The following is a 230,081-nucleotide window of genomic DNA, read 5'->3' on the forward strand; positions in this document are numbered from 1 at the left end:
ATGCGGTCGCCAAGATGGAACGCTTCGTCCATATCGTGGGTGACAAGAATGATGGTCGTGCCGAATTGTTTCTGGATCGCCAGGAGATCGTCCTGGGCCTTGCCGCGGATGACGGGGTCGAGAGCTCCGAACGGCTCGTCCATCAGCAGCACCTCCGGTTCTGCCGCAAGAGCGCGGGCGACGCCGACGCGCTGCTGCTGGCCGCCGGACAGCTGATGCGGATATTTGCCGTCGAAGGTCGCTGCGTCCAGGCGGAACAGCGACAGCAGTTCCTCAACCCGTCGATCGATGCGCGGCTTGTCCCAGCCAAGCAACTGCGGCACTGTCGCAATGTTCTGAGCCACCGTGCGGTGGGGAAACAGACCGTGGCCTTGAATAGCGTAGCCGATCCGTCGCCTGAGTTCGGTCACCGGCACGGTAACGATATCCCTGCCGCCAACCAGAATCTGTCCGCTTGTCATCGGCACCAGCCGGTTCACCATCCGCAGCAGTGTCGATTTGCCTGAGCCGGAGGTGCCGACGACGACGGTCACCGAGCCCTTGGTGACCGTCATGCTGACGTCGTCGACAACAGTAGCGTCGCCATATCGCTTCGTCACGTTGCGAAATTCGATCATCGTTTCCTGCTGTATCCCGGTCGAATTCATGCGCGGCGTCCCCGGATGGTGTCGATGACGGCGTCGAGAACGACGGCCGATGAAAATGCCAGAAAGACGGTCGGCACGGCGCCGAGCAGCACCAGATCCATCGCGGTCTGGCCCAGTCCCTGGAAGATGAACAGTCCGAAACCGCCACCGCCGATAAGCGCTGCCACGGTCACCAGTCCGATTGCCTGGACCAGAACGATGCGGATGCCGGTGAGGATGACGGGAAAGGCAAGCGGCAGGTCGATGCGGAACAGGATCTGCAGCCGCGTTAGTCCCATGCCTGCTGCCGCATCGCGCACGGCTGGATCGACTCCCTCGAGGCCAACGACCGTATTGGCGACAACCGGCAGCAAGGAATAGAGGATCAGCGCGATCAGCGCCGGCGCGGCACCTATACCGCGGATGCCGAGGTCAGCTGCGCCAGGCACGTGGGTGGCGATGTAGCCGAGCGGCAGCATCAGCAACCCGAACAGGGCGAGGCTGGGGATGGTCTGTACCATGCTCAGCACCTGCAGCACGATTGCCCTCAGCCTCGGCACCCAGAAGCAGAGGATGCCGAGCGGCAAGGCGAGGAGGATGGCGATGATGACCGAACCGAAGGCGAGAAAAACATGAACGACTGCCTCGCCCCAGAACTGTTCGGAGCGAATAGCAAATTCCTTCATGATGGACAGGCTGTCGAGACTGCCTGAAAAGAGAAACGCCGCGAGGAGCGCCGCATAGAACAGCAGCGATGCCACCCGCATCCAGGGCGTGAGCTGCAGCTTCACCAGCGCGTCCGAAATAACCAGCCCAACAACGGCGAGAAGCACCCAGAACGTGCCGCCGGGCGTGATGCGAGCGGACGCGCTGCCATTAGGCGTGGAAGCAGTCGACACAAGGCCGATGGCAAGCAGCAAGGTGGCAAGGCAGAGTGTCGCGATGGCAAGGCGCAGGGGTGCATTCCGGACAAAGACGGCTGCAATTCCGGTGGCCAGCAGCAATGCCATGAGAGCCAGCACAACGGGTTGGCCGAGAAGCTGGGTCAGGGCCAGCGGCTTGCCGGCAGCAATCCGGTTGGCTTTGGCAATGATAAGCGGCATCGTTGCCGTTGCCAGAAGGCCGACGGTTACAAGTACAATGCCGAGACGGTCCGCTCCACGGACCCTGTACCCATCATCCATCCACCGGCTCCAGTCGTCGAAAACGAACTATGGCCCCGCACAATGGGCGGGGCCATAGGAAAATGTCGGTTGCTTACTTCAGGAAGCCCTTGTCCTTCAGGTAGGACTGGGCAACGGCCTTGGCCGGCTCGCCGTCTACCTGGATCCGGCCGTTGAGGGTCCGCAGTTCCTCGGCCGTCAGGCTCTTGAAGATCGGGGCCAGCACTTCTTCGATCTTCGGGTTGGCCTTCAAGACTGCCTCGCGGATAATGGGCGTCGGTGCATAGACCGGTTGTACGCCCTTGTCGTCTTCCATGACGGTCAGTTCGGCAGCTTCGATAGCGCCGTCCGTGCCATAGACCATGGCGGTGTTGACGCCATTGGTCTGGTCGGCGGCAGCCTTGATGGTGGCCGCTGTATCGCCTCCGGAGAGAACGATCGTCTGGTCAGGGCTGATCTTGAAGCCGTAGGTCGTCTGGAAGGCTGGAAGCGCTGCGGCCGAATTGACGAACTCGGAAGATGCCGCCAGCTTTACCTTGCCGCCACCCGAGATCCACTTGCCGAAATCCGACATGGTCTTCAGCTTGTTGGGGCCCGCCACGTCGTTGCGCACGGCCACCGCCCAGGTGTTATTGGCAGGCGAGGGTGTCAGCCAGACGATCTTGTTGGCGTCGTAGTCGAGCTTCTTGGCAAGAGCGTAGCCAGCGTCGCTGCTCTTCCAGGCCGCGTCATCCGCCTTGTTGAAGAAAAAGCCGGCATTGCCGGTGTATTCGGCATAGATATCGATTTCGCCCGATGTGATCGCCTTGCGCAGAACCGGCGTGGTGCCGAGCGCGATGCGGTCCTGCGCCTTTATTCCGGCAGCGTTCAGCGACAACAGGATGATGTTGCCGAGCAGCGTGCCCTCGGTGTCGATCTTCGACGAGACGACGACATCTGCGGCACTGGCGCCAGTAGCGATGAAGGCCGCAAGCGAGGCGGCGACGGTAAGTGTTTTCAGCATGGTGTTCCCTTTACCCCAATGATCTCTGTCACGCCCCCAACGCTGACCGGATGGCACATGCGTTACTGGCCGTCATTTCGTCCGATAGTCAGTTGCGATGAATTAGCGCTTGTCTACGAAATATCGATAGGACTCGCCTGCCAATTGCGACCAGCCAGGCATTATCGCCGATGCTGCGGTAAAGGCGTGGAAATTCATGCTGAATTTTAGTCCGCGCGGCGTTGTTTTTACCAAACGTGCAAGCAACGTCGCGTCATGGTTTCAATAGACGCCAAAGTTGCAAGCGTGCCGCCGGCGCCTTAACCAGTGATTTTAGCCGATTTTTCTGCCGCGAAATGGGGTTGTTTGTGACAGTAGAATGACGAAAGGTAGCTCAGAAGTAATTTTTTATTGGTTCTGCACTTTAAAACGCGCAGTCGGAGAGCTGAAAAATTGGGCGAGAAGAAAAAAATCTATCATGCATTGGTTGATGGCGCGACCGCTGGTCTCAGCGACAAGGCCCTCTATGAATTCGTACAAAAGGAATGCGGCAAGACCAGCAGCAAGAAGATCGTGCGTGCTTCGTTGCTTGCCCTGAGCGACCCCGATCTGCGCGATGGCAATGTACTGAACACAATCTATGCGCTGGCTATCAAGCATCGCCTGGACCAGGTAACGCCTGAGGATTCCGAAGAAACCCATGAAGTAAGCGTCGCTCCGTCGATCGCGACCAAGGACAAGGCCGAGCCTGCGCCAAAGCGCGTCCGGGCGAGGCGCAAGCCTGCAGCGGCTGAATCCAGCCCTGAAGCCTGAGCTACTCGCGCATCTGCTGTTCCAGATGGCGCCCGGTGAAGGGCACTATCTGGAACTTGCTGCGTAAGTCCTCAGTAGATTTCCGGCACGTACATTTCCGGGGGCACCGGCGAACGACTGTAGTCTTCGTGGCGGATACGGCCGGGCAGTTCCACTTCTGCCTTTGGCACATCCTCGTAAAGAATCTGCTTCAGGAGATGGGCGATGCAGTTTAGGCGCGCCCTTTTCTTGTCCACGGCCTGTACGACCCACCAAGGCGCCGCATCGCTGTGGGTGCGCGCCAGCATGTCTTCCTTGGCCTTTGTATATTCTTCCCAGTGGATGCGGCTTTCCATGTCCATCGGCGAAAGCTTCCATTGCTTCAGCGGATCGTGGATGCGCATCTTGAACCGGAATTCCTGCTCCTCGTCGGTGATCGAGAACCAGTATTTGATGAGGATGATGCCCGAGCGGACCAGCATGCGCTCGAATTCGGGCACGGATCGGAAAAATTCCTCCAGTTCGTCTTCCGTACAAAAGCCCATGACGCGCTCTACGCCGGCCCGGTTATACCAGCTGCGGTCGAACAGCACCATTTCGCCGGCCGTCGGCAGATGCGCGACATAGCGCTGGAAGTACCATTGATTGCGCTCGCGCTCGGTCGGAGCAGGAAGGGCGACCGTGCGGCAGACGCGCGGGTTTAACCGCTGCGTGACGCGCTTGATGGCGCCGCCCTTGCCGGCAGAATCGCGCCCTTCGAAGATGACCGCAACCTTCAGCTTCTTGTACTGAACCCAGTCCTGCAGCCGGACCAGTTCGTGCTGCAGCCGGAACAGCTCCCGGAAATAGACCTTGCGCTCGAGCGTTGCTTCCGCCGGCTCGACCATGCCTTCGGCGACGAGCTCGTCGAGCCGGTCTTCCTCCATCTGCATCTCCAGCTCTTCGTCGAAGCTGTCGGCAATTTCATCCTTGATGCGGCGAAGCTGGTCTTCCTGATCGGACATTGGTGCGTTCCTTCGTTTTGCACACAGACAGGAGCAGGAGTTGGCGACAGGAATGTGACAAACCGGCATCCCGCAGCCATCGTTTCCCGTCCCGGCGCCTGCAAATGGCCGGGATGTCACCAGACCTTCACAGAGCCATTTTATTAACAATTGATAAGTTTGGATGAGGGAGCGATAAAATGGTCGATATGAGCGCTGAGCGGAGCAACGCCGGGATCGGCCACCCGCTGGATAAAACCGGGGGCTCCGGCAAGTGGTTCGTACCCCTTCTCGTTCTCGTGCTTCTCGGCGGACTTGGCTATATCGCTTATGCGTTGGACCGTGATCTCACCTCCGCCTCCGCTGTTCCGTGGATACTCCTCGGCCTTGCGCTTCTGATTGCTCTCGGATTTGAATTCGTCAACGGCTTCCACGACACGGCAAATGCGGTGGCGACTGTCATCTATACGCGCTCGATGCCTGCCGAATTCGCTGTCATCTGGTCCGGTTTCTTCAATTTCCTCGGCGTTCTCACCTCGTCGGGTGCCGTGGCTTTCGGCATCTTGGCCCTGCTTCCGGTAGAACTGATCCTGCAGGTCGGCTCCGGTTCGGTCTCGCCATGGTCTTCGCGCTGTTGATCGCCGCCATCGTCTGGAACCTCGGGACCTGGTATCTCGGCCTCCCCGTCGTCGAGTTCCCATACGCTGGTCGGCTCGATCATCGGCGTTGGCTTGGCCAACCAGTTCCTCGCGCCCGCCGGCAGCGCCACAAGCGGCGTCGACTGGTCGCAGGCAACCAACATCGGCCTTTCGTTGTTGATCTCGCCGCTGATCGGCTTCGGTTTCTCCGCCATCCTGCTTCTGGTCATGAAGGTCTTTATCAAGAACAAGGCGCTCTACGAGGAGCCGAAGACCAACGGTCCTCCGCCGCTATGGATCCGCGGCCTGCTGATCTTCACGTGCACCGGTGTCAGCTTTGCGCACGGCTCCAACGATGGCCAGAAAGGCATGGGCCTGATCATGCTCATCCTGATCGGTCTCGTGCCGACCGCCTTTGCGCTCAACCGGACCCCGGACGTCAATTATCTCGAAGCCTACAAGTCCGCCTCTGCACAGGTCGAGACCGCGCTCGGCAAGTATGTCAAGCCGGGCATCGTTGTCGCCGATGCGAAGGCCGCTGTATCGGATGCGGTCAAGACAAAGACATGGACCGACGCGACCACACCGGCGCTGCAGCAATATATCCACATCACCAGCCAGGAAGTCGCTGCCTTTCCGACCCTCGAAGCCGTGCCTCCGAACATGGTCGGCAACGTCCGCAACGACATCTATCTGATCGGCGAAGCGCTGAAGCTCATCGACAAGCAGAAGCTTCTGGCGATGGATGCGAAAGACCTTGCCGCTGTCACCGGCTATCACAAGGCCGTCGACAACGCGACGAAGTTCATCCCGACCTGGGTCAAGGTAGCCGTTGCGCTGGCACTCGGGCTCGGCACCATGATCGGCTGGAAACGCATCGTCATCACCGTCGGCGAAAAGATCGGCAAGACGCACCTGACCTACGGCCAGGGTGGCGCTGCCGAAGTCGTGGCGATGATCACCATCGGCGCCGCCGACCATTTCGGCCTGCCGGTTTCCACCACCCACGTGCTCTCGTCCGGGGTCGCAGGAACTATGGCGGCCAACGGCTCTGGCCTGCAATGGTCGACCATCCGCAACATGCTGACCGCCTGGGTTCTCACCCTGCCAGCCTCGATCGCCATCGCTTTCGTCCTCTACGTGATCCTGCGCCAGGTCTTCTGATCCGAGAGCGGATGCGGGGCCGCAGACGGCGCCCGCATCCGCTCGATGGCTTCGTATTGCGACCGTCGCTGCAATCTCGTCGTCTCGCACTCAGCCGCGCGACAGGCGCCACCACCCCGAACCATCAGGCCCGGACAAGGTCGCATCTCTATTCCTGCGGGTATTGCGGGGAGGCGGAGAGGTATTGGACGTTGCGCGTCCATCGCCAAAAGTTTTCGCTGCAGACGGCTTCCGCCAGATGGGTGTCCTACCCATCTTTTCGTCGGTGCCGGAGATTTCCGTTAAATGCAGGAACAGACCATGGCGCATCAGTTCGACGATTTTTCCCTCGAAATTCTGATGAAGAACAGGGCTTGGAGTTTCGGCAACCTTGATACGAAAGCGGTGGTCTCGCCAAGGCTTACCCTGCGATCCGGCGGCCATCTGCAGGACTACTCGCACCCAAACGAGAACGCCTGGAGAGTGAAGGCGGGCGCTGTCGAGTTTCTCAATCAGGACGGTGCTGTTTCCACCCGGTTCGATCGCATAAGCGAGAACGACGGCAAGTATACGATGGAAGGACGGTTTCGCCTCGGCGGTACAGGAGAAACCCACTATCTGCAGGACTGCGGAGAAATCGCACGGCCTTTGAACCGGACAGCACTCGTCGTTCCCATCCACGACGCCTATTTCATGTATGGCATCAACCTTCTCTACCAGAGCGTCGGTTCCGACTACGACATCGTCTTTGTGTTCTCGACCGATGCTGACCGTCGGGCTTTTGCAACGATGCACCAGCCATCGGCGTCCCTTTATTACCATGCGATCGTCCTCGACGATCATTTTACCGGCGGCGCAATCTCTGTCGTCGCCGATCGCAAGACGTGGCCGACGGTTAAGAAGTTTCTCGCTCTCTCGCTGGTTCACAAGTCCTACGACTACATCCTCTGCGTCGATGCCGAGACCTTCATTCTCCGGCCGACCGGATGGACGGCGGCGGCGGAGCAGGTCGTTTCGCAGGCCCGTTGGTATGCCGGATTGCTGACGCAAAAACACGCGGCTGAACGCAACATCATGCACGCCTCGTCGATGGCGCTATCGCCGCATGCAGAACACGCCGATATCCAGGCGATATCGCGCAACTGGGGATTCTATAGCTGGTGGTGGGATATTCCGGTCTACGCAGCCGGAAGCGTTTCCGGATTTCTGAACTGGATGGAGTGGGACACCAGCCTGCAATTCGTCGAAAGGTTTGCCCATAACCTCTACGATCACATCACCTACCAGTTCTACATGGGGCTGCACGGCGGCTTCTCGTTCGTCCCGGTGGAAGGGATCGCCCATTCGCTCGAGTTCAAGCCGGCTGCCATGGTCGGCAGGGTTCACCGCGAAATCAATCCCGTGCGGTGGGCAAATGCCTTTGCCTACGCGCAGGACCCGGATTTCTTCAGGGAAAACGACTATCTCGCGATCTACCACATTGATCGCAAATCCTTCCCGCAGTTCGAGCTGGCTTGAACGGCGGCTGGCGATCATGCCTGATCGGAGCCGGTCTGCTTAATCACCCCATCCCGGGAGCGGTCCTGAGTGCCATCAGTCGCGACCGGAGGCTGCCGTACTGGTAGACTGCCCGCAAAAGCTGCCTTGCCAGATAGATGGCGAGCTCGCTTTCTTCGGAGCTGACGCTGTAGGTCTCCCGCGCTTGTATCTCCGCGTCGTCGTTGATCACGATGCGGGCGCCGCCCGCTATGCCCGGGTGCTCGCCGTTCATGGGCGTGAATGTGTTGAGGGCAGCGATGCGGCTCTGCAGGCCTTCGCCGTCGGCGCCGATATCGTTGCAGAGATGCTCGAGCATGTGGCGGACCAGCACTGCCGAGGCCACGTAAAGCCCCACCGCATGACACTGGACCGCCTCCTCGATTGTCCCCATGAGGCTGGGCGGAAGAGTGTTCCCGGAGAACACAAGGACTTCCGGCCGGTGAACGGAACGGCCTCCCTCGCTGTCCGAAAACGCCGAGATGACAGCATGGCACTCAGGGTTGGGGCACTGTCGAAGTCCGGCATAATAGATGACGGCTCCCGGCTGCGAACCGCTGCTCTCGCCGTAGGACCACTGAAGATCCGGCACTCGGGAAAATCCCAGCATCACATTCCGATGGCCGCATGCAGGGCAGCATATGTCCGCAAGCCAGCTCCCGACCGGGGCTTGGACGCCTTCAACGAAATGCATGGGTGAACGATCTTTGTATAGTTTTAAAGACTGAGAAAATGGTGCCGCTTAGAGGACTCGAACCTCTGACCCCATCATTACGAATGATGTGCTCTACCACCTGAGCTAAAGCGGCAATCGCGGCGTCTGGGACAGCCTTCGATGTGCATGCGGCTGATACAGTCTCTGGAACGAGATTTCAAGCGCTCTGTTGGCAGATCGCCAAAAAACCGTCACAGGCCGTTTCACCGTAGCAGTCGGGCGCGCGCCTGCCGGTATTCCCGCTCCAGACGGTCGACGAGATCCCGCACGGGGACGACGGCATCGATTGCGCCGATGCCTTGTCCCGATCCCCAGATGTCCTTCCAGGCCTTGGCGCCCGAGCTTGCCTGTTCGAAGTCCATTGTCGCGGCATCCCCGGGCAGGTTGTCGGGATCAAGCCCGGCGGCGAGGATCGAGGCTTTTAGATAGTTGCCGCTGACCCCGGTAAAGTAGCTGGAGGTGACGATGTCGGCCGCTTTGCCATCGACAATTGCCTGCTTGTAGGTGCTGCTCGCCCGGGCCTCCTCGGTCGCGATGAAAGGCGAGCCGATATAGGCCATGTCGGCGCCCATCGCCTCGGCCGCGAGAATGCCGCCGCCTGTCGAGATGGCGCCGGCGAGAAGCAGCGGGCCGTTAAACCATTGCCGGATTTCCTGGATGAGCGCAAAGGGCGACAGCGACCCCGCGTGGCCGCCGGCACCCGCTGCCACCGCGATCAGGCCATCCGCGCCCTTGGCGATCGCCGAGCGGGCGTGGCGCAGGGTCGTGACATCGTGGAGCACGATGCCGCCATAGGAGTGGACGGCCGCATTGACCTCCGGCACCGCCCCCAGCGATGAGATGACGATGGGTGTCTTGTATTTCACGCAGAGCGAGAGGTCGTGCTCCAGCCGCCGGTTGGACTTATGGACGATCTGGTTGACGGCGTAGGGCGCGGCTAGCTGATCGGGATGGGCAGCGTCGTGTGCAGCCAGCGTCTCGGTGATTTCAGCCAGCCATTCGTCCAGAAGACTTTCCGGGCGGGCATTGAGGGCCGGAAAGCTGCCGACGACGCCTGCCTTGCACTGCGCAAGTGTCATCGTCGGGTGGGAAATGATGAAAAGCGGCGATGCCACGACCGGCAGGCGCAGGCCGCGCGTCAGGATCGGTGGAAGCGCCATTGGCAAGCTCCTGTGCTCACTGGCGCCGATAAATGCGCCACGTGTTTGCTATCAGGTTCGGATCAGCGGGAAAAGTCGCTTTCCGATCAGGGCGGCGATGCTGCCACCGCCCTTGATGATGGCTGAAGCGCCGCTATCTTTGAGCAAATACCGTGGTAACCTGTCTTATCCCCGGTCTAATGGCATCTGCATTGTGCCGACCCTTGCGTATCGCCGGACAGGGCATTACCGATTCCTGCCAGTCATTTGTCAGGATTGCATGGCGTCGCCAGTCAGAGTGAAGGACCGGATGTGAGCGGATTAGAAACGGCCATCAGAAGCGCCCTGGAGCGATCCGAGCGCGACAACCCCGAGGTCCGGGCTCGCGTTTACCAGTCTGCCCGCCAGGCGCTGGAAGCCGGCCTGCGCAAGCAGGACATAACCGACGTCGAAACGGTTGCCGCCCAGCGCCAGCGTCTGGAGCTGACCATCCGTGCGATCGAGGGCGAGGAACGGGCGAGACTTCGCGAGGCTGCCGTTGTACAGCCGGCTGCCGAGCCCATCCCGGCTGCCCCGCGACCCTCCGAGCCTGTGCCGGAGCCTGCAAGGCCGGTGGTGCAGCCGGCTTCACGGCCGGTCGCTGCCCAGTCCACTCCCGCGTCCATGGCAGCTCCCCGGCCTGCGCCGATTTCCCCAGCCGCAGCGCCACCGCTCGGCGCCGCAGTGCGGCCCGAGGCGACACAGCAGCCGGGACGCATGGAGCCCGGAATGGAGTTGCGCGGCGAGACGCGCGGTGCCGATACGTCTTCTTCCGGTCACTCGGACGAAGGTGACCTCGGCGGCATCCATGCCGGTCCCGGCGATCACCTGGCAGCCGAACCCGGCGCCTACGAGGAGTCGGCGATGGCGGCGCCGTCGCGCAGTATGGATTTCAAGCCGGAGCGGGCGGTCAGCCGTCGCAAGCCGCGCAAGTTCTTTTCCCGCCTGCTGGTGTTTTGCATCGTCGTTGCCTTTCTCGGCATCGGTGCCTGGTGGGTAAAAACCTCGGGCGTGCTGCTGACAGCAGCGCAGCGTGATACCAGCGTTCGCAACCAGCCAGCACAGATCACCCCCGAAGGCGAAGATGCCAACGACAACAACGCCGATCTCGACTCCGGCAGCAATGCCGGGCTGGCGACGATCGATCCGCAGGACCGGTTCTCGGCCGACTGGATACAGATCTTCGGGCCGACCGATGCCGCAAAGGCTGTCAGCGGCATACAGGCGAAGATCGAAAACGCCTCGGAAAATGAAGGTCCGACAGTCCGTCTGACCTCGCAGTCGCCCGACACGACCGGCAATGTCGCGATCCCCGTTCCATCGGCTACCTTGCAGAAGCTCTCAGGCAAGCCGGCAACGGTTGCCATGACGCTGCAGGCGATCTCGGATGCACCGACACAGATTACCGTCGAATGCAGTTTCGGTACCTATGGCGGTTGCGGCCGGCACCGGTTCGATGTGACGCGCCAGAAGTCCGATGCGCTGTTCCAGCTGCGTTTCAACAAGCCGCTGCCGGCTGATGCTTCCGGCAATCTCGTATTCAATACGGATGTCGACGGCAAGTCGACCGGCGTCAATATCTACGCCATCCGCGTGCTTCCTGGAAACGAGGCGCCCTGAGGCGCACTCTTAGTCATCATTTGAGAAAACCCGGTCCCGAGCCGAGGATCTTCCCATCGATTTCGCCGATAGCGTCGTTATCCTTGCCGGGATAGTCCAGCGTCGAAAGTATGTGCCGGATCAGGTTGAGACGGGCGCGACGCTTGTCGTTGGCGTGGAGAACGGTCCACGGCGAATAGTCCGTGTGGGTTTCCTTCAGCATCCGGTCGCGCTTTTCGCTGTAGTCGTCCCACTTGTCGAGGGCGGCGATATCCATGGATGACAGCTTCCAGACCTTGCGCGGATCGTGGCGCCGGTCGTGAAAGCGTTTCAGCTGCATTTCCCGGCCGATGTCGAGGTAGAACTTGAAGAACATGATGCCCTCATGCTCGACGATTTTCTCCATCTGCGGCGCCTGGTGAAGGAACTGCTCGTACTGCTCCGGCGTGCAAAACCCCATCACCGGCTCGACCCCGGCGCGGTTGTACCAGGAGCGGTCGAACAGGACGAATTCGCCCGATGTCGGGAATTGGTCCACGTAACGCTGGAAATACCATTGTCCGGCTTCGCGGTCGTTCGGCTTGCTGAGTGCCACGACCCGCGCGAGGCGTGGGTTCATGTGGGCGGAGGTCGCAAAGATCGCACCGCCCTTGCCGGCAGCATCCCTGCCTTCGAAAATCGCCATGATCCGCTTGCCCGTCGCCTGCAGCCAGAACTGTACCTTCACGAGTTCGATCTGAAGCGCTTTCAGATCGTCCATGTATTCGCTGCTTTTCAGCTTTTTCTTATAAGGAAAGTGGCCGGACGACAGCGCCTTGTCTGCAACCCAGTCGGGCAGAACGGGGTCGTCGACGTCGAAGATACGCCGTTTGCCGTGCAGCCCCAGCTCGACCACACGGCTTTCGACTTCGTCTCCCATAGATCCTCCTCGGGCCCTTGGCCTGTATTTGCCATTAGGGGCTCAGTTTGTAAAAATTATAAACCGGCTCAGAAGACACATATTTACCGTGTCATTTCAAGCCTTCCGCCGACTATGACTGGCGAGGGAGCCCAACGGTTCCACGACTGTGGATAGTGCTGAAAACTTCTGTCATGAATTTGCTATATCAGTCCGAGTCTTAGACGTGTGGACGTAGAATCGGACCGGCGGCGTTGGAAGAGAATACATCAATTTTAAATCGGCTCGGGCAGCGCTTGAGGCAGGAAAGAGCGATCCTGATTCTGGCCGTGCTGGTTGCCTTGCTGGCCATGGCGGAGGGTACCGACGTGGTGGCCATCCTCGCCGTGCTGCTGGTCGTGGTTGCCGTTGCCCTGCTGCGCGCACCCCTGGTGGCGCGCAGGGCGCAGCCGGCGAAAGTCGAGCCGGCGCCGGTAGATCTGGCGGCAGTCCTGAGGCCGATGACCGCAGGCCTGGCTGGTCTCGACATGCCAGTTCTGGTGCTGGATCGCGAGGCGTCGGTGTTCTATCAGAACCCTGCTGCAGAGCGGGCGCTCGACCTGTTCCCGATTGGCGCCCACCTGTCGGCAAAGCTGCGCTCGCCCGGCATTCTCGACATGGTGCGGGAAACGATTGCCACCGGCGTGCCCAACCAGATCGAGCATTCCGAGCGTCTGCCGTCGGAGCGTGTCTTCATCGTGCGGATTGCGCCTGTCGAGCTGGCGCTCTCCGATCTCGGCAACCAGACATTCTTCCTGCTGTCGTTCCGCGATGTCTCGGAGTTGCGTCATATCGACCGCATGCGGTCGGATTTCGTCGCCAACGCCAGCCATGAGTTGCGCACGCCATTGGCCTCGCTGCGCGGCTTCATCGAGACCATCCAGGGGCCAGCGCGCAACGATCCCAAGGCGCAGGAGCGCTTTCTGGCGATCATGTTCGATCAGGCGACCCGCATGAGCCGGCTGGTCGACGATCTCCTGTCGCTGTCGCGGCTCGAGTTGAAGTCCCATCTGGCGCCGGACCAGAAGGTCGATCTCGTGCCGCTGCTTGGCCATGTGCGCGATGCGCTGGTGCCGCTGGCGATGGATCTCGATGTTACTATCAACCTGCATATGCCATCAGGCAAGGCGGAGGTGACCGGTGATCGCGACGAGCTGGTGCAGGTGTTCGAAAACCTGATCGAGAACGCCTGCAAGTACGGTCAGGAGGGCAAGCGCGTCGACGTGACGTTGCGCAACAAGCCCGGCGAGCCTGTGGAGGTCACCGTGTCCGATAGCGGCGGCGGCATTCCGGCCGAACACGTGCCGCGCCTGACCGAGCGGTTTTATCGCGTCAGCGTCGAAAACAGCCGGTCCAAGAAGGGCACAGGCCTCGGGCTCGCCATCGTCAAGCACATCCTAACCCGTCACCGGGCCAGGCTGATCGTCAAATCCGAAGTCGGCCGCGGCACGGATTTCACGGTACGCTTCTGAATAACCTGGTGGCGCTTTGTTCGGGGCTGTGAAAATTGAATTAATTCAATGATTTCGATTGTCATAATTGTTTCATTGGCCTGACATAAAAGGGCGAGCATTAGGCCGATATCAAAAAGGGCCTCGAAAAGGCGAAACGCGTTGCCGTCGCCGCGCCGAGCAGACCTACGTTCCGTGACGCCTTTCAATTGAGGATAGAAAATGGTTTCGACACACATTCATTCCGCCTACGACGAAGATTTGAAATTCCTGACGCGGCGCATCTCCGAGATGGGCGGCCTTGCCGAGCAGATGGTCGGTGAATCCGTCCGCGCGCTGGTCAATGGCGATGTCGGGCTGGCTCAGAAGGTCATCTCCGACGATACGATCCTCGATCATGCCGAGCGCGAAGTCGGCGACAAGGCGATCCTGACGATTGCCCGCCGCCAGCCGATGGCTGCTGACCTGCGCGAAATCATGGGCTCGATCCGGATCGCCGCCGATCTGGAACGCGTCGGCGACCTCGGCAAGAACACGGCCAAGCGCGTTATCGCCGTGCAGGGCACCGGCGTACCGCGCAGCCTGGCGCGCGGCATCGAGCATCTGTCCGAGCTGGCGCTCGTCCAGTTGAAGGAAGTTCTCGACGTCTACACGACCCGCTCGCCTGACAAGGCGGTCTCCATCCGCGAGCGCGACGAGGAAATCGACGCGATGTACACCTCGCTGTTCCGCGAGATGCTGACCTACATGATGGAAGATCCGCGCAACATCACCACCTGCACGCATCTGCTGTTCTGCGCCAAGAACATCGAGCGCATCGGCGACCACGCCACCAACATCGCCGAGACGATTTTCTACATGGCGACCGGTGCATTGCCCGAGGGCGACCGCCCGAAGGACGATACTGCCAACACCGTCGGCGCCATGACGGAATAGGCCTGAAGGGTTTTTGAAGGAGAGCGGGCCCCATGGTTCCGAGAGTTGCCGTCGTAGAAGATGAAGAAGCGCTGAGCGTGCTGCTGCGCTATAACCTTGAAGCAGAAGGTTTCGAAGTCGATACGATCCTGAGGGGCGATGAAGCCGAGATGCGCTTGCAGGAGCGCATTCCGGATCTCCTGATCCTCGACTGGATGCTGCCGGGTGTGTCCGGCATCGAACTTTGCCGCCGCCTGCGCATGAAGCCGGAGACCGAACGTCTGCCGATCATCATGCTGACGGCGCGTGGCGAAGAGAGCGAGCGCGTCCGGGGTCTTTCCACCGGCGCAGACGACTATGTCGTCAAGCCGTTCTCGACGCCGGAACTGATGGCCCGCGTCCGCGCCATGCTGCGCCGCGCCCGCCCGGAAGTGCTGTCCAGCGTGCTTCGCTGCGGCGACATCGAACTCGACCGCGAGACGCACCGGGTTCATCGCAAGAGCCGCGAGGTCCGCCTCGGCCCGACAGAATTCCGGCTGCTGGAATTCCTGATGGCATCGCCAAGCCGTGTGTTTTCCCGCTCGCAGCTGCTCGACGGCGTCTGGGGCCATGACATCTACGTCGACGAACGCACCGTCGACGTGCATGTCGGCCGACTGCGCAAGGCCCTGAACTTCTCCAACATGCAGGACGTCATCCGCACCGTGCGCGGCGCCGGCTATTCCATGGAAGTCTGAGGCTGGAGTGCAGGCGCCGATGATCTGGTGCCGGTGCCATCCAGTCAGTGCATTTAGCGGGCTGACACTACTAGGGTTGGCAATCATGCATTGCCAGCCATCTGCCCGGGGTCATACCGAAGGCGGCCCGGAAATGGCGGGTAAAATGTGCCTGATCGGCAAACCCCGCTTCTGCCGCGGCTCCGGCAAGGCCATAGCCGGCACCTAGCAGGCGCTTGGCTCGGTCAAGGCGGCGCATGACGAGATAACGGTGCGGACTGGTGCCGAAGGCTCGCCGGAACTGCCGCGACAGTTCGTAACGGTCCAGACCGCTGATCGCCTCCAACGTTTCGGAACTGACACCCTCCTCGCAATGTTCGGTCAAAAAATCACGCGCCAGCAGAACAGCTGGACGATCGATTCTCGTGGGTGCTTTCCTCGGGTCGTCGGCCTGTTGGAAGAGTCCCGCCGTCAGCCGCGCAACCGCGTCGTCCATCGCCAGATCGTTCGGCGCATGGTCGAGATCCGAAAGGACGTCCGCCAGCGCAGACAATAGGCCAGCGTCAGTCACGACGGGATCGCGGACGAACGGCAGGGCCCGATTGCCCGCCTCGAGGAGGCCGACCAGCGCGGGCGGCAAATAGAGCATCCGGTAAATCAGTCCGTCGTCGGTGCCTGCCGCGCCATCGTGGACTTCATCGGGATGCAGCACGATCACGTTGCCGGGACGGCTGAAGCGCTCCGCGCCGCGATAGCGGAACGTCTGGACACCACGGAGGGTCAGACCCAGTGCATATGTGTCATGTCGGTGCGGCGAAAAGCCGTTGCCGTGGAAGCGCGCTTCCATGCGCTCGATGCCGTGGCTGGAGGCGGCGATGCTCAATCCGTCGCGAAAACCGCTCTTGCACGAACGTTCAAGACCGAGGGCATGGGCAGGCGCTATTCGATCGGTTCTTTCGATGCCTTCCATGGAGTTCTTGTACATGTTCGATACCAAAATCGCGATTGTCATCCGCCATGACCTCGCTACCTGGCAGAAGCTCAACGTCACGGCCTTCCTTGTGAGCGGGATCACTGCCCAGTCGCCGGAAATCATCGGCGAAACATACCGGGATGCTCTCGGCCATGTCTACAATCCCATGAGCGTTCAGCCGATGGTCGTGCTTGTGGCGGATCAGGACGTGCTAAGGACTATCCACAAGCGCGCGCTGGAACGCCAGGCGCGAGTATCGGCCTATATCGAAGAAATGTTCGCGACAGGTCACGATGCCGCCAACCGGGCTGTATTCCTCGAGTTCGGTCCCGATACCGCCAGGCTGGTCGGCATGGCGCTGCGGGCCGAAAAGAAGATCGTGGACAAGATCGTCAAAGGTGCGAGTTTGCATCCCTGACACGTTTCTGGGCCATCAAAACCTGAAACGCAAAACGGGCCTCGCGGCCCGTTCTTTGTTGTCGTTTTTACCCGGCTTAGCGGGCGGCGCGGCGGCGCTCGTGAACTGGCTGGTACGCCAACTTCTGGTGGTATGTGCAGTAGGGAGACTGATCTGGCGATTCATGACCGCAGAAGTGAAAGTCGTCCTTCAGTGGGTCGCCGACCGGCCACTTGCAGGTGCGTTCCGTCAGGTCCGTCAGACCAATGCGGCGGGCGACCGGCGCGATGGCATTCGAGGATGGGCGGAACTGCACGGGTGCCGTTGCGTCTAGCTCGGCATCTTCCTTGACCATCGTTGCGCCTTCGGCACGAACCGTCGAGCGCGGAGCGGCAGGGCGGGCGCCAAAGGTAGTTGGCCGGGCCGGAGCGACGTTACGCTTGGTGGAGCGCGCCGTGGACGATGTGCCGCCGGCCTTTGCTCGGCCTGGCAGGCAAAGTCGATGCACCTTGCCGATGACAGCGTTACGGCTGACGCCGCCGAGCTGCGCCGCGATCTGGCTGGCGCTCAATCCTTCGGCCCATAATTTCGTGAGCCTTTCGACGCGCTCGTCCGTCCAATTCATGCTTGTCTCCGACTGCGTTCATGATGGCGGAATCCTTCGCCATTGCCTCGAATGCTATCGAGGCACAAAACGCTCTTAAATTGTGGTGACTAGGTCCGCCGCATTGCAGTCTAGTAATCAAGATTTAACCTAGTGTGAGGCTGACTCCGTGACAAGAGTCGCGGGAATCGCGGGGAATCGATTTCCAAGTTTTCCCCAACTTGCTGCCTACTGTGGTATTTCTGCAATAGCCTTAGTGCCCTTCTCCAGACCCTCACGATATGGCTTTTGCCGCAAGGTTAAAATCAACTATTCGTTGACTAATCCACTGTTTGTTGACATGGTTCCGCGGAACGACAATAGTGCCCAGGCCGCCGCAAGGCGGCATTTTTCATTGCCGACGGCGGCGTTGCAGGACAACAGCCGTCACGTCCTGATCGATCGAAGGAATTGCGCCATGGCCGAAGCCGCGCCACTCTACGACACCTATATGCGCGCGCCCCTGCGGTTCGAGCGAGGCGAGGGCGTATGGCTGATCACGGAAACGGGCGAGCGCTATCTGGACTTCGGCGCCGGCGTCGCCGTGTCGTCGCTCGGTCATGGACATCCGCACCTTGTCGAAGCGCTGAAGACGCAGGCTGAAAAAGTCTGGCACCTGTCGAACCTCTATGAGGTCCCGGGCCAGGAAATGCTTGCCAGGCGGCTGACCGACGCGACCTTCGCCGACAAGGTGTTTTTCACCAATTCCGGTGCCGAGGCGCTCGAATGCGCCATCAAGACGGCACGCCGCTACCAGTATTCGAAGGGCCATCCGGAAAAATTCCACATCATCACCTTCGAAGGCGCCTTCCACGGCCGGACCCTGGCGACGATCGCTGCCGGCGGCCAGGAAAAATACCTCGAAGGCTTCGGCCCGAAGGCCCCCGGCTTCGATCAGGTTCCGTTCGGCGACCTCGAGGCCGTCAAGGCGGCGATCTCGGATGCCACTGCAGCGATCCTCATCGAGCCGGTGCAGGGCGAGGGCGGCGTTCGCCCGGTTGCCAAGGAGTTCATGCGTTCGCTTCGCGAACTCTGCGACGAGCACGGCCTGCTGCTGATCCTCGACGAGGTCCAGTCCGGCGTCGGTCGCTCCGGCAAATTCTTCTCCCACGAATGGTCTGGCATCACGCCTGACATAATGGCCGTGGCGAAGGGCATCGGTGGCGGCTTTCCGCTCGGTGCGTGCCTCGCCACCGCAGAAGCCGCCTCCGGCATGAAGGCGGGATCCCACGGCTCGACCTATGGCGGCAATCCGCTGGCGATGGCCGTCGGCGGCGCGGTGCTGGACGTCATCCTGGCTGAAGGCTTCCTGCAGCATGTCAACGACGTCTCCCTGGTCTTCCGCCAAGGGCTGGCATCGCTCAAGGACCGTTATCCCGACATCATCGAAGAGGTGCGCGGCCAGGGGCTGCTGCTCGGTATCAAGGCGGCGATCCCGGCTGGCGAACTGCTGCATGCCATCCGTGCCGAACACCTGCTGGGGGTTCCCGCCGGCGACAACGTCATTCGCCTGCTGCCGCCTCTCATCGCCACTGCCGAAGACGCCCGCGAAGGTCTCGCCCGCATCGAGCGTGCCGCAGAAGCATTGCGCGCCCAGAAATCCCGCAAATCGGCTTGAATTCTACGTCCGTGGGTTCCGGGCTTCGTGCCCGCCACGGGCGTTTTCATTTTTGGAGCAAAGCTAGACATGGCCTCCCCGAAACACTTCCTCGACCTCTCGACTGTTGCGTCGGGCGACCTGCGCAAGATCCTCGACGACGCCATCCTTCGCAAGAAGGCGACCAAGGACGGCACTGCCGGCCGGCCGCTGGAAGGCAAGATGCTGGCGATGATCTTCGAAAAACCCTCGACCCGCACCCGCGTCTCCTTCGATGTCGGCATGCGCCAGCTCGGCGGCGAAACGCTGTTTCTGTCCGGCACCGAAATGCAGCTTGGCCGGGCCGAGACCATCGGCGACACCGCCAAGGTGCTGTCGCGCTATGTCGATGCCATCATGATCCGCACCACCCAGCATTCGCGCATGCTTGAGATGGCCGAGCACGCCACCGTGCCCGTCATCAACGCGCTCACGGACGATACCCATCCCTGCCAGGTGATGGCCGATATAATGACCTTCGAGGAGCATCGCGGCCCGATCAAGGGCAAGACGGTCGCCTGGACGGGCGATGGCAACAACGTGCTGCATTCGCTGATTGAGGGCTCGGCCCGGTTCGGCTATCGCATGAATATGGCGGTGCCCCTTGGCTCGGAGCCGAGCGATCACTATTTGAACTGGGCCCGCAATCAGGGCGCCGAAGTCATGCTCACCCATGAAGCCGAACGTGCGGTTAATGGCGCCGATTGCGTGGTGACCGATACCTGGGTTTCCATGAACCAGGAGCACCGGGCCCGTGGTCACAACGTCTTCCAGCCCTACCAGGTCAATGCCGCTCTGATGGCAGAGGCCGGAAAGGATGCGTTGTTCATGCATTGCCTGCCTGCCCATCGCGGCGAGGAGGTGACGGATGACGTGATCGACGGCCCGCAATCCGTTGTGTTCGACGAGGCGGAAAACCGTCTCCATGCGCAGAAGTCCATTCTTGCGTGGTGCCTGGGCGCGATCTGAGATCAACCAAGCCGCCGTTGCAAACGGTGGCTGCCGTGGCGCGATCCGCCCGGCAGCAAGGAGTAGACCCATGGCAGACAGTGCAGCAGCGCTGGGAGAGTTCGGTTATGCCGGCGACGATCACGTTGTGCCGTTCCAGGTGGAGAGCCTGGATGTGCGCGGCCGTGCCGTCCAGCTCGGCCCGATGCTCGACACCATCCTGGAGCGCCACCATTATCCGGCCCCCGTGGCCCGGCTGCTGGCCGAAACCATCGTGCTAACGGTGCTGCTCGGCACGTCGCTGAAGTTCGAGGGCAAGTTCACCGTGCAGACCAAGGGCGATGGCCCGGTCGACCTGCTGGTGGCCGATTTCTCGACGCCTGAAAATGTCCGCGCCTACGCCCGCTACGACGAGGAGGCATTGGCCGCAGCGGTCAAGGCCGGCCAGACCGAGCCGGAGCAGCTGCTCGGCAAGGGCATCCTCGCCTTCACCATCGACCAGGGGCAATATTCGCAGCCCTATCAGGGCATCGTGCCGCTCGACGGCTCGTCGCTGGAGGATATCGCCGGGGTCTATTTCCGCCAGTCGGAGCAGATCCCGACCCGCGTGCGCCTGGGTGCTGCCGAACTGTTCGACCGCGACGAGGCCGGCAAGCCGCGCCATCGCTGGCGGGCCGGCGGCGTCATTGCCCAGTTCCTGCCCGATGCACCGGAGCGCATGCGCCTGCCGGACCTGCATGGCGGCGACGGCGACGAGAACGCGGTCGACCACACCGACGACGATGCCTGGGCCGAGGCCCGTTCGCTGCTGGAAACGGTGGATGCCGACGAGCTGACCGATCCGCTGGTTGGCACCGAGCGGCTGCTTTACCGGCTGTTCCACGAACGCGGTGCGCGGGTCTACGCGCCTCAGGCGGTCTTCGATCGCTGCAGCTGCTCGCGCGACAAGATCAAGGGCGTGCTGCAGGGGTTCTCCGCCCAGGAAATGGCCGAGAGCGAGGAAGACGGGCTGATTTCGGTGACCTGCGAGTTCTGCTCGACCACCTACCGCTACGAGGCGGCCGAGATCCTGGCAAAGAGCTGAGTGATGCCGGCGCCGTCTTCGGACGGCGTCAGTTCAGCGTCCGCATCAGGCCCGGCGAATCCAGCGAGAAGGCGGGGATATCGACTTCGAACGTCTCGCCCTCGTCGTTCTCCATCGAGTAATGGCCGAACATCATGCCGGAGGGCGTGTCGAGCGGGCAGCCGGAGGAGTATTCGTAGGTGTCGCCCGGATTGAGCTGCGGCTGCTCTCCAACGACGCCGGGACCGGTGACTTCGTCGACCTGTCCGTTCTGGTCTGTGATGTGCCAGTAGCGCGTGATCAGCCGCACCGCAGTGGCCGAGTGGTTGGAAATGACGATCCGATAACCCCAGACATAGCGGCTGTCTTCCGGGTCGGATTGCTCCTCCAGATAGAACGGCTCGACGATCACTTCGATATCTCGTGTAAGGGCGCGGTACATCCCAGCCACCTTGAATGAATTTGGTTACGATATCCTATAGGCTTCAACCTCGGTCAAGGAAGCGAAGGCGAATATGTGCCCAAATGGGAAGGCTGATGCGGCCTTTTGAATATTAAGGGTAATATCTTCAGTTAATAGCTTTCGGCGCAATGCGCAGAAGGCGCTGCCCGACTGGGCCGGGCAGCGTTGCAAGACATGCGATCAGGCCGATACCTTTGCCAGCGCCTGGGCAAAATCCTCGATCAGGTCGTCGGTGTCCTCGATGCCGGCCGAGAAGCGCACCGTGCCCGGCGAGATGCCGAGTTCGGCGCGAGCCTCGTCAGTGAGGTTCTTGTGGGTGGTGGTTGCCGGATGGGTGATCAGGCTCTTGGCATCGCCGAGATTGTTGGAGATCGTGATGATATCCAGCGCGTTCTGCAGCGCGAAGGCCGCCTCCTTGCCGCCCTTCAGCTCCAGGCAGACCAGCGTCGAGCCGCCGGTCATCTGCTTGGCAATGATATCGGCCTGCGGATGGTCCTTGCGACCGGGATAGATGACCTTGGCGACCTTGCTCTGGTCGGCGAGGAAGTCGGCGATACGGCTGGCATTTTCGGTCTGCTGCTTGACGCGCAGCGGCAGGGTCTCGATGCCCTTCAGCAGCGTCCAGGCGGTGAACGGCGACATGGCAGGGCCGGTGTGGCGGTAATAATCCTGCAGGTGCTCATCGACCCAGGCCTTGTCCGACAGGATGACGCCGCCGAGCGAGCGGCCCTGGCCGTCGATGTGCTTGGTGGCCGAGTAGACGACGATATGGGCACCGAGTTCCAACGGCTTCTGGAAAAGCGGTGTCGCAAAGACGTTGTCGACCACGACCTTGGCGCCGATCTGGTTGGCAAGCCTGGCGACGCCGGCAATGTCCACCACCTCGAGGGTTGGGTTTGTCGGGCTTTCCAGGAACAACACCTTGGTGTTCGGCCGGATGGCCTTTTCCCAGTTGGCGAGATCGCGACCGTCGACCAGCGTGCATTCGATGCCGTAGCGCGGCGCCAGCGTCTCGACGACCCAGCGGCAGGAGCCGAACAGCGCGCGGGCGGCCACGATATGGTCGCCGGCTTTCACCTGGCAGAGAATGGCGGCTGAAACGGCGGCCATGCCTGAAGCCGTCGAGCGTGCCTCCTCGGCACCTTCGAGCATGCACATGCGCTTTTCGAACATGTCGTTGGTCGGGCTGCCGTAGCGGGCGTAGATAAAGCCCTCGGTCTCGCCCTTGAAGCGGGCTTCGGCCGCTTCCGAGGTGTCGTAGACGAAGCCCTGTGTCAGATAGATTGCTTCGGATGTCTCGCCGAACTGCGAGCGCAGCGTGCCGCCGTGAACGAGTTGCGTTGCGGGGCGCCAAGTCTTGGTCATGCCATCACCACCTTCGTGATACAAAAAAACCGGTCGCACAAGCAGACCGGTTTTCAACCCGGTCTTTTTAGCTACTTATTTAACGTGGCTGCAAGCCGACCGGCCAAATCACCACGGGATAAGACTGCAATACTTCCGTTGGCCGCTTGCGTCAATTCCCTGCATTTGGTTTTGTCTGCGGCAAAACAAGGCCCGTATATGGTTTTGTCTGCGACAAGACAAGGATTGAGCAGATGGCTCGCGACACTGGAATCTTGGCGGATCGCGCCATTGCCGCCCTCTTCGAGGTCGGCCGGCTGAAGACGGAGAAGGATCTCGACTTCGATCAGATCCAACCGGCGAGCCTCGATCTCAGGCTCGGGGCCAAGGCCTTTCGCGTCCGCGCCAGCTTCATGCCTGGCCCAGCGAACCTCGTCTCCGACAAGCTCGACAGGCTCAGCCTTCACGTCATCGACCTGACCGAAAGCGCCGTCCTCGAGACCGGTTGCGTTTATATCGTGCCGCTGATGGAGCAACTTGACCTTCCCCAGGACATGTCGGCCTCGGCCAACCCGAAGAGCTCGACCGGCCGCCTCGACATCTTCACCCGCGTCATCACCGACTACGCCCAGGAGTTTGACAAGATACCGGCCGGTTATTCCGGCCCACTCTACCTCGAAATCTCGCCGCGTACCTTCCCGATCGTCGTGCGCCGCGGCTCGCGCCTGTCGCAGATCCGCTTCCGGATCGGCCATGCGATGCTGTCCGAGCCGGAACTGCTGGCGCTGCACGAGACCGAGACGCTGGTCGCCAGCAAGAAGCCGAACGTCACAGGCGGCGGCATTGCTCTGTCGATCGATCTCACCGGCGACCGGGACGGCCTGATCGGCTATCGCGGCAAGCACCACACGGCTGTCGTCGACGTCGACAAGAAGGCCCAGCACGACATCTTCGACTTCTGGGAACCGCTCTACAGCCGAGGCCGCACCGAACTCATCCTCGACCCGGACGAATTCTACATCCTCGTTTCGCGCGAGGCGGTGCATGTGCCGCCGGACTATGCCGCCGAGATGACCCCCTACGACCCGCTGGTCGGCGAATTCCGCGTCCACTATGCCGGCTTCTTCGATCCCGGCTTCGGCCATGCGCCGGCCGGCGGGCGCGGCAGCCGGGCGGTGCTCGAAGTCCGCAGCCACGAGGTGCCGTTCATCCTCGAGGACGGCCAGGTCGTCGGCCGCCTCGTCTACGAGCACATGCTGGAACTCCCGGCCAGCCTCTACGGCACCGGCGCCGGCTCCAACTATCAGGCGCAGGGCCTGAAACTCTCCAAGCATTTCCGCTTGTAACCAGCAATCCCGACCGGCCATTCCATCTTGACAGCCTGGCCGAACTGTTGGAAGGCTTCGCGCCGTGCGGGTGTAGCTCAATGGTAGAGCAGCAGCTTCCCAAGCTGAATACGAGGGTTCGATTCCCTTCACCCGCTCCAACTCCACGCTTCCATATAGTGATCGCCATTTAAGACGCCATATTTCTTCGGGCGGCATGGCAGAGCCATCAACCTTTGGCTTCTCCTACCTCCAGGGGCCGATCTCCAAATATTCGAGCTATCTTGTTGTTGAGAAATCGCGGGGTGCGAAGTTCATCCTCGGTGTGACCATGCGCCACGAGGTAGCGCCACCAATTGTTACAAAGGGATTGAAATGTATTTTGCGCTAACTTAGCGACATTGGTGCCGCTATGTACGTGCGAAAATTGCCAACCTGACGGGACATCTTCATTGCCTTCCACCCAATCAATTCGAACCTCTCCGCCTTGCCAATCCCGTGCCTCGTAACGTGAGTGCTTCGAAGTGTTTGCTATTGCGTCGCACATCGCTTGCTCAGGGATCATTTGATGAAGATTGGCCCAAAAGAGAGTGTCGGAGAATTCTTCCCTTTTATCTCTTGCCGCCCTCTTTTTTGCGCTTTGCACCCATTGGCCTAGGCTCCATGAAGCAATGCTTACATTTATAGCTGCGTAAGCGAGGGGCTGGCGTTCATCTGGATAGCTGCACTGTATATCTCTGAATACTTCGACATCCCATACCAACTTTTCCCACATAGAAACTGGGTCTTTGATCAGCGCAGTGTGTGTGGTGGGCGGAATACCCGCATCCTTTGGGCGAGATGGCGACAAGTGGAATTTTTCCTTTTGCAGTTACGATGATTTGATAACGCGCATGCTCTGCGGGTCTAGAGCAGAAATATCGGTTAGAGTAATGGCAGAATCAGCGTGGTTGTTAAGAGTGAGGTGCGGCGCCCAATCAATTATTTAAAGCGAGAATTTTGAGATGAATACTAAAATTTTAATTTGGTAGCGGGAAGAGACGCTTTATTAAACGGCCCTTATGCTCTGGACAGAGATTTTGGTCATACCGCTTTCACCGCAAAAAACCTTCTCAAACTTGACATCCCTGCTGCAATAAACTGTAGATACCAAGGATTTTATTCCTCTTGGCGTCTTTACGAATGTTAACACTTCGATTAACCTCGCGCGTGGACGGGGACGGGACGCCTCGATCTCAAGGCCAGGCGACGATGCTGTCACACGATCAGATATGGAGTGCAATCGACGGGCTTGCCGAGCGGCATGACCTGACGCCCTCCGGCCTCGCGCGTCGTGCAGGTCTCGACCCCACCTCGTTCAATAAATCCAAACGACTGAGTGCCGATGGCCGCCAGCGCTGGCCGTCGACGGAATCCATTGCCAAGGTGCTCGATGCAACAGGGGCCAGCGTCGAGCAGTTCATGGGATTGTTGCGGCCCGGGTCCGTACCATCAGGCATGCCGGACGGTGCCTTTCCGCCGCAGGCCGGCTCTATTCCGCTGCTGGGCTTTGCGCAGGCAGGAGCAGGCGGCTTTTTCGACGATGGCGGCTTTCCGGCCGGGCAGGGCTGGGATGTTGTCGAGTTCCCGGCGACCCCGGCGCAAAAAGCTGGCGTCTACGCGCTCGAAGTGCAGGGCGACAGCATGATGCCCCTTTATCGCGATGGCGACGTGCTGATCGTCGAGCCCGGTGCGCAGGTCCGGCGCAACGACCGCGTGGTTGTTAAAACGCGTGATGGAGAGGTCATGGCCAAGGTTTTGCTGCGCCAGAGCCCGAAGTCGATCGAGCTGCTGTCGCTCAATCCGGCCCATCCCAACAGAAGCATCGAGCTTGTCGATGTGGAGTGGATGGCGCGGATTATCTGGGCGAGCCAATAGGAAAGTTGTCTTGATGCGTTCCCCCACTCTGCTGACCGGTGTCACCGGCGCCGTGGCCGTCATGGTCCTGGTCTACGTCGGGCTGACGGCGATGAACCTGCAGCCGCACATCACCTTCGGCGATCCGGCAACGCGGGTGGCCAGCCTGGACAAGCCTCCGGAGAGGCCGTCAGCACCGCAGGCGGCGACATCGGCGCCTGAACCTTCGGCATCATCAACAGTCGCAGAGCCGCCTGCTACTCCCCTTGCGTCGGCGCCGACAGTGCAAAGTTCTGACAATTCCGCTGCGCGGGAGACGCCGGCCGCTTCTCCGCCGGCAGCCCCCGCCGAGTCCCCCGTGGCGCCAGCGCCTGTGTGGCCATCGATCCCGGCTCTACCTTCCGAAATGCCGTCGCCGCCCGCCGCTGCGGTGGTGCCGCCTGCTCCCCCGATCGTGGCGGCGACATCTCCGCAACCGACAAATCCTGAGCAGGGCGCGACCAACCAAATGCCTCCTTCGCCAGTGCCCGCGTCGCCCAGCGCTCCCGCTGTCGCATCATTGCCGCCCGCTGCCCCGGTAACCGCCACGCCGAAAGAGGTGACGAGCCCGGCGGCATTGCCGGACCGGACGCCGCCGGTTGCCATGGCCGAACCCCCGTCTTCACCGGTGGAAGATAGCGCTATTGCCGACAGAATGGCGCCGCCGCCGATGCCTCCGTCCTCTCCGACCCCGCCGACACCCCCGGTGCCGCTTGCAGCCTCGGTTCCGACGCCGCTGACGAGACCGCAGCCGCCGACGGAAAAACTTGCCAGCGCCGCGCCTCTGCCTTCGGATGACAAGGACGCGGCCGCATCTTCGGGCAAGCAGGCACCGCCGACGCAATCTGCCGCGCTGGCACCGCAGCCGGAGCGGCCGGGAGGCGACGCTGTCGGGGCTCCGCAATCGAATGCGGACCTGAAGCCGATCGATCTCTCCCGTCCTTTTGCCGAGCGCGCCGGCATCCTCACCGTCGGCGGCAGGAGCGTGCAGCTTGCCGGCATTGTGCCAACCGATCCGGCACGCAGCTGTACCGGCCCGAATGGCAAGGAATGGCCGTGCGGCACGCTGGCCCGTACTGCGCTCCGCTCCTTCTTGCTTGGCAGGACCATCACCTGCGACGTGCCCGACCCAGAGTGGAAAGGCTCGATCACGGCAGATTGCCGGTTTTCGAGGGTGAATATCGGCGACTGGCTGGCGCGCAATGGCTGGGCCGAAGTGGCCGCAGGCTCGCCGTTTGCCGGTGCCGCGGACGAAGCCCGCAAGGCCGGCCGTGGCGTCTATGGCAACGATCCGCGCAAAAAGCATCAGTCGACACTGGCGCCCGAGCCGCCGAAGGAAGATCCGCTCAATCCCATCTGACGCCGGAAGCTACTGTCGGCCATCAGGGATTTTATCCCAACCCTTGTTATCGCTGGCGTGACTTCCTACTCTCGGGGAAGCTTAGAGGGACACATATTATGAATGCACAGCTTTCCGCCCAGGACGCCCTGATCTACGTCATGGTCATGGCTTCAGCCGTCGACCGTACCATGAACGACCGGGAGCTGGGCCGGATCGGCGAGCTGATCGAGGCATTGCCGGTTTTCAAAGGCTTTGATGAGGATCGCTTGATCGCCGTATCGCGTGATTGCGCGACCTTGCTCTCGGGCGCCGAGGGGCTGGACATCGTGCTGGAGACGATCCGCGACGCCGTGCCGCCCCGCCTCTACGACACCGCATACGCGGTCGCAGTCGAGGTCGCCGCTGCTGATCTTTCGGTGACTGCCGAAGAGCTACGGTTGCTTGCGATGCTGCGCGACCGGTTGCAACTCGACAAGCTCACCTGCGCTGCAATCGAGCGCAGCGCCATTGCCCGCTACCGTAAGGCCTGATCCAAGCCTAATAGAGGCTGGTCGGGAAATAGCGTCGATAGATTTCCTGAAGCCGACCGTTGCGCGATAACGTCGCCAGCGCGTGGTTTATGGCTGCCGTCAGATCGGTATCCTGCTGACGCAGCATGACGGTCATCCCCTCGCCGAGAAACTGTTGCGAAAGATAGGGGCCGTCGAACAGGGTGCAGCATTTCTCTGCCGCAGGCGATGTTGTCCAGAAGGACAATTGCAGCCCGTCGGCAAAGGCCGCATCCACCGAACCGCTTTTCACGGCTGACAAAAGCTGCGCGCTGTCGTCGAATTCTACAGCCGTGATGGCCGGAAAGAAGGCCTTAAGCATCGCTGCATGCGCTGTTGCCTTGATCACGCCGACGCGCTTGCCCGAAAGCGCCGCCGCCGTAGTTCCGGGGAGGTCGGCTTTGAGATTGCGGACGAAGCGCGCCGGCAACATCAGATAGGGCCTCGAGAAAGCGAACTGGTTTCGCAGATCCGCTGTCACGGCGATGCCGGCGAGCACGGCGTCGCCCTGCGATGCGGCAAGCGCCTGGCGAAGTTCGCCGAACGGCAATGCCTGGATCTGGCATCTGTCGGCAATTGCCAATTCTGCGCAGATTTCGCGAGCGAGATCGACATGGAAGCCGGCAAGCTTTCCGGACTGGTCCAGAAAATTGAAAGGCGGGAAGTCGGTTGCCGTCAGAAAACGCAGGCGAACCAGCGACGAAAGATCGGGTTTTGGCAATCGCTCACGGGAATCGAACAGTATCGGCAGGTTGCCAACAGGCTTTTCGTCGGCAAAGGTTGACTGCTGCATGAGAAAAGATGAAAATATCGCGCATACCGTGTAAAAACCCCTTAAATTGAGGGGTGATTTAAACCTGCGCATGATTATCATCCAAGGCTAAGCGGCGTGGGGCGTTGCATTGCGTAAGGATGTATCACCTTGATGCGCTTCGGGGAATATCCACCACAAGCGGCAAGCACGGCGGCTGTGGCGCTATCAGACATCGTTGGTGAAATACTGCCGGCAGATGCAGCACTTCCCGTATTCTTCGGTCGATTGCAGGCAGAGGCCGGCGCACTGGAACGGATCGGCATAGGCCGGCCCTATGTCGCGACGGCAGCCGCAGCGGCGCTTCTCAACGGAACGCGTATCGAACAGGAGCTGTTGGCGGGAACGCTCGTCCGGGAGGATGCCTACTACGGCGCCATGGCCCGGGCTCTTCGAGTGCCGTTCACCGAAACAATCCCCGGTGGCAGCGTCATCGATATCGCCGGCCTCGACAGCCAGCTGTTGCGACCGACCACGCTGCGGGTTAATCATCCCCTTCGCCCACCACTCACCCTGATCGCGCCGCAGATCGACCGGCTGGAGGAGGTGGCCGTCCTGCTGAGACGTTACCCGGACCTGAAGCACAGTCTGGTGGTCACGACGCCTGGTGCCATTCGGGCTGCCGTCTGGCGGGCGGGTGCGGATCGTCGCGTCCGCAAGACCGTCGGCGACCTGTTTGAAAGCCAGCCGGCGTTTAGCGCCCGCGTTGTTTTCCATGGCTATCAGGGCTTTTATGCCGGCGTCGGGCTAAGCCTGCTGGCGGTCGGGCTGGTTTCGGATCCGAACACCCAGACTATTCTGCATGTGCTGCTGTCCTTTTCCTATCTCACCACTCTGATGCTGCGGGGTCGCGCCGTCGTCCAGCGTCGTCGGCGGCCAAGGCTAGCTGTCGATCCCTGTGGCCCGTGTCCCGTCTATACGGTGATGATCGCGGTCTACGGCGAGGCCGAAATCGTGCCGCAACTGGTGGCGACGCTGAAGCGGCTGGACTGGCCCGTCTCCAGGCTCGATATCAAATTCGTCTGCGAGGCGGACGATCGCGAAACGATTGCGGCCCTGCGCGCCCAGACGCTGGGACCGCAATTCGAGATCGTCGAGGTGCCGCCGATGCATCCGCGTACGAAACCGAAAGCGCTGACCTACGCACTCAACGGTGCGCGGGGCGCCTATGTTGCCGTCTACGACGCAGAGGACCGCCCACATCCCCAGCAATTGCGGGAAGCGTATGCCAAGTTTCGGAGTGCGCCGGCCGATGTGGCCTGCCTGCAGGCGCCGCTGGTGATCGGCAATGGCGGCGAGAACTGGATCAGCTCCATGTTCGCGCTGGAATATTCAGCGCTGTTCCGGGCGCTTTTGCCGATGCTGGCAAGGTATCGCATGCCGCTGCCGCTCGGGGGCACGTCTAATCATTTCCGCACCGATATCCTCCGGTCATCCGGCGCCTGGGATCCATTCAACGTCACGGAAGATGCCGATCTCGGCATGCGGCTCTATCGCCTCGGTTATCGCTCCGATGTCATCGATCGTCAGACCATCGAGGATGCACCGACCGGCATAGCCATCTGGTCCCGGCAGCGCACGCGCTGGTTCAAGGGCTGGCTGCAAACCTGGCTGGTGCTGATGCGAGACCCGCGGGGCCTGCAGCGCCAGATGGGCTTCAAAGCATTCGCCATATTCCAGCTGCTGATCGGCGGAATGTTGCTCTCGTCGCTCGGTCATCCGCTGATCATGCTGTTTCTGCTGCGGTCGCTGACGGCGATGCTGCATGTTCCAACGGAAGCAATTTCATCTTTCGATATGACGATGTTCGTCATCGATTTTTCCAACATCTTCGGGAGCTACGCCATCTTCCTGTTGCTCGGTACTGCGGCGATGATCGCGCCTGAAAAAAAGCGTATCCGCTGGCGATGGATGACGGTGCCGTTCTACTGGATGCTGGTCTCGATCGCCGCCTGGCGTGCGGTGATCGAGCTCCGGACCAACCCGTTCCATTGGCACAAGACTCCGCACCGGCCATCGACACCCGCTCTGTGATGGCTATTGCCGGGCAATCGGAGCCCTTGGAGGAATAGAAGGTATTCCGCGATAATTTACCGCCGGACCATGGACATACCTCCGCCTTTTCGGCAAATCCCTATGCGACTGTTTTCTCGCTGGGAGCGCCGCCATGGCCGTGATTTACAAGATCGTACCGGAACTCGCCTGGCAGGAAGCCCGGGAAGAGGGCATCTTCCACGGTGCGTCGATCGACCTTGCCGACGGCTACATCCATTTTTCGACTGCAGCCCAGGCGAAGGAAACGGCGGCACGCTATTTCGCTGGCCAGACGGACCTGCTGCTGGTTGCCGTCGATAGCGAGGTCCTCGGAGATGCTCTCAAATTCGAGCCGTCACGCGGTGGAGATCTGTTTCCCCATCTCTACGGACTTCTGTCGACAACCTCCGTCCTCTGGGCCACGCCGCTGCCTTTGGACAAGGACGGCGCCCATCAGTTTCCGGAGATGCTGCCATGATCGATCTCTTCAAGGCCGTCGCCCGTCGCGGCTTGTTCCTTATCGATCCCGAAACGGCCCATGGCCTGTCGATTACCGCTTTGAAGTCCGGACTTGTGCCGGCCTGCCAACTGCCCGCCGATCCGCGCCTGCGGCAGACGGTTGCCGGTCTCGACTTCGTCAATCCTCTCGGCATGGCCGCCGGCTTCGACAAGAATGCCGAGGTGCCCGAGGCGCTGCTGAAGCTCGGCTTCGGCTTCACCGAGATCGGGACGGTCACCCCGAAGCCGCAGCCAGGCAATCCGAAGCCACGCGTCTTCCGCCTGGTCGAGGATGAGGCGGTGATCAACCGCCTCGGTTTCAACAATGAGGGTCATGATGCCGCCTATGCCCGGCTGGCAACCATCCGCAATGCCGGCATCATCGGCGTCAACATCGGCGCCAACAAGGACAGCGTCGATCGAACAGCCGATTACGTCGCCGGCATCCGTCGGTTCTATTCATTAGCCGGCTATTTCACGGTGAACATCTCTTCGCCCAACACTCCCGGCCTGCGCGATCTGCAGGCCCGTGAAAGCCTTTCAACCCTGCTTTCCGCTGTCCTTGCCGCACGCGATGCCGAAGCAGCCAAGGCCAACAGGAAGATCCCGGTGTTCCTGAAGATCGCCCCCGATCTGACGGAAGAGGGCATGGACGACATCGCCGACGAAGCCCTGGCGCATGGGCTGGAGGGACTGATCGTTTCCAACACGACGCTCGCGCGCAACGGGCTTAAGGACCGGAGCCAGGCCGGCGAAGCTGGCGGATTATCAGGCAAGCCGCTTTTCGAACCATCGACGGCGGTGCTCGCCCGCATGCGCAAGCGGGTCGGCCCATCGATGGCCATCATCGGTGTCGGCGGCGTCTCCTCGGCGGAGACTGCGCTGGAAAAAATCCGCGCCGGCGCCGATCTGGTGCAGCTTTATTCCAGCATGGTCTATGAAGGCCCGGGTCTTGCCGGCAGCATCCTTGCCGGCCTGTCTAAGCTGCTGGATCGCGAACAGGTGACGTCGATCCGCGAACTCCGCGACAGCCGCCTTGACTACTGGGCCAGTTGGAAGGTCTGATCGGCCTTCGGTTTCAGGCGGGTGGCGAGAAAGAAGCCGCGAAACAGCAGGAAGCCGTTCAGCGACAGCCAGAGGCCGGCATTGCCAAACGATGGCACGAGGACGGCGAGTGCTGCGAGATAGCAGAGGAAAGACAGCAGCATGCGGTTGCGCATCTCGCCCGACCAGGTGGCGCCGATGAACACGCCGTCCATGAGATAGGCAAGCGCCCCGGTCAGTCCTGAAATCGCGGCGTAGGGCAGGTATTGCAGGGCCATCGTCCGCACATCGGGCGACGTGGTGAGCACACCGATGATCGAGGCTCCGAAGACGAGGAAGACCACGGCAGCAAGACCGGCAAGCCCGAAGGACCAGAGGATGGTCAGTTTCAGGCCGCGATCGAAGGCCGTCCTGTCGCCGGCGCCGATGGCCCTGCCGGTAATCTGTTCGGCGGCGTTGGCAAGGCCGTCGAGATAAAATGCGGAAATCAGCACGAAATTCATCAAAACCGCGTTGGCGGCCAGCGTCACCGCGCCAAAATGACCGCCGATACGGGTCATTAGTGTAAAAGCGCCGAGGAGCACGAAGGTACGGATCAGGATATCGCGATTGAGCCCGAACAGCTGGCCGAGCTTCTCCCGCGAGAGAATATCGGATCGCGATGGCCGGGGGACGCCGACAAACCCACGCAGCACGATCATCAGGCCAGCCACAGCGCCGATCGTCTCGCCGATCATCGTTCCACAGGCGACACCCGCAACGCCCCAGCCGAGCCATAGCCCGAGCACCAGCGCCAGAACGATGTTGATGCCGTTGATCAGCGTCTGCAGGAAAAGGCCGATGCTGCCCCGGCCGCGACCGAGCACGAAGCCGAGAATGGCGTAGTTGGCAAGTGCGGCCGGTCCGGACAGCATGCGGATCGAGAAATAGCTGCGCGTGGCGACAGCGACGCCACCCTCCGGCCCCATCAGCTTCAGGCCGGCCAAGAGCAAAAGCGGCGACAGAAGCAGGAGCACCGCTCCGCTGAGGAGCGACGATACAAGCGCCCGCCAGAAGATCGCCTGCTGCTCGGTCAGGTCGCCGCGCCCGAAGGCCTGGGCAGTGAGGCCCGTTGTCGAGGCCCGCAGGAAATTGAAGCTGGCAAAGATGAGGTCGAACAGCACCGCACCGATCGCCAGGCCTGCCAGTGCGTCTGGCTGCCCCAGTTGGCCCACCACGGCGGTGTCAGTCAGCCCTAGCAGCGGCGTCGTCATGAAGGCGAGCGTCATCGGCAGGGCGATGGAGAGAACGAGCCGGTGCGTTACCGCGAAGGCCGGGCCGCGCTTGCCGTTCAACGTGTGATCCATTGTCCTGCCTTGCGAGTCGAGCGGCCTAGAGGCGAGACAGTACCATAGACCAATAGGGCATCTGACCGGGAGCAAAACCTGGCGATACCGCAACGCCGAGACCGGTATAGGGGCCCAGCATGTTTTCGAGGTGATGCGGCGAATGTATCCAGGCATTGACCACCGCATTGACGCTGCGCTGGCCCTCGGCAATGTTTTCCGCAGCCGGCAGCTTGACGCCGCTGGCCTTCACCCGTCGGCCAAAATCGTCGCCAAAGCCGATCAGGTGCGCCATCTTCCTGAGGTTTGCCATGCGCTTGGCCTGGTAGAGCGCCGCATCGGTGGCTGCGGGATCGATGGCGAGAGGTGGCAGGCCATGTTGCGCACGAAGGGCATTCACCAGCGGCAGGGCTGCAGCCGTCTGGTCGGCACCGGGAAGGTTTCTGGCGACGGGCAGGGGCTTGGTGGCGCAGCTGGCAACACCGGCGACAAGCGCAATGCCGCCTAGGCGCAGTGCGTTGCGCCGGGTCAGGAGAGAATTTTGCAGGGTCATGATCAGTTTCGATAGTTGAAGATGCGAAAGAGGATGAAAAGCGGAATGACAATCGTCGCTCCCAGCAGCAGGTAATCGCCGATGCTACCAAGGGCCGCAAAGCCCGTATGCCAGAGTTCGAGGATGAAATGGCGGACATTTTCGATCAGATCCATCGGCCGCCAGCCGAAGATCTTCATCACGAATCCGACGATCAGCGATACGACGATGAGCTTGACGATCGTCCGCCCCAGCGAGTCTCCGAGAAACCTGTTCACCTGATCTGACATTGATCTCTCCTGTTCGCCCTGAAATAAGCCGGGCAATTCCGCGCTGCAAGCAGTTTTGATCCCTCGTAGCGGTCTTGCCTGAAATAGGACTTGAGTTTTTTTGTGGCCGCGCCCACAGCCTGTTGTGAACAGGGGTTGCCCAATATGCTGCCGAGCCAGCTTTCTTCCGGAGATGTCACGGCCGACCGGCGCGCCGACTACGCAAAAATGCTGGACGAGAACGGCGAGCCCGGGAGCGCGGCCGAGTTGATGGAGCAGGCGCTGGAGAGGGCACCGGGATGGGCCGCCGGCTGGTTCAACCTCGGCATATACCGAGAGAAGGCCGGCAATTTCGCGGGCGCCACCTCCGCCTTCGAACGGGTCGTGCCGCTCGACCGCGGCGACCTTTTTGGCGCACCTCTCATGCTGGCCTCGCTCGGCGCCGGCGCGATGCCCGATCACCCCTCGAGCCTCTATGTCGAGCGGCTCTTCGACGACTACGCAGAGCGTTTCGACCATGCGCTGATCAAAAAGCTCGCCTACAGCGTTCCCCGCAAGCTCGCGGCACTGATCGCCGAGACGGAAGGCCTGCCGCAGCACTTTCGCCTCGCCGTCGATCTCGGTTGCGGCACCGGCCTGCTGGGCCCGGAAATCCGCAATCGGATCGATCGCCTCGAGGGTTTCGATCTCTCGGGCAACATGCTGGCCAAGGCTGCGGAAAAGCATGTCTATGACCTGCTTGGCATCGCCGACCTCTCCTTGCCCGCCGCCGGCTCAGGGCTATTCGGCACTGACCTTTCCGACCATCGCGCCGATCTGATCACCGCCTCCGACGTCTTCATCTATCTCGGCGCCCTCGAAAACCTGTTTGCGTTGCTGGGTCTGCTTTCGGCGCCGCAGGCGGTGTTTGCGTTTTCCGTCGAGGATGGCGGGGAGGGCACGGGTTTCCGCCTCGGCCGCTCGCTGCGCTATGCCCATACCAGACATTATGTGCAGGAGATCTGCGAACAACACGGATTTGCGATTCGTGCGGAGACCCGCACGGTCATTCGCCTGGACGCCGGGCAACCGGTCTCAGGCCTGCTGTTTGTTGCGCAAATGGTCGCCTGAAATCCGGTTTATTGCAAAGACGAGATAGGTCAGCATTCCTTACGCTTTGACGCTTGATTGTCACCGCCTCTTTCCGCAACCTGCGGGAAAAAAGGGGATGCAGCATGTCGAAACTCAAAAGTACTTTGGGCGTCTGGAACACCAGCGCCACCCGTCATTCGCTGGTCGAGGATATTCAGGGCGTGCTGACCGGCAGCATCGTCTCCTCGCTCGGGCTCTTCATCCTTTCGGCTGCGGGGCTCCTGACCGGAAGCACGGCCGGTATCGCCTTCCTGCTGCACTATGCCACCGGCGTTAATTTCGGGCTGGCATTCTTCGTCGTCAATCTGCCGTTCTTCTATCTGTCATTGAAGCAACTCGGCCGCGCCTTCACCATCAAGACCTTCATCGCCATCGCGCTGACGTCGCTCCTCACTAATCTGCAGCCGCGCCTGTTCGAGATCGCCCATATCCATCCGCTCTGGTCGGCGATCCTCGGTGGGGTGCTCCTCGGTTTCGGCCTGCTGGCGCTCTATAGACACCGTGCCAGCCTCGGCGGCGTCGGCATTCTCGGCATCTATCTTCAGGAGCGTTTCGGTATCCGCGCCGGGCTGGTTCAGCTTGCCGTCGACATGGGCGTCCTTGCCGTCGCCTTTGCCGTTACCATGCCCTATATCGTGCTTTGCTCGGTGGCGGGGGCTGTCGTCCTCAATCTCTTTGTCGCCATCAACCATCGCTCCGACCGGTACATCGCCCTTTAATTTGGCAGCCCGACGAAAATCCGTGCAGTGGCGACACCCTGCCGCCATCGCCATTGTGACAATCCACACAAAGGCGGATCAAAGGGTTGACAGGCCGCCTGTCATGGCGGAACTTTCCGCCAAGGTTTACGAGAAGGTAAAAAACACAGGCGTTGTCATCCGCCTGTCGCAGAATTTACCCTACACGGGCAACGTCCCGGTGTCTGCCGAAGCTGCTCCTCCAGTCTTCGGGCAACCGAGCGAAGTCAAGCCGCACCGGAGAGGTGAAGGCGTGGTTCACGACAGCGGAAATGAGGGAAACGATGCCTAAAACCGAAGAACGTCTGCTCGACGCAATCAAGAGCGCCACGGGATTTCACGGACAGGTCTATCCGATGCGGCTCGCCGACCGCCAGATGGCTCGCAAGCTCGTCTCCGATGGCCGCATCGTCGAGGCTGCAGGGTCCTGGGGTACGACCATGTGCATCGGCTACCGCATCAACAAGTAGCATCCGGCACGTTGCAGGCCGCATGCCTGAGCGGATCCTGCTCCAATAGGGCACAAAAGGCGCCGCCAGTTGCTCGCACGTCCTCGGTTCTAAAGGCACGCCGATCGGTTTCGACGGTGGCTATTTCACGATGCTTTGCCGCAAAATGTCGAAATAGATAGTGGAAAGTCTGGCGTCCCGGGCGGCGGGAGGTTATCGCTTGGCCAAATGACTGGCGCGTACAGTCGCAAGCCAATTGGAAAAGACACAGGCATGAGCAGTTTCATCCCGTCACCCCTGATACAGGAAAATATCAATTCGGCCGTGGACTGGATGACTGCGGATGACGACTTCCTGGCGGAGGTGCATCTCAGCACCCCGACGGGGAGGACGGTGCTCAGTTTCGGCGACACGCAGATGCATGGCGGTGTCGCCAGGCTGAAGGCCCTCTTCAAGGCGATCTCAACGGGCAAGGACCATATCAAGTCGGTCCCTCTGAAACAGAGATTCCTCTTCAAACTCGACCATGCCGGTCGCGGCAACCACGCACTGGCAAAGGATCTGCGGGAGACATTGGCGTGGGCCGATGCCAACGGGCTGATAACTAGCGGCATGATCTTCAATCAGCTGCTCAGCAAGAACATTGCCGAGGGTTTTGTCTGGTTCGGTTTCCCCGACCCGCAAAAGGCAGTTCTGTTCAAGCAGTCCGGCTACGAGCCCGCCTCTATCTAGGCGGGATCGCAATTGTCGGTTGGCTCTCTTCAAGCAGCCGCAGCGACCTTGTCGATCGGGTGCTGGCCACGAAATCCGACGGCGAGACGGTTCCAGACGTTGATCGCGCCGATGGCCACGGTGATCTTGACCATTTCCTCATCGGAAAAGTGCTGGCGAAGATTGTCATAGGCGTCGTCCGGAATGCCGGTCTGGGCAATGTTGGTCACCGCATCCGTCCAGCCGAGCAGCGCCCGTTCACGCGCATCGTAGACGGGCGATTCACGCCAGACGCTCAAAAGATTGATCCATTGTTCGCCGAGGCCGTCATGGCGCGCTTCCTTCACATGCATGTCCACACAGAAGGCGCAGCCGTTGATCATCGAGGCTCGCAGCTTGATCAGGTGGATGAGACGCTTTTCCAGGCCCGAGTTCTGCACATGCACTTCCAGGGCCGACACGGCCTTGTAGGACGACGGGGAGGCTTCAAAATAATTGAGGCGTGGTTGCATGATAGTCTCCTTGGGTTGGAGCCTCAGCGGCTCGTCTTGCGTTCATGGATCGCGAGAAAAGCACAGCCTCGGGCCGCAATGCTTCCGTCGTCGATGTCTGTCAGTTCCACGATAAGGTCGGCAATCGTGGTCTTGGCCAGCTCTGCCCGGTAGACGCGCTCTGCCCGCAACATCGCCGAAGAGATATTGCACGGCTGCGCGAAGAAGCGCGACGACACCGGGTTCGGTCCGCGCTGGCGTATTTCATTGCAGCGAAAGGCCGGCGCGGGGCCTTCGACTGCCAGAACGACATCGAGCAGGGTAATCTCGGACTTTGCTCTCGCCAGCCGGTAACCACCCTTCGGACCCGGCAGCGTGCTGACGATGCCGGCGTTCGAAAGCGCCTGCAGATGCTTCAACAGATAGCTGGTCGACACACCATGAAACTCGGCAAGCGCGGCCGCGGACAAAACGCCGCCTTCTGAAAGTCCAGCCAGCATCGCCACACAATGGAGTGCCTGCTCGACCCCGTCACCGAGTTTCATGATATGCTCCTTCAATCATGGATAAATTATATCCGCGAATAGGCGGTGTCAAGCGCGATGATTGGCTTTCTGGCTGAAGGTGGTGTGCTGACGCCTCTTGCCGCTAGGATTTAGCGTCATCTGAACTACATATGGTCACGTGGATCGCATCGAGACTGAGACGCTACTGGCCCTGCCCATTCCCTTCACCCGCTGGTTTGCGGAAAAGGGCTGGCAGCCCCGCGCCCATCAGCTCGAACTGCTGGCCCGCGCGGAAGCTGGCGAAAGCACGCTGCTGATCGCCCCGACAGGTGCCGGCAAGACGCTGGCCGGCTTTCTGCCGTCGCTTACGGACCTGACGCGGCGCGGCAAGATACCGCCGGGGTCGGCCTTCTCCGGCATCCACACGCTTTACATTTCGCCGCTCAAGGCGCTGGCCGTCGACATCGAGCGAAACCTGATGAAGCCCGTCGAGGAGATGGGCCTGCCGGTCACCGTCGAGAACCGCACGGGCGATACGCCGAGCGCCAAACGCCAGCGCCAGAAGCTCTCGCCACCCGACATCCTGCTGACCACACCGGAGCAGGTGGCGCTGCTGCTCGCCAATGGCCAGGCCCAGCGCTTCTTCGGCGATCTGAAATATATCGTCCTCGACGAGTTGCACTCGCTGGTCTCCTCGAAGCGCGGCCATATGCTGTCGCTGGGGCTGGCGCGGCTGCGGCGGCTGGCGCCCGGGCTGCAGACCATTGGCCTGTCCGCTACCGTCTCCGACCCCATGGAACTGCAGAAATGGCTGGTCGGCCAGCGCGAGGGCGAGGATCGTCACGCAGGCCTGGTGACTGTCGCCGGCGGCGCCAAGCCTGATATCTCGATCCTTGCCAGCGAAGAACGCATCCCCTGGGCCGGCCATTCGGCGAAATATGCCATCCCCGACGTCTACAGCCAGTTGCTCGACCACAAGACGACGCTGCTCTTCGTCAACACCCGCAGCCAGGCGGAAATGCTGTTCCAGGAACTCTGGACGGTCAACGACGACAATCTGCCGATCGCTCTGCATCATGGTTCGCTCGATGTCGGCCAGCGCCGCAAGGTCGAGGCGGCGATGGCGGCCAACAAATTGCGCGCCGTCGTCGCCACATCGACGCTCGACCTCGGGATCGACTGGGGCGATGTCGATCTCGTCATCCATGTCGGAGCACCCAAGGGTGCCTCGCGGCTGGCCCAGCGCATCGGCCGCTCCAACCACCGCATGGACGAGCCGTCGAAGGCGATCCTCGTGCCGGCCAATCGCTTCGAGGTGATGGAGTGCCAGGCTGCTCTCGATGCCAATTACATCGGCGCACAGGACACCCCGCCAGTCGGCCGGGGCACGCTCGACGTACTGGCCCAGCACGTGCTCGGCATGGCCTGCGCCGAGCCCTTCGATCCGCTCGAACTGTTCGACGAGATCACCAGCGCCTCTCCCTATGCGTATCTATCGTGGGAGACCTTCGAGCAGATCGTCGATTTCGTCGCCACCGGCGGCTACGCGCTGCGCGCCTATGAGCGCTATGCCCGCATCCGCAAGATGGAGGACGGCCGCTGGCGCATCTCCAATCCGGCCGTGGCGCAGCAATACCGCCTGAACTCCGGCACCATCGTCGAATCGCCGATGCTGAACCTGAAGATGGTCAAACGCGGCGCCGGCGGACGCATCGGCCGCGGCGGGGCAACGCTCGGCAAGATGGAGGAGTACTTCTTCGAGCAGCTTTCGCCGGGCGACACTTTCATCTTCTCGGGCAAGGTGCTGCGTTATGAGGGTATCCGCGAAAACGAGGCGCTGGCCAGCCAGGCCTATTCCAACGACCCGAAGATCCCTTCCTACAATGGCGGCAAGTTCCCGCTGTCGACCTATCTCGCTGACCAGGTCCGCTCGATGCTGGCCGATCCCGACCGCTGGCACGAGCTACCGGACCAGGTGCGCGACTGGCTAGCGTTGCAGCGGGAAAAGTCGATGGTGCCGAAACGCGACGAACTGCTGATCGAAACATTTCCGCGCGGCAGCCGCGCCTACATGGTGGCCTATCCCTTCGAAGGACGGCTTGCCCACCAGACGCTTGGCATGCTGCTGACCCGGCGGCTGGAGCGTGCCGGCGCCAAGCCGCTCGGCTTCGTCGCCACAGATTATTCGCTCGGCATCTGGGGGCTGGAGGACATGGGCCAGATGATCGCCACCGGCCGCCTCAGCCTGTCCACGCTGTTCGACGAGGACATGCTCGGCGACGATCTCGAGGAGTGGCTGGACGAGTCCTTCCTCCTGAAGCGCACCTTCCGCAATTGCGCTGTCATCTCCGGCCTGATCGAACGTCGCCATCCCGGCAAGGAAAAGTCTGGCCGCCAGGTGACTGTATCGGCCGATCTGATCTATGACGTGTTGCGCAGCCACGAACCCGATCACATCCTTCTTCAGGCGACGCGGCAGGATGCGGCAACGGGGCTTTTGGATATTGCCCGGCTTGGCGATATGCTGAGGCGAATCAAGGGCCACATCACCCACCGGGCGCTCGACCACATCTCGCCGCTGGCCGTACCGGTCATGCTCGAAATAGGCCGGGAATCCGTTCCAGGAGAGGCCCATGACGCCCTGCTGGCCGAAGCTGCCGACGATCTGATCGCCGAGGCGCTGAGCTGACGGGGGTTGGAATGGCGGTGGGAGAGTTTATCCTCCCGCGTCCCGACAGGCACCGGCATGAATGAAATTTGGAAAGCGGACTATTGATAACCCGACTGGCGCTCGCGCGCGACATGACCGGCCTTGCCACATCAGCCGGCGCGGAAACCAGCGTCCACGGCGTCGCAGCGGTGTGCGATCCCTTGGGTGGCCTCTACCTGCCGGATGCGGGTATCCTCCTCGTCTCTGACCTGCATCTCGAGAAGGGCGCAGCATTCGCCCGGCGCGGCATGATGCTGCCACCTTACGATACACTGGCGACGCTGACGGTGTTGTCCGCTGTCATCGCTCGCTACGATCCCAAGCTGGTGATCTCGCTCGGCGACAATTTCCATGATCGCAAGGGATCCGCCCTGATGCCGGAGGAATTCCGGACACTGATCTCGGGCATGGCCCGGGGTCGCGAATGGATATGGATCAACGGTAACCACGACCCAGATGGTACAACCGGTCTTCCAGGCCAGTCGCTCGACGAACTTGTCCACAGCGGCCTGACATTCCGGCACGAACCCAAGTCAGGAAGGCAGGCCGGAGAGATTGCCGGCCACCTCCACCCCTCGGCTACTGTGCGCAGACGGGAAAAGTCTATCCGCCGTCCTTGCTTTGCAACGGATGGCGGCCGGATGCTGATGCCGGCTTTCGGCCTGATGAGTGGCGGTCTCGATCTCGGTCACAAGGCGATGGCCGGACTGTTCGACCACCCGTTACTGGTTGCCCACCTGCTCGGTCGGGACCGTATCTATTCAGTCCGCTACGCAAGCCTGATCGGCTAATCGAGATCCTGCGGACTTCCCGTTGTCAGTGGTAAGCCTGGCTGGCCACAGCCGTCATATCGAGCTTCGGTCGTGCCAAGGCCATGAAGCGATCGAGCGGGCAGGCACCCTCGACGCTCTCGCTTTCGCAGCCGGGCATCGCTATCTTTGCCTGGAGCGGCGGCGAGGCTGCATCGATCGTGGAGGCGTCACGAATCTGATCCAGGGTCGGTGCAACGAAGCCGAGACGGACATAGGCCTTGCCCGCGCCATCGCGCAACCGCTCGAAGGTCAGCGCCCCGGTCGGCGGCGTTTCGTCGTCCAGATAGGGCGGAATGTGCCAGTGCAGACCAAGAAGCGCCGCGATTTCGGCCTGTTGGGTATCGCTGCCCATGAAGAGCAGGAAGTTGGCGTTCGGTGGTCCTTCCGCTGATTTCGCGTCCTTCGGGTCGGCAGCGATGGCGAGCAGTACCTGGTTGAGGAAATTCGAAACGTCGCGCGCAGCGAGGTAGGGTACACGGTTGCCAATGTCGTATTTGACCTGGCGCAGCTGCGACAGGCGGATGATGTCGGCAGCGCTCGATGCCTTCCCGAAGGCCACCTGGTCTGCAGGAAAACCATTGGCATATTGCAGCAGGAAAACCTGCACGATCGTGCCGGCTTCGACGATGGGTCCCTTCATGGAAACGCTTGCCGGCTTTCCGTCCTTTGCCGCCTTGGTCTCGATCGTCCAGGGCCGCTGTTCCATCGAGCAGGCAGGCGTCGCGCATCCGAGGATGGTGTCGAGCTCCTTCATCAAGGGCGCCGCCTTGGCCTTCATCGCATCGAAGCTGCCGCCGGCCGTGGCAAGGATGGCAGCTTCTGCCTTGGCCGGATCGACGGCCCCAAGGGAGGTTTCCGAGGCCGCGTAAAGCGCGTCGACATCCCTGGTCCCGTTGAACCCGACGGAAAGGCCGCAGCCGGGGAACATCGCCGATAACAGCACATTCCCGGTATCGATGGTGCGCTGGATGGCACCATTGGCCCAACCGAAGACGGAACCAGGGACAGGGCAACCGCTCTTGGGAACGAGGTTCTTGGCGCGCAGCATGGAAACCTCCCAGGCGGCGAGTTTCTCGGCCGCCACTTTTCCGTGCCCTGTCAGCATGCCGTCGGCGACGTCCCATGTCGGCCACTGCCGGGACGAATAATGCAGCAGCTCCCGGCTGCTGGTCTGCGGCCGGACGCCGTGACGCATGACTGCGATGTATTTGTCTGGGGAAAGCGCACCCGCGCCAGCGGGGCTCCCCGCAGCAGCAAACATCAGGCTGGCGATGACGAAGGATTTCAACGACATGGTTGCTCCATGGGAAAAGAGCGACCGGCCGCGTTATTGCAACGAAAAATGCCGCTCCGGTCGGAAGGTGACCGAAGCGGCATGTAATAGGATTACGTGAACATTGAGCGACAGTTTTGTGGCGGACATAGCCAAGCAAAGTTGTGGCAGATGCCGCCTCGGTGCCGAGGAAAGGACCGTCAGACTATGCGTTGTCGGTTCCGCGCAGGCAGTGCTGCCGGCACGGGCTCGATCAGTTGACGAATTCAACGACCACGCCGGGTTTGACCATGCCGGCCAGCTCTTCGGCATCCCAGTTCGTCAGGCGGACGCAACCGTGCGAGCCGACCTTTCCGATAAGGTCGGGCTCTGGCGTCCCGTGGATGCCGTAGGTCGGTTCGGTGAGGTCGATCCATACGCTGCCGACAGGGCCGTTCGGTCCCTTGGGTATCGTCAGGACCTTGTCGTTCTTGCCCTGCTTGAAGTTCTTGGCCGGGTCATAGCGATAGACCGGGTTGCGGGCGACGCCCTTGACCTTGTGCAGTCCCTTTGGCGATGGATTTTCCTCGCTGCCCACTGTCGCAGGATAGACGGCGATCGGCTTGCCTTCGGCGTTATACGCAAAAACCTGGCCACTCTTCTTATTGGCTTCGATGCGCTTGACCTGGCCCTGCATCGGCGGACCCGGCATCACCACCTGGATCGTCTTGCCAACCGCGAAATCGCTGCCTTCGTTGAGTTTTTCGAGCAGCGCCTGGGCCATGTGGAAACGCTCCGAAAGCTCCTCGGCGACGCTGGTGTAGCCCATGCTCTCCATCTTGGCTTTTTCGGCGTAGTCCGTCGGAATGTGATCGACGATGCCGGTGGCATCGTCAGCGGTGATCACGTAGCTCTCGATCACCGGAGCCTTGCCATCGAGACGGCTGGTGACATCAGGTCCAACCTTGCCGTCAGTCGCCAGCCCATTCATCGCTTCGAAGCCAGCGACCGCCTTGCTGACGTTCTCGCCATAGAAACCATCGATCACCCCCGGAGACGCGCCGGCGCGGTCGAGCAGCACCTGCAGGCGGACAATCGCCGGATCGGGATTGTCGGACGCTGTCGCCGGACGGTCCGCCGGGATCGACGCGAGCGACGAGGCATTGATTGCGTCGGGCTTCATCTCCTGAGCCGTGGCGGCAAAGGGGACGAGGAGGGCGAGGGTGGTGAGGAGCGCGGTTGTTTTCATGCTGCTCAATGGTCTCGAACCAAAGTTGTTCCGTCGCCGTAGCATATATCGTCGGTGCTCTCGTGCGACGCCCCATAGTCCCTTGCAAACCAACGCAATTTCCGTGCTTAGCGGCGGCAGCGAAGTGGCGAGTTCTCTAGCTCTTCCGGAATATGAAGCTGGCGGTCCAGCCCGTCACGACGGCGAGGAAAACTGCGAAGAAACCGTAGGCGATCGGTTGCTCATGGGCGGCGTCGGTGATGGTCTGTTCGATGCCGGTCTTGATGACCCGCAGCGGCAACGACTTTTCGGCGACGAACTTGCCGCTTTTGAAGAGATAGGCGCGCACAGTGTGTACGCCGTTGGGCACATTGGCCGGCAGGCGTAGCGTCGCCTTGAACAGGCTGGAGCTGACAAAGCGAACGCCGCTCGGATCGCGGTCGTAGAGGCCGCCGCTCTCTTGCAGCCTCCGGAACGCGTCGCGGAACTCACGCAGGTTTCCGACGTCGCCAACGAAGCCGACCGGGTTGAGCGGAATATGATCGAGGCCGATGCCGTGGTCGTTCAGTTCCAGCGGTGTCGTGACGCTGTCGACAGCACGCGTGCTCGATAGCGAATAGGCTTCCGGCACTCGCTCGAAGGTCATCGATCGCGTATTGACCCAGATACCGAACACCCGCTGCTTCTTGCGCACGGTGGCGTTCTCTCGTGGACCTTCCAGCACCACGACGATGTCATACTGGCCGATTGCCAGCAGCAGCTGGTCGGTGTTGCCGAGTGCGCCGAAAATCGTCAGGTCGGCGCCGGCGAAATCCGACGTGATGGCGATTTCGCTGGTCGAGGTACCGATCTCCATCGTCTCGGGCAGGGGCGTCGCCGGCGCGTCGAGCATCACCTGCGCCCGGGCGCCAAACGCTGCCAGCAGCAGGGCGGCGGCAAGGACAAGGGTACGTCCGATCATTGGCCGATGCCCTCCATGACGATGGAGTAGATATCGGTCGGCGTGACGATCAGCGCGATGGCAAGGCGCACGCCGACGGCGAGCACGAGAAGCCCGAGCAAGGCACGCAGCTGCTCGCCACGCAGCCGCTGGCCGACCCGCACGCCGTATTGCGCACCGATGACGCCGGCCACCATCAGCACGAAGGCGAGCACGATATCGACGGAATAGTTGGTGGCTGCCTGGACGATGGTCGTATAGCCGGTGACAAAGATGACCTGGAACAGCGATGTACCGACCACGACATTGGTCGGGATGCGCAGAAGGTAGATCATCGCTGGAACCAGGATAAAGCCGCCGCCGATCCCCATGGGGGTCAACACGCCGACGAAGAAACCGAGGCCGAAGACCGGAATGACACTGAGATAGAGCTTCGATTTCTTGAAACGCATTTTCAGCGGCAGCCGCTGCACCCAGTTATGGTGGCCGGGCCGCTTGGGCAGCGGCTTGCCCCTGCCGGCTGCGCGTCGCAGCGCATTGATGCTCTCCCACAGCATCAGCGTCCCGACCGTGCCGAGCAGGAACACGTAGAGAAGCGAGATGATCAGGTCGATCTGGCCGACGCGCCGCAGGATCACGAAGACCCAGAGGCCAAGCGTCGAGCCGACGAGGCCGCCGGCAAGCAGGATCGATCCGAGCTTCAGATCCAGTGAGCCGCGCCTGAAATGGCTGATGGCGCCGGAAACCGAGGAGGCAACGACCTGGTTGGAGCCTGTGGCGACGGCGACGATTGGGGGAATGTTGTAGAAGATCAGCAGTGGCGTGATCAAAAACCCGCCGCCGACGCCGAACATGCCCGAAAGGAAGCCGACCGCCGCGCCCATGCCGAGGATGATGAAGATATTGACCGATAATTCCGCTATCGGCAGGTAAATCGTCACGGCCGGACCCCAAATGAACTGCGCTCGTTCAGCAAACCCGGCGCCTAATGAAATTTCCCCTTTGAACGCGCGACGCTCATACGAAACCCTAGCCGGAACCCGTTAAGGAAAGTTTGGGTTTGGCGATGTTAAGTCAATCGCCATTCCTGGGCCGAAGCATTTTTCCGAAAGGTGTGGTAAATGCCACAACGCCCGATACCGCGCGGGAATGCTGTCGCTCATCGCGCCTTCTGGAACATCTCGAAAGACAACGAGAGAACAAACCCGACCAGAAACAGAATTCCAAACGATGATAGCGAGTATTTTACGCTGTCATCCGGAAATGCAATTCCCCAAAGATGCTGCGCCCCGACAATAGTCAGGCTGATGATCAACGACCTCAACGCGATGAGGGCAACATGACGCAAATCAGCACTCCGGATCAGGCTCCCCACTCACGGGGGGCGTTGATGCCGCCAGGACGAGGCTTCACGAGGAGAATATCTCCCGCCAGCGAGCCGCGTCAACGCTCGGGCAGACCTGGTTACCTGACGCCGATGAACGGCAAGGCGCCGCCGGGCGTCATCGAGGTAGGCAACTTGCCATCCCAACCATTGCCGATAGCCTGGTATTGAATAAGCGCGGGGTTGTCGCGGAGCGCCTCTCCCTTGGCCCGGATGGCGTTCGCATCGGCTTCGCCGCGAAGCGTGATGGCTTTGGCCTGGGCAGTCGCGAGTGCAAGCTGACTATCCGCATCGGCCTGCGCCTTGGTGACGGTGATCTGCGCCAGCTGCTTTTCGTTCTGCGCCTTCTGTGCCGATTTCTGAACCTCGACTTCCGCTGTCATGCGGGCTTCGATTGCTTCCTCGTATGGCTTCGAGAACTTGATGTTTTCCAGCTGTACGCCCTCGATCATGACCGGCCCCTTGACGGAGTCGCTGAGCGCCTGGCGGATATCGGTGTTTAGCTTGTCGCGCTGGCTGATGGCCGTTGCCGCCGTGTAGTGTCCAAAGACGTTTTTGACCTGCTGCTGGATGCGCGGACGGATCAGGCGGTCGGCAAGGCCCTCGGCGCTGCCGAACTGGCTATAGACATCGACGACCTGCGAAGGCGTAATGCTGTAATTGACGGAAAGCTGCATATGGGCAGGCTGCTGGTCCTGCGAGTAGGCTTCCGTGTCCTCGATCTTGATGATCTGTGTCTGGACTGGAAAGCGCGTAACGACCGTGACGAACGGCGTCTTGAAGCCAAGGCCCGGATCCGCCGTGCCAACGACTGCACCGAAGCGCGTGATCACACCGCGTTCGCCTTGATCGATGGTGTACCAGGAACCCAATATAACCGGCAGTCCGACCAGCGCGATGACTGCGACGCTGGCAATAAATTTGAGCGGTATGCGTGAGTCACTTTCGGTCATGGTACGTCTCACTGTCTGTTGCGGCGGACTTTCACTGGGCTAGAAGCGGCATAATCATATTATATGAAATAAACGAAGGCTCCACGGCAATGGCCAGACGCTCGGCTCTCATGACATCGATACTGCGCGCGGGGACGTTCGACGGAAACTTTCGTCCCAAAGGACCCGAACGACCGTCGTGCATCATGCCGGAGAGGCGGCCCCTGCCTTAAGCTCCGGATTGCTGTTTGCGCGCCGTTTTCCCAGCCTGTCGAGTAGCAGATAGATCACCGGGGTCGTGTAGAGCGTCAGGATCTGGCTGACGATCAGGCCGCCGACGATGGCGTAACCGAGGGGCTGGCGCAGTTCTGATCCCGTGCCATGTCCTATCGCCAAGGGAATTCCGCCGAGCAAGGCTGCCATGGTCGTCATCAGGATCGGCCTGAAACGCAGATGCGCCGCCTTGGTGATGGCCTGTTCGCTGGTCAGGCCCTCTTCTTTCTCTGCCTGGATAGCGAAATCCACCAGCATGATGCCGTTTTTCTTGACGATGCCGATCAGCAGGATGACGCCGATCATGGCGACGAGACCGAAGTCGAAGCCCGAAATCATCAGAGCCGCCAGCGCCCCGAGGCCTGCGGACGGCAATGTCGATAGGATCGTCAGCGGATGCAGCAGGCTTTCATAGAGCACGCCGAGGATGATGTAGACGACGATCAGCGACGCCAGGATCAGCAGCGGTACCGTCGCCAGCGACTCCTGGAAGGCCTTGGCGCTGCCGGAAAAGCTCGCCTGCAGCGATGCCGGTGGTTGCAACCCTTGTACCGCGGCCTCGATTGCCTGCGTTGCCTGTCCGAGTGCGACAGAGGGTGCCAGGTTGAACGAGATCGTCACTGCCGGCGATTGTCCCTGATGAGAGATCGAAACCGGCGACACCCCGTTCGTCGTCCACTTGGCAACAACTGACAGCGGAACCAGCGTGCCGCTGCTGGAGCGGACGGAAAGCTGGTCGAGCGTCGCGATCTTGCGCTGCAGGTCTGGTAGAACCTCGAGGATGACGTGGAAGGTGTCGGTCTGTGTGGAGTAGGAAGCCACCTGCCGCTGTCCGAAGGCATCGTAGAGTGTGTCGTCGATCGTTGCCGGAAGGACGCCGTAAAGCGAGGCAGCCGCCCGGTCGATATGGATCGACAGGTTGGGAGCCTCCGCCTGCTGGTCATTGCCGACGTCGCGCAGTTCCGGCAGGCTCTGCAGCTTGTTCGTCACCTTCGTTGCCCATTGCGAGAGCTCGCTGATGTTGCCGTCCTGAAGCGTATATTGATACTGGGTCTTGGCGGGCCGCGCGCCGATGTTGATATCCTGCGCGGACTGCATGAAGAGCTTGATGCCCTGCTGCTGGTTGAGCGCAATACCAAGCCGCTGGATGACCTCCTTGGCGCTTGCGTCGCGCTCCGACAGCGGTTTCAGCGTGATGTTGACATGGCCCTGGTTGAGCGCGTTGCCGCCATTGCCGCCGCCGATATCCATGAACACGCTATAGACAGCCGGGTCCTTCAGGATGATGGCGCTCACCCGCTCCTGCAGCTTGGCCATCTCGGTGTAGGAGATATCCGGCGAAGCCTGTGACTGGCCGGCAATGAAGCCCGTATCCTGCTCGGGGAAAAAGCCTTTGGGGATAATGAAGAAGAGGTAGCCGGTCAGCGCGACCGTGCCGAGGAAAACGGTCAAAGTCACATAAGGGTGGCGAAGCACTCGCGCCAGGCTGCGAGCGTAAAGCGACAGCAGCCAGTCGAAGAAGGCTTCTCCAGCGCGGTAGAGGCGACCGTGCTGCTCCTTTGGAACCGATTTGATGAAGCGCGATGCCAGCATAGGCGTCAGCGTCAGCGTCAGCGACACGAAAGCCGAAATTGCGATGGCTATCGTCAGTGTCACGGCGAACTCGCGGAACATCCGTCCGACGATGCCGCCCATAAGCAGGATGGGGATGAGAACGGCGATCAGCGAAAGGCTGATGGAAATGATCGTGAAGCCGATCTCCCGCGCGCCCTTCCGGGCCGCTTCTTTTGGCTCCAGACCCTCCTCGATCAGGCGGGTGATGTTTTCGAGCATGACGATAGCGTCGTCGACGACAAAGCCGACGGCCACCACCAGCGCCATGAGCGACAGGTTGTCGAGGCTGAAACCCAGCACCCACATCGGTGCGAGCGAGCCAACAAGGGCAATCGGCAGGGTAAGCGCCGGGATGATGGTAGCCCTGATATCCCGCAGGAACAGGAAGATCACCAGCACCACGAGCCCGATGGTCAGCATCAGCGTAAACTGGACATCCTCGACGGACGCCCGGATCGTCGATGTCCTGTCGGTCACGAGTTCCAGCTTGATAGCGCGTGGCAGCGATGCCTGCAGGGCGGGAAGCTGGGATTTGATTGCGTCAACGACGCCGATGACGTTTGCGCCCGGCTGCCTGAATACGTCGAGGGCGATCCCGCGCTCGCCGTTCGTCCAGTGTGCCATCTTCGAGTCTTCGGCGCCATCGACGGCGGCACCGATATCGCGGATACGCACCGGGCCGCCGTTGCGGTAGGCGATGACAGCATCGTTCCAGTCGGCCGACTTTGTGATCTGGTCGTTGGTGTAGATCGGAAAGGTCCGGGTCGGATCGTCGATGTTGCCCTTGGGGGCGCTGAGGCTGAGATTGCCGATGGCCGAGCGGACATCTTCTAGCGTCACATCTGATTGCGCGAGGCGGCCGGGATCGACACCGATGCGGATCGCTGGCTTCTGCTTGCCGCCGATATTGACATAGGCAACGCCGGAAACCTGGCCGATCTTGGTAGCGACATTCCGTTCAATGTACTCGTCGAGCTCCGGTAGCGTCAGCGTGTCCGAGGTCGCCGACAGCTGCATGACCGGCGCATCGGCGGGATTGACCTTCCGCACCGTTGGCAGGGACGGCATGTCCTTCGGAAGCGTTGCGGACGCCTCACTGATCGCCATCTGCACATCGCTCGCCGCGGTTTGTATGTCCTGGCTGAGTGCGAACTGGATGGTGATCGACGTGGTGCCGAGCGAGCTGCTCGACGTCATCTCGGTGATCCCGCTGACCCGGGAAAGCGCCTCCTCGATCGGCTGGGCAACGCTCGATGCCATCGTCTCCGGCGACGCGCCGGGAAGGCTTGCCGCGATCTGGATCGTTGGAAAGTCGATCTGCGGCAGCGCCGATACCGGCATCAGCGGATAGCAGATGGCACCGACGAGGAAGATACCGGCCATGATGAGACCGGTGGCGACGGGGTGATCGATAAAAAAGCTGAAGAAATTTGAGTCTTTAGGCTGAGCGGTCTGGGAGGGATCGATGCCGCTCATGGGGATTTCTTCTCCGCAAGTTCTCCGGTCGTGGAACCGGTCCAGGGGGTGACGCTGACCTTGACGCCGTCGCCGATGCGCGACTGGCCGTCCATGACGACCTGATCGCCTTCCGAAATACCCTTCGTTACCAAGGCTCGCGCATCGGTCACGAAGGCGGAGACGACATCGCGTTTCTCAACCTTGCCGTCTTTTCCGACGACATAGGCATAGAGACCCGACGGGCCGCGCGCCAAAGCCTTGTCGGGCACCACGACGCCGTCGCGAACCTCGACCGTCAAGCGCGTCGCAACCGGCAGGCCGGGCCACAGGCGGCTGTCGCCATTGTCGAAATCGGCACGAAGGTGGATCGACCCATTGCTCGCATCGACCGAATTGTCGATGACCGAGAGTTTGCCCTTGGCAAGTTGCCGGGTGCCATCTGTTGCCGATACCTCGACCTCGGCAATGCCCTGTTTCAGAGCATCCCGGATTTCCGCAAACCGATCGCCGGGAGCGACGAACGACACGCCGATGGGGTCCATCTGTGTGATAGTCACGATCCCCGTGGACGAACTTGCGCTGATAACGCTGCCCGTATCGACTTGGCGAAAACCGGTGCGGCCGGTGAAAGGGGCGACGATGGTCGCAAATCCGAGTTGGGTCTCGGCATTTTTGATTGCCGCATCGTCGTACTGGACGGCGGCGAAAAGCTGGTCGCTGGACGCATTTTTCTGCTCGACGGTTGCAGTGGACGCGATCCCCTTTTGCGCAAGGCCTGCATATCTCTCCGCATCCGCCTTGGCGCTGCGCAGCTGGGCCTCGTCCTGGGCTTTTTTCGCCCTGGCAGACGTCAGGTCGGATACCAGCTGGCGGTCATCCAGCCGCAGCAGGACGCTTCCTTTCTGGACGATCTCCCCCTCCGTGAAAGGGATTTCCATCACCTGCCCGTCTATGCGCGGACGCACCAGAACGGACTGGAGCGAAGACACCGTTCCAATACCGTTGATGACCCGGTGGATGGTTTCGCGCTTGGCGGTGATTGCCGTGACCGGGATGGGCGGCGCTTCCGTCGGTTCGCTATCGGCAGCAAAAGCACCACTGATGGGTTGGAGGATAAGAGCCGCGGCCAGGATGGCCATGCCACGAGACGCAGACGTCAGCGCAAAAAACTTCATTCGCCACCCTTGCTTGGATTTCGCTCTGTAACGCAGCAATCCGATTTTGGTTCATTCCGGTTAACTTTATGAGATTTGGGTAATCTATGCCGCCAGTGATGCGGGGCTGAAGAGACCTTTTTTCTCGACAATCTCGATACAAAAAAGCCCGACAGGATTTCTCCGGCCGGGCATTTGCGGATGAATGATCGATCTCAGGCGGGTTTGTTGCGGGCCAGCAGCTGCTTGACGACCTGATCGGTGATCTTGCCGTCTGGCGTCAGGCCGACCGATTTCTGGAAGCTTTTCAGCGCTGCAACTGTCTTGTCGCCCATGTTGCCATCAGGCGTGCCGGCGTCGAAGCCGTTGTTGTTGAGGATCGCCTGAATGTTGCGGACAGCCTTTTTCATATCGACCGAGCCGGTGTGGACGCTCTTGCCCGCCCATGCGTCGGGAATATCGGCCCGGTTGCTCTTGTCGTCCAGTGGCTGCTGCTTCCAGGCGTCGACCTTTTCCTTGGCGGCCTGCAGCTGGTCCGGCTTCAGGGAGTTGGCCACTTCATCGCGCTTCTGTGCCGCATCCTTGTCGCCGCCCTTTGCGGCAATAGCGAACCACTTGTAGGATTCTGTGAGATCCTGCTTCACGCCGTTGCCCCGTGCATAGAGGATGGCGAGGTTGAACTGGCTGTCGGAGACACCGAAATTGGCTGCTTTCGTAAACCAGTCGACGGCTGCGGCATAATCCTGCGCGCCGGCGGCTCCGGATGCGAACAGAACAGCCAGATTGTGCATGGAGCTGGCGTTACCCTGGTCGGCTGCCAGCTGGTAATATTGCTTGGCTTTTGCGAGGTCCCGGTCGAGGCCATTGCCCTTTTCATACATGCTGGCAAGACGGTACTGTGCCGGGGCAAAGCCCTTGTCGGCAGAGAGCTGGTACCAGCTTGCCGCCTGCTTCAGATCGGTCGGCAAACCACGGCCTTCGGTGAAGCGCGCGCCGATCTCGAAGAGTGCCAGAGGATCGCCCAGGCGGGCCGCATCTGCAAGTGCCGGTGGCTGGACGCTATCCGGAACGGCGATGACGGCAGCTGGAGTTGCCGGTGCCGTCGCATCGCCCGCGGTGTTGGCTGCAGCGACGTCCGGCGCGGTTGTCGCCGACGGCGTCGCATTTGCCATTCCGGGCGCCGGTGTGCCCGGCGAGGCCAGCGGCGGGCTGGCAGGATCGCTGCCGGCCGGAACGGGGGATGCCAAGGGGGCAGTCTGCGTCGCCATGCCAGGCTCTACTGGCGCAGCCTGTGTTGGGCCAGGGGCGGGCTGCGGCTGAACGGCGGCTGCAGGATCGGTTGCTGCCGGCGCCGGGGTCGCTGCCGAGGTCAAGGCGGACACTTCGGCGGGTGCCGGTGCCTGCTTGCCGGTCAACGAGTGGACCAGCGGAAACGCCATGAGCGCCAGCAATGCGGCGCCGACGGCGAGCAGAATCGGGCGGCGGTAGCGCGCGAAAGTTCCCGTCTTGCCGGGGCCCTTGACCGTGGGCGCTGTTCGCGATTGGTCGACTTCCATGGCAGCGGCCTGGGCAGCGCGGCGGGCGGCGGCGATGTAGTCGGCACGTTCGTTTTCGGTCTGCGGCTTGCCTGCGCCATTGCGGGCGGCATTCTGGCTGGCCCGCACCCTTTCGAGGATCTTCTTGATATCCGGCGCGCCGGAGCCGGGCTCCAGCAACTCGTTCGCCTCGTCGGCATGCATCATGTCGCCCGAATCGATCGACGGCGTCGGGTCGATCACCTGGCGGTCGGTCGAGGCCTCTGTGTCTGCCTTGCGGCCCGGTCGCAGACGCTTGCCGAGGGCTGCAAACAGGCTCGGCTTGCCGCCTTCGCTCTTGACCGCCGCCTTGATGCGCGCCTTGGTTTCGGCGTCCATCGGAATTGCGTCGGCGTTGGTGACATCAGCTACGCCCGGTACCGCAGTATCGGCAGCAGCTCGTGCCGCAGCGACGGTTGCCATCGGCACTGCAGCGGATGCGGTGCGGATCACCGGTCCGCTTTTCTGCGCAGGGGCGGCAGCACGGGCTTGCGGCGCATCGGCATATTCGAGCGGCGGCGGATTGAACTCGGCGGCCGGCATGCGGGCGGCGGGCTTGCTGCGCTCCATGTTGTCGAGACGGTCGGCGATCTGGACCAGCGTATTGTGCAGGGCTTCGAATGTGCGGTGCGTGCGCTCGTCGCTGCTGCGGCTGATGTCCTCGAGGTGACGAAGATCCTCGGCCAGCGCCGCCAATGCCGACATCTCGGCCGCAGGTGCCGCGCCGTTCATCGCGCCCTGCCGGGAATAGGCCTGCACGACAGTCTCGGCTGCCTGCCGAGCAGCTTCGATGACATATTCGTCGTTGGTGCTCATATAGTCTTCGATAGCGCTCATGCGCTGGTCGAATTCGACTGGAAAACCGTTGCGCGGCTCGCTCAAAAGTTCGGAGAGGTGGGCGATCTGGTCTTCCAGTCCGCGCAGGGCCAGACTGTCGGTGGGTGCTGCGGCAGTGCTTTCCTCCAGCCGGGAAGCAATATCGGCAAGCCGGCTCTCGAGCCTGACGACGACCGTCTCGTCGAAGGCCGACACCGGCGGATGCATGTCGATCTGGTCGATGCGGCGGGCCAATTGCTCCAGCCGTTCGGCAAGCACGTCGTTGACCGCACCTTGGTCGAGCGCGTCGATCTTGCGCGAGATATCGCTGAGGTGAACGGTGAGATCCGGCTGCGGCGCCTGGCTGTATGAGCTTTCCATCAGCCGCGACAGCTCGTTCAGTCGCTCTTCGAGGTTGATCGCGGTTTCCGCATGAGCCATGTCGTCGATGCGGTTGCTGAGGCTTTCGATACGGCTTGCCAGATCCATGGTCGGTTCGAAGCGCAGCATGGCTTCGCTGCTCATCACGTCGATCTGGTCGGCGAGGCTGCTGATACGGTTTTCGAGGCGCTGTATCAGCGCCGGATCGGCCGTGTTGGCGGTGCTGCGGCCGCTGGCGGCAATCGCCCGGCTGATTTCGTCGAGGCGCGCATCGATCGCGGTGAATTGCTCGGTCATGGCGCGGTCGCGCGGCTGCATGAGGTTGCCAAACTGCTCCATCGCGGTGGCAATGGAAATCAGCTTTTCTTCCAGCGCATGCACCGCAGGGCTATCGTTCATGCCGCCGAGCTGCCGCTTGATATCGTCGATGCGGTAGGCCAGCGCGACAAGCTCTTCCTGCAGGCCGGATGTGTCGATAGCCTGCAGCCGATCTTCCACGCTGTCCCAACGGCTCTCCATTCCCCGCACGGATTCCTCGCGGGCAAGTCCGTCCATCAGCGCGCGAAGATCGTCGAACTCTGCCTTCAGGGCGGCGGCCTCGGAGCCGTGGCTGGCACCGGTGTTTGCCAGCTGGTCGATGCTGTCGGCAAGACGCGTCAGATCGGCGCGCATGCTGTCTGCGAAATTATGGTCTTCGGCGGCGCCCTTGATCGTGCGGATCTCGGCCCGGAGTGCGCCCATCTCGCGCGCTACCCCGTCTGCGATGTCTTTCTTGAGGTCGTGGCGCAGGCTCACCAGGGCCTGGGCGATCTCGGTCATCGCATCCGCTGCAGGGCGGCTATCGGCCGCAACGCGGGCAACGGGCTGGCGCGAGGCCATGGGTTCTGAGGCGCGCGGTGCGAGCGGCGGACGGACGGGTGCCTCTTGCTCTGCGGCCTGGCTGCGGTCGCGGCTGGCCCCGAGTATGCGCTGGCGCTGGCGGATTTCGGCAAAGGGATCGGAGCGTGGAGCTGGCGCCGGTGCTTCGGCGCGCGACGGCCGGTCGTTAGCCTCGCGGCTGGCAACAGCGCGGTCCAGACGATTGGATCTCTCTGCGAGCGCCGGGCGGGCTGCAGACGACACGGCTGCCGCTGGTGCCTGCGGGCGCGGTGTTTCCAGACCGCCTGCTGCGCCCATCAGACCTTCGATGCGGGCCTCCAGACCCTCGATCGTGCGGCTGAGTGCATCGAGAGCCGTCCTGTCGTTCATCAGGGGAGGATGTGATGGAGATCCGCTCATCGTGTTGCTCACTTCGACATTTGACCCTTGCGGGCTGTTTCCCCCGGTACTCGCGCCGCTGCCATCGAAAACTGCAGTGACTGAAGAGCACCAGACGCAAGGGCGTATTACGGTACGCATTCCTGAGACCGGTGGAGATCGCTGTATTCCAAAAATCTAAACTGCTGCATGGAATACGGATCACTCCGCTCACGCCGCAAAATTCGCAAAACGTGGTAAAGAACCCGTTAACTTTCCCGAAAATTTCTTTAACCTTTGTTCAATGCGCACCAGCCCGGCCATTGCGGGCACAAGATATCTCAGAGGAAGCCGAGCCGCACTTTCTCCCGGTGCCAGCGCCTGGGGTCTCGCATACGGCGCCCATCGTCCCTCCGACACAAAAGTTTTACCCTCGGGTCATACATTTGACGTTTACGCGCACGTCAATATTTCATAGGCTTGTTGCAAAGACGGAGCCTTGGTCTCGTCTTTGCGAATTGGAGGATTTGAACGATGCCGGTCTATCGGGCGCCCGTCAGCGACACGCTGTTCATTCTCAACGATGTGCTCGGCCTCGAGCGCTATAATAATCTGCCGGGCTTTGCCGATGCGACGCCCGAGATGATCGAGGCCATCCTTGGCGAAGCCGCCCGGATGGCCGAGGAAGTACTGTTTCCACTCAATTATTCTGGCGATCAGGAAGGCTGCCGGCGCAGCGATGACGGCAATGTCTCGACGCCAACAGGTTTCAAGCAGGCCTATGAATCCTATTGCGCCGGTGGTTGGACAGGGCTTGCCGTGCCCGAGGAATTCGGCGGCCAGGGGCTGCCCTATACGCTGCATGCGGCCGTCGGCGAATATACCTCTTCAGCCAATATGGCACTTATGATGTATCCCGGCCTGACGCACGGAGCGATGGCTGCAATCTTCGTGCACGGCACGGAGGAGCAGAAGCGCACATACCTGCCGAAAATGGTCGAAGGCAGATGGTCGGGGACGATGAACCTGACGGAGCCCCATTGCGGCACCGATCTCGGCCTGCTGCGCACGAAGGCCGTGCTACAGCCTGATGGCAGCTACCGGATTTCCGGCCAGAAGATTTTCATCTCGGCGGGCGAGCATGACCTGACGGAGAATATCGTTCATCTCGTGCTTGCCCGCATCGAGGGCGCACCGGAGGGCACCAAGGGTATCTCGCTGTTCATCGTGCCGAAATTCCTGGTTGGCGAAGACGGTGCACCGGCCGGCAGAAACGGCGTCAGCTGCGGCGCCCTCGAGCATAAGATGGGCATTCACGCCAACGCCACCTGCGTGATGAACTACGACGACGCGACGGGCTACCTGATCGGCACCGAGAACCGAGGCTTGCCCGCCATGTTCGTGATGATGAACGAGGCGCGCGTCAGCGTCGGTCTGCAGGGCGTGTCGATCTCGGAAGTCGCCTACCAGAACGCCGCCGCCTACGCCCGCGATCGTATCCAGGGCCGCTCGCTGTCGGGGGCCAAGGCGCCGGACAAAAAGGCCGATCCGATCATCGTCCACCCCGATATCCGCCGGACGCTGATGACCATTCGAGCCTTCAACGAGGCCGGTCGTGCCTTCCTGCTGTGGACGGCCCTGCAATCCGACATCGCCCACCGCGCGACCGATGAAAGGGAGCGCCAATTGGCCGACGACATCCTTGGCCTTTTGACGCCCATCCTCAAGGGCGTCATGACGGACAAGGGTTTCGAGCACGCCGTCATGGCCCAGCAGGTGTTCGGCGGCCATGGCTATATCGAGGACAACGGCATGAGCCAGTATGTCCGCGATGCCCGCATTGCGATGATCTACGAGGGCGCCAACGGCATCCAGGCGCTCGATCTGGTCGGCCGCAAGCTCGGCCTCAACGGCGGCCGCGCGGTGATGGCGCTGTTCAAGGAGATCGGCGATTTCTGCGAGGAGAACCGCGCCGACGAAGCGATGGCGCCGTTCACCAAGGCCTTGAAAAAGAGCCTCGGCGATGCCCAGGCCGCGACCATGTGGTTCATGCAGAACGCCATGGCAAAGCCCGACAATGCCGGTGCCGGCTCCACCGATTACATGCACCTCTTCGGCCTCGTCGTGCTCGGTTACATGTGGGCGAAGATGGTCAAGGCGGCGCAGACAGGCCTTGCCTCCGGCGACGGTGCTCGTTCGGAGTTTTTCGAGACCAAACTGGTGACCGGGCGCTTTTACATGGAGCGCATCCTGCCGGAAACCGCGCTACGCCGGACCCGCGTCGAGGCCGGCGCAGACACCATGATGGCGCTGCCGGCGGAGGCGTTTTGATCTGCGGGAGCGGTATCTGTGGTCGAGTCCGCATCTTGTGCAGCATGATTGAAAGTTATATATTGATATAACTTTTGGAGGCGAAAATGGCGACATCGACACTTCGCAATGTGGGAGGCTCTGTCATGATGACGATCCCGAAAGCTGTCGTTGATGAGTTGGGACTGACAGCCAATACCAAGGTCGAGGTATTGGCAGAGGATGGGCGCGTCGTTGCGGTTCCGCACAAGCGGCCGAAGTACACGCTCGATGAGCTTTTGGCGCAGTGCGATCTTGATGCACCGTTCACAGAGGAAGATCGGCAATGGCTCGATGATGCACCGTCTGGCCGAGAGGTCATCTAGTGGATCGCGGAGACATCTGGCACGTCGATCTGGAACCGATCCGTGGACGTGAACAGGCCGGCGCGCGGTATGTGCTGGTGGTTACCAAGAAAAGCTTCAATGCCATCGGCACGCCGATAGTGGTGCCTATAACGACCGGCGGTGAGTTTGCCCGTTTCAAAGGATTTGCCGTGTCGTTGTCCGGCGCGGGAACGCGGAGTTCGGGTGTGATCATGTGCAATCAGTTGCGGTCGCTCGACCTTAGGGCGCGCGGCGGGAAATACGTGGAAAGTGTGCCCGATTTCATCATGTCCGAAGTTCTCGCCAGGATCAGTACGTTCTTCGACTGATATAAAAAGTTCGAATTTTGGTGCCCATGGCGCCAGGGAGAGAGACGATGACCGAGGTTTTCATTTACGATCATGTCCGCACACCCCGCGGTCGCGGCAAGAAGGATGGCGCGTTGCATGAGGTGCCGTCGGTGCGTCTCGCGGCCCGCACGCTGGAGGCGATCCGTGATCGCAACGGTCTGGATACGGCGACGGTTGACGACATCATCATGGGCTGCGTCGATCCGGTAATGGAAGCCGGCGCGGTCATCCCGAAGGCTGCGGCGTTCGAGGCGGGCTATTCGACCCGTGCACCCGGCATGCAGATTTCGCGCTTCTGCGCGTCCGGCCTGGATGCCGTCAATCTGGCTGCGGCCAAGATCGCCCAGGGCGCGGACGACATCGTCATTGCCGGCGGTGTCGAAAGCATGTCGCGGGTCGGGCTCGGGATGGGCGGTGGTGCCTGGTTCATGGATCCATCGGTCAATTTTCCAGCCTATTTCATGCCGCAGGGCGTCTCCGCCGATCTGATTGCCACAAAATACGGTTTCTCGCGTGCCGATGTCGATGCTTATGCGGTCGAGAGCCAGAAGCGTGCGGCGCATGCGTGGAAGAGCGGTTGGTTCGACAAGTCCGTCATACCGGTCAAGGACCAGAACGGCCTGACCATCCTTGCCCATGACGAACATATGCGCCCCGGCACGGATATGCAGGCGCTCGGCGCCCTCAATGCGTCCTTCCAGATGCCCGGTGAAATGGGCGGCTTCGAAGCTGTCGGTATCCAGGCGCATCCGGAAATCGAGCGCATCAACTACGTCCACCACGCCGGCAATTCCTCCGGCATCGTCGATGGCGCGGGCGTTGTCCTGCTCGGCTCCAGGGCTGGTGGCGAGAGCATGGGCCTCAAACCCCGGGCCCGCATCAAGGCCTTCGCCAACATCGGCTCCGACCCGGCACTGATGCTGACCGGCCCAGTCGATGTGACCGAAAAATTGCTCAAGCGCTCCGGCCTGTCGCTGGCCGATATCGATCTGTTCGAACTGAATGAGGCCTTCGCCGCCGTCGTTCTGCGCTATTGCCAGGCTTTCGACATCGATCACGGCAAAATCAACGTCAATGGCGGCGCCATCGCCATGGGCCATCCGCTCGGCGCCACCGGTGCGATGATCCTCGGTACCGTGCTCGACGAGCTGGAACGCCGGGATCTCAATGTGGCCCTGGTTACCCTCTGCATCGGCGCCGGCATGGGCACCGCCACCATCATCGAAAGGGTCTGATGGCTTCCTCCGCACCCCCCCCTGATGGGGGGCAAGCGAGTGAGTGTGCAACCCGGCAACCACGAACATTTACTGGGAGAGGAATCCCGCGATGAGCAGCTATACCAATTTCACTGTCGAGACTGATGCAGACGGCATTTCGCTGGTCACCTGGGATATGCCAGGAAAGTCGATGAATGTGTTCACAGCCGAGGTCATGGAAGAGCTTGACGCCATCATCGATGCAAGCGTCGCCGATGCTGCCGTGAAGGGCGTGGTCATCACTTCGGGCAAGGCCAGCTTTTCCGGAGGCGCCGATCTGTCGATGATCAAGTCGATGTTCACCTTCTATAATGATGAGAAGGCGAGAGACCCTGCGACGGCGGCACAAAAGCTGTTCGACCTCGTGGGCCGCATGACCGGCCTTTTCCGCAAGCTCGAAACCTGCGGCAAACCATGGGTTTCGGCGATCAACGGCACCTGCATGGGCGGCGCCTTCGAGATGTCGCTCGCCTGCCACGGTCGTGTCGTCTCCAGCGCCAAGCATGTCAAGCTGGCGCTGCCGGAGGTCAAGGTCGGCATCTTTCCGGGCGCTGGCGGTACGCAGCGGGTTTCGCGGCTTGCCAATGCCCAGGACGCCCTACAGATGATGACGACGGGCGCCTCGCTGTCTCCGGCGCGCGCCAAGGCGATGAACCTCGTGCATCAGGTCGTCGAACCGGATCAGCTGATCGCTGCGGCAAGGCAGATGATCAGGGATGGACTGAAACCCGTCGCTCCGTGGGACGAAAAGGGCTTCAAGGTTCCCGGCGGCGGTATCTGGACGCCGGCCTCGGCCCAACTCTGGCCGGCAGCGCCTGCCATTCTCCGCCGCGAGACAGCGGGAAATTATCCGGGCGCGCTCGCCATCCTCAAATGCGTTTACGAAGGCCTGCAGGTGCCCTTCGATCTCGGCCTGAAGATCGAGCAGCGCTATTTCACCGAGGTCCTGCGGACGACCGAAGCGTTCTCGATGATCCGCTCGCTGTTCGTCTCGATGCAGGAGCTCGGCAAGGGCGCCCGTCGCCCGGCTGGCATCCCAAAGACGGCCCTGCGCCATGTCGGCATCGTCGGCGCCGGCTTCATGGGCGCCTCCATCGCCTATGTCACCGCCGCAGCGGGCCTGCGCGTAACCCTGATCGACCGCGATATGGACGCCGCCAACAAGGGCAAGGCGACCGGCGAGGGGCTCGTCAAGGATGCCATCGCAAAGGGTCGGTTGACGCAGGAGGAGGGCGCGGCCCTGCTTGCAAACATCACGCCTTCGACCGATTACAACGATCTCGGCGATGCCGATCTCGTCATCGAGGCCGTGTTCGAGGACCGCGATGTCAAGAAAGCGGTGATCGAGGCCGTCGAGGCGATGTTGCCGGAGAAGGCGATCTTCGCCTCCAACACCTCGACGCTGCCGATCTCGGGATTGGCGGCAAACTCGAAGCGCAAGTCCAATTTCATCGGCATCCACTTCTTCTCTCCAGTGGAAAAGATGATGCTGACCGAGGTCATCATGGGCAAGGAGACCGGCGACCGTGCACTGGCCGTGGCGCTGGATTTCGTCGCCGCCATCAGGAAGACGCCTATCGTCGTCAACGACACCCGTGGCTTCTACGTCAACCGCTGTGTCTTCCGTTACATCCATGAGGCCTATGACATGCTGATCGAAGGCGTGCCGCCGGCCATGATCGAGAATGCCGCCAAGATGGCCGGGATGCCCGTCGGACCGCTGTCGCTGAACGACGAGGTGGCCATCGATCTCAGCCAGAAGATTCTGAAGGCAACGGTAGCCGATCTCGGACCTGCCGCCGTCGATCCCGGGCACATCAAGCTCATCGACCGTATGGTCGACGAACTCGACCGTAGGGGCCGCAAGAACGGGCGTGGTTTCTACGACTATCCTGCCAAACCGGCGAAGAAGACGCTTTGGCCCGGCCTGAAGGAATTCTTCCCTCAAAAGAAGCCTGAGGATGTGGATGTCGGGGTCCTGAAGCAGCGCATGCTGGTGACAATCGCGCTCGAAGCCGCACGGACGATGGAAGAGGGCATTGTCACCGACCCCCGCGAGGCCGATGTCGGCTCCATCCTCGGCTTCGGCTTCGCGCCTTACACCGGCGGCACGCTGTCCTACATCGATGGAATGGGAGCAAAGGCGTTCGTGGCGCTTTGCGAAAATTTGGCGGCCGAGTACGGCGACGATTTCAAGCCGACGCCGCTGCTGATCGATATGGCCGCAAGCGGGGAAACGTTCTACGGACGGTTCGATCCGTACAAGGTGGAAAACGCAGCCTGACATAAGTCAGGTTGACTATCGCCGCATTTCGGGAACGGTCGTAGCGACGAAAGCGTCGTCGAAATCATGTGATCAAAGGTGAAAAGCGGCAGCGTCGCTTTTCTCGCGCATCAGGCAATCGGCTCGGTGCCGGTAGATCAGAGGCTGCTCCAGACGATCAGCCCGATGGCTGCCCAGATGCAGGCCGACAATTCGAAAGCTATGACATATGCTTTTGCACGATCGCTCATGAAATCCTCCTCCGCATGGTCTCCCAACCATGTATATTATTTAGTTCGATATTCCGCAGAAAGTCAAACGAACTTTGTCAATTTTGCGACAATTACGTGCCATTTGGCTGACGTCCGAAATAGAAGACAGCCCCGCGGAGTTCGGGGCTGTCGGTCTCGGGGCTGATCAGCCAATATAAGATTACTGGCAGTTCGAAGTCTGCGCGCTGTCGGCGTCGGACTTCATATTCGTCGTATTTTTGTTGGTTTTTGTAGCGTTGCAATCCTGCGACTTCCCGTCGCCGTTGCTGCCGCCGCTGTTGGTGCCGGTGCCATTCGTCATGCCACCGCTTGTGCCGCCGGTTCCCGTGTTCGAGCCCGGTGTTCCGGTGCTGGTGCCATTGCCTGTGCTATCGCTGCCCGAGCTGGAACCGGAGGCGCCGGATGTCCCGGAGCTGCTACCTGGGCTGCCGGTGCCGGCTGCCATCGCGCTTGTGGCCATTGCGAGCGTCAGAGCAGTCACTGCCAAGATCTTGGAATACATTGGGTATCTCCCTGGTTTGTTTTTTACAGACAACCAACCAGTGTTCGAACAGGTTGTTCCAGACTATGTGAAGGATTGCTGATGAAAAGCCACGGCGTGCATGTTTTGCCAGGATAGTTCTCATCGGCCGCAATTGCTGCGCGGCGACGATCGTCGTCGTCAGGGGAAAATGCGGAAGGCCGGCCACCAATGACTTGGCGGCCGGCCTCCTGTTAATTCGAGTGCCGTGTCAGGCTTTGATCGTCGACTGGCTCAGAATTCTTCCCAGTTCTCTGCTGCAGCCGAGCTGCCGCCTCCGAGGCCGACGGCGCCGGCAACCTTGGAAAGCATGCGTCGTGCGGGCGAAGGAACGGGCTTGTGGCTGGCATGGGCCACTTCAGGACGGCGCATCGGCGTTGCTTCGCGGCCTCCCCCGACATTGAATTCGGAGATGATCTCGCGCAACCGCTCGACTTCCCCGGCCAGAGCTGCGCTGGCAGCGGTCGACTCTTCGACCATGGCGGCGTTCTGCTGGGTCACCTGGTCCATCTGGTTGACCGCCGTGTTGACTTCGGCGAGCCCCACCGACTGTTCCTTGGCGGATGTCGCAATCGAATCCAGCTGTGTGTTGATCGATATGACCTGTTCTTCGATGATCTTCAGGGTATGTCCGGTTTCCTGCACGAGCTTGACGCCATTGCTGACCTCCTCGCCGGAATTGCGGATCAGGTCCTTGATCTCCTTGGCGGCCTGGGCAGACCGCTGCGCGAGTTCGCGGACTTCCTGGGCTACGACCGCAAAGCCCTTGCCCGCCTCGCCGGCACGAGCGGCTTCGACACCTGCGTTTAAGGCCAGAAGATTGGTCTGGAAGGCGATCTCGTCGATGACGCCGATGATGCTGGAGATCTGGTTGGAGGATTGCTCGATGCGCTGCATCGCAACGACCGTGTTGGAAACGACCTCGCCGGAGCGCCGCGCCGACTTGTTGGCCTCGATCGCTACGTGGCGGGCCTCTTCAGTCCGCTTCGAGGAGTTGGCAACGTTGATGGTGATCTGGTCGAGTGCCGCCGCAGTTTGCTCGAGCGATGCAGCCTGCTGTTCCGTGCGCCTGGAAAGATCGTCGGCACTCTGGCTGATTTCGCGCGCACCGTTGTCGATGGATCCCGTTGCAATGGAGACCGACCGCAAGCTGGAGGCAAGCTGGTCGACGGCAGCATTGAAGTCGGCACGCAGGCTTTCGAAGTCGCCGGCAAATGCTTCGTCGAGGCGGAAGGTCAGGTCGCCGCTCGAGAGATGCTTGAGCCCGTTTGCAAGCCCCGAGGTCGCCTGGGCCATTTCGTGGGCTCGCTGGCGATCGGCCTGGGCGACGCGGCTGCGTTCGGCCTCGCTTGCGGTGCGGGTCTGTTCGGCATCCCGCTCGAGTTCCTTGGCGCGCAGTCCATTATCCTTGAACACCTGGACCGCCTTGGCCATGGTGCCAATTTCGTCGCGCCGATCCACGCCGTCGACTGTTGCGTCGAGGTTGCCATTGGCAAGCACGTTCATGGTTTTGGCCAATTTCTGGATCGGGCTGACAAGCCACGAGCGAACGGCGAGGAAGCCAAGCACGAGCACCGCGACAAGACCAACGGCGACGATGATGAGGGTCGTCATGATCGTACCGTTCGTGACACTGGTAAGCCGGTCGCTTTCCTTGGAAGACGCATCCGCGATGTCAGTGACGAAAGACGAAAATTTCGGAGAGATTGCAGCGAATGCAGGTTGGCACTGGCTCAGGAAAAGTTGCTGTGAAGCGAGAACGTCGGTGGGGCTAGTGGCAGCTCGACCGGCAACAATCGCTGGTGCGCAGGTCGTGGAAAGAATTTGGATGCCTTCCGTTTTCAGTTGGGGCAGCGAAGCGTTCTCGGGTAACGCAGCGATCGCTTGGTCCATGAATTTGACAAAGCCATCGCTAGCCTCTTTGAGGCTTTTCTCGGAGCGCGCATTGAGCTCGTCCGTATTCGCCATCAAGATATCGCCGATCGACGCCCGCGCGGTTTGCAAACTGCGGTTGGCTCGGGCCGAATTAAGCGCGGCTGCCGACTCGTGATCCAGCAGCGCATTGTAGCCCGTGTCGATGCTGCTGAGCTGCTGGCCTGAATACAGCGAGACGCCGATGGCAAAGAGTCCGAAGCCTGCCATGATGAGCAAAAATTTTCCAATGATAGATATGTGTTTCACCTGCAACTCCGGCAAATCTGTTTTTCGGGGAGGGGTGCCACGAGCAAATCATTCACTGGGCAGACCGTGAGAAGCGGACGGTGAGGATGCTGCCGATTTTTGACAGAGGCGCCCTACCCACGAAACCCGCTGACCTCTGCTGGATGACGACTCAGCCATGCATATCAGTCGACTAAAATGTAGGACATACTTTCTAAGTAATTCTTAATTCTAAAGAGCAGGCCATGTATCTCTAAAATTGCCAATGAACAGCCGGAATATCGCGGCAAAAAATTGCGCTTTCGCAAGTCAGTGCCATTCCAGCATTAGAAATAAACGAAATAACGCATGAAAAAGCAAAGCCTGGCTGTCTGTTTATACACTAACAGTAATGATCCCTCGTAGTTTGAAAGCTCCATGGATAATCGGTTGCTGGAAATCGCGGTTAGCGTGTCGACAATGTGAATGCATTGAGTATCGCTAACCACTTCGGGGAACGACCTGAAAGTTGCTGCAATCGTTGATTCGTGACGCTTCGGGAGCCATCGCTCAAAGGTGGAAGTGGACCTGGGATTTTAGACTTTGACAGAGCCATTCCAGGTTGAATTTGCATTTTTTTGGGCCGCGCCCGCCACGCCGTTGCCCCATCCAAACGTCGGGTGTGCAAGGCCTTCCGGCATCCGATCAATGCACCCGTATCAGTAACCGGCTTTCGGCGGTGAGACTTTGCACTCGCTGTGGCTTGAAACAGCGACGGAGGTCGGATATAAACGTTGCCATCGATCTTGCTAGATGAACTTTGTTGCGGCCATTCCAGCCGTTGCTGGCGAACTTCCCTTCAAAATCGGTTTTCACCGCGATCCGGGCGTTTTCCGGGTTGCGTTCTTCTCTACTCGCGATTCGAAAAGGATATCGTTATGGCATCAGGTACAGTTAAGTGGTTCAACGCAACCAAGGGCTTCGGCTTCATTCAGCCTGACGACGGCGCAGCCGACGTTTTCGTACACATCTCGGCCGTTGAACGCGCCGGCATGCGCGAACTCCAGGAAGGTCAAAAGATCTCCTACGAGCTCGTTGCTGACAAGCGTTCGGGCAAGATGTCTGCAGACCGCCTTCAGGCAGCCTAAGACATTTTCATCACGGGCGGCAGGCTTTGCCAGCGTCCGTGACGACAGACTGGAAAGGCCGGGCTTTGTCCCGGCCTTTTTGCATTTGGCAGTTCGCGGTGGAGTGCTGCCTGCCTGTCAGAAGCGGTAGGTGATGCCGGTGCCGATCATGAGAGGATCGAGGTTGGCCTTGCCACTGACATGGCTTCCTCCAACGGTCGCGTCGAAGTCTGGCCGCAGGATCAGTTTCTTGACATCGACGTTCAGGCCCCAGTGTTGGTCCAGCATGTAGTCGAAGCCTGCCTGGAAGGCGACGCCGAACGTGTTCTTCACATTGAGGCTGTCGGCGCTGTTGCCGGACTGGTTATAGAACATCGTGTAGTTGATGCCGGCGCCGACATAGGGGCGAAACGCGCCGAGGCTGGTGACGTGGTACTGCAGCGTCAGTGTCGGTGGCAACATCCAGGTCTTGCCGATATTTCCGAGGCTGGAAATCGATCCCTGGCCATGGACTGTCGATTTGGTGGTGCCAAGTATCAGTTCCACGGCAATGTTGTCGTTGAAGAAATAGGACACATCCAGTTCCGGGATAACGGTATTGGAAAACGACAATCCGGAGCCGTCGATACCGTCGACCCGGCCTGAATCGCGCGGAATGACGCCAAGCGCCCTCAGCCTGATCTGCCAGGGGCTTTGCGCCTGCAGGGATATCGACGGATCTACGGTGGTGTCGGCTGCACCGGCCGATGTCGCCACTGCCAGCATTCCGGCAGCCAACAATATCCTGATCGGTTTATAAAATTTCATGGATCTACGTCCTTCGTGAGCGGAATTGCTTCCTGAAGGGCAATCATCGCGCGCTGGCGGGAGGCCGGGTTTGAGCGAGATCAAACGAGCACCCCGAGTGTTGCCAGGAGTTACCATTCTGCGCCAAGCTGTCGTATTTTCGCCACAGTTGGATGGGGCTCAACTTGAATATGAGGCTGCACGCCACTCTCCCGGTTGCAGAATGACTATTGAATTCAGTCGCAAAAGATGTTGCTAATCAAATCGGGATCAACGTACTGCCAATCCTAAAGGGGGGCGTCCATGCTCAATGAATTCAAATCTTTCATCGCCCGTGGCAACGTCATGGACCTTGCCGTTGGCGTGATCATCGGCGGCGCATTCAGCGGCATCGTCAAATCGCTGGTGGACGACATCATCATGCCGGTCGTCGGCGCGGTTTTCGGGGGCTTCGATTTCTCGAACTATTTCATCGGCCTTTCGAGTGCAGTCAATGCGCCGACACTGGCAGCCGCGCGCGCGCAAGGCGCAGTCTTTGCATACGGCAACTTCATCACCGTGCTCATCAATTTCCTGATTCTCGCCTGGATCATTTTCATGATGGTCAAGGGCGTCAACGCGCTGCGCCGGCAGGTGGAGCGCAAGGAAGAAACGACAACAGCCGCGGCACCTCCGCCGGCCGACGTCGCGCTGCTGACAGAAATTCGCGACCTTCTCGCCAGCCGGACTGCCGTATGATCGTGTTTACCGGAACCCGCCGCATTGCGGTGGGGTTTCTTCCATCACTGAAATCGATTGGTCATCCAAGCAAAGTCATGGGATTTCCGCGTCGAACTGCCTTATGAAGGCGGCTAACCGGAGACCCCAGCATGTCCATCGTAAACAGCCTCAGCCCGCGCGCGCTTGCAGCCCCCGAAAGCGGTATCGTCGAAGTCCTCAACTATGCACGTGGGCGGGAAGGCCTGCTGCCGCTCTGGGTTGGCGAGGGTGATTTGTCGACGCCTGATTTCATCAACCAGGCCGCCATGGCCTCGCTTGCCGCCGGCGACACCTTCTACACCTGGCAGCGCGGCATCCCGGAATTGCGCCAAGCGCTATCGGATTATTATGCCCGTCATTTCAACGTGGCGCTCTCACCCGACAATTTCTACGTCACCGGCTCAGGCATGCAGGCGATCCAGCTCTCCGTCCAGGCGATTACCTCGCCGGGCGACGAGATGATCTATTTGACCCCGGCCTGGCCGAACATTGCAGCGGCCCTCGAAATCGCCGGCGCACGCTCGGTCGGTGTCCAGCTCGATTTCGAAGGCGGCAAGTGGGCCCTCGATATCGGTCGCATCGAGGCCGCCATCACGCCGAAAACCAAGGGCCTGTTTCTCAATACACCGTCCAACCCCACCGGCTGGACTGCGAGCCGTGAGGATCTGACCACGATCCTGGCGCTCGCCCGCAAGCACGGTCTCTGGATCATGGCCGACGAGATCTACGCGCGTTTTCACTACGCAGGCGGTCGCGCGCCATCGCTGCTCGATACCAGGCAGCCGGATGATCGCATCCTCTTCGTCAATTCCTTCTCAAAGAACTGGTCGATGACCGGTTGGCGCATCGGCTGGATCGTCGCGCCGCCTGAAACCGGGCAGGTGCTGGAGAACCTCGTGCAATATTCGACATCTGGCGTTGCCCACTTCATGCAGATGGGCGCGGTCGCTGCGCTTAATGCCGGCGACGTGTTCGTGGAGAGCAACATCGAAAAGGCGACGCTGTCGCGGGATATCCTCTGCGAGGCACTGGTTGCCACCAACCGCGTCGAGACGCTGAAGCCCGACGGCGCGCTATACGCTTTCCTCAAGATCGACGGTATTACCGACAGCCGCCAGGCAGCGCTCGATATTGTCGACAAGACCGGCGTCGGCCTGGCACCGGGAACGGCGTTTGGGGCTGGCGGGGAACTGTTCCTGCGCGCCTGCTTCCTGCGCGATCCCCGACAGATCACCGCCGCCGCAGAGCGGTTGAGCAAGTATATCCTCAGCCTCTGATCGCCCACGCGAAAGTCTCCACACTCCCGGCACAGGCTCAGGAGTGTGTTCTTCCGCGCAAATTCGCTAAAAGCCTGTCTATCTCATCAAGACATTGCTAACTACGCCACCATTCTCCGACCCTTAAAGTTGTGGAAAGGTGGATTGATAATCAAATATCAAATGACGCGAGCCAATGCTCCCGCGATGACAAGCCAGGGATGCAAGACATGGCGATATTGGTAACGGGCGGTGCCGGCTATATCGGCAGCCATATGGTCTGGACCTTGCTGGATGCCGGCGAGGACGTGGTGGTGATCGACAGACTGTCGACCGGCTTCCGCTGGGCTGTGGCACCGGCTGCGCGTTTTTACCTGGGCGATGCAGCCGACGAGACCGTGCTGCAAAAGATCTTTGCCGAAAACGATATCGAAGCGATCGTCCATTTCGCGGGCTCGGCCATTGTCTCGTCCTCGATCAAGGATCCGCTCGCCTACTACGAGAACAACACCGGCAAGACGCGCGTGCTGATGAGCGCTGCCGTCAGGGCAGGGGTTCGCCATTTTGTCTTCTCCTCCACAGCCGCCGTCTACGGGCCGCAGCCGACGGGCGAACCGGTGCCGGAAACTGCCTCGCTCAATCCGGAAACACCCTATGGGCTCTCCAAGCTGATGTCGGAGTACATGCTGCGCGACGCCGCTGCTGCCTACGATTTCCGCTATGTCGCACTGCGCTATTTCAACGTCGCCGGAGCCGACCCGGAAGGCCGCACCGGCCAGTCGACGGAAGGTGCCACGCATCTCGTCAAGGTGGCCTGCGAGGCAGCACTCGGCCGGCGCCCGGCCGTCGATATCTATGGCACCGACTATCCGACCCATGACGGCACCGGCGTACGCGACTACATTCATGTCAGCGATCTCGCCGAGGCGCACCTGAAGGCCCTGCAGCACCTAAGGGCAGGCGGGCCTTCGCTGATTGCCAATTGCGGCTATGGCATGGGCTATTCCGTCCTCGACGTGCTCAACATGGTGACGCGGGTCCACGGACGCGCCTTCCGGATAAACCACGCGCCGCGCCGGCCGGGCGATGCAGCCTGCGTCGTTGCCGATGCAAGCTTCGCTCGGGATGTGCTCGGCTGGACGCCACGGCGTAACTGCATGGAAACCATCGTGCGCTCGTCGCTCGCGTGGGAAAATCATCTGGCGCAGCGCCGCGAGACCGACCGTTTCACGACCCCCACCCCCGTCGCCGTCTGCTGATATCGCAAGGGCATGCACAGAGCGCCTGCCGCCGCGCTCGTCGATCCCGGTGTCTTATTCTTAGATGCCGCTGGACAGACCGCCAGATGGTGCCCATCTCCTTCGCAAAAAGGGTGGAGTTCGGCAATGCAGGCAGCAGACGAGATCATCATCGAACGCAACGGCTCGGTCGGCGTCATCCGGCTTAACCGGCCGAAGGCGCTGAACAGCCTGACGCTATCCATGGTTCGGGCCATAGCCGGCAGCCTCGAAAGCTTCGCCGCCGATCCGGCGATTGCCAGTGTCGCTATCATGGGCGAGGGCGAGCGAGGACTTTGTGCCGGCGGCGACATCCGCGCCCTGCACCAGAGCGGCAGCACCGGCGGCGAGGACGCCACCAGCTTCTGGCGCGAGGAATTCCGGCTCAACCGGATGATTGCCGAATACCCGAAACCCTATGTGGCACTGATGGACGGTATCACCATGGGTGGCGGCGTCGGCCTCTCCTCCCATGGCAGCCACCGCATTGTTACCGAGCGGACGCGCCTGGCTATGCCCGAGACCGGTATTGGCTACTTCCCCGACGTCGGCGCCACGTGGCTGCTCTCCCGCGATGGAGGCGAGACCGGCACCTGGCTTGCCCTGACCGGCCTTGCCATCGGCGCTGCGGATGCGATCGATGCCGGCCTTGCCGACCATCACGTAGCCTCACAGGACCTCGCCGAGGCGATCGATGCCATCGGCCGATTGCAACCGGGCGCTTCGGCGGAAGACGTCCACACGGCGATTGCAGCCTTCGCCACGCCGCCGGAAGACGGCATCTTCGTCGCCAACGCCGGGACAATCGGCCGTGCGTTTGCCCATGACAGCGTCGAGGCCATCATGGCGGCGCTGGCCATGGAGCCTGACGCCTTCGCCGCCGACAGCCTGAAAGCCATCGCCACACGCTCCCCGACCAGCCTGAAGCTGACGCTGCTCCTGCTGCGCGCCGGGCGGAAAAGCCGGGATCTCGCCGAATGTCTGGAGCGGGAACTCGGCGCCTGCCGCCAGATCCTCAAGACTACCGATTTCTACGAGGGTATCCGCGCCGCCATCATCGACAAGGACCGCAATCCGCAATGGTCCCCCGACAGCCTCGATGCGGTGGACGAGGCGGCGCTGGAACGCTTCCTTGAGGTGTCCGAGGCAAAGCTGTTCGACCGGTAAAAACGGCTGCGTCGCCCCCGCTCAGTCCTTGGGCGTATATTCGACCATCATCGCCAGCACCTCGTCGAATTGTCCCGCCCGTTCGGCATTGCGAAAGTAGCGCACACGCTCGACGCTCACTTCTTCCGGCGATTGGTCGCCATTGCCATGGAGCAATGCCAAGACCTCGTCGGCAAATTCGCCGAGCGGCTGCGAGTTCGGGTCCAGGGATTGACCAGGTGTCAGCTCGGTCTGCACCTGAGGCGGAATGATCTCGATGATCTCGACCCGTCCCTTGAGCAGCGGGCGGATGGCGGCAGTGTAGGAGTGGATCGCTGCCTTGGAGGCGCTGTAGGTGGGCGAGGCCGGAAAGGGAACGAAGGCGGTGCCAGACGAAACATTGATGATCGCCGCATGCTTTTGCGCGGAGAGGTGGTCGATCAGCGCATTCGACATCCGGATCGGACCCAGCACATTGGTCACGATCATACGTTCCGCGTCGGCGAGGTCGCGCCTCCGGGTCGGGTTTTCGCTCTTGTAGGTCCCGGCATTGTTCACCAGCACATTCAGGTCTGGATAGGCAGCGACGATCTCGCCTATGCCCGTTTCGATCGCAGCGGCATCGTCGATGTCGAGTTCGTGCACGAAGATGTTGGCCCGACCCTGCGCTGTTTCCTCCAGCATCTCGCGGCGGCGCCCGGTGACGATGACGCGATTGCCGGCATCGTGCCAGCGCTGGGCAAGCGCACGACCGATGCCCGAACCACCGCCTGTGACGAGGATTGTGTTGCCGCTTGCCTTCATGTCGTTCTACTCCTTCATGAGATACCCGAAAATTCGGGATGCAGGAGATTACTCCTGCGAGAGTATTATCGTGAGAGTAAGATGTCGTCAATTCGGTTGTTCATTCTGTCGTCCTTCGATCTGCTCGGGCCCATGCATGGCCATCGGCTCCGTCTAGAAGCCGAAAACCGCTATGTATCGCTTTGGACAGACATATCGGTTGGTGCGGTCTACGGTGCAATGTCGAGGCTGGCGGAGGAGAAGCTTCTTCGTCAGGTCAGCGAAGAGCGTGATGGCAATCGTCCCGTGCGGCAGATCTATGAGATCACTGACGAGGGTCGGCGCGTTCTCTCCGATCTCCGCCGTTCGGGCCTCACCGACATCTGGTACAAACACGACCCGTTCGACCTTGCCCTGATCCGGCTCGATCCCGCCAGCGCCGCCGAACTGCCGCGCCTCCTCGATATCAGGTTGAAGGCGCTCGAAGCGCAGCTGGCGGAAGCCAACCGCATCAACGACTGGGCCGCTCCCTACATCGGCATCACCAAACGATCGGCGCTCAAGCACGGGCAGCATCGGTTGCGGGCCGAGATCGGCTATCTGCGCGAGGTGATCGCCGATATCGATGCCATCGTCGCCGAGGTGAGTGAGGGCAAAGTCTGACCGCTGCCGCCACAAGCCCCGCATTCGCGCCCGTCCTCGGCAAGGGTCGCAATTCGCGATGGCTGCCCGCAGCCCTGGCAGCCATCGCCGGTTTCGGGCTCGTATCAGCAGTGACACAACACTGCGGTCGAATCTAAGCCTTTGCCGGCAGGCGGGCGATCACCTTGATCTCGAAATCAAAGCCGGCGAGCCATGTCACCCCGATGGCAGTCCAGGCTGGATAAGGCTTTTCCCCGAGTAGCGCTGCTTGATCGGCATGATGGTGTCGAACTGGTTCTGCGGATCGGTGTGGAACGTCGTGACATCCATCACATCCTCGAATGTGCAGCCCGCTGCTTTGAGCACGGCAGCCAGGTTCTCGAAGGCACGTTCAACCTGGCCCTGGAATTCGGGTTCAGGTGTCCCGTCGATGCGGCTGCCAACCTGGCCGGAGACAAACAGCAGGTCGCCGGACTGGATCGCTGCCGAATAGCCGTGTGCTTCGTAGAGCGCATGTCTGTGAGGTGGAAATATTGCGTTTCGCGTGGTCATTTTATTCCTTCTGGCCACCGTGGGAGCTTCGCCATCAGGCTTCCCACAGCGGACAATTTGAGATACGTTACGTATGCGAAAGTAGATGACGTACGACGCGTATGTCAATACATATACGGTGCGTATGTGAAATTGGAATGAGGAATGGCAAAGCGGCGTGCCGAGACGATGGAAGAAAACCGGGGCAAGCTCATTGCCGCCGGGCGCAAGGCGTTTGCGGAAAAAGGCTATTTCGCCGCGTCCATGGACGAATTGACGGCTGATGCTGGCCTGACGCGCGGCGCGCTGTACCACAACTTCGGAGACAAGCGCGGACTGCTCGCCGCCGTGGTCAACGAGATTGATTCAGAAATGGCGCAACGGGCCAAGGCGATTGGGGCTGCGCAATCAGACGAGTGGCAGGGTCTGCTCGCGGAGGCGACGGCCTATATCCAGATGGCGCTGGACCCCGAGGTTCAAAGGATTGTTCTGCTGGACGGCCCCGCTGTCCTCGGAGACCCATCGAAATGGCCCAGTCAGGATAACTGCCTCGATGTGACAAGGCAGGCGGTGCAAAGGCTTATGGAAAAAGGAATACTCAAGCCCCTGGATGCCGAGGCGGTTGCCCGACTTCTCAGCGGGGCTGCGCTGAATGCCGCGCTGTGGGTCGCTGCAAGTGAAGATGCGGAGGCCGTCCTCCCGAAGGCCCTCGACGCGTTTCAGGCACTGGCCACGGGCCTGCTCTCCAGACCAGTGTGAGGCACATCAAAGCTTGTCGGCTAAATCCGCCAGAATTCGGAGCCCCGGCACCCCTCCGCGGCTCTTGAAGCGAAGTCCCCCGGAAACTGGTTTGTTGACAAAGATTTCCCGCAGTGATTGAAGTGGCACGGGTTACGAACACCTGCCGCCTGCAGACGCAAGTCACGGTGAAGTTCGGCAGACAGATTATCCTCACCCTCGAAGCATTTCGGTGGTGGCAATGCGGGCCCCCATCCTCAGCCGAAATGCCTCTCTGGAGGAGTGAGCAATGTCCACAGGACATTCTGACGACAACCTATTTCTGACTGCGCCCGTGCACAAAATATTTGCTGCTACCGCCTTGCCCATGGCTGCCATCATGCTGATGAATGGGCTTCTCGGTATCGTCGACGCCGCATTCCTCGGTCGGTTCGTCGGCACGAAAGCCATGGCTGCGGTCGGCATCGCCTTCCCCGTGCTCATGCTGACCATTTCCCTCTCCACGCTCGTCAGCGCCGGGATGTCCAGTTTGCTGGCTCGCCAGCTTGGCGCCTCTGCCCGCGACGCGGCTGCCGCGACCTTTGCGGCCGCCCATGGGCTTGCCCTGCTCATCGCCGCAATGCTGATCCTGATCTTTATGGTGGGAGGATGGAGCTTCGCGTTGCGAACGGCCGGATCCGACCGCTCCGTTGCGGAAATGCTTTGGGTTTTTCTGGCGATCAGTATATTCGGAACATCGGTGCAGTTCCTGCTGGGAATTCATGCCGATGCCTGGAGAAACGAAGGAAAAGCCGGATTGATGGCGCTCCTGTCGCTTGGCGTGACGCTCGCGAATATCGCGCTGAACTACATCCTGATCGTGCCGCTCAAGCTCGGGATCGCCGGATCGGCTCTCGGCACGATCCTCGCCCAGGCCATAGGGCTGGCACTTTTGGTCGGCTTGCGCCCCTTTGTCGACGGGATGATGCCCCTTGGGAGCCTCTGGCAGAACCGCTGGACGGGGGGATGGCGACGGCTGTTGGCGCTGGGCGCGCCGGTCAGTCTGGGTTTCATCGGCATTGCCCTTTCGGGAGCGGTCGTGCTTCTTGCCTTGCGGCTCGGCGACGGCGCAAATTACGAGAAATCCATCGCTGCCTACGGCATCGTGACCCGCGTCTTCGGCTTCACCTTTTTGCCGATCATGGCGATCGCGATGGCCATGCAGAGCATCGTCGGCAACAATGTCGGTGCGCGGCTCTACGCGCGTTCGGATAATGTCCTGGGGATCGCGGTCGCAACGGCCTTGGTCTACTGTTTCGCGGTGGAGTTTTGTCTGCTCCTCGCGGGGAGCAGCATCGGCGCATTGTTCGTCTCCAATCCCGATGTGGTCGCTCAAACCGGAAGGCTTTTCCGGCCGATGGCGGCGCTCTATCTGGTGTCGGGGCCGGTTTTCGTGTTCGGACTGTATTTCCAGGCTGTGGGCCAGCCAGCGCTTGCGGGCTTGCTGACCGTGGCCAAGCCTTTCGTGCTGTTGCCGCTTCTCATTGCTGCGCTTGCTGTTTCAGGGGGCGCCGATTTGATCTGGTTCGCCTACCCTCTGGCCGATAGTCTCGCCGCAATTGTTGCCGTCCTGGTGCTGTCCTCCGCGTTCAAGACGCGAAGGCGCGCGGGCGCAATCGGCCTTGAGGGAATGGAGCGCGCGTCATGACTGTCAGAACCATTGCCGAAGCCAAGGCGCAGGCAAAGAAACTCAAGACCGCCCTGGCTGCCCAGGATGTGGTGCTGGGCCATGCCCAGGCGCTCGAAGTGATCGCCCACCAGTCCGGCGCACGCGACTGGAACACCCTGTCGGCGCGCTTGGCAAAGGCTGCCCCTGTACCTCTCAGCATCGGCCAAAGGGTGCAAGGCCGCTATCTCGGGCAACCCTTCAAGGGAGAGATCAAATCCCTGTCGTCCATGGGGAACCAGTACGCCGTCTCCGTCCGGCTTGACGAGCCGGTGGACACCGTGACCTTCCCCGGCTTCTCCAACATGCGCCGCGCGGTCAGGAGCGTTATCGACAGCCATGGAAACTCAATCCGGAAAACATCGAACGGAGCATTCCACCTGACCTTGGCACCGTTGTGAGGGGGCTCGAGGCAGGCTTCGGCCCGTTGACCCTGCTGCGGCCGTGCGGCTGGCGAGCCTCAAGCCGCTCCCGGCATGCGGGCGATCACCTTGCTTTCGAAATCAAACCCGGCGAGCTATGTCACTACGACCGCGGTCCAAGTCGAATAGGACTTCCCGTCGAAGAACTGCTGTTTGATCGGCATGATGGTTTCGAACTGCTTTTGCAGATCAGTATGGAATGTCGTGACATCCAGGACATCCGAACGTGCAGCCGGCAGCTTCGAGCACGGCTGCGAGGTTGGTGAATGCAAGTTGCACCTTGGCCTGGAAGTCGGGCTCGGGTGTTCCATCTGCGAGGCTGGCGACCTGACCGGAAACAAACAGCAGGTCGCCAGATCGGACGGCTGCGGACTAGCCGTGCGCTTCGTAGAGCGTATGTCTATTTGCGGGAGATATTGCGGTTCGCTGGGTCATTCTCTTCCTTAGATCGATTCTGAGATTGCTCAGCGTGCCAAGGAGATCGCTGCAGCGGAAAAGACGAGTGGCAGGGGCTGTTGGCAGAGGCGACGGCCTATATCGAGATGTCGCTCGACCCCGAGGTTCAAAGGATTGTCCTCCTCGATGGATCGGCGGTACTGGTAGACCCATCGGAATGGCCCAGCCAGGACAGCTGCCTTGAAGTGACGCGGCAGACGGTGAAAAGGCTAATGGAAAAGGGAATCATAAAATCTCTCAACGCGGAAGCGGCAGCTTGCCTTCTCATCGATGCTGCCCTGAATGCTGCACTATGGGTCGCCGCAAGTGAGGACGCCAAGGCCGTTTTGCTTAAGGCCGTGGAAGCCTTTCAAGCCCTGGCCACAGTTCTGCTCCGAACACCGCTGTAAGGCGATCTTAGTTTTTTGCTGACGCCAGTCGCTGGCATGGTGCCTAGCGCTAGTGATTTAACCACGCAAGCGTCACGAACAGGCCAATCCGCCAGAAGGCCTCCGGAGTCAAATATCGATGACCACTAATATTAAAAATAAGGAGTTAATAATATCGGATTCGTTCGGGATGTGGATCACCGGGCTATGGGGGAATATATTTTTTCAGAATCCTGACTTTACATTCGGTGAACACAAGCAGGCGTTCCTAAGTATTATCAAGGAGTTATTTGATGATGGTCGTGTGAGTTTTGTTAAGCCGGGCGCTGATGTCTACTATAACGAAAAGACAAACCCGAACCCAAAATACACAATTCAGCAACCAGAAAGCCATTGGGGTGTCTCTAGTGATGAAATTGTTGATTTTTTGCTCGCGGAATGGCCAGAAGATGCCTCTCACAGAGATGATCCGCAGCTAAACGGTTACTTTTACAAAGTGCCAGCTATAATCTGGAAAAATAACGACGGGGAGTGGTTTGGCTCCTAAATTAGCCCTCAATACCGACGCGGGAGCCCGCTTTCTCAGCGGAGCTTCGCTTTGTAGCCGCAATCAAAGACAATCGGTCCGGCTGCCAATGGCCTCGAAGAGCTGGTCACAAGTCTGTTTCAAAAACTGATGTGGCGCGAACTGAGTTTCGCTTGCAAATTCGATACGCCGGATAGTGCGGGGCACCGAATGCTTCCGCTCGCTGGTCCCCCCAGCACCCCTACCGCCACATCCCCCGCATCCGCGCGCCGACATTCACCCGGATCTGCCGTGCCTGCTGGGCGGCGGGTGAGCCTGAGCGGGCGGTGGGCCAGCCGCAGACTTCGAAGAACTGCAGCAGCGTTGCCGGGATGAAGCGGGTGCGGTTGGCATAGACGTGGCGGTCGCCCTGGGCGTTCTGGCCGTGGACGAAGAAGCGTTGCGGCAGCACCAGGTCTAGATTGTCCTTGGCGCGGGTCATCGCCACGTAGAGCAGCCGACGCTCCTCCTCGATCTCGGCGCTTGTACCGACGCCGAGATCGGAGGGAATGCAGCCGTCGATGACGTTCAGCATGAATACCTTGGTCCATTCCTGGCCCTTGGCGGAATGGATCGTCGAGAGGATGAGATAATCTTCGTCGAGCAGCGGAACTCCGGCCTGGTCGCTCGTCGCATCCGGCGGGTCGAGTGTCAGTTCGGTCAGAAAACGTTCCCGCGAGGGATAGCCCGAGGCGATCTGTTCGAGCTGCAGAAGATCCGCCTGCCGTGTCGCTGCATCCTCGTGCAAGCGCTCCAGATGTGGCGCATACCATTCCCGCACCAGACCGATTTCAGCCGGCCAGCCGGCCTTGCCCGATTTCACCGCCTGCAAGGTCTCGACAAAACTGGTCCAGTCATCGCCGCTGCGAGGCGGGGCGGGGATTTCGGTCAGCGCGGTAATCGGGCTCGCCTCGTCGTCCATCCGGTCGAGCACTTTTTGTGCTGTCGACGGCCCGACGCCGGGCAGAAGCTGCATCAGTCGGAAACCGGCCACGCGGTCGCGCGGGTTCTGGGCAAAGCGCAGGGCGGCCAGCATGTCCTTCACGTGGGCGCTGTCGAGGAATTTCAGGCCGCCGAACTTGACGAACGGAATGTTGCGCCGCGTCAGTTCGATCTCCAGCGGGCCGGAGTGATGCGAGGCCCGGAACAACACGGCCTGCTGTTTCAGGATGGTGCCGCCCTCGCGGTTTTCAAGCACCATGTCGGCGATGTAGCGGGCCTGGTCGGCCTCGTCGCGAACGGTCACCAGCTTCGGGCGCTGTGCCGACGTCCGCTCGGTGCGCAGGTTCTTGGTGAAACGCTCGGAGGCCAGATCGATGACGGCGTTGGCGGCGGCAAGGATCGGCTGCGTCGAGCGATAGTTGCGGTCGAGCGTGACGATACGGGCGGCCGGCGAAAACGATGCGGGGAAATCGAGGATGTTGCGGACCGTCGCGGCGCGGAAGGAGTAGATCGACTGGGCGTCGTCGCCGACAACCGTAAGGCCCTGTCCGCCGGGCTTCAGCGCCATCAGGATCGAGGACTGCAGCCGGTTGGTATCCTGGTACTCGTCGACCATCACATGGTCGAACCGGTTGCCAATGTCTTCGGCGATCAGCGGCTCATGCACCATATGTGCCCAGTAAAGCAGCAGGTCGTCGTAATCGAGTACGTTCTGCACCTGCTTCGCCTCGACATAGCTGGCAAAGAGTTCCCGCAGCTGGTTTTCCCAGGTGGCGCACCATGGGAAGACATCGCGCAGAACCTGGTCCAGCGGCGTCTCGGAATTGACCGCGCGCGAATAGATGGCAAGGCAGGTGCCTTTGGTCGGAAAGCGGTTCTCGGTCTTCGAAAAACCGAGGTCGTGCCTGATCAGGTTCATCAGGTCGGCGCTGTCTTCGCGATCGTGGATCGTAAACGCTGGGTCGAGGCCGATCTGTTCGGCATAGTCGCGCAGCAGGCGCGCGCCGATGCCGTGGAATGTCCCGCTCCAGGCCAGCGCATCCGTCATGATTCCGGCTTTCGGGCCGAGCACCTGGGCGCAGATCTTCTCGACGCGGCGGCCCATCTCGGCAGCAGCCCGGCGCGAGAAGGTCATAAGCAGGATACGGCGCGGGTCGGCGCCCTTGACGATCAGGTGGGCAACGCGGTGGGCGAGCGTGTTGGTCTTCCCGGAGCCCGCGCCGGCGATCACCAGCAGGGGGCCGGACACATGGCTTCCGTCGATGTCGGTGCCGTGCTCGACGGCCAGCCGCTGCTCGGGATTGAGTTTTTCCAGATAGGCGGCGTTCATTGGCTCTCCTCTATTGCTCCGGAGCGGCCGCTGCCATGCCGTTATTGTATTTCCGAAGATTTTCGAAGCACCATTAGATTGCCCGAATGTTCGTTAAATGTTCTGAATCGGCGAAAACTGTCAAGCGAGCTTGGGCCGGTTTGACGCAACGACGCGCAGAATGGCGGCGGTCGGCTTTCGTTTACTTAACGAATCGGAAAGGTTAGCAATGTCTTTAATATTATTGCGTGCCCCGGGAGATGCGTCGGAATGAATGAGACGATTGCAGTCGGGTTACACCAGCCTGATGGGCCGGTCGGACTGCAGGATGGGCGCATTGCATGTGTCGAGATGGAAGACGGTCGCCGATGCGTATCGGTAATCGCACCGCACGGCCAACGCCGGGAAATCTGCCGACCGGGCGGACGTCCGTCCGGGTTGGCTGTCGATGGCGATGGCTGCTTCTGGGTGGCCGGCGGTCCGGAAAACTCGCTGGTGCGCCTGTCGCCCGAAGGTCGGATGCTCCAGATGATCGAAGGCAGCGAGACGGGACCCTTCGTCCTGCCGCGTGATCTCGCTTTCGGTCCGGACGGGCTTTTGTACATGAGCGACGCCGGCGTTCGGATCGCCGATCTCGTCATCGGCCAAACAATCCGGCCGGACTTTTTGAATGCGCCCTACAATGGTTGCATCTACCAGATCGATCCAGCCGACGGACGCGTGCTCCGGTCGCTGGCGGCGGGCCTGCTGCTGGCGAGCGGCATTGCCTTCGATTCGAACGGCTTGCTCTATTACAGCGAGATGCTGACCGGTAATATCTATCGTCAGGTGCTCGGGGGCCGGCAGGAAATCTTTGCCCACGCCCTGCGCTCGCCGATGGGTACGCGCCTGAAGGGACCGGCCGGCCTGGCCTTCGATCGTGACGACACGCTTTATTGCGCCGTGTATGGCCAGGGCGACATCTGCCTGATCGACACGTCCGGCAAGCTCTCTGGCCATATCCGCACCAACGGCACGTTGCCGAGCAACGTCGCCTTCACCGTCGATGGCAAGCAGGTGCTGATCACCGAACAGGAGCACGGCGCCATCGAGCGCATCCCGGCGCCCAAGCCGGGGCTGCCGCTGCACCGTCCAAAGATCTGATCCGGCTATGGAGTAAAGAAAAAGGGCGCCTCCTGCCGGCCAGCCCCTAACCGAAATATGGAACCCAGGTAGAGACTGGTGCCGAATCCCTTCCGGCATGGGTGTTTCGGGCGGTTTGTCTTGCCGGAAATATCTTCGTGAAGCATCCTGGGGACTCACCCGTCGCAAAACATTGGTTTTTGCGACGTCGAAAAGTTCAGCCGCAAAACTGTCGCATTAATTGGAAGATTTGCGACAAAGGTGAAAGGCTGCTTTTGGCCCAAAGCGGACAAGCCAGGGTGTGCAAGCTGTCCGGTTCATGCGGCGACTGTCGTCCTCATGATGCGATATACGCTTGCAGGCGGCAGGTTTGCATAGGTGGTGCTGATGCGAATAGCCTTGAGCCCCAGCCGCTGGAGTAAAGTATCAGCAATCCTCCACTAAGCAGGCGGCTGCATCAGCTCTATGGTGATACCATCCGGGCCGGAGATGTACGCGACCATTGTTCCGCATCGGGGGCCGGCTGGTATCGGCTGCGGCGAACCGTTCACTGCCCACCCCGCCGTCTCAACCCGCGCGATCGCCGTGCGGATATCCTTAACCGTGAAGGCGATATGAGCGGCGCCGATCGCACCCGCGCTACGAGGTGTCTGGCCCAGCGTACGGCCTGTCGAATACTCGAGAAGCTCGATAGGGTAGCCATTTGGAGCCGTCACCAGCGCCATTCGGCAACGGGGGTCGTCAACCCCGGTAGCCTCCCGTAGAAACTCCCCACCCATCTCTCCTCGGCGAGCAAGGTCGAAACCCATCGCCTCAGTCCAGAACTGGATCGCCTCCTCCAACGAGGCGACCGAGAAGCCCGTGTGGTCCACAGCTACTACGCCGGCATCTTCGGCCATCTTTAATCCTCACATATCTACCAGTTACGTCTGCCCGATCTAGCGACGGCTCGATAGCCTTACGAACTTTCTTTCGTCTCTCGACACCGTTCGGAGCATCACTTCAAGTCAGTTAATTCAGCAAAATGAAGATAATAAATCGCATGTTCCGCCTACCATCGAAATGAGAATTAACCCAGCCAGCAAATGCAGAGACTGAGTATCCACCGGAGGGCTTGGCCGGAATTCGTTATGCCAGGCCAAAAAACCACTCCTTTTATCCTTCAGCAGGTTCAAATTTCTTTCTTCGATGAAAGGCAGAAAATATCGTTCTTTTTGAAGAGCGAAACTCTGATGTTCCCGCTCAGCCTTGCGCAGGCACCATCGCGTCAGTGGTGGCTTTCTCTTTCCTCTGCTGCGTATCCAAACACCAGAACACACGACTATCTGTGCGACGACCTTCCAAATTAATGAATATCGAACGGTCCCGTGGAGCCGACGGCTTACTGCGATGACTGCTTTTGACGCAAAGCGGACGTGCTGTCGCAAATATCCTAACATCCTCGACAAGATCATCGATCCCTGACTTTTCAGGGGAATTTCTGTCGCAAAAGCCACTCGCAAAAGTGGGAGTTTCGCGACAGACATTTGCGACAGAAAATATTCCACATTTCAGTTAAAGGGCGCCTCCTGCCGGGGCGCCCTTTCTTTTCTATTCCGCTGCCGGAAGCTGCTTTTTCGGCTTGGCCGCTTCGGCTTCTGCTGCCTTGGCGTCGTTTGCGACGGTAACTGCGCGGTGGCGGGTGCGCCAGTCGCCGAGGAACAGCAGGATCGGCGCTGCGATGAAGATCGACGATGCACCGGCAACGAGGATGCCGAACACCATCGGAATGGCGAAGCTCGACACGGCGCTGCCGCCCCAGATCGCCATCGGGACCAGCGCCAGGAATGCGGTAGCGTTGGTGTAAAGGCTTCTGGCGAGCGTTTCGTTGATCGACTTGTCGATGATCTCGCGCAAGGGCATCGACTTGTAGAGACGCATGTTTTCACGCATGCGGTCGTAGACGACGACCTTGTCGTTGACCGAGTAGCCGACCATCGTCAGCACCGCGGCAATGGCCGTCAGGTTGAAGTCGAGGCCGGTGATGGCGAAAAAGCCTACCAGCTTGGTGACATCAAGCACCAAGGTCACGATGGCGCCGACGGCAAACGGCCATTCGAAGCGGAACCAGATGTAGAACAGCATCGCGAAGCTGGCGATGACCACCGACAGGATACCTGCCCAGGCCAGTTCGCCCGAAACCTTCGGGCCGATGACATCGGTGCCTTCGACCGTTGCTGTCGGGTCGATCTTGGTGACTTCGGCTTTCAGCTTTGTAACTGCTGCCGTCTGGGCCTCCTCGCCGCCATCCTGGCGCTGGGCGCGGACCAGAATGGTGTTCTTGTCGCCGAACGACTGCAGGGTGATTTCACCCAGGCCGAGTGTGTTCAGGCCTTCGCGGAACGTCGAAAGATCGGCCGTCCCTTGCGTCTTCACCGACATCTGGATGCCGCCACGGAAGTCGACGCCGTAGTTGAGGCCCGGATAGATGAACAGTCCGATCGAGGCGAGCGACAGGATCGCCGACACTGCGACGCCGAAGAAGCGGGCCTTCATGAACTGGATGTGCCGGTCGTAGGGTGAGAACCGGAACATCGACTGGATGTTGATGACCTTCAGCTTGCGGCGGCGGGCGATGGCGATCATCACGACGCGCACGAAGGCGACCGAGGTGAACATCGAGATGATCAGGCCGAGACCCATGGTAACGGCGAAGCCGCGAACCGGGCCAGAGCCGAAGTAGAACAGGATGGCGGCGGCAATGAGCGCCGTCATGTTACCGTCGATGATGGTCGAGTAGGCGCGCCGGAAACCGTTGTCGATAGCGGCAAAGGCTCCGCGTCCCTTGCGGGTCTCTTCACGGATACGCTCGTTGATCAGCACGTTGGCGTCGACCGCAAGGCCGATACCGAGAACGATACCCGCGATGCCCGGCAGCGTCAGCGTGGCGCCGACAAGCGTCAGGGCCGAGAAGGTCAGGATCGTGTGGATCAGCAGGGCGACGTTGGCAAGGATACCCCAGGTGCCGTAGAGCACGAAGATGAATAGGGCGACGAGGGCAAAGCCGACGAGGCCTGAATAGATGCCCATCTTGATGGCATCGGCGCCAAGATCGGCGCCTACCGTGCGCTCTTCGATGACGGTGAGCTTGGCGGGCAGGGCGCCGGCGCGGAGCAGAGCCGACAGCGTGGTTGCGCTTTCGGCGGTGAAGTTGCCCGAGATCTGGCCGGAGCCACCGGTGATCGGCTCGCGGATGACCGGCGCGCTCAGCACCTTGTTGTCGAGAATGATGGCAAATGGCTTGCCGACATTGGCACGGGTGATTTCAGCAAAGCGGTTGGCACCGGCGCTGTCGAAGCGGAACGTCACCAGCGGTTCGTGGGTATTCTGGTCGAACGAGACGCGGGCATCGGCGAGGCGGTCGCCGGAGAGCTCGACGCGATCCTGGATCGCATAGCTGTTGCCCTTGTCGTCCTTCATGACGGTGACGCCGGGGCCGGGGTTGGTGATGTCGCCGCTGTCAGACAGCATGTGGAACGACATTTTTGCTGTCGAGCCCAGCAATTCGCGCAGGCGCGAAGGATCCTGGGTGCCCGGCAGCTGTACGAGAACGCGGTTGTTGCCGATACGCTGGATGGTCGGCTCGGACACGCCAACCTGGTCGACGCGCTGGCGAATGATCTCGAGGCTCTGCTGGACGGCGGCATCGACGTTGGAATTGATGCCGACCTGCGAATAGGCAAGCGTGATGATGCCGTTATTCGAGGCCACGTTCAGGTCGGATTGGCCGGCGCTGATGCCGGTGGTGATGGTGTTTGCCAGCGTCTTCAGCTCGGTCACGGCCGCGTCGCTCTGCGACGGGTCGGTGAGCGCAATGACGACCTGCGTCGCATTCTGGACGACCGACTTGGTCTGGATGTTCTTCGCCCTCAGTACGCGGCGGGCATCCTGGACAAGCGTCTGCAGACGTTCATGTACCAGATCGCCTTCGTCGACTTCGAGAACGAGGTGCGAGCCGCCGCGAAGATCGAGGCCGAGTGAGACCTGGCTGTGGGGCAGCCAGGCGGGAATGCGGTTGAGAGCCGATTGCGGCAGGACGTTCGGCAGGGCGATGAGCATGCCAAGCACGATGATCACCGAGTAGGTGAACACGAGCCATGGAGAGGTGCGCATGATGTCTATCCTTGAATACGCGTTTGCCAGCGGGAAAAGCGCTGGCGCGTGTGTCTGGTGTAAGGGAGATGCGCCGAGGCGCGCGTTCGGTCAGGCGGAAGCAGCCGGCGGGCCACGGGCCAGGTAGGCGCGGACATTGCCGGGCCCGGAAAGAGATGAGGCCAGCGGTGGCAGGCACCCGGCGTCGTAGTCGAAAGTGTGGATCGGCGTGGCGAAGGCCAAAAGCGCAGCGTTGCCGTCATGCCAGCTGGCTTTGGGCTCGGCACTGCGCTCTGCAGCGACGACGCCTCGGGAATTGTCGCGCTGGGCGATGTAATGGGGCTGCTGGCTGCCCTTGGCCGCAGAGAAATTGTTGGTCTCTGTACTGGCGAACGTTGCAAAGCCGCCACCGAGGGCAAGACCCAGATAGGCAAAGAAAGCAACGATCAACGACGCCATCACGCGGGGCATCGCGCCGCGAGGCTGTCTCATCTCTTCGCTGTCGGCAATGCCGTCGTCGGACAGGCTCAAGGGCTAAACGACCTATTCACGTGTAGTTACAAGCGTGTCAGCTATTCTATCAGCCGACGGCGCATCTTCATAGAGAGGCCTGTCATGATGCACTTGGCGCAGCCGGTCAACCATCCCCAGCGCAATTTCCCGCTCGCCCATGATCACGGTATCGGCGCCATAGCGCGTCAGTTCGTCCACCTCGGCGTCCGAATGGGCCCGGGCGACGATCAGGATTGATGGATTGAGGCTGCGCGCCTGTTCGGCGACGCTGCACGCCTCGAAGGCATTCGGGATGGCGATCACAAGGCTACGGGCGGCGCTGAGATTGGCGAACCCCAGAACTTCCGCAGAGGCAGCATTGCCGGAAATTGCCTCTATGCCGCTGTCCCTGAGGTCAATGACGCGCTTTTCGGCATCTTCGATGACCAGGAATGGTGTACCGGAAGACAGGAGGTTCTGACCAACGATGCTGCCGACCCGGCCGTACCCGACGACCACGACATGTCCGGTGAGTGTCGTCGGGCCAGGGTCCCGCTCGGCGCCGATAACCGGCACCTCCTCTTCCGCAGCGTGCGTCTGTGCCGCTGCATCCGCTTCAGCACTGGCGTCCTGCAATGAGCTGTTTTTGGCATCGAGATGACGCTTGAGCCGGCCGCAGCCATAGAAGACGAGGGGGTTGAGGATGATCGAGATGATGGCGCCGGCAAGGATGAGGTCGCGTCCCTGCTCGGGCAGCAAACCGAGTTCGACTCCCATTGCTGCGAGGATAAAGGAGAATTCGCCGATTTGCGCCAGACTTGCTGAAATTGTCAGCGCCGTACCGATCGGTTTGCGAAATGCCAGCACGATCAGAAAGGCGGCGGCAGACTTGCCGACCACGATGATGAACACCGTCGCCAACACCAGCAGCGGATGCTCCAGCAGGATGCTGGGATCGAACAGCATGCCGACCGATACGAAGAACAGCACCGCGAAGGCATCGCGCAACGGCAGGCTTTCCTGCGCGGCGCGATGGCTGAGTTCGCTTTCGGCAAGCACCATGCCGGCAAAGAAGGCGCCGAGTGCCAGCGACACGCCGAACAGCTTGGCTGCACCGAAGGCGACGCCGAGCGCAATCGCCAGCACGCCAAGACGGAAAAGTTCGCGCGAGCCGGTATGGGCGGTGCGGTGCAGGATCCACGGAATGACGCGGCGCCCGAACACCAGCATCAGCGCCACGAACAGCGCCACCTTCAGCAAGGTCATGCCGATGATGCCGCCAATTCCGAGATCGAGATCGAACAGCCTGTTGACAGCGGCGGAAAGCGGCTCGACCGGCGCATGACCATCGCCGGAAATACTGGCGGCCGCGGGGATCAGCACCAGCGCCAGAACCATCGCCAGATCCTCGACAATCAGCCAGCCGACTGCGATCTTGCCGCGCTCTGTCTCGACGAGACGACGCTCCTGCAGCGCCTTCAGCAGCACGACGGTAGAGGCGACAGACAGCGCCAGGCCGAAGACGAGACTGCCGCCGAGCGACCAGCCCATCAATTCGCCGAGCCCCCAGCCGAGCAGTGTGGCAAAGGCGATCTGCACGAGAGCTCCCGGAACCGCGATGAAGCGCACCGACAGCAGGTCTTTCAGCGAAAAATGCAGGCCGACGCCGAACATCAGGAGAATGACGCCGATTTCAGCAAGCTCGGGTGCCAACCCCTGGTCGGCGACGAAGCCCGGCGTATAGGGGCCTGCAAGGACACCGGCGACGAGGTAGCCGACCAGCGGCGGCATGCGAAGCTTGTTGGCGATGGCGCCGAAGATGAAAGCCAGCACGAGACCCATGACGATCGTTGAGATCAAAGGTGTGTCGTGCGGCATCGTGGTGTCCCCCGGCTGGAAATCCTGTAAATAATATGACATATATGGTCTAGAGTGACCAATATGGGTATTTTTGAGCCGTGAATCAAGGCAGTAAGCCAGCTATTCTGACGCCAGCGCATTGTCGTGCGGCGCGCGGCTTCCTGGATTGGACGCAAAGCGACCTTGCGGAAAAAGCCGGCGTCTCGCGCAGCACCATACGCGACTACGAAGGCGCCCGGCACGACATCCATCGCGCCACCGAAGCACAGCTTAAACTGGCTCTAGAAGACGGCGGCGTCGTCTTTACCAACATCGATCCGCTTGGATGGACCGTCGGTTTGCGGAAGTGAAGCATCCACCAGGGTAGGAGTTAGACCTTCGAGCGACTTCGACTGCGAAGAAAGCTGACGATACTTTCCAGCCGGCAATCAATCCTGTCAACGCCTGAAGGTTTCATTCAAGATATTGGGACAGGTGGCTCGCTGCCACGAGGAAACGCGTCGGCTTCCGACAACGTATCGAATATCCATCGCGTGGCAGATCGCGATATTATTGAAGTTGCGTTTGCGAAGCTTGCTTAAAGAACCCGGAGGGCAACCCTTTGCCGCGAGTCGTCGATGCGGCTCAAAATGGTGAATGCAAACAGCGTTATGCTGGCAATGAGCGTAGCGCTCAGACCAAGAACAATCATTGCTCTTACCTCAAAGGGGCGTGGACGTGACTCTGACTTTACAGTTAGGCCACCAACCTTGCGTGTGACTTGTGGCTCTACTCTAGCAGCAATAATACTTCGCCGCATAAAAGATTTATTCGAATGCGCTCATCTTCGACGGTGTGTTAACCTTCAAGCAAGGAATTAACCATAAACATTGCGTTACACGTCGGAATGGGAAGATGTTGCTCCTCCCCACCAGGCATGACGCCGCCCCCTCGTACCGGATATTGGCCCGGATATCTCCTAGACAGTTTCAACCTAGATGAACGCGTCGCGCATTGCCGTCGGGTCTCAAGATCCCCAATGCCCGTGCCCCATCGCAGACCGTTGATATTGAACGATTGCATAATTCCGCTGGGACATTCGTCCCGGCATCGCGGCGGGAATGGTTTTGACACAGGACTCGATACCAGAGCAGGGACAAAGGACGCAGGCAGGCAGCCTTCGCGATCGTTTGCGCTTTGCCGGCCTCGATGCCGACCAGTGCGAAGCGCTCCGCCGCCACCGCCCAATGCTCCAGTCGCATCTGAAAGCGGGCCTGCGCGATCTCTTCCACCGCTTCCAGTCCATGCCCGATGCGGCACGAAATTTCACCAGCGAAGCCCAGCTCGAGCGGCTGCACGATCTGCAATCGTCCCATTGGGATGTGCTGACGGATGCGCGCTTCGACAGCCTCTATGCCGAGCGGGTCAAAGTCCTCGCTGATTCCGAAAGCAAGATGGGTCTCGACCCGCGTTGGCACGTTGCCGGCCACGGTGTCATATTGGAGCATCTGCTGGCGGGCGTCATCGGCGATCTCGCCGGTGGTTCGATGTTGCCTGCAAGCAAGCGCCGTGCCCGGGAATCTGCGGAACTTGTGGCAAGCCTCGTCCGGCTTGTCATGGTCGACGTCGAAATCGCCGTGTCGTTGCGCTTCAATGAAATGCGCATCCAGCACCAGCGCACCTTGGCAGAGCAGCGCGTCACCGACCAGGCCGAGGCCCGCGCTATCTTCGCCGATGTCATCAGTGGTCTCGGTGAACGTGACCTGACGGTGCGCGCACCGACCGACGTCCCCGAAGCCTATGCCGAGCTTGTCGCAATGCTCAACACGACGCTCGAAGCCATACAGGGTGAATTCGGTTCGCTCTCCGCCCGTGTGCAGACGATAGAGACCGCCGCAGACCGCATCGCCGTCGACAGCCGCAGCCTCGATACATCAGCCGCCGACCACGCCGGGCAGTTGATCGCCAATGCACGGCTTCTGGCCGGGCTGGCAGATCAGGTGCGCGACAATGCTGCGACGACGCGCTCGGCCGAGCGGGAAGCGGTCAAGACGCGCAAGGCCGCCGAAGACAGTGGCCAGATTGTCGGCGAGGCGATTGCCGCCATGGCTGACATCGAGACCTCCGCCGAAAAGATCGGCCAGATCATCGGCAGCATCGACGAGATTGCCTTTCAGACCAACCTGCTCGCCCTCAATGCCGGCATCGAGGCAGCCCGGGCCGGGGATTCAGGCCGCGGATTTGCTGTCGTCGCCCAGGAAGTGCGGGCTCTAGCCCAGCGCTCCGCCGAGGCCGCCCGCGAGATCAAGACACTGGTGACCGGCACCAAGGCGCAGGTCGTTGCCGGCGTCCAGATGGTTGGCCGCACACAGGATGCCATCGGCGGCATCGTCCTCCAGGTTACCGGTATCAACGACGCCATCTCGGGTATCGCCGATGCGACCGATGCACAGGCAGCCGACCTTCGCGCGGTCACCGCAGAAGTCGACATGCTGGGCACGAAGGTCGCCGCATCGAGCAGCCTTGCCCGCAGTTCGGGCGATGAGGCCGATCACCTCCACACGGTGGTGGTCGAGCTCGGCCAGACGATCCGCGAATTCCGCGTGGCGCGCCAGAAGCAGTTTTCCAGCGACAGGGTTGCGCCGGTACGCCCGGACATCAGGCCCGTCGCACCGCTCGGCGAAGGGGCAGCCGGGGATCACTACGATTTCCCGTTGCGGGTCGCAGGCTTCGGGGGAGACCGGAGTGTCTACTGACGATCGCACCTCTCGGCCGCATGCGTCGAAGACAGAATTCAACCGACAAGGAAGGCAGTAATGGCAGCGAAGAAGGCAGACAAAAAGATCAGCCTGGTGGCAGTGCTGGACCTCAACGAGGCCTCGACGCTCCGCAGCAAGCTCATGGGGCTACGGGGAAACAATGTTGTGGTCGACGCCTCCGGCGTCGAACGGGTCGGCGCCCTCTGCGTCCAGGTGATCATGGCTGCTGCCAAGACCTGGGAAGAGGACAAGCTTTCCTTCACCTTTTCGAAGGTGTCGGATGCATTTCAGAAAACCATGCAGCTGATCGGGGTCAACATAGATCACCTGCTCGCAAAGGAGATCCGGCAATGAAGAAAAAAGTGCTCACCGTGGATGATTCACGGACAATTCGAAACATGCTGCTCGTCACCCTCAACAATGCCGGTTTCGAAACGATCCAGGCAGAGGACGGCATCGAAGGCCTGGAAGTGCTGGAAGGCGCCAATCCTGACGTCATCGTCACCGACATCAACATGCCGCGTCTCGACGGTTTCGGCTTCATCGAAGGTGTCCGCCGCAACGAAAAGTTCCGCGCCATACCGATCCTGGTGCTGACGACGGAAAGCGACGCGGAAAAGAAAAACCGCGCACGCCAGGCCGGCGCCACCGGCTGGATCGTCAAGCCCTTCGACCCGGTCAAACTGATCGATGCTATCGAGCGTGTAACCGCTTAATTAGGATTTCTTCCGATGGATATGAACGAAATCAAAGAGATTTTTTTCCAAGAGTGCGAAGAACAGCTCGCCGAACTGGAATCGGGTCTTCTGAAGTTGAATGATGGCGACCGCGATCCGGAAACCGTCAATGCCGTCTTTCGTGCCGTTCATTCCATCAAGGGTGGGGCAGGGGCTTTCGGTCTCGAAGACCTTGTTGCCTTCGCCCACGTTTTCGAGACGACGCTCGATTGCGTCCGCTCCAACAAGCTTGAGCCGAACCAGGACGTTCTGAAGGTCATGCTGAAGGCGGCCGATGTGCTCGCCGACCTCACCAACGTCGCCCGCGACGGCGGTACCGTCGACCAGAGCAGAAGCCGTGGCCTCGTCAAGGAACTCGAAGCACTGGCTCAGGGCGTCATGCCCTCCGCCTCGTCGCACCACCACGAGGCACCCGCGCCCAAATCTGTCGCGGTTGCTGCTCCCGTTGCTGCGCCCGCACCGAGCGACGACAGCGGCTTCCAGCCTGTGCCCTTTACCTTCGACGAGTTCGACGGCGCCGAGGATGTAGTGGCCGAGTTGCCGCAATACGATATCAGCTTCAAGCCTCGCAACGAGCTCTATGCCAAGGGCAACGACGCGACGCTCTTGCTGCGCGACCTGTCGCGACTGGGCGAGATGAGCATCCGCTGCAACATGCAGACGCTCCCCGCCTTGCAGGATCTCGATGCGGAAGGCGCCTATTTCAGCTGGACGATCTCGATCAAGACCGACAGGGGCGAAGACGCGGTCCGTACCGTATTCGAATTTGCCGAATGGGACTGCGAACTGGAGATCAAGGTCGCTGAAGATCTCGACGCAGCCGTCTCGGCTGAAGAGCTTCCGATGATACCGGTGCCGTTCGATCTCTCGTCGCTTGATGATGACGTTGCACCCGCAGACGATGAAGTGGCGTCCACGCCGGCCGCCGCCGCTGTCATGGCTGCGGACACCGCAAGCAATGTCACGCCTATCGCCTCGGCCGCTGCCCGTGCTGAAAAGAGGGAGCCGCCGGCAGCCGCCGCGAATGCAGCCGGTGCCAACAGCACCGTTGCCGCCGGCCAGACCATCCGCGTCGACCTCGACCGTGTCGACAGGCTTATCAATCTCGTCGGCGAACTGGTCATCAACCAGGCAATGCTCTCGCAGAGCGTCGTCGAGAACGATAGCAACGGTACATCGTCGATCAATATGGGCCTCGAGGAGCTACAGCAGCTCACCCGCGAGATCCAGGACTCGGTCATGGCGATCCGCGCCCAGCCGGTCAAGCCGGTGTTCCAGCGCATGTCGCGTATCGTCCGCGAAATTGCCGACATGACCGGCAAGCAGATCCGTCTCGTTACCGAGGGGGAAAATACCGAAGTCGACAAGACGGTTATCGACAAGCTCGCCGAGCCGCTGACCCACATGATCCGCAATGCCGTCGACCACGGCGTCGAGAGCCCTGAAAAGCGCATCGCGCTCGGCAAGAACCCCGAGGGCACGGTTCGCCTTACGGCCAAGCACCGCTCCGGCCGCATCCTGATCGAACTGGCCGACGATGGCGCCGGAATCAATCGCGAACGTGTCCGCCAGAAGGCTATCGAGAACGAACTGATCCCGTCCGACGCCAATCTGACGGACGAGGAGATCGACAACCTGATCTTCCTTCCAGGCTTCTCGACTGCCGACAAGATCTCCGACATCTCCGGTCGCGGCGTCGGTATGGACGTGGTCAAGCGCTCCATCCAGGCCTTGGGCGGCCGTATCAACATCACGTCCAAGCCGGGCCACGGCTCCGTCTTCACGATGAGCCTGCCGCTGACCCTCGCCGTCCTCGATGGCATGGTGGTGACTGTCGCCGGCCAGACCCTTGTCGTGCCTTTGACCGCCATCGTCGAAACCCTGCAGCCGGAAGCCGCCGCCATCCACTCCTTCGGCGCCAACCATCGCCTGATCTCGATCCGCAATTCCTTCTGCCCGCTGATCGACGTCGGCCGCATCCTGAACTTCCGTGCCACCCAGGCCAACCCGGTCGAAGGCGTCGCACTGCTGGTGGAATCGGAAGGCGGAGGCCAGCGCGCGCTCATGGTCGATGCCATCCAGGGCCAGCGCCAGGTCGTCATCAAGAGCCTCGAGGCCAACTACACCCATGTCCCGGGCATCGCGGCAGCGACAATCCTTGGCGACGGTCGCGTGGCCTTGATCCTGGACGTCGATGCCGTCGTGGCGGCTTCGCGCGGCCAGGCACTGAAGGCCGAGATGTCCTACGCGGCGGCGGGGTAAGATCATGTCCCAACCGCTCAAGGCTGCAGCACAAGGTATGCGCGAACTGATCGCCTTCCGCATCGGCGACCAGGAATTCTGCATCAATGTCATGTCGGTGCGAGAGATCCGCGGCTGGACGCCGGCAACGGGGATCCCGTACGCTCCACCCTATGTCCTCGGTGTCATCAATCTGCGCGGCGTCGTGCTGCCGATCATGGACCTGTCCGCCCGCCTCGGCATGCGGCCATCCGAACCGAGCGTCCGCCACGTCATCATCGTGACGCAGGTGAGAAGGCACACGGTCGGCCTGCTGGTCGAGGCCGTCTCCGACATTCTGACGATCAACGAAGACATTATCCAGCCGACGCCGGAAATGGCGTCCGACCTGCAGAAGCAGTTCGCCCGCGGGATCTTGTCGATCGATCGCCGGATGATCTGCCTGATCGAACTCGAAACCCTGTTCCCCGACATCGAAAGCCAAGCAGCATGAGTGTTATGGGATTTGCAGAAAGCCGGCAGTCGCCCGATGAAGTCCTTGCCAGTGGTGAATATCCGCTGACACGCCGGGACCTGATGGAAGTCGCCGCGATGATCTACGCCGATGCCGGTATCTCGCTCAACGAGACCAAGGCATCGCTCGTTTACTCACGGCTGTCGAAGCATATCCGCAATCTCGGCATTTCCGGCTTTCGCGAATATTGTCAGCTCGTGTCGTCGCCCGCCGGAGCTGCTGCCCGCAGGGAAATGCTGTCGCACCTGACCACCAATTTCACCCGCTTCTTCCGCGAAAATCATCATTTCGACCATCTGCGCACAGAAGTGTTGCCGGGACTGCTCGCCCGTGCCAAGGCCGGCGGCCGGGTGCGGATCTGGTCGGCAGCCAGTTCAGACGGTCAGGAGCCCTATTCGATCGCGCTCACCGTCCTGTCGTTGATGCCGAACGCTGCGGATTACGATTTCCGGATCCTGGCGACCGACATCGATCCGAAGATCTTGGCTATCGCACGCACCGGCGCCTATGACGAAGCGGCTCTCGAGACGGTCTCGCCTGCGATGCGCAAGCAATGGTTCCAGGAAGTCGAGATCCAGGGCCGCAGGAAGTTCCAGGTCGACGATCGCGTCAAGCGGCTGGTCACCTACAACGAATTGAACCTGATGGCACAATGGCCGTTCAAGGGCAATTTCGACGTCATTTTCTGCCGCAACGTCGTCATCTACTTCGACGAGCCGACCCAGGTGAAAATCTGGCAGCGCTTCGCCGGTCTTATGCCGGACAAGGGGCATCTTTATATCGGCCACTCCGAGCGCGTGTCCGGCCCGGCCAAGGACGTCTTCGACAATATCGGCATCACAACCTACCGCTATATCGGCAAAGGCGCGGGGAACAAGTCATGAGCGCTCCGGCCCGCGTCCTTGTCGTCGATGACTCCGCCACCATGCGGGGCCTGATCACGGCCATCCTCAGTTCCGATCCCGGGGTCAACGTCGTTGGCCAGGCGAGCGATGCCTTGGAGGCCCGTGCTGCCATCAAGGAACTCAATCCCGACGTCATCACGCTCGACATCGAGATGCCGAACATGAACGGCCTGGAGTTCCTCGAGAAGATCATGAAGCTTAGGCCGATGCCGGTGATCATGGTATCGACCATGACACACCGGGGCGCCGAGGCGAGCCTCGCGGCACTGGAGATCGGCGCCTTCGATTGCGTCGGCAAACCTGTCGCCGGCGAGCGCAACCCCTTCGGCGATCTCGTCGAAAAAGTGAAGGCTGCGGCCCGCTCGCAGCGCCAGTTTGCCAGCCAGGCGGCCCGCCAGGCTCCGGTAACGCCAACTGCCGTCGCCGACTTCCGGGTCGGCCGGAAGATCGTTGCCATCGGCTCGTCGACAGGTGGTGTAGAGGCGCTGATCGCCGTTCTGCAGAAATTCCCGGCAAACTGTCCGCCGACCGTTATTACCCAGCACATGCCGCAGACCTTTACCAAAAGCTTTGCCGAGCGGCTGAACCGTCTCTGCGCACCGGTGGTGCAGGAAGCCACCGACGGTGCACGGCTGGAGATCGGCAAGATCTATCTCGCCCCCGGTGGCGAGCGTCATCTGCAGGTCGCCAGTGCCTCGGCGCCGCATTGCCGCCTGATCGACCGCGATCCGGTAAACGGTCATCGCCCCTCCGTAGACGTCCTGTTCGATTCGGTTGCAGAACTGGCCGGGCGCAACGCCGTGGGTGTGATCCTGACCGGTATGGGTCGTGACGGGGCCGCAGGTTTACTAAAAATGCGCCATGCTGGTGCAAGAACCATCGGACAGAACGAAAAAACCTGCGTTGTTTACGGAATGCCAAGAGTTGCACACGAACTTGGCGCGGTTGAGCAGCAGCTTGCACTGTCTGCCATCGGTGACGAAATATTGAAAATGACAGCCGCCCGAAAGGAGAGCGAATAATGTCTCTTGCGGAGAAAATCAAAGTCCTGATCGTTGATGATCAGGTCACCAGCCGCCTACTCTTGAGTGATGCCTTGACCCAACTCGGCTTCAAGCAAATCACGTCGGCTGGCGACGGCGAACAGGGGATGAAGATCATGGCGCAACAGCCCCATCATCTTGTCATCTCTGACTTCAACATGCCGAAGATGGACGGCCTGGGCTTGCTCCAGGCGGTCCGGACGAATCCGGCCACCAAGAAAGCCGCGTTCATCATCCTGACCGCGCAGGGCGACCGTGCCCTGGTGCAGAAGGCGGCGGCCCTGGGTGCAAACAACGTTCTCGCCAAGCCCTTTACCATCGAGAAGATGAAGGCGGCTATCGAGGCTGTGTTTGGAGCCCTGAAATGATCACCGAGGGTGCAGTCCGGCGCGTGCACATCATACAAGGCGAGTACAAGGTTCTCAGCGACCCGGATGCGGTGCTGTCGACCATTCTCGGCTCGTGCGTGGCTGCATGTTTGCGTGATCCTGTCGCCGGTGTCGGCGGCATGAACCACTTTCTGTTGCCGGGCAATGCCGGCTCGCCGATGACCGGCGGAGATGCGACGCGCTATGGCGTCCATCTCATGGAATTGCTGATCAACGGGCTCCTTAAGCAGGGAGCCCGCCGCGATCGGCTGGAAGCCAAGATATTTGGGGGTGCGAAGACGATTGCGACCTTCTCGAATGTCGGCGAACAGAATGCCGCATTTGCCGTGCAGTTCCTGCGTGACGAAGGCATTCGTGTTGTCGGCTCCAGCACGGGGGGCGACCACGGGCGCAAGGTTGAATTCTGGCCGGTATCGGGTCGGGCGCGGCAATATCCGCTGACCGGTGCCGAAACCAAGAAGACGGTCGATCTTGAGCGCCGTCCGGTCGTTGCGGCCAGGCCTGTCGAAAACACGGTCGAATTCTTTTGAAAAGCGAGGTCTACTCATGAACGCTATCTCGTCAACGGAGGCTTCGACTGTCGAGGAGGCGCTGCCCGCCATCCTCATGCGGATAGTTTCTGAGTTGCATGACGTCGCCTACCTGATCGAGCGCATCGAGCCGCAACTGCTGGAACTGAAGGGCATCGACGCGCAGTCGCCGGATTCCATGAAGGTCATGCAGGGCATCGATCTCGCCGTGCAGAAAACCCGCGGCATCGCCGAGTTCATCGATACCTTCACGGCTGAAATTCCGGAAGCGTGGATCGTCGACGTCGCGACCGCACTGAGCCTGGTGAAGCTCTCCGAAATGCAGAGGGCCCTCGGCGGCGGAGTTCGTCACGGCCATTCGCAGCCGCTAAGTAAGGCTGCCGGCGACTTCGACTTCTTCTAGTCGCCACGAAAATCGAAACGCAAGACGCGGCCTCCCGCGGCTTACTCCGAGCCCGCGCAAACGCCGACTGCGTTGGAAGAAACGCTCGCGCAAGCTTCGCTGCCTATCTTCGCTGCAGGGCACAAAGCCAGTTTGGTCTTTGACGAAGCGTGCGAGAACAGAATGAATCTGTTAAATCAACTACTTCAGATATTGAAGAATGTTCAGAATCTAGGCCGAAACCGCCTTATGGCGTTGGGCGGCGTCGCAGTGCTTTCCATTGCCGTGGTTCTGGGCGCAGCCCTTTACGTCAATAAGCCCGCCCAGGAGACGCTTTACGTCGGCCTGGACAAGCCGGACCTCAACCAGATCAGCATCGCGCTTGCAGAAGCAAATATCGCATTCCAGGTCGGCACCGACGGTACCAGCGTCACCGTTCCTGCAGGCACCACAGGCAAGGCACGTCTGCTGCTCGCCGAAAAAGGCCTCCCCAACAGCACCAATGCCGGCTACGAACTGTTTGACAATGTCGGCTCTCTCGGCCTGACCTCCTTCATGCAGGAAGTCACTCGCGTTCGCGCTCTCGAAGGTGAGATCGGTCGCACCATCACCTCGATCAACGGCATCAGCGCCGCCCGCGTTCACATCGTCATGCCCGATGTCGGCAACTTTCGCAAAGCCGGGCAAAAGCCCACAGCCTCCGTCATGATCCGCGCCGGCTCCGAAGCCGGCCGCAAGTCTGCCCAGTCCATTCGCCATCTCGTCGCCTCGGCCGTGCCCGGCCTCGAAGTCGACGACGTTACGATCCTGGATTCCACCGGCCAACTGCTCGCCTCCGGCGACGATCCGGGCAACAATGCCCTCAACCGCAACCTCGGCATTGTCCAGAACGTCCAGAGCGAGGTCGAGAAGAACATCGACAAGGCGCTTGCTCCGTTCCTCGGTATGGACAATTTCCGCTCCAGCGTCACGGCGCAGCTGAATACGGACACGCAGCAGATCCAGTCGACGGTCTACGATCCGGAGTCCAAGGTCGAGCGCTCGGTCCGCACCACCAAAGAAAACCAGAAATCACAGCAGCAGCAGTCCGACACGGCTGCAACGGTCGAACAGAACATCCCCCAGGCGGCGCCCGCATCGGGTGGCGCCAGCCCGCAAAACAGTGACCAGACCGACAAGAAAGACGAGCAGACCAACTACGAGATCAACAGCACGACAACGGCCACGGTCCGTAACAGCTACAAGCTCGAGAAGCTTTCGGTCGCCGTCGTCGTTAACAAGGGTCGCATCGCCAAGATGGTTGGTGAACCCGCCGATCAGGCGAAGATCGACGCCTATATCGCCGACATGCAGAAGATCGTGGCGACGGCTGCCGGCCTCGACCCCAAGCGCGGCGATATCATTACCGTCAACGCCATGGATTTCCTCGACACCCAGTTGCTCGACGACACGGCCTCGAGCCCCGGCATCATGGACATGCTGAGCCGCAACATGGCTGGCATCATCAACTCGCTCGCCTTCGTCGTCGTCGCCTTCCTGATCATCATGATGGGCTTCCGTCCTTTGATCCGCTCGGTAGCCGGTGGACGCCTGGCCGGGACAGAAGCCGATAGCGCCCTTCCAGATGCAGCAGGCCTGGAACTGCCGGACTTTGCACCGGGCGGTGCCGGCGCCGGGGGTGCCCTGATGGACGGCTTCGGCTCCGACTTCGGCTTCGACAGCACCGACGACCTGCTGACGATGGGCGACGACGACGGCAACTTCAATCGCCGTGTCAAGGAAGGCCCGGAACGTCGCCTGTCGCGCATGGTGGAAATGAGCGAAGAACGCGCGGCGAAAATCCTCCGAAAATGGGCAATCGACGTCGCCGCCTGACACAAGGGCCGGGTTCATTCCCGGCCTTTTTTCGTGATCGGCCTGATGCCTTCGTTCTTTGCAAAAGCCGGCCATTGATGGTTTTGCAGAATCGTTTTAACGTTCAATCGGGGTGTGGATTGAGGGGCCGGTTTTGATCAGATACTCAAAATACAGAGAATAGATGCTTCCGAAATCCTTAGAACTTGGAGGTCCGCTGCTCCAGGGTGTACGTTTGTTTATAGTGATTCGGGGACAGAGAGTTAAAGCACTCAAGGTCAGATTTAGTCCAGGCAGGACGTCCTAGCGCCCACGTTAAACGTTTAACATGGCAGGAAATGCAAATGGACATGAATATACTTCAGGCCAGCCGCAGCGAAGGGGATGTTATTATCCCAACGCTTCCCGCCAAGAGCATGACACGTGACCAGCTGATCTTGCGTCTCATGGACGTCGCAGGCTCCCCCTACATCCATTCGGGCTTGCGCGCCCTGACCGATTATATCGGCGCCTCCCACTATATGCTCGCCCGCTGCGACCTGCTCCAGGAAAGCGGCCTCGATTTCGTCATGTCGTCCGACTGGCCGTTCGATCTTGTCCGGCGTCTGGCATCCGATCTCGTCGGCGCCTACGTGCGGACCACCGAGCTTGAGAAGTGCATGTTGCTTTTCCAGCCGAGCTTTTCGGTTTTGCCAGACGACGTGACCTTGCCGGAAGGCTCGAGCCGCCAGTACTGCTCGCTGACACTCAATGTCGGCCGCACCCGGCTGTCGCTGATGCTGCTCTATCGCGACGGTTTTATCCTGTCGCCCGAGCGACTTCGTGAAGTCGGGTTGCTGACGGCCTATTTCGCGAGCTTCGGTCATTGCATCGAGGGCAAGGGCGAGCGCAGTTTCGAATTGACGGACCGGGAGCTGGAATGCCTGTTCTGGATCGCCGAGGGCAAGACGAGCGACGAAATCGCCATGATTCTCGGTATCTCACGCAACACGATCAACAATTACATAACCAGCGTCATGCGCAAGACCGCAACCAAGACCCGGTCCGAAGCGATCGCGTTTGCGGTCAGAAACAATCTGGTCTGAGGGGTCACGATGAAATACGCGCCGGACAGAACGACCGTATCGCGCGAACTGAAGATGACGCGGGTTCACCGTATCTCCAGCCGTTCCGACCTCTTTCCTCGCCTGGTCGCGATGCAAAAGCTCATCGACGCCCAGAATTTCGCAATTTACCGGGTCGCCGGTTCTGGCCTTCCCAACAGGCTGCGTCTTGTCTGTGAGCTGGAAAACTTCGGTCCGGCCAATCCGCTGGTCACGAAGGCCATTCTCGACGCTTATGGCGACGACATGCTGGAGCATCTCGAAAAATCGTTGTTGCCGCTCATGTGGAACGGCGTCGATGACGAGAGCACAGCGGAAGCCATCGATTTTGCCTCGTTCACATTGCGCCTGAAATCCAAGATGCTGCCCTATGCCGGCATCGCTTTCCCCGTCCGGCTGGGAACTGTCGGCAATGGCATCGTCCTGTTCACCGCTAATTTCATTGACGTCAGCAGCGACGTCATCGTCGACCTGCATGGTCGAAGCTGCCAGATCATGATGGATCTGCTATCGCTGGACGAACGGCGCAACTCGGCCGTGGAATCCCTGAGCGAACGGGAAATCGCCTGCCTGCAACTGGCTGGAGACGGACGGATCAGTGAAGAAATTGCGGACAAGCTTGGCCTCTCCGTGCACACGGTCAACGCCTATCTCGGCTCGGCAACGATCAAGCTCGACAGTGTCAACCGCATCCAGGCAATCGCGAAGTCCATCCGGCTTGGCTATATCAGCTGACATCACCGTCATCCATTCGGCCCGCAGGCCGAAACGCGCTTCACCCGGCGTGTGCCGGGTGAAGCTTGAGCTCTGGACAGTATCAGGCAGCGGCGAAAGGCACGGCCACGAAGGTCTTTGTGCCGTCCCGTTCGATCATCAGCAGAACTGACTTGCGACCGGCCTTGCTGGCCTGCGCCACCTCCGCCTGAACGTCATGGGCGTTGCGGGCCGGCTTCTGGTTGACCGAGACGATCACATCGCCTGGCTGGATGCCGGCGGACGCTGCAGCCTTGTCGGGATTGACGCTTTCCACCACGACGCCTGTGACGCTATCGGGAAGATTGAGCGACTGGCGAACTTCCGGCGTCAGTTCCGCAAGGCCGATGCCCAGCGCAGGCTTGTGGCTCTGCTGCATGTCGCCGCTCTCGACGGAAGCCTGCTCGTCGCCCTTGTCGTTACCGCCAACCGTTACCGGCAGGTCAACGGACTTGCCGTCGCGCCACACGGTCAGGCTCTCTTTCGTGCCCGGCGACAGGTCGGCTACGAAGCGCGACAGGTCCTTCGGCATTTTCACGGTCCTGCCGCCAAGTCCGGTGATGATGTCGCCGCTCTTGACGCCGGCATTTGCGGCCGGTGTCCCGTCGCTTACCTGCGCAACCAGGGCGCCCTGCGGCTGGTTGAGGCCGACGGCTTCGGCGATATCCTGCGTCACCGGCTGAATTTCTACGCCGAGATAGCCATGGTCGATCGAGCCGCTCTTCTCGAGCTTGGCGACGATGGTCTTGGCCTCGTCTGACGGAATTGCGAAGCCGACGCCGACGCTGCCGCCGTTCGGCGAGTAGATGGCCGTATTGATGCCGACCACCTGGCCGTTGCTATCGACCAGCGGACCGCCGGAATTGCCGTGGTTGATCGGCGCATCGATCTGGATGAAATCGTCGTAGGGGCCGCTGTGCAGGTCGCGGCCACGGGCGGAAACGATGCCGGCGGTGACCGTCGTGCCGATGCCGAAGGGATTGCCGATGGCGAGAATCTGGTCGCCGAGCTTCAGCTTGTCAGAATCGCCCCAAGCGATGGTGGCAAGGGGCTTGGGAGACTGGATCTTGATGACTGCGAGGTCGGACTTGGGATCGGCGCCGAGCAGCTTGGCCGGCAGTTCCCTCCCGTCATCGAGTGTCACCTTGATGTCGATGGCTTTGTCGATCACATGGTTGTTGGTGACGATCACGCCGTCCGAGCTGATGATGAAGCCGGAACCGAGTGCCTGGCTGTGACCCTGGCGGCCCTGCGGCGCCTGCTGCGGCATCGGCATGCCCTGGCCACCGAAGAACTGGCGGAACTGCTGGTCCATCGGCGAACTGTCGCTGTCGTCGCTGACATTGTCGGCTTTCATCGTCGTGGTGATGGTGACGACCGCAGGCTTGTCGGCGCTGACGATCGGCGCAAACGAACCGTTGGCGGCGATGATCCCGCCGACGGCGCCTGATTGGCCTGCAGCATTGGCGGCCGTGCCATTGAAGACCAGCGGCAGCGAGGCCGCGCCAAGGATGAAAGCAGCGCCAACGAGGGCTGCAGTACGGTGTCTCTGAAGAATTGACGACATGATATTGGTCCCTTGCGAGCGTGTGAACACGATGCCGGGCCGCCTGTCTCGCGTTAGCGGTCGATTGCATCAAAGGTTCGGGCAGGTCTGCCATGCAGCAGATGGGTTCGCCTGAACTTCGACGCCAAGTAATAGCCCGCTCGAAACAGGTGTCATGTTAAACATAAATAATCAGAATATGGCGGATATGACCACATTTTTGCCTATAAAGCGGGATTAGAGGCCGGAGTTACAGAAAAGTAATTCAAATCGCAGCCAGCATTACTTGACGGCAATGTTGGCCGCCATGCCGTGTAATGCTTCAGGGATGTGGGGCTGAACACGCTTGAAAAAAAACCAAGGCGACGGTCATGCGTCGCCTTGGTTTCGGATTTGGATGTCGGCAGTTCAGACGCTTCAGGCGTTCATCGCCGGGGATGTCGGTATGGTGTAACGTGCCTGGCTGAGGCTCTGGGCGAGCATAGCCGTATTTTCGTCCGGATCGCTCGACGGATTGTCGAAGGCGATGTGGTTGATCTCCACGCCGGCATGGTGTTCGGTCAACGCCAGCTTGGCGTAGACGGTTATGCCGACCGGTTTGATCTCGAGGTCGATGCTGACTTCCGCCGGGCCGCCCCATTCGAGGGCATAGTCGCCCCCTAGGCCAAAATTGACCGTGCCCGGAAGGAAGTAGAGTTCTGCGGCAGAGGCAACCAGGTCGGCAAGGTTGCCATAGGATTCAAAACGCAGCAGGGAAATCAGGTCCGCTGCGTCAAGCAGTCTCAGTTCGCTTGCCACAGGGCTAATGGCCTCGGCAAGGATCTGTTCGCGTTTTTCGGAGTAGGGGCATCTTTTCATTCGTTATGGTACCCGCTTATTATTTGATTTCGCCGCATAGATACGATGAATCAGTTCTGCGACGGCCTTAAAAAATACTGACGGGATGACACTATCGACCGAGACTTGCGCAAACATGGAGCGCGCCAGCGGCGGATCCTCGAACACGGGGATGTTGTTTTCCTCGGCAATTTCCCTGATTCTGAGTGCAATCAGGTCCTGGCCTTTGGCAACGACCACCGGCGCATCGTTTTCCGACCTGACGTAGCGCAGCGCCACGGCAAAGTGGGTCGGGTTGGCGATGACAAGTGTTGCGCGCGAAACGTTCTTCATCATGCGCCGGCGAGCCCTGTCGCGGGCGATCGATCTCTGGCGGGCCTTGACGATAGGGTCGCCCTGCGACTGCTTGAATTCGTCCTTGACGTCCTGCTTCGTCATGCGCAGCTGGTCGTACCAATGGTAGCGCGTCCAGAACAAGTCGATGATACCGACGATCGCGGTCGCCAGCAGCACGACCACGAGGATCTTCTTGATGATGCTCGCAAGCCGGACGAAAATCGTCTGTGGATCGGAAAACATCGAATCGATCGAGCTGAAGAACTCGCTGCGCAGCACGAAAAACATGATGATCCCGACAACGACGATCTTCATCATCGATTTGCCGAATTCCACAAGTCCGGGGACGCTGAAGATGCGCTTCCAGCCGGCAACGGGCGAAATGCGCGATATCTGCGGCCGGATGCGATCGAGCACGGGTGAGGGCAGGTGCTGGGCGACCGAGGAACTGATGCCGAACAGGAAGAACAGCACGACCGCCGGCAGCAGCAGGTTGCCAACTTCCCAGCCGATCTTGACGAACAGCGACATCACGTCCGAGCCGGTTTCCAGGCTCCATTGGTCCGGATTTTCGAACAGGTCGCGAAGCACCTGGCCCATCCGGGCCATCCGATCCGGCAGGAAGAAGATCATGTAGATGAATGTGGCAAGCATGGAGGCAAACAGCGTTGCCTCCCGTGACATCGGGATATTGCCCTTGTCTGTCGCTTCCCGAAGTTTTTTCTCGGTCGGATTTTCGGTCTTGCTGTCTTTGTCCTCGTCGGCCAAATCCGCTGCCCTTTTCAAACCGAAAGGCCGCGCATCATGCGCAGCCTGATATTTGGGGGAGTCTAGACCTCCCGGTCGCCGGGTTCAACTCGGGCTATGTGCCGTAACGGCCTTGTCAACAGCTGCGGTTAAGCGGCCTCGGTGTCGGCAACGACGGGTTCCTTGAGTTGGATCTGGCCGGAATTGGCCAGCCGGATCGCTTCCTGGGCAATTGCGCGGCGGGCGATGGCGATCTCGCGCGGGTTGATGCCGTTCGTACCGGCAGCAAGGTCCGATTCGATCATGCGGCGCTGACGCGGGCTGATCGAGGCAAGCACCGTCTCGCGCATCTCGCTGGAAGACCCGCGCAAGGCCATCGTCAGGATGTCTGCGGAGATGTCGTTGAGCAGCAGGACGCGGCCGCGCTGCGGCATCAGCATCAGGTCGTCGAACAGGAAGATCTTCGGGCGTACCTTGTCGACAGAAGCCTGGCTCAACGTTTCGAGCGAGCTCAGTAGCGTATCGACCTGCGGCTTCTCCATTTCGTTCATCAGTTCCGCAACCTTGGCCGAGCCGCCTGCGTTGCGTTCCATCTCGATCTCCGCCAACAGCGCCACGACGCGGTTTTCGATGATCTGTGCCGCCTTCGGACTGACGTCCTTGAGGTTGACAGTCCGGTTCATGATGTCGGCGCGCTGGGCGTCGGGGATCTGCATCAACACCTTGGCGCCGAACGACGATGGCATCATCGACAGGATGTAGGCGATGGTCTGCGGATGTTCTTTCAGGAGGAAGCTGCCGACAAAAGCCGGTTCGCCTTCGCCGAGGCGGTCCCAGATCGACGTTTCGAAGGCCTGGAAGGCTGTGCGACGGCCGAGCAGGCTGTCGACTTCGTCTGGCGTCAGGCCCTCCTCGAGAATGCTCTCGATGGCCTTGGCGTTATCCATCAGACCGGCACCCTCGGTGAACAGGTCTTCGAATTCGGCAACGAGGATCGCCAGTTCATCCGGGGGAATGGGGCGCAGCGACTGGGCGGACGAAATGATCAGCTGCAATTCGTGCTGGGTAAAATATTTCAACAAACGTCCCGCGACCTCCTTGCCCATGGCAAGAAGGACGGCCGCGGCTTTTTCAGCCTGAGATAACGGTTTCTCGGCTACAGCGCCGCCGAAATCGTCAAAGTCCATCATGGTCTTCTCCGTCCCAGACTTGGGGGGTATTAGGCTTTCTTCGTGCCCAAGACTTCAATTAGCTTGATCCCGAAGCGCGTATCGTCATTTTCCAGCACGGTGATTTCGCCGCGAGCAATCCGCCGGCCGTTGACCGTGATCTCGACCGGCTCGCCGATTTTCTTGTCGAGGGCGATGATCGCCCCTTCCGTCAAATTCATCAGGCCGGAGACCTGCATGCGGCTGCTGCCAAGCACGATCTGGACATCGATCGGGATGTCCATGATCAGGTCCATGTTCGAGGTCAGCGCGCTGCCTGGCGCCTGCTGTGTCTCGAACGACGAACCGCCGAAATCTCCGAGGTCGCTAAGATCCGAATCTGTCGATGCGCTATCATCGCCGAAATCGCCAAAACTGGAAAGGCTCATCGGCGAGGCTGCAGCGTCGTCGTCCTCAGCGCCGAAATCGCCGCCGAAGTCTGAAAGGTCGCCGGCATCCTTTTTCAGGACGCCGCGCAAACCGTCGATCGCATCGTTCAACTCGTCCTCGTTGCCGGGCAGGTCGAGAGCGTCTTCGCCAACAGTTTTTGTTTTCCTGGGTGCCATAACTTTACTATTCCATTTGAAACTTGCCTCAAGCTGCCGTTGGCAGCCCCGGGCTTTGGAAACCGATCAATTCATGAGGTGCTTGAGCAATTCGCTATCGGAGTTGACGGTGTCCTTGACACGCACCGTGTAGTTTTCGCCGGACTTGCCGAATTCGCAGATGTAGATGTCCTTGCCGTTGGCGCTGACCTCGACGTTCACATCGCTGCTGTCCATGAACGGAATGACGTCGCCGACGGCAAGCTTGGAGATTGTCTCCAGCGTCAGCGATTGCAGCCGGATGCGGGCGTCGATCGTCACATGGGAACGGTGAACCTGCTCCGTGATCTGTTGGGTCCAAGCTTCCGACTTCACCGTCTGGTTCTTCGCCTTCGGTGGCGTGACGACGGTTTTCAAGAGGACCTTCTGCGGCACCACCAGCATGAAATGCGATGTGGCGGCGCCCAGCTTGATCGACATCTTGATGGCTGCCGCATACTCGTCCGGCTGGCCTTCCGCCGGCGGCTTGCGGTCTTCGATATTCTGCGCTGGCTCGAGGTAGGGCTCGAAACCGCCCGGTGCGTTGACGGCGGAGCGCAGCACGCTGGCGATCTTGTCGAACACCATGACGGCAAGGTCGAGCTCCATTAGCGAGAGCGGCCGCAGCTTCGGCGTTGTGATGGTCTCGGGCATCGCGCCCAGCATCCGCTCCATCAGCGTCAGGATAAATCCGGCGCCGCAGCCGAGCACGAAGTTCGGCGACCAGTTGCGCAACGAGCCGTGGACGACGGCGACGTTCGCGCCGAGCCCTTCGATCAGCTCGTCCATGGCGCCGGTCTTGCTGCCGGCATAGGAGACGACGACGTCGATGCCGATCTCGCTCTTGATAAGGTCAGGCAGGAATTCGCTGTAGACCTGACCGATCGAGGCACAAAGTTTCTCGACCCGTTGGTGATCGCCCAGGCCGCCGGTCAGCTTGGCGAGAAGGGTCGGACTCATCGGCGTACGCGGTGTATCATCCATCATCAAGCTGCCTTGTTCTCGCCGCCCGGATTCATCATTTCCTGCTCGACGGCATCGATCGAGGGACGCTCATAAGCCGAAATTGTCTTGCGGCCGTATTCCAAGGCAACCTGCGGTACGGAGCCGTTCATGTAGGCGAGCAGCGTTTGCTTGACGATGACATAGAGGCGATGCTGCTTGCTGCGGACGATCTTGATCTGCGAAACCAGCGGCGCGCACACCGAATAGGACAGCAGGATGCCGAGGAAGGTGCCGACCAGTGCCGAGCCGATCAACTCGCCCAGCACTTCCGGCGGATCGTTGATATGGCTCATGGCCTTGATGACGCCGAGAACGGCCGCGACGATACCGATAGCCGGGAAGGCGTCGCCCATCGTCGTGATCGCGTAGAATGGCTTCATCTTGTCATGCAGGATGGTGTTGATTTCCTCGTCCATCAGCGCCTCGATCTCGTGTGAGCGGGCATTGCCGATGATGATCAGGCGGACATAGTCGCAGATGAAGGCCGTCAGTTCCTTGTTCTTCAGGATCGTCGGAGCCGTCTGGAAGATCGAGGATTCGTCCGGATTGTCGATGTGTGCTTCGATCTCGTTGCGCGACTTGGTGCGCAGGTCGCGCATCAGGGCATAGAGGACGCCGAGCACGTCGAGGTAGTTGCGTTCCTTCGGCACCGAATGCTTGAACGCCTCGCCCAGTGCCTTCCCGGAATCCTTGATGACTTTCATGGTGTTGGCCATGATGAAGCCGCCGAAGCCGGCACCCCCGATCACCAGGAACTCGAATGGCTGCATAAGCGCACCGAGATGGCCACCCATGGCCATAAAGCCACCGATGATGCAACCAAAGGTCACAACGAATCCGATTATGATGTTCATCGACGGTCCATACCTGACGTTGTTTCTGATGTCTGGAGTAGGTTGCCTATCTTGCGTGAGGCTGTTTCCCACGCCGTTTTTGCCAAGTCTTCCATAGTGTCAGCTTCGCACAAGGAAGTGCTGAGATAAGGCAGGGCAAGGGCATCCATGCCCATCTAACGAATGGACATGCACGTCACCGGCGGCTTCCATTTCCGTTATTCTCCAATGTCCGGAGGGCGTTGCCATGCAGTCTGGTATCTATGTGTCTCTATCCTCGCAGATGGCCCTCGAGCGGCGGCTGACGACGATCGCCGATAACATGGCCAATGTGAACACCACCGGCTTTCGCGGCACGGAGGTCAAGTTCAACCAGGTGCTGAGCAACACCGACAACAAGCTCGGCTCCAAGGTCGCCTTCGTGACGCAAGGCAACGATTATCTCTCAACCGAGTCCGGCGAACTGCAGAACACGGGAAGCCTCTTCGACTTCGCGGTCAAGGGCGATGCCTGGTTCGGCATAAATACCCCCGCCGGCACAGTTCTTACACGCGACGGACGGTTTTCGATGACATCGACTGGCGCGCTGGTATCGGAGCGGGGTTTCCCCGTGCTCGATCCCAATGGCGGCCAGATCCAGCTCAATCCGCAGGGCGGAGAGCCTAATGTCACGGCCAACGGCGAGATCTTCCAGAACAACAAGCAGATGGGCACGATCGGTCTCTACACTGCCGACCTCAGCAAGGGCTTCGTGCGCTATTCCAACAGCGGCATCATTGCCTCGCAGACACCGCAGGCGGTCGTCGACAGCTCCAAGGTGGGCGTTGCTCAAGGATATCTCGAAAATTCAAACGTCAACGGCATGCGCGAGATGACGCAGCTGATCGAAGTCAGCCGCGCCTTCGACAACATATCGACGCTGACGGGCTCGAGCGAAAGCTCGCTCGACGAGGCAATCAAGACCCTCGGCAGCAAGTCATCGTAAGGGGTCGGTAAATGGATCAACTCGAAGACACGATCTTGGATCCGCTGGACCTCGAAGATCCCGAGGAGACACCAGCTGCCCCCGTGCTGCCTGAGATACCGATTTCGCAGAAGCTCGGGCAACTCGCCGAGCTTGCCCGCTACTACGGCACCCCGGAGAACGCCGTTGCCCATGGCGGTCATGTCAGGACCATTGCCGCCGGCCACTATACGGTCTCCGGCCTCTCGCGGCACGTCCGGCTTGGCGAATTCGTCGGCCATCTGTCTCCGACGGGCGTCCACCTCGGCGAAGTCGTGCGGGTCGAGCAGGACCTGATCTTCGTCTGCCCGATCGAACCGGGCGAGCCGATCGGCATTCACGACAAGGTCATCCAGAAGGGTGCCTTCCGCATCAGCCCATCCAGCGACTGGTGTGGGCGCACGATCAATTCGCTGGGCGAGCCTATCGATGGGCTGGGTCCCTTGACGCAAGGCTCGACGCCCCGCTCGATCTCGAACCTCGCCCCGCCGTCGATGACCCGTCAGCGCGTCGAGACCGGGTTCAAGACCGGCGTCCGCGCCATCGATATCTTCACGCCGCTGTGCCTCGGCCAGCGCCTCGGCATTTTTGCCGGCTCCGGCGTCGGCAAGTCGACGCTGCTGTCGATGCTGGCGCGCGCCGAGGCTTTCGACAAGGTCGTCATCGCGCTGGTCGGCGAGCGTGGCCGCGAAGTCCGCGAGTTCATCGAAGACACGCTCGGTCCGCATATGAGCAAGTCGGTCGCAGTCGTCGCCACCAGCGATGAAAGCCCTATGCTGCGCAAGATGGCGCCGCTCGCAGCCATCACCATCGCCGAGCATTTTCGCGATGCCGGCGACAATGTGCTTCTGATCGTCGACAGCGTCACGCGCTTTGCCCACGCCATCCGCGAAGTCGCGACGGCGTCCGGCGAGCCGCCGATTGCCCGTGGCTATCCGGCCTCTGTGTTCACCGAACTGCCGCGCCTGCTCGAGCGTGCCGGTCCCGGCCCGGAAGGTACCGGGACGATCACCGCGATCATCTCGATCCTGGTCGACGGCGACAATCATAACGACCCGATCGCCGATTCCACCCGCGGCATTCTCGATGGCCATATCGTCCTGCAGCGCAGCCTAGCCGAAGAGGGACGCTATCCGCCGATCGATCCGCTGTCGTCTGTCTCGCGTCTTGCCCGCAAGGCATGGACGCCGGACCAGGAGAAGCTGGTGTCGCGGCTGAAGTCGCTCGTCCACCGCTTCGAGGAAACCCGGGATCTCCGTCTCATCGGAGGTTACCGGGCCGGCAGCGACGCGGACGTCGACATGGCGATCAAGCAGGTCCCGCTCATCTACGACGTTCTGAAGCAGTTGCCGAACGATCGCCCCTCGATCGATGCCTTCACCGACCTTGCAACGGCGTTGAAGAATGGTGCTGCCGCCCCGGCCAACGCAAGACCCAGAGGCTGACGTGAAAGCAATCGATACAGACGCCGGCGCAAAGCCGTTGACGGAGCAGAAGCGCAAGCGTGTCTTGCGTGGCGATACGGCGCTGAAGGGTGCCGGTCTGGCGCTGGCCGCACTGTCGGCTTTCTTCCCCTGGTATGTATTCCTGAACCCCGACAAGTTCGGCATGCAGGTGGCCGAGGGCGAACGCACCCGTGCTTTGCCGAGCAGCTGGGAGCAGCGCAACGTCTTCAGCGTCTCTCCGATGGGATTGGCCAACAGCAACGAGACGGACAGCAAGCCCCTGGTCGATACCGATCGATTGACCACGGCGACGACCGGCACCGCCGCTCCCGCCGACGTCAAAGGCGCCGATGCCGAAAACCAGCCGTTTCCGGGCTTGTCCGATTTTCGCCTGCTGCACGTTTCCAACGGGCGTGCGCTCATCCAGGATGCAGCCGGCATGTATGTCGTGAGGATCGGGTCTGTCCTTCCCGACAACAGCCGCCTTTCGCGCCTCGAGCAGCGCAAGGGCAAGTGGGTGATGATCACCTCGACCGGCGCTGTCTACGACGCCAACTGACGGCGCGCCTTTGGGCGCTTCGTTTCATGGAAAAACCTCCCGACGGAAGGACGGCAGCATCGCCCGCGCGGTGCTGGGCGGAGAGGCATATCGGCGACGGCCGCGCATATTCGAAGTTACGCAATCAAACGCGTTTGCCGCAAGTCCCACGCAAGATTACCGGCCTAGTGTCTAGGCATACGAATGGAGATGATCCCCATGCAACCGATCCAGCTTTTTGACCTAGCATCGCGCCAAGCAGAATGGTTGTCGGTGCGTCAGCAGGTGGTTGCAGGCAACATCGCCAACGCCAACACCCCCAAATTCCATGCCAAGGACGTCACGCCGTTCGAAGCCGTGCTCAACAACCAGACGGTTGGCATGGCGCGCACGAACCCGGCGCATCTTTCAGGCACCGAAATGGGCAGCACCGACAAAATCGGTGTCGAGGAAGCCTCTCTAAACCAGGAAATCGGTGTCCAGGAATCGGGCAACACCGTTGGCCTGGAATCCGAACTGACCAAGACCGGTGAAATTCAGCGGCAGTACGGTTTGAACACCGCCCTCGTCAGTTCCTTCAATCGCATGATGATGATGGTCGTGGGGAAATAAAAAATGGATCCATTAACTGCTGCCATGAAGGTGGCAGGCTCAGGTCTCGAAGCTCAATCGACCCGCCTGCGCATCGTTTCGGAAAATATCGCAAACGCCCGTTCGACGGGCGACACGCCGGGCGCCAACCCCTACCGCCGCAAGACGGTAACCTTTGGCGCCGAACTCGACCATACCAACAACCTGACCACGGTCGGCGTCAAGAAAGTCGGTCAGGACCAGGGCAAGTTCGTCGAGGAATACGACCCCGGCAATCCAGCTGCGGACCAGAGGGGCTACGTCAAGATGCCGAATGTCAACGTTCTCGTTGAAATGGCCGATATGCGCGAAGCCAATCGCTCCTACGAGGCCAATCTCCAGACGATCAAGCAATCGCGCGATCTAATCAATTCCACCATCGATTTGTTGAAGTCCTGATCATGATTGACGCTATCAAAAGTCTCACCTCACTTTCTTCGATGACGCGCGGCCTCGGCAGCGTTTCGGAAGATGCGTCCTCGTCGCTGACAACAGGCTTGATGCCCGGCCTGACAAGCGGCCTCGCGACGCCGGGTGCAACGCCTGGCGCCGACACCGGCATGAGCTTTGCTTCTGTCATGAGCGACATGGCCAAGGATACGGTCAGCACCCTGAAGGGAGCTGAAGCGGCTTCCTTCGCCGGGATCAAGGGCACCATGGGCACTCGCGAGGTGGTCGATGCCGTCATGCAGGCCAACCAGACCCTGCAAACGACCGTCGCAGTCCGTGACAAGCTTGTTTCGGCCTTCCTAGACATCACGAAAATGCAGATTTAACGGGATCGGACGAAGACATGAGAGCGCTTGCCATTGCGGCTACGGGCATGGATGCCCAGCAGACCAATCTCGAGGTCATCGCGAACAATATCGCGAACATCAACACGACGGCTTACAAGCGCTCCCGCGCCGAGTTTTCGGACCTTCTCTACCAGACGGAACGGGCCAAGGGCATCTCCAACCGCCCCAACCAGGCAGCCGTACCCGAGGGCGCCAATATCGGTCTCGGCGTGCAGACGTCCGCCGTCCGCAACATTCATATCCAGGGCGAGCTGTCGCAGACCGAGAACGATCTCGACGTCGCGGTCGTCGGTCGTGGATGGTTTCAGATCCAGATGCCTGACGGTACGACGGCCTACACCCGCGCCGGCTCCTTCAACAAGAGCGACACCGGCCAGATCGTCACCGTCGACGGCAATGTCCTGCAGCCCGGGATCACCGTTCCGAGCAATGCCAGCAAGATCACGATCAGCACCTCCGGCGAAATTTCCGCCACCATCGGCACATCGGCCACGCCGACGATCCTCGGGCAAATGCAGCTCGCCAATTTCGTCAACGAGGCAGGCCTGCAGCCAATGGGCAGCAATCTGTTCACCCAGACCCCGGCCTCGGGCGATCCCGTGGTTTCCAATCCCAATCTCGATGGCTTCGGCGCGATCAAGCAGGGCTACCTGGAATCGTCGAACGTCGACCCGGTGAAGGAAATCACCGAGCTGATTACGGCCCAGCGCGCTTACGAAATGAATTCCAAGGTTATCACCACGGCCGACGACATGGCCTCGGTGGTCAGCAAAAACCTCAAGTAGCAAAGAGAGAGCCGGACATGATCGTTCGCCAGGCAAAAAGCGTTGCAGTCGCGTGGCTCGCCGTCGTCGGCCTGGCCTGCGGATTCGTGCTGGCCCCCAGCGCCAGTGCGGAAGATCTGGGAATGGGCAAGGCGGTCGTCCCGACGGAAGCCATCTATCCCGGCGACGTCATCAGCAGCGGTCAGCTGGAAGAGGTGCAGATCACCAATCCAAACCTCACCGGCGACTTCGCCCGCTCGATCGACGAGGTCGTCGGTCGGGTGTCGAAGCGGACTTTGCTCTCCGGCCGGACGATCGCGATCTCTGCGCTTCGCCAGCCCTTTGCCGTGACGCGCGGTTCCAACGTCCGGCTGGTGATGAGCATGGGCGATATGATGATTTCGGCTGCCGGAACGCCCCTCGACGACGGTTCTATCGGTGACAAGGTCCGCGCCCGCAACATCGATTCCGGCATCATCGTCAACGGCACGGTCCTCGAGAACGGTACGATCCGTGTGGTAGCAAAATGAGAAGCCTGCGTCTTTTCCTGGCCATCCTGCTGATGCTACCGAGCCTGACCGCACCCGGTCCGGCGGCAGCGATGAGTTCGCGCATCAAGGACATTGCCTCGCTGCAGGCCGGCCGCGACAACCAGCTGATCGGCTACGGCCTGATCGTCGGCCTGCAGGGCACCGGCGACGGCCTGCGCTCGTCGCCGTTCACCGAGCAATCGATGCGCGCCATGCTCCAGAATCTCGGTATCTCGACACAAGGCGGCCAGTCCAGCGCGAAGAACACCGCCGCTGTCATGGTTACCTCGAACCTTCCCCCATTCGCCAGCCCCGGTAGCCGCATCGACGTGACGGTCAGCTCGCTCGGCGACGCAAGCTCGCTGCGCGGTGGTACGCTGATCATGACATCGCTCAGCGGTGCCGATGGCCAGATCTATGCCGTCGCGCAAGGCTCCGTCATCGTTTCGGGCTTTCAGGCCCAAGGCGCTGCAGCAACGGTGACCGAAGGCGTCACGACTGCCGGCCGCGTGCCCGGCGGTGCCATCGTCGAGCGCGAGCTGCCGTCGCGCTTCAAGGACTCGGTCAATCTTGTCCTGCAACTGCGCAACCCCGATTTCTCGACCTCGATCCGCATCGCCGACACAGTCAATGCCTACGCCTCGTCCCGTTTCGGTGCGCCGATTGCCGAAGCCAAGGATTCGCAGGAAGTGGCGATCGCTAAGCCGAAGACGGCTGATCTTACCCGATTGATGGCCGATCTCGAAAATCTCGAAGTCCAGACCGATACGCCGGCCAAGGTGGTCATCAACGAGCGCACCGGAACGATCATCATCGGCGCCGACGTCCGCGTCTCGCCGGTTGCCGTGAGCTATGGAACGTTGACCGTTCAGGTCAGCGAGAACCCGCAGATCATCCAGCCGCAGCCATTCAGCAACGGCGAGACGGCGGTCCAGGACCAGACCGATATCTCGGCGACCAAGTCCGGCGGCCGCGTCGCAGTCCTGCAGGGGCCCGACCTGAAGACCCTGGTGTCCGGTCTCAACAATATCGGCGTCAAGCCCGATGGCATCATCGCCATTCTCCAAGGCATCAAATCGGCTGGCGCACTGCAAGCGGAGCTCGTTCTTCAATGATGGGTAGAGACGTCCTCGTGCATCTTCGGGCCAACTGCAAGACTGTCGCCCTGGCGGCAGTCGGTGCGGCGCTGCTGACCATCCCCGGTGCGTTTGCCGAGGACACGGCAAAGCCGGCGGTCGATCCATCGAGCAGCCAGGACGAGATCCGCCAGTTCTGCACCAATATCGCGGAGCCGGCTCGCGACCAGCGCTACCTGCTGCAGAAGCAAGCGCTTGAAAAACTCCAGGCCGATGTCGACGCCCGCATTGCCATCATGGACCAGCGCAAGGCTGAGTACGAGGACTGGCTCAAGCGCCGCAACGATTTCCTTGCCAAGGCTGATGACGGCCTCGTCCAGATCTACAAGAACATGAAGCCGGATGCCGCCGCCGCCAGCCTCAACGACGTGAAGATCACCATCGCTTCGGCGATCATCATGAAGCTGAAACCAAGCCAGGCAAGCCTCATCCTCAGCGAAATGGACCCGCAGAAGGCGGCGACCGTGACCAACATCATGTCCAGCGCGTCTGATCCGAACACGTCGAAGGCCAAGGACACACAATGAACAAGTCGCTCCCCGTCACATTGGCTGCAATGGTGTTCCTCGGCGGTTGCCAGTCGCAGGCGATCAAGGAGATCGGCCGGGCGCCGGCCATGAGCCCGATCGGCAGCGGGCTGCAATATGCCCAGACGCCGCAGATGTCCCTCTATCCGAAGCGGCCTCATCAGGTGGCGCAAGGCTACTCGCTGTGGAGCGATTCCCAGGCGGCGCTATTCAAGGACGCCCGCGCGTTGAATGTCGGCGACATCATGACGGTCAACATATCGATCAACGACAAGGCCAACTGGGATAACGAGACCAATCGCGACCGGACCAACAAGAGCGGCATGAACTACGACGTCAACGCCAATATTCTGGGCTGGAACCCGAAGACGTCGGGCACCGGGACGTACGGCTCTGACACCTCAACCGATGCCAAGGGCAAGATGCAGCGCTCCGAGCAGGTCACACTGCTGGTGGCCGCCGTCGTCACCGGCATCCTGGAGAATGGCAACCTCGTCATCAGCGGCTCGCAGGAAGTCCGCATGAACCAGGAAATCCGCATTCTCAACGTCGCCGGTATCGTCCGGCCGCAGGATGTCACCGCCGAGAATACCATCTCATACGAGAAGATCGCCGAAGCCCGCATCTCTTACGGCGGTCGCGGTCGCCTGACGGAAATCCAGCAGCCGCCGCGCGGCCAGCAGGCCGTCGACCTTCTGTCGCCATTGTAACGGCTGCAGACGAGATACAACGAAAGGCGGACCGTCATGGCAGACGACGAAGACGGCAAGAAAAAGAAGAGCACCCTGATCCCGTTGATCGGCGGCGTGCTGGTGCTGACCCTGGTCGGCGCCGGCGGCGGCTGGGCCATCGGCAATATGGTCGCGCCGAAGATACTCACCGCTGAAAAGACCAAGGCAGCCGAGGCGAAGCCCGAGGCCGGCGGCAAGAAGGGCGAGGACGGCGCGCTGCCAACCGTTGTCCCCGAGGCCAACGGTATCCTCCAGCTCGACCCCATCACGTCCAACCTTGCCTACCCGTCGGAAAACTGGGTTCGGCTCGAGGTCGCGCTGATGTTCAAAGGCCCGACAGACGTCAAGATGGCGGAAGACATCCACCAGGATATCGTCGCTTACATCCGCACTGTTTCCCTCCAGCAGATCGAGGGTCCGCGCGGCTTTCAATATCTTAGGGACGACATTCAGGAACGTGTTGACCTGCGCTCGGAAGGGCGCGTATCGAAGGTGATGTTCAGAACCTTCGTCATCGAATGATTCGATTTCTATGCCTTTTCATCGCCATCATGGCGGTGCCCGAGTTGGCGGCGGCGCAACAGCTTCCGACAGACCTGTTCAACGCGCCTGTCAGCGGCTCGGCGGCGGCCTGGATCATCAGGACATTCGGCCTTCTGACCATCCTGTCGGTGGCTCCGGGCATCCTGGTGATGGTCACCAGCTTCCCGCGCTTCATCATCGCGTTTTCGATCCTGCGCTCCGGCATGGGCCTCTCGACCACCCCGTCCAACATGATCCTGCTAAGCCTGGCGCTGTTCATGACTTTCTATGTCATGGCACCGACTTTCGACCAGGCATGGAAGGATGGCGGCGCGCCGCTTCTGGCGAACCAGATCAACGAGACGGAGGCCGTGCAGCGCATTGCCGAACCGTTTAGAACCTTCATGTCCGCCAATACGCGTGAGAAGGACATCAAGCTGTTCGTCGATCTCGCCCAGGAGCGCGGCCAGACGGTCGTCGTCGACAGCAAGATCGACTACCGTGTTCTTATCCCGGCCTTCATGATTTCCGAGATCCGCCGCGGCTTCGAAATCGGCTTCCTCGTCGTCCTGCCATTCCTGGTGATCGATCTTATCGTCTCGACCATCGTCATGGCGATGGGCATGATGATGCTGCCGCCGACATCCATTTCGTTGCCGTTCAAGATCCTGTTCTTCGTGCTGATCGACGGCTGGAACCTGCTGGTCGGCAGCCTCGTCCGATCCTTCCACTGATCTGATTTGATGTAAGTCGTGACGGCAGCGCGCCGGCGCCGGAGTATCCCCCGGCGCGTGCGAACTATTCTGCGGCGATAGCGTGCGGGTTTTCGTCCTCTACCATGAACGGCACGGTGCGCGGGGGCAGGGCAGGTACATCGAAGTGCTCCGGCTCCAGCCCCTGTCTGCCGCGCTCGTACATCGTTTCAAAAGCCATCTGCAGGTGATCGCAGAAGCGCTCCGCGTCGAACAGCGGCATGACGTAGCGGTTGCGGATCAGCCGTTCCTTGTATTCCTGCACGCGAGCGCGATCGTTGGCCAGCGCAACGGCCATGTCCTCGTAGCCCTGCATGTCCGGGGCAACCAGTTCGGGTACGCCGATGGCATTCAGCAGGCTCTCGCTGACCCTGGAGGCGAAGTTCGTACCCTTGAGAGTGAGGACGGGCAGGCCGCCCCAGAGCTGTTCGGACGTCGTTGTATGGCCGTTGACCGGAAAGGTATCGATGCCGAGGTCGGCCAGCGCCTGGCGGTCGATATGCTCGTCATAGCGGATGCGGGTGGTGAATACGATGCGCTTGCGATGAATGCCGCGTGCCTCGAAGCGGGCGGAAAGATTGGCTTCCGCGCGCGGTCCGTTGCAGATGATCCAGAGCACGGTGTTCTTGGTTCGCCTGAGGATATTGCACCAGACGTCGACCATCTGGGAGGTAATCTTGCGGTTGCCGTTGAATGACGCAAACACGAAAGCGTCTTCCGGCAGGCCGTGCTTGGCACGGCTGGTCGGGCGCGGCTTCGGGCGATGGGTCGGATCGTTCGGCTGGTAGCATTCCGGCAACCTGCAGAACTTTTCGTGGAAATGCGCCTTGGAGTGATCGGGAAGCACATAGTGGTCGCCGATGATGTAGTCGAGGTCGATGTTGACGGTCGTGCCGGGAAAGCCAAGCCAGGCTACCTGGATCGGCGCCGGCATGTGGTTGAGGATCTTTGCCCTGGTATCCTTGGTGTGGCCCTTGAGATCGACGAGAATGTCGATGTTGTGCGACCGGATGAGATCGGCTGCTGCCTTGTCGCTCATGTCGCGGACATCGACGACACGGCCCCATTTGGAAAAATCGAAAGGTTGAGCCTGCTGGCTGTCCAGCGGAGAATGGTCGAACAGGACGATCTCGAAGCGATCCCTGTCCTGCAACTCGAGAACACGCTGCATCAGCTTCATCGTCGCATGGCCAGGCCAGAAGTCCGATGACAGATAGCCGAGGCGGATCTTCTCGCCCCATGTGTGCGGCATCTTGCGGCGCTTGTCGCTGTGTCCTTCGGCTATCGGCGACGAATCGTGCACCGCGAGCTTGTTCAGCGCCTCGTCGCCACACCAGTGCAGGTGGAAGAAGGGGTTGTCGTAGCGGACGTAGTCGAGCTTGCCCGCAGCCGTTGCCGCATAAACGGGTGCTGCCTGGATATCGATGGTGGCAAGATCCGAGAACTCGCGGCTGAAGATCAGGCTGAGCGTCCGGAAGGTGATGTTGTCGGGATATCGCTTGAAAAGCGTTGTCGCGATATGGCGGTTGCCATCGTCGTAGAGATCGTCGCTGAGAAGCTTGGCCGCCAGCGTCAGATGGCGCAGGTGCAACCCGTCTGCCAGGATTTTCTTGAGGCCGCCCAGCAGTGCCTTCTGCTGTCGCGCGAGCAGGATGGTGGCCAGCACATAGGCCACGTCGGGGTCCTTGAGCGCCAAAGGGAAGATCAGCGAGCCGATGGCTAGTGCTGCGTCTTCATTGCCGCTCTCGAAGTGCAGCAGCAGGGCCTCGCGCAGATATTCCTCCCGCACGGGCTTCTGGCGACCCGCGAGTTCGAACGAACTGGCCGCCTCGGATTTGAAGCCGAGTTTCTGCAGTGTCTTCCCAAGCAGGGCGTAGGTCTTCGGCGAGGTATCGACGTCGATCAGCGCGTTGAGCGCCTCGAGGGCCCGCGTGTAGTGGCCTTTTCGGTAGTGATCGGAGGCGATCGAAAAAGCAGCTTTGTAATTCAAGAGCCAAACTCCACGCGGATCGTGATGATAGTCAGGGACGGACGACGCCCGTCTCCAGAGATTCGAGTGCCATAATGGCGCCCGGACCTTGCGTCAGGCCGGAGCGTAAATTAGCGGATTCAGCAGTCGTTAATGATGACTCCAAGGACTCCGGCGGTTCCAAAAGGATTTAAGTAGTTGGAAATAAATAGATGTGATTTTGATCACACATGACGGGTTTGGTGTCCATTGCGATGGCACCGAGGCATGAAGCCGCTCCGTGATCGCCGGTAAAGAAGTCCGGTAATGTCCCTCCATTTGTATCCAGTCCAGGGGACAAGCCTAATGACGAGTATTCAGACCAACAACTCCGCAATGGCAGCACTGCAGACACTGCGGAATGTCAACACCAACCTGAACAGCACGCAGACCGCTGTTTCTACCGGCCTGCGCATTTCCAAGGCCTCCGACAATGCCACATACTGGTCGGTTGCCACGACGATGAAGTCTGACGTCGGCGCCCTCAGTGCCGTCTCCGATACGCTCGGTCTCGGTGCTGCAAAGGTCGACACAGCCTACACCGCAATGGACAGCGCCATCGACATTGTCGGCCAGATCAAGGACAAGCTCGTCACTGCCAAGGAAGGCAGCGTCGACAAGACCAAGGTTCAGGCTGAACTTACCCAGCTCCAGGCGCAGCTGAAGAGCGTTGCCCAGTCGGCTTCGTTCAACGGCGAAAACTGGGTCGTTGCCGCTTCCGGTGGCGATGCTTCGGTCGTCTCTTCCTTCGTTCGCAATTCCTCGGGCGGTGTGTCGGTATCTTCCGCAAGCTACACCTTCAACGCAGGTGCAAAGGGCAACGTTCTGTTCGGTTCGAGCGGTGGCAGCATCGATCTGACGTCGGGCATTCTCGGCACCAAGGACACCAGCGCCGGCAACTTCTCGGTCGCCAGCCTCGATATCTCCGGCATGACCGGCGGCCAGATCGACAGCGCCATGAACATGGTGGAAACAGCTCTGTCGTCGATGACAAGCGCTGCTGCACAGCTGGGTTCGCTGTCCAGCCGTATCGACCTGCAGACGACGTTTGCATCGTCGCTGAGCGACGCCATCACCTCGGGTGTTGGCAAGCTGGTCGACGCCAACATGGAAGAAGAATCGAGCAAGCTGTCTGCCCTGCAGACACAGCAGCAGCTGGCCATCCAGTCGCTGTCGATCGCTAACTCCTCGTCGCAGAGCATCCTGTCGCTCTTCCGTTAAGGCTAAAAATACCGATCGTTCGCGATCGGTAAACCTTCCTAAACAAAGAATTAACCGCGCCTCTCTAAGGCGCGGTTTTTTTAATCTATTTCTTCTTTGACGTTCTTCTTTCCTTAACTGTATTGGTGTCATCTAGGCCTATGAAACGGTGAGTTAACCCTAACATTAAAGGTTAACAGGCATGATGCTGGATGCCGTTTCCGGCCCTGACCCGGAATGTCCCTTCTATTAACCAGTGCCAAAGGGGCAATGAATCCTATGACGAGCATCAACACCAACAATGCAGCAATGTCCGCTCTGCAGACACTGCGCAATGTCAATGCCAATTTGACGAACACGCAGACCGCCGTTTCGACAGGCCTGCGCATTTCCAAGGCTGCCGACAACGCTACCTATTGGTCGGTCGCTACCACGATGAAGTCCGACGTCGGCGCCCTCGGTGCCGTATCCGACGCCCTCGGCCTCGGTGCTGCCAAGGTCGACACAGCCTATACTGCCATGGACAGCTCGATCTCCATCGTCAGCCAGATCAAGGACAAGCTCGTCACTGCCAAGGAAGGCAGCGTCGACAAGTCCAAGGTCCAGGGCGAACTCACCCAGCTGCAGGCGCAGCTGAAGAGCGTTGCCACGTCTGCTTCGTTCAACGGCGAAAACTGGGTCGTTGCAGCTTCCGGCGGTTCCGCTTCGGTCGTGTCTTCCTTCGTTCGTAATGCTTCCGGCGGCGTTTCCGTCACCACGTCGGCCTTTGCCTTCGACGCCAGCTCGCAGGGCAACGTCCTGTTCGGCTCCGACGGCTCCGGCGGTGCCAACCTGACCACCGGTATCCTCGGCTCCGCCGAGACAATCGGCTCGTCGAGCTTCTCGGTCTACAGCCTTGACATCAAGGGCATGACAGGCGCCGGCATCGATAGCGCCATGAACATGGTTGAAGCTGCTCTGTCTGCCATGACGAGTGCTGCTGCACAGCTGGGTTCGCTGTCGAGCCGCATCGATCTGCAGACATCGTTTGCCTCTTCGCTCAGCGACTCCATCACCTCGGGTGTTGGCAAGCTGGTCGATGCCAACATGGAACAGGAATCGAGCAAGTTGTCTGCCCTGCAGACGCAGCAGCAGCTGGCCGTCCAGTCGCTGTCGATCGCCAACTCCTCGTCGCAGAGCATCCTGTCGCTCTTCCGTTAAGCGCCGCAGGGTAAAAGCTTCGGCCGCTGGTCGAACTCTTAAAAATAGGTTAACCGCGCCCCGCTAAGGCGCGGTTTTTTTATCTAAATTTTCATCAGGTGTTCAGTTTTCATTAACCATGATGGTGTCATCTAGGGTCATTGAAACGGCAAGTTAACCTCTGCGATTTGGGTTGCTAGGCATGATGCTGAAAGCTGTTTCCGGCACAGACCCGGAATGTCCCTTTTAATCACGCCGCCAAGGGGCAAAAATCTTATGACGAGCATCAACACCAATAATGCTGCGATGGCAGCCCTTTCCACATTGCGTGGAATCAACAGCAGTCTCCAGTCGACCCAGAGCGCTGTCTCTTCGGGCCTGCGTATTTCCAACGCTTCCCAGAACGCAGCCTATTGGTCGATTGCAACCACAATGAAGTCGGATATCGGCGCGATCGGCGCAGTATCGGACGCCCTCGGTCTGGGTGCTGCAAAGGTCGACACGGCCTACACGGCGATGGATAGCGCCATCGACATCGTCGGCCAGATCAAGAACAAGCTCGTCACCGCCAAGGAAGGCAGTGTCGACAAGGCCAAGGTCCAGGAAGAACTCGGTCAGCTCCAGGCCCAACTGAAGAGCGTTGCCGAGTCGGCCTCCTTCAACGGTGCAAACTGGGTTGTTGCCGCCTCCGGCGGTTCTGCTTCGGTCGTCTCCTCCTTCGTGCGCAACGGTTCGGGCGGCGTCGCTGTCACAGAGTCCTCCTACTCGTTCAACACAGGGTCGCAGGGCAACGTGTTGTTCGGCGTCAACAGTAGCGGCGAAGCCGAAACCAGCTCCGGCATTCTGGGCACGACCGAACACATCGGCTCCTCGGACTTCTCCGTTTACAGCCTCGATATCCGCGGCATGACGGGTTCCGGCATCGACAGCTCGATGAACATGGTGGAATCTGCCCTGCAGGCCATGACCACTGCTGCTGCCCAGCTCGGTTCGCTGTCCAGCCGTATCGACCTCCAGACGACGTTCGCCTCGTCGCTGAGCGATGCCATCACCTCGGGTGTCGGCAAGCTCGTCGATGCCAACATGGAACAGGAATCGAGCAAGCTCTCGGCGCTGCAGACGCAGCAGCAGCTGGCGGTCCAGTCGCTGTCGATTGCCAACTCCTCTTCGCAGAACATCCTGTCGCTGTTCAAGTAAGCGTACGCCTTACTACATAAGCCAATCACTGAGCCGCGCCCCAAGGGGCGCGGTTTTATTTTTACGATACATAAAAAAGGCCAGAGTTAACGATCTGTTAACCAAATTTGTGTCATCTCGAGCTAACGCAACGGTTGGTTAACCTGTCCTAATGGTCTGTTAACAGGCATGACGCCGGTCTCCGTTCCCGGCCCTTCCGGAATGTCCCTTCTAATTCACGCCGATCAAGGGGCACCTCGACATGACCAGCATTCTTACCAACGTTCCAGCCATGTCTGCATTGCAGACACTGCGCAGCATCAATACCAACCTGCAGGACACGCAGAGCCGGGTATCTTCCGGATATCGCGTCGGCAAGGCTTCGGACAATGCGGCCTACTGGTCGATTGCGACCACGATGCGCTCCGACAACAGCGCCCTTTCAGCTGTCTCCGACGCCCTTGGCCTTGGCGCCGCGAAAGTCGATACAGCCTACACGGCTATGGATAGCGCCATCGAGGTGGTCCAGAACATCAAGAACAAGCTCGTCACCGCCAAGGAAGGCAGCGTCGACAAGAAGGATGTCCAGGAAGAAATCTCCCAGCTCCAGCAGCAATTGGAAAGCGTTGCCGAGTCCGCGTCCTTCTCCGGCCAGAACTGGATGATCGCTTCAGACGGTGCCTCAGCCTCGGTCGTATCGTCGTTCGTGCGCACCAGCACCGGCGGTGTCGCGGTCAACAGCACCAGCTATCGCTTCAATGCCAGCTCGCAGGGCAATGTCCTGTTCGGCTCCAACGCCTACGGAGAGGTCAACACCTCCAGCGGCATCATCGGCAGCGGCTCCCTTTTTGGCGCGACGACATTTTCTGTCTACAGCCTCGATATCAAGGGCATGACCTCCGGACAGGTCGACAAGGCCCTGACCATGGTCGAATCAGCGCTGCAGGCGATGACCACAGCGGCATCGCAACTGGGCTCGCTTGCCAATCGCATTGATCTGCAGACGAACTTTGTCTCGGCGCTGGGCGACACGATCGATGCCGGCGTCGGCAAGCTCGTCGATGCCAATATGGAAGAGGAATCGAGCAAGCTGACTGCCCTGCAAACCCAGCAGCAGCTCGCCATCCAGTCCCTGTCCATCGCCAACAGCAGCGCCCAGAACGTCCTGTCGCTGTTCAAATAACGGCCCGCCATCCGGCGGTCTCAGAGGCCAAGCCTTGAGTGTAGCTTGCGCGGCAATTGCTAAGGTCGATTTAGCGCTTGCCGCGTGGCTTCATCGCTTGTTAATGATAATACGCAGCAGTTTGTTGCAAGCGACAGGCCAAGCCGGAGAACATCCGCGCAGGCTGGCATGAAGCCGAAAAGTCGCCGCCGGTCAGCCCGGCCTGGCACCTTCACACACATCGCGGGCATCATTCCATGAGCAGCTTGACCACGAACGCTTTTGCGCTTGGCGCACTCACTGTCTTGCGCGGTGTCAACAAGGACCTGAGCACGGCCCAGCAGCAGGTGTCGTCCGGCTACCGTATCGGCTCTGCCGCTGACGATCCGTCCTACTGGTCGATGTCCATGACGATGAAGTCGGACAGCTCGAGCCTTAAGACCATCGGCGACGCGATGTCGCTTGGCGCCAGCAAGGTCGACACCGCCTACACGGCGATGACCTCGGTGATCGACGTGCTGACGGAGATCCAGGCAAAGCTCGTCAGCGCGAGCGAGACGGGTGTCGACAAGGACAAGCTCAATACGGATATCCAGGCACTCAAGGCGCAGTTGCAATCCACCGTCGAATCCGCGTCCTTTGCCGGTTCGAACTGGCTGTACAATTCGCAAGGGGTCGCCGACACGAGCCAGTCGGTCATCAGCAATTTCGTTCGAGGTACCTCAGGCCAGGTCACGCTCAACACGATCGACTACGATTCCTCGCAGTCCCTGATGATCGACACGGCTGATCCCAGCCGCGGCTTGCTCACCAAGACCGTCGATGCCAACAGCATCGCTTCCGACGGCACAGGCACGGCGCGCAATTACTATCTTCTGGCGCCGGCAGGCTCGATAGGGACGTCTGGAGGCACGGAAATCTCGCTGAGCGCCGCCACGACGTCCGGCCAGGTGACCGACATGCTCAATGTCACGCATTCGCTGCTGACGGCAGCAACGTCTGCGGCATCGAACATGGGCGTCACTAAGGCGCGCATCGACAGCCAGACGACCTTCGTTGCGGGTCTTCAGGACGCCATCGACACCAGTGTCGGCGACCTCGTGGATACCAACATGGAAGAGGCCTCGGCGCGCGTCACGTCTCTGACGACAGCCCAGCAACTGGGCGTCCAGTCGCTTTCCATTGCAAACACGATGGCCAGCAAGATCCTGGTCTTGCTGCAGAACGGCTGAGGGTCGATCGAACGGGCCGGGTGGCATCATTCACCTTCGCACAAGTTTGAACTCCTACTTTCCCGTCATCGGGTACGAACCTGTCGGTCGAACGACTGGGCGTGCCGGACGGAATTTGCAGTCGCTTGACGGAACCGGAAGCGGAATGATCAACGTGTTGAACACCAAAGTCCCACCGACGGCGCCAGCCGCCGCACGTCTGAAGGCGATTTTCCAGCAAGCATTCAGGGTGGCATCATGACCCGGATGCTATCGCGTTACCTGAAGGACTTCGGTGCGGAGCAGCCGGCCCCGGCAGCACCCCCTGCGCCGGTGCTCAGAAGCATGCCGTTCGAAGACACCATGGTCTTTCCGGAGCCGGAAGAGCTACCGATAGTCGATCTCGCGGCCGAGCGTCGCGAAGCCTATGCCGAAGGGCATGAGGCAGCCACGCTTTCGTTGTCCGAGGCGCACCAGGAGGAACTGGACGCGATCATGCTCGCCCATGAAGCGGCGCTGGAAGAACTGAAACAGAAATTTGAAACCGAAGCGGTGGAGCGCATCGCCGAGAATTTCCAGCAGATGGCGACTGCAATCGGTCTCGCCGTCAGTGCCGAGGTTGCCCGCGCGCTATCGCCGATCCTCACCGAAACGCTCACGCAGAAGGCAATCGACGAACTCGCAGGCCGCGTCACGGCGGCGGTTCTCGACGGCGCTGTGGGCCCGATTGCCGTTAGTGGACGGCGCGTCATGTTCGACAGCCTTGCCGCCAAGATCGATCCGGACGGCGTGCTTCTGACCTTCGTCGAGGCGCAGGACGTCGACCTCTGCGTTACCATTGGCGACGCCGTGCTCGTGACCCGCATGTCGGCCTGGGCCGATAGCCTGAGGAACGTCCTTTCATGAGCGACGCTGAAAATCACCACAACGGCAAGAACGAAATCATCATCATCAAGCGGCACGGCGGCGGCGACCACGAGGGTGGCCACGGCGGCGCCTGGAAGATCGCTTATGCCGACTTCATGACCGCTCTGATGGCCTTCTTCCTGGTGATGTGGCTGGTCAATGCATCGAATGCGGAAACCAAGGCCTCCGTTGCGTCCTACTTCAATCCCATCAAGCTTGCCGATACCAAGCCTACCGAAAAAGGCCTGAAAAAGCCGGTAGACGCTGCGGAAGGCGAGCAGAAGCAGGAAAAATCCAAGGAAAATTCCGACCAGCAGACGAATGGCGCCTCGGCCGCTTCCGGCGAGGACCAGACGTCGACGGCCGGCGACCAGACCAACTATTCCGAAGCCGATTTTTTCGAGAACCCCTATTCGGTTCTGTCGGAAATCGCCCAGGAGGTAGGTCAGCAGGCCAATGTCAGCGCCAAGGGCGAAGGCGGTGCCAGCACCTCCGGTCCGGCAACCGGCGCCGACGGCGGCAAGGCCTACCGGGATCCCTTCGATCCCGATTTCTGGACGAAGCAGGTAAAGGTTACTCCTAGCTCCAAACCGGACGGCGGTGAAGCCAGCAAGACGGACGACGAGCCGAAGGGCGAGGTCGTTGCCATGGCAAAGGCCACCGCGTCCGACAACGGTCCGGTATCCGACAAGCCGCAGACACCCGAGACGCAGGCCTCTGCCAGCGATCAGGCGCAGCAACCGCCGCCCGACAATCCGCCGATCCCTGAAAAGATGCCCGAGGGTATGCAGAAGCCGATGGATGCTGCCGAGAAAGCAGCCGCCGATGCCGCGCAGGCTGCGGAGACCGCCGCGGAAAAGGCTGCCGATGCGGCAAAGCCAGTATCGACCGCCGCCGAGAAGCAAGACGCCAAGGCGCTGCAGGCGACCATCCAGAAGGAAATCGGTGGCGTCGCCGGGAAACTCGCCGAAGGTCTGATCGTCACCCCTGCCGAGGGCGGGTTGCTGGTAACCATTTCGGACCAGAGCAACGACCCGATGTTCAACATCGGCTCAGCCGTGCCGCGCAAGGAGATGGTTCTGGCAATGGCGAAGATCGGCAAGATACTCGCTGACCGGCCCGGCGCCATCGTGCTGCGCGGACACACCGACGGACGGCAGTACAAGGCTGGTGAGAGCGACAACTGGCGCCTGTCGCTGGACCGCGCCCAGAGCGCCTATTACATGCTCGTCCACGGCGGCCTCGATGAGAAACGCATTTCGCAGGTCTCTGGCTTCGCGGACCGTCGCCTGAAGATGCCCGAGGACCCGTTCAACAACGCCAATCGTCGTATCGAGATCCTGGTTCAGGGGAGCCAGGGATAGTTCATGGCGCGCAGGAAGCATCGATACGGGCTGACGCTCACCCTGGCTCTCGGCGCGTTTTCGCCGGGAGTAGGGCATGCCGACGACAAGGACCTGGCACCCTACAAGATGCTGAGATCCCTGCAGTTTGTGCAGGATTCCGTCGTGCTCGGCGATCACTCTGCCGAGGAGATGCAGCGCTTCATGCTGTCGACCATCGACGATCGCCTGCGATCTGCCGACAGGTCCGTCTTCGACGATGTCCGCAATGTCGACGCGGCGCTGGTGTATACGATGAGCGGCGGTAATCCGGACACTCTGGAATTCCTGATGGCACGCGATGTCGACGGTCATTTCGACAATCGCGTCGCAGATGTCCTGCGCAAATACCTGAGTGGCAAAGGCTTGCTCATCGTCAAGACGCTGGCCGACACGGCCAAGGAATATCGCGACAAGAAGATCGGTCCTTACCTGTCGCTGGTCGCAGCCAATGTCATGAGCGCCAAAGACCCGAAGGCTGCCCTTAAGCTCTACGACTGGGCGCGCCTGACGAGCCCCGGGACGATTGTCGAAGAGGCGGCCCTCAGGCGCTCGATGGCTTTGTCGACCGAGGCAAAGATGGTTCCGCAAAGCCTCACCTACTCGCAACTCTACGCCCGCCGCTTCCTGCATTCGCCCTATGCCAGCCAGTTTGCCGATCTCTTCGTAAAGCTCGTGGTCGATCACAACACCGAGATAAAGCCGGAGGACATAATCGATATCCTCTCGTTCATGGACGGGGCGCGAAAGCGTGAGGTCTATCTTCGTATCGCCAGGAGCGCGACGATTGCCGGCAAGAACGATCTCGCCCGGATGGCATCGGCCCAGGCGGCGGCTATTCCGAGCGATGGCAGCGACTCGTTCAACCAGCTTGCCAACTTCTACGGTGGCGTCGCCAATGTCTCGACGGACAAGGCTGACGCCGCGGCCCACGATATCAACGAAATTCCAGAGGGCGAGTTGAACGCCAGGGACCGGGCGCTGCGCGACGCTGCGAAGACGGTCGCCGACGCGGTGACGCGGCTTCCCGAGCCGCAAAGCTTGACGCAAGCTTCACTCACTAAGCCTGCTAACGGAGAGACCCGACACGATGGAGCCGCAAGCGTCGAGACGCTAGGGACGAAAAGTCCCGCTGCGGCGGCTGTCGGGCAAGGAGCCGCCGCAAGCGCGGCTCAACCCCATGATGGAGGGGGGCAGGATGCCGACTCTTCGTTCACCACATTCGTGACATCAAGCCAATCGAAGCTCGACGCGCTTGACGGACTTTTGAAGCAGGAAGGCAATTGACCATGGCCGGTATCGGTATCACCAGCGCTTCCGCCGGGTCTGATGTCGTTTCTCTTTCAAAAAGCAGCAGCCGGAGCAAGGGCTCGGGTAGCGATTCCCAGGGGTTCCAGGATGCGCTCAGCAGCTCCGGAAACAGCACGGACGCGAATGCCGCGTCTAAGCGCAGCGCCGCCGATACAAGTTCGGTCGACACGACCGCTTCTGAGCCCGATACCGGCAAGGCGACAGGCGATACCCTGCTTCAAGCCAGCAACTCGGCCACTGGGTCGGCCACCCCGGCGCCAGTCGGCGACGGCACGTTGCTTCCCGTACCTCCGGTCGCGCCACCCGTGCCCGGCGCCCCCCTCGTTTCGCTGCCCGCTGCCCCGGTGGCCGTGCCCGCTGCCCTCGCTCTTGTCGTCCCTGCAGATGATGGTGCTGCGGTGAAATTGCCAGCCGCCGATATCGCCCAGCAGCTGGCCGATGTCGTTGCCGGCGCGGCGACAGGCGAGCCCGCCACACCCGTCAAAGGCGATCTTCCCGGCGTCAAGGGCAGCAAAAGCGGCGCTGCCGCCGACGATAGCAAGGACGGTGATGCCAATGCATCAGACGCCAGTGTCGCCAGCGGCGCGGTGGCTGACGTGCTGTCGCTGCTCGGAGCCGGTTTGTCGGCCGCTGCCATCCCCGCGCAGACCTCCGCCAGCGTCCTTGCCGCAGCCGGGCAGCTCCACACCGGCAATGGCAAGATCGATCCCGGCGCGGCCTCTGTTGCAAATGCGCTTCCGGCCGACGCCGCGGACGACAGCGGCGACGCCGTTGCCGTGGGCATGGCCATGCTGGCGCCGTCAATGGGCAGCGCTGGCCAGGGCAATGCCGTTGCCGGCACATCTACCGACGGTGACGCCCCCGTAACGTTCAACGTCGATCGGGCGAGTGGCAAGGTACAGTCGCTGGATCTCTCAGCGAGCCGGAATGCGGACGATACGCCTCAGCTCGACATCAAATCGGCAGGTAGCGATACCGGGGCCACCGTCACTGTCCTCGACTCCCGACGCTTCGTCGGCCTCGCCGATGGCTCGAATTCGGCACTGGTTGCCAATTCGCTGACGGGCAACAAGGACTGGGCAGCGGCCATGCAGCCCAATGCGGCGCTGACCGGAGCATCGGCGACAACAAGTGCCAGCAAAGTCATGAACACTCTGAAAATTCAGATGAATCCGGATAATCTCGGGATCGTCACCGCGACCATGCGGCTTTCGGGCGAGCAGCTTTCCGTCGATCTCAAGGTCCATTCCGCCGAGGCCTACCGGCAGCTCAGCAACGACCAGAGCGCGATGATCGATTCATTGCGCCAGCAGGGCTATAGCGTCGATCGCATGACCGTGACCTATACCGCGCCGGACACATCGAGCAACAACCAGCAGAGCCCCCAGGGCCAGCAGCAGCAACAACCCGGCACAAGCCAGGGGCAGGGCAGCGATGGCCAGGCTCGCAGACACAATTCAGGACGACAGGCCGGTGATCAAGATGGTATCTCGCGCGCAGGCAACGTGGGTACGGACGATAGCGTTGCTGGCGGTGCTCAGCGGGCTCGTGCCGGGGGCGTCTATCTCTGACGCCAGCGCTTCCACCACGGAAGGAATGTGCGAGCGGGAAATCCAGGCGGCGGCGCTGAAATACGGAATTCCCGAAGGCATACTCTACTCGGTCGGGTTGACCGAAACGGGGCGCAAGGGCTCTCTCTACCCCTTCGCCATGAATATCGAAGGCAAGCCATTCTTCCCGGCATCTGAAAATGCGGCACTGCAGCTCTTCGCGCAAGCGCATCAGAGCGGTGCCAAATTGATCGATATTGGTTGTATGCAGATCAACCAATACTTTCATGGCGAGAACTTCGCGTCGGTCGAGGCGATGTTCGATCCCCACAGCAATGTCGAATATGCGGCCAAGTTTTTGAGCGTTTTGCACGACAAGCACGAGACCTGGACGATGGCGGTGGCGCGCTATCATGCTGGTCCGAACAACAACCCGGCGCAGAAGGTTTACGTCTGTCGGGTGATCGCCAATCTCGTCGCCACCGGTTACGGAAAATGGACGCCTAACGCAGCCACATTTTGCCGGGAATGACCCCCGATAAAGTTGTATTAATGCCACATTTTAGCGCTTCTCAATATGGCGAGAACGTGAACGAAAAAGGCATGGCAATAGCCGTCTTCAAAATGTATTAATTTTTCCACCGCTTTCTTGTGTTAAAATGATGCGCCACCCACTAGATATGGTTCAAATCGGGGCGTGAAACTTAAGCAATTATTAACTCTCGCCACTCACTTCCCACAGTTGTTCGCGATTCGCTCGATTCGTACCCATAGCGACATTGGAAACATCCACAACTGATTCGGAGGCGGCGAATGATCGTAGTGGTTGACGAACGCGGACTTGTTAAAGACGGCTACACATCTCTCTTTGGGCGAGAGGGAATTCCTTCAACGGGGTTCGACCCCAAGGAGTTTGGCGAGTGGGTCCAGACGGCGGCAGATAGCGATATCGCGGCAGTCGAGGCCTTCCTCATCGGCCAGGGCGAGCATGTACATCAGCTTCCCCGGGCGATCCGCGATCGGACACTTGCGCCGGTCATCGCGGTCAGCGATCACCCCTCGCTTGAAGCGACGCTTGCACTTTTTGATTGTGGTGTCGACGATGTCGTCCGTAAGCCGGTGCACCCTCGCGAAATCCTGGCACGGGCAGCGGCCATCCGCCGTCGCCTGAAGGCAGTCGCTAATTTCACTGACGTCGGTGGCATCCGGGTTTTCTCCGATGGTCGCGATCCGGAAGTGCATGGCGAAGTCTTCGCCCTGCCGCGCCGCGAGCGCCGCATCCTGGAATATCTGATTTCCAACCGCGGACGTCGCGTCACCAAGACGCAGATCTTCAACGCGATCTACGGCATCTTCGACGAGGAAGTCGAAGAGAACGTCGTTGAAAGCCATATCTCCAAGCTGCGCAAGAAGCTGCGCAAGAAGCTCGGCTTCGACCCAGTCGATTCCAAGCGTTTCCTTGGCTACTGCATCGACTGGAGCTAAGCCTGCGGCTTCGACTGGGAATGATTTCCAGTCGATTTTGAACTACCCGAAAAGCCGCCTCATGATGATCTGCTTTTCCTCTCCCCACCAGACAGCTTCACGCAAGGCCCATTGATTAGTCTTGCGATAACGGGAAAACGAGGATTTCAGATGAGTCTTTTCGGTAGCATGAAGACGGCGGTTTCGGGGATGAATGCCCAAGCAAACCGCTTGAGCACGGTCTCCGACAACATCGCCAATTCGGCAACGACGGGCTACAAGTCCTCGTCGACAAGCTTTTCATCGCTCGTCCTGCCGACCACGGCCGGCACTTACAGTTCCGGTGGTGTTGCCACCTCGGTACAGTATGCGATTTCACAGCAGGGCGGTCTCTCCTACACCTCGTCCACGACGGACTTGGCCATCCAGGGCGAAGGATTTTTCGTCGTCCAGGATGCGGCCGGAACCCCTTACCTGACACGCGCCGGTGACTTTTCGCCGGATGCAAACGGCAACCTGGTCAATGCTGCGGGCTATAGCCTTATGGGTTATTCCTACGGCTCCGGTTCGCCGTCGGTGGTCGTCAACGGCTTTGATGGTCTCGTGCCGATCAATACGGAATCGCAGGGCCTGACGGCTGTCGCATCGACCACAGCTTCGTTCTCCGGCAATCTCGATTCGACAGCCGCAGTCGCCACCGGCAACTTGCCCGCAAGCAACACTGCTCCGGTGACAACCGATACCAAGAAGACTTCGCTGATTGCCTACGATACCCAGGGCAACAAGGTGCAGTACGACTTCTACTACACGAAGACGGCGGCTGATACCTGGGACGTCTCGGTCTATCGCGGCTCCGATGCCGCCACCGGCGGCACGTCATCCTTTCCGTATTCATCTGCAGCAGTCGGCTCCGGGACGTTGGTCTTCGATTCCAGCGGCAAGATTACCAGTGGTGGTACGCTTGCCATCAGCGACCCGAATGCTGTCAGTGGTACACAAGACATCGCTGTCGACATCTCCGGCTTCTCGCAGCTCGCGGCCTCTTTCGGCGCGACCGGCAAGGCAGACGGTCAGGCACCGAGCGCAGTCAACAAGGTCACCGTCGGCACCGATGGCACCGTAACGGCGCAATATGCAGACGGCACCAGCAAGCCGCTGTATCGCATTCCGCTGGCCAATGTCGCGAGCCCGGACAATCTGACGGTTCTCAGCGGCAACGTTTACTCCGCCAATGGACAGTCAGGCGTCACGGTTACCGGTTTCCCGCAGTCGAGCGGTCTTGGCTACATCCAGGCAGGTGCGTTGGAAGAATCCAATGTCGATCTCGCCGGCGAACTGACGACGATGATCCAGGCACAGAAAAGCTATACGGCGAATTCCAAGGTGTTTCAGACCGGTTCGGATCTGATGGACGTTCTTGTGAACCTCGTCCGATAATAAATTAAGGTACTGCCGAGCATGACACTCACCCAGGCACTCAATACCGCGCAGGCGATCTTCAACAACACGGGCAAGCAAAGCGCCGTCGTGTCGAACAACATCGCCAACTCCAGCAACGCGGATTACACCCGACGTCAGGCGATGACTACCATCTCCGCCGACGGTGCGACGGTGGTACAGATTGCCCGCTCGGCAGAACCTTCGCTTCAGCGCCAGCTGCTCGCGTCAACCTCGGCAGATGCCGCCCAGCAGCGGCTTCTGACCGGCCTCGGCGACATCCAGTCGACGATCGGCGGCAACGACAGCGAGACAGCGCCGTCGACCTACCTTGCCAATTTCCGAGAGGCTCTCCAGGCTTATGCTGCGGCCCCGAACAGCAACACGACAGCGCAGGCGGCTGTAACGGCGGCCCAGGACGTTGCCAATTCGCTGAACCAGTCGACAGCATCGGTGCAGACCATCCGCACCAACGCCGACAAGGAAATCGCTACCACCGTCGGTACGCTGAACTCATTGCTCGGCCAATTCCAGACCGCCAACGATGCCGTCAAGACGGCGACAGGATCGGGTGCAGACGCCAGCAATGCGCTCGACCAGCGCGATGCGGTCCTCAAGCAGATCTCTTCCATAGTCGGGGTCAAGACGGTCAACCGCGCCAACGGCGACATGGCACTGTATACGTCTGACGGCGCGACCCTGTTTGAAACACTTCCCCGGGCAGTCACCTTCACCCCGACCAATGGCTATTCGGCCAGCAGCACCGGCAACAGCGTTTATATCGACGGCGTTGCCCTCGCACCGGGAAGTGGCGCCAACACCACGGCCAAGGGTACGCTGCAGGCGCTGCTTCAGATCCGCGACGTCGAGGCGCCGACCTATCAGAAGCAGCTGGACGAGATCGGCCGCGGCCTGGTCACGATGTTCTCCGAGACCAACACGACGGACGGTTCCAAGCTCCCCGGCCTGTTCACTTATACGGACTCCGGCGGCAATCCGGGCGACACGCCCACGTCTGCCACCGTCATCGACGGCATGGCGGCCTCGATCACCGTCAATCCGGCGGTCATTACCTCTGCGGACGGAAACCCGAACCTTCTGCGCGATGGTGGTATCAACGGTACCGACTACGTCAACAATACTTCCGGCGACGCAGGCTATTCCACGCAGCTGGATGCCTACGACACGGCAATGGGCACGGCCATAGACTTCGATCCGAGCGCCGGTGTCGACAGCAACTCCAGCATCATGGATTTTGCATCGAACTCGGTTGGCTGGGTGGAAAGCGAACGCAGCGCCGCATCGACCGCAGCTGAAAATACGGCAGCTTCCTCGTCTCGCTCGACGGAAGCCTATTCGAACGGAACGGGGGTCAACCTCGACGAAGAACTCACTTTGATGATGGACATCGAGCAATCCTACAAGGCCGGCACAAAAATCCTGAGCGCGGTCAACGATATGCTCACTGCCCTCCTTCAACTGAACTGACGGGTTAAGCCATGAAACTCTCCGCCATCTCAAGCAGTGCCATTCAGAACGCCATGCGGCTGACGATAAAGCAGTCGCAGAACGAGATGACCAAGGCCTCTCTGGAGGCAACGACTGGCGTCTACGCCGACATGGGCGTATCGCTGGGTGGCAACATCTCGCAGAGCATCGACATGACGCGCGACGTTTCCCGTCTCGACTCGCTTACGGCCAGCAATTCCACGGCGGCGGCGCGCATGACCGCGACGCAAAGCGGGCTTGCGGATATGACGAGCCAGTCACAGACGTTCCTAGATCAGCTGGTAGCCTTGCAGGGCAATCAGGATGCAAGCAGCATCGCGCTGTCCCAGACCACGGCGACATCGACGATCTCCTCCTTCGTCGCCGACGCAAACACGCAGCTGAACGGCCAGTACATCTTTGCGGGTACCAATACCGACGTCCAGCCTGTGACCGACCAGACCACGGCCGCAACGGCAGCAATACAGTCGGCACTGACAGATTACATGGCGGCCCAGTCGCCACCGGTGACTTCCAAGAGCGACCTGACTGCCGACCAGATGAACGATTTCATCAGCACCAAGGTGCAGCCGATGTTCTTGGACGACACGTCGCCGGCCCCGAACTGGAGCAGCTGGTCGAGTGCTTCCGACCAGAACATGACAAGCCGGATCAACAACTCCGAAGTGATCGAGACGTCGACCAACAGCAACGCTTCCGGCATGCGTTACATGGCGCTGTCGGCCACGGTCGCCAAGGCGCTGATGGGAACCGATATCAGCAAGGCGGCGCTAAACGCGGTGACGACGAACGCCATCAGCTTCGCCCGCCAAGGCATCGACGGCATGAATGCGCAGGCCAGCCAGCTTGGCCTGTCGCAGTCCCGGGTCACCAAGGCGAACGATGCCATCAGTGCCCAGAAGGACATCATAAACAACCGGATCGTCGACCTTCAGGGCGTCGATCCGTACGAGGCATCTACCAAGGTCAACAGTTTGGAAACCCAGCTGCAGACTGCCTACACCATCGTCTCGAAAATTCAGCAGTTGAGTCTCGTAAATTACCTTTGATGATCAAAGGGGCGTAATGACCAGGAAGGATGCATGAATGTATCAGTTCTCATATGCAGAAATCATGCAGGACGCAGTGGCCGACGCAAAGGAGCGGGAACGCCAGGTCCTTGATCGGTCGGTCGCTCTTCTGACGGCTGCGATGCAAAAAGAAAAATACGGTCGAGAATCGATCGAGGCACTTTTTTACACAAGACGTGTCTGGGTTGCCTTCATCGAGGATCTCAAGAACCCCGAAAATCAGCTTGATGTCACCCTGCGTGCCAACCTTATCTCTATCGCCATCTGGATCTTGAAGGAATGCGACAGGATAAGGCGACGGAAGTCGACAAACTACCAGGGCATCATCGACGTCACAACCATCATCAGGGATGGACTTAAATGAAAAGTACACTTCGCATATCGCTTAAAGCCGGCGAACGGATCTTCATCAACGGAGCCGTGCTGCGCGTCGACCGCAAGGTCGCTCTCGAATTCCTGAACGACGTGACATTCCTCCTGGAAAACCACGTTCTCCAGCCCGAGGACGCAACGACTCCATTGCGCCAGCTCTATTTCATCGCCCAGATGATCCTGATCAATCCGGAAGGCAAGGATCAGTCGACGGTGCTGTTCCGCAAGTCGATCGTCATGCTGCTCAGCTGCTTCAAGAATGAAGAAGTCCTGGCCGAACTGAAGCGCATCGACGGGCTGGTCGCGACCGGCAAGGCATTCGATGCACTGAAGTCTATCCGCGGCCTCTACGTCGTTGAAGACAGCATCCTCAACAGCCCGGAAATGCCGGCTGCCACCATCGAGCAGATCCGCCGGGAAATCGCACCATGGCGGTAACACCAGTCAGCACCGTCGCAGGTGCTACCGCGACGGGGGCCACGGCAACTGCTACCGCCACGGGGACAAGCAGCGCCGCAGCAACCAACGCGACGACTGCGGCGGCAAGCGCATCGCTGAACTACAACGACTTCCTTCAGCTGCTGATTGCCCAGATGAAGACGCAGGATCCGACGTCACCGATGGACGCCAGCGCGCAGATCTCGCAGCTCGCCAGCTTCTCGCAGGTGGAACAGCAGATCAAGACGAACGCCCATCTGGAAACTGTCCTGTCGAACCAGATGCTGTCCCAGGCGGCAAGCTACGTCGGCAAGACGATCGTCAGCGCCGATGCCACGGTAACCGGCGTCGTCAAGGAAGTCAGCGTCTATTCGGACGGTATCCTTGCAATTACCGCTGCCGGCGATAAGGTCCTGATACAGCCGGGAATCAGTGTCACCGACGGAACAGTGGTGAAGCCGACAGGCACGAGCACGACGACAGACACCGCTTCGACAGCCAAATAGAGCTTTCGATCTGGCTTCAGTCACTCCTGCTGTGGAGGTCCACTGAAACCGAAAATATATTGGCGCGGTCGCGGCTGGCGAGCGTGCCTTGAACACAGGAAATTGGCCGAGATGAACGAAGCCGATGCATTGGATATCTTTCAGGCGGCGATCTGGACCGTGCTGATATCGGCCGGTCCGGCGGTTGCCGCAGCGATGATCGTCGGCATCGTCATTGCGCTCGTCCAAGCGCTGACGCAGGTTCAGGAAGCGACCTTGACGTTCGTGCCGAAGATTGTCGCTGTTTTCGTGACGATCGGCATCACGGCGCCGTTTGTCGGTTCGCAGATCGGCATTTTCACTAATCTGGTCTTTTCCCGTATCCAGTCTGGCTTCTAGCGGACCAGATCGGGCTGCAGGCGTGTGAGCCATCCTCGCGCAAGCTTCATCCTGTAACTCGACAGGAGAATACGGCAAGCGGTTCGTCCGCCGGCCTCCTCTCATGAAGAGACGGACCTGAAGAATGGCGTTACCTCCTTCGCTGCCCCTGCCGAAAGTCGCCCCGAGTTTCCGCGACGTAGGATTTGCCGTCGGCATCGTCTCGATGCTCTGCATCCTGTTCCTGCCGATCCCGCCGTTCCTCATCGACATGGGCCTGGCTTTCTCGATCGCGCTGTCCGTCCTCATCCTGATGGTCGCGCTGTGGATCCAGAAGCCGCTTGAATTCTCGTCGTTCCCGACCATTCTTCTGATCGCCACGATGACCCGCCTGGCGCTGAATATCGCGACGACGCGCGTGATCCTGGCCCATGGCTACGAGGGCGACTATGCGGCCGGCGGCGTTATTGCAGGCTTCGCCAATCTCGTCATGTCCGGCGACTTCGTCATCGGACTGATCGTCTTCCTGATTCTCATCACCATCAACTTCATCGTCATCACCAAGGGTGCAACGCGTATCGCTGAAGTCGGCGCCCGCTTCACCCTCGATGCCATTCCCGGCAAGCAGATGGCCATCGACGCCGACCTTTCGGCCGGCCTCATCGACGAGCGAGAGGCACAGCGCCGGCGCAAGGAGCTGGAAGAGGAGAGTTCCTTCTTCGGCGCGATGGACGGTGCGTCGAAGTTCGTGCGCGGCGATGCGGTCGCCGGCCTGATCATCACCTCGATCAACATCTTCGGCGGCATCATCATCGGCTATTTCCGCCATGGCATGCCGATCGGCCAGGCGGCCGATGTGTTCGTCAAGCTTTCGGTCGGTGACGGCCTTGTGGCGCAGATGCCGGCGCTGATCATCTCGCTTGCAGCCGGCCTGCTCGTTTCGCGCGGCGGCACGTCAGGGTCCACCGACCAGGCCGTCGTCAACCAGCTGAGCGGCTATCCTCGTGCGCTCGGCGTTGCCGCCGGCATGATGTGCCTGCTGGCTATCATGCCCGGACTTCCGTTCATTCCGTTCATCACACTTGGCGGCATCATGGGCGCCGGCGCCTGGTTCATCCCGCGCCAGGCAGAGGCTCTCAACAAGCTCCGCCGCGACGCCGAAGAACAGAAGGTCAGCCAGTCCAAGGATCTCGAGAAGGATTCGGTCAAGAACGTCCTCAAGACCTCCGAGATCGAGCTGGCACTCGGCAAGATCGTCTCGACAAGGCTGCTCGGCGCCCATCAGGAACTGGCATTCCGCGTCGGCAAGATGCGCAAGAAGTTCGCCTCGCAATACGGCTTCGTGGTTCCGGAGATCAAGGTCACCGACGATATCTCCATTGCCGACAAATCCTACCAGATCCGAATCCACGGCACGACCATCGCGTCCAACCTGCTGCGCGTGGGCGAAGTCCTGGTGGTCACCGGCGCCGGCCGCAAGCCGACCGTTCCGGGCGACGATATCCGCGAACCAGCCTTCGGCATGCCGGCCGTCTCGGTCCTCGAAGCCTTCACGGAAGACCTCAAGCGCGAAGGCTTCCAGCCGATCGACAACGTCTCGGTGGTGCTCACCCACATGAGCGAAGTCATCCGGAACAACCTTCCGGCGCTGCTGTCCTACAAGGACGTCAAGATCCTGATCGATCGCCTCGACCCGGAATACAAGAAGCTCGCCGATGAGATCTGCTCCTCGCACATGTCCTACTCGGGCCTGCAAGCCGTGCTGAAGCTGCTGCTTGCCGAGCGCGTGTCCATCCGCAACCTGCATCTCATCCTCGAAGCGGTCGCCGAACTGGCGCCGCATGTGCGCAAGACCGAGCAGATCGTCGAGCACGTCCGGGTCCGCATGTCGCAGCAGCTCTGCGGCGACCTTGCCGACAATGGTGTGCTGCGCGTCCTGCGGCTGGGCTCGAAATGGGATCTGGTGTTCCACCAGGCATTGAAGCGCGATCCAAAGGGCGAAATCATCGAGTTCGACATCGATCCACGCAATCTCGAGGAATTCAGCGAGCAGGCGACGCGAGTTATCCGTGAATTCATGGACAAGGGCTTGCCTTTCGTACTTGTCACGTCGCCGGAAACACGCTCCTATGTGCGCATGATCATCGAACGCCTGTTTGCGACGCTGCCTGTCCTGTCGCATGTGGAATTGGCCAAGGGAATCGAGATCAAGATTCTGGGCGCTATTTCATGATTACAGACCCTCAGGGGACTGTCCTCGCACTCTTTTTGTGCTTCTGTCGCATCGGCGGCTGCGTTATGGTTCTCCCGGGGTTCTCATCGGCCCGCGTGCCGCAGCAGATTCGCGTGCTGCTGGCGGTGGCGCTGTCGATGGCGGTTCTGCCAGTGCTGTGGGACACTATCTATCCGAAGGCCTCACTCGGTGGGCCGCAATATGTGATGCTGATCGCCACCGAATCGCTGATCGGCGTGATGTATGGAATGATGGCCCGGCTCTATACGCTGGGATTGCAGTTCGCCGGGACGATCATCGCCATGATGATCGGTTTGACGTCTCCGGGCGGTGCCGATCCGGTGGAAGACGGCAGCGAAACCGCCATTTCCGGCGTGATTACCTTCTGCGGCCTGATGATCCTCTTCATCATGGATTTCCACCACTACGTTTTCCGCGCGCTTATCGATTCCTACACGCTGATCCCCTTCGGCGGTCATATCGAGATGCAGGCGACGCTGATCTCTTTTACCGATACCCTGCAGGCGACCACCTACATCATGCTGCGGCTTGCCAGCCCTTTTCTGATCTACGGCCTGATGTTCCAGGTTTCGATCGGCTTCATCAATAAGCTCGCACCTCAGATCCCGGTCTACTTCATCTCTACGCCCTATCTGCTGATGGGCGGACTTTTCATGCTCTATCTCAGTCTGGCGGCGATGATCAGCCAGTTTTCCGATGCGTTCCTCAGCGTCTACAACGGTCATTAGCGGGCAGGGCACGAAATGGCGGAACAGAGCCGATCCAAGAAACTGAAGCGCCTCGTGGCCGTCCAGCGCCATCTGGAGCAGATGGCCGAGCAGGAGCTGGCGGAAGCCATGCGCGTGCGCGCCGAGGTCGGGCACTCGATCGACCAGGTTGTGGATGCCATCGGCTCGATCGATGTGGTGCATATGGCCTTTGCCCAGCAATATGCCTGGCGACTGGGTCGCCTGACGCTGCGCGACCAGCAGCTTGAGGGCATGCAGGCGCTTATCGAGATGAATGTGCTGAAGGAGCGGACCAAGGCGGACCGGCTCGAGGAGCATATGATGGATGCCCGCGCCGCAGAATTGCGCGAATCCGACGACAATGCGGTCTACGATATCATCGATCAGCGATTTGCCGCCGTCGCACCAGCCTCCAGCAAGGTTCAAAAACCATAGTCGTCACGAGTTCATACGAAAGGAACGTGACGTGGCTATTTCGCCCCCCAGTGATTTGGTCCTGGATGTTGTAAGAGCAGCCGACCCGACAGACCTGCAGGCAGCGCAGGCCAAGCTTCAGGCCAACCGCGCAGCCTTTGCCGCCACCAGCCTTGCGGAAGCCGGAAACGGCTTTGCGTCGACGGTCGACGTTCTGAACAAGGCCGGCACGCAGGCGGGTCTTGCCAATGCCAACGAACGATCGACGACGGGCAAGGTGCCTGCCGCCTATCAGAAGTTCGAGGCCATGGTGCTCCAGAATTTCGTCAAGAACATCCTGCCAAACAGCGACACGCTCTACGGCAAGGGTACTGCCGGTGAAATGTGGAAGGGCATGATGGCCGAACAGCTCGGTAACACCATGGCCAAGGACGGCGGCGTCGGCATCGCAGCGAAGATGTACCACGAGCAGCTTTCCAAGACCCGGGGAACCGGCGCCGACCACGTCGAGACGAGCGACAACGACAAGCGGCAGGCACTCAGCATGATCGACGACTTCGAGCGCAAGACGTTCGGAACGCCGTCGGCAGAAAACGACAATACCGGTACGACCGTGACAAATCAGGATTCCCTGACGTCGCAGAAAGTGTAAGTGGGGCAAGGCTATGGAAATTATTTCGAACGACTACCGCATCAAGTCTGTCCTGGGCCGGCTGGAACTGATCATCGACAACGAGAACAACCGCATCGGCAAGGACGCGGAATTCGATCTCAAAGTCTCCAACGCCCACAAGAGCCGTTGCCTTTATGAACTGTCGATGCTGTTTCGCGATACCGACCCCGCTGAAATGGCAGCTGCCCACATCGAGCAGCTGCACGGCCTGAAGAAGAAGCTGGTGCTCAACGCGCGTCGCGTCGAAGCCCATCTGGAAGCCGTGCGCGCTGTGGCTGAAATTTTGAAGAATGCCGTGCAGGATGCCGATGCAGACGGCACCTATTCCCAGGAACAGTTCGCGGTGCGTCAGGCAGGATGATCAAGCTCGTCGCCACAGGCCTTTGGGTGTGCGTCGTCACCTTGGTGGCGGTCTACTTTTCCATCCAGATGGCGACAGCCCCGGCCGCAAGCCCGGATGCCAAGCCTTCTGCCAAGGAATTCGTCAAGGGCGAGTCGATCAATGTCCCGATCATTGGCGACACAGGCGTCAGCGGTTATTTTATCACCAAGATTTCCTACATGATGGACAAGGACAAGGCGAAGGATCTCGAAACACCTTTGCCGGCCCTGACGACGGATGCTTTGTTTACGCTGCTGGTCGGCAACAAGATGATCGATATGTCAAAGCCGAAGGCGTTCAATGTCGAAGCCTTTCGCGACGAGATCAAGAAGAACCTGAACGGCCATCTGGGCGGCGAGTATGTCGACAGCGTGGTGATCGAGCAGCTCGACTATCTCTCCAAGGACGAGGTGCGCGCCAACGAGGGCGCGCCTGTCAAGAAAAACATGAAGACGGTACCGATTGTCCCACCGGAAGCCCCGCCCGGCGGCGACGCGGTGAAGGCTGAGAAAACGCACTAAAACAGCGCGCCAATCGTGGAAAGTCGCTTGCCGCGGCCGACTGTTAACCTTTTCTTTCCTATCAAAATTTACAATCGGTTAATCATCCGAATCTGCCGCCGATTGATCGACGGTCCTGTGCGCGAGATCGGCCGTCATGGTACAGAGCGATTTTAAAAACAGAGTGTTCCAGTCCGACAACGACCGGACCGACACTACCTCCGACAGCCGCCAATCCGGGCTGAGCCAGGCCGAATTGCTGGATTTCCTGCAGCGGTCCCTGGCTGGCGAACCTTTTCCCGTTTCCGCTCCTGGTGCCCGCACCGCGCCGGAAGCGACAGTGCCGCTTGCCCTGCGGATTCGGGAAATTCTGCGCACCGATGACAGCCGACCGGCTGCTCCGGAGATGGACGAACCGGCTCAATCCATGGCGATAGACGAGCCAGCGCCCGTTCAGCCTGCGTCGGCCGAATCATCAGCGGTGGATGCCGCGTATTTCGACGCCGATTTGCAGCCCCCGACCGAGTACTCTCCGTCGCTCTCCGAGCCGCAAAAACGCGCAGCCATTTCCTGGGGATCTGCAGCCTTCATCCTCGCGGTCACGGCCGGAAGTGCTCTCGTGCCAATGATGCTTGCGACCCCGCCACACTACGCCGCCCAATCCCGCCTGCAGTTTCTGGGCGCTGCCCGCACGACGCCCGGCTTCGTGGAAGCGACCCTCCAGCGGATCACCTCGCAGCATGCGCTGGCGCAGGTCGTGACGCGCCTGAAACTGGATCATGATGCGGAGTTCAGCGGCGGAAAGGCGACGGCCTATAGCGTCGTCAGGGACCTCCTCACCGACAGCGGTGCTGCAGCCGACAGTTTTTCACGCGCCCAGCTTGCCCTCAAGCAAAGACTGACCATCGCTCCCGATCTGCAATCTGGCGCCATTGCGCTTGTGGCGCGGTCGGAAGATCCGGCAAAGTCTGCCCGCATCGCCAACCTTCTTGCCGACATCGCCGTCCGCGACGCTGCGACCAATCCTTTGGCTTCAGTGCCCGGCGCGGCTGAGCTTGCGCTCGAAAGCGACCGCAAGCGTTTCGACGACGCGACCTCCGCCCTTGCGAATTTCAAAGCGGCTGCCGGTGACGAGAAGATAGCCGCCGCGACCGATCTGATGGCCAGCCGCGAGGCTCTCGGCAACCGGCTTGCCACGGCAAACGCTGCAGTCCAGGCAGCTTCCATCCGCCTGACAGCGGCCAAATCTGTCAGGATGGCCGACGTGCTCGATGGTGCGATCTCCCCAGACCTCGGCTCGCCTGCAGCGCTCGAAGACCTGCGCAATCGCTATGCAGCGGCGAGGAGCACGCTCAGTCAGTTGTCGACACAGCTCGGCCCGCGCCACCCGCGCCTGATCGCGGCTCAGTCGAGCATCGATACCCTGGGGGCGTCGATCCTTGCTGAGATCCGCAAACTTGTGGTTGCCAGCGACGCCGAAGTCAAGACGACCACGGCTGAGGTGAAGCAGTTGAAGGATCGCCTCGCCGAACTCGATGGCCAAAAGGTCGATGTCGATCTCGAGGCATTCCGCCGGTTGCAGGAGAATGTCGAGACCGCCCGGCAGGCCTATGATGCAGCACTCACGGCATCTGAAGAAGCAGCCCCGCAATCGAAGCCCTCCGAGGTTCCGCTGGCGCTGACCACACCTGCCGTGCCCGCAGCAGCACCCATCGATGACGATATGACATGGCGGAGCCTTCGCAGCGCGCTCGGCGGTCTTGCCATCGCGCTGGCGCTCGTGGCCGCCCGTCTGCTGACCCGGAGATCGTTCCGACGCCCGTCGGACGACCATCACGCCGTCGATTTCGATAAGGTCGATCTACTGGTGGATTTTCCTCAGGATCAGGCGCCGGTTCGGGTGCCGCTGGATCAGCCGCAGAAATGTTTTGACGCCAGTGTCGCTGTTGCCAACGACCGCCTGGAACCGGTTGCCGGGCGCACAGAGCCTGAAACAGCACTGGCCGCAATCATCGATGATGTGGCCTTGCTGCGCGAAAGGGTCGCCAACTACGCTTCGCGGCGCCAGGCCGCTGGCCGCTGAACAAGTCTTCCCGCCGTCTTGCAAATATCGTGTTTTGACATCATAGGGCGTAGACAGGCAAATCCCCGCTGCAGGGCAGGGCTAGATTGCCGCGGCATCGATATCCGGGAGAATACGCGTGGCGACAGTAATCGACGGCAAGCAGGTGGCGGCATCGGTCATCGAGGCCGTGAAGGCGGCTGCATCCGTGTTGGCAACGGAAACCGGCAAAAAAACCGGCCTCGCGGTCGTGATCGTCGGTGACGACGCCGCCAGCCACACCTACGTCGCCGCCAAGAGCCGCATGGCCAAGGAATGCGGTTTCAATTCAATCCAGCATACCTTGCCTCTGGAGACGAGCCAGGAAGAACTCGCAACCCTGGTTTCAACTCTCAATGCAGATCCGGCCATCGACGGCATCCTGGTGCAGCTGCCATTGCCGAAGCACCTGGATTCGGACGCAATCATCCAGTCCATCCTGCCTGAAAAAGATGTCGACGGCCTGCATGTCGTCAACGCCGGGAAGCTGGCCACCGGCGATCTGGCGACAGGACTGATCTCGTGCACGCCAGCCGGCGCCATGCTCTTCGTCCGCCAGACCCATGGTGACGATCTGTCGGGTCTCAATGCCGTGGTCATCGGTCGCTCCAATCTGTTCGGAAAGCCAATGGCCCAGCTCCTGCTCAATTCAAATGCGACGGTCACCATCGCTCATTCGCGCACGAAGGATCTGGCCACCGTCTGCGCCCGCGCCGATATCCTTGTAGCGGCCGTCGGCCGGCCCGAGATGGTCAAGGCCGACTGGGTGAAGCCGGGCGCGACGGTGATCGATGTCGGCATCAACCGCATTGCCGCACCGGAGCGCGGCGAGGGAAAGACCCGATTGGTCGGCGATGTCGCCTTTGCCGAATGCGGCGATGTCGCTGATGTCATCACACCCGTTCCCGGCGGCGTGGGCCCGATGACGATCGCCATGCTGATGGCAAATACGGTGATTGCCGCCTATCGCGGCGCCGGCCGGACCGCGCCGACATTCTGAAGCAACGTCAGGAGGCTGGTGCGGCCCCCGTGGATGCGCGCACGATAAGTTCGGCCTTCCAGAGTTCGTGTTCAGGGTAGGGGCCCTGGTTCTTGATCCCGCCGATCAACCGCTCCGCGACGCGGACGCCGGCTGCCCGCAGCGATGAACGGGTGGTCGTCAGCGGCACCGAGAAATTCTCCGGCTTCAAGAGCGCCAGCACGTCGTCATGGGCAATCAGCGAGATATCCTCGCCGAGCCGGAGGCCCGCCTGATTGACAGCGCGGATCGCCCCCAGCGCCAGAACGGTGCTGGAACAGAGGATGGCTGTCGGTCTTTCCGTCATCTGCAGGAAACGCTCCATTGCCACAAAGCCCTGTTCGTCGGTCATCGGCGTGTTGCTGACAGAGGTCTCGTCAAGCATAAGGCCGCGTTCGGCGAGCGCTGCGACCACGCCGTTTTGCCGGCGCATGGCGAAGTCGAGATGGGCCGGCCCGTTCATCAGCGCGAACCTCCGATGCCCGAGTTGCAGCAGCAGCCTTGCCGCATCGTAGAAGGCGGCCTCGTTGTCGATGTCGACGAACGGGTAGTCAGGCTCGCTCCCGAACGAGCGCCCGTGTACGACGAAAGGAATCGACAGCGATTTCAGCATGACGACGCGCGGATCATCGGCCCGCATATAGGCGACGAACAGCGCATCGACGTTGCCACTGACCGCCAGGCGCCGCAGGGCCGCCACTTCATCCTCCGGATGTGCCGGCATGATGACGAGGTGGAAATCGTGACGCAGCGCCTCCTCGCCAAGCCCTGTGAGAAATTCTCCGAAATGCACGTCGGAAGGATGGCCCGGCGCTGTCGGCATGACGAGCCCGATCGAGCCCGCCTTGCCCGTGGCTAGCCGTTGCGCCGCCGTATTCGGCCGGTAGCCGGTGTCGCGCACAGCGGCCAGCACCCTTTCGCGTGTCTCGCGGCTGACTTCCGGGTATCCGTTAAGGGCGCGGCTGACAGTCGTCTGGGACAGGCCGAGCATTTGCGACAGCTGTTTCAGGTTCACACCGATGACCTCCCCACGCGCATTCCATACAGTGGACAAAGGGCCACCCAAACCCGGCAGCTCCGCCCAAACGCCTCCCAAAGCGCTTTCAATTATGATGTCTTTGCCATCCTTGACTCAAGAAAAATCGCGTCATATTTCGTTTATTCGATGTTGCAATGCGAGATTTCGCATCTGCAGTTGTCGTTTCGTAAAATCGCTTGACTCACGAGAGCCGCAGTAGAATGAATTCGCAAGCCAAAGCGCTTTGAGGATAGCGTGTCACTCGCTGTTTTGTGGGAGATGCTTTTGGATATTGTGACGGGAGGGAAAATCACATGAAGACATCATTTCTGATGAGCATTGCTTTGGCCGCAGTGATGGCCGGCTCCGTATCGGCCGCCGACCTGAAGTTTAAGCCGAATGAAGACTCCAAGTTCAACTGGAAGAGCTACGACACCTTCAAGACGGCCCATGCCGATCTGAAAGGCCAGACGCTCACCATCTTTGGACCGTGGCGTGGCGAAGACGAAAAGCTGTTCGCCAGCGTTCTCGCCTATTTTACCGAAGCTACCGGCATTGACGCGAAATACTCGTCGTCGGAAAACTACGAGCAGCAGATCGTCATCGACACCCAGGCCGGTTCGCCGCCGAATGTCGCGATCCTGCCGCAGCCGGGCCTGCTCGCCAATCTCGCCAGCAAGGGCTACCTGACGCCGCTCGGCGACGACCAGGCCAACTGGGTGAAGACAAACTACGGCGCCGGCGACAGCTGGGTCAGCTATGGCACGTACAAGGGCAAGGATGGCAAGGATGCCTTCTACGCCTTCCCCTACAAGGCCGACCTGAAGTCGCTCGTCTGGTACGTGCCGGAAAACTTCGAGGAAGCCGGTTACAACGTGCCGAAGACGATGGAAGATCTGATCAAGCTCTCCGACCAGATCGTCAAGGACGGCGGCGTGCCGTGGTGCATCGGGCTCGGATCGGGCGGCGCGACCGGCTGGCCGGCAACCGACTGGATCGAGGATCTGATGCTGCGCACGCAGTCTCCGACCGACTACGACAAGTGGACCACCAACGAGCTGAAGTTCAACGATCCGAAGGTCGTGGGCGCTATCGAGGAATTCGGCAAGTTCGCCAAGAACGCGAAATATGTCGACGGTGGCGTTGCAGCCGTTGCCTCGACCGATTTCCGCGACAGCCCGAAAGGCCTCTTTTCGGTGCCGCCGAAGTGCTATCTGCACAAGCAGGCTTCGTTCATCCCGTCTTTCTTCCCTGAGGGAACGAAGCTCGGGCAGGACGCCGACTTCTTCTACTTCCCGCCCTATGCCTCGCATCCTGAGCTCGGCAAGCCGGTTCTCGGCGCCGGTACTCTGGCTGCGATCACCAAGGATTCGAAGGCAGCCCGTGCTTTCATCGAATTCCTGCAGACGCCTATCGCCCATGAAGTTTGGATGGCACAATCCGGCTTCCTGACGCCCTACAAGGCCGTCAACACCGGTGCCTATGCCAACTACACGCTGAAGAAGGAAGGCGAGCTTCTGACCTCGGCCACAGCCTTCCGTTTCGACGGATCGGACCTGATGCCAGGCAAGATCGGCGCCGGCGCCTTCTGGACCGGCATGGTGGATTTCGTCGGCGGCAAGTCCGCACAGGCCTCGGCAGACGATATCCAGAAGGCCTGGGACGGCATCAAGTAGGACCCTCATCTAAAAGCCGCCGCCGGTATCCGGCGGCGGTCAGGATGGCCGCCAGCGTCGGGGAGGACGACGATGGCGGCCGCCACAAGCAGCAATCAAATGCGCAAGGGGAGGGACTTATGATCTGGCAGATCGCTTCGGCACTGGGCGCCGTGGTCTTGGGCGTTACAGCCTGCGCCGCCTATTTCCTGTTTTCCAACAAGTTGCTCGATTTCGCATTCCCGGCCCGGGATGGCGACGACGTTTTCGTCGCATCACGCAATTTGCGCCGGCGCTCGATCATCCGCCCATGGCTGTTCATCGGGCCGGCACTGCTGTTGCTGGTCGTCTATCTCGTCTACCCGGTCGTTGCCACGTTCATCCTGTCCTTCTACGACAAGGGCGGCGAGCAGTATGTCGGGTTTGCCAATTACCAGTGGGCGATCGGCGACCGCGAGTTCCGCCAGGCCATCTTCAACAACATCCTCTGGCTCGCGGTTGTGCCGGCCGCCTGCACCTTCTTCGGCCTCGTCATCGCAGTGATGACCGACCGGATCTGGTGGGGAAATATCGCGAAAAGCATTGTTTTCATGCCGATGGCGATCTCCTTCGTCGGCGCCTCCGTCATCTGGAAGTTCATCTACGAATATCGTGGTGGCAACGACACGCAGATTGGCCTGCTGAACGCCATCGTGCAATTGTTCGGCGGCACGCCTGAGGTCTGGATCTCCATTCCCTTCTGGAACAATTTTTTCCTGATGATCATCCTCATCTGGATCCAGACCGGCTTTGCGATGGTCATTCTGTCGGCAGCCCTGCGTGGCATTCCGGAGGAGACCATCGAGGCTGCCGTCATCGATGGCGCCAACGGCTGGCAGATCTTCTGGAAGATCATGGTGCCGCAGATCTGGGGCACGATCGCCGTCGTCTGGACGACCATCACCATCCTGGTGCTGAAAGTCTTCGACATCGTGCTCACCATGACCAATGGTCAGTGGGACTCGATGGTGCTCGCCAACCTGATGTTCAACTGGATGTTCCGTGGTGGTGGCGACAGCGGTCGCAGCGCCGTCATCGCCCTAATCATCATGGTCGCCGTCATGCCGATCATGGTCTGGAACGTCCGGCGCGCCAACCAGGAAACGGGAGAGCACTGAGATGACCTTCGACAGAAGCTTCTTCCGCATCGGTCCCGCCCGGCTGTTCGTCCACGCCATGGTGCTTTTGATCGTCATCGTCTGGCTGGTGCCGACGCTCGGCATCTTCGTCACCGCGTTGCGCGACAAGGACCAGATTACCGTCTCCGGCTGGTGGACGGCCTTTTACGGCTCCTCGCAGACGACAGCAGTACGGCTCGACGCTGCAGACAAGCAGCAACCGGACGGTACAAACTACGTCATCTCAGGCTCGGTCTTTTCAGCCGCCGGTTCGCTCGGCAAGGTCAGTGCGTTCGGCGTCAAGGCGCAGGACCCCTCGGCCTTCAAGGCCGGCGAGCCCGCCGATATCGGTAACGGCGAAACGCTGCTGATCAACACCGACGGCACCTACAAATACACGAAGAACGCTGCCTTCGACGACACGCGCGGCAAGCGCATCTATATCTCCGTCGCCTCGCCGCCGGCCTTCACGCTGCAAAACTTCAAGTCGGTGGTGACGGGTGAGGGGATCGGCCAGTCCTTTATCAATTCGCTGACCGTCACCATCCCGGCCACCATCATCCCGATCCTGATCGCCGCGTTTGCGGCCTATGCGCTGGCCTGGATGGAGTTTCCCGGCCGATCGCTGATGATCGCGCTGGTGGTAGGGCTGATCGTCGTGCCGCTGCAGATGTCGCTGATCCCGCTGCTGCGGCTCTATAACGACATCGGCTCTTTCCTCGGCGTGCCCTCGAAAACCTATCCCGGCATCTGGCTTGCCCATACGGCCTTCGGCATGCCGCTCGCCATCTATCTGCTGCGCAATTACATCGCCGGCCTGCCGAAGGAGATCATCGAATCCGCCCGCGTCGATGGCGCCAGCGATTTCGACATCTTCGTCAAGATCATTCTGCCGCTGTCCTTTCCGGCGCTCGCCTCCTTCGCGATCTTCCAGTTCCTCTGGGTGTGGAACGACCTTCTGATCGCCATGGTCTTCCTCGGCACCGCCAAGGACCAGCTGGTACTGACCGGCAGCCTCAATGCGCTGCTCGGCTCGCGCGGCGGCAACTGGGAAATCCTCACAGCCTCGGCTTTCGTCACCATCATCGTGCCGCTCCTCGTCTTCTTCGGTCTGCAGCGCTACCTGGTGCGCGGTCTGCTGGCCGGATCTGTCAAGGGCGGCTGACGCCTACAATTCGCATTCAGACAGGATCTCCCGGGAATGACTATTGCTACTCCATCGATCACGACGGCCGACAAGAACTGGTGGCGCGGTGCTGTGATCTACCAGATCTATCCGCGCTCGTTCCAGGACTCCAACGGCGACGGTATCGGCGATCTCAAGGGCATCGCCGCCCGCCTGCCGCATGTCGCTTCGCTCGGCGCCGACGCCATCTGGGTGTCGCCCTTCTTCATGTCGCCGATGCGCGACTTCGGCTATGACGTCTCTGACTACGAGGACGTCGACCCGATCTTCGGCACGCTCGCCGATTTCGATTCGCTGATCGCCGAAGCGCATCGTTTGGGCATCAAGGTGATGATCGACTTGGTCATCTCCCACTCCTCCGATCGCCACCCGTGGTTCGTCGAAAGCCGCTCCAGCCAAGATAACCCGAAATCCGACTGGTATGTCTGGTCGGACGCCAAGCCCGACGGCACGCCACCCAACAACTGGCTGTCGATTTTCGGCGGTTCGGCCTGGGCCTGGGATCCGACCCGCATGCAATACTACATGCACAACTTCCTGACCTCGCAGCCGGATCTCAATCTCCATAATCCCGAGGTTCAGGATCGCCTGCTGCAGGTCGTCCGATTCTGGCTCGAGCGCGGCGTCGACGGCTTCCGTCTCGACACCATCAATTTCTATTTCCACGACCGCGAGCTGCGCGATAATCCGGCGCTGGCCCCGTCGCGCCGCAACGCCTCGACGGCACCGGCCGTCAACCCTTACAATTTCCAGGAGCACATCTACGACAAGAACCGGCCGGAAAATATCGCCTTCCTCAGGCGCTTCCGTGCTGTGCTGGAAGAGTTTCCGGCGATTGCAGCCGTCGGCGAGGTCGGCGACAGCCAGCGTGGCCTCGAAATCGTCGGCGAATACACCTCCGGCGATGACAAGATGCACATGTGCTACGCCTTCGAATTCCTCGCGCCCGACGCGCTGACCCCTCATCGCATCGAGGAGGTGATGAAGGATTTCGGCGCGGCGGCACCGGACGGCTGGGCCTGCTGGGCGTTTTCCAACCACGACGTCGTGCGCCATGTCAGCCGCTGGGGCAGCCTGGTGGCCGACCGTGAAGCCTTCGCCAAGCAATATTCGGCGATCCTGATGACGTTGCGCGGCTCCGTCTGCCTGTATCAGGGCGAGGAGCTTGGCCTGACCGAAGCCGAGATTGCCTTTCAGGACCTGCAGGATCCCTACGGCATCCAGTTCTGGCCGGAATTCAAGGGCCGCGACGGTTGCCGCACGCCCATGGTCTGGGACAGCCAGGTCGTGCAGGGCGGGTTCTCGACGGAAAAGCCATGGTTGCCGGTGCCTGTCGAACATATCCTGCGCGCCGTCAGCGTCCAGAGCGGCGATGAAAACTCGGTGCTCGAGCACTACCGTCGTTTCCTCGCGTTTCGCAAACAGCACCCTGCCTTCGCCAGCGGCGAGATTTCCTTCTATCCGCCGCAGGATGACGTGATGCTTTATACGCGCACGTTCGGCAACGAGACGATCCTCTGCGTCTTCAACATGAGCGCCTCGGATGGATCGGCCGAACTGCCGGAGGGAGCATGGGAAGCGCTGGCCGGCCATGGTTTCGCCAGCGAAATTTACGGCAATAAAATCGATATTCCGGCCTGGGGCGCTTATTTCGCGCGCCTCGCCTAAAGACAAGAACGGGAGGGGCTTGCGATGACTGGACTGGTTCTGAAGGATATCCGGAAATCCTACGGCGCGGTGAATGTGCTGCACGGCATCGACCTTGAAATCGCCCATGGCGAGTTCATCGTTTTCGTCGGGCCGTCCGGCTGCGGCAAGTCGACATTGCTGCGGATGATTGCCGGTCTGGAAAGCATCACCGGCGGCGAGATGATCATCGACGGTCGCGTCGTCAACCAGGTGCCGCCCTCGCGGCGCGGCATCGCCATGGTTTTCCAGTCCTATGCGCTGTATCCGCATATGACTGTCTACGACAACATGGCCTTCGGCATGCGCATTGCCCATGAGAGCAAGCAGGAGATCGATCGCCGTGTGCGCGCGGCGGCCGACAAGCTGCAACTGACCCAGTATTTGGACCGCCTGCCGAAGGCACTCTCCGGCGGCCAGCGCCAGCGCGTCGCCATCGGCCGCGCCATCTGCCGCAATCCGAAAGTCTTCCTGTTCGATGAGCCACTGTCGAACCTCGACGCTGCGCTGCGCGTCGCCACCCGCATCGAGATCGCCCGGCTGAACGATTCCATGCCGGATACGACGATGATCTACGTCACCCACGACCAGGTGGAGGCGATGACCCTTGCCGACCGTATAGTGGTGCTGTCGGCCGGCCGCATCGAGCAGGTCGGCCCGCCGCTGGAACTCTACGAGCGTCCGGCCAATCTGTTCGTTGCCAAATTCATCGGCTCGCCCGCCATGAACATCATCCCGGCAACGATCGCCGAGGCAGGCGTATCGACCGTGGTGACGCTGAAGGGCGGCAAGTCGGTAACGCTCGATATTTCTACCGATGCATCTGACAAGGGCGCCACGGCAAGTTTCGGTGTGCGCCCTGAAGACCTGCGGCTGGCAGAGGGCGACGACTACCTGTTCGAGGGTGAGGTGGCGATCGTCGAGGCCTTGGGCGAGGTGACGTTGCTCTACATCGAAGGTCTCGTCGACGGCGAGCCGATCGTCGCCAAATTGCCCGGTGTCGCCCCTGTCGAGCGCGGCCAGAAGATGCGCTTCATCGCCGACAAGGAAAAGCTGCACCTCTTCGACAGCGAAGGAAAGACCTATCGCTGGACGCGATAAAGCGGTGCCTATTTTGCAACTTTCGCGACGTCAGCCTCGCACATCTAACAAAGTGTTAAATAACGGCTGCTATTCTTGAAGCACGCCGTAACATTTGAAGGCTCACGATCATGGCAGCATCCGTGCCGAAACCGCAGAACCATTTCCTGAACAAGGAAGAGTCTTTCATGTACGACCGCGAAGGTCGCTACAAGATGCAGGACACGATGAATGCGGCACGGATCGAATATACCGAAAAAGGCGTGATGCACCTCGCCTCACGCCGCTGTGACATCGTAAAAATTTCCATGAGCGGCGCCATTCTGGCGATCCTGACGCAGTATAACCTGCCGAAGCAATTCTATCTCGATATCCCGGACGCGCGCATCAACAAGGTGGGCTGCGTTCTGATGAAGGTTTTCCCCAACAACACCGTCGAGGTGCGCTTCCTGTCGCTGCTGAGCGAAAAGGAAATGAACAAGATATTCGTCTACAGCACCCACCCGGCCCACCGGAACCATGTGCTGGATATCCGGGGTTAGATCAGGAGGGCACTGTCGCCTCATGCGCCGACTGATTGCGCCATTTCGGCAATCTGGCCTCGACTTATGTCGTCGGCGCCTGCAGGTGTTTCTGCATGATCGAGTATGCCTTGCCTGACTTTTCGAAGGTCTCCACCATCGTCCAACCGTATTTGGCATAAAAGCTCGCCGAATTCGGCGTATAGAGAGACAGCCGCGCGATGCCCTCCCGAGAGGCTAGCGCTTCAAGCTCTGCTATCATTCGCGCGCCGTAGCCTTTACCCCTGTGTGGCGTGTCGACGTAGACGCCGGCCAGCCAGGGGTTCAGTTCCGGGCGTCCCTCGAGGTCATCGAGGCAAATGGCCGACATCGCAACGGGCACCTCGTCTTCGAGCATGACAAGCACGGTCGGCATCAAGCCCGAAACGTTGGCGCCCTCGACTTCGCGCGTCAACATCTCCTCGTGCGTGACGTCGCCGCCTTTGAAGAATTCTTCCCAGCGCCAGGTGCCAGTCGTGCGCAGGAGGTCCCGGCGTTCTTTTGTCGTCACGAAGGTCAGGGTCATGTCGCTCTGCCAAAGATGAGGAGGGGTGGTATGCCCTTAGGAGCAGTTTGCAAAAGCGATATGACGCTCGGACTCCGCCAGTTTGTCACGCAATATCTGTGTAGCCTGCGGCCCGGCCTCAGAGCTTGCGCGCTGCCAGGCGACGCTTGTCACGCTCGACATATTCGGCGCCGCGCGCGGTCAGCCGGAACTCGCGCTTCTGAAATTCGCCGCGGATCGTGATGAAGCCTTGCTCTTCGGCCTCCTTCAATGTCTTCAGGCTGGTGCCCTTGGGGGGAGACTGCCAATCCAGGCCTTCGGCGCTGTGCAGCAAAACCATGATCTTGATAATGTCGTTTCTCCATGGCCGATGCAAACAGCGGCGCTACGTGGTCGAATGCACGTCCCGAACGGCACCATTGATCTGGAAAGACAATGTCGAAGCCGTCGCGGGTTTCATCAGGAGCCAGTCTATAAAAGCCTGCCGTGCTTTGGTCAATTGACGCGCTGCGACGGGTCGGCTTGTCTGGAGATGCCGAGAGTTTTTCCGGTTTTGGCGCGATGCAGCCAACCTATCTGGCAGACACTTGCATCAACTCTATCCGATTGCCGAAAGGGTCGTTCACATACTCTCGCATAAATCCCTCGAGCGGCTGGTCCGACGTCGTCGCCATCAGTTCCACTGCGCCGGCGCCCGTCGGCCGAGGGCCAGCATATTCCGGAACTGCGGCAGGCTCGGGCTTCTGCCGCCGAGAAGCAGGGCCAGGAAGCCGGGTGCGACGAGGCTCAGCACGAAGGTGGCGCAGACTGAGGCAGCCAACCCGACGAACGGTGCTGTCGCGAAGAACAGCATGTGCGCTGTGCCGCCGATGCGAAACCCGAGGGTCTCGAAGCACATCCAGATGGCACCGGCGATTAGGGTATGGCCGCAAAAGGCAAAGAAGATCACCGGCTCGAATGCGACCGTGAAGGCAACCAGCCGGGGGAAGCGCAGCAGTGCCTTCGTTGCCCACCAGAAGAGGATGGCGCCGGCGAACCGGTCAACGAGCTGCAAAACGCGAAGCGCCCAGTCGTGCTCGTGGTCGCCGATCCAGTCGTAATTCGCATAGAATGGCAGGCAGCCGATCGCCAGCAGGATCGCAAACGACAGAGGTGCGAGAATGCGGCTGTGACGATCTATGATATCAGGCGACGCCATTCCTTTGGCAAAGGCGAGACCGATCGCAAAGAACAGCACGATCGCGCTGTTGGTGAATATTACGCCGTCTAGATTGAAAATACTGTTGGCAATCAGCAGTGCGAACAATACCCAGGGTTTTCTTTCAAGCGCATAGAGCAGGACCGGCGTCCAAAGAACGCAGACGAAGACGTCGCGCAGGAAATAGAGCGGCCCGTTGCGAGGGTAGCCCGAAATGCCGAAGAGATGCTGGGGGATGGCGCTGACCTCGGGAAGGGTAGCCGGCCCGTCCAGCACAGCATCCTTGGCAATGATCACCGCGCTCCACAGGGCGAGGGGAACGACGACGGTCAGGATCTTCCGGCCCACCTGATCGCTCCAGGATTTAGAGCCGGCGAGGATGACCAGCAGATAGCCGGAAACGATGCTGAGCAGGGGTACGCTCGATCGGCCGATGATCTCGCGTATCATCCAGATGATGCCGGAGCTTGAAAACGCGGTGGTCGGAGGGTCGATCAGATAGGGCGGGATATGCATGTAGATCACCGCCAGGATGCAGCAGACCCGGGCAATCTTGATCCGGCTCGACATTGTCGGTGAGATTGTCTTCGGTGAAGTTGTCTCGGCGATATCCGGTAAAGTTGTCTTTGAGACCATTGGTTTTTCGCTTTTCCGCTAGAGCCAAACTGGGTTTCGGGTCACCACTACACGCTGAATGAAAGGCATGCTACCAGAAATTGCCGACATAACCGGGTTATCTCACTGTTTATTCAGTGATATATTTTAGTCGATGGCGAAGTGCGGATAAGTTGGGTTGTATGTTGACGGTACAGGACCTCTTCACCGTCCGTATCTTGGTAAAAATTTGGGTTGTCATTTCAAACCGATAGAATGAGATTTATCGCGATTCCCTCAAGGGTTACACAGGATAGCGCGATCGGCGAGAGCGCATCGAAGCTCAGGCAGGAGAGAGTTCGCGATCGTTGTGAGGCCGCTATGACCTCGCCTGTCGAAATGCAGGCAAAACGCGCCTGAGGGTGCATGTCCCAACGACTGGCGGCCGAGGATGCCGTGACCTGGTACGGCAGTTTAGGTCGCAAAGACCCGGGTGTGCCGCAGCAAGCTTCAGGCGATCATACCGAAATGCGAAGCCGCTACCGGCCAGCCCGAGCTGGCTGGCCGCGCCTTGCCTCAGGAAAACACACCCGCGCCCTGGTCGGCCGGGCCGGCGGCGCGGCGGAAGGGGGCGAACAATTCGCGGCCCATGCCGTATTCGTTGTCCGACAAGTCGATCATGACTGGTGTGCGTTCCGCAAGGTCGGCGGCATCGACCATCAGTTCGAGCGTACCGGCGATAGCGTCGATGCGGATCATGTCGCCTTCCTGGATGCGGGCGATCGGGCCGCCGTCGACGGCTTCCGGCGTCACGTGGATCGCTGCCGGGATCTTGCCGGACGCGCCGGACATGCGCCCGTCGGTCAACAGTGCCACCCGGAAGCCGCGATCCTGCAGCACGCCGAGTGCCGGCGTCAGCTTGTGCAACTCCGGCATGCCGTTGGCCTTCGGACCCTGGAAGCGCACCACGGCGACGAAGTCGCGGTTGAGCTTGCCTTCCTTGAAGGCTTCCTGCAGCTCCTTCTGGTCGTGAAAGATGACTGCCGGCGCTTCGATGACGTGGCGCTCCAGCTTGACGGCGGAAATCTTGATGACCGCCTTGCCGAGATTGCCGCGCAGCATCTTCAGTCCGCCATTGCCCTGGAACGGCATTTCGATGCTGGCGAGCACCTTCGGATCGGCACTCTTCTCGGCTGACGGCTGGCGGGTGACCGTGCCGTTTTCGCCAAGCAGGGCGTCGACGGTGTAAGCCTCCAGCCCATGGCCGAACACGGTCCTGACGTCGTCATGGACGAGGCCGTGCTTCAGGAGCTGCTTGATGAGGAATCCCATGCCGCCGGCGGCGTGAAAATGGTTCACGTCGGCCTGGCCGTTCGGATAGACGCGGGCGAGCAGCGGCACGGCGTCGGAGAGCTCTGATATATCCTGCCAGGTCAGCATGATACCGGCCGCACGTGCCATTGCAACCAGATGCATGGTGTGGTTGGTCGAGCCGCCGGTTGCGTGCAGGCCGACGACGCCGTTGACGATCGAGCGCTCGTCGATCATCTCGCCGGCTGGTGTGTATTCGTTGCCGAGCGCGGTGATCGCCAGCGCCCGCTTCGTCGCTTCGCGGGTGAGCGCCTCGCGCAGGGGTGTGCCGGGATTGACGAAGGAGGCGCCGGGCATGTGCAGGCCCATGATCTCCATCAGCATCTGGTTCGAGTTGGCCGTGCCGTAAAAGGTGCAGGTACCTGGCCCATGATAGGATTTGGACTCTGCTTCCAGCAGTTCCGCCCTGCCGACCTTGCCTTCGGCGAACAGCTGGCGGACACGTGATTTCTCGTCGTTCGCAAGACCTGATGTCATAGGCCCGGCGGGAACGAAGATCGCCGGCAGATGGCCGAAGCTCATGGCGGCAATGAATAGGCCCGGCACGATCTTGTCGCAGACGCCGAGATAGAGCGCCGCGTCGAACATGTTGTGCGATAGGCCGACGGCCGCCGACATGGCGATCAGGTCGCGCGAAAAAAGCGACAGTTCCATGCCCGGCTGTCCCTGCGTCACGCCATCGCACATGGCGGGAACGCCGCCTGCGACCTGCGCAATGCCGCCGGCCTCGGTGGCTGCGGCCCTGATGATGTCTGGGTAGCGCTCGAAGGGCTGATGGGCCGACAGCATGTCGTTATAGGAGGTGATGATCCCGAGATTGGCAACCTGGTCTGCGGCCAGGGCATCCTTCTCGGAGGGGGAACAGACGGCGAAGCCATGGGCAAGGTTGGCGCAGCCGAGCGTGCTGCGCTGAGCGCCTTTGCTGCCTACCTCTCTCAGACGACCGAGATAGCGTTCGCGCGACGCTTTGGAGCGTTCGACGATGCGGGCGGTGATCGCGGATATGCGTGCGTCAGCGGACATGAGGAACCCCTGTCTTCAATCGGTTGCCGTGTTTTTGTGGCGGCGCGGACGCGGCCTTCGGGCTCCGGTCAGGGAGCCCAATAGATTTCGACCGGCGAGGCGGCCCGGCGCATGATGGCGCGGATCGGCATCTCGGTCTCTTCGCCGGCAGCTTCTGCCTTGGCGAGAACGTCTTTCTTGCTCTGCCCTTCGATATGCAGCACGAGGAGGCGAGCATCCTGAAGGCTGGCAAAGGTGAAGGTTAGGCGAGGTTCGCCAGCGCCTTCAGCTTCCATGGTGATGATGCCGCGTGGTGTCTGCGGATCAAGCGCCTTGGCAAGATTGCTACCGCCGGGAAAGAACGATGCCGTATGGCCATCGCCGCCCATGCCGAGGATGGCGATATCAAACGGATCGTCGATGCCCCTGGTCTCGGCCGTCGCAATGACGGCGGATTTTTCGGCATCCGCCGCCGGCTGGTACAGCGGCAGGAATTTGGCTGCCGCTGCGTTATTCTTCAGAAGGTGCTGCTTGACCAGAAGATGGTTCGAGCGTGGATTGTCGGCGGGCACGAAGCGCTCGTCGACCAGCGTAATCGTCACCTTGCTCCAGTCGATGGCGCGCGATGACAGCGCTTCGAAAAACGCCTTCGGCGTAGAGCCGCCGGAGACCGCAATGCTGGCCGTGCCCCGTGCGGCAACGGCAGCCGAAAGAGTTTCGGCAACCTTGTCCGCCAGACCGGTGGCGAGCGCCGCGCCGCTTTCAAAAGCATGCATGTTTGCTGTCATCGCAGTTGCCTCAGATTTCGTCGTGCCAGGTGCGTCCATCGCGCTCGATCAGCGCGATCGATTGGCTTGGTCCCCAGGTGCCGGATGTGTAGCCCTGAACCTGCTGCCCGGTGGTTTCCCAGCCCTTGAGGATAGGATCGACCCACTTCCATGCGGCTTCGACTTCGTCGCGGCGCATGAACAGCGTCTGGTTGTTGCGGATAACGTCCATCAGCAGGCGCTCGTAGGCATCGGCGCTGCGGACATGGAACGCGTTGGCAAAGCTCATGTCGAGCGAAACGTTGCGCAGGCGCATGCCGCCCGGGCCCGGATCCTTGATCATCAGCGACTGCTTGACACCTTCGTCCGGCTGCAGGCGGATGATCAGCTGGTTCTGCTGAACGCGGCCGGCAGCGGCGTCGAAGATAACGTGCGGCAAAGACTTGAAGGTGATGATGATTTCCGACATGCGGCCGGCAAGACGCTTGCCGGTGCGGATGTAGAAGGGAACGCCGGCCCAGCGCCAGTTGCCGATCTCGGCCTTGATGGCGACAAAGGTCTCGGTGTTGGAAACGCCGCCTTCCAGCTCGTCAAGGTAGCCCTTGACCGGGCCACCAGCCGAAGCGCCGGCGCGGTACTGTCCGCGCACGGTCGCGTGCTCGACATTGGAGGCGTCGATCGGCTTCAGGGCGCGCAGCACCTTGAGCTTTTCGTCGCGCACCGCTTCCTGGTCCATCGACGACGGAATTTCCATCGCCACCAGGCAGACGAGCTGCATGATGTGGTTCTGCACCATGTCGCGCAGGGCGCCGGCGGTGTCGTAGTAGCCGGCACGACCTTCGAGGCCGACCGACTCGGCGACCGTGATCTGCACGTGGTCGATGTGGTTGGCGTTCCAGAGCGGCTCATAGAGCGCGTTGGCAAACCGCAGCGCCATCAGGTTCTGCACGGTTTCCTTGCCGAGATAGTGATCGATGCGGAAGATCTGTTCTTCCTTGAACACCTTGCCGATCGTGTCGTTCAGTTCGAGTGCCGAGGCCAGGTCGCGGCCGATCGGCTTCTCGACGACGATGCGCGTCGATTTGGTGATCAGCTTGTGATCGCGGATCTTTTCCGAGATGTCGCCGAAAATGCCCGGTGCAACGGCCAGGTAGAAGGCGCGGACGCGATCCTTGCCGTCGTCGAGCAGCTTCTTTAGCTTGTCCCAGCCGGCATCGGACTTGGCATCGACCGGAATGTAGAACAGGCGTGCGAGGAATTTTGCGACTTCTTCCTCTTTGTACTCGCCCTTCTTCAGATGCTCCTTGAGAGCAGCCTTCGCGAAGTTCCGGTATTCCTCATCGGAAAGTGCGCTGCGGGATGGGCCGATGATGCGGGTCGGCTCGGTGAACTGGCCTTCGATCTGCCGATGATACAGGGCGGGCAAAAGCTTGCGCTCGGCAAGATCGCCACTGCCACCGAATACGACATAGTCAAAGGGATCGACGGGGATGATTTGGCTGCTCATGAGGTATCTCTCAATCAGACTGGGGTGGCGCCTTTTTAATCTAATCGATTTAAAAAGGCCAGTGTGCGTTGCAAGGAATCTCTACTCTGCTTGTAAAACGAATTGTGATCGGCGCAACGTCAAAAGGTCAAAACCTGTCGCGCAGCGCAAACCACGTCAGTGCGAGGAACAGAAGCGGCGCCCGGAAGCGCCCGCCGCCGGGGAAGGCAGGGATGTCGAGCGACCGGAATAGATCGAGGTCGGTCGAGCCGCCAAGCACCATGTCGGCATAGAGCTTGCCGCAGTAATTCGCCAGCATCACGCCATGGCCTGAATAGCCGCCGATCGAGGTGACGCCGGGCATGACCTCGCGAACGAAAGGTTGCCGCGTCATGGTGATGCCGACCGATCCGCCCCACGCATGGCTGATCTCGATGTCCTTGAGTTCCGGATAGATCTCCGAGATCTGCCGGACGATGTGTTGCTTGATGTCGCGCGGATTGTCGGCCGTATAGGCCTCGCGGCCGCCAAACAGCAGCCGGCCGTCCTTCGACTTGCGGAAATAGCGCACAACGAATCGCGAATCGGCCACGGCTTCCCCGCCGGGGATGATGCCGGGAAACTTGTCGAGCGGCACGGTGGTCCCGATGAACGAACGCAGCGGCATGACGTGGCCAGAGGTCACCGGTTCCAGATTGCCGATATAGCCATTGCAGGCGATGAGCACACGGCCGGCTGTTATCGTTCCGGATGGCGTGTCGATCATGGTCTTGCCGCCGGATTGGCGAATGGCGGTGGCCTTGGTCATCTCGAAGATCGAGGCACCTGCGGCCTGCGCCACGCGGGCAAGCCCGATCAGCAGCTTCAACGGGTGGATATGGCCGGTGCCTGTATCGCGCACGCCACAGAAATAGCGCGTCGATCCGAGCCTCTCCTGCGTTTCCGCCTGGTCCATGAACGTCATGTGCGGATAATCGTAGCGCGTGGCGGCGATCTCGGCATTCTCGATATAGGCCTGCCGATACCCCTTCTTATGGGCAACATTCATCTGGCCCGGCATGTAGTCGATGTCGATCCCGTTTTCCTTGGCGAAATCGAGAAGGTTGTGCTTGGCGCGCTCGGCAAGATCGAACAGCGCCTTGGAGCGCTCGTAGCCGAGCGTCTCCTCCAGCTCTTCCGGCCACCAGCGCTGGCCCGTGCCAAGCTGGCCGCCGTTACGCCCCGAAGCGCCATCGCCAAACCGCTCTGCCTCGATCAGCACGACGTCGACGCCCGCCTTGGCAAGATTATAGGCGGCCTGCAGCCCGGTATAACCGCCGCCGACGATGGCGACGTCGGCCGTGCGCGAACCGTCCAGGGCAGGATAGGTCGGCCTTTCGCCGGATGTCGCCTGGTACCAGGAAAGGCCGGGGGCGATGGGGCTTTGCCACGTATCGGATAATGCCATCAGCAGTGTCTCGTCTTAAACGTTGAGCAGCAGGAACTCACGCTCCCACGGGCTGATCACCTGCATGAAGGTCTCGAATTCGCCGCGCTTGACGCCCGCGTAGAGCCCGATGAACTCGCGGCCGAACACTTCCTCGAATGCCGGTTCGCCTTCCAGAAGGGCAATGGCCTCCAGCAGGCCGCGCGGAAGGTCGATCGATCCCTCGTTGGCCGAATCCTCGGTCGGTGCCGTCGGTTCGATCTCGCGGGTGATCCCGAGCAGGCCGGAGGCGAGCGATGCCGCCAGCGCCAGATAGGGATTGGCATCGGAACTTGGAAGCCGGTTCTCGACGCGACGGGCCTGCGGGTCCGAGACAGGAACTCGGAAGGCGGTGGTGCGGTTATCGTAGCCCCAGGCGTTGTTCACCGGGCAGGACATGTTCGGCATCAGCCGGCGATAGGAATTGACGTAGGGCGCCAGCATCGACAGCGCGCTCGGCACGTATTTCTGCATGCCGCCGATGAAGTGGAAGAACGCCTGCGATGGCGAGCCGTCTTCGTTGGAGAAGACGTTGCGGCCGGTCTCGATGTTGACGATCGACTGGTGGATATGCATCGCCGAGCCCGGCTGCGCCTGCATCGGCTTGGCCATGAAGGTGGCGTAGATATTGTGCTTCAGCGCCGCTTCGCGGATCGTCCGCTTGAACATGAAGACCTGGTCGGCGAGTTCGATCGGGTCGCCATGACGAAGGTTGATTTCCAGCTGCGCCGGACCTTCCTCGTGGATCAGCGTGTCGATCTCGAGGCCCTGCTTTTCGGAGAAGTGGTAGATATCGTCGATTAACTCGTCGAATTCGTTGATGCCGGCGATCGAATATCCCTGGCCGGCGAGGATCGTCCGTCCGGAACGGCCCTTTGGTGGATGCAGCGGATAGTCGGGGTCGTCGTTCTTGGCCACGAGGTAGAACTCGATTTCGGGCGCCACCACCGCTTTCCAGCCACGCGCCTGGTAGAGCGCCATCACCCGCTTCAAAAGGTTACGCGGCGTATAGGACACCTGCTGGCCGTCGGAGTCGACGATGTCGCAGATCACCTGGGCCGTCGGGTCGCTTTCCCACGGAACCACTGACAGCGTCGAAAGGTCAGGTACGAGCTTGAGGTCGCTATCGCGCGGCTCATAGCGAAAGCTCTCGGTCTCCTCCGGATATTCGCCCGAGATCGTGTGGCGGTAGATGGCCGAGGGCAGGGCCAGCGAGGTATTCGACGTGAACTTCGATGCCGGCATCATCTTGCCGCGCGGCACGCCGGCAAGGTCAGGGGTGATGCATTCGATATCCTCGATGCCGCGCACCCTCAGCCATTGGACCGCTTCCTTCCAGTCGGACACTCCACGAGCCGACCGCAAGCTCGGCGGAACGCTCTTCGATTTGGATACGGGCTTGGCGGGTTTAAGCAGGCTCTTTTTGGATGGCATGAAACACCGGGTTCGCATTGATCTAGGGCGACATCATAACGGCAGTTTGCTAATTGGCGAGTGACAACCTGCCGTGTTTTCCGCAAATGACAAGTCGGAGGCCGGCTCCAAAGCCTCAAGGTGGCATGCGAGAAGGAATTTAGCGTGGATCGCAAATGTGATGTCGTCATTATCGGCGCAGGCGCTGCCGGCATGATGTGCGCCATCCGCGCCGGCCAGCGTGGACGCTCGGTGATTGTGCTCGACCATGCCGCTGCACCCGGCGAGAAAATCCGAATCTCCGGGGGCGGGCGTTGTAATTTCACCAATATCCACACGACGCCGAAGAACTTCCTCTCTGCCAACCCGCATTTCGCCAAGTCCGCCCTGGCGCGTTTCACGCCGCAGGATTTTGTCGCCATGGTCGATCGCCATCGCATCGCCTGGCACGAAAAGACGCTCGGCCAGCTGTTTTGCGACGACAGCGCCAAGGATATCGTCCGGATGCTGATGGAGGAGATGCGCGACGCGGATGTCATGCTGAAGCTTAAGACGACCGTATCGGATGTCGCACCTTCGGGCGGTGGTTTTGTCGTCTCGACCGACGAAGACACGATAGAAGCAGCGTCGCTGGTCATTGCCACCGGCGGCAAGTCTATCCCCAAAATGGGAGCGACCGGCTTTGCCTACAGGATCGCCGAGCAATTCGGGCTGCCGCTGATCGAGACACGCCCCGGTCTGGTGCCGCTGACGCTCGATCCGTCGCTTCTGGAGCGCCTGGCACCTCTTTCCGGTATCGCAGCGCCTGCCGAGATCCGCTGCGGCAAGACCGGCTTTCGCGAGGCGCTGCTGTTCACGCACCGCGGCCTCAGTGGCCCGGCTGTACTCCAGGCCTCTTCCTACTGGCGCGAGGGCGAGGAAATCACACTGGTTATCGAGCCCGAGATCGACGTGCTTGCAAAGCTGAAGGCTGCGAGACAGGCAAACGGGCGCATCGCGGCGCAGACAGCACTCGCCGAATTCCTGCCGAAGCGCCTGGCGCAATACGTTGCCGAAGCGGAGGGTTTCACCGGTAATCTCGCCGACCAGCCCGACAAGCAGTTGCAGCGACTGGCCGCAGCAGTCCAGGACTGGAAGATCAAGCCCGCCGGCTCGGAAGGATACCGCACGGCAGAGGTGACACTTGGCGGCGTCGATACCAAGGCGCTCGATTCGCGCACCATGCAGGCAAAGGATGTGCCGGGACTGTTCTTCATCGGCGAATGCGTCGATGTTACCGGCTGGCTCGGCGGCTACAATTTCCAGTGGGCCTGGGCCTCGGGCCACGTGGCTGGCGAAGCGGCGTAAGCTTAATTAGCTGCGAAGCACATTCAAGACTTGTTAACAGCCGTGCTCCATGATGTACTTTATCGCTGTTGAAGGTCTGCCCAATATTAGTGGTTGCAGGCTGGCCGCATCAGCGGTTATCGTGTCAGTGTCGAAATGGGATACGTGCTCATGAACAAGACATCGCGTCGCGCTCGCGCAATTGCAATCGCTGAAACCCGGGACAGTGCCAAGCTGTTCGCTGTCCGCTTCGCGATGCTCGCGACCGGTGCGACGGCAGCCTGTATCGCCTACATGGTCTCTCGCGCCATCTAACGGGCTTCACTAGGGACGTCGTCGTCCGTGCGACACCGCGTTCTCCAGCTGTGCCCTGCTCTGACCTTCGCATCTCCCGCGGTCAAAAGAGTTTCTTTCAAACTTAGCGTACTAACCTTCTTTATCCGAATATTAACGGGTTTTCGGCAGTATTCGCCTTAGATAAGGGGCGTTTCTCCGGCAAGCAGAAACGACGCAATGATTGCCTCCTGCCACCACGCGGGACCCCGCCTGTGATCCAAAAATTCAGGGGATACACCCAGTCAGCGCCGCCGCGCCGACGGAGCGGTTGTGTATGGAAGGCAAGGCCCGAATGTTGATTGATAAAGTTCTGTCGCGTTTCAAGATCAAGACCAAAGTCCTACTCTTCGTATTGCCATTCGTGATCAGCATCTCGGCCGTTGGCTTGACCGGTCTCTACGCCTCAGGACTGTTGCAGGGACGCATGGAGATTTCCAACAGCGTGCTGCAGTCGCTGACGGGCTTCAAGAACCTCTACGCTTCCATGGACGACTTCCTGCGCATCACCAACGAGCAAGCGCGCGACAAACTGTATGCCGACGTCAAGTCGCAGCAGGCAGTGCTCGCAGCGACGCTCGACCAGGTCGGCGTGGGCGCACAGGGCCATGATGAACTTGCCGATGCGACGACCAGAACGGCCGATATCAGCAATGTCGTCGGCAGCCTCTGGACCCTGCATGATCAGGAACTCAATTTCCGCAAGTCGATAGACGATGCGCAGCGCGTGCTGATCGGCACCCGCTTCAATGTCAATTTCCAGGCACAGCAGTTGCAGGACGCGATGCGCAGCGACGAGGCCGATGCCACCGCGACGCTTCGGTCCGCAGACCGCCTGCTCAAAGGCGGAGACGCCCTGGCAAGCGTAACCGATGATTTCGGGAAAGGCGCCACGCCGGCCGACAAATTGAAGATAGTCAAGGATCGCTTGCCGGATATCGCCAAGGCGCAGCGCTCGATTGAACTCGCCATCCCGCAGAACCAGAAGAGCATGGTGACGTCGCTCGCAGGCACGATCAAGGACCTGACGACCCTGGTCAATGGTGTCGACGCCGCTGCTGCCACGGATCAGACCGTGACCGATGTCGGCCGGCTGCTTTCCCGCTTCCGCCAGATGTCGACCTACACGCAGCTTGCCGCAACCCAGATGATGCGCAAGGCCACCACAACCTTTGTCGAGATCGACACCCGCATCGTCCAGACCAATTCCGTTCTCGAAGACATTCGTCGCCTCGAAGCATCGATCTATTCGCTGCAGCTCGTGCTCGGCGAATTCCTCGCCAACACCAGCAAGGACAACCTCGTTCGTCTCCGCCAGGAAATCGCCAAGCTCGGCACGGACATGAACACGCTCGACCAGAGCGCCAAGGGCATGGACTTTGCCGCAGACCTCGACACGGCGATCGTGCCGGTTCTGACCTCCATGGACAGCGATGGCGGCAAGCTGGTCGACATCATCGACCAGCGTATCGCGGAATATGCCAATGCCCGACAGCAGCTCGACCAGATCTGGGGCAAGCTGACTACATTCGCCCAGACGCAGAAGCAGAGCGCCGGCGCCGAACGAGAGCAGGCAAACTCCATCTCGGTGCTTGCAACGGTCCTCGGCATCATCCTGTCGATTGCCGGCGGCATCGCGCTGGTGCTGACGCTGCAGCGGCCGATCGGCCAGATCACCGCCGCCATGCGCCGCATCGCCGATGGCCGGCTTGAAACCGCCATCTCGGGCGAACAGCGGCATGATGAAATCGGCGACATCGCCCGTGCTCTTGGCATCTTCAAGGAAAATGCCATCGCCAAGATCCGCATCGAGGAGCAGAGCGACGAAGAACGTGCTGCTGCCGAACACGAGCGGCAGCGCAACGACGCCGAAAAGCGCGAGCTCGACCGCCAGATCGACTTCGCGGTCAACGCCCTCGCGGGTGGCCTCGATCGCCTGGCCCAGGGGGATATCTCCACCACCATCGAAACGCCGTTCATCGGTCGCCTCGAACAGCTGCGCCGCGACTTCAATGCATCGATGCTTCGCCTGCAGCAGACCCTCAGCCAGGTCCGCGACAATGTCGAACTGATCCAGAACAACGGCAACCAGATGGCGGCCTCCGCCGAGGACCTGTCGAAGCGCACCGAGCAGCAGGCGGCCTCGCTCGAGGAAACGGCAGCGGCCGTCGAGGAGATCACGGTCACCGTGCGCTCATCTGCCGACCGTGCCAAGGACGCCGATGTCATCGTGCGCGAGGCTAAGCGCAGTGCCGACGATAGCTCCGTCGTCGTCAACAATGCCATCGACGCGATGTTGCGCATCGAGGATGCCTCCACCGAAATCGGCAAGATCATCGGCGTCATCGACGAGATCGCCTTCCAGACTAACCTCCTCGCTCTCAATGCAGGCATCGAAGCGGCCCGCGCCGGAGAGGCTGGCAAGGGCTTCGCAGTCGTCGCCATGGAGGTTCGCGAGTTGGCTCAGCGTTCCGCCGCAGCCGCACAGGAGATCAAGACGCTGATCAACAAGTCGACCCGCGAGGTCACCGCCGGTTCGCAGTTCGTACAGCAGACCGGGACCGTCCTGTCGCAGATCAGCAGCCAGATCGTCACCATAAGCCAGCACGTCGAGATGATCGCCCGTGCCAGCCACGACCAGTCGAATGCCCTGCAGTCAGTCAATTCGACGGTCAACCAGATGGACCAGATGACCCAGCAGAACGCGGCCATGGTCGAGGAAACATCGGCAGCCAGCCGCGAACTGGCGACCGAGGCGGACTCGCTGATGCACCTCATCCAGCAGTTCAAGATCGAGGCCGAAAACGAACGCGGCTACCACCGCGCGGCCTGATAAAGCATTCCATCAACAGCAATTAGAACGACCGGGAAATGTTTCCCGGTCGTTTTTCGTTGACGGTCCTCCTTCACGGCTCGCCCGCGATCCCAATGGTGGCGGCAGGCCGCAGCAACGCGATCTTGCCAGCTCCGCCCAGCAGCCTGCCGGCTTTGCCAATCGTCGCCGAAAAAAGCGGCACGCTGTGCGGGCCCCGCGAAAATGCCCAGTTCGACTGACGGTTTCCCCCTTGTGGCCTTCTGAAATCCTTTCTAGTCTGATCAGAAAAACAGAGGGTTGGGCATTGTCTCGATGCCCGTGAACGGAACAGGAGAGAAAATGAAAGCCATTATCGCACGCCTGGCTGCCACAGCTCTTGCAGTGGTCGGCCTGGTTGCCTCGGCGGAGGCTGCCGACCGTGTCGTCAATGTCTACAACTGGTCTGATTACATCGACGATTCTATTCTCGCCGATTTCACCAAGGAAACCGGTATCAAGGTCGTCTATGACGTCTATGATTCGAACGAGACGCTGGAAGCCAAGCTCCTGGCCGGCGGCACCGGATACGACGTCGTGGTGCCGACAGCGACCTTCCTGCAGCGCCAGATCGCTGCCGGTGTCTACCAGAAGCTCGACAAGTCCAAGATCCCCAACCTCTCCAACATGTGGTCTGAAATCACCGATCGCGCCCAGAAGTACGATCCGGGCAACGACTATGCCGTCGACTATATGTGGGGCACCACCGGGATCGGCTACAACATCGACAAGATGAAGGCCATCCTCGGCACCGACGAACGGCCGAACTGGGATGTGCTCTTGAAGCCGGAAATGGCCGCCAAGTTCAAGGATTGCGGTATCTACATGTTGGATTCGCCGTCCGATGTGCTGCCCTCGGTGCTGGCCTATCTTGGACTCAATCCGGACAGCCGCGATCCGGCCGAGCTGAAAAAGGCGCAGGACGTTCTGACGGCCGTCCGCCCCTATATTCGCAAATTCGATTCGTCCAACTACATCAGCGCTCTGGCCCAAGGCGACATTTGCCTGGTGCTCGGCTATTCCGGCGATATCTTCCAGGCTCGCAGCCGGGCGGAAGAAGCCAAGAACAATGTCAAGATCGGCTACTCGATCCCGTCTCAGGGTGCCCAGATGTGGTTCGACATGATGGCTATCCCCAAGGATGCCCCGCATGTGGCCGAGGCGCATGAGTTCATCAACTACATCATGAAGCCCGAGGTCATCGCCAAGGCATCGAACTTCGTCTTCTACGCCAACGGCAACAAGGCCTCGCAGGCGTTCGTCGACAAGGCGATCCTCAGCGATCCAGTTATCTACCCGCCGGACGACATGATGAAGAAGCTGTTCACCACGACGCCCTACGACAACAAGATACAGAAAACCGTGACCCGGTTGTGGACCACGGTCGTCACCGGTCAGTAGCAGAGCGAATACCGGCCCGGGCCCCTAAAGTCCGGGCTTTTTCATGCTGCAGCGCCCGTGGGGGCGTCGACAATGCATCGCATCATTCGGGGATCATGATGAAGTCTCTCGGCAACATCCGCCGCTCTTTCGCGCCATGGACGGATCCTGCGGCAAAACCGTTTATCTCGGTGCGCAATGTCACCAAGAAATTCGGTGACTTCACAGCCGTCGACAATCTCTCGCTGGATATCTACCATCGCGAATTCTTCGCTCTTCTCGGCGCCTCCGGCTGCGGTAAGTCGACGCTCCTGCGCATGCTCGCCGGCTTCGAGCAGCCGACATCGGGTGAAATCATCCTCGATGGCCAGGATCTTGCCGGCACGCCGCCCTATCGGCGACCGGTCAACATGATGTTCCAGTCCTACGCGCTTTTCCCGCACATGACGGTCGAGAAGAACATCGCTTTCGGCCTGCGCCAGGATGGCATGAGCAAGGCCGAGATCGCAGAGCGCGTCGCGCAGATGTTGAAGATGGTGAAGCTCGAGCAGTTCGCCACCCGCAAGCCCAACCAGCTGTCCGGCGGCCAGCGCCAGCGCGTCGCCCTGGCGCGTTCGCTCGCCAAGCAGCCGAAGGTGCTGCTGCTCGACGAGCCTCTCGGCGCGCTGGACAAGAAGCTGCGCGAGGAGACCCAGTTCGAGTTGATGGACCTGCAGCAGAGCCTCGGGCTCACCTTCGTCGTCGTTACCCATGACCAGGAAGAAGCGATGACGATGGCAGATCGTATCGCCGTCATGAGCCACGGCAAGGTGGCGCAGGTAGCAACGCCTGCGGAAATCTACGAGGCGCCGAATTCCCGTTTCGTCGCCGGCTTCATTGGTGACGTCAATATTCTGGACGGCAATGTCGTGTCCTCGCAGCCGGGCGTTGCCGAGATCGCAGTCGACAACGCCTTCACGCTGCGCACGGCGACATCAGATGCACCCGCCGTCGGCAGCCGCGCCGGCTTTGCCATCCGTCCCGAAAAGCTCCGCGTCACCCGCAACCCGCCGGCCAATGCCGGTGTCAATGCCGCAGAGGGTGAAATCTGGGACATCGCGTATCTCGGCGACATGACCGTGTTCCACGTCAAATTGCAGGGCGGCCAGGTCGTCAAGGCGTCTTCGCTCAACGCGGTGCGCTCCGTCGACGACCCCTTCGGCTACGACCAGCAGGTATGGGTCTCCTTCGATGAAAATGCCGGCGTGCTGTTGAAGGATTGAGATCATGGGAACGTTCGGTTCAGCGCTCTACCGCCGCCTTGTGATCATCATCCCCTATCTTTGGCTGCTGATCTTCTTCCTGGCACCGTTCTTCATCGTCTTCCGCATGTCGCTGTCGACCTCGGCGACCGCGATGCCGCCTTACACACCCGTCTTCTCGACGTCGAACGGCCTCAGTGGCTTCATCGATAACCTCCGGCAGCTTTCCTTCGACAACTACGTATGGCTGACCGGCGATCCCCTCTATTTCAAGTCATATGTCTCGAGCGTCACGATAGCCGCCATCTCGACCCTGCTGACCCTGCTGATCGCCTATCCGCTGGCCTATGGCATGGCACAGGCGCCGCGCACGATCCGGCCGACCCTTTTGATGCTGGTGATCCTGCCATTCTGGACCAGTTTCCTGATCCGCGTCTACGCCTGGATCGCCATCCTGAAGCCGGAGGGCCTGCTGAACCAGGTGCTGCTCTATCTCGGTATCATCCACGAGCCCCTGATCATCCTCAACACCAATACCGCCGTCTATATCGGCATCGTCTACTCGTACCTGCCGTTTATGGTGCTGCCGCTCTACTCCGCGCTCGAAAAGATGGATCACACGCTGATCGAGGCAGCCCAGGATCTCGGCTGCCCGCCGATCACGGCTTTCTGGCGCGTGACCTTTCCGCTGTCGTTGCCGGGCGTCATTGCCGGCTGCATGCTGGTCTTCATTCCGGCTGTCGGCGAGTTCGTCATACCCGATCTGCTCGGCGGTTCGCAGACATTGATGATCGGCAAGACGCTATGGAACGAGTTCAACGCCAACCGGGACTGGCCGGTGTCCTCGGCGGTTGCGACCATCCTTCTCATCATCCTCGTCGTACCGATCGTGTTCTTCCAGAATATCCAGGCGAAAGCCGACGAGCAGGGGAGATAGACGATGGTCAAATGGTCCCGCTTCAACATCGTCTCGGTCACCCTCGGCTTTGCCTTCCTCTACTTGCCGATAGCGCTGCTGGTCATCTTCTCGTTCAACGAGTCCAAGCTGGTAACGATCTGGACCGGCTTCTCGGTGAAATGGTATGTCCAGCTGATGCACAATCAGGCGCTGCTGGACGCAGCTTGGGTCACGGTGCGGGTCGGACTGCTGTCGGCGACGCTGGCAACCGTGCTCGGTACGCTCGCCGCCTTCACGCTTGTCCGCTACACCCGTTTTCGCGGCCGGATGCTGTTTTCCGGCATGGTTTACGCGCCGCTGGTCATGCCGGATGTCATCACCGGCCTTTCGCTGCTGCTGCTGTTTGTCGCCATCGACTTCGATCGCGGCTTCTGGACGATCACGCTCGCACACACGACGCTGACCATGTGTTTTGTCGCCGTCGTCGTGCAGTCGCGGCTGATGAGCTTCGACCAGTCGATCGAGGAGGCGGCGCTCGATCTCGGCGCCACGCCGCTGCGAACATTCCTGGAGATAACCCTGCCGATCATCTCACCGGCTGTGTTTTCAGGCTGGATCCTGGCGTTCACGCTGTCGCTCGACGACCTTGTCATCGCGAGCTTTACCTCGGGCCCCGGGGCCACCACGCTGCCGATGAAGATCTACAGCCAGGTGCGGTTGGGCGTCACGCCGGAGATCAACGCCGTCTGCACCATCCTGATCGCCATCGTGGCAATTGGTGTGATTTGCGCCTCTGTTGTCACGAAAAGACGGGAAATCCAGCGCCAGCGTGACGAGCATGCCGCCAACGCGCTGTGATTAGGGCTGCGTTGCCTTTTGCTGAACCGGCGATACCGGCGAGACGATCGCGTCCGGCCATGTGCCGCCGATAAAGAATGGCAGCACCGGCAGGTCGGCTCCCTCCGCCGCATTGGTGGCATCCAGCACACCGGATAAAGCCAGCGAGTTGGTGCGGAACGGCACGATGCCGGAAAGCGACAAGGTCTCGTTTCGCCCGACGATCCTGGCGTTCTGCACATCGACCGACCCCTTGGCAAAGCTCGCATCGAGATCGATGGTCTGGAAATCGAAGGTCGAATCCGCGACGTCGCTGAGGTGGAAGAATTTCTTCTGGGCGGCAAGGGCACGGAATGTCGAGACATTGAACTGGCGGAAGGCACCGGCCTTCGACCAGTAGCGCAGCTTGCCGGCCACGTCCCCGAGATTGGCGGCCCAGATCGGCTTGTTGGTCATCAACGACAGGTCGAGCGAGCCATTGGCAAGCGGCAGCGGCCCCTGCAGGTTAAGGCGGGTGATGAGGCTGGCAAAATCGGCATCGCGGATCGAAATCTGCAACTTGCCGCCGCCATCGAAGTTGCGCTCGGTGACTTCGAGATGGGCGGTCAGGTCCCCGCCTTCAAAGCCACTGTCGCCGATGTCGAACTTGGCCGTGCCGCCGGCCACCAGCAATCCTGCGCCGATATTGTCGAAATTGAAGGGCCCGAGCGACGCGCTTTTTGCCGACAGGCGCAGATCGAGGTCCAGCCTCTGCAGCGGATTGCCGTTCAGCAGCGTGTCGATAGCCGTGCTGGCGGCAAGTCGCATCGAAAAGGCGGCGAGGAACGGATTAAGGTTCATCTTGTCGAAGGCAAGCGTGCCTGAAATCTTCGGCTTCCCGGTACTGGTATAGCCATAATCCATGACGCCGGAAGCGGCGGCGTCGTTGAGCACGAAGTTCAGGTTGTTAAAGCGAATGCCGTCCGTGACTGTCAAGACATCGGCATTCATCGACAGGTTCTTGAGTGTAGCGCTGCCGGGCAGGCGCTCGCCGCTCCAGGCGAGGAAGGACGGCATGTCGGGAATGGCGAGGTCCAGATTTCCGGACAGCGCTGAAAAATCGGACATGTTGGTAATGCCGGTAAAGGTTCCGCGGATCAGCGGTGAGGAAAACGTCGTCTTGGCGTCGACATTCTTGCCGGCAAACAGCAGCAGCGGCTGTTCCGAGAAGAAATCGACCTTGATGTCCTGGCCGTTGAGGCGGGCAAGCAGCACGGCGCTCATCGGCTTCGACAGTCGTGGCCAGGAAATATCGGCATTGACCCCGTCGAGCCTGAAGAGCCTGCCGGTCTTGTCGTCGGTCAGTTCGACCACGCCATCCTCGACCGTGACGCCGCCGATCTTGGCGTCCTGCGATTTGGTGATCACGGTGCTGCCGGTCGGGGATCTCTCGACCCGGTCGATGGCCTTGCCGAGCAGTCCGGCATTGGTCCAGTCGATCAGCCCGGTATCGTCGCGGCGCACGTAGACGACCGGCCGCAGGAAGTGGAATTCGTGGAAATCGGCCTTTCCGCGCAGGGCGGCCAGCAGCGAGAAGTCGGCGGACAGGCTGTCGACATGACCGAGCACCTTGCCACCGGCAGTGCGCTCGCGGATCGTCACCTGGTTCAGCGTGACGCGCGGCGTCGGCCAGAAGTCGATCGCCGGGGATCCCTCGATCTCGGCGCGATAGCCGGTCCAGCGCGACAGGGCTTCCTCTATCCCGGAGCGCACCAGGCCGCTGGAAATGAGGAAGGGTGCCGTGGCTCTAAACACGACGGAAACGATGATGATGGTGAGAACGACGATGCCGGTCGTGCGCGCGACGGCTGGAAGCCAGCGTTTCATCGACCGCAAGGCGGGCCGCCACCTCTTGTTACCTGACGCCGTCATGTTGATGCAGAAACTTTCAAACCGTTGCGCATGATTTCGCCTGCGTTTGGCGGATATAGGAAATGCCGATCATATGCAAACGTCGCATCCTGACACGCCGCCAACCTCTGATATTAATATTGCTGCGCGGCGTGGTAGAGAGCGTCGAGCGGGAGGGATGGGAATGCAGGACGAGCAGCCGTTATGGTCTTTGTCTGAGGTCGAGCGTCGGAAGACGCCGATGTTCGCGTTCATGCAGCATTGCAATGCAAGGCATGGGCTTTCCCTCGATGATTTCGAAAGCCTGCATGCCTGGTCGATTGTTGATCGCGAAAGCTTCTGGACCGCCGTCTGGGAGTTTTGCGGCATCAAGGGCACCAGAGGTTCGCGGGCTCTAGTCGATGGCGACAACATGCTGGACGCGCGTTTCTTCCCAGACGCGGAACTGAATTTTGCCGAGAACCTTCTCACCAGAAGCGGTCCTGGGGATGCACTGATCTTTCGCGGCGAGGACAAGGTCAGTTCACGCTGGTCCTGGGACCGGCTACGCGCCGAAGTGTCGCGTCTGCAGCAGGCCTATCGTGCAATCGGCATCGGCAAGGGGGATCGCATCGCGGCAATGATGCCGAATATGCCGGAGACCATTGCCTGCATGCTGGCCGCAGCATCCATCGGCGCAATCTGCTCGTCCTGTTCGCCTGACTTCGGCGAGCAGGGCGTCATGGACCGTTTCGGCCAGATCGAACCGAAGCTGTTCATCGCCTGCAGCGGCTACTGGTACAATGGCAAGCTCCAGGATGTCGCCGACAAGATCCGCGCCGTGACGCAGCGCCTCGGTGTCGCCTCTGTCATCATCCCCTATGCCGGGGATGCGGATGCCGTGGCGGCCATGACGCCTGATGCCACGACGCTCGATGCCTTCCTCAAGGCGTTCACGCCGAAGCCTGTCGAATACGAGGCATTGCCCTTCGCCCACCCGCTGTTCATCCTGTTTTCGTCGGGCACCACGGGCGTGCCGAAATGTATCGTTCACTCGGCGGGCGGCACGCTGCTGCAATTGGTCAAGGAGCATCGCCTGCACTGCGGTGTCATGCCTGACGACAGGGTATTCTATTTCACCACCTGCGGCTGGATGATGTGGAACTGGCTAGCGGTCGGCCTTGCCGCCGGCGCGACGCTCTGCCTCTACGACGGCTCACCCTTTGCGCCCGATGGCAACGTCCTCTTCGATTATGCCGCAGACGAGAAGTTTGCCATTTTCGGCACCTCGGCGAAATATATCGATGCCGTACGCAAAAGCGGATTGCGGCCGAACGCCTCGCACGACCTATCCCACCTGCGGCTCATCGCCTCCACCGGCTCGCCGCTGTCGCCGGAGGGTTTTTCCTTCGTCTACGAGGGCATCAAGGCCGATGTCCAGCTGGCATCGATCTCCGGCGGAACGGATATCGTCTCCTGCTTCGTGCTCGGCAATCCGCTGCAGCCCGTATGGCGCGGCGAAATACAGGGCCCGGGGCTGGGACTGGCCGTCGACGTCTGGAACGAGGATGGCCAGCCGGTGCGGCTGGAAAAGGGCGAACTTGTCTGCACCAAAGCCTTTCCGTCGATGCCCATCATGTTCTGGAACGATCCCGACCGCCTCAAATACCGGGCCGCCTATTTCGAGCGCTTCGACAACGTCTGGTGTCATGGCGATTTCGCCGAATGGACGCGGCATGGCGGCCTCGTCATTCACGGCCGATCCGACGCCACCCTCAATCCCGGCGGCGTCCGCATCGGCACTGCGGAGATCTACAATCAGGTCGAGCAAATGCCCGAGGTGGCGGAAGCGATCTGCATTGGCCAGGATTGGGAGGATGACGTGCGGGTCGTGCTGTTCGTCAAACTGGCCACCGGCGTCACGTTGACCGACGATCTCGCCACCGCGATCAAGGCTCGCATCCGAACAGGTGCCACGCCGCGCCATGTGCCGGCGAAAATTGTTGCCGTCGCCGATATCCCCCGTACTAAATCCGGAAAGATCGTCGAACTCGCGGTGCGCGAAGTGGTGCATGGCCGGACAGTGCGCAACAAGGAAGCGCTCGCCAATCCGGAGTGCCTGGCACAATTCGCTGATCTCGAGGCATTGAAAAATTAACCGAACGCAAATGCGCAATAGTCACGGGTGAGAGATTGCCGGTCTTTTTAAGATTGTGTTAGGAGATAGCGATCAAGCTACCCTCAGTTGCGCGGCGTCTAATATTCACTCCGCGCACGGCCCGACCATGGAGAACTCCCAGATCTGCGGGTCTCTATCTCCAATCAACAGCATGACTTAGGGCGGCCCTCGGCCGCCCTTTTTTAATGCATCGGCCTAATCGGCAAGAACGCGTGGCGAGGGGAAGGTGACTTCCACCAGAGTGCCTTCGTTAGGAGCGGAGTGGATGGAAAACAGCGCCCTGTTGGCATCCACCATCGCCTTGGTCAGCGGCAAGCCGAGACCGGTGCCGTCGCCGCGCTGGCGCGAGTTTGTTGCCACCTGGCGAAACGGCTTCATTGCCTGTTCCAGTTCCGTGCGCGTCATGCCCACGCCCGTGTCGCGGATGCGCAGCACAACGCTGCCATTGCCCTCGTAGGACGTCGAAACCACGATCTGGCCGCCGGAAGGCGTGAAGCGGATGGCGTTGGAAAGGATATTCAGGGCAATCTGCTTGATCGACCTCAGATCGGCAACGACATTCGGCACTGACTGCGACAGGCCGGTGCGGATAATCACACGCTGTCCGTTAGCCTGCGGCTGGACGATCGATACGGCTTCGGCGATGGCCTCGTTGAGGCCGACGGCGCCGAACTCGAGCTCCATCTCGCCGGCTTCGATCTTCGAGATGTCGAGAAGATCGTTGACGATATCGAGCACATGGCGGCCGGAGCGACCGATGTCGCCGGCATATTCGACATAGCGTGCGTGTCCCATCGGCCCGAGCCGCTCGCTGGCCATCATGTCGGAAAAGCCGATGATGGCATTGAGGGGTGTGCGGATCTCGTGGCTGACGCGGGCAAGAAAATCGCTTTTGTGGGCGTTGGCTGTTTCGGCCGCACGCTTGGCATTGCGCAGGTCTTCCTCCGTGCGCTTCCACTGGGTGATATCGCGGATCACGGCACAGTAGCCGTTCGACGACGTCAGCACGCCCATCGTCATGAACAGCGGCACGAACCCGCCGGACGCCTCGCGCCCGATGACCTCGCGTCCGTCGTTCAAAACGCTGGCCACGCCGTTGCCGGTGAGCCCGCTCAGATAATCGAGCACGGCTTTCTGGCTCTCGTGGGCAAAGAGCATGACGAAGGGTTTGCCGCGCGTCTCCTGCTCATCATAGTTGAAAAGCGCGCTGGCCGAGCGGTTCATCGACCTTATATCGCCCTCCGGCCCGATGATGGCGACGCCATCTGTCGCGGTCTCGAGGATCGATTTCAGTTCCTCGACCTCGACCTGCAGCTTGGCAACCTTTTCAAGCATGCGTTCCGGACGAGGCTCCTCGCGGCTGTCGATCCGCGTCGTCAATATCGCCTCGCCATCCTTCTCGACAGGCATCAGCGCCAGCATCAGTGCGCTGGCATCCTCCCAGCGGATGGATTGAAGACGGGCGGTGACCGGCACCAGCGCGTCGTCGGCTCTGACCACCATCATGACGCCGGAGCGCTCTGTCTTATCCTGCAAATCCTCCCGCTGCAGCAGCGCATCGATGCCACCAACCCCCTCCAGCTCCGCCAGCGAGGCATAGCCCGTCAGCCGCATGAACTCGGGATTGGCGTGGATCAGCGTGTCGCCGGCATGGACGAGGACCGCGACCGGCAGCTGATCGACCACAGCAGCCGACAGCCCGTCGGTCATTTTCACGCGCGGCGGAATGGCAGTGTTGAGAACGTCGAGTGCGTTGAATTCGTCGCCGCTTTCGCGTCCCTCGGCAGCATCGGCAGCTTCGGGCGTCTCGGAGCCTTCGATATCGTCGTTAGCCGCCAGCAACGCCGTCGGGTAAAACGCCTCGAGCTCTACCTCGGGTGCACCCCGTTGCTCGCTCTCGTCGTCTGTCGGGCTGACAGGGGCGGCATCCGTCGGCCCCTCTGGCTCTTCGCCACGCTTGCCGAACGGCTCGAGTTGCTTGGCGATCTCGCGGAAGGCAGCCTGTTCGGCAAGCGACAGGCCGTCAGTGAGGTTATGCCGCCGTTCATGCAGCTGGATGATCTTGTCGGAAAGCCTGCGGGCGGGCGTCTCTGCTATCTTCAGGGCAGGCGGTTCGACGTGGAATGGCAGCTCCGGCTCATTGGGTTCGAATATCCGCTCGGACGGTCCATCCAGCCGCGCGACGCTATCAGGCACATGCTCCGGCTCGACGGCGGCCGTTTCGTTCTCGTCAGTGCTCTCGTCGAAAACCACCGGATCTGCGACCGGAGCTTCCTCATCCGGATGCTCCGGGTGCAATGAATCAGCCGCTTCGTTGCCTGACGCGGTATCATCGATGGCCGGCAACCCGAGGGTCAGCCCCGTCCGCAGCGGATCCTCCGCCGCATCCGACAGGCGGACGACGCCAAAACCACGAAAGCCGTCGAACTCACGACTGCGCGTATAGGTCGGCAGGGCCGCGAGATCGACGGGAACGGTCAGGGTCGTTCCCTCGACCGGCCAATGGATGGTGCGCCCCGACCATGTGTCGCGACGGGCAAGCAACTCGGCGATCTTGCCATCGGGATCGAGGTGGAACAGTGCCGCGATATCGGCAAAGGCGACGCCCGCGAGCGCCTTGGCATGCGGGCCGACGGCCTCTGCGAATTCCCGCGAAATCTCGCTGAAATGGCCCTCTGCGTCGATCTTCCAGACGAAGCGCGTCGCCCGTCCCTGCCGATTGAAAACGAAATGCTGCGGCTGATCGGTCTGGGGTGCTGCAGCCGCAACGGCGTCCGCTCCGGTTGCGGGCTCGGCGATGTCGACCGATGCAGCTGGTGCTGCTTCCTGTTCGGACGCAGCCGGCTCCGATGGCTCGATCTCGGCATTGGCAGTGAGGGGTTGCCCTTCACTCGGCTCCCGATCAGGCACTTCCCGCTCAACGCTTGCGTCATCCGTCGAAGCACCCTCGGTGTCGTCCGCTGACAGCTCTATGTCAGGCGTCAGTTCCGAGCCCCGCTCGGGCGATGCCTCGACCGGATCCTCGACATGCGTTTCCGCATCCTCATTCGTCAGGGCCGCAGTCTGCTCGTCCTCGGCAATCTGGTGATGGGCGTCGTCGCCATCGTCCTGCACGGCAGGTGTCGCCGGTTGCTCGGGCTCCTCGACGGCGCTCGGATCGCTTTGTTCGATGTCGGCAATTTCTTCCGGTTCGTCTTCGACATCTTCGATCTCGGCAAGAGCATCGATCGCCGCCGAGAACTCCCGTTTCCCGGGATCTATCTGATTGACTAGTTCGTCGGCGCTCGAAGATGGAATGGCGGCGTCGGTTCCAGCTTCTTCCGAGGCGCTCTCGACGTCGCCGCGATTTTCATGAACATCGGCAGGCGCTTCTGCGGCGGTAGTCGCCGTAACAGCAGCTGGCTCGATATGGGCGGAGCCATCATCGGCGACGGCTGCCGTCGTTTCGGCCTCTGCCACCGGCGTTGCCAAGGTTTCGGCCGCCGCTGGCACCACTGCCGAAACGGTTTCAACGGGATCGAGATGGCCGATGACCATTTCGACGACAAACAGTAGGTTGAGCGCAGGGGTATCGGACAGGCGGCCAATGGCAGCGGGCAGATAGCCCTGGCCGGTCCGGATCGGCCTTTTGATAAGCCGCTCCGGCTGGCCACCGGCCATTGTCACCAGCATGCCCGCAGTTTCCGTCGTGATCCCGAGGGCTGCGAAACCGGGCGAGGCGGCGATGATCTCCCCGTCGCGGCCGATGACGGCGATATGGGTGTCGGGATCGTCGAACCCGTCGAGCATCCGCTGCGCACGCTCGGTGGTCTCCAGCGGTTTTGCGGAAACCGGGCAGGAAAACAGAATTGCGTCTTCGCCGGCAGGGGTGCGGATCTTTTCGACCGCCGCATTGGTAACAACACGCTGGAACCCTGCCGCTATCCGGATCAGGAAGCTGCGAGTATCGCCGACGGCGACCAGCTGGTGCGCAGTGGCTGCAATCTGGCGGAAGGATACGTCACCGGCCTTTGCGCCCTGGTCGAGAAAATCATAGATGGCAGCATAGCCGAAAAGGTCGGCGCCGGCGCCGTTTGCCCACAGCACCCGGTCGAGTTCGACCGAGAACAGCGCCATCGCTTCGCCGCGCGCAAACCGGTCGCGGATGCTCGGATGAACGGCAATGTCGATGAACGGATACTGTACTGCCGGCATTGTCCAACCTGATGTTCGAGCCGAGGCCTTCTCGCATTAACGCTTTGTTAATATAGGTGACGCTCCGTCCGGTCCAGCAAGTGCCGATGCTTTCGCCAGAAAGGGTTAATGGACGGCCCCGATATGCCGCCGCAAGCTCTCCGCAATGCCGAAGACACGGCATACCCGCTTCCAGACATCATTCTCGGCGTTGCTACCTTATCCACAGCCTGCCGATTTTCAATCGCCCCCGATGCGTCATCCACGGCCTTGAGGCCCCATTGGCGCCCAATCCGGCAACGAATATCCGTGCGGAACGAAAAGAGGTTCTTTCAAGCACGACCGCAGCCGACATCGCGCCGCCGGGCCTGAGCCTATCGGCATTTTTCTCAATTCGCCGAGATAGGGCTTGAAAAAAAACTGAACTCCCAGTATTTCACCCGAGTTGCGTCCAGACGCGGCATGTGCGGTTGTAGCTCAGTTGGTTAGAGCGCAGGTTTGTGGATCCTGAGGTCGGTGGTTCGATTCCACCCAACCGTACCATTATTTTCTCTTTCTTTATGACGCTTCGTTTTAGTCAATGGACGGACGCCCGTATTGGGTTGATGCCCTGATCTGCGGCACAAACCATTTCCACCAAAAAAACCTCATAAACCACGCTTTGCCTGCTGGCGTTGACGCTATTCGGTCTTAAACTGGGCGCAGATGCGGATTGGTGACGTCGTCGTCTCCAGTCCAGTTTTCAAGCCCGGTGAAAGTTTTCATGCGTATCCTGCTTATCGAGGACGACCATATCCTTGGCTCATCGTTGAAGAAGGCCATGGAGAAACATGCCTATGGCATCGACTGGCTGCGGGACGGCGAGGCGGGGCTTGCGGCGGCCGAGGCGTCGGAGTTCGCAGCCATCGTGCTGGACCTCAACCTGCCGAAGCTGAATGGCATCGGCGTCCTCAAGGCGCTGCGCAAGCAGGGGAACGATGTGCCCGTCCTGCTGCTGACCGCGCTCGACAGCGTTCTCCAGAAGGTCGACGGCCTCGACCAGGGCGCCGACGACTATATGGTCAAGCCTTTCGATCTCGACGAGTTGCTGGCCCGTTTGCGCGCCCTGATCCGCCGCCGCGAGGGGCGCGTCGAGACGACCATCCGGTGTGGCGAGGTCGAGGTCGATCCCGCCGCGATGGTGGCGCGCCGCAACGGACAGTCGGTGCCGCTGACGGCCAAGGAATTCCATCTGCTCAAGCTGCTGATGGAACGCAGCGGCCGCTACGTCACGAAGAACGATATCGAGTATGCGCTCTACGACGCCCAGAACGCTGTAGAAAGCAACACTACCGAGGTGACGATCTACAATCTGCGCAAGAAGCTGGGATCGGAATTCATCAAGTCGATCCGCGGTGTCGGATACATGATCGAGCGATGACCCGGGCAACGCTCACCAGCAAACTCTATCTGCGCATCATTCCGGTCATCGTCATTGCCATCAGCGTGATCGGATTGCTGGCGTTCAAGAGCGCCCGGCACGAAATCGACAATATTTATGATGCCCAGCTGATCAACGAGGCCAATGTTCTGTGGGGATTGCTGCAACGGCCGCTGTTGCGCCAGACGGACGATCCGCCCCGCAGGATCGACGATATCGACTTCAAGATGGACAACCAGCTGTCCTTCAATCAGGACGCCGACGACTACGCCGACGCGCATATGGTTCGCGCCTGGAAAGACGGGAAAATCCAGGTTTTCAGCAGCACCGCCTTCCAGGCTGACATGCCCGAGCAGAAGGCCGGATTTCATACGATAAATTACAAGGGCGAGCGCTGGCGGGTGTATGCCTTGCCCATTCCCAATACGACGATTGCCATGGAGGTCGGCGAGAAGATCGCGCTGCGCGACCGGCTGATATCGAATATCCTGCGCAACCTGGTGTTTCCGCTCTTTATTCTGCTGCCGATCATCGCCTTCCTGATCTGGCTCGGCATCAACAGGGGGCTTGCCCCGATGAGCGACTTCGTTCGGCAGATCCGCCTGCGCTCGCCCGACGACCTCTCGGCTATACCCGTCGAGGGCTTGCCGCTGGACCTGATGCCGCTCGGCACCTCGATCAATCAACTACTCGACAAGCTCGGTCACTCGCTCACCCTCGAGCGACGGTTTTCGGATCTCGTGGCGCATGAGTTGCGCACGCCGCAGGCAGGCGTCAAGCTGCTGCTGCAGATGCTGCGTGACACGGAGGCGGGTCGCGAGAGGGATGCCATCGTCGCGGATCTCGTCGAAAGCAACAATCGGGCGATGCACCTGATCGAACAGCTTCTGCGACTGGCGCGGGTCAGCCATCATCCGCTCAAGCTCGGTGCGGTTCCGCTCTACCACCTTGTGGCGTCCATCGCTGCCGGTTTCGGCAGCCGCATCACCGCCAAGCGGCTCGACCTTTCCCTGCAGGGCAGCGAAGACGCCGAGGTGCTGACGGACGAATCCCTGCTGCAGTTGATGATCAGCAACCTGCTCGACAATGCGCTGAAATATACGCCGGAGGATGGCAGGGTCGAGGTGACGATCATGCCGGAGGGCGAGGCATGGTTCCTGTCCATCGACGACACCGGTCCGGGCATCCCGGCAGACCAGAGGTCGGCGGTTTTCCAGCGGTTCTACAGGGTAGACTCGCCGCAGGAACAGGGATCGGGACTGGGTCTGGCGATCGTGGCAGACGTGGCGACCCGCCTGGCTGTCACCATCGAGCTGTCGACGCCAAGCTGGGGATACGGCCTCAGCGTCCGGGTGCGCTTGCCCGCACCTGCATGAGGCGGCCTCGGAGCAGCTGCAGCCATCAGTTTCATATCATCGACGCTTGCTAGTCACGCGCGCTCTTGCAAACAGGAAACCAGACGTTGTCGCGCAAAACGGCCATCATCGTTGGCAACGGAGAATTGCCGACCGACCTATCGCCTGTTGTCGATGCGGCCGATTTCGTCTTGCGCTTCAACGAGCCGAAACTCTCCATCGACATGAGCGGAACGAGGACCGACCTCTTGATGCTGGCGACGTCCAGCAAGCCGATGCAGCGGCGCCTCCGCGATCCGGCCTTCTATACCAGTCCGACATTCCAGGCGGCCAAGACCGTCATGCTGGTCTATCATCCGGCGATCCTGCGCACCTATCATCCGAAGCCAAATATATTGTCGTGGCTGAAGGGCCGCAGGTCTGACTGGACGCAGCAGACGATCGAGCGCGTCGGGTCGGCGGGAAAAGAGATCCGCATCATGCCGCCGCAGTTCTACAAGGCCGGGTGCACAGAGCTTGGCCTGTCCGAGGCCGACATGCATCGGATATTCCCGAGCACCGGCTTTTTCGGACTTTACCATTGTCTGCAGCAGTTTCCCGCCGACCGGTGGGACATAAACCTCTGCGGTTTCAGCTGGGAGGGATGGAAGCGCCACAGCTGGGACGGTGAGCGGCAGTGGGTGGCAAACCACGTTGCCGAGGGCCGGCTCACATTGATCGAGCCTTGATCGACGACGAGGCTGCCGCCGGCCTTCAGTTTGGCTTCACTTTCACCTAAGGCATCGATCAGATCCGTCTTCTAGACCGTCCATGGCCACGAAAACGAGGACGTATCGATGCACAACGCCTATCACCTGGAACGGCCGCAGACCCTGGGCCTGCAGAAGCGTGCGACGAGCGTCGAGTCTGGCCTGTCCTTGAAGGTGGAGCCGTCTGCAAGGCCGCAGACGATCAAGGCATTCATCGTCCACCTCGGTCGGGCAAAGCAGCGTGCGGGCCAGGTCGAGCGGCTTGTGGAAACCTTGCCGGTGCCGGCCGAAATCATCGATGCCGTCGATGGCCTCGCTCTCAGCCAGGCCGACAGGGAGCGGGTCTACCACCGCAATCTGCACAAGCCTGCCTATCCCTTCCAGTTGAGCAACTCCGAGATCGCCTGCTTCCTGTCCCATCGGAAAGCCTGGGCGGCCATCGTCGAGCAGGGGCTGGATGCGGGCTTTGTCATCGAGGACGATGTCGAGCTGACGGCCGATTTCCCAGCAGCTTTTGCGGCTGCCAGCGCATGCCTGACGCCGGGCGCATTCGTGCGCTTTCCCTTCCGGGACAACCGTGAGAGCGGCGAGGAAGTGTTTGCGCAGGATGCCGCCCGCGTCATCCGCCCGCAGGTCATCGGCCTCGGGATGGTTGCCCAGCTCGTCAGCCGTGGCGCCGCGATCCGCCTTCTGCAGGCAACCGAAATATTCGATCGGCCGGTCGACACGATGGTGCAGATGGAGTGGCTTTTGCATCTGTCACCGCTTACGGTGCTGCCGGGTGGCGTTCGCGAGATATCGTTCACCCTCGGAGGCACAAGCATGAAGCGCCACAGCACCTTCGCCGAGAAACTGACCCGCGAGGTCATGCGCCCGCTGTACCGGGCCAAGGTGGCATTTCGTTCGCGATACTTCGTCTGAGGATCAGGATTGCCCGTTCCCATCCTCACCTACCACCAGATCGCCGTTCCCCCGTCGCGTCGGATACCGTTTCGGAGCATGGCCGTGCATCCGGATGATTTCCGGCGGCAGATGCATTTACTGAAACGGTTTGGTTTCCAAGGCCTGTCGCTGCGCGAGGCGCTGCCCTACGTCAACGGCAAGAAGAAGGGCAAGGTCGTCGCCATCACCTTCGACGACAGCTATGCCAACGTTCATGAAAATGCCTTGCCGGTGCTGCGCGACTGCGGATTTACAGCGACGAATTTCGTCGTCGCCAATCAGATCGGTGGCCGCAACGAATGGGATATTCCGCTGGGCGTCCCGCCGTCGGCTTGCATGAACCTTGCACAATTGCGCGAATGGACGGCCCTCGGCAACGAGATCGGCTCCCACACGATGGATCACGCCCGCCTGCCGGACCTGTCGGCCGAGGATGCATGGAACCAAATTTTCCTGTCGCGGGTTGCGCTGGAGGATACGATCGACGACGAAGTCTCCTCCTTCTGCTTTCCCTACGGCGACGAGCGCTCCCTGCACCGTCAACTGGCGATAGAAGCCGGCTACAGCGTTGCGACGACGACGTGGCGACGGCGGGCGGGCAAGTGCGATGACCCGTTCGGGCTGCCGCGGCTGACGATCCGCCACAACGATTCATGGCTACATTTCCTGAAGAAATGTCTTGTTGGGTAGTCGGGGGAGCGTGCGTTTGCCGGGATCAGAAGCGCTGAAGCGAAACGCGTCGGAATGGCTTGTCGTCCTGCTATGGGTTGTGACCGCATCGGCGACGCTGATTGAAAACGACGCCTATCGCTACAGCGGCATTCTTCTTTTCGCCTACGGCCTGTATCGCTATCTCGCAATGGCAGAAAGACCGGCTGTCGGTTTGCCGGCATGGCTCTGCGTCGGATGGGGCAGCTACGCGCTCGGCCGCTTCCTGCTGCAATATCTTCTGGGAGCGGGCCATCCCGAGGGGGATGGCGAACTCATGTACGCGATGCCGCTGGCGTTCCCGAGCCTCGGCTTTGCGATGTTCATCGGCTGGCAGCAAATGCAGAAGGTGATCGCCACCTATTTCGGCGTTGCTCTTGCCACCTTGCTGCTCACCACCCGTTACCGGGCGATCATGGCCGGTGAAACCGTGCGGCCGCTGATCCAGCACAATCAGATCCACGGAGCGGTATGCTGCGGCGTCATCCTGATCTCCGCCTGCTTCTGGTTCATCCATTGTCGCAAATGCCCGACGGTCTCAAGGCAGTTGAGGACCTATGCCAGCATCGTCGCGCCGCTTGTCGCAATGCTCTGCATCTTCTGCATCTACGGGGCAAAATCCAAAGGCGTCTGGCTGGCGCTCGGCTTCTCCGCCCCCTTGCTGCTCCTGTCTATCGTCGGCTGGTTTCGCTCGAAGGCCGGACTGGCCTTCATCGGGTGCTTCGTGCTGTTGCTCGCAGTTGGCGGTTACTTCGTCTGGGGCAATCTGGAGAAAACTGCCGGACCGACCTTCATGGCGACCACGGGGCTCTATCAGGACATCGCTGCCGGAGAGCCGATCGGCAAGGCCGTGGCGGCCCGTATCGATGATGCGACGACGCCAAGGGCCATGGACGAGCGCCTGCAACTCTGGTCGAACGCCTGGGAACTCGTTGCCAGTGCGCCGCTGTTCGGCCTCGGAAACGCCTGGGAACCGCGCTGGCACAAGACCCACTATACGTCGGTCGACTACAACGCCATGCACAACGGATATCTGGAAATTCTCGTGCGGTATGGCGCGGTTGGTAGCGTATTTCTGGCTTTCATGGCTGTGGTCATGCTGCTTCAGGTCCAACGTGCCGCAAAGCTCGGCCTCGTTCCCCCGGCTGCCTTCCATGGCTACCTTCTCGTGCAGATATTCTTTGCCATCACGCTTCTCAGCAACTCCAACAATCGGCTGGCAATTGGTGAAACCATCATCATGCTGAGTTTCACGTTCGCGTTGGCCTGTAATCTCAGGATCCGTGCCAGCGCCAGCGAGGCGCGCGAAGGCATTGTCCTGGAGCGAGCTGGCACTTAAGTCTTCCGCAAGCCCAGCCGCCCACCGCATGTGTGGCAAGACGGGCTGCGGGGAGGGCGATCATGGCAAGCGGGAGCAAAAACCGAGGGTCCGGTTTGTGGCCAGGAATGAAGCATCCGACCATGCCGAGGCAGAGTGACAACCAGAACACCTTCAGTGTGCTGACATCGGCACAAGCGAGAAAAGCATAGGACGCGAAAAACATCGCTGTCCCGCAGGTGGAGCGCGCAATGATGGCGCAGGGGTCGTTTGCCACGTCCGTGAATGTTATCGTCGAATGCATGCCGCCGCTCCCCGTCTATACGCTAGCAAAGACGAAGTGACCAATCCAGTCGTTCTGCAGCGGTACATGGAGTAATCGCTTCTCTTGCCGATCGCCGATCCGTTCAGTCGCGGCCAAGGTTGCAGATTTGTCATGGAACTGCTCCGACCGATTTCCGTTGAATGGATGACGGGAGATTTACATGAACAAGACACTTCTCTACGGCGCCACGAAAGTCGATGGTTCCACCGCCGTATCAAGCCTCGATATCTATCAGTGGAAACGCCGTGTGCTGGTGATTTTCACGGACACCGACAACGCGCGCGGCAGCCGGCAGGAAAACCTGCTGCTCTCCGACAGGGAGGGACTGCAGGAGCGTGATCTGGTCGTCCTGAAAGTGACGCAAGACAACGCGGTTGCGGTTTTCGGTGATGCCGGCCCGCTGGAGGCGGACCGTCTCCGGGAAGAACTGGAAGCTCCGGAAGCCGGCATCTTTGCCGCGATCCTGATCGGCAAGGACGGCAGCGTCAAACTGCGTGCGGTCGAGCCCGTCGCCTGCGAGGAACTGTTCGAGATCATCGACGGAATGCCGATGCGCGCCGCCGAGACCACGCGCCAGCAAGATCTCTGATTTCCAATCCGCAACCCTGTGAAAGGAGCACCAATGTCTCAGCCCCTGAAGCCCGAAGAACAGCCCCCGATGCCGGCGCCGGGATGGACGCCTGTCCCGCCCATCGGCGAGCCAGAGCCTGACACCCTGCCGGACGAGGTGCCGCTGCCCAATCCGGACGAGAACGACGATCCGCCGATGCAGGTGTAATCCGGCTCGTCAGAGAAACATGCCCCTTTCGTCGGTGACCAGTTCCTGAAGATAGTCGACGACGGTCCGGACGCGTATCAGGTCGCGTGCGGACTCATGATATGTCGTCCAGTAGGCCCGGCGTATGCTGGCGTCCGGCAGGATCTGGATCAATTCCGGATATTGGCGGGCAATGTAGTCGTGGAGGATACCCACCCCTGCGCCGGAACGCACCGCTTCGGTTTGGCCGATAGCCGTCGAGATTTCGAATGACGCATCCCAATTGCGCATCACCTCGTTGGTAAAGGCGAGGGACGCGGTGAAAATCAGATCCTCGACATAGCCGATCCGGAGATGCGATTTCAGAGCGTCCACGCTGCCGGGCACTCCGGCGCGGTCGAGATAGGCCTGCGAGGCATAGAGGCCGAGTGAATAGTCGGTGAGTTTCGCCGATATCAGGCGCCCTTGCTCCGGTCGCTCCAGCGTGATCGCGATGTCGGCTTCGCGCTGCGAGAGCGAGAACGAGCGCGGCACGGGGACCAGCTGGATGCGCAATTCCGGATGCCGGGCGATCAGCTTGCCGAGCCTCGGTGCGAGGAACGATACGCCGAAGCCGTCAGGTGCGCCGATACGCACCGTTCCGGCTACCGTGCTGTCGAGGTGCCCGACGCTCGCCTGCGCGCGCAGCATCTCGGCCTCCATCCTTTCCGCAGCATGCAGGAAGATTTCACCCTCGGCCGTCAGTTCGCAACCGTTGGTCCGGCGCACCAGCAGCCGCGTCTTCAGCCGCTGCTCGAGCGTCGTCACCCGGCGGCTGAGCGTTGCGTGGTTGACGCCGAGCCGTTTAGACGCGGCGAGGATCTGCCCGGTCCGGGCGACGGCGAGAAACATGCGAACGTCGTCCCAGTCCATGATCGACCTTATGTCTATTTATGCACAACGGTTGATTATAGCAGCACATTGATTTGTGCAAATTGAAGTGCGAATGTCGGCCGTCGCAAAACCAACAGAAACCAGGGTAGGAGGCACCATGCGCGAGATCGGTCATTTCATCGGCGGCAAGGCCGTAGCCGGCACCAGCGGCCGCACCAGCAATATCTTCAATCCGGCCACCGGCGAGATCCAGGCAACCGTCGCGCTGGCCAGTGTCGACGAGCTGCGCGCAGCCGTCGCCAATGCCAAGGCAGCGCAGCCGAAATGGGCCGCCACCAACCCGCAGCGCCGCGCCCGCGTCTTCTTCAAGTTTGTCGAACTGCTCAACAAGCACATGGACGAGCTGGCCGAGCTGCTGTCGCGCGAACACGGCAAGACCATCGAGGATTCCAAGGGCGACATCATTCGTGGCCTGGAAGTCTGCGAATTCGTCTGCGGCATCCCGCACCTGCAGAAGGGTGAGTTCACCGAGGGCGCAGGTCCGGCCATCGACATGTATTCCATGCGCCAGGCCGTCGGCATCGGCGCCGGCATCACGCCGTTCAATTTCCCCGCCATGATCCCGATGTGGATGTTTGCTCCGGCCATCGCCTGCGGCAACGCCTTCATCCTGAAGCCCTCCGAGCGCGATCCGTCCGTGCCGATGCGTTTGGCCGAACTCATGATCGAAGCCGGTCTGCCGGCAGGCATCCTCAACGTTGTCAACGGTGACAAGGGCGCGGTCGACGCCATCCTCACCGATCCCGATATCGGCGCCATCTCTTTCGTCGGCTCCACGCCGATTGCCCGCTATGTCTACGGCACGGCGGCGATGAACGGCAAGCGGGCGCAGTGCTTCGGCGGCGCCAAGAACCACATGATCATCATGCCCGACGCCGATCTCGACCAGGCTGCGAACGCCCTGATGGGCGCCGGCTACGGCTCGGCCGGAGAGCGCTGCATGGCGATCTCGGTCGCCGTCCCGGTTGGCGAGGAAACCGCCAACCGTCTTATCGCCAAGCTGACGCCGATGGTCGAAGCCCTGCGCATCGGCCCCTACACAGATGAAAAGGCCGATCTCGGCCCGCTCGTCACCAAGGAAGCCCAGGCCCGCGTCACCGGCCTGATCGATCGCGGTGTGGAAGAGGGCGCCAAGCTCGTGGTCGATGGCCGCGGCTTCAAGCTGCAGGGCTATGAAGACGGCTATTTCGTCGGCGGCTGCCTGTTCGACAACGTTACGCCGGACATGGACATCTACAAGACCGAAATCTTCGGACCTGTTCTCTCCGTCGTTCGCGCCAAGAACTATGAAGAAGCGCTCGAACTGCCGATGAAGCACGAATACGGCAACGGCGTCGCCATCTATACCCGCGACGGCGATGCCGCCCGCGACTTCGCCTCGCGCATCAACATCGGCATGATCGGCATCAACGTGCCGATCCCTGTGCCGCTTGCCTACCACTCCTTCGGCGGCTGGAAGGCATCGAGCTTCGGTGACCTCAACCAGCACGGCTCGGACTCGATCAAGTTCTGGACCAAGACCAAGACGATCACCGCCCGCTGGCCATCCGGCATCAAGGACGGTGCCGAATTCGTCATGCCGACGATGAAGTAAAAGTCTTCAAGTGATCGACTTATCGACGGGCTCCCCTCAAGGGAGCCCGTTGACGTTGAGAGCCTGTGATGAAAACGAGTAAACGTGAACGAAAATTTCATCTTTTGGAATTGTTCAAAACTACCGTTGGTCCTATATACTTGGCTGAGGCTTTGATTCAGGAGACTGGCATGCGTTTGACCAAACAGACCAACTACGCGGTTCGCATGCTGATGTACTGCGCTGCCAACGAGGGCTACCTCAGCCGTATTCCTGAGATCGCCAAGGCCTATGGCGTTTCCGAGCTTTTCCTCTTCAAGATCCTGCAGCCGTTGACCAAGGCCGGCCTCATCGACACCGTGCGTGGCCGAAATGGCGGCGTGCGTCTCGGTCGTGCTGCCGACAAGATCAGCCTCTTCGATGTCGTCAAGGTCACCGAGGATAGTTTTGCAATGGCCGAATGCTTCGAGGACGGCGCTGTCGAATGCCCGTTGGTCGATAGCTGCGGCTTGAACTCGGCGTTGCGCAAGGCGCTCAATGCCTTTTTCGACGTGCTGGCAGATTATTCGATCGACGATCTCGTCAAGGCCCGTCCGCAGATCAACTTCCTGCTCGGCATCACCGATCGCGATCACAATGCCCTGAACAAGCGCATCGCCATCGCCGCCCCGGCAGCCTGAAGCTCTCCTCCGTCGCTCCGTCGTTTGATATGACAGCGCCTCCGCCATCGCGGATGCGGCCAGGTTGGGCTGTGACAAGTCCGTGCTGGCGCATCGTTCTTGGCCTGGTTGGAAGTACTTTAGCCCGCTTCAATTCGGAATCGCCTGTTCGGCCTGTCTAAAGCAACTAGTCAGATTTTGTTGTGTCTGCAGAAGGCGCGAATAAAACATCTGCTAAACTTGACCATCCGGAAAATTTTTGCCTTTGACATGTTGCTTTCGCCTCACAAATGTCGTTCCATCGCCACGCTCTGCGGATTGCATGGCCGCAAACACACAACTTCGAATAAGAACAAATTTGGGAAACGGCACCATGAAAAAGATCTCTGTTCTCTTGGCAGCGACGGCCCTGGCTTCGGTCATGGCAACGTCCGCCTGGTCTAAAACCCTGGTATACTGCTCGGAAGCATCGCCAGAGGGCTTCGACCCTGGCCTCTACACCGGCGGTCAGACCTTCGATGCGTCGTCGCGGACGGTTTACAATCGCCTGGTCGAGTTCAAGCATGGCGGCACCGAGATCGAGCCGGGTCTTGCCGAGAGCTGGACGATTTCTCCCGATGGCAAGGAATACACCTTCAAGCTGCGCCCGGGCGTCAAGTTCCAGACCACGGATTTCTTCACCCCGACCCGCGAGCTGACCGCCGACGACGTGATTTTCTCGTTCAATCGCCAGCTGAAGTCTGACAATCCCTGGAACAAGTACGTCGAAGGCGCATCCTGGGAATATTCCGCCGGCATGGGCTTCCCCGATCTGGTCAAGTCGATCGACAAGGTCGATGACCACACCGTCAAGTTCGTGCTGAACAAGCCCGAAGCGCCGTTCCTCGCCGACCTTGCGATGGACTTCGCATCGATCCTGTCGAAGGAATATGCCGACAAGCTGCAGGCTGACGGCAAGATGCCAATGTTGAACCAGCAGCCGCTTGGCACTGGTCCGTTCACCTTCGTCGCCTACCAGCCCGACGCCGTCATTCGCTACAAGGCCAACGACACCTATTGGCATGGCAAGGAAAAGATCGACGATCTCGTCTTCGCCATCACCACGGATGCTGCCGTTCGCGCCCAGAAGATGAAGGCCGGCGAATGCCATATCATGCCTTACCCGAACGCCGCCGACGTGGCTGATCTGAAGAAGGACCCTAACCTCAACGTGCTCGAGCAGCCTGGCCTGAACGTCTCGTTCCTCGCCTACAACACGATGGTTGCCCCTTTCGACAAGCCTGAAGTGCGCCGCGCGCTCAACATGGCCGTCAACAAGCAGGCTATCGTCGACGCCGTATTCCAGGGTGCGGCTGCCGTTGCCAAGAACCCGATCCCGCCGACAATGTGGTCGTACAACGATGCCGTGAAGGACGACAAGTACGATCCGGAAGCTGCCAAAAAGGCCCTCGAGGCTGCCGGCATCAAAGACCTGAAGATGAAGATCTGGGCCATGCCCGTCTCGCGTCCCTACATGCTGAACGCCCGTCGTGCAGCTGAACTGATGCAGTCGGATCTTGCCAAGATCGGCGTCACCGTCGAAATCGTCTCCTACGAATGGGCCGAATACCTCAAGCTGTCGAAGGACAAGGCCCGTGATGGCGCCGCCATCCTCGGCTGGACGGGCGACAATGGCGATCCGGACAACTTCCTCGACACGCTGCTCGGCTGCGAAGCCGTCGGCGGCAACAATCGCGCTCAGTGGTGCAACAAGGACTTCGACAAGCTGGTGAAGGCTGCCAAGCAGACCTCCGACCAGGCCGAACGCACCAAGCTGTACGAAGAGGCGCAGGTCGTCTTCAAGCGCGAAGCCCCATGGAACACGCTCGACCACTCCATCGCCTTTGCGCCGATCAGCAAGAAGGTCACGGGCTACTTCATGGACCCGCTCGGCATTCACCGCTTTGACGGCGTGGATATCGCTGAATAAGATAGTACCCTAAAATCCGGTTCCCGGGCTTCATCCGGCGGTCAGGTCTCCTGATCGCCGGTGAATTTTTTGGATATATACGCCATGCTGCGCTTTCTCCTCGGACGCATCGCCATTCTGATCCCCACTTTCCTCGGGGTCTCGCTGATCGCGTTCTCCTTCATCCGGCTTCTGCCGGGCGATCCCGTGATGCTGATGTCCGGCGAACGGGTCATGTCCGATGTGCGTCATGCCCAGATCATGCACGATCTCGGCTTCGACAGGCCGATGTACATCCAGTATTTCTCCTATCTCGGCAACTTGCTGCACGGAGATTTCGGCACCTCGATCGTCACCAAGCGGTCGGTGCTTAGCGAGTTTCTGACGCTGTTTCCGGCCACGCTCGAACTGTCGCTCTGCGCCATTCTCCTGGCAATCTGTCTTGGCGTGCCGGCCGGTGTGTTCGCCGCCGTCAAGCGTGGCACCTGGTATGACCAGTCGATCATGGGCGTGGCGCTCGTCGGCTATTCCATGCCGATCTTCTGGTGGGGCCTGCTGCTGATCATCTTCTTCTCGGGCTATTTGCACTGGACGCCCGTTTCCGGTCGTATTTCGCTCATGTACTTCTTCAAGCCGGTGACGGGCTTCATGCTGATAGACAGCTTGCTGTCCGGCCAGCCCGGCGCCTTCAAGTCGGCAATGAGCTATCTGATCCTGCCGACCGTCGTGCTCGGCACCATCCCGCTCGCGGTCATCGCCCGCCAGACGCGTTCGGCCATGCTCGAAGTGCTCGGCGAGGACTATGTCCGCACCGCCCGTTCCAAGGGCCTGACGCCGTTTCGCGTCATCGGTGTGCATGCGCTGCGCAACGCCATGATCCCGGTCATCACCACCATCGGCCTGCAGATCGGCGTGCTGCTGGCCGGCGCCATCCTGACCGAGAGCATCTTCTCATGGCCCGGTATCGGCAAATGGATGGTCGATTCCGTCTTCAAGCGCGATTATGCGGTGGTCCAGGGCGGTCTTCTGCTAATCGCCGGCGTCATCATGCTCGTCAATCTGCTGGTCGATGTCACCTATGGTTTCATCAACCCTCGCATTCGTCACTAGGAGAGGCTGCATGAGCTCGGTCAGCACCAACACCGGCCATCCCTCCGCGCTTTCGGAGTTCTGGTACTATTTTTCCCGCAACAAGGGCGCCGTCATCGGACTTGCGGTGTTCCTTATCGTCCTCTTTCTGGCGATCTTCGCGCCATTCGTAGCGCCGCACGGCCCGAGCGACCAGATCCGCGAGAAGCTGCTGATGCCGCCGGCCTGGATGGCGGGCGGCGAGTGGTCGCATGTGCTCGGCACCGATGCCGTCGGTCGTGACATCCTGTCGCGATTGATCTTCGGCGCCCGCTTCTCGCTGTTCATCGGCTTGGTGGTGGTGACGCTGTCTGTTCTGACGGGCGTCGTCATCGGCCTGATCGCCGGCTTTTTCCGCGGCTGGCTCGACATCGCCATCATGCGGGTGATGGACATCATCCTGGCCTTTCCGTCGCTGCTGCTGGCACTGGTGCTGGTGGCGGTCCTCGGCCCCGGCCTCGTTAACGCGATGATCGCCATCTCGCTCGTCAACCAGCCACATTTCGTGCGCCTGGCGCGCGCCTCCGTCATGACCGAGCGCGAGAAGGAATATGTCATCGCCTCACGGGTGGCCGGTGCCGGCACCATGCGGCTGATGTTCAAGACCATCCTGCCAAACTGTCTCGGGCCGCTGATCGTCCAGGCGACGCTCGCCTTCTCGGCGGCGATCCTCGATGCGGCCGCCCTCGGCTTCCTCGGCATGGGCGCCCAGCCACCGACGCCGGAGTGGGGCACGATGCTCGCCGAGGCACGGGAATTCATTCAGCGCGCCTGGTGGGTGGTGACCTTCCCGGGTCTTGCCATCCTGATCACGGTGCTTGCCATCAACCTGATGGGCGACGGCCTTCGCGATGCCCTCGATCCAAAATTGAAGAGGTCGTGATGTCCCTTCTCGATATCCAAAATCTGACCGTCGAATTCCAGACCTCGTCCGGTGTGTTCCGCGCCGTCGACGGCGTGTCGCTCACCTGCGACAAGGGCGAGATCCTGTCGATCGTCGGCGAATCCGGTTCCGGCAAGTCGGTGGCGATGCTGGCCGTCATGGGCCTGCTCCCATGGACGGCGAAGATCACCGCCGATCGCATGATGTTCGACGGCAACGACCTGCGCGGCATGTCCGGTCGCCAGCGCCGCAGCATCATCGGCAAGGACATGGCGATGATCTTCCAGGAGCCGATGTCCAGCCTCAACCCGTGCTTCACGGTCGGCTTCCAGATCGGCGAGACCCTGCGGGTCCACATGGGTCTAGATCGCAAGGCAAGGCGCGCCCGCTCCATCGAATTGCTGCAGTTGGTCGGCATTCCCGCCCCGGAGGAGCGTCTCTCCAACTTCCCCCATCAGATGTCCGGCGGCATGAGCCAGCGCGTGATGATCGCCATGGCGCTCGCCTGCGATCCGAAGCTTCTGATCGCTGACGAACCGACAACGGCGCTCGACGTCACCATCCAGGCCCAGATCCTCGATCTGCTCGTGCGCTTGCAGCAGGAAAAGGGCATGGCCCTTGTGCTCATCACCCACGACATGGGCGTGGTGGCCGAAACCGCCGAGCGCGTCCAGGTCCAGTACGCCGGCCAGAAGGTCGAGGAGCAGCCGGTCAAGGAACTGTTCCGCGACCCGCATCACCCTTATACCGCAGCGCTGCTGTCGGCACTTCCGGAACGGGCCGTCGTCGGCCAGCGCCTGCCGTCTATCGCCGGTGTCGTTCCCGGCCAGCACGACCGTCCGCCGGCCTGTCTGTTTGCGCCGCGCTGTTCGTTCGCGACCGCCGAATGTGATCGCGCGGTCGTCCGCCAGGGCGCCGATCTCGGCAATGCCCTGTGCAATTATCCGCTGGTCAAGGGCGTCCCGCTCAACCATCCCGGCGTTCGTGTCGCAGAATCTGCAGGAGACGTCCGATGACCGGCGCCGTTCTCGAAGGGCGCGATCTCGCCCGCTACTACACCGTCAATCGTGGCATGTTCAAGCCGGACGCCACCGTCAAGGCGCTGAACGGCGTCAGCTTCAGCCTCTATTCCGGCAAGACGCTGGCCGTCGTCGGCGAATCCGGTTGCGGCAAGTCGACGCTCGCAAGGCTCGTGACCATGATCGAGGATCCGACGGCTGGCGAACTGCTGATCGACGGCAAGCCGGCCCGCATCGGCGACCGTAGCCTGCGCAGCCAGGTGCAGATCGTCTTCCAGAACCCCTATGGCTCGCTCAACCCGCGCCAAAAGGTCGGGGCCATTCTCGAAGAGCCGCTGAAGATCAACACAACGGAAGATGCAGCCACCCGCCGCGCCAAGGCGGAGGCGATGATGGAGCGCGTCGGTCTGCGCCCCGAGCATTATGATCGCTATCCGCACATGTTCTCCGGCGGCCAGCGCCAGCGCATCGCCATCGCCCGCGCGCTGATGCTGCGGCCGAAAGTGCTTGTGCTCGACGAGCCTGTCTCGGCGCTCGACCTGTCGATCCAGGCGCAGGTGCTGAACCTGCTAATGGATCTGCAGAAAGAGATGGGGCTCGCCTACCTGTTCATTTCCCATGGCCTGTCGGTCGTCCGCCATATAGCCGATGACGTCATGGTCATGTACCTCGGCCGCCCGGTCGAAACCGGCAGCGCTGCCGATGTCTTCGCCCATCCCCGCCATCCCTACACAGCGGCACTCCTGTCGGCGACGCCGATTGCAGATCCCGAACGCGCCAAGACCCGCATCCGTCTTCAGGGCGAACTGCCGTCGCCGCTCAATCCGCCGACTGGCTGCCACTTCAATCCGCGCTGCTGGAAAGCGCAGGATCTCTGTCGGACAAACGAGCCGCTGCTTGACCAGGCTGCGGCGCATGGGTTTGCCTGCCATTTTCCGCTGGACTGAACACGAGTAACAGGACCGCATGCAATGAGTGAACCAATCGGCCCCCGGGCTATCGTCGTCATGGGCGTCAGCGGCAGCGGCAAGACCTCGATTGCCGAGGCAATTGCCGGCAAGCTGGTCTTCAAATTCGTCGAAGGGGATGCCCTGCATCCGTCTGCCAACGTCGAGAAGATGAGCCGTGGCACACCTTTGACGGATGAGGATCGCTGGCCCTGGCTCGACCTGATCGGTGCCGAGATAGCCGCAGCCGTCGCTCGCGGCGAAGGCATCGTCGTGACATGCTCGGCGCTGAAGCGCATCTATCGCGACCGCCTGCGGCGCGAAGCCGGCGGGGCGCTTGCCTTCGTCTATCTCGAAGGCTCCCGCGCCTTGCTCAACACCCGCATGGGCGAGCGCAAGGGCCACTTCATGCCGACATCGCTGCTCGAAAGCCAGTTGGCGACGCTGGAAGTGCCGACCGGCGAACCCGGCGTGGTCACCGTCGATATCGACGACAGCATCGACGGCATCGTCGCTGCGGCAGTCAAGGGTCTCGCTGCAATCGGCTGACCAGAACTGGTCAGCCGTCTGCCCGCGACAGCACTCTGCGCTCGAAGAAGAAGTAGGGGCGGAGTCGCACGCCGAGCACGTTGCCGGCGAAAGCGGCAACGGCCCAGAGATAGCCGTGAAGACTGCCGGAGGCTATGCCGGAGAAATAGGCGCCGATATTGCATCCGTAGGCGATGCGGGCGCCATAGCCGAGCAGAAGCCCGCCGACGACAGCCGCGAGAATCGAGCGCAGCGGAATGTCGAGGCTCGGCGCAAACCGCCCGGCAAGCGACGATGCCAGCATCGCGCCGGCAATGATGCCGAAATCCATCACCGAGGTGACATCGGCAAAGACGCTGTCCGTCAGAGCTTTCGCATTGGCCGGCGTCTGCCAGTAGGCCCAGGCGGTCGGATCGATGCCGATGAGCGCTGCGCCCTTGGCGCCCCAGAGCGCGAATGCGGATGTGATACCCCAGGGACGACCGGCAATCGAAAGCGTCGCGAAATTCAGCAGTGCCAGCGCGACCGCACCGAGGACGAGCGGCCATGGACCGCGCAACAGGCGCTGCAGGCCGTGATGCCTGGCTGGCGGTTCGGTCTCGAGTGCCCCGTGCCGGCGCTTTTCCACCATGACCGTCAGCCCGGCGATGACTGCAAAGATGGCGAGCGACACCGCAATGCCGCCAACTGCGCCGAAACTCTGTACCAGCGAAATCGGTGGAAGCGCGGGCAGGCTCACCCACCAGTCGAAGTTGACGGTTCCCAGTACCGAGCCGACGATAAAGAAGAGAAGCGTGACCAGCATTCGGGCATTGCCGCCGCCAGCGGTAAACAGCGTGCCTGAAGCGCAGCCGCCGCCGAGTTGCATGCCGATACCGAACATGAAGGCACCAACGATGACGCCGATCCCGGCCGGCGAGACCGAGCCCTTCACCTCATGGCCGAACAGCGACCCGCTTGCAAGGAATGGAAAGAACAAGATGACAGCGAGCGCCAGCAGGATCATCTGCACCCGCAGCCCGCGTCCTCGCCCATCGACGATGAACACCCGCCACGCGGAGGTGAAACCGAAGGCAGCGTGGTAGAGCGCAATGCCGAGTGCTCCACCGACGAGGAACAGCGCACCTTGGGCCGGGCCGTAGAAATAGCCCAGAAGCACTGTGCCCAGTACCAATGCGGCGAGCGATCCTACGCCCGGCGCTCCCAGCAGTGGGGCTTTGGTCTCGTTGATGGACGGCGAGGCGACAGACATGACATGCTCCTGATTGCAGAAAGCACTTTTACGCCTGTTCCTATCCGGGCGAGAGGAACACTATTCTTCAGTTGTGCGAAAAAGCGAACGAGCATGCCACGACTGCGGGCAACGGAGACATGATTGTCGCCCCTCAGGGCCGAAAGCGCTCCGGTCCATAGGCCGAAATATCGATGAACGGCGCTTCACCGGTGATCATCTCGGCCAAAACGCGACCGGTGACCGGGCCAAGCGTCAGACCGTGATGCGCATGACCGAAGCCGAACCACAAGCCTTGATGGCGCGGTGCCTTGCCGATGACGGGCATCATGTCGGGCGTGCACGGACGGGCACCCATCCATGGCTCAGGATCCAGCCGCTCGCCGAGCGGGAAGATGGTGCGGGCAACCTTTTCAGCGCGGTCGAGCTGCACCGGCGTCTTCGGCGCATCGCGGGATGCAAATTCGGCGCCTGTCGTCAGCCTGATGCCCTGGTTCATCGGCGCCAGGAAATAGCCGCGCTCCTTGTCCAGCGTCCAGTTGTTGAGAACCGCGTTGCCCTCGGTCGCATAATGCATGTGATAGCCGCGCTTGACGCCAAGCGGAAAATTGTAGCCCAGGCGGTAGGTCGCGGTGTCGGCCCAGGGACCGAGCGCCAGCACGGCATCGTCGGCCTGTAAGGGGCCTTCCGAAGTCATCACGCGCCAGCCCGATCCCGACTGGCCGAGCGAGGCTGCGTCGCCGCGCACGAACCGGCCGCCGAGGCTCTCGAAATAGCGCATATAGGCGTTTGTGAGCCCGGCCGGATCGAGCACGGACCACGGATCCTTCCAGCGCAGACCGCCGACGAACTGGCCCATGATATTCGGCTCGGCACGAGCGACGTCGGCGGGGGTCATCGCCTCGAAATCCACCGCGTATTCGCGTTTCAGCTTGGCGGCCTCGGCAAATTCCTCGTCGCGCTTGGCCTCGGTGCGAAAGATCTCCATCCAGCCATCCTTACGGATCAGATGTTCGGCGTCTGAGGCCTGGATCAGGTCGGCATGTTCGAGGATCGAGTTCTCGATCAGCGGCGCATAGGCCCGGGAGATCAATGCATGCCGCTTGGCATTGGAGTTCCACCAGTACTTCGCGAGGAAGGCCAGTTGGCCGGGCAGGGCGCGCAGATGATAGTGGGCATCGATGCGGTTGTTTAGCGCATATTTCAGCAGCAGGCCGAACTGCTGGGGGAAACCATAGGGAACGACACCTTCGCGCTGGATCAGCCCGGCATTGCCGAAACTCGTTTCCTGGCCGGGCGGCTTGCGGTCGATCAGCGTCACCTGCCGTCCGCGGCGCTGCAGGTGTATTGCGGTCGATACGCCGACGATGCCGGCGCCAAGCACGATTGCGTCTTTTGTCATAATTCCCTGCGGTCGGTCAGCATTTTCAAACCCGGAAAGTGCCTGTCGAATTGCTGCGTTGCAAATAAAAAATTGAGACCGTGCAAGCTTAAAGCATCGCGTCCCTCAATGCCTTGTTCTCGGCCTTGATGCGGACGGTCAACATCGCTGCGTTGAGCAGGGAGAAAACGAGGGCAAACAGTGGCAGTCCGAACACCAGCGGCAGGGCTGGGATCTCGCCGACGACGATCACATAGTTCGGATGGCTGAAGAAGCGGTAGGGTCCCGTGACGATCCTTGGGGTATTCGGCAGGACGATGATCCGCGTCGTCCATCGCCCCCCGAGCGTGGCAAGAATCCAGACGCGTAGCAGCTGCAGAACGGCAAAGACCGCCAGCCAGAACAGGTTGATGGGCTGGTTCCAGCCGAATATCCACAGGCCAACCAGCCAGGCCGCGTGCATGACGACCATATAGGGGTAATGCTCCGCCCCTATCTCGCGTCCGCCTTTGGCCATCAGCGCCTTGGTGTTGCGCTTGGCGTGCACCAGTTCTGCCAGGCGTTGCAGGGTGACGAAGGTCAGGAGTGCAATGGCAGGCAACATCAGGCGACCCTCTTCAGCGTGACGCAACTGGCCGTGAAGCCCGGCCCCATGGCCACCATCGCCGAGCGCTCTGGCAGGCCTGCGGCAATGGCCCGTTCGAGCACGAAAAGCACGGTCGGCGACGACATGTTTCCATATTCGGAGATGACCGCGCGCTCGTGGTCGAGCGATCCCGGCTCCAGCCCGAAGGTCGCTTCCAGCGCGACCAGGACCTTGGCGCCGCCGGGATGGCAGATGAACCGGTCGATATCGGAAAGTGCCAGCCCCGAGCGCGCCAGGATCGAGGCGATTGCCGGGCCGACCTCGGCTTCTGCGAACGGCGGCAGCGACTGCTCGAGGATGATGCCGAAGCCGGCGTCGTCGATCTGCCAGCCCATGATACCGAGCGTATCCGGAAACAGGTGCTCGCCCGTCGTCTCCACCTCGGCCAGCCCGCCGGGACCTGCGCGCAGGATACAGGCAGCGGCACCGTCGCCGAACAGCGCGGTGGCGATGATATTCGGCTTGGTCGGGGCATCCAGCCGGAACGACAGCGAACATAGTTCGATGGCGACGAACAGCACGGCCGCCCCGGGCCGGCCCCTGGCCATGCGCGTGGCGATGCCAAAGCCGGAGACACCGGCAGCACAACCCAGCCCGAAAACGGGAACGCGCTCGATATCGGCGCGGAAACCCATCTGTCCGGCCAGCCGCGCCTCGAGGCTTGGCGTCGCAAAGCCGGTCGACGATACGGTGACGATGCAGTCGATATCGGCCGCCGTCAGACCAGCGTGATCGAGCGCCTTTGTGGTTGTCTCGACGAAAAGTGCGCTGGCGACCTCGGCATAGGCGGCGAGCCGGTCTTTCCAGGCATGCGGTTCGGAGAACCATGACAAAGGTCTCGCCGAATGCCGCTTGGTAATCCCGGCATTGTCGAAGACGCGCGAGAGTGGCTTGAATTCGCGGTAGCGATCCGAAAACAGGCGGGCCGCCATCTCCTTGGCTTCCGACTGCAGGATGACGTGCTCGGGCGTGGCGACGGCCAGTCCGACGAGCTTAACTTGGTCTGTCAAAAACTGTCTCCTTTGGCGCTGTTCGCGCGCTGCTGCCGACAACACCTGGTACGTTCGAATATTCGATGTGGGGCGATCACTTGGTCGTGAGAACAGGCAAACGAGTGATGCACGGAAATAGTTGCTCAACCGTCGAATAATCCATCGGCCTCGGGTGTTCTCCTGCCGCAACGTTCAATTCAGCCAAGGAGACCTTCCCATGACGAACACTGCAATTCGCTTCGCAACCATTGCTCTCGGTGCCTGCCTGACCCTCGGCACCCTGACATTGCCTGTCTTTGCCGCCGGCGACAGCGAAAGCGCGCCGCCGACCTGCAAGAAGGGCGAGGTCTACGACAAGAAAGAAAAGAAGTGCGTCAAGCAGTCCGGCGCCAACATCAGCGATGAAGATCGCGCCGACTATGCTTATGCGCTGGCCAAGGAAGGCCGTTACGAGGAAGCGCTGGCCATGCTCGATACCGTGAAGGACCAGAACAACGCCGAGGTGCTGAACTATCGCGGCTACGCAACCCGCAAGCTCGGCCGCACCGACGAGGGCATCTCCTACTACCTGCAGTCGGTCAAGCTCGATCCGAAATACGCCAAGGTCCGCGAATATCTGGGCGAGGCCTACGTCATCAAGGGCCAGGTCGATCTCGCCAAGGATCAACTGGCCACCATCCAGTCGATCTGCGGTACCGGCTGCGAAGAGTATCAGGACCTCCACGAAGCCATCGAGCATCCTGCCAAGATCTGATCTCCCCTCTCGGCATCATCAGGCCGGTCACGATCAACGGCGTCTGCGAAAGGGCATCCGCTTGTCAGTCGCTCCTTTGACATTTCCGCCCTATGGTCGGATGACGGTTCCGGCCTATAGTCGGACAACAGCGCAGTCGCCGGTAAACCCGGCGGCTCGCAGCACAACCTTGCCTGCGGAGGATGCCATCGCCAGCGAAGACGACATCAGGGCCGGCTTGTCGCAGCATCTGAAGCGCCTCTGGCGCTATGCCATCGTGCTCTCCAGGCAGCGCGACGTTGCCGACGATCTCGTCCAGGCAACATGCGTGCGGGCCCTAGAGCGAGCCGGCCAATACGATCCCGGTACAAGGCTTGATCGCTGGCTGTTCGCGATCCTGCATTCGATCTGGCTGAACGAGGTGCGTTCGCGGCGGGTCCGGATGGGCCAGGGCTTTGTCGAGGCTGACGAAATCCTCGTGTTCGACGGCGCCGCGCAGACGGAAACGCATCTCATGGCCGTACAGGTCATGCGCAAGGTCCAGGACCTGCCGGAGGCCCAGCGGACTGCTGTCTTTCTGGCCTATGTGGAAGGCCTATCCTACCGCGAGGTGGCGACCGTCCTCGACGTGCCCATTGGCACCGTGATGAGCCGGCTGGCCGCCGCAAGGGCCAAACTCGCGGAGAACATGGCGCCATCGGACGGCGAGAGACGATCGAACGAGGAACGGCGATGAGCACCCGCGACAGAAATCATGGTCTCTCCGACGAATTGCTGACCGCCTTCATCGATGGTGAACTCGGCGCCGACGAGGCTGCAAGGGTGGAGGCGCTGATCGGCGCCGATCCTTCGGTTGCCGAGCGCTTCGACCAGCTCAGCCGCGCCGATCTTCCCTATGCCGCTGCCTTCGAGCCGCTTCTGGACGCAGCGCCGGGCGACCGGCTGGAGGCCATGCTCGCATCCATTCCACCCGTAAAAGCCAGTCATCGATTTACCGCCGCCATCGGCCGGCGCGGTTTCCTCGCCGCGGCAGCCGCCTGTGTCATTGCCGGCATTGCCATCGACCGTGCCGTCATCGGTGTCGATCGCCGATTGAACCAGCCGGGCGAGGGCGCCGAATGGCGCGCTGTCGTCGCCGACTATGTCGCGCTTTACAGCCCGGATACGCTGAGTGCGCCCGCAGGCGACAGGGCGGCGCAACTGGCGGAACTCGACCGGGTCGGATCGAAGATCGGCCTTTCCCTCAGCCCCGAGGCCATCGCTCTTCCCGGTGCCGATTTCCGTCGAGCTCAAGTGCTGCAATACGACGGCGAACCGCTGGCCCAGATCGCCTATCTCGACCCGGAGGACGGCCCGATGGCGCTGTGTATCGTCAAATCTGCAGGCGCTGCCGCAGGACCTGAAACGGAACGCCGTCACGGCATGAATGTCGTCTACTGGTCGGCCAGAGGACACGCCTTCATGCTGATCGGCCACGCCGACGCCGACCGTATGAAGATCGCGGCGGAGCAGGTGCGGGCCAGGCTTTCCGCATGAGACGGTAGCATGGTGGCTCAACCGGCACTGTATTCAAAAAGAATTTGGCGAAAGCCGCGCATGCTGGTATCCTCGCACCAACGAAAATCAAATGAGTGCCAGCTGCATGCCGTTACGGCCTTGCGCGGTGCGATGGAAGACACACGTGGAAGACCCCGACAGCGGCTCAAAGCCGCAAACAGGCGGGGCGTCGGTAGCAGAGCGTGGGAAAAAACCTTCCCGGCGCGCGAGGCGAAAGCGTGGCGGACCTCCGCGCGAAATAGCCTCCCCTGCGGAACCAGGCCCGATCAGCGCCGCTGATCCCGCCATGCGCCCCAAGGATAACAAAAGCACCCAGCCGCATGGCAAGCGGAAGCGTCGCCGTCGTGCCAATGGCGGCGAGCGCACGACCGTCGCGGTGGCCGATGCAACGATCCATGTCATGACGATTGTCGAGGCACATCCCGAGCGGCCGTCGCCGGCTCAGGCTCCCAAAAACGGTGCGAACCGACGCAAGCATCGTGGCAAGCGTGGTTTGCAGGGGCGTCCCCTCGCGCAGGAAAAGCCGGCGCATGTGGTCCCTCCAGCCCACGGCGCACCAAATGCCCGCAATGCCGCGCAGCACCATGTGCATGGCCGGCATCAGCCGCAGACCCATGCCGATCCGAAGCCTGCCGCCGACAGCATCGATCATCATCACCAGCAGCCGGTCGATCTTTATGCGGCGCTGGATCTCGGCACCAACAACTGCCGGCTGCTGATCGCCCAGCCGACGCGTCCCGGGCAGTTCCGCGTCATCGATGCATTCTCGCGCATCGTCAGGCTCGGCGAGGGGCTCGGTGCCAGCGGGCGGCTTTCGACCGATGCCATGGACCGCGCCGTGGAAGCGCTGCGCATCTGTGCCGCGAAACTGAAGGCGCGCGATATCCGCCGGATGCGGTTGATTGCCACCGAAGCCTGCCGCGCCGCCGAAAACGGCGAGCTGTTCCTTGCGCGCGTTCTCGAAGAAACCGGCCTCGAACTCGAGATCATCGACCGGGAGACAGAAGCGCGCCTTGCCGTCTCCGGTTGCTCCTCGCTGGTCGGCCCGGAAGCCCGCTCCGTGGTGCTGTTCGACATCGGTGGTGGCTCGTCCGAGATTGCCGTCATTCGCATCGACGATCACCGCTCCAGCCGCCTTGCCAACCACATCACCCACTGGACGTCGCTGCCGGTCGGCGTCGTCACCCTGTCGGAGCGTCACGGGGGGCGCGACGTCAGCCCTGTCGTCTTCGAGGCGATGATCAACGAGGTCGAGGGCATGCTCGACAAGTTCGATTGCCCGCCATCGCCGCTTGCCATGCGCGACAGCGCGGATTTCCACCTGATCGGCACCTCCGGGACGGTCACGACGCTCGCCGGCGTCCATCTCGATCTACCGCGTTACGACCGCCGCAAGGTCGACGGCGTCTGGCTGTCCGACGACGAGGTGACGGCAATGCAGGCAAAGCTGCTCTCCTGGGATTTCGCCGGTCGCGCTGCCAATCCGTGCATCGGGCCCGATCGTGCCGATCTGGTTCTGGCTGGCTGCGCCATTCTCGAGGCCATCCGCCGCCGCTGGCCGAGCCCGCGCATGCGCGTCGCCGATCGTGGATTGCGTGAAGGCCTGCTCACCGACATGATGGCAGATGACGGGGTCTGGCGGCGCGGTCGCTCGCGCCGCGGCTATCGTCCGAACAATTGAAGGGGTCGTATCGATGACCAAACCACCCGTAGGTGCCAACCGCACCGGCCGCAAGCTTGGCCAGCGCGTCACCAAGAAGAAGATGAAAGCCTCGTCGCGCCAGTGGCTGCATCGGCACATCAACGATCCCTACGTGCAGCGGGCGCAGCTCGAGGGTTATCGCGCCCGAGCCGCCTTCAAGCTGCTGGAGATCGACGAGAAGCATCACATCCTCAAGGGTGCGCAGCGCATCATCGACCTCGGTGCCGCTCCCGGCAGCTGGTCGCAGATCGCTGCCAAGGTGACCGGCTCGACCGACGAGGACATCCGCGTCGCCGCGATCGACTTTCTCGAGATGACGCAGCTGCCGGGTGTCAAGATCCTGCAGCTCGACTTCCTCGACGAGCACGCGCCGCGCCTCCTGATCGAGGCGGTTGGCGGCCAGCCGGATATCGTTCTCTCCGACATGGCAGCCCCGACCACTGGCCATCATCGCACCGACCACCTGCGCACCATGCATCTCTGCGAAGTTGCTGCCTATTTCGCCATCGAGGTGCTGGCCGAAGGCGGCCATTTCCTGGCGAAGACCTTCCAGGGGGGCGCCGAGCGTGACCTGCTGACGCTGCTCAAGCAGAACTTCAAGCAGGTCGTGCACGTCAAGCCAGCGTCGTCGAGGCAGGAATCGGTCGAGATGTTCCTGCTTGCCAAGGGCTTCAAAGGTCGCAAGGCAGATATCGAAGAAGAGACGAATTAAGCCTAGTTTCCAAATTATTCAAAGCATGACTATGAATAGCCAGTCTCTCTGGCTAATCTTTGCGGATGCTGCTTTACGTCACCATCGGAACCAACGATATCCATCGCGCCGGCGATTTCTACGATGCTGTTCTGGCGGGCCTCGGCTACAGGCGCCAGCGGGATTCGGAGGAAGAGATCGGCTATGCTGCCGATGGCGACAGCCGTTGCCGCCTCTGGGTGGTAATGCCCTTTAACCGGCGCGCGGCCAGCATCGGCAATGGCTCGATGGTTGCGCTGGATGCGGAAAGCCGCGCCGCCGTAGATGCCTTCCATGCGCAGGCGCTGGCCCATGGCGGCAGCGACGAGGGTGCCCCCGGCCTGCGCTCCTATCACGCCAACTTCTACGCCGCCTATGTCCGCGATCCCGATGGCAACAAGCTCAGCGCAGTTTGCGAGCAACCTTCCTGATCGAGGGCTGACGCGTCACTCTGCGGCGGGCGTCTGCGGCACGGCCAGAACCTCAGCCTTGCTGGGTCCTGCCCCATGGCCAGAGAGCAGGGCACCGGCGTTGCGGTCGAGGCGCAGGAACGGCAGCGTTGCGATGACGGTCAGCACCGAGAGCGTGAAGAAGGCGATGTGGAAATCGGCGACCTGCAGGCTGGTGCCGCTGAAGAAGGTCGTCGTCTCCAGGATCGCGGCGGCCACGGCAACGCCGAGCGCCAGGCTGACCTGCTGCATTACCGAGCTCATCGACGTCGCCTGGCTTGCCTCCCGGTCATCGACATCGGCAAAGGCCAGCGCATTGATCCCCGTAAAGAAGAACGACCGCGAGAAGCCGCCGAGAAGCAGCACGCCGATGATCACGAGGTGAGACGTCGTTGGCTCGAAGAAGCCGATGGCAATCGTGGTCATGGTCGTGACGCCGGCGGCCGTCAGCAGTGCGGTCCGGAAGCCGAAGGCGGCAAAGACGCGCTTGGCGATAAACTTGGTGCTGATCGCCCCGATTGCGCCGGCAAAGGTGATCAGCCCCGATTGGAACGGGTTCAAGCCGAATCCAAGTTGCAGCATCAGCGGCAGTAGGAACGGCATGGCGCCGATGCAGATGCGAAACAGAATGCCGCCGGTGACCGAGGCGCGGAAGGTCGGCTTCCGCAGCAGTTTCAGATTGAGGATCGGCGACGGATGATTGCGGGCGTGGCCGACATAGAGAAGGCCGCAGACAAAGCCGATGACCACTGCCGAGATGCCGATATAAGAGGGCAGGGCCGGCAGGCTGATGACGGACATGCCGAAAACGATGCCGGCAGCAGCGAACGAGGTCAGCAGGAAGCCGATGATATCCAGCTTCGGCGGCGCCATGGCCTCGACTTCCGGCAGGAATATGGTCGCAAGGATAACGCCGACGATGCCGACCGGGACATTGATCAGGAATATCCAGTGCCAGGAGAAGTAGGTGGTGATGAAGCCACCGAGCGGCGGGCCGGCGAGGGGCCCGACCAGCGCCGGGATGCTGAGCAGCGCCATCGCCGAGACCAGATCGCTGCGCTTCGTGGTGCGCACCAGCACCAGTCGCCCGATCGGCGTCATCATCGAGCCGCCGACGCCCTGCAGGAAGCGCGAGCCGACGAACTCCAGCAGGCTGCCCGATGCGGCGCAGAAGATCGATCCGACGACGAAGACGCAGATGGCAATGCGGAAAATCCGCTTGGCGCCGAAACGATCCGCCATCCAGCCGCTGATCGGGATGAACACCGCGAGCGCCACCATGTAGGAGGTCAGCGCAAGCTTCAGCGTGATCGGCCCGACATGCAGATCCGCCGCAATCGCCGGCAGTGCCGTGGCGATCACCGTCGAGTCCATCTGTTCCATGAAAAGTGCGATAGCGAGGATGAGCGGGACGATGCGATTCATAGGCTGGTGCCTTGCATGGGATGCCGTCGTGGAGATGCCGCCTGGGCGGTAGCCGCTCTCTATTCCTCCGCACTTCCTCTGCCAATCCCCTAATAAGCCTGCTGTCGCCATCGGGATCACGTCTTCGTGAAATCGCTTGCCAACCTCGCTGCCTGTCTAGTTTTGACATGTGCCATCAGCATGAAAATGCTAATCGCACCGAGCCGCGCGGGCACGCATCCGATCTTCGGTTGGAGAGTTCGCGCGCATTGTTGGCGGCATTGCCGCACTGTAGGAGCAAGACTGTATGACTGTTTTACCGCTGCCGGAAATCAACCAGTTCAAACTGGGTGCGCTGAAATTCACGGTCATCAAGGACGGCGTCAGCATTCTGGATAGACCCTGGGAAACCTTCGGCGTCAATCAGAGGCCCGAGACGGTGCAGGCACTGCTGGCAGACAACTTTCTGCCGACCGACCGCTTCGTCAACAGCTATTCGCCGGTCATCATCGAAAACGGCAAGGACGTGATCCTCGTCGATACCGGCTTTGGCGCGGCGATGCGCGAAAAGGGCGGCGGTCGCCTGGCGGCCGGCATGAAGGCGGCCGGCTATGCACCGGAGAGCATCACCCGCGTCCTGCTCACCCACCTGCACGGTGACCACATCGCAGGCTTGATGGAGGACGGAAAGCCGGCCTTCGCGAATGCCAGCTACACAGCCGGTCGCATCGAATATGACTTCTGGACCGATGAGGCTCGGCAGGGAACTCCTGCTGAAGGCAACCAGAAAAGCGTGCTCGCCAACGTCGTGCCGCTGGCGGAGAAGATCACCTTCGTCAACGACGGAGATACGGTGGTGCCCGGCATGACAGCCATGCTGGCGCCCGGCCATACGCCCGGCCACATGGTCTTCCACGTCGAGTCCGAGGGCGAGCAGATCGTGCTGACGGCAGATACCGCCAACCACTATGTCCTGTCGCTGCAGCAGCCGGACTGGGAGGTCCGTTTCGATCTGGACAAGGTGCAGGCCGCCCAGACACGCCGGCGTATCTTCGATCTGATTGCCAAGGACCGCATCCCGTTCCTTGGCTACCACATGCCGTTCCCGGCGGTCGGTTTCGTCGAGAAAATCGACACCGGCTTCCGCTTCGTGCCGAAAAGCTATCAATTCGACTTCTGACGGCAGCCGACAGGGCAAGGCCCCAATGCCCACGCATACATCATCCATGAAACTACGACCGGTGCCATCGGCTCCGGTCGTCGTGGCCTCTCGCCGTCTCTTGCATAGCTGCGTTGCAACCGCGCGACTGCGTTTTGCTATTTCCATCGGTCCGCGGACGTGGTACCAGCCCTCGCCAACTTCTTAATCAATTCTTGCATCACCGCCGGGGCGGATAATCATTCCGGGGGTGCTCCGCATTTTCTTAAAGACGAGGAATTGGCATGGCCCGCATCATTGAAACAGCAACTGGGCTCGAAGCCCTGACCTTTGACGACGTGCTTCTGCAGCCCGGACATTCCGAAGTGATGCCCGGCCAGACCAATGTCTCGACCCGCATCGCCCAGGATATCGAACTGAACCTGCCGATCATCTCGGCGGCGATGGACACCGTCACGGAAGGTCGCCTCGCCATCGCCATGGCCCAGGCCGGCGGCATCGGCGTCATTCACCGCAACCTGACCCCCGCGGCTCAGGCCGAGCAGGTCCGCCAGGTGAAGAAGTTCGAAAGCGGCATGGTCGTCAACCCGGTGACCATCGGTCCCGACGCCACGCTTGCCGATGCGCTCGGACTGATGAAGCACTACCACATTTCCGGCATCCCTGTCGTCGAGAGCCCTGGCAGCGACACCGAGAAGCCCGGTCGCCTGGTCGGCATCCTTACCAACCGCGACGTCCGCTTCGCCTCCGATCCGAACCAGAAAATCTACGAGCTGATGACCCGTGAGAACCTCATCACGGTGAAGGAAAACGTCGATCAGCAGGAAGCCAAGCGTCTTCTCCACTCGCACCGCATTGAAAAGCTGCTGGTCGTTGACGCCGAAGGCCGCTGCGTCGGCCTGATCACCGTCAAGGACATCGAGAAGTCGCAGCTCAACCCGAATGCCTCCAAGGACAGCCAGGGCCGCCTGCGCGCCGCCGCTGCCATCAACGTCGGCGACGACGGTTTCGAGCGTGCCGAACGGCTTATCGAGGCCGGCGTCGACCTGCTGGTCGTCGATACCGCCCACGGCCATTCGCAGCGCGTCCTGGATGCCGTCACCCGCGTCAAGCGGCTGTCGAATTCGGTGCGTGTCATGGCCGGCAACGTTGCCACCTATGACGGAACGCGTGCCCTGATCGATGCCGGTGCCGATGCCGTCAAGGTCGGGATTGGCCCGGGCTCGATCTGCACCACCCGCATCGTTGCCGGCGTCGGCGTGCCGCAGCTGGCAGCCATCATGTCGGCCGTCGAGGCAGCACAGGCCCAGAATATCCCGATCATCGCCGATGGCGGCATCAAGTTCTCGGGCGATCTGGCCAAGGCCATCGCCTCCGGTGCGTCAGCCGTGATGATCGGCTCGCTGCTGGCCGGCACTGATGAGAGCCCGGGCGAGGTCTATCTTTACCAGGGCCGCTCCTTCAAGGCCTATCGCGGCATGGGTTCCGTCGGCGCCATGGCGCGCGGCTCGGCAGACCGCTACTTCCAGGCGGAGGTTCGCGACACCCTGAAGCTGGTGCCCGAGGGCATCGAGGGCCAGGTGCCCTACAAGGGCCCGGTCTCGGGCGTCCTTCACCAGCTCGGCGGCGGCCTGAAGGCGGCCATGGGCTATGTCGGCGGCAAGGACATCGCCGATTTCCAGCAGAAGGCGACCTTCGTGCGCATCTCCGGCGCTGGCCTGCGCGAAAGCCACACCCACGACGTGACGATCACCCGCGAAAGCCCGAACTATCCTGGCGGCGGTCTCTGATTGATGCAGCCGGACGGCGGGCCTCTGAAACGGTGGATCTCGGGCCTGGCGGCGCTTTGCGTAGCGCTGGCAGCCTGGATTTATATGGGTTTCGTGCTGCCATTCCGGGCTGCCGCTGCGGGTCGAGATGTCCTCGCGATCCGCATAGCGGGCTACGAGGCCGCCGACGTCCGTGACATGGCGGAATTTCTGCGCACCCACCCCGATGCGGCGGCCATCCAGCAAGGACTGGATACCGGGCCGGCGCTGGTGTTCGCGATGGCGTCCTCAGCCCTGCTTTTCCTGCTGCTGAAGCGCGTTAAACCCGGCGGCATTTTTTTCGGCAGACCGATTCCTCCGGCCGGCGTCTTCCTGCTGTTCTGCCTGCCCATCCTCTACGGACTGGTCGGCTGCGGTGAGACGATCCTCGCCCTCCTGACCTTTCCACCAGCCGTCCCCTCGGAGCAATCGCTGGCATTTGCCTCCGCGGTCATGCCCGTGCTCGGGCGACTTAAGTTCCTGACGCTGGTTGTGGCCGTCATACTGCTTATCCGCTTCGCCGTCCTCAGCCGCCAGCCCGAACCGGATTGATAGGCCAGTTGCTGGGCTCGTGGGCAATCCGAAAGCTGCCGCAAAGTGATCGGCGGATACCCGTTGCAGGCGCTGGCAGGCGCGTGTTTTTTCGACTAGAGCAGCGTCATGTTCCCGCAGTTCTTGGAGTCGCTGCATGACCGGCTATGAAATGTTTTGGCCCTTGGTGGCGCAGACCGTTCTGGTGTTTATCCTCTACGGCCTGCTCAGCCTGCGCCGCTCTGCTGCCATGAAGAGCGGCAGGGCCAAGATGGAGCAATTCCGAGAAAATCGCGACGAGCCAGCCGAAAGCCTGGTGGTGCGCAATGCCATCGCCAACCAGTTCGAATTACCGGTGCTGTTCTACGTCGTCTCCATCGTCCTGTTCATGACCCAGGCCGACAATCTTCCGGCGGTCGCGCTTGCCTGGTTCTTCGTGGCGATGCGCTATGGCCACGCCTATGTGCATGTCACCAGTAACAACCTGCGCTATCGCAGCCCCCTGTTTGCCTTGAGCTTTCTGGCGCTCGTCGGCCTCTGGGTATGGCTGGCGGTATGGCTCGCCTTTTCCTAATCAGCCGGCCACCGGTGCTGGGCTTGCCGCAATGACGGCGTCTGCCAGCGCCTGCATGTCGATGTCGCTCTGGTTGTTGCGCCGCCACGCCAGCCCGATCTCGCGTGACGGCTGAGGCTCCGCGAAGGGGACGATGCGGATGCTGGTACGGCCGGTCTCGGTGGCGACGGCCATTTCGGGGATCAGCGTCATTCCCATGTCGTGCGACACCATCTGCAGCAGCGTCGTCATCGACGTCGCCCCGAAATTGATAAGGCTGCGCTTGCCGGCGCCGCAGACGGAAAGCGCCTGTTCGCGCAGGCAATGGCCCTCTTCCAGCAGCAGCAGGCGGTCGACATCCACTTCGTTTTCGGTGAGCGGCGACATCAGCACATCATCGCCGTTCTCGGCCATCGCCATGAAGAACCGGTCGGTGAAAAGCGATCGGGTGCGAATGCCGTCGCCCTCGAGCGGCAGCGCCGCAATGACGGCATCCAGCCTTCCTTCGGCGAGATCCGCCAGCAGCCGGCTGGTCACCGCCTCCTTCAGTTCGATCTCGACGTTAGGATAGGCGCGGCGCAGGTAGGGCACGAACTGCGGCACCAGGTAAGGTGCGACGGTCGGAATGATGCCGATGCGGATCAGCCCGTCGAGCACGCCGCCCTCTCGCCGCACCGACCGCTCGAGCCGATCGACCTCATGCAAGATGGTGTGGACATGGGTTAGCACCTCCTCCCCCTTGCGCGTCAGGATTGTGCTGCCGCGCGTGCGCTCCACCAGCTTGGCACCGAGATAATTCTCCATCTCCATGATCTGCGCGGAAAGTGCCGGCTGGCTGATGTGGACGAGATCGGCGGCCCGGCCGAAATGGCGGGTAGTGGCAAGGGCTTCGAAATAGCGCATCTGGCGTAACGTCAACATGATAGGAATTCCTGATCGAAGTTACATTTAATAAGATTGGAAATTATCGAAAGTCAATGGGACAAGATGCGACCGAACCTGCAGGAGGGTTCAATACGCATCTGAGCCATGCCGGAAATGGATGCAAAAAAGACATTCTACAATCCGTTCGACCTGACGAAAGTCTGGCCACCCTCGGAGTGTCCGCCGATCGAAATCGGCGTGATCGAACTGAACCGCAATCCGGAAAACTACTTCTCCGAGATCGAGACGCCGCGTTCTCGCCGTCGAACATCGCCGCTGCCATGGGCGAGATCGTCGAGCGTCAGCTGGCCCATTTCAAGCTGGTGCATCCGGAATACGAGGCCGGTGTCCGTATCGCGCTCAAGAACGCGCACGGCTACGAAGCCGATACGATCAGCGCCGCCGCAGAGTAGGGCTTTTTGCTGCGAAAACAGAGTTTGGAAATCGGGGCTTTTGCCCCGATTTCTGTTTCAGGCGGACCCTGCCAGATGGGCGATTACCAGCTCGGAAGCACCAGGGCGGCCTTGGAGCGCGGCAGGTAGCGGTTGAGGCCCTTGCTGTCGGCTTCACTCTCTTCGCCCGTGGCGGCCGGCGTGATGTTATCCAGGCAGGCCGAGATATGCGCGGTGATGGCGTTCATCAGCGATGCGGAGACACCCGGCCGCTTCATGATGCCGATCTGCACCGGCGGCAGTGCTGGAAAGCCATCTGCGTGGCTGAGAACCTTCATGCCGTTGCGCAGCGCCGATTCCGGCATCACCGACACCGCAAGGCCCGCCAGCACTGCAGATGCAATGACGGTGCACGACCAGCTCGTGAACAGCACCTGATATTCGCGGCCGACAGCATCGAGCGACGAACAGCTGACCTGCCGCCACGGGCAATCCCGCCTGCCCAGCGCCAGCGGCACCGGTGCGTCGTCACGCAGCGGATGGTTGGCCGAACTCACCCAGCAGAGCGGCTCGGTCCTGACCACGTCGGACACACGTTCGCGCGGATTGTGGGTGACGAGCGCGATGTCGAGTTCGCCGCGCGCCATCTTCTCGGCGAGGTCGACCGACGGCTCGCAGACGATGTAAAGCTCGACATTAGGATGGGTCTTGGCAAAGCGGCCGATGATCTCCGGCATATAGCGGTCGGCGTAATCGTCGGGCGTGCCGATGCGCAGCGTGCCTTCCAGCCGGTTATCGTCGAAGGCCGCAATCGCCTCGTTGTTGAGGCGGATGATGCGCCGCGCATAGTCGAGCAGCTTTTCGCCCTCGGCCGTCAGCCGGTTGCCGCGACCGTCCTTGATGAACAGCTGCTTGCCAACCCGCTCCTCGAGCCGGCGCATCTGCATGGAGACCGCAGACTGGGTCTTGAAGATCCGATCGGCCGCCTTGGTGAAGCTGCCTGTGTCTACAATGGCGATAAAGGTCTGCAACTGGTCGATGTCGAGCGGCGCTGCCATCGTCTCACCTATGAAAAGAGTTGATGACAAGCATTAGAAACATTCGTTGGACTGATCAATAGCCATTTGGCATCTTCCAACTGCAAATTGCATCGCAATCGAACGGCAGCGTCGTCGTTCGCGCCCGATCAACACCACCTGATCTCCCGGATCCCCCCATGAGGAGGGTGGTTTTTGCGTGCCTTGGGAAGGATAGTCAAATGAGCACGACGGAACTGAGACTGCCAATGAAGACCGCCACACGCACCCTGCCGCTTGCAGCCCGCGTGACCTATGTCTTTGCCATGCTGATCTCTGCAGGCCGCGTGTTTCGTCATCGCACCGAAATCAATCGGCTGCAGGATCTCGACGACAACCAGCTGCGTGACATCGGATTGACCAGGGGCGAGCTGAACAGGGCCCTCATGGGTTCCTCGTTCTTCGAAGACCCGTCGTTGCACCTGACGCAATCCGCCCGGCGCCGTGCGCGCAGCTTCGGCAGCGATGATTTTCGCGGCTGAGAATTCAAGTTTCCCCGCAGGGTGATAGCCAATTGCCCTGCCTCTTGCCCGGTGTCCGGCCTAGCCGACACCGGGTTTTTTTGTGCCGGCCCCGCGCGTGCCGAATACTCTAATACTGGTATTCGTCGAACACCGGCTCCACAGACTGGTTCCAACGACCGTTGTAGCGCGTCAGCATGTCGTCGGAGAGGGTTGCCTTATTGGCCAGCACTTCTTCGAGAGGCGCGAGGAACAGGCTTTCGTCCTGGCCTTCGCTGTTGAGACGGGCACGGGATTTTAGGCCTGCGCGCGAGATCGAAACCACGTCATGGGCGATGTCGAGCAGCGAGCGACCGCCAAAGCTTGCAGTCAGGCCCTGCACAGGCACCGCGTTGCGCAGCGTCTCGACCTCGTCGAAGCCCCAGCCCTTGGTCAGCTCGTCAGCCGCCGACAGGGCAGCATCGTCATAGAGCAGGCCGACCCAGAAGGCCGGCAGGGCACAGATCCGGCGCCAGGGGCCACCATCCGCACCGCGCATTTCCAGGAATCGCTTCAGCCGCACATCGGGAAACAGGGTAGAGAGGTGGTTGGTCCAGTCGCCCATGGTCGGCTCCCACGATGCAATCTCGCCCTTCAGCGCCCCGTTCATGAACTGGCGAAACGTCACGTGGGTACAGTCGTGGTAGCTGCCGTCACGAACGATGAAGTACATCGGCACGTCGAGCGCCCATTCGACATAATGCTCGAAGCGGAAATCGTCGCCAAAGGTGAACGGCAGCAAGCCGGAACGGTTGTTGTCCGTATCGCGCCAGATATCGCCTCGCCAGGAGGAAAGGCCGTTGGGCTTGCCTTCGGTAAACGGCGAGGCGGCAAACAGCGCGGTCGCCAGCGACTGCAGCTTCATCGATACGCGCATCTTCTGGCGCATGTCGGCCTCCGAGGAAAAGTCGAGGTTCACCTGGATGGTGCAGGTGCGGTACATCATGTCCAGACCCTTGCTGCCGACTTTCGGCATGTAGCGGGTCATGATGTCATAGCGCGATTTCGGCATGCGCGGCGTTTCGGCCAGCGTCCATTTCGGGCTACCACCGACGCCGAGAAAGCGGATACCCATCGGCTCGGCAACTTCGCGTACGGTTGCGAGGTGCTGGTTGGATTCCTTGCAGGTCTGGTGGATTGTCTCGACCGGCGCCCCGGACAGCTCGAACTGGCCACCGGGTTCGATCGATATCGCACCCATGCCCGATGGTTCGGCCAAGCCGATGACATGGCCGGCATCGATGATCTCGTCCCAACCGAGCTTTTCGCGCATGCCTTTCAGAAGGGCCGAGATGCTGGCATCGCCGAAATAGGGAACCGGGCTGTTGTCGGCGCGGAAAAAGGCGAACTTCTCGTGCTCGGTGCCGATGCGAAAGCTGTCCTTCGGCTTGCTGCCGGCGTCGAGATATTCGGTCAGTTCCGACACCGATGCGATCGGGGTCTGGTCGGTCGTGTCGCGGGCCATGAAGCTACCTTGATCTCGGAACGGTGCCTGTGCGGAAGACAGACATAAAGAATGGCTGATAGGGCTGGACTCAGTTACGGTGCAAGTGAATTTGTTTCAAGGCTTGTTCAAAAAAATACGATCTCGCCCAAATTTGTACAGTGCCTTTAGTATTTATTGCCAATCGCCGATCGCTGCCTGTATCACCGCCATCGCAGCCACCGCTGCGGTGTCGGCCCTGAGAATGCGGGGCCCGAGCGGAATGGCGGTCACGAAATCCAGGGATCGCAACCGAGCGCGTTCGTCCTCAGAAAACCCGCCCTCCGGCCCGACCAGGAGTGCCAGCTTTGTCTCCTTTATGGACCGCAGCAGCGGCAGCGGGTTCTGTCCTGCATCGCCCTCATCGCAATAGATGATCCGGCGCTCGCTCGGCCAGCGATCGAGCAGATCGTTGAGCTTCACGGGCTCGGCTACCTCGGGGATCGCCAGGATGCCGCATTGCTCGGCTGCCTCGACGGCGTTGGCGCGCAGCCGGTCGATGCTGCCGATCTTGCCCTGCACATGCTGTGTCATCACCGGCTGCAGAATGCCTGCGCCCATTTCCACGGCCTTCTGGACCAGATAGTCGAGACGGCCGACTTTCAGCGGCGCGAAGAGATAGTGCAGATCCGAAGGTGCGGGCTGCGGGCGGGTCTGCAAATGCGGGATCAGCAGCAGGCGCTTGCGGGTCGGAAAGGCGAGCTTGGCCTGCCATTCCCCGTCGCGGCCGTTGAAGATCAAAATCTCCGCATCCGCTTCGAGCCGCAGCACGTTGGCCAGATAGTTGAATTGCTCTACGCCGACCTCGACGGGTTGGCCCTCTGAGATATCGGCGGCGACGAACAATCGCTGCATACGAAAATTGGCGCGCATGAAAACCCTGGCTGTTAGACGAAGAGCGCGAACATAACCGAATAAACCCCGGCCGCAAGCAGGGCTGCCGCCGGCACCGTCACGATCCACGCGCCGATGATCGTCAGGAAATGCGACCGGCGTACCAGCCGTCGGCGGCTGATCTCGTCCGGATTGTAGACTTCCTGTTCCTCGATATCCCAGTGCTCCGCCTTCATCCGCATATAGGCCATCCGCCGTTTCGAGTTGCGGGTGTACCATTCACGGAAGAATCCGACGCCGAAGACCGCGCCGATTGCGACATGGGTCGAGCTGACCGGCATTCCGAACCAGGAAGTGACGATAACGGTCAGCGCCGCCGAAAGAGCGACGCAATAGCCACGCATCGGGTTGAGCTTGGTGATCTGCTCGCCGACCAGCCGGATCAACCGGGGCCCGAACAGCAGGATGCCGACGGCAATGCCGCAGCCGCCGATCAGGACGACCCAGAACGGCGCTGGACCGGCGGGTAAGGTCCCCGCAGAGCGCACGATCGCGCTCAGTGGACCGACGGTGTTGGCGATATCGTTGGCGCCATGGGCAAAGGACAGCAGCGCCGCCGAGCAAATCAACGGCAGCCGAAACAGGCCGCGCAAGGCGCTGTTCTTGTTCTCGAGGCCGACTGACTGGCGCGCCACCAGCGGTCGCGCCATCAGCCACACCAGCAGGCCGACGGTGATGCCGATCGTCAGAACCGTTGCCGGGGAATAGGGCGCGGCGCGCGTCAGCACCATGACGAGGTAGGAGGCAAAGGTGCCTGCCATCGTCCCCGTCAGGATCGGAATCCAGTAGCGGGCCGCACTTATCTTGTCGTCGCGGTAGATGATGAAGGTCTTGATCAGGTACAGAAAGCCTGCGGCAATCGCCCCGGCGATCATCGGCGTCAACATCCAGGTGACCGAGATGGCGATGACCGTGCGCCAGTGGATGGTATCCACACCGACGCCGGCAATCCCCGCACCGATGACCGCCCCGACGATGGCATGCGTGGTGGAAACAGGCGCCTTCAGCCAGGTTGCCAGATTGATCCAGACGGCGGCGGCAGTGAGCGCCGAGATCATCACCCAGGCGAGCAGGCCGCTCTGGGCGATCCGCGAGGTGTCGATGATCTCCGAGGATATGGTCCGCACCACAGGCCCGCCGGCGATGGTGGCGCCCAGCACCTCGACGACCGCTGCCATCACCAACGCCTGCCGCATGCCGATGGCGCGCGCACCGACGGCAGCGCCCACCGTATTGGCCACATCCTTCGCGCCGATGTTGAGCGCCATGTAGCCAGCCAGCGCCACGCCGGCAATGACCAGCGTCGCGCCGGGTCTGTCGAACACGTAGATGCCGGCAAACAGCATGGCAACGCCGAGGAATATCAGCGCATAGCCGGGCGCGATCAGCGGCTTTACCACGTGATCGGCGGCGTCCTCGACATAGGTGAGCTTGTCGAGATCCTTGTCGAGAGTTGGCTTTATCAATCCGGCCGGCCGCTCAGACATGCTTTTTCCTCGACGTTGAGGCGCAATGCTGTGAGGTCACGACGTGGAACTGCGGTCGGTGTCTTCGGCCTGGCCGGTAAGTCCCATCCGCTGCTGGAAGGCGAGGATGAGATCGCGCAGTTCCGGTTCACGGACGCGCCTGACGGCTTCGTTGCAGGAAACCCATTCGAGCGTGCGTTCGCCCTTTTCCTTGAAATTCTTGGCAAGTTCGGTGACGGCAAGGGCATAGACCTGCACTTTGCACGGCACGGTCAGGCCGTCCTTCATGACCTTGGGGTAGGTGAAGAAGCCGAGAGATGTGGCTTCCACTTTTCCGCGCACGCCGGCCTCCTCGTAAGCCTCGCGGGCGGCCACTTCATGCGACAGCTTGCCTGACATCGGCCAGCCCTTGGGAATGACCCAGCGACCGGTATCGCGGCTGGTCATCAGCAACATTTCCAACTCGCCTGTCTTCTTTTTAAAGCGATAGCACAGGGCTGCGTACTGCTGCCGCGGCGGGCGGCGCAACATCAGATGCATATCGGTGGCGAGTCGGGCTAGGAGAGTCAACGGGCGGTTCACCTTAGTAATTTTCGCGAGGAATCATTAAACAAGTTTATTCTACATCAACCTGGGCTAGAACCTATGAAAAAGCGGTTTGGGCCCGGCTTCCAAGGTTGATTATCAGCAAATCCGCATCTCCATCGTCAGAATGCGCCGCCGTTCGTCCCTGTGACGACGAGACGCGAGATAGCCGATGGAGGAGGGTCGGTGACACCAGACGTAAGATGGACGCGGTAACTTTCAATCGTCCGGGGGCCTCTATAGCTTCACTTTTACGATATTGCAAAAATTAAAGAGTTTCCCTTAGTGTCTCAATGTCTCTGCTCCGGACGTGGAATGCGGAGCGTATTTCAGTGCAACGGGGATTGCCGACATGTGGCGTCGACTACTGCTTTCTATCGGCATCTGCGCGGTTGCGGTGCCTGCTTTGGCCGCCGACCGTTTCTACTGCGCAGCCGACGACGCCTCCATCAAGTTCAGCATAGACAGCGGCTTTTCAGACGGTGCGGGCCACAAGCTCAATCATTTCCGTGGCCTCATGGTCGGCAAGTCCCCTCTCATTCCAGAAGACTTCCGCAAGCTGCCGCTCGAATCCACACAGTTGACGCAGTATTGGGCCTATGCTGGCGAAGTGCGGCTTGCTGTCGCAGCCTTTAACGGCAATGGCGACAACGCGGCCAGTGCCGAGCTTGTCATCGTCGCATCAGGCAAGGAAGATGGAACCCCGATGCCGGGCAGCTATGTCCTGACAATCTCGACGCCGGACGGTGCCAAGCCGGCCAAGCTGAACGGCCGGCTCACCTGCAACGCCAAGTGACGGGCCGCCAAACTCGCCGCTCTAGAACTTGAACGAAACGCCGAAGTTGATGGCATTGGTGAAGACGCGCGTCTTCAACGTGTCGCCACTGTCGATGGAAACGTTGTCGACAAAGGAGTAATTGCCTTTGTATTCGACGAACGTCGCCCAGTGCTTGCTGATATCGTAGCTCACGCCTGCCTGCGCCTGTAGCGCAAGTCCGCCGAATTCATAACCGAATGTCCGACCGGAGGGACGCGTGACTTCCACGTGCGGTACGTTGATGCCCGCGCCGGCACCCACATAGGGCGTCCATCTGCGGGAGGGGTCCTGAAAACGATAGAGCGCGTTGGCCGTCAGCAGATTGAGCCCGTCCGTGAACTCGAAGTGCGACCAGCCCGGTGTGTTGCCGAGGTCGCCATAGACCTTGGCGTGGGTGTAGTCGAGCGACACGCCCCAGTTCGGCTGGTTCAGTTCGTCCAGCCACCATGTTCCGCGAACGCCGTAATAAGGCGGGTTGCTGAAGGATTTGCCGGACCAGTTCGGATCGAAATCGACGCCGTCTGACGTGGTGACATTGCTGCCGGTCGCTCCCTGCACCCCGCCATAGGCCGAAAACATCATGTCGGCAAAAGCGTGGTCGGCAACGGTAAGAACCGTAAAGAACGCCACGGCAGCAAAGGCCGACTGGCGAAGTCGATTGGCACGGCGCATGAAGAACCCCCGGATGATTCAGTCATCCATTGATGTCGGGATTTCATGACATGGCTATTACAACAGGTGGTAGAGTGGCCATTTGCTGACCTTGTTCGCCAAGATTGCTGGTTTTGCGACGGAGAATTCGGTCGCAAAACTCAGGTTCGGATTGCTAGAGTTTGCGACGTTACTCGCCGCCACCGTTCGTCGGAGGCTCCAAGCCGAAGGTCTTTTTGTGACCGTCCCAGCCCGTGGTCCTGACGAACTGCTCCCAGCCAAGGCAGTCCGGATTGATCCGCCGGCTCCATTCAAGGTCGCGATCGCCTCGGAAGTAGCCGTACTCCACCGCAAATTCGGCCATGCCGATGATCTCGCGCACAAGTTCTGGGCTTTCGGCAAAATGCGGGAAGTATCGAAGCAACTCTTCGGTTCGGTAAGCCGAGGCGTAAACCGCCTTTTGACCGGTGACGCGAGTAAAAGCCTCGATCATCTCTGCCGGCGAGATGACGTCGCCAATCACCGGCAGCGTCAGGCCGGAATAAGTGCCGGGATGATCGAATATCTCAAGGACTGCCGGTCCCGTCGCAGTTAACGGGTCGACAAAAGGTGCCTTGAAGTGCTCGGGCAAATAGATAGGAAATACCAGCGTGTCGCCATCCATGCGGGGCGCGTAATATTCCAGGAGATTTGTGTAAAAGAACGCAAGCTCGATAAACGAACTCAGGATCGGCAACCCACGGATATAGCCTTCGACCCTGCTTTTGTCGGTGAAGTGTGGCGCAAACTTGATGCCGCCCGTGATTTGGTCGACATTCTCCAAAGTGCTGAAGACCACATGCTGGACGCCGGCCTCGACGGCGGCATCCGCCAGGTCCTTGCCGATGTCGAACTCGTATGTTGCTGGCGGCGCCACGCCCGGGGTCATGAGGAATGCCCCGTGAGCGCCCCTGAACGCGTTGACGAAATCCATTTTGCGGCCTTGCGCGAGTGGGACTGCGAAAAGCTCAGCCCCTTGTGCCGCCAAGGCAAGCGCCTCGGGAGAACCGACGTTGCCGGTGAGGGCGCGCACATGATAGCGCCCGCTTTTTAGCAGCGAGTGGGCCACGCTACGGCCCTGTTTGCTCAGACTTCCTGCGATTGCGACGATAGGTTTGCTGTTCGATGGCATGCAGATCTCCCATGCATTTGGCGTCAATAGAAGCCCATGGGATGGCAGGCGGCATGGTATTTGTGAAATCGATTTAATTCTGGGTTACAATCCATCTGATGGATATCAAGCGTATGGATCTCAACCTGCTCGTCAGCCTGGAAGCTTTGATCATCGAGCGAAATGTCACGAAGGCTGCAAGACGGCTGAACTTAAGTCAGCCAGCGCTCAGCGCGCAGCTGAACCGCCTCCGCGATGTCTTCGATGATCCATTGCTCGTTCCGGGACACCGCGGAATGATCCCGACTGCGAAGGCGTTCGAATTGCTGGAGCCATTGCGCGCGGCGCTGGAACAGCTGCGCAGCACTCTTGATAGTCACAAGAGCTTCGCACCCACGAGTGCCGACCTCGTTGTTTCAATTGCATGCACCGACTATGTCGAGGCGGCGGTCGTCCTTCCCCTCATATTGGCGTTGCGCGAGAAGGCCCCAGGCGTACGGATCGCCGTGCATCGGCTAAACCCGCCGAGACTGGACCAGCAGCTTTCGGATGGCAATGTCGATCTGGCGATCGCCACGCCCGATGGCAGCCATCCACACCTGCGCACGCGGCATCTGTTCGAGGAAACCTACGTTCTCATAGGTCGAGAAGGCCATCCGCATCTGGAGAACAGCCTTTCCGCCGAAGGGTTTGCCGAGCTGGAGCAACTGATCGTCTCGCCGTCCGGCGGCGCATTCACAAGCCCTGTTGATGCAATGCTGGGGACATTTGGTCGTCAACGCAAGATAGTCGCCTCGGCAGCGTCTTTCCTTGTCGTCCCGGAGATCGTCGCTGCCAGCGACCTTGTCGCGCTCGTGCCGCGCCGCTTGCTGCAGCGTCAGCTCCCCCACCTGACCATGATCGACGTCCCATGGCTATCTGAACGATTTACGGTGGAGTTGGTGTGGCACGATCGAACCCATGCGCACCCCGGCCACCAGTGGATCCGTGAACTAATCTACGATCTCATGGTCGATTAAATCGAGAGTGCCAAGCGAGGGGATTGGCGGAAGCCAGGTATGGTTTGGAAAATGACCATTGCGAGAGGGCCGGACACGAATGCCCGGCTCTCTCGAATCCGTCCGACAATCAGCCGCCGAAGCCGCCGAAGAGGGTGCGGAGCACGTCCATGCCGTGGTCCTTGTAGCTGACTTCGCCCTGCTTGTTGCCGGGGCCGACGACGATGACCTTGGTGCCGACGGGCACGTGGTCGTAGAGATCGGCGACATCGGCGTTCATCATGCGGATGCAACCCGACGAAAGGTTGAGGCCGATGGTCCAGGGCTGGTTGGTGCCGTGGATGCGGAAAATCGTGTCGTGGCCGTTCTGGTAGAGATACATGGCGCGGGCGCCGAGCGGGTTGGCTTCGCCGCCTGGCACGGAGGCCGGCAGCGGATGGCCTTCCCGGGCTTCGCGCACGCGCATTTCCGCCGGTGGCGTCCAGACCGGCCATTCCGCCTTGCGGCCGACCGTGACGATCCCCGACCAGCCGAAGCCGTCACGACCGACGCCGATGCCGTAGCGCGTGGCGCGGTTGTTGCCCTCGACGAGATAGAGGAACTTGTTGTTGGTATCGACGATGATCGTGCCAGGCGCCTCATTGGTGACGAGGCGGACGAGACGCTTGTGGAATTCCGCAGGCACGGTCCGGTTCGGTTTGACGTTGCGAACCGCGTCGTTGGCCGTCGTCATCGGGGCGGCCGTCGTCACAGCGATCATGGACGTCAGCGCAATCGCTGTTGCGGCCATCAGCCGAATAACTTGCTTCATCCTGGAGTTCCTCTGGTGCAAAGACCGAGAGGCTAATCAAACCGATTAGAATTTCAAGATCTACAGCATCGGCAGAGGCATTTTTGGGTAGCGTCGAGCCGTCATCTGATCAGCTCGTCGCCACCCATGGTAAAATTACATCACTATGACGCGGGTGCCGACCTTTACGCGGTCGAAAAGATCGCTGACATCCTCGTTGCGCAACCGGATACAGCCGGACGAAACGGCGCTGCCGATGGTCCAGGGCGCGTTCGTGCCGTGGATGCGGTAGAGCGTCGATCCGAGATACATGGCGCGGGCGCCGAGCGGGTTGCCCGTGCCGCCTTCCATGTGGACCGGCAGGTAGTGACCCTTGGCAGCTTCGCGGGCGATCATCTCCGAAGGCGGTGTCCAGCCCGGCCACTCTTCCTTGCGGGTGATGGTATGGGCGCCGGCCCATTCGAAGCCGGGCTTGCCGACGCCGACGCCGTAGCGCCGGGCCTTGCCGCCGCCGGTCACCAGGTAGAGGAAGCGGTTGTCGGTATCGATGACGATGGTGCCCGGCCGTTCCTTGGTCTGGTAATCCACCATTTGCGGCAGATACTGCGGATCGAGGGTCGAGCGGATGACAGGCATGCCGGGTCGCACATTGGCGACCGTCTGTACCGGCCTGCCGCCGAACAGCGGACGCGAAGCCCGCTGCTGGAATAGCCCGCGCGGCTGGACCGGAACCGGGCGAGGGTACACCACCGGCTGGACGGAGGCGCCGCCGAGTTGTGTCACCCAGGGGGCCGTGAGATCGGCGCTGACGATGACCGGCGGGCGTGTCTGGTAGCGGTCGGTGGCAAGGGCAGGCGGGGCAAAGGCGGCGACGAGGCCGGCCGCAAGCAAAATAGACTGTTTCATCATCGGACGGACTCTCTACAATGGACCGAAGATCGGGCGTTCTGGCGCTCGGTTCGGAAAACATCGTGACATTGCCCTGCCCATGAATGGTAAACGGCGGTTCATGAAAACGCCGGCAGACATGTAAACCTTTCGTCAGGGTTAACCATCGGTTTGGAAAGACGGTTTGCAAATGGTAAAGTACCGAACGAATTGGGAAGCCTGATGACTGCAACGGGATTGATCACCGGCGACGACGGCCGGGAGCGCTGTTTCTGGCACGCAAACCTGCCCGATTATCTGCGCTATCACGACGAGGAGTGGGGGCGTCCCGTCACCGACGATATCAGGCTGTTCGAGAAGATCTGCCTCGAGGGTTTTCAGTCCGGCCTGTCCTGGCTGACGATCTTGCGCAAGCGCGACAACTTCCGCCACGCCTTTGCCGGGTTCGATTTCCATCAGGTTGCCCTGTTCGGAGAGGCCGACATCGAGCGCTGCGTCGCCGATGCGGGCATCATCCGCCATCGCGGCAAGATCGTCTCGACGGTCAACAACGCCCGTCGTGCCATAGAGCTGAAAGAGGAGTTCGGGTCGCTCGCGCGTTATTTCTGGAGCCACGAGCCGAAGCCCGACGAGCGACCCGCAGTTGTCGACCGCGCAAGCCTTTCGGCCAATCCGACGACGCCCACCTCCGTGCGTTTATCCAAGGACCTGAAGAAACGTGGCTGGACTTTTGTCGGCCCAACGACAATCTATGCCTTCATGCAGGCCATGGGTCTGGTCAACGATCATCTCGAGGGCTGCTATTGCCGGGACAGTGTGGAAAAGATGCGCAACGCGCTGGTGCGGCCGTGAGAAGGCTCTGCTTGTCGCTCGGCCTGTGGCTCGCCGCCACCGGTCTTGGCTCTGTGGCCCACGCCGAGGATGCCAGGGCGCCGCAGTTGCAGATGCCTGAACTCGACCGCGGCGAGGAGCTTGAAAAGCTCGGCTTTCCCGCCGTCACCGAAAAGCTCACCGGCTGGACGAAATTCGGCAAGGGCAAGGTCTACACCCTGCCGATCAAGGCCGGCCAGCATGTGAAGATCACCTTTGCGTCGAAGAGCCAGTATGCCTTCATGGCCATATTCGACCTGACCTCGAGCGCCGACGAAGCCTTTTTCGGCACCGATGAGGACGGCATGACTGCCGATGTCACCGTCAGCGCCGATACGACTTGGTTCATCAAGCCATACTATTCCCGCGTCACCCGGCGGCGTGGCCTCGGCGCACCTTATTCGATCCTCATCGAGCCGCTGCCATCGGGCCTGCCGCAGCAATCGGCTCCGGCTGGCGACGCGGACAAGGCGCCTTCCCTGTTTCCGCCAAAACCAGGCACCCCGGCGCCTGCCGCCAACAAGCCGTCCCTGTTCCGGCCCTAGCGGATCGGGAGCCTCAGGCGGCAGACAGCTTTGCGATCAACGCTCTGAGCTCGCCCAGATGCTCTATCTTGTGGAAGCGCGGTGCGTCCTTGGGTTCGTCGACATGTTCGTAGACCCAGGTCAGCGCATGCGGCACGAAAACGCCGTAGCTGCCGGCAGCGATGGCCGGGACGATGTCGGATTTCAGTGAGTTGCCGACCATCATCGCCCGCTCCGGCCCGTCGCCGACTTTGGCGAAGATCCGGCGATATGTGGTTGCCGTCTTGTCCGAGACGATCTCGACGGCATCGAAGAAATCGCCAAGACCGGATTGCGCCAGCTTGCGCTCCTGGTCGAACAGATCGCCCTTGGTGATCAGCACCAGCAGGTAATGTCCGGCCAGTGCCTCGAGGGTTTCGCGCGCATGCGGCAGGGTTTCCACCGGATGCGACAGCAGGTCCCGACCGATATCGAGGATCTCGGCGACAACCCTCGCCGGAACAGTGCCTTCGGTGATCTCGATGGCCGTCTCGATCATCGACAGGGTGAAACCCTTGATGCCGAACCCGTAATGGGCAAGGTTGCGGCGCTCGGCGGCAAGCAGCCGCTCCGACACCCTGTCCCCCTCGGCGTAGTCGGCGAGCAATTCGGTAAAATGCTTTTCGGTCAGCTGGTAGAAGTGTTCGTTCTGCCAGAGCGTATCGTCGGCATCGAAGCCGATGGTGGTCAGCGGACGCACGGTCATAGCCATCTTCCTCGTCGGTTCTTCGGGCAGACTTTATCCCTTCCGGCAAGCGAGACAAGCATCCTCGAATACATCACGGCTGCGTGAAACCGGTACATCGTATCGTTGAAGTCGGGGCTCCCCGCGTTATCTTGCCTCAGCAGCAAGGCCTGCAGGCGATCCGCTTGCGAGCGGACAGCAGCGTCGATACGCCTGCGGAGTGTCCAATTGCGGCCGAACGAAAGGAATTTCAAATGCGCTACAATCAGCTTGGCAACACCGGCATGTTCGTCTCCGAACTCTGCCTGGGCACCATGACCTTTGGCGAGGCCGGCGGCGGCAGCACCTGGGGTGCAATTGCCGACGTCGACCAGGATGCAGCCGACAAGATCGTCGAAAAGTCGCTTGCGGCCGGCGTCAACTTCATCGATACCGCCGACGTCTATTCCTTCGGCGTTTCCGAGACGATCCTCGGCCAGGCGCTGCAAAACCTGGAAGTGCCGCGCAAGGACGTGGTTATCGCCACCAAGGTTTTCGGCCCCATGGGTGAAAAGCCTAACGATCGCGGCGCCTCGCGCGGCCACATCATGGATTCCGTAGAGGCCAGCCTCGAGCGGCTGCAGGTCGATCATATCGATCTCTACCAGATCCACGCGACCGACTCGGTGACCCCGATCGAAGAGACGCTGCGTGCCTTCGACGATCTCGTCTCCGGCGGTCTGGTGCGCTATATCGGCGTATCGAACTGGCAGGCCTGGCGCATCGAAAAAGCGCTCGGCATCTCCGAGCGTCGCGGCTTTGCCCGCTTCGAGACGGTGCAGGCCTATTACTCCATCGCCGGCCGCGACATCGAGCGCGAGATTGTGCCGATGATGGCGGAAGAGAAGATGGGCCTGATGGTCTGGTCGCCGCTCGCCGGCGGGCTGCTATCCGGCAAGTACGGCCCGGGCGCACCCGGTAACGGCGAAGGTCGCCGCGCCAGCTTCGATTTCCCGCCAGTCGATAAGGACCGCGCCTGGGCCTGCGTCGCCGCCATGCGTGAAGTTGCTGCCAAGCACGATGCCAGCGTTGCCGAAGTGGCGCTTGCCTGGATCCTCGCAAAACCTTTCGTCACCAGCGTCATCATCGGTGCCAAGCGGGTCGAACAGCTCGACCAGAACCTCAGCGCCGTCGATCTCAGGCTGGATGCCGAAGATATGGCAAGGCTCGACGAGATCAGCGCACTCGATGCCGAATATCCGGGCTGGATGATGCCGCGCCAGAACGCCGCTCGCCGTCCCCAGCCTTTCGATCCGAAGGCCTGATCGCGCAGACTACGAAGCCGTCCCGCTCTGTCGGGGCGGCTTTTCTCCTAAAGGAATGTTTCCGCAATCGGCTCCCAGCCATTCGGACCCGGACGAAACTGCGGAATATGCGCGAGGCTTTGAACCAGGGCGCTGTCGGCGCCAAGCGTCTTCTGCCAGTCGCGCGCCTCGGTCAGGATCACGCCGACACCGACGACCTCGCCGCCTGCCTTGCGCACCAGTTCCATCGAGCCCTTCAGGCTGGAGCCGGATGCGACGACATCGTCCACCATCACGACGCGCTTGCCGGCCAGCAGCGGAACCGCCTGACGGTCGAGCAGCAGGCGTTGTTCGCCCTTGGAGGTGATCGATGTGATCGTCTGCACGAGCGCATCGCCAAGATGGATTTTCGGCGATTTCTGCAGGATGACGTAGCGATCAAGCCCCAGCGCCCGGCTGACCTCGATTGCAACCGGAATGCCGAGCGTGGCTGCCCCGACGATGACATCCGGCCTCAGCGGCGCCAGCTTGGCGGCCAGTTTTTCCCCGACATGTGCGCCGAACCTGACGCCGAGATCGATCACCATCATCAGCGAAATGGCAAAATCCGGTTTT

The 230,081-nt window shown here is 60.8% G+C and carries 212 protein-coding genes, 3 tRNA genes, 6 pseudogenes and 1 riboswitch (2 of these 222 cut by a window edge); of the genes and pseudogenes, 145 read left to right on the plus strand and 76 right to left on the minus strand.

Annotated elements, in window-relative coordinates; translation table 11 throughout:
- The 3 genes from J5289_RS04695 to J5289_RS04705 all read right to left on the minus strand — a co-directional run.
- Positions 1-617, minus strand: partial view of an ABC transporter ATP-binding protein gene (locus tag J5289_RS04695; protein ID WP_209182847.1) — the 5' portion only. 322 nt of this gene lie to the left of the window's left edge; only the first 617 of its 939 coding nucleotides appear in the window; it begins with the start codon at positions 615-617; its stop codon lies off the left edge, out of view.
- Positions 618-643: 26 nt separating this feature from the next.
- Complete coding sequence (locus tag J5289_RS04700; RefSeq protein ID WP_209182750.1) at positions 644-1,810, minus strand: ABC transporter permease; 1,167 nt, start codon at positions 1,808-1,810, stop codon at positions 644-646.
- Positions 1,811-1,883: 73 nt separating this feature from the next.
- Positions 1,884-2,792, minus strand: coding sequence for an ABC transporter substrate-binding protein (locus tag J5289_RS04705; RefSeq protein ID WP_142823928.1), 909 nt, complete (start codon positions 2,790-2,792; stop codon positions 1,884-1,886).
- A 432-nt stretch (positions 2,793-3,224) separates the two neighbouring features.
- On the opposite strand from J5289_RS04705, the gene J5289_RS04710 reads away from it, so the two are divergent.
- Positions 3,225-3,584: a hypothetical protein gene (locus J5289_RS04710; protein ID WP_209182751.1), complete on the plus strand. Its 360-nt coding sequence runs from the start codon at positions 3,225-3,227 to the stop codon at positions 3,582-3,584.
- 71 nt (positions 3,585-3,655) lie between these two features.
- On the opposite strand, the gene ppk2 (J5289_RS04715) is transcribed toward J5289_RS04710, so the two are convergent.
- Positions 3,656-4,567 carry a polyphosphate kinase 2 gene (ppk2, locus tag J5289_RS04715; protein WP_209182752.1) on the minus strand — a complete coding sequence of 304 codons (912 nt, stop codon included), beginning with the start codon at positions 4,565-4,567 and terminating at the stop codon, positions 3,656-3,658.
- Positions 4,568-5,022: 455 nt separating this feature from the next.
- Here ppk2 (J5289_RS04715) and J5289_RS04720 point away from each other — a divergent pair.
- Together J5289_RS04720 and J5289_RS04725 are read left to right on the plus strand one after the other, a co-directional pair.
- A pseudogene (locus tag J5289_RS04720) lies at positions 5,023-6,348 on the plus strand (inorganic phosphate transporter).
- A 285-nt stretch (positions 6,349-6,633) separates the two neighbouring features.
- The gene (locus J5289_RS04725) at positions 6,634-7,845 is read left to right on the plus strand and encodes a hypothetical protein (RefSeq protein ID WP_209182753.1); all 1,212 of its coding nucleotides are present in this window, start codon (positions 6,634-6,636) and stop codon (positions 7,843-7,845) included.
- Between the two features lie 43 nt (positions 7,846-7,888).
- On the opposite strand, the gene J5289_RS04730 is transcribed toward J5289_RS04725, so the two are convergent.
- The 3 genes from J5289_RS04730 to J5289_RS04740 all read right to left on the minus strand — a co-directional run bounded on the left by J5289_RS04730 (position 7,889) and on the right by J5289_RS04740 (position 9,738).
- Positions 7,889-8,455 (minus strand): DUF4145 domain-containing protein, encoded by a 567-nt coding sequence (locus J5289_RS04730; RefSeq protein WP_209182754.1) that lies wholly within the window; start codon positions 8,453-8,455, stop codon positions 7,889-7,891.
- A gap of 141 nt (positions 8,456-8,596) precedes the next feature.
- Positions 8,597-8,672, minus strand: a tRNA-Thr gene (locus J5289_RS04735).
- Between the two features lie 109 nt (positions 8,673-8,781).
- Complete coding sequence (locus J5289_RS04740; protein ID WP_209182755.1) at positions 8,782-9,738, minus strand: nitronate monooxygenase family protein; 957 nt, start codon at positions 9,736-9,738, stop codon at positions 8,782-8,784.
- Positions 9,739-10,029: 291 nt separating this feature from the next.
- Here J5289_RS04740 and J5289_RS04745 point away from each other — a divergent pair, with 291 nt between their 5' ends.
- Positions 10,030-11,376 carry a hypothetical protein gene (locus J5289_RS04745; RefSeq protein ID WP_209182756.1) on the plus strand — a complete coding sequence of 449 codons (1,347 nt, stop codon included), beginning with the start codon at positions 10,030-10,032 and terminating at the stop codon, positions 11,374-11,376.
- Between the two features lie 16 nt (positions 11,377-11,392).
- Here the strand turns inward: J5289_RS04745 and ppk2 (J5289_RS04750) are convergent, their stop codons facing one another.
- Positions 11,393-12,274, minus strand: coding sequence for a polyphosphate kinase 2 (gene ppk2 / locus J5289_RS04750; protein ID WP_209182757.1), 882 nt, complete (start codon positions 12,272-12,274; stop codon positions 11,393-11,395).
- Between the two features lie 275 nt (positions 12,275-12,549).
- Here ppk2 (J5289_RS04750) and phoR point away from each other — a divergent pair, with 275 nt between their 5' ends.
- The 3 genes from phoR to phoB all read left to right on the plus strand — a co-directional run bounded on the left by phoR (position 12,550) and on the right by phoB (position 15,395).
- A complete protein-coding gene (phoR, locus tag J5289_RS04755; RefSeq protein WP_374108244.1) occupies positions 12,550-13,764 on the plus strand; it encodes a phosphate regulon sensor histidine kinase PhoR in 1,215 nt (404 codons plus the stop codon).
- A gap of 201 nt (positions 13,765-13,965) precedes the next feature.
- Complete coding sequence (gene phoU, locus J5289_RS04760; protein ID WP_111216598.1) at positions 13,966-14,679, plus strand: phosphate signaling complex protein PhoU; 714 nt, start codon at positions 13,966-13,968, stop codon at positions 14,677-14,679.
- Between the two features lie 32 nt (positions 14,680-14,711).
- Positions 14,712-15,395 (plus strand): phosphate regulon transcriptional regulator PhoB, encoded by a 684-nt coding sequence (gene phoB, locus J5289_RS04765; protein ID WP_111216600.1) that lies wholly within the window; start codon positions 14,712-14,714, stop codon positions 15,393-15,395.
- 70 nt (positions 15,396-15,465) lie between these two features.
- Here phoB and J5289_RS04770 read toward each other — a convergent pair whose 3' ends face one another.
- Positions 15,466-16,386, minus strand: a complete 921-nt coding sequence (locus tag J5289_RS04770; protein WP_209182758.1) for an AraC family transcriptional regulator — start codon at positions 16,384-16,386, stop codon at positions 15,466-15,468.
- On the opposite strand from J5289_RS04770, the gene J5289_RS04775 reads away from it, so the two are divergent.
- Positions 16,358-16,765: a DUF2000 family protein gene (locus J5289_RS04775; RefSeq protein ID WP_209182759.1), complete on the plus strand. Its 408-nt coding sequence runs from the start codon at positions 16,358-16,360 to the stop codon at positions 16,763-16,765. The genes J5289_RS04770 and J5289_RS04775 overlap by 29 nt on opposite strands.
- A gap of 76 nt (positions 16,766-16,841) precedes the next feature.
- Here the strand turns inward: J5289_RS04775 and J5289_RS04780 are convergent, their stop codons facing one another.
- A complete protein-coding gene (locus J5289_RS04780; protein WP_142823938.1) occupies positions 16,842-17,369 on the minus strand; it encodes a GcrA family cell cycle regulator in 528 nt (175 codons plus the stop codon).
- 436 nt (positions 17,370-17,805) lie between these two features.
- Here J5289_RS04780 and J5289_RS04785 point away from each other — a divergent pair, with 436 nt between their 5' ends.
- The 3 genes from J5289_RS04785 (at position 17,806) to J5289_RS04795 (ending at position 21,055) form a co-directional block, all read left to right on the plus strand.
- Positions 17,806-19,005, plus strand: coding sequence for an aspartate aminotransferase family protein (locus tag J5289_RS04785; RefSeq protein ID WP_209182760.1), 1,200 nt, complete (start codon positions 17,806-17,808; stop codon positions 19,003-19,005).
- Positions 19,006-19,074: 69 nt separating this feature from the next.
- On the plus strand, positions 19,075-19,992 hold the full coding sequence (gene argF, locus J5289_RS04790; protein WP_209182761.1) for an ornithine carbamoyltransferase: 918 nt from the start codon (positions 19,075-19,077) through the stop codon (positions 19,990-19,992).
- 70 nt (positions 19,993-20,062) lie between these two features.
- The gene (locus J5289_RS04795; protein WP_209182762.1) at positions 20,063-21,055 is read left to right on the plus strand and encodes an Hsp33 family molecular chaperone; all 993 of its coding nucleotides are present in this window, start codon (positions 20,063-20,065) and stop codon (positions 21,053-21,055) included.
- Positions 21,056-21,083: 28 nt separating this feature from the next.
- On the opposite strand, the gene apaG is transcribed toward J5289_RS04795, so the two are convergent.
- Entirely contained in the window at positions 21,084-21,476 is a 393-nt protein-coding gene (apaG, locus tag J5289_RS04800) for a Co2+/Mg2+ efflux protein ApaG (protein ID WP_209182763.1), read from the minus strand.
- Positions 21,477-21,677: 201 nt separating this feature from the next.
- Positions 21,678-22,862, minus strand: coding sequence for an O-succinylhomoserine sulfhydrylase (locus tag J5289_RS04805; RefSeq protein WP_209182764.1), 1,185 nt, complete (start codon positions 22,860-22,862; stop codon positions 21,678-21,680).
- A 46-nt stretch (positions 22,863-22,908) separates the two neighbouring features.
- Positions 22,909-22,987, minus strand: a riboswitch (SAM riboswitch).
- A gap of 108 nt (positions 22,988-23,095) precedes the next feature.
- Between J5289_RS04805 and J5289_RS04810 the strand changes: the two genes are divergently transcribed.
- Both J5289_RS04810 and J5289_RS04815 read left to right on the plus strand, forming a co-directional pair.
- The gene (locus tag J5289_RS04810; RefSeq protein WP_209182765.1) at positions 23,096-24,187 is read left to right on the plus strand and encodes a 2'-deoxycytidine 5'-triphosphate deaminase; all 1,092 of its coding nucleotides are present in this window, start codon (positions 23,096-23,098) and stop codon (positions 24,185-24,187) included.
- 66 nt (positions 24,188-24,253) lie between these two features.
- A tRNA-Gly gene (locus tag J5289_RS04815) sits at positions 24,254-24,327 on the plus strand.
- A 68-nt stretch (positions 24,328-24,395) separates the two neighbouring features.
- Here the strand turns inward: J5289_RS04815 and J5289_RS04820 are convergent.
- Positions 24,396-25,016: a hypothetical protein gene (locus J5289_RS04820; RefSeq protein ID WP_209182766.1), complete on the minus strand. Its 621-nt coding sequence runs from the start codon at positions 25,014-25,016 to the stop codon at positions 24,396-24,398.
- A 401-nt stretch (positions 25,017-25,417) separates the two neighbouring features.
- Between J5289_RS04820 and J5289_RS04825 the strand changes: the two genes are divergently transcribed.
- The 3 genes from J5289_RS04825 (at position 25,418) to J5289_RS04835 (ending at position 27,973) form a co-directional block, all read left to right on the plus strand.
- Positions 25,418-26,083, plus strand: coding sequence for a helix-turn-helix transcriptional regulator (locus J5289_RS04825; protein ID WP_209182767.1), 666 nt, complete (start codon positions 25,418-25,420; stop codon positions 26,081-26,083).
- 13 nt (positions 26,084-26,096) lie between these two features.
- Entirely contained in the window at positions 26,097-27,461 is a 1,365-nt protein-coding gene (locus J5289_RS04830; RefSeq protein WP_209206756.1) for a thermonuclease family protein, read from the plus strand.
- Between the two features lie 98 nt (positions 27,462-27,559).
- Positions 27,560-27,973 carry a tellurite resistance TerB family protein gene (locus J5289_RS04835; RefSeq protein WP_142823946.1) on the plus strand — a complete coding sequence of 138 codons (414 nt, stop codon included), beginning with the start codon at positions 27,560-27,562 and terminating at the stop codon, positions 27,971-27,973.
- 7 nt (positions 27,974-27,980) lie between these two features.
- Here J5289_RS04835 and J5289_RS04840 read toward each other — a convergent pair whose 3' ends face one another.
- A complete protein-coding gene (locus J5289_RS04840; protein ID WP_374108285.1) occupies positions 27,981-28,859 on the minus strand; it encodes a transporter substrate-binding domain-containing protein in 879 nt (292 codons plus the stop codon).
- Between the two features lie 57 nt (positions 28,860-28,916).
- On the opposite strand from J5289_RS04840, the gene J5289_RS04845 reads away from it, so the two are divergent.
- From J5289_RS04845 to J5289_RS04855, 3 genes are all read left to right on the plus strand, one after another.
- Positions 28,917-30,836 carry a glycosyltransferase family 2 protein gene (locus J5289_RS04845; RefSeq protein ID WP_209182848.1) on the plus strand — a complete coding sequence of 640 codons (1,920 nt, stop codon included), beginning with the start codon at positions 28,917-28,919 and terminating at the stop codon, positions 30,834-30,836.
- A 133-nt stretch (positions 30,837-30,969) separates the two neighbouring features.
- Positions 30,970-31,314, plus strand: a complete 345-nt coding sequence (locus tag J5289_RS04850) for a DUF952 domain-containing protein (RefSeq protein ID WP_142823948.1) — start codon at positions 30,970-30,972, stop codon at positions 31,312-31,314.
- Complete coding sequence (locus J5289_RS04855; protein WP_209182771.1) at positions 31,311-32,399, plus strand: quinone-dependent dihydroorotate dehydrogenase; 1,089 nt, start codon at positions 31,311-31,313, stop codon at positions 32,397-32,399. The genes J5289_RS04850 and J5289_RS04855 overlap by 4 nt, the downstream gene beginning before the upstream one ends.
- Here J5289_RS04855 and J5289_RS04860 read toward each other — a convergent pair.
- From J5289_RS04860 to J5289_RS04870, 3 genes are read right to left on the minus strand one after another with little or no spacing between them, the layout of a single operon-like run.
- Positions 32,375-33,724 carry an MATE family efflux transporter gene (locus J5289_RS04860; protein WP_209182772.1) on the minus strand — a complete coding sequence of 450 codons (1,350 nt, stop codon included), beginning with the start codon at positions 33,722-33,724 and terminating at the stop codon, positions 32,375-32,377. The genes J5289_RS04855 and J5289_RS04860 overlap by 25 nt on opposite strands.
- A gap of 25 nt (positions 33,725-33,749) precedes the next feature.
- A complete protein-coding gene (locus J5289_RS04865; RefSeq protein WP_374108243.1) occupies positions 33,750-34,256 on the minus strand; it encodes a CAP domain-containing protein in 507 nt (168 codons plus the stop codon).
- Positions 34,257-34,258: 2 nt separating this feature from the next.
- A complete protein-coding gene (locus J5289_RS04870) occupies positions 34,259-34,525 on the minus strand; it encodes a DUF6460 domain-containing protein (RefSeq protein WP_142823951.1) in 267 nt (88 codons plus the stop codon).
- A 144-nt stretch (positions 34,526-34,669) separates the two neighbouring features.
- Here J5289_RS04870 and J5289_RS04875 point away from each other — a divergent pair, with 144 nt between their 5' ends.
- The 5 genes from J5289_RS04875 to J5289_RS04895 all read left to right on the plus strand — a co-directional run bounded on the left by J5289_RS04875 (position 34,670) and on the right by J5289_RS04895 (position 37,553).
- Positions 34,670-35,614, plus strand: a complete 945-nt coding sequence (locus J5289_RS04875) for a methyltransferase domain-containing protein (RefSeq protein ID WP_209182773.1) — start codon at positions 34,670-34,672, stop codon at positions 35,612-35,614.
- Positions 35,615-35,718: 104 nt separating this feature from the next.
- On the plus strand, positions 35,719-36,354 hold the full coding sequence (locus J5289_RS04880; protein WP_209182774.1) for a YitT family protein: 636 nt from the start codon (positions 35,719-35,721) through the stop codon (positions 36,352-36,354).
- 103 nt (positions 36,355-36,457) lie between these two features.
- On the plus strand, positions 36,458-36,664 hold the full coding sequence (locus J5289_RS04885; RefSeq protein ID WP_209182775.1) for a hypothetical protein: 207 nt from the start codon (positions 36,458-36,460) through the stop codon (positions 36,662-36,664).
- Entirely contained in the window at positions 36,657-36,842 is a 186-nt protein-coding gene (locus J5289_RS04890) for a hypothetical protein (protein ID WP_142823954.1), read from the plus strand. The genes J5289_RS04885 and J5289_RS04890 overlap by 8 nt, the downstream gene beginning before the upstream one ends.
- 252 nt (positions 36,843-37,094) lie before the next feature.
- A complete protein-coding gene (locus tag J5289_RS04895) occupies positions 37,095-37,553 on the plus strand; it encodes a hypothetical protein (RefSeq protein WP_209182776.1) in 459 nt (152 codons plus the stop codon).
- Positions 37,554-37,582: 29 nt separating this feature from the next.
- Here the strand turns inward: J5289_RS04895 and J5289_RS04900 are convergent, their stop codons facing one another.
- On the minus strand, positions 37,583-38,044 hold the full coding sequence (locus J5289_RS04900) for a carboxymuconolactone decarboxylase family protein (protein WP_209182777.1): 462 nt from the start codon (positions 38,042-38,044) through the stop codon (positions 37,583-37,585).
- Between the two features lie 23 nt (positions 38,045-38,067).
- Positions 38,068-38,568, minus strand: coding sequence for an Rrf2 family transcriptional regulator (locus J5289_RS04905; protein WP_142823957.1), 501 nt, complete (start codon positions 38,566-38,568; stop codon positions 38,068-38,070).
- A 139-nt stretch (positions 38,569-38,707) separates the two neighbouring features.
- Between J5289_RS04905 and J5289_RS04910 the strand changes: the two genes are divergently transcribed.
- Both J5289_RS04910 and pdeM read left to right on the plus strand, forming a co-directional pair.
- The gene (locus J5289_RS04910) at positions 38,708-41,218 is read left to right on the plus strand and encodes a ligase-associated DNA damage response DEXH box helicase (RefSeq protein WP_209182778.1); all 2,511 of its coding nucleotides are present in this window, start codon (positions 38,708-38,710) and stop codon (positions 41,216-41,218) included.
- Between the two features lie 83 nt (positions 41,219-41,301).
- Positions 41,302-42,030 (plus strand): ligase-associated DNA damage response endonuclease PdeM, encoded by a 729-nt coding sequence (gene pdeM / locus J5289_RS04915; protein ID WP_209182779.1) that lies wholly within the window; start codon positions 41,302-41,304, stop codon positions 42,028-42,030.
- A gap of 25 nt (positions 42,031-42,055) precedes the next feature.
- Here the strand turns inward: pdeM and J5289_RS04920 are convergent, their stop codons facing one another.
- The 8 genes from J5289_RS04920 to J5289_RS04955 form a co-directional block, all read right to left on the minus strand.
- A complete protein-coding gene (locus tag J5289_RS04920; protein ID WP_209206754.1) occupies positions 42,056-43,345 on the minus strand; it encodes a histidine-type phosphatase in 1,290 nt (429 codons plus the stop codon).
- Positions 43,346-43,577: 232 nt separating this feature from the next.
- Entirely contained in the window at positions 43,578-44,561 is a 984-nt protein-coding gene (locus J5289_RS04925) for a L,D-transpeptidase (RefSeq protein ID WP_247748967.1), read from the minus strand.
- Positions 44,562-44,688: 127 nt separating this feature from the next.
- Positions 44,689-45,492, minus strand: coding sequence for a TIGR02186 family protein (locus J5289_RS04930; RefSeq protein WP_209182782.1), 804 nt, complete (start codon positions 45,490-45,492; stop codon positions 44,689-44,691).
- A complete protein-coding gene (locus tag J5289_RS04935) occupies positions 45,489-46,412 on the minus strand; it encodes a sulfite exporter TauE/SafE family protein (RefSeq protein ID WP_209182783.1) in 924 nt (307 codons plus the stop codon). The genes J5289_RS04930 and J5289_RS04935 overlap by 4 nt, the downstream gene beginning before the upstream one ends.
- A gap of 523 nt (positions 46,413-46,935) precedes the next feature.
- Positions 46,936-47,808: a prohibitin family protein gene (locus J5289_RS04940; RefSeq protein WP_209182784.1), complete on the minus strand. Its 873-nt coding sequence runs from the start codon at positions 47,806-47,808 to the stop codon at positions 46,936-46,938.
- 183 nt (positions 47,809-47,991) lie between these two features.
- Positions 47,992-51,150, minus strand: coding sequence for an efflux RND transporter permease subunit (locus J5289_RS04945; RefSeq protein ID WP_209206753.1), 3,159 nt, complete (start codon positions 51,148-51,150; stop codon positions 47,992-47,994).
- Complete coding sequence (locus J5289_RS04950) at positions 51,147-52,307, minus strand: efflux RND transporter periplasmic adaptor subunit (protein WP_247750675.1); 1,161 nt, start codon at positions 52,305-52,307, stop codon at positions 51,147-51,149. The genes J5289_RS04945 and J5289_RS04950 overlap by 4 nt, the downstream gene beginning before the upstream one ends.
- 194 nt (positions 52,308-52,501) lie before the next feature.
- Positions 52,502-56,335 (minus strand): peptidoglycan-binding protein, encoded by a 3,834-nt coding sequence (locus J5289_RS04955; RefSeq protein WP_209182786.1) that lies wholly within the window; start codon positions 56,333-56,335, stop codon positions 52,502-52,504.
- Between the two features lie 492 nt (positions 56,336-56,827).
- Here J5289_RS04955 and J5289_RS04960 point away from each other — a divergent pair, with 492 nt between their 5' ends.
- From J5289_RS04960 to J5289_RS04980, 5 genes are all read left to right on the plus strand, one after another.
- Entirely contained in the window at positions 56,828-58,624 is a 1,797-nt protein-coding gene (locus J5289_RS04960; RefSeq protein WP_209187324.1) for an acyl-CoA dehydrogenase C-terminal domain-containing protein, read from the plus strand.
- Positions 58,625-58,710: 86 nt separating this feature from the next.
- Positions 58,711-58,968, plus strand: a complete 258-nt coding sequence (locus tag J5289_RS04965; RefSeq protein ID WP_209182788.1) for an AbrB/MazE/SpoVT family DNA-binding domain-containing protein — start codon at positions 58,711-58,713, stop codon at positions 58,966-58,968.
- Entirely contained in the window at positions 58,968-59,297 is a 330-nt protein-coding gene (locus J5289_RS04970; protein WP_209182789.1) for a type II toxin-antitoxin system PemK/MazF family toxin, read from the plus strand. The genes J5289_RS04965 and J5289_RS04970 overlap by 1 nt, the downstream gene beginning before the upstream one ends.
- Positions 59,298-59,344: 47 nt before the next feature.
- Positions 59,345-60,553: an acetyl-CoA C-acetyltransferase gene (locus J5289_RS04975; protein ID WP_209182790.1), complete on the plus strand. Its 1,209-nt coding sequence runs from the start codon at positions 59,345-59,347 to the stop codon at positions 60,551-60,553.
- Between the two features lie 91 nt (positions 60,554-60,644).
- Positions 60,645-62,858, plus strand: coding sequence for an FAD-dependent oxidoreductase (locus J5289_RS04980; RefSeq protein ID WP_209182791.1), 2,214 nt, complete (start codon positions 60,645-60,647; stop codon positions 62,856-62,858).
- A gap of 411 nt (positions 62,859-63,269) precedes the next feature.
- Here the strand turns inward: J5289_RS04980 and J5289_RS04985 are convergent, their stop codons facing one another.
- Together J5289_RS04985 and J5289_RS04990 are read right to left on the minus strand one after the other, a co-directional pair.
- Positions 63,270-63,611, minus strand: coding sequence for a hypothetical protein (locus J5289_RS04985; RefSeq protein WP_209182792.1), 342 nt, complete (start codon positions 63,609-63,611; stop codon positions 63,270-63,272).
- A 252-nt stretch (positions 63,612-63,863) separates the two neighbouring features.
- Positions 63,864-65,810 carry a methyl-accepting chemotaxis protein gene (locus tag J5289_RS04990; protein WP_209206752.1) on the minus strand — a complete coding sequence of 649 codons (1,947 nt, stop codon included), beginning with the start codon at positions 65,808-65,810 and terminating at the stop codon, positions 63,864-63,866.
- An 896-nt stretch (positions 65,811-66,706) separates the two neighbouring features.
- Between J5289_RS04990 and J5289_RS04995 the strand changes: the two genes are divergently transcribed.
- Positions 66,707-66,916 carry a cold-shock protein gene (locus J5289_RS04995; RefSeq protein WP_111216728.1) on the plus strand — a complete coding sequence of 70 codons (210 nt, stop codon included), beginning with the start codon at positions 66,707-66,709 and terminating at the stop codon, positions 66,914-66,916.
- A 117-nt stretch (positions 66,917-67,033) separates the two neighbouring features.
- Here J5289_RS04995 and J5289_RS05000 read toward each other — a convergent pair whose 3' ends face one another.
- Positions 67,034-67,702, minus strand: coding sequence for an OmpW family protein (locus tag J5289_RS05000; RefSeq protein ID WP_209182794.1), 669 nt, complete (start codon positions 67,700-67,702; stop codon positions 67,034-67,036).
- A 282-nt stretch (positions 67,703-67,984) separates the two neighbouring features.
- On the opposite strand from J5289_RS05000, the gene mscL reads away from it, so the two are divergent.
- The 4 genes from mscL (at position 67,985) to J5289_RS05020 (ending at position 72,140) form a co-directional block, all read left to right on the plus strand.
- A complete protein-coding gene (mscL, locus tag J5289_RS05005) occupies positions 67,985-68,419 on the plus strand; it encodes a large conductance mechanosensitive channel protein MscL (RefSeq protein ID WP_142823973.1) in 435 nt (144 codons plus the stop codon).
- 131 nt (positions 68,420-68,550) lie between these two features.
- The gene (locus J5289_RS05010) at positions 68,551-69,717 is read left to right on the plus strand and encodes a pyridoxal phosphate-dependent aminotransferase (protein ID WP_209182795.1); all 1,167 of its coding nucleotides are present in this window, start codon (positions 68,551-68,553) and stop codon (positions 69,715-69,717) included.
- A 209-nt stretch (positions 69,718-69,926) separates the two neighbouring features.
- On the plus strand, positions 69,927-70,955 hold the full coding sequence (gene galE / locus J5289_RS05015) for a UDP-glucose 4-epimerase GalE (protein WP_209182796.1): 1,029 nt from the start codon (positions 69,927-69,929) through the stop codon (positions 70,953-70,955).
- Positions 70,956-71,081: 126 nt separating this feature from the next.
- Positions 71,082-72,140: an enoyl-CoA hydratase/isomerase family protein gene (locus tag J5289_RS05020; RefSeq protein ID WP_209182797.1), complete on the plus strand. Its 1,059-nt coding sequence runs from the start codon at positions 71,082-71,084 to the stop codon at positions 72,138-72,140.
- A 21-nt stretch (positions 72,141-72,161) separates the two neighbouring features.
- Here J5289_RS05020 and J5289_RS05025 read toward each other — a convergent pair whose 3' ends face one another.
- Positions 72,162-72,923, minus strand: coding sequence for an SDR family oxidoreductase (locus J5289_RS05025; RefSeq protein WP_209182798.1), 762 nt, complete (start codon positions 72,921-72,923; stop codon positions 72,162-72,164).
- Positions 72,924-73,004: 81 nt separating this feature from the next.
- On the opposite strand from J5289_RS05025, the gene J5289_RS05030 reads away from it, so the two are divergent.
- Entirely contained in the window at positions 73,005-73,565 is a 561-nt protein-coding gene (locus J5289_RS05030; RefSeq protein WP_209182799.1) for a PadR family transcriptional regulator, read from the plus strand.
- Between the two features lie 133 nt (positions 73,566-73,698).
- On the opposite strand, the pseudogene J5289_RS05035 reads toward J5289_RS05030, so the two are convergent.
- A pseudogene (locus J5289_RS05035) lies at positions 73,699-74,096 on the minus strand (RidA family protein).
- A 144-nt stretch (positions 74,097-74,240) separates the two neighbouring features.
- On the opposite strand from J5289_RS05035, the gene J5289_RS05040 reads away from it, so the two are divergent.
- The 3 genes from J5289_RS05040 to J5289_RS05050 all read left to right on the plus strand — a co-directional run bounded on the left by J5289_RS05040 (position 74,241) and on the right by J5289_RS05050 (position 76,919).
- Positions 74,241-74,834: a TetR/AcrR family transcriptional regulator gene (locus J5289_RS05040; protein ID WP_209182800.1), complete on the plus strand. Its 594-nt coding sequence runs from the start codon at positions 74,241-74,243 to the stop codon at positions 74,832-74,834.
- Positions 74,835-75,102: 268 nt separating this feature from the next.
- Positions 75,103-76,500, plus strand: coding sequence for an MATE family efflux transporter (locus tag J5289_RS05045; RefSeq protein ID WP_209206751.1), 1,398 nt, complete (start codon positions 75,103-75,105; stop codon positions 76,498-76,500).
- Positions 76,497-76,919: a glyoxalase superfamily protein gene (locus J5289_RS05050; RefSeq protein WP_209182802.1), complete on the plus strand. Its 423-nt coding sequence runs from the start codon at positions 76,497-76,499 to the stop codon at positions 76,917-76,919. The genes J5289_RS05045 and J5289_RS05050 overlap by 4 nt, the downstream gene beginning before the upstream one ends.
- Positions 76,920-77,035: 116 nt before the next feature.
- On the opposite strand, the pseudogene J5289_RS05055 reads toward J5289_RS05050, so the two are convergent.
- Positions 77,036-77,375: pseudogene (locus tag J5289_RS05055) on the minus strand (Rid family hydrolase).
- A gap of 12 nt (positions 77,376-77,387) precedes the next feature.
- On the opposite strand from J5289_RS05055, the pseudogene J5289_RS05060 reads away from it, so the two are divergent.
- Positions 77,388-77,785 (plus strand): annotated as a pseudogene (locus J5289_RS05060) (TetR/AcrR family transcriptional regulator); the annotation flags it as partial.
- Between the two features lie 118 nt (positions 77,786-77,903).
- Positions 77,904-78,311: a hypothetical protein gene (locus J5289_RS05065; protein ID WP_209182804.1), complete on the plus strand. Its 408-nt coding sequence runs from the start codon at positions 77,904-77,906 to the stop codon at positions 78,309-78,311.
- A gap of 220 nt (positions 78,312-78,531) precedes the next feature.
- Here J5289_RS05065 and J5289_RS05070 read toward each other — a convergent pair whose 3' ends face one another.
- Entirely contained in the window at positions 78,532-80,601 is a 2,070-nt protein-coding gene (locus J5289_RS05070; RefSeq protein ID WP_209187328.1) for an ATP-dependent helicase, read from the minus strand.
- Between the two features lie 249 nt (positions 80,602-80,850).
- Here J5289_RS05070 and J5289_RS05075 point away from each other — a divergent pair, with 249 nt between their 5' ends.
- Complete coding sequence (locus J5289_RS05075; protein ID WP_209182806.1) at positions 80,851-81,723, plus strand: SMP-30/gluconolactonase/LRE family protein; 873 nt, start codon at positions 80,851-80,853, stop codon at positions 81,721-81,723.
- Between the two features lie 296 nt (positions 81,724-82,019).
- On the opposite strand, the pseudogene J5289_RS29155 reads toward J5289_RS05075, so the two are convergent.
- Positions 82,020-82,124, minus strand: a pseudogene (locus J5289_RS29155) (phospholipid methyltransferase); the annotation flags it as partial.
- Between the two features lie 18 nt (positions 82,125-82,142).
- Positions 82,143-82,601 carry a VOC family protein gene (locus J5289_RS05080; protein WP_209182807.1) on the minus strand — a complete coding sequence of 153 codons (459 nt, stop codon included), beginning with the start codon at positions 82,599-82,601 and terminating at the stop codon, positions 82,143-82,145.
- A gap of 231 nt (positions 82,602-82,832) precedes the next feature.
- On the opposite strand from J5289_RS05080, the gene J5289_RS05085 reads away from it, so the two are divergent.
- On the plus strand, positions 82,833-83,051 hold the full coding sequence (locus J5289_RS05085; RefSeq protein WP_209206749.1) for a hypothetical protein: 219 nt from the start codon (positions 82,833-82,835) through the stop codon (positions 83,049-83,051).
- Between the two features lie 241 nt (positions 83,052-83,292).
- Here J5289_RS05085 and secD read toward each other — a convergent pair whose 3' ends face one another.
- From secD to ybaL, 3 genes are all read right to left on the minus strand, one after another.
- Complete coding sequence (secD, locus tag J5289_RS05090; RefSeq protein WP_209182808.1) at positions 83,293-85,854, minus strand: protein translocase subunit SecD; 2,562 nt, start codon at positions 85,852-85,854, stop codon at positions 83,293-83,295.
- Between the two features lie 90 nt (positions 85,855-85,944).
- On the minus strand, positions 85,945-86,364 hold the full coding sequence (locus tag J5289_RS05095) for a hypothetical protein (protein WP_209182809.1): 420 nt from the start codon (positions 86,362-86,364) through the stop codon (positions 85,945-85,947).
- A gap of 12 nt (positions 86,365-86,376) precedes the next feature.
- Complete coding sequence (gene ybaL, locus J5289_RS05100; protein ID WP_209182810.1) at positions 86,377-88,203, minus strand: YbaL family putative K(+) efflux transporter; 1,827 nt, start codon at positions 88,201-88,203, stop codon at positions 86,377-86,379.
- A gap of 80 nt (positions 88,204-88,283) precedes the next feature.
- Between ybaL and J5289_RS05105 the strand changes: the two genes are divergently transcribed.
- The 14 genes from J5289_RS05105 (at position 88,284) to visR (ending at position 101,356) form a co-directional block, all read left to right on the plus strand.
- Positions 88,284-88,535: a helix-turn-helix transcriptional regulator gene (locus J5289_RS05105; RefSeq protein WP_142823988.1), complete on the plus strand. Its 252-nt coding sequence runs from the start codon at positions 88,284-88,286 to the stop codon at positions 88,533-88,535.
- A 756-nt stretch (positions 88,536-89,291) separates the two neighbouring features.
- A complete protein-coding gene (locus J5289_RS05110; protein WP_374108242.1) occupies positions 89,292-90,920 on the plus strand; it encodes a globin-coupled sensor protein in 1,629 nt (542 codons plus the stop codon).
- 60 nt (positions 90,921-90,980) lie between these two features.
- Positions 90,981-91,277, plus strand: a complete 297-nt coding sequence (locus J5289_RS05115) for an STAS domain-containing protein (protein WP_111216772.1) — start codon at positions 90,981-90,983, stop codon at positions 91,275-91,277.
- The gene (gene cheY1 / locus J5289_RS05120; protein WP_111216774.1) at positions 91,274-91,639 is read left to right on the plus strand and encodes a chemotaxis response regulator CheY1; all 366 of its coding nucleotides are present in this window, start codon (positions 91,274-91,276) and stop codon (positions 91,637-91,639) included. The genes J5289_RS05115 and cheY1 overlap by 4 nt, the downstream gene beginning before the upstream one ends.
- Before the next feature lie 15 nt (positions 91,640-91,654).
- Positions 91,655-93,922: a chemotaxis protein CheA gene (locus J5289_RS05125; protein WP_142823990.1), complete on the plus strand. Its 2,268-nt coding sequence runs from the start codon at positions 91,655-91,657 to the stop codon at positions 93,920-93,922.
- Between the two features lie 4 nt (positions 93,923-93,926).
- On the plus strand, positions 93,927-94,394 hold the full coding sequence (locus J5289_RS05130) for a chemotaxis protein CheW (RefSeq protein ID WP_111216778.1): 468 nt from the start codon (positions 93,927-93,929) through the stop codon (positions 94,392-94,394).
- Positions 94,391-95,299, plus strand: coding sequence for a protein-glutamate O-methyltransferase CheR (cheR, locus tag J5289_RS05135; protein ID WP_209182812.1), 909 nt, complete (start codon positions 94,391-94,393; stop codon positions 95,297-95,299). The genes J5289_RS05130 and cheR overlap by 4 nt, the downstream gene beginning before the upstream one ends.
- Positions 95,296-96,342, plus strand: a complete 1,047-nt coding sequence (gene cheB, locus J5289_RS05140; protein WP_142823992.1) for a protein-glutamate O-methylesterase CheB — start codon at positions 95,296-95,298, stop codon at positions 96,340-96,342. The genes cheR and cheB overlap by 4 nt, the downstream gene beginning before the upstream one ends.
- Entirely contained in the window at positions 96,342-96,731 is a 390-nt protein-coding gene (locus tag J5289_RS05145; RefSeq protein ID WP_111216784.1) for a response regulator, read from the plus strand. The genes cheB and J5289_RS05145 overlap by 1 nt, the downstream gene beginning before the upstream one ends.
- On the plus strand, positions 96,728-97,282 hold the full coding sequence (gene cheD / locus J5289_RS05150; protein ID WP_111216786.1) for a chemoreceptor glutamine deamidase CheD: 555 nt from the start codon (positions 96,728-96,730) through the stop codon (positions 97,280-97,282). The genes J5289_RS05145 and cheD overlap by 4 nt, the downstream gene beginning before the upstream one ends.
- A 16-nt stretch (positions 97,283-97,298) precedes the next feature.
- On the plus strand, positions 97,299-97,685 hold the full coding sequence (locus tag J5289_RS05155) for a hypothetical protein (RefSeq protein ID WP_142823993.1): 387 nt from the start codon (positions 97,299-97,301) through the stop codon (positions 97,683-97,685).
- 162 nt (positions 97,686-97,847) lie between these two features.
- The gene (fliF, locus tag J5289_RS05160; protein WP_209206748.1) at positions 97,848-99,539 is read left to right on the plus strand and encodes a flagellar basal-body MS-ring/collar protein FliF; all 1,692 of its coding nucleotides are present in this window, start codon (positions 97,848-97,850) and stop codon (positions 99,537-99,539) included.
- Between the two features lie 323 nt (positions 99,540-99,862).
- The gene (gene visN / locus J5289_RS05165; RefSeq protein WP_209182813.1) at positions 99,863-100,603 is read left to right on the plus strand and encodes a transcriptional regulator VisN; all 741 of its coding nucleotides are present in this window, start codon (positions 99,863-99,865) and stop codon (positions 100,601-100,603) included.
- A gap of 9 nt (positions 100,604-100,612) precedes the next feature.
- Positions 100,613-101,356, plus strand: a complete 744-nt coding sequence (gene visR / locus J5289_RS05170) for a transcriptional regulator VisR (protein ID WP_209187329.1) — start codon at positions 100,613-100,615, stop codon at positions 101,354-101,356.
- An 82-nt stretch (positions 101,357-101,438) separates the two neighbouring features.
- Here visR and J5289_RS05175 read toward each other — a convergent pair whose 3' ends face one another.
- The 7 genes from J5289_RS05175 to motA all read right to left on the minus strand — a co-directional run bounded on the left by J5289_RS05175 (position 101,439) and on the right by motA (position 108,491).
- Positions 101,439-102,941 carry a DegQ family serine endoprotease gene (locus J5289_RS05175; protein WP_209182815.1) on the minus strand — a complete coding sequence of 501 codons (1,503 nt, stop codon included), beginning with the start codon at positions 102,939-102,941 and terminating at the stop codon, positions 101,439-101,441.
- A gap of 396 nt (positions 102,942-103,337) precedes the next feature.
- Positions 103,338-103,778, minus strand: coding sequence for a hypothetical protein (locus J5289_RS05180; RefSeq protein ID WP_111216798.1), 441 nt, complete (start codon positions 103,776-103,778; stop codon positions 103,338-103,340).
- Between the two features lie 3 nt (positions 103,779-103,781).
- On the minus strand, positions 103,782-104,861 hold the full coding sequence (flhB, locus tag J5289_RS05185) for a flagellar biosynthesis protein FlhB (RefSeq protein WP_209182816.1): 1,080 nt from the start codon (positions 104,859-104,861) through the stop codon (positions 103,782-103,784).
- Between the two features lie 128 nt (positions 104,862-104,989).
- The gene (fliG, locus tag J5289_RS05190; protein WP_209182817.1) at positions 104,990-106,030 is read right to left on the minus strand and encodes a flagellar motor switch protein FliG; all 1,041 of its coding nucleotides are present in this window, start codon (positions 106,028-106,030) and stop codon (positions 104,990-104,992) included.
- 29 nt (positions 106,031-106,059) lie between these two features.
- Positions 106,060-106,614 (minus strand): flagellar motor switch protein FliN, encoded by a 555-nt coding sequence (gene fliN / locus J5289_RS05195; RefSeq protein WP_142824000.1) that lies wholly within the window; start codon positions 106,612-106,614, stop codon positions 106,060-106,062.
- 66 nt (positions 106,615-106,680) lie between these two features.
- Positions 106,681-107,616, minus strand: coding sequence for a FliM/FliN family flagellar motor switch protein (locus tag J5289_RS05200; protein WP_209182851.1), 936 nt, complete (start codon positions 107,614-107,616; stop codon positions 106,681-106,683).
- A 2-nt stretch (positions 107,617-107,618) separates the two neighbouring features.
- Positions 107,619-108,491 (minus strand): flagellar motor stator protein MotA, encoded by an 873-nt coding sequence (motA, locus tag J5289_RS05205; RefSeq protein WP_142824001.1) that lies wholly within the window; start codon positions 108,489-108,491, stop codon positions 107,619-107,621.
- A 226-nt stretch (positions 108,492-108,717) separates the two neighbouring features.
- On the opposite strand from motA, the gene flgF reads away from it, so the two are divergent.
- From flgF to fliP, 13 genes are all read left to right on the plus strand, one after another.
- The gene (gene flgF, locus J5289_RS05210; protein ID WP_142824002.1) at positions 108,718-109,455 is read left to right on the plus strand and encodes a flagellar basal-body rod protein FlgF; all 738 of its coding nucleotides are present in this window, start codon (positions 108,718-108,720) and stop codon (positions 109,453-109,455) included.
- An 11-nt stretch (positions 109,456-109,466) separates the two neighbouring features.
- Complete coding sequence (fliI, locus tag J5289_RS05215) at positions 109,467-110,918, plus strand: flagellar protein export ATPase FliI (protein WP_209182819.1); 1,452 nt, start codon at positions 109,467-109,469, stop codon at positions 110,916-110,918.
- Position 110,919: 1 nt separating this feature from the next.
- Positions 110,920-111,477 carry a flagellar protein gene (locus tag J5289_RS05220; protein WP_257623376.1) on the plus strand — a complete coding sequence of 186 codons (558 nt, stop codon included), beginning with the start codon at positions 110,920-110,922 and terminating at the stop codon, positions 111,475-111,477.
- 198 nt (positions 111,478-111,675) lie between these two features.
- The gene (flgB, locus tag J5289_RS05225; RefSeq protein WP_142824005.1) at positions 111,676-112,068 is read left to right on the plus strand and encodes a flagellar basal body rod protein FlgB; all 393 of its coding nucleotides are present in this window, start codon (positions 111,676-111,678) and stop codon (positions 112,066-112,068) included.
- A gap of 3 nt (positions 112,069-112,071) precedes the next feature.
- Positions 112,072-112,485 carry a flagellar basal body rod protein FlgC gene (gene flgC, locus J5289_RS05230; RefSeq protein WP_142824006.1) on the plus strand — a complete coding sequence of 138 codons (414 nt, stop codon included), beginning with the start codon at positions 112,072-112,074 and terminating at the stop codon, positions 112,483-112,485.
- 101 nt (positions 112,486-112,586) lie between these two features.
- Entirely contained in the window at positions 112,587-112,862 is a 276-nt protein-coding gene (locus tag J5289_RS05235; protein ID WP_374108581.1) for a flagellar hook-basal body complex protein FliE, read from the plus strand.
- Positions 112,863-112,879: 17 nt separating this feature from the next.
- Complete coding sequence (flgG, locus tag J5289_RS05240; RefSeq protein ID WP_111216819.1) at positions 112,880-113,668, plus strand: flagellar basal-body rod protein FlgG; 789 nt, start codon at positions 112,880-112,882, stop codon at positions 113,666-113,668.
- Positions 113,669-113,685: 17 nt separating this feature from the next.
- The gene (flgA, locus tag J5289_RS05245) at positions 113,686-114,177 is read left to right on the plus strand and encodes a flagellar basal body P-ring formation chaperone FlgA (RefSeq protein ID WP_142824008.1); all 492 of its coding nucleotides are present in this window, start codon (positions 113,686-113,688) and stop codon (positions 114,175-114,177) included.
- The gene (locus tag J5289_RS05250; RefSeq protein ID WP_111216822.1) at positions 114,174-115,292 is read left to right on the plus strand and encodes a flagellar basal body P-ring protein FlgI; all 1,119 of its coding nucleotides are present in this window, start codon (positions 114,174-114,176) and stop codon (positions 115,290-115,292) included. Before flgA ends, J5289_RS05250 begins: the two co-directional genes overlap by 4 nt.
- Positions 115,289-115,840, plus strand: coding sequence for a MotE family protein (locus tag J5289_RS05255; RefSeq protein WP_209182821.1), 552 nt, complete (start codon positions 115,289-115,291; stop codon positions 115,838-115,840). Before J5289_RS05250 ends, J5289_RS05255 begins: the two co-directional genes overlap by 4 nt.
- Entirely contained in the window at positions 115,837-116,550 is a 714-nt protein-coding gene (flgH, locus tag J5289_RS05260) for a flagellar basal body L-ring protein FlgH (RefSeq protein ID WP_209187330.1), read from the plus strand. Before J5289_RS05255 ends, flgH begins: the two co-directional genes overlap by 4 nt.
- Positions 116,551-116,586: 36 nt before the next feature.
- Positions 116,587-117,093, plus strand: a complete 507-nt coding sequence (gene fliL / locus J5289_RS05265; RefSeq protein ID WP_209182823.1) for a flagellar basal body-associated protein FliL — start codon at positions 116,587-116,589, stop codon at positions 117,091-117,093.
- The gene (fliP, locus tag J5289_RS05270; protein WP_142824011.1) at positions 117,090-117,827 is read left to right on the plus strand and encodes a flagellar type III secretion system pore protein FliP; all 738 of its coding nucleotides are present in this window, start codon (positions 117,090-117,092) and stop codon (positions 117,825-117,827) included. Before fliL ends, fliP begins: the two co-directional genes overlap by 4 nt.
- A 64-nt stretch (positions 117,828-117,891) precedes the next feature.
- Here the strand turns inward: fliP and J5289_RS05275 are convergent, their stop codons facing one another.
- Positions 117,892-119,835 (minus strand): glycosyl transferase, encoded by a 1,944-nt coding sequence (locus tag J5289_RS05275; protein ID WP_209182824.1) that lies wholly within the window; start codon positions 119,833-119,835, stop codon positions 117,892-117,894.
- Positions 119,836-120,159: 324 nt separating this feature from the next.
- On the opposite strand from J5289_RS05275, the gene J5289_RS05280 reads away from it, so the two are divergent.
- The 26 genes from J5289_RS05280 to folD all read left to right on the plus strand — a co-directional run bounded on the left by J5289_RS05280 (position 120,160) and on the right by folD (position 146,135).
- Positions 120,160-121,074 carry a flagellin gene (locus J5289_RS05280; protein ID WP_142824013.1) on the plus strand — a complete coding sequence of 305 codons (915 nt, stop codon included), beginning with the start codon at positions 120,160-120,162 and terminating at the stop codon, positions 121,072-121,074.
- A 258-nt stretch (positions 121,075-121,332) separates the two neighbouring features.
- The gene (locus J5289_RS05285) at positions 121,333-122,253 is read left to right on the plus strand and encodes a flagellin (RefSeq protein WP_142824014.1); all 921 of its coding nucleotides are present in this window, start codon (positions 121,333-121,335) and stop codon (positions 122,251-122,253) included.
- Positions 122,254-122,508: 255 nt separating this feature from the next.
- The gene (locus J5289_RS05290; RefSeq protein ID WP_142824015.1) at positions 122,509-123,429 is read left to right on the plus strand and encodes a flagellin; all 921 of its coding nucleotides are present in this window, start codon (positions 122,509-122,511) and stop codon (positions 123,427-123,429) included.
- Positions 123,430-123,670: 241 nt separating this feature from the next.
- Entirely contained in the window at positions 123,671-124,591 is a 921-nt protein-coding gene (locus tag J5289_RS05295) for a flagellin (RefSeq protein WP_142824016.1), read from the plus strand.
- Between the two features lie 236 nt (positions 124,592-124,827).
- Positions 124,828-125,802, plus strand: coding sequence for a flagellin (locus J5289_RS05300; RefSeq protein ID WP_209182825.1), 975 nt, complete (start codon positions 124,828-124,830; stop codon positions 125,800-125,802).
- 237 nt (positions 125,803-126,039) lie between these two features.
- Positions 126,040-126,687 carry a hypothetical protein gene (locus J5289_RS05305; protein WP_209182826.1) on the plus strand — a complete coding sequence of 216 codons (648 nt, stop codon included), beginning with the start codon at positions 126,040-126,042 and terminating at the stop codon, positions 126,685-126,687.
- The gene (locus J5289_RS05310; protein WP_209182827.1) at positions 126,684-128,051 is read left to right on the plus strand and encodes a MotB family protein; all 1,368 of its coding nucleotides are present in this window, start codon (positions 126,684-126,686) and stop codon (positions 128,049-128,051) included. The genes J5289_RS05305 and J5289_RS05310 overlap by 4 nt, the downstream gene beginning before the upstream one ends.
- A gap of 3 nt (positions 128,052-128,054) precedes the next feature.
- Entirely contained in the window at positions 128,055-129,356 is a 1,302-nt protein-coding gene (gene motC / locus J5289_RS05315; RefSeq protein WP_209182828.1) for a chemotaxis protein MotC, read from the plus strand.
- Positions 129,357-129,358: 2 nt separating this feature from the next.
- Positions 129,359-130,951 (plus strand): flagellar hook-length control protein FliK, encoded by a 1,593-nt coding sequence (locus J5289_RS05320; protein ID WP_209187331.1) that lies wholly within the window; start codon positions 129,359-129,361, stop codon positions 130,949-130,951.
- Positions 130,863-131,462, plus strand: coding sequence for a transglycosylase SLT domain-containing protein (locus J5289_RS05325; protein WP_142824451.1), 600 nt, complete (start codon positions 130,863-130,865; stop codon positions 131,460-131,462). Before J5289_RS05320 ends, J5289_RS05325 begins: the two co-directional genes overlap by 89 nt.
- Positions 131,463-131,743: 281 nt before the next feature.
- Positions 131,744-132,415, plus strand: a complete 672-nt coding sequence (rem, locus tag J5289_RS05330; protein ID WP_209182853.1) for a transcriptional activator Rem — start codon at positions 131,744-131,746, stop codon at positions 132,413-132,415.
- Between the two features lie 150 nt (positions 132,416-132,565).
- Positions 132,566-133,831 carry a flagellar hook protein FlgE gene (locus tag J5289_RS05335; protein WP_209182854.1) on the plus strand — a complete coding sequence of 422 codons (1,266 nt, stop codon included), beginning with the start codon at positions 132,566-132,568 and terminating at the stop codon, positions 133,829-133,831.
- A 21-nt stretch (positions 133,832-133,852) separates the two neighbouring features.
- On the plus strand, positions 133,853-135,319 hold the full coding sequence (gene flgK / locus J5289_RS05340) for a flagellar hook-associated protein FlgK (protein WP_209182855.1): 1,467 nt from the start codon (positions 133,853-133,855) through the stop codon (positions 135,317-135,319).
- An 11-nt stretch (positions 135,320-135,330) separates the two neighbouring features.
- The gene (locus J5289_RS05345) at positions 135,331-136,389 is read left to right on the plus strand and encodes a flagellar hook-associated family protein (RefSeq protein ID WP_209182856.1); all 1,059 of its coding nucleotides are present in this window, start codon (positions 135,331-135,333) and stop codon (positions 136,387-136,389) included.
- A gap of 37 nt (positions 136,390-136,426) precedes the next feature.
- Entirely contained in the window at positions 136,427-136,774 is a 348-nt protein-coding gene (gene flaF, locus J5289_RS05350; protein WP_111216860.1) for a flagellar biosynthesis regulator FlaF, read from the plus strand.
- Entirely contained in the window at positions 136,771-137,220 is a 450-nt protein-coding gene (gene flbT, locus J5289_RS05355; RefSeq protein ID WP_111216862.1) for a flagellar biosynthesis repressor FlbT, read from the plus strand. The genes flaF and flbT overlap by 4 nt, the downstream gene beginning before the upstream one ends.
- A complete protein-coding gene (flgD, locus tag J5289_RS05360) occupies positions 137,211-137,726 on the plus strand; it encodes a flagellar hook assembly protein FlgD (RefSeq protein ID WP_142824026.1) in 516 nt (171 codons plus the stop codon). Before flbT ends, flgD begins: the two co-directional genes overlap by 10 nt.
- A gap of 111 nt (positions 137,727-137,837) precedes the next feature.
- Entirely contained in the window at positions 137,838-138,104 is a 267-nt protein-coding gene (gene fliQ, locus J5289_RS05365) for a flagellar biosynthesis protein FliQ (RefSeq protein WP_111216865.1), read from the plus strand.
- A 124-nt stretch (positions 138,105-138,228) separates the two neighbouring features.
- A complete protein-coding gene (gene flhA / locus J5289_RS05370) occupies positions 138,229-140,316 on the plus strand; it encodes a flagellar biosynthesis protein FlhA (RefSeq protein ID WP_142824027.1) in 2,088 nt (695 codons plus the stop codon).
- Complete coding sequence (fliR, locus tag J5289_RS05375; protein WP_142824028.1) at positions 140,313-141,065, plus strand: flagellar biosynthetic protein FliR; 753 nt, start codon at positions 140,313-140,315, stop codon at positions 141,063-141,065. Before flhA ends, fliR begins: the two co-directional genes overlap by 4 nt.
- 15 nt (positions 141,066-141,080) lie before the next feature.
- Positions 141,081-141,500, plus strand: a complete 420-nt coding sequence (locus J5289_RS05380; protein WP_142824029.1) for a hypothetical protein — start codon at positions 141,081-141,083, stop codon at positions 141,498-141,500.
- A gap of 31 nt (positions 141,501-141,531) precedes the next feature.
- Positions 141,532-142,131 carry a rod-binding protein gene (locus J5289_RS05385; RefSeq protein ID WP_111217405.1) on the plus strand — a complete coding sequence of 200 codons (600 nt, stop codon included), beginning with the start codon at positions 141,532-141,534 and terminating at the stop codon, positions 142,129-142,131.
- 13 nt (positions 142,132-142,144) lie between these two features.
- Complete coding sequence (locus tag J5289_RS05390; RefSeq protein ID WP_111217407.1) at positions 142,145-142,513, plus strand: hypothetical protein; 369 nt, start codon at positions 142,145-142,147, stop codon at positions 142,511-142,513.
- Positions 142,510-143,055: a flagellar basal body-associated FliL family protein gene (locus J5289_RS05395; protein WP_142824030.1), complete on the plus strand. Its 546-nt coding sequence runs from the start codon at positions 142,510-142,512 to the stop codon at positions 143,053-143,055. The genes J5289_RS05390 and J5289_RS05395 overlap by 4 nt, the downstream gene beginning before the upstream one ends.
- 136 nt (positions 143,056-143,191) lie before the next feature.
- Complete coding sequence (locus J5289_RS05400) at positions 143,192-145,117, plus strand: hypothetical protein (protein ID WP_209206744.1); 1,926 nt, start codon at positions 143,192-143,194, stop codon at positions 145,115-145,117.
- A gap of 118 nt (positions 145,118-145,235) precedes the next feature.
- Entirely contained in the window at positions 145,236-146,135 is a 900-nt protein-coding gene (gene folD, locus J5289_RS05405) for a bifunctional methylenetetrahydrofolate dehydrogenase/methenyltetrahydrofolate cyclohydrolase FolD (protein ID WP_209182859.1), read from the plus strand.
- Positions 146,136-146,142: 7 nt separating this feature from the next.
- Here folD and J5289_RS05410 read toward each other — a convergent pair whose 3' ends face one another.
- Entirely contained in the window at positions 146,143-147,168 is a 1,026-nt protein-coding gene (locus J5289_RS05410; RefSeq protein ID WP_142824033.1) for a LacI family DNA-binding transcriptional regulator, read from the minus strand.
- A 317-nt stretch (positions 147,169-147,485) separates the two neighbouring features.
- Here J5289_RS05410 and J5289_RS05415 point away from each other — a divergent pair, with 317 nt between their 5' ends.
- From J5289_RS05415 to J5289_RS05440, 6 genes are all read left to right on the plus strand, one after another.
- Entirely contained in the window at positions 147,486-148,847 is a 1,362-nt protein-coding gene (locus J5289_RS05415) for an ABC transporter substrate-binding protein (RefSeq protein ID WP_142824034.1), read from the plus strand.
- Positions 148,848-148,966: 119 nt separating this feature from the next.
- On the plus strand, positions 148,967-149,983 hold the full coding sequence (locus J5289_RS05420) for a carbohydrate ABC transporter permease (protein WP_209182923.1): 1,017 nt from the start codon (positions 148,967-148,969) through the stop codon (positions 149,981-149,983).
- A gap of 1 nt (position 149,984) precedes the next feature.
- A complete protein-coding gene (locus tag J5289_RS05425) occupies positions 149,985-151,148 on the plus strand; it encodes a carbohydrate ABC transporter permease (RefSeq protein WP_209182860.1) in 1,164 nt (387 codons plus the stop codon).
- Positions 151,149-151,184: 36 nt separating this feature from the next.
- Positions 151,185-152,837 carry an alpha-glucosidase gene (locus tag J5289_RS05430; protein WP_209182861.1) on the plus strand — a complete coding sequence of 551 codons (1,653 nt, stop codon included), beginning with the start codon at positions 151,185-151,187 and terminating at the stop codon, positions 152,835-152,837.
- Between the two features lie 24 nt (positions 152,838-152,861).
- Positions 152,862-153,956, plus strand: a complete 1,095-nt coding sequence (locus J5289_RS05435) for an ABC transporter ATP-binding protein (RefSeq protein ID WP_209187333.1) — start codon at positions 152,862-152,864, stop codon at positions 153,954-153,956.
- A gap of 110 nt (positions 153,957-154,066) precedes the next feature.
- Positions 154,067-154,477, plus strand: coding sequence for a hypothetical protein (locus tag J5289_RS05440; protein WP_209182863.1), 411 nt, complete (start codon positions 154,067-154,069; stop codon positions 154,475-154,477).
- Between the two features lie 64 nt (positions 154,478-154,541).
- On the opposite strand, the gene J5289_RS05445 is transcribed toward J5289_RS05440, so the two are convergent.
- From J5289_RS05445 to J5289_RS05480, 8 genes are all read right to left on the minus strand, one after another.
- Complete coding sequence (locus tag J5289_RS05445; protein ID WP_209182864.1) at positions 154,542-155,021, minus strand: GNAT family N-acetyltransferase; 480 nt, start codon at positions 155,019-155,021, stop codon at positions 154,542-154,544.
- A 118-nt stretch (positions 155,022-155,139) separates the two neighbouring features.
- Positions 155,140-155,340, minus strand: coding sequence for a hypothetical protein (locus J5289_RS05450; RefSeq protein WP_209182865.1), 201 nt, complete (start codon positions 155,338-155,340; stop codon positions 155,140-155,142).
- A 333-nt stretch (positions 155,341-155,673) separates the two neighbouring features.
- The gene (locus J5289_RS05455; protein WP_209182866.1) at positions 155,674-156,834 is read right to left on the minus strand and encodes an acyltransferase; all 1,161 of its coding nucleotides are present in this window, start codon (positions 156,832-156,834) and stop codon (positions 155,674-155,676) included.
- A 534-nt stretch (positions 156,835-157,368) separates the two neighbouring features.
- Entirely contained in the window at positions 157,369-159,186 is a 1,818-nt protein-coding gene (gene edd, locus J5289_RS05460) for a phosphogluconate dehydratase (RefSeq protein ID WP_209182867.1), read from the minus strand.
- A gap of 68 nt (positions 159,187-159,254) precedes the next feature.
- Positions 159,255-159,953 carry a 6-phosphogluconolactonase gene (gene pgl / locus J5289_RS05465; protein WP_209182868.1) on the minus strand — a complete coding sequence of 233 codons (699 nt, stop codon included), beginning with the start codon at positions 159,951-159,953 and terminating at the stop codon, positions 159,255-159,257.
- Between the two features lie 10 nt (positions 159,954-159,963).
- On the minus strand, positions 159,964-161,439 hold the full coding sequence (zwf, locus tag J5289_RS05470) for a glucose-6-phosphate dehydrogenase (RefSeq protein ID WP_209206742.1): 1,476 nt from the start codon (positions 161,437-161,439) through the stop codon (positions 159,964-159,966).
- Positions 161,440-161,566: 127 nt separating this feature from the next.
- Positions 161,567-162,865, minus strand: a complete 1,299-nt coding sequence (locus J5289_RS05475; RefSeq protein WP_209182869.1) for an FAD-binding oxidoreductase — start codon at positions 162,863-162,865, stop codon at positions 161,567-161,569.
- 15 nt (positions 162,866-162,880) lie between these two features.
- A complete protein-coding gene (locus J5289_RS05480) occupies positions 162,881-164,317 on the minus strand; it encodes a glutamine synthetase family protein (protein WP_209182870.1) in 1,437 nt (478 codons plus the stop codon).
- A gap of 192 nt (positions 164,318-164,509) precedes the next feature.
- Here J5289_RS05480 and J5289_RS05485 point away from each other — a divergent pair, with 192 nt between their 5' ends.
- The 7 genes from J5289_RS05485 (at position 164,510) to J5289_RS05515 (ending at position 173,183) form a co-directional block, all read left to right on the plus strand.
- Entirely contained in the window at positions 164,510-165,643 is a 1,134-nt protein-coding gene (locus J5289_RS05485) for an NAD(P)/FAD-dependent oxidoreductase (RefSeq protein WP_247749001.1), read from the plus strand.
- A 150-nt stretch (positions 165,644-165,793) separates the two neighbouring features.
- Entirely contained in the window at positions 165,794-165,937 is a 144-nt protein-coding gene (locus J5289_RS05490; protein WP_209182872.1) for a hypothetical protein, read from the plus strand.
- Between the two features lie 313 nt (positions 165,938-166,250).
- Positions 166,251-168,788: a methyl-accepting chemotaxis protein gene (locus tag J5289_RS05495; RefSeq protein ID WP_209206740.1), complete on the plus strand. Its 2,538-nt coding sequence runs from the start codon at positions 166,251-166,253 to the stop codon at positions 168,786-168,788.
- A gap of 321 nt (positions 168,789-169,109) precedes the next feature.
- Positions 169,110-170,207, plus strand: coding sequence for a polyamine ABC transporter substrate-binding protein (locus tag J5289_RS05500; RefSeq protein ID WP_209182874.1), 1,098 nt, complete (start codon positions 169,110-169,112; stop codon positions 170,205-170,207).
- Positions 170,208-170,305: 98 nt separating this feature from the next.
- A complete protein-coding gene (locus tag J5289_RS05505) occupies positions 170,306-171,448 on the plus strand; it encodes an ABC transporter ATP-binding protein (protein WP_209182875.1) in 1,143 nt (380 codons plus the stop codon).
- Between the two features lie 4 nt (positions 171,449-171,452).
- Positions 171,453-172,364: an ABC transporter permease subunit gene (locus J5289_RS05510; protein ID WP_209182876.1), complete on the plus strand. Its 912-nt coding sequence runs from the start codon at positions 171,453-171,455 to the stop codon at positions 172,362-172,364.
- Between the two features lie 3 nt (positions 172,365-172,367).
- A complete protein-coding gene (locus J5289_RS05515) occupies positions 172,368-173,183 on the plus strand; it encodes an ABC transporter permease (RefSeq protein ID WP_209182877.1) in 816 nt (271 codons plus the stop codon).
- On the opposite strand, the gene J5289_RS05520 is transcribed toward J5289_RS05515, so the two are convergent.
- On the minus strand, positions 173,184-175,073 hold the full coding sequence (locus tag J5289_RS05520) for an AsmA-like C-terminal region-containing protein (protein WP_209182878.1): 1,890 nt from the start codon (positions 175,071-175,073) through the stop codon (positions 173,184-173,186).
- A 163-nt stretch (positions 175,074-175,236) separates the two neighbouring features.
- Here J5289_RS05520 and J5289_RS05525 point away from each other — a divergent pair, with 163 nt between their 5' ends.
- The gene (locus J5289_RS05525) at positions 175,237-177,189 is read left to right on the plus strand and encodes an acetoacetate--CoA ligase (protein ID WP_209182879.1); all 1,953 of its coding nucleotides are present in this window, start codon (positions 175,237-175,239) and stop codon (positions 177,187-177,189) included.
- Positions 177,190-177,405: 216 nt separating this feature from the next.
- On the opposite strand, the gene J5289_RS05530 is transcribed toward J5289_RS05525, so the two are convergent.
- Positions 177,406-181,404, minus strand: a complete 3,999-nt coding sequence (locus tag J5289_RS05530; RefSeq protein WP_209182880.1) for an ATP-binding protein — start codon at positions 181,402-181,404, stop codon at positions 177,406-177,408.
- Positions 181,405-181,849: 445 nt separating this feature from the next.
- Here J5289_RS05530 and J5289_RS05535 point away from each other — a divergent pair.
- The 9 genes from J5289_RS05535 to J5289_RS05575 all read left to right on the plus strand — a co-directional run bounded on the left by J5289_RS05535 (position 181,850) and on the right by J5289_RS05575 (position 188,978).
- A tRNA-His gene (locus J5289_RS05535) sits at positions 181,850-181,926 on the plus strand.
- Between the two features lie 220 nt (positions 181,927-182,146).
- Positions 182,147-182,803 carry a response regulator gene (locus tag J5289_RS05540; protein WP_111217455.1) on the plus strand — a complete coding sequence of 219 codons (657 nt, stop codon included), beginning with the start codon at positions 182,147-182,149 and terminating at the stop codon, positions 182,801-182,803.
- On the plus strand, positions 182,800-184,179 hold the full coding sequence (locus J5289_RS05545; protein ID WP_209182881.1) for a HAMP domain-containing sensor histidine kinase: 1,380 nt from the start codon (positions 182,800-182,802) through the stop codon (positions 184,177-184,179). Before J5289_RS05540 ends, J5289_RS05545 begins: the two co-directional genes overlap by 4 nt.
- An 86-nt stretch (positions 184,180-184,265) precedes the next feature.
- The gene (locus J5289_RS05550; protein WP_209182882.1) at positions 184,266-184,886 is read left to right on the plus strand and encodes a glycosyltransferase family 29 protein; all 621 of its coding nucleotides are present in this window, start codon (positions 184,266-184,268) and stop codon (positions 184,884-184,886) included.
- 108 nt (positions 184,887-184,994) lie between these two features.
- The gene (locus J5289_RS05555; RefSeq protein WP_209182883.1) at positions 184,995-185,828 is read left to right on the plus strand and encodes a glycosyltransferase family 25 protein; all 834 of its coding nucleotides are present in this window, start codon (positions 184,995-184,997) and stop codon (positions 185,826-185,828) included.
- A 9-nt stretch (positions 185,829-185,837) separates the two neighbouring features.
- Complete coding sequence (locus J5289_RS05560; RefSeq protein ID WP_209206738.1) at positions 185,838-186,539, plus strand: polysaccharide deacetylase family protein; 702 nt, start codon at positions 185,838-185,840, stop codon at positions 186,537-186,539.
- Between the two features lie 16 nt (positions 186,540-186,555).
- Positions 186,556-187,896, plus strand: a complete 1,341-nt coding sequence (locus tag J5289_RS05565; protein ID WP_209182885.1) for an O-antigen ligase — start codon at positions 186,556-186,558, stop codon at positions 187,894-187,896.
- A gap of 464 nt (positions 187,897-188,360) precedes the next feature.
- Positions 188,361-188,789, plus strand: a complete 429-nt coding sequence (locus J5289_RS05570) for a DUF4174 domain-containing protein (protein ID WP_209182886.1) — start codon at positions 188,361-188,363, stop codon at positions 188,787-188,789.
- Positions 188,790-188,822: 33 nt separating this feature from the next.
- Positions 188,823-188,978, plus strand: a complete 156-nt coding sequence (locus tag J5289_RS05575; protein WP_164498230.1) for a hypothetical protein — start codon at positions 188,823-188,825, stop codon at positions 188,976-188,978.
- 9 nt (positions 188,979-188,987) lie between these two features.
- Here the strand turns inward: J5289_RS05575 and J5289_RS05580 are convergent, their stop codons facing one another.
- Positions 188,988-189,869: a LysR family transcriptional regulator gene (locus J5289_RS05580; protein WP_142824062.1), complete on the minus strand. Its 882-nt coding sequence runs from the start codon at positions 189,867-189,869 to the stop codon at positions 188,988-188,990.
- A gap of 118 nt (positions 189,870-189,987) precedes the next feature.
- Between J5289_RS05580 and J5289_RS05585 the strand changes: the two genes are divergently transcribed.
- The 8 genes from J5289_RS05585 to J5289_RS05620 all read left to right on the plus strand — a co-directional run bounded on the left by J5289_RS05585 (position 189,988) and on the right by J5289_RS05620 (position 198,596).
- Positions 189,988-191,484, plus strand: a complete 1,497-nt coding sequence (locus J5289_RS05585; protein ID WP_209182887.1) for a CoA-acylating methylmalonate-semialdehyde dehydrogenase — start codon at positions 189,988-189,990, stop codon at positions 191,482-191,484.
- A 170-nt stretch (positions 191,485-191,654) separates the two neighbouring features.
- On the plus strand, positions 191,655-192,143 hold the full coding sequence (rirA, locus tag J5289_RS05590; protein WP_142824064.1) for an iron-responsive transcriptional regulator RirA: 489 nt from the start codon (positions 191,655-191,657) through the stop codon (positions 192,141-192,143).
- 352 nt (positions 192,144-192,495) lie between these two features.
- Positions 192,496-194,091, plus strand: coding sequence for an ABC transporter substrate-binding protein (locus J5289_RS05595; protein WP_209182888.1), 1,596 nt, complete (start codon positions 192,496-192,498; stop codon positions 194,089-194,091).
- Between the two features lie 84 nt (positions 194,092-194,175).
- Positions 194,176-195,180, plus strand: coding sequence for an ABC transporter permease subunit (locus J5289_RS05600; RefSeq protein ID WP_142824066.1), 1,005 nt, complete (start codon positions 194,176-194,178; stop codon positions 195,178-195,180).
- 10 nt (positions 195,181-195,190) lie between these two features.
- Positions 195,191-196,081, plus strand: coding sequence for an ABC transporter permease subunit (locus J5289_RS05605; protein WP_142824067.1), 891 nt, complete (start codon positions 195,191-195,193; stop codon positions 196,079-196,081).
- Positions 196,081-197,097 carry an ABC transporter ATP-binding protein gene (locus J5289_RS05610; protein WP_209182889.1) on the plus strand — a complete coding sequence of 339 codons (1,017 nt, stop codon included), beginning with the start codon at positions 196,081-196,083 and terminating at the stop codon, positions 197,095-197,097. The genes J5289_RS05605 and J5289_RS05610 overlap by 1 nt, the downstream gene beginning before the upstream one ends.
- Positions 197,094-198,047 carry a peptide ABC transporter ATP-binding protein gene (locus J5289_RS05615; protein ID WP_209182890.1) on the plus strand — a complete coding sequence of 318 codons (954 nt, stop codon included), beginning with the start codon at positions 197,094-197,096 and terminating at the stop codon, positions 198,045-198,047. Before J5289_RS05610 ends, J5289_RS05615 begins: the two co-directional genes overlap by 4 nt.
- A gap of 24 nt (positions 198,048-198,071) precedes the next feature.
- Complete coding sequence (locus tag J5289_RS05620) at positions 198,072-198,596, plus strand: gluconokinase (protein WP_209182891.1); 525 nt, start codon at positions 198,072-198,074, stop codon at positions 198,594-198,596.
- Between the two features lie 10 nt (positions 198,597-198,606).
- Here the strand turns inward: J5289_RS05620 and J5289_RS05625 are convergent, their stop codons facing one another.
- The 4 genes from J5289_RS05625 to J5289_RS05640 all read right to left on the minus strand — a co-directional run bounded on the left by J5289_RS05625 (position 198,607) and on the right by J5289_RS05640 (position 202,843).
- Positions 198,607-199,827: a YeeE/YedE family protein gene (locus J5289_RS05625; protein ID WP_209182892.1), complete on the minus strand. Its 1,221-nt coding sequence runs from the start codon at positions 199,825-199,827 to the stop codon at positions 198,607-198,609.
- Between the two features lie 133 nt (positions 199,828-199,960).
- On the minus strand, positions 199,961-201,208 hold the full coding sequence (locus J5289_RS05630) for an FAD-binding oxidoreductase (RefSeq protein ID WP_209182893.1): 1,248 nt from the start codon (positions 201,206-201,208) through the stop codon (positions 199,961-199,963).
- Positions 201,209-201,296: 88 nt separating this feature from the next.
- On the minus strand, positions 201,297-201,794 hold the full coding sequence (locus tag J5289_RS05635) for an isoprenylcysteine carboxyl methyltransferase family protein (protein WP_209182924.1): 498 nt from the start codon (positions 201,792-201,794) through the stop codon (positions 201,297-201,299).
- Positions 201,791-202,843: a type III polyketide synthase gene (locus J5289_RS05640; RefSeq protein WP_209182894.1), complete on the minus strand. Its 1,053-nt coding sequence runs from the start codon at positions 202,841-202,843 to the stop codon at positions 201,791-201,793. The genes J5289_RS05635 and J5289_RS05640 overlap by 4 nt, the downstream gene beginning before the upstream one ends.
- Positions 202,844-203,042: 199 nt before the next feature.
- On the opposite strand from J5289_RS05640, the gene J5289_RS05645 reads away from it, so the two are divergent.
- The 6 genes from J5289_RS05645 (at position 203,043) to J5289_RS05670 (ending at position 207,978) form a co-directional block, all read left to right on the plus strand.
- Positions 203,043-203,579, plus strand: a complete 537-nt coding sequence (locus tag J5289_RS05645) for a tetratricopeptide repeat protein (protein ID WP_209182895.1) — start codon at positions 203,043-203,045, stop codon at positions 203,577-203,579.
- A gap of 100 nt (positions 203,580-203,679) precedes the next feature.
- Positions 203,680-204,294, plus strand: a complete 615-nt coding sequence (locus tag J5289_RS05650) for an RNA polymerase sigma factor (RefSeq protein ID WP_209182925.1) — start codon at positions 203,680-203,682, stop codon at positions 204,292-204,294.
- On the plus strand, positions 204,291-205,094 hold the full coding sequence (locus J5289_RS05655) for an anti-sigma factor (protein WP_142824074.1): 804 nt from the start codon (positions 204,291-204,293) through the stop codon (positions 205,092-205,094). Before J5289_RS05650 ends, J5289_RS05655 begins: the two co-directional genes overlap by 4 nt.
- Before the next feature lie 106 nt (positions 205,095-205,200).
- Complete coding sequence (locus tag J5289_RS05660) at positions 205,201-206,796, plus strand: Ppx/GppA phosphatase family protein (protein ID WP_247749002.1); 1,596 nt, start codon at positions 205,201-205,203, stop codon at positions 206,794-206,796.
- Positions 206,797-206,809: 13 nt separating this feature from the next.
- The gene (locus J5289_RS05665) at positions 206,810-207,529 is read left to right on the plus strand and encodes an RlmE family RNA methyltransferase (protein WP_142824076.1); all 720 of its coding nucleotides are present in this window, start codon (positions 206,810-206,812) and stop codon (positions 207,527-207,529) included.
- 65 nt (positions 207,530-207,594) lie between these two features.
- Positions 207,595-207,978 carry a VOC family protein gene (locus J5289_RS05670; protein ID WP_111217509.1) on the plus strand — a complete coding sequence of 128 codons (384 nt, stop codon included), beginning with the start codon at positions 207,595-207,597 and terminating at the stop codon, positions 207,976-207,978.
- A 15-nt stretch (positions 207,979-207,993) separates the two neighbouring features.
- On the opposite strand, the gene J5289_RS05675 is transcribed toward J5289_RS05670, so the two are convergent.
- The gene (locus J5289_RS05675; RefSeq protein ID WP_209182897.1) at positions 207,994-209,421 is read right to left on the minus strand and encodes a DHA2 family efflux MFS transporter permease subunit; all 1,428 of its coding nucleotides are present in this window, start codon (positions 209,419-209,421) and stop codon (positions 207,994-207,996) included.
- Between the two features lie 286 nt (positions 209,422-209,707).
- On the opposite strand from J5289_RS05675, the gene J5289_RS05680 reads away from it, so the two are divergent.
- From J5289_RS05680 to J5289_RS05695, 4 genes are all read left to right on the plus strand, one after another.
- Positions 209,708-210,580 carry an MBL fold metallo-hydrolase gene (locus J5289_RS05680; RefSeq protein ID WP_209182898.1) on the plus strand — a complete coding sequence of 291 codons (873 nt, stop codon included), beginning with the start codon at positions 209,708-209,710 and terminating at the stop codon, positions 210,578-210,580.
- Between the two features lie 263 nt (positions 210,581-210,843).
- Complete coding sequence (gene guaB, locus J5289_RS05685) at positions 210,844-212,349, plus strand: IMP dehydrogenase (protein ID WP_209182899.1); 1,506 nt, start codon at positions 210,844-210,846, stop codon at positions 212,347-212,349.
- Between the two features lie 3 nt (positions 212,350-212,352).
- Positions 212,353-212,919, plus strand: a complete 567-nt coding sequence (locus J5289_RS05690) for a hypothetical protein (protein WP_209182926.1) — start codon at positions 212,353-212,355, stop codon at positions 212,917-212,919.
- 136 nt (positions 212,920-213,055) lie between these two features.
- Complete coding sequence (locus tag J5289_RS05695) at positions 213,056-213,472, plus strand: MAPEG family protein (protein ID WP_209182900.1); 417 nt, start codon at positions 213,056-213,058, stop codon at positions 213,470-213,472.
- Here J5289_RS05695 and J5289_RS05700 read toward each other — a convergent pair whose 3' ends face one another.
- A complete protein-coding gene (locus tag J5289_RS05700) occupies positions 213,473-214,372 on the minus strand; it encodes a hydrogen peroxide-inducible genes activator (RefSeq protein ID WP_209182901.1) in 900 nt (299 codons plus the stop codon). It abuts the gene before it with no gap.
- A 108-nt stretch (positions 214,373-214,480) separates the two neighbouring features.
- On the opposite strand from J5289_RS05700, the pseudogene J5289_RS05705 reads away from it, so the two are divergent.
- Positions 214,481-214,788, plus strand: a pseudogene (locus tag J5289_RS05705) (catalase); the annotation flags it as partial.
- A gap of 83 nt (positions 214,789-214,871) precedes the next feature.
- Here J5289_RS05705 and J5289_RS05710 read toward each other — a convergent pair.
- Complete coding sequence (locus J5289_RS05710) at positions 214,872-215,825, minus strand: LysR substrate-binding domain-containing protein (protein ID WP_111217523.1); 954 nt, start codon at positions 215,823-215,825, stop codon at positions 214,872-214,874.
- A 200-nt stretch (positions 215,826-216,025) separates the two neighbouring features.
- Between J5289_RS05710 and J5289_RS05715 the strand changes: the two genes are divergently transcribed.
- Entirely contained in the window at positions 216,026-216,325 is a 300-nt protein-coding gene (locus J5289_RS05715; protein ID WP_142824082.1) for a DUF1127 domain-containing protein, read from the plus strand.
- A 109-nt stretch (positions 216,326-216,434) separates the two neighbouring features.
- Here the strand turns inward: J5289_RS05715 and J5289_RS05720 are convergent, their stop codons facing one another.
- The 4 genes from J5289_RS05720 to J5289_RS05735 form a co-directional block, all read right to left on the minus strand.
- Complete coding sequence (locus tag J5289_RS05720; protein ID WP_111217527.1) at positions 216,435-217,808, minus strand: glutamate--cysteine ligase; 1,374 nt, start codon at positions 217,806-217,808, stop codon at positions 216,435-216,437.
- Between the two features lie 153 nt (positions 217,809-217,961).
- Positions 217,962-218,699, minus strand: a complete 738-nt coding sequence (locus tag J5289_RS05725; protein WP_209182903.1) for a 16S rRNA (uracil(1498)-N(3))-methyltransferase — start codon at positions 218,697-218,699, stop codon at positions 217,962-217,964.
- 14 nt (positions 218,700-218,713) lie between these two features.
- Positions 218,714-220,207 carry an inorganic phosphate transporter gene (locus tag J5289_RS05730; protein ID WP_209182904.1) on the minus strand — a complete coding sequence of 498 codons (1,494 nt, stop codon included), beginning with the start codon at positions 220,205-220,207 and terminating at the stop codon, positions 218,714-218,716.
- Between the two features lie 36 nt (positions 220,208-220,243).
- Positions 220,244-220,756 (minus strand): NUDIX hydrolase, encoded by a 513-nt coding sequence (locus J5289_RS05735; protein WP_202617129.1) that lies wholly within the window; start codon positions 220,754-220,756, stop codon positions 220,244-220,246.
- A 367-nt stretch (positions 220,757-221,123) separates the two neighbouring features.
- Between J5289_RS05735 and J5289_RS05740 the strand changes: the two genes are divergently transcribed.
- The gene (locus J5289_RS05740) at positions 221,124-221,567 is read left to right on the plus strand and encodes a hypothetical protein (protein ID WP_209182905.1); all 444 of its coding nucleotides are present in this window, start codon (positions 221,124-221,126) and stop codon (positions 221,565-221,567) included.
- Positions 221,568-221,588: 21 nt separating this feature from the next.
- On the opposite strand, the gene J5289_RS05745 is transcribed toward J5289_RS05740, so the two are convergent.
- Together J5289_RS05745 and J5289_RS05750 are read right to left on the minus strand one after the other, a co-directional pair.
- Positions 221,589-222,260, minus strand: coding sequence for an outer membrane protein (locus tag J5289_RS05745; protein ID WP_209182906.1), 672 nt, complete (start codon positions 222,258-222,260; stop codon positions 221,589-221,591).
- Positions 222,261-222,429: 169 nt separating this feature from the next.
- Positions 222,430-223,410: an NmrA/HSCARG family protein gene (locus J5289_RS05750; protein ID WP_209182907.1), complete on the minus strand. Its 981-nt coding sequence runs from the start codon at positions 223,408-223,410 to the stop codon at positions 222,430-222,432.
- 98 nt (positions 223,411-223,508) lie between these two features.
- Here J5289_RS05750 and J5289_RS05755 point away from each other — a divergent pair, with 98 nt between their 5' ends.
- The gene (locus J5289_RS05755) at positions 223,509-224,408 is read left to right on the plus strand and encodes a LysR family transcriptional regulator (RefSeq protein WP_247750674.1); all 900 of its coding nucleotides are present in this window, start codon (positions 223,509-223,511) and stop codon (positions 224,406-224,408) included.
- Between the two features lie 109 nt (positions 224,409-224,517).
- On the opposite strand, the gene J5289_RS05760 is transcribed toward J5289_RS05755, so the two are convergent.
- A complete protein-coding gene (locus J5289_RS05760; RefSeq protein WP_209182908.1) occupies positions 224,518-225,198 on the minus strand; it encodes a L,D-transpeptidase in 681 nt (226 codons plus the stop codon).
- A 135-nt stretch (positions 225,199-225,333) separates the two neighbouring features.
- Positions 225,334-226,086, minus strand: a complete 753-nt coding sequence (locus tag J5289_RS05765) for a L,D-transpeptidase (RefSeq protein WP_209182909.1) — start codon at positions 226,084-226,086, stop codon at positions 225,334-225,336.
- Positions 226,087-226,287: 201 nt separating this feature from the next.
- Here J5289_RS05765 and J5289_RS05770 point away from each other — a divergent pair, with 201 nt between their 5' ends.
- Both J5289_RS05770 and J5289_RS05775 read left to right on the plus strand, forming a co-directional pair.
- A complete protein-coding gene (locus J5289_RS05770) occupies positions 226,288-226,917 on the plus strand; it encodes a DNA-3-methyladenine glycosylase I (protein ID WP_209182910.1) in 630 nt (209 codons plus the stop codon).
- Positions 226,918-227,009: 92 nt separating this feature from the next.
- Positions 227,010-227,480: a hypothetical protein gene (locus tag J5289_RS05775; protein WP_142824459.1), complete on the plus strand. Its 471-nt coding sequence runs from the start codon at positions 227,010-227,012 to the stop codon at positions 227,478-227,480.
- Between the two features lie 13 nt (positions 227,481-227,493).
- Here the strand turns inward: J5289_RS05775 and J5289_RS05780 are convergent, their stop codons facing one another.
- Positions 227,494-228,204, minus strand: a complete 711-nt coding sequence (locus tag J5289_RS05780) for an HAD family hydrolase (RefSeq protein WP_209182912.1) — start codon at positions 228,202-228,204, stop codon at positions 227,494-227,496.
- Between the two features lie 233 nt (positions 228,205-228,437).
- Between J5289_RS05780 and J5289_RS05785 the strand changes: the two genes are divergently transcribed.
- Positions 228,438-229,487: an aldo/keto reductase gene (locus J5289_RS05785; RefSeq protein WP_142824094.1), complete on the plus strand. Its 1,050-nt coding sequence runs from the start codon at positions 228,438-228,440 to the stop codon at positions 229,485-229,487.
- 47 nt (positions 229,488-229,534) lie between these two features.
- Here the strand turns inward: J5289_RS05785 and J5289_RS05790 are convergent, their stop codons facing one another.
- Positions 229,535-230,081: the 3' portion of a phosphoribosyltransferase family protein gene (locus J5289_RS05790; RefSeq protein WP_209182913.1), read on the minus strand. Its footprint extends 83 nt past the window's final position; the window shows 547 of its 630 coding nt (coding positions 84-630); its start codon lies beyond the right edge, outside the window; it ends in the stop codon at positions 229,535-229,537.

It is taken from the genome of Rhizobium sp. B230/85 (genome assembly GCF_019355735.1).
Lineage (GTDB): Bacteria > Pseudomonadota > Alphaproteobacteria > Rhizobiales > Rhizobiaceae > Rhizobium > Rhizobium rhododendri.

Coding starts and splice junctions, on each gene's coding strand:
- J5289_RS04700 (WP_209182750.1), bottom strand. CDS start 1,810: ATGGATGATGGGTACAGGGTCCGTGGAGCGGACCGTCTCGGCATTGTA.
- J5289_RS04705 (WP_142823928.1), bottom strand. CDS start 2,792: ATGCTGAAAACACTTACCGTCGCCGCCTCGCTTGCGGCCTTCATCGCT.
- ppk2 (WP_209182752.1), bottom strand. CDS start 4,567: ATGTCCGATCAGGAAGACCAGCTTCGCCGCATCAAGGATGAAATTGCC.
- J5289_RS04725 (WP_209182753.1), top strand. CDS start 6,634: ATGCAGGAACAGACCATGGCGCATCAGTTCGACGATTTTTCCCTCGAA.
- J5289_RS04740 (WP_209182755.1), bottom strand. CDS start 9,738: ATGGCGCTTCCACCGATCCTGACGCGCGGCCTGCGCCTGCCGGTCGTG.
- ppk2 (WP_209182757.1), bottom strand. CDS start 12,274: ATGGGAGACGAAGTCGAAAGCCGTGTGGTCGAGCTGGGGCTGCACGGC.
- phoU (WP_111216598.1), top strand. CDS start 13,966: ATGGTTTCGACACACATTCATTCCGCCTACGACGAAGATTTGAAATTC.
- phoB (WP_111216600.1), top strand. CDS start 14,712: ATGGTTCCGAGAGTTGCCGTCGTAGAAGATGAAGAAGCGCTGAGCGTG.
- J5289_RS04775 (WP_209182759.1), top strand. CDS start 16,358: ATGTTCGATACCAAAATCGCGATTGTCATCCGCCATGACCTCGCTACC.
- J5289_RS04770 (WP_209182758.1), bottom strand. CDS start 16,386: ATGACAATCGCGATTTTGGTATCGAACATGTACAAGAACTCCATGGAA.
- J5289_RS04780 (WP_142823938.1), bottom strand. CDS start 17,369: ATGAATTGGACGGACGAGCGCGTCGAAAGGCTCACGAAATTATGGGCC.
- J5289_RS04785 (WP_209182760.1), top strand. CDS start 17,806: ATGGCCGAAGCCGCGCCACTCTACGACACCTATATGCGCGCGCCCCTG.
- argF (WP_209182761.1), top strand. CDS start 19,075: ATGGCCTCCCCGAAACACTTCCTCGACCTCTCGACTGTTGCGTCGGGC.
- J5289_RS04795 (WP_209182762.1), top strand. CDS start 20,063: ATGGCAGACAGTGCAGCAGCGCTGGGAGAGTTCGGTTATGCCGGCGAC.
- apaG (WP_209182763.1), bottom strand. CDS start 21,476: ATGTACCGCGCCCTTACACGAGATATCGAAGTGATCGTCGAGCCGTTC.
- J5289_RS04805 (WP_209182764.1), bottom strand. CDS start 22,862: ATGACCAAGACTTGGCGCCCCGCAACGCAACTCGTTCACGGCGGCACG.
- J5289_RS04810 (WP_209182765.1), top strand. CDS start 23,096: ATGGCTCGCGACACTGGAATCTTGGCGGATCGCGCCATTGCCGCCCTC.
- J5289_RS04825 (WP_209182767.1), top strand. CDS start 25,418: ATGCTGTCACACGATCAGATATGGAGTGCAATCGACGGGCTTGCCGAG.
- J5289_RS04830 (WP_209206756.1), top strand. CDS start 26,097: ATGCGTTCCCCCACTCTGCTGACCGGTGTCACCGGCGCCGTGGCCGTC.
- J5289_RS04835 (WP_142823946.1), top strand. CDS start 27,560: ATGAATGCACAGCTTTCCGCCCAGGACGCCCTGATCTACGTCATGGTC.
- J5289_RS04845 (WP_209182848.1), top strand. CDS start 28,917: ATGCGCTTCGGGGAATATCCACCACAAGCGGCAAGCACGGCGGCTGTG.
- J5289_RS04850 (WP_142823948.1), top strand. CDS start 30,970: ATGGCCGTGATTTACAAGATCGTACCGGAACTCGCCTGGCAGGAAGCC.
- J5289_RS04855 (WP_209182771.1), top strand. CDS start 31,311: ATGATCGATCTCTTCAAGGCCGTCGCCCGTCGCGGCTTGTTCCTTATC.
- J5289_RS04860 (WP_209182772.1), bottom strand. CDS start 33,724: ATGGATCACACGTTGAACGGCAAGCGCGGCCCGGCCTTCGCGGTAACG.
- J5289_RS04865 (WP_374108243.1), bottom strand. CDS start 34,256: ATGACCCTGCAAAATTCTCTCCTGACCCGGCGCAACGCACTGCGCCTA.
- J5289_RS04870 (WP_142823951.1), bottom strand. CDS start 34,525: ATGTCAGATCAGGTGAACAGGTTTCTCGGAGACTCGCTGGGGCGGACG.
- J5289_RS04875 (WP_209182773.1), top strand. CDS start 34,670: ATGCTGCCGAGCCAGCTTTCTTCCGGAGATGTCACGGCCGACCGGCGC.
- J5289_RS04880 (WP_209182774.1), top strand. CDS start 35,719: ATGTCGAAACTCAAAAGTACTTTGGGCGTCTGGAACACCAGCGCCACC.
- J5289_RS04885 (WP_209182775.1), top strand. CDS start 36,458: ATGGCGGAACTTTCCGCCAAGGTTTACGAGAAGGTAAAAAACACAGGC.
- J5289_RS04890 (WP_142823954.1), top strand. CDS start 36,657: ATGCCTAAAACCGAAGAACGTCTGCTCGACGCAATCAAGAGCGCCACG.
- J5289_RS04895 (WP_209182776.1), top strand. CDS start 37,095: ATGAGCAGTTTCATCCCGTCACCCCTGATACAGGAAAATATCAATTCG.
- J5289_RS04900 (WP_209182777.1), bottom strand. CDS start 38,044: ATGCAACCACGCCTCAATTATTTTGAAGCCTCCCCGTCGTCCTACAAG.
- J5289_RS04905 (WP_142823957.1), bottom strand. CDS start 38,568: ATGAAACTCGGTGACGGGGTCGAGCAGGCACTCCATTGTGTGGCGATG.
- J5289_RS04920 (WP_209206754.1), bottom strand. CDS start 43,345: ATGTCGTTGAAATCCTTCGTCATCGCCAGCCTGATGTTTGCTGCTGCG.
- J5289_RS04930 (WP_209182782.1), bottom strand. CDS start 45,492: ATGATCGGACGTACCCTTGTCCTTGCCGCCGCCCTGCTGCTGGCAGCG.
- J5289_RS04940 (WP_209182784.1), bottom strand. CDS start 47,808: ATGACCGAAAGTGACTCACGCATACCGCTCAAATTTATTGCCAGCGTC.
- J5289_RS04945 (WP_209206753.1), bottom strand. CDS start 51,150: ATGAGCGGCATCGATCCCTCCCAGACCGCTCAGCCTAAAGACTCAAAT.
- J5289_RS04950 (WP_247750675.1), bottom strand. CDS start 52,307: ATGAAGTTTTTTGCGCTGACGTCTGCGTCTCGTGGCATGGCCATCCTG.
- J5289_RS04955 (WP_209182786.1), bottom strand. CDS start 56,335: ATGAGCGGATCTCCATCACATCCTCCCCTGATGAACGACAGGACGGCT.
- J5289_RS04960 (WP_209187324.1), top strand. CDS start 56,828: ATGCCGGTCTATCGGGCGCCCGTCAGCGACACGCTGTTCATTCTCAAC.
- J5289_RS04965 (WP_209182788.1), top strand. CDS start 58,711: ATGGCGACATCGACACTTCGCAATGTGGGAGGCTCTGTCATGATGACG.
- J5289_RS04975 (WP_209182790.1), top strand. CDS start 59,345: ATGACCGAGGTTTTCATTTACGATCATGTCCGCACACCCCGCGGTCGC.
- J5289_RS04980 (WP_209182791.1), top strand. CDS start 60,645: ATGAGCAGCTATACCAATTTCACTGTCGAGACTGATGCAGACGGCATT.
- J5289_RS04985 (WP_209182792.1), bottom strand. CDS start 63,611: ATGTATTCCAAGATCTTGGCAGTGACTGCTCTGACGCTCGCAATGGCC.
- J5289_RS04995 (WP_111216728.1), top strand. CDS start 66,707: ATGGCATCAGGTACAGTTAAGTGGTTCAACGCAACCAAGGGCTTCGGC.
- J5289_RS05000 (WP_209182794.1), bottom strand. CDS start 67,702: ATGAAATTTTATAAACCGATCAGGATATTGTTGGCTGCCGGAATGCTG.
- mscL (WP_142823973.1), top strand. CDS start 67,985: ATGCTCAATGAATTCAAATCTTTCATCGCCCGTGGCAACGTCATGGAC.
- J5289_RS05010 (WP_209182795.1), top strand. CDS start 68,551: ATGTCCATCGTAAACAGCCTCAGCCCGCGCGCGCTTGCAGCCCCCGAA.
- galE (WP_209182796.1), top strand. CDS start 69,927: ATGGCGATATTGGTAACGGGCGGTGCCGGCTATATCGGCAGCCATATG.
- J5289_RS05020 (WP_209182797.1), top strand. CDS start 71,082: ATGCAGGCAGCAGACGAGATCATCATCGAACGCAACGGCTCGGTCGGC.
- J5289_RS05025 (WP_209182798.1), bottom strand. CDS start 72,923: ATGAAGGCAAGCGGCAACACAATCCTCGTCACAGGCGGTGGTTCGGGC.
- J5289_RS05030 (WP_209182799.1), top strand. CDS start 73,005: ATGTCGTCAATTCGGTTGTTCATTCTGTCGTCCTTCGATCTGCTCGGG.
- J5289_RS05040 (WP_209182800.1), top strand. CDS start 74,241: ATGGCAAAGCGGCGTGCCGAGACGATGGAAGAAAACCGGGGCAAGCTC.
- J5289_RS05045 (WP_209206751.1), top strand. CDS start 75,103: ATGTCCACAGGACATTCTGACGACAACCTATTTCTGACTGCGCCCGTG.
- J5289_RS05050 (WP_209182802.1), top strand. CDS start 76,497: ATGACTGTCAGAACCATTGCCGAAGCCAAGGCGCAGGCAAAGAAACTC.
- J5289_RS05065 (WP_209182804.1), top strand. CDS start 77,904: ATGACCACTAATATTAAAAATAAGGAGTTAATAATATCGGATTCGTTC.
- J5289_RS05070 (WP_209187328.1), bottom strand. CDS start 80,601: ATGAACGCCGCCTATCTGGAAAAACTCAATCCCGAGCAGCGGCTGGCC.
- J5289_RS05075 (WP_209182806.1), top strand. CDS start 80,851: ATGAATGAGACGATTGCAGTCGGGTTACACCAGCCTGATGGGCCGGTC.
- J5289_RS05080 (WP_209182807.1), bottom strand. CDS start 82,601: ATGGCCGAAGATGCCGGCGTAGTAGCTGTGGACCACACGGGCTTCTCG.
- J5289_RS05085 (WP_209206749.1), top strand. CDS start 82,833: ATGCCAGGCCAAAAAACCACTCCTTTTATCCTTCAGCAGGTTCAAATT.
- secD (WP_209182808.1), bottom strand. CDS start 85,854: ATGCGCACCTCTCCATGGCTCGTGTTCACCTACTCGGTGATCATCGTG.
- ybaL (WP_209182810.1), bottom strand. CDS start 88,203: ATGCCGCACGACACACCTTTGATCTCAACGATCGTCATGGGTCTCGTG.
- J5289_RS05115 (WP_111216772.1), top strand. CDS start 90,981: ATGGCAGCGAAGAAGGCAGACAAAAAGATCAGCCTGGTGGCAGTGCTG.
- cheY1 (WP_111216774.1), top strand. CDS start 91,274: ATGAAGAAAAAAGTGCTCACCGTGGATGATTCACGGACAATTCGAAAC.
- J5289_RS05125 (WP_142823990.1), top strand. CDS start 91,655: ATGGATATGAACGAAATCAAAGAGATTTTTTTCCAAGAGTGCGAAGAA.
- J5289_RS05130 (WP_111216778.1), top strand. CDS start 93,927: ATGTCCCAACCGCTCAAGGCTGCAGCACAAGGTATGCGCGAACTGATC.
- cheR (WP_209182812.1), top strand. CDS start 94,391: ATGAGTGTTATGGGATTTGCAGAAAGCCGGCAGTCGCCCGATGAAGTC.
- cheB (WP_142823992.1), top strand. CDS start 95,296: ATGAGCGCTCCGGCCCGCGTCCTTGTCGTCGATGACTCCGCCACCATG.
- J5289_RS05145 (WP_111216784.1), top strand. CDS start 96,342: ATGTCTCTTGCGGAGAAAATCAAAGTCCTGATCGTTGATGATCAGGTC.
- cheD (WP_111216786.1), top strand. CDS start 96,728: ATGATCACCGAGGGTGCAGTCCGGCGCGTGCACATCATACAAGGCGAG.
- J5289_RS05155 (WP_142823993.1), top strand. CDS start 97,299: ATGAACGCTATCTCGTCAACGGAGGCTTCGACTGTCGAGGAGGCGCTG.
- fliF (WP_209206748.1), top strand. CDS start 97,848: ATGAATCTGTTAAATCAACTACTTCAGATATTGAAGAATGTTCAGAAT.
- visN (WP_209182813.1), top strand. CDS start 99,863: ATGGACATGAATATACTTCAGGCCAGCCGCAGCGAAGGGGATGTTATT.
- visR (WP_209187329.1), top strand. CDS start 100,613: ATGAAATACGCGCCGGACAGAACGACCGTATCGCGCGAACTGAAGATG.
- J5289_RS05175 (WP_209182815.1), bottom strand. CDS start 102,941: ATGTCGTCAATTCTTCAGAGACACCGTACTGCAGCCCTCGTTGGCGCT.
- J5289_RS05180 (WP_111216798.1), bottom strand. CDS start 103,778: ATGAAAAGATGCCCCTACTCCGAAAAACGCGAACAGATCCTTGCCGAG.
- fliG (WP_209182817.1), bottom strand. CDS start 106,030: ATGATGGACTTTGACGATTTCGGCGGCGCTGTAGCCGAGAAACCGTTA.
- fliN (WP_142824000.1), bottom strand. CDS start 106,614: ATGGCACCCAGGAAAACAAAAACTGTTGGCGAAGACGCTCTCGACCTG.
- J5289_RS05200 (WP_209182851.1), bottom strand. CDS start 107,616: ATGGATGATACACCGCGTACGCCGATGAGTCCGACCCTTCTCGCCAAG.
- motA (WP_142824001.1), bottom strand. CDS start 108,491: ATGAACATCATAATCGGATTCGTTGTGACCTTTGGTTGCATCATCGGT.
- flgF (WP_142824002.1), top strand. CDS start 108,718: ATGCAGTCTGGTATCTATGTGTCTCTATCCTCGCAGATGGCCCTCGAG.
- fliI (WP_209182819.1), top strand. CDS start 109,467: ATGGATCAACTCGAAGACACGATCTTGGATCCGCTGGACCTCGAAGAT.
- flgB (WP_142824005.1), top strand. CDS start 111,676: ATGCAACCGATCCAGCTTTTTGACCTAGCATCGCGCCAAGCAGAATGG.
- flgC (WP_142824006.1), top strand. CDS start 112,072: ATGGATCCATTAACTGCTGCCATGAAGGTGGCAGGCTCAGGTCTCGAA.
- J5289_RS05235 (WP_374108581.1), top strand. CDS start 112,587: ATGCCCGGCCTGACAAGCGGCCTCGCGACGCCGGGTGCAACGCCTGGC.
- flgG (WP_111216819.1), top strand. CDS start 112,880: ATGAGAGCGCTTGCCATTGCGGCTACGGGCATGGATGCCCAGCAGACC.
- flgA (WP_142824008.1), top strand. CDS start 113,686: ATGATCGTTCGCCAGGCAAAAAGCGTTGCAGTCGCGTGGCTCGCCGTC.
- J5289_RS05250 (WP_111216822.1), top strand. CDS start 114,174: ATGAGAAGCCTGCGTCTTTTCCTGGCCATCCTGCTGATGCTACCGAGC.
- J5289_RS05255 (WP_209182821.1), top strand. CDS start 115,289: ATGATGGGTAGAGACGTCCTCGTGCATCTTCGGGCCAACTGCAAGACT.
- flgH (WP_209187330.1), top strand. CDS start 115,837: ATGAACAAGTCGCTCCCCGTCACATTGGCTGCAATGGTGTTCCTCGGC.
- fliL (WP_209182823.1), top strand. CDS start 116,587: ATGGCAGACGACGAAGACGGCAAGAAAAAGAAGAGCACCCTGATCCCG.
- fliP (WP_142824011.1), top strand. CDS start 117,090: ATGATTCGATTTCTATGCCTTTTCATCGCCATCATGGCGGTGCCCGAG.
- J5289_RS05280 (WP_142824013.1), top strand. CDS start 120,160: ATGACGAGTATTCAGACCAACAACTCCGCAATGGCAGCACTGCAGACA.
- J5289_RS05285 (WP_142824014.1), top strand. CDS start 121,333: ATGACGAGCATCAACACCAACAATGCAGCAATGTCCGCTCTGCAGACA.
- J5289_RS05290 (WP_142824015.1), top strand. CDS start 122,509: ATGACGAGCATCAACACCAATAATGCTGCGATGGCAGCCCTTTCCACA.
- J5289_RS05295 (WP_142824016.1), top strand. CDS start 123,671: ATGACCAGCATTCTTACCAACGTTCCAGCCATGTCTGCATTGCAGACA.
- J5289_RS05300 (WP_209182825.1), top strand. CDS start 124,828: ATGAGCAGCTTGACCACGAACGCTTTTGCGCTTGGCGCACTCACTGTC.
- J5289_RS05305 (WP_209182826.1), top strand. CDS start 126,040: ATGACCCGGATGCTATCGCGTTACCTGAAGGACTTCGGTGCGGAGCAG.
- J5289_RS05310 (WP_209182827.1), top strand. CDS start 126,684: ATGAGCGACGCTGAAAATCACCACAACGGCAAGAACGAAATCATCATC.
- motC (WP_209182828.1), top strand. CDS start 128,055: ATGGCGCGCAGGAAGCATCGATACGGGCTGACGCTCACCCTGGCTCTC.
- J5289_RS05320 (WP_209187331.1), top strand. CDS start 129,359: ATGGCCGGTATCGGTATCACCAGCGCTTCCGCCGGGTCTGATGTCGTT.
- J5289_RS05325 (WP_142824451.1), top strand. CDS start 130,863: ATGGTATCTCGCGCGCAGGCAACGTGGGTACGGACGATAGCGTTGCTG.
- rem (WP_209182853.1), top strand. CDS start 131,744: ATGATCGTAGTGGTTGACGAACGCGGACTTGTTAAAGACGGCTACACA.
- J5289_RS05335 (WP_209182854.1), top strand. CDS start 132,566: ATGAGTCTTTTCGGTAGCATGAAGACGGCGGTTTCGGGGATGAATGCC.
- flgK (WP_209182855.1), top strand. CDS start 133,853: ATGACACTCACCCAGGCACTCAATACCGCGCAGGCGATCTTCAACAAC.
- J5289_RS05345 (WP_209182856.1), top strand. CDS start 135,331: ATGAAACTCTCCGCCATCTCAAGCAGTGCCATTCAGAACGCCATGCGG.
- flaF (WP_111216860.1), top strand. CDS start 136,427: ATGTATCAGTTCTCATATGCAGAAATCATGCAGGACGCAGTGGCCGAC.
- flbT (WP_111216862.1), top strand. CDS start 136,771: ATGAAAAGTACACTTCGCATATCGCTTAAAGCCGGCGAACGGATCTTC.
- flgD (WP_142824026.1), top strand. CDS start 137,211: ATGGCGGTAACACCAGTCAGCACCGTCGCAGGTGCTACCGCGACGGGG.
- fliQ (WP_111216865.1), top strand. CDS start 137,838: ATGAACGAAGCCGATGCATTGGATATCTTTCAGGCGGCGATCTGGACC.
- flhA (WP_142824027.1), top strand. CDS start 138,229: ATGGCGTTACCTCCTTCGCTGCCCCTGCCGAAAGTCGCCCCGAGTTTC.
- fliR (WP_142824028.1), top strand. CDS start 140,313: ATGATTACAGACCCTCAGGGGACTGTCCTCGCACTCTTTTTGTGCTTC.
- J5289_RS05380 (WP_142824029.1), top strand. CDS start 141,081: ATGGCGGAACAGAGCCGATCCAAGAAACTGAAGCGCCTCGTGGCCGTC.
- J5289_RS05390 (WP_111217407.1), top strand. CDS start 142,145: ATGGAAATTATTTCGAACGACTACCGCATCAAGTCTGTCCTGGGCCGG.
- J5289_RS05395 (WP_142824030.1), top strand. CDS start 142,510: ATGATCAAGCTCGTCGCCACAGGCCTTTGGGTGTGCGTCGTCACCTTG.
- J5289_RS05400 (WP_209206744.1), top strand. CDS start 143,192: ATGGTACAGAGCGATTTTAAAAACAGAGTGTTCCAGTCCGACAACGAC.
- J5289_RS05415 (WP_142824034.1), top strand. CDS start 147,486: ATGAAGACATCATTTCTGATGAGCATTGCTTTGGCCGCAGTGATGGCC.
- J5289_RS05420 (WP_209182923.1), top strand. CDS start 148,967: ATGATCTGGCAGATCGCTTCGGCACTGGGCGCCGTGGTCTTGGGCGTT.
- J5289_RS05425 (WP_209182860.1), top strand. CDS start 149,985: ATGACCTTCGACAGAAGCTTCTTCCGCATCGGTCCCGCCCGGCTGTTC.
- J5289_RS05430 (WP_209182861.1), top strand. CDS start 151,185: ATGACTATTGCTACTCCATCGATCACGACGGCCGACAAGAACTGGTGG.
- J5289_RS05435 (WP_209187333.1), top strand. CDS start 152,862: ATGACTGGACTGGTTCTGAAGGATATCCGGAAATCCTACGGCGCGGTG.
- J5289_RS05440 (WP_209182863.1), top strand. CDS start 154,067: ATGGCAGCATCCGTGCCGAAACCGCAGAACCATTTCCTGAACAAGGAA.
- J5289_RS05445 (WP_209182864.1), bottom strand. CDS start 155,021: ATGACCCTGACCTTCGTGACGACAAAAGAACGCCGGGACCTCCTGCGC.
- J5289_RS05450 (WP_209182865.1), bottom strand. CDS start 155,340: ATGGTTTTGCTGCACAGCGCCGAAGGCCTGGATTGGCAGTCTCCCCCC.
- J5289_RS05455 (WP_209182866.1), bottom strand. CDS start 156,834: ATGGTCTCAAAGACAACTTTACCGGATATCGCCGAGACAACTTCACCG.
- edd (WP_209182867.1), bottom strand. CDS start 159,186: ATGTCCGCTGACGCACGCATATCCGCGATCACCGCCCGCATCGTCGAA.
- pgl (WP_209182868.1), bottom strand. CDS start 159,953: ATGACAGCAAACATGCATGCTTTTGAAAGCGGCGCGGCGCTCGCCACC.
- zwf (WP_209206742.1), bottom strand. CDS start 161,439: ATGAGCAGCCAAATCATCCCCGTCGATCCCTTTGACTATGTCGTATTC.
- J5289_RS05475 (WP_209182869.1), bottom strand. CDS start 162,865: ATGGCATTATCCGATACGTGGCAAAGCCCCATCGCCCCCGGCCTTTCC.
- J5289_RS05480 (WP_209182870.1), bottom strand. CDS start 164,317: ATGCCATCCAAAAAGAGCCTGCTTAAACCCGCCAAGCCCGTATCCAAA.
- J5289_RS05485 (WP_247749001.1), top strand. CDS start 164,510: ATGATGTGCGCCATCCGCGCCGGCCAGCGTGGACGCTCGGTGATTGTG.
- J5289_RS05490 (WP_209182872.1), top strand. CDS start 165,794: ATGAACAAGACATCGCGTCGCGCTCGCGCAATTGCAATCGCTGAAACC.
- J5289_RS05495 (WP_209206740.1), top strand. CDS start 166,251: ATGTTGATTGATAAAGTTCTGTCGCGTTTCAAGATCAAGACCAAAGTC.
- J5289_RS05500 (WP_209182874.1), top strand. CDS start 169,110: ATGAAAGCCATTATCGCACGCCTGGCTGCCACAGCTCTTGCAGTGGTC.
- J5289_RS05505 (WP_209182875.1), top strand. CDS start 170,306: ATGAAGTCTCTCGGCAACATCCGCCGCTCTTTCGCGCCATGGACGGAT.
- J5289_RS05510 (WP_209182876.1), top strand. CDS start 171,453: ATGGGAACGTTCGGTTCAGCGCTCTACCGCCGCCTTGTGATCATCATC.
- J5289_RS05515 (WP_209182877.1), top strand. CDS start 172,368: ATGGTCAAATGGTCCCGCTTCAACATCGTCTCGGTCACCCTCGGCTTT.
- J5289_RS05520 (WP_209182878.1), bottom strand. CDS start 175,073: ATGACGGCGTCAGGTAACAAGAGGTGGCGGCCCGCCTTGCGGTCGATG.
- J5289_RS05525 (WP_209182879.1), top strand. CDS start 175,237: ATGCAGGACGAGCAGCCGTTATGGTCTTTGTCTGAGGTCGAGCGTCGG.
- J5289_RS05530 (WP_209182880.1), bottom strand. CDS start 181,404: ATGCCGGCAGTACAGTATCCGTTCATCGACATTGCCGTTCATCCGAGC.
- J5289_RS05540 (WP_111217455.1), top strand. CDS start 182,147: ATGCGTATCCTGCTTATCGAGGACGACCATATCCTTGGCTCATCGTTG.
- J5289_RS05545 (WP_209182881.1), top strand. CDS start 182,800: ATGACCCGGGCAACGCTCACCAGCAAACTCTATCTGCGCATCATTCCG.
- J5289_RS05555 (WP_209182883.1), top strand. CDS start 184,995: ATGCACAACGCCTATCACCTGGAACGGCCGCAGACCCTGGGCCTGCAG.
- J5289_RS05570 (WP_209182886.1), top strand. CDS start 188,361: ATGAACAAGACACTTCTCTACGGCGCCACGAAAGTCGATGGTTCCACC.
- J5289_RS05575 (WP_164498230.1), top strand. CDS start 188,823: ATGTCTCAGCCCCTGAAGCCCGAAGAACAGCCCCCGATGCCGGCGCCG.
- J5289_RS05580 (WP_142824062.1), bottom strand. CDS start 189,869: ATGGACTGGGACGACGTTCGCATGTTTCTCGCCGTCGCCCGGACCGGG.
- J5289_RS05585 (WP_209182887.1), top strand. CDS start 189,988: ATGCGCGAGATCGGTCATTTCATCGGCGGCAAGGCCGTAGCCGGCACC.
- rirA (WP_142824064.1), top strand. CDS start 191,655: ATGCGTTTGACCAAACAGACCAACTACGCGGTTCGCATGCTGATGTAC.
- J5289_RS05595 (WP_209182888.1), top strand. CDS start 192,496: ATGAAAAAGATCTCTGTTCTCTTGGCAGCGACGGCCCTGGCTTCGGTC.
- J5289_RS05600 (WP_142824066.1), top strand. CDS start 194,176: ATGCTGCGCTTTCTCCTCGGACGCATCGCCATTCTGATCCCCACTTTC.
- J5289_RS05605 (WP_142824067.1), top strand. CDS start 195,191: ATGAGCTCGGTCAGCACCAACACCGGCCATCCCTCCGCGCTTTCGGAG.
- J5289_RS05610 (WP_209182889.1), top strand. CDS start 196,081: ATGTCCCTTCTCGATATCCAAAATCTGACCGTCGAATTCCAGACCTCG.
- J5289_RS05615 (WP_209182890.1), top strand. CDS start 197,094: ATGACCGGCGCCGTTCTCGAAGGGCGCGATCTCGCCCGCTACTACACC.
- J5289_RS05620 (WP_209182891.1), top strand. CDS start 198,072: ATGAGTGAACCAATCGGCCCCCGGGCTATCGTCGTCATGGGCGTCAGC.
- J5289_RS05625 (WP_209182892.1), bottom strand. CDS start 199,827: ATGTCTGTCGCCTCGCCGTCCATCAACGAGACCAAAGCCCCACTGCTG.
- J5289_RS05630 (WP_209182893.1), bottom strand. CDS start 201,208: ATGACAAAAGACGCAATCGTGCTTGGCGCCGGCATCGTCGGCGTATCG.
- J5289_RS05645 (WP_209182895.1), top strand. CDS start 203,043: ATGACGAACACTGCAATTCGCTTCGCAACCATTGCTCTCGGTGCCTGC.
- J5289_RS05650 (WP_209182925.1), top strand. CDS start 203,680: ATGACGGTTCCGGCCTATAGTCGGACAACAGCGCAGTCGCCGGTAAAC.
- J5289_RS05655 (WP_142824074.1), top strand. CDS start 204,291: ATGAGCACCCGCGACAGAAATCATGGTCTCTCCGACGAATTGCTGACC.
- J5289_RS05660 (WP_247749002.1), top strand. CDS start 205,201: ATGCCGTTACGGCCTTGCGCGGTGCGATGGAAGACACACGTGGAAGAC.
- J5289_RS05665 (WP_142824076.1), top strand. CDS start 206,810: ATGACCAAACCACCCGTAGGTGCCAACCGCACCGGCCGCAAGCTTGGC.
- J5289_RS05670 (WP_111217509.1), top strand. CDS start 207,595: ATGCTGCTTTACGTCACCATCGGAACCAACGATATCCATCGCGCCGGC.
- J5289_RS05675 (WP_209182897.1), bottom strand. CDS start 209,421: ATGAATCGCATCGTCCCGCTCATCCTCGCTATCGCACTTTTCATGGAA.
- J5289_RS05680 (WP_209182898.1), top strand. CDS start 209,708: ATGACTGTTTTACCGCTGCCGGAAATCAACCAGTTCAAACTGGGTGCG.
- guaB (WP_209182899.1), top strand. CDS start 210,844: ATGGCCCGCATCATTGAAACAGCAACTGGGCTCGAAGCCCTGACCTTT.
- J5289_RS05690 (WP_209182926.1), top strand. CDS start 212,353: ATGCAGCCGGACGGCGGGCCTCTGAAACGGTGGATCTCGGGCCTGGCG.
- J5289_RS05695 (WP_209182900.1), top strand. CDS start 213,056: ATGACCGGCTATGAAATGTTTTGGCCCTTGGTGGCGCAGACCGTTCTG.
- J5289_RS05700 (WP_209182901.1), bottom strand. CDS start 214,372: ATGTTGACGTTACGCCAGATGCGCTATTTCGAAGCCCTTGCCACTACC.
- J5289_RS05710 (WP_111217523.1), bottom strand. CDS start 215,825: ATGGCAGCGCCGCTCGACATCGACCAGTTGCAGACCTTTATCGCCATT.
- J5289_RS05715 (WP_142824082.1), top strand. CDS start 216,026: ATGAGCACGACGGAACTGAGACTGCCAATGAAGACCGCCACACGCACC.
- J5289_RS05720 (WP_111217527.1), bottom strand. CDS start 217,808: ATGGCCCGCGACACGACCGACCAGACCCCGATCGCATCGGTGTCGGAA.
- J5289_RS05725 (WP_209182903.1), bottom strand. CDS start 218,699: ATGCGCGCCAATTTTCGTATGCAGCGATTGTTCGTCGCCGCCGATATC.
- J5289_RS05730 (WP_209182904.1), bottom strand. CDS start 220,207: ATGTCTGAGCGGCCGGCCGGATTGATAAAGCCAACTCTCGACAAGGAT.
- J5289_RS05740 (WP_209182905.1), top strand. CDS start 221,124: ATGTGGCGTCGACTACTGCTTTCTATCGGCATCTGCGCGGTTGCGGTG.
- J5289_RS05745 (WP_209182906.1), bottom strand. CDS start 222,260: ATGCGCCGTGCCAATCGACTTCGCCAGTCGGCCTTTGCTGCCGTGGCG.
- J5289_RS05750 (WP_209182907.1), bottom strand. CDS start 223,410: ATGCCATCGAACAGCAAACCTATCGTCGCAATCGCAGGAAGTCTGAGC.
- J5289_RS05755 (WP_247750674.1), top strand. CDS start 223,509: ATGGATATCAAGCGTATGGATCTCAACCTGCTCGTCAGCCTGGAAGCT.
- J5289_RS05760 (WP_209182908.1), bottom strand. CDS start 225,198: ATGAAGCAAGTTATTCGGCTGATGGCCGCAACAGCGATTGCGCTGACG.
- J5289_RS05765 (WP_209182909.1), bottom strand. CDS start 226,086: ATGATGAAACAGTCTATTTTGCTTGCGGCCGGCCTCGTCGCCGCCTTT.
- J5289_RS05770 (WP_209182910.1), top strand. CDS start 226,288: ATGACTGCAACGGGATTGATCACCGGCGACGACGGCCGGGAGCGCTGT.
- J5289_RS05775 (WP_142824459.1), top strand. CDS start 227,010: ATGCCTGAACTCGACCGCGGCGAGGAGCTTGAAAAGCTCGGCTTTCCC.
- J5289_RS05780 (WP_209182912.1), bottom strand. CDS start 228,204: ATGACCGTGCGTCCGCTGACCACCATCGGCTTCGATGCCGACGATACG.
- J5289_RS05785 (WP_142824094.1), top strand. CDS start 228,438: ATGCGCTACAATCAGCTTGGCAACACCGGCATGTTCGTCTCCGAACTC.